Annotated in this window: 175 protein-coding genes, 3 tRNA genes and 1 other RNA gene (1 of these 179 cut by a window edge); 80 read left to right on the top strand and 99 right to left on the bottom strand. The window is 67.7% G+C overall.

Annotated elements, in window-relative coordinates:
- Window positions 1–631 (top strand): hypothetical protein (locus ABD116_RS10550; protein ID WP_343967488.1); only part of this gene is annotated, 631 nt, incomplete at its 5' end.
- Between the two features lie 103 nt (window positions 632–734).
- Here the strand turns inward: ABD116_RS10550 and ABD116_RS10545 are convergent.
- Window positions 735–1,733 carry a winged helix-turn-helix domain-containing protein gene (locus ABD116_RS10545; protein ID WP_343967486.1) on the bottom strand — a complete coding sequence of 333 codons (999 nt, stop codon included), beginning with the start codon at window positions 1,731–1,733 and terminating at the stop codon, window positions 735–737.
- A gap of 98 nt (window positions 1,734–1,831) precedes the next feature.
- On the opposite strand from ABD116_RS10545, the gene ABD116_RS10540 reads away from it, so the two are divergent.
- The gene (locus ABD116_RS10540) at window positions 1,832–2,773 is read left to right on the top strand and encodes an NHL repeat-containing protein (protein WP_343967484.1); all 942 of its coding nucleotides are present in this window, start codon (window positions 1,832–1,834) and stop codon (window positions 2,771–2,773) included.
- A gap of 21 nt (window positions 2,774–2,794) precedes the next feature.
- Here ABD116_RS10540 and ABD116_RS10535 read toward each other — a convergent pair whose 3' ends face one another.
- On the bottom strand, window positions 2,795–3,229 hold the full coding sequence (locus ABD116_RS10535) for a MarR family winged helix-turn-helix transcriptional regulator (protein WP_343967482.1): 435 nt from the start codon (window positions 3,227–3,229) through the stop codon (window positions 2,795–2,797).
- A 112-nt stretch (window positions 3,230–3,341) separates the two neighbouring features.
- On the opposite strand from ABD116_RS10535, the gene ABD116_RS10530 reads away from it, so the two are divergent.
- Complete coding sequence (locus tag ABD116_RS10530) at window positions 3,342–3,803, top strand: MarR family winged helix-turn-helix transcriptional regulator (protein WP_343967480.1); 462 nt, start codon at window positions 3,342–3,344, stop codon at window positions 3,801–3,803.
- A 379-nt stretch (window positions 3,804–4,182) separates the two neighbouring features.
- On the top strand, window positions 4,183–6,117 hold the full coding sequence (acs, locus tag ABD116_RS10525) for an acetate--CoA ligase (protein WP_343967690.1): 1,935 nt from the start codon (window positions 4,183–4,185) through the stop codon (window positions 6,115–6,117).
- 63 nt (window positions 6,118–6,180) lie between these two features.
- Here the strand turns inward: acs and ABD116_RS10520 are convergent, their stop codons facing one another.
- Together ABD116_RS10520 and ABD116_RS10515 are read right to left on the bottom strand one after the other, a co-directional pair.
- A complete protein-coding gene (locus ABD116_RS10520) occupies window positions 6,181–7,002 on the bottom strand; it encodes an FG-GAP repeat domain-containing protein (protein ID WP_343967478.1) in 822 nt (273 codons plus the stop codon).
- A gap of 9 nt (window positions 7,003–7,011) precedes the next feature.
- Window positions 7,012–8,427, bottom strand: coding sequence for a hypothetical protein (locus ABD116_RS10515; protein WP_343967476.1), 1,416 nt, complete (start codon window positions 8,425–8,427; stop codon window positions 7,012–7,014).
- A 108-nt stretch (window positions 8,428–8,535) separates the two neighbouring features.
- Between ABD116_RS10515 and ABD116_RS10510 the strand changes: the two genes are divergently transcribed.
- From ABD116_RS10510 to ABD116_RS10500, 3 genes are all read left to right on the top strand, one after another.
- On the top strand, window positions 8,536–8,976 hold the full coding sequence (locus tag ABD116_RS10510) for a hypothetical protein (RefSeq protein ID WP_343967474.1): 441 nt from the start codon (window positions 8,536–8,538) through the stop codon (window positions 8,974–8,976).
- 143 nt (window positions 8,977–9,119) lie between these two features.
- Window positions 9,120–9,776: a hypothetical protein gene (locus ABD116_RS10505; RefSeq protein WP_343967472.1), complete on the top strand. Its 657-nt coding sequence runs from the start codon at window positions 9,120–9,122 to the stop codon at window positions 9,774–9,776.
- Window positions 9,777–9,805: 29 nt separating this feature from the next.
- Window positions 9,806–10,606: a hypothetical protein gene (locus tag ABD116_RS10500; RefSeq protein ID WP_343967471.1), complete on the top strand. Its 801-nt coding sequence runs from the start codon at window positions 9,806–9,808 to the stop codon at window positions 10,604–10,606.
- A gap of 32 nt (window positions 10,607–10,638) precedes the next feature.
- Here the strand turns inward: ABD116_RS10500 and ABD116_RS10495 are convergent, their stop codons facing one another.
- Window positions 10,639–11,397: a GntR family transcriptional regulator gene (locus ABD116_RS10495; RefSeq protein ID WP_343967468.1), complete on the bottom strand. Its 759-nt coding sequence runs from the start codon at window positions 11,395–11,397 to the stop codon at window positions 10,639–10,641.
- A gap of 285 nt (window positions 11,398–11,682) precedes the next feature.
- Between ABD116_RS10495 and nhaA the strand changes: the two genes are divergently transcribed.
- The 3 genes from nhaA (at window position 11,683) to ABD116_RS10480 (ending at window position 14,454) form a co-directional block, all read left to right on the top strand.
- Window positions 11,683–12,888 (top strand): Na+/H+ antiporter NhaA, encoded by a 1,206-nt coding sequence (gene nhaA, locus ABD116_RS10490; RefSeq protein ID WP_343967466.1) that lies wholly within the window; start codon window positions 11,683–11,685, stop codon window positions 12,886–12,888.
- A 221-nt stretch (window positions 12,889–13,109) separates the two neighbouring features.
- Complete coding sequence (locus ABD116_RS10485) at window positions 13,110–13,508, top strand: phage holin family protein (RefSeq protein WP_343967465.1); 399 nt, start codon at window positions 13,110–13,112, stop codon at window positions 13,506–13,508.
- 97 nt (window positions 13,509–13,605) lie between these two features.
- Window positions 13,606–14,454, top strand: coding sequence for an alpha/beta fold hydrolase (locus tag ABD116_RS10480; protein ID WP_343967463.1), 849 nt, complete (start codon window positions 13,606–13,608; stop codon window positions 14,452–14,454).
- Here the strand turns inward: ABD116_RS10480 and ABD116_RS10475 are convergent.
- From ABD116_RS10475 to ABD116_RS10445, 7 genes are read right to left on the bottom strand one after another with little or no spacing between them, the layout of a single operon-like run.
- Window positions 14,449–15,201: a hypothetical protein gene (locus ABD116_RS10475; RefSeq protein ID WP_343967461.1), complete on the bottom strand. Its 753-nt coding sequence runs from the start codon at window positions 15,199–15,201 to the stop codon at window positions 14,449–14,451. The two genes, ABD116_RS10480 and ABD116_RS10475, sit on opposite strands and share 6 nt — an antisense overlap.
- A gap of 1 nt (window position 15,202) precedes the next feature.
- Window positions 15,203–15,718, bottom strand: coding sequence for a SigE family RNA polymerase sigma factor (locus ABD116_RS10470; RefSeq protein ID WP_343967459.1), 516 nt, complete (start codon window positions 15,716–15,718; stop codon window positions 15,203–15,205).
- A 42-nt stretch (window positions 15,719–15,760) separates the two neighbouring features.
- The gene (locus tag ABD116_RS10465; RefSeq protein WP_343967457.1) at window positions 15,761–16,933 is read right to left on the bottom strand and encodes a MarP family serine protease; all 1,173 of its coding nucleotides are present in this window, start codon (window positions 16,931–16,933) and stop codon (window positions 15,761–15,763) included.
- On the bottom strand, window positions 16,930–17,703 hold the full coding sequence (locus ABD116_RS10460; protein WP_343967455.1) for an NUDIX hydrolase: 774 nt from the start codon (window positions 17,701–17,703) through the stop codon (window positions 16,930–16,932). The genes ABD116_RS10465 and ABD116_RS10460 overlap by 4 nt, the downstream gene beginning before the upstream one ends.
- Window positions 17,700–18,308 (bottom strand): TlpA family protein disulfide reductase, encoded by a 609-nt coding sequence (locus ABD116_RS10455; RefSeq protein WP_343967453.1) that lies wholly within the window; start codon window positions 18,306–18,308, stop codon window positions 17,700–17,702. Before ABD116_RS10455 ends, ABD116_RS10460 begins: the two co-directional genes overlap by 4 nt.
- Window positions 18,305–19,072 (bottom strand): endonuclease III, encoded by a 768-nt coding sequence (nth, locus tag ABD116_RS10450; protein WP_343967451.1) that lies wholly within the window; start codon window positions 19,070–19,072, stop codon window positions 18,305–18,307. Before nth ends, ABD116_RS10455 begins: the two co-directional genes overlap by 4 nt.
- Window positions 19,073–19,125: 53 nt before the next feature.
- Complete coding sequence (locus ABD116_RS10445; protein WP_343967450.1) at window positions 19,126–19,728, bottom strand: response regulator transcription factor; 603 nt, start codon at window positions 19,726–19,728, stop codon at window positions 19,126–19,128.
- A 92-nt stretch (window positions 19,729–19,820) separates the two neighbouring features.
- Between ABD116_RS10445 and ABD116_RS10440 the strand changes: the two genes are divergently transcribed.
- Window positions 19,821–20,264: a hypothetical protein gene (locus tag ABD116_RS10440; RefSeq protein ID WP_343967449.1), complete on the top strand. Its 444-nt coding sequence runs from the start codon at window positions 19,821–19,823 to the stop codon at window positions 20,262–20,264.
- Window positions 20,265–20,278: 14 nt separating this feature from the next.
- Here ABD116_RS10440 and ABD116_RS10435 read toward each other — a convergent pair whose 3' ends face one another.
- Window positions 20,279–20,797 carry a PadR family transcriptional regulator gene (locus ABD116_RS10435; RefSeq protein ID WP_343967448.1) on the bottom strand — a complete coding sequence of 173 codons (519 nt, stop codon included), beginning with the start codon at window positions 20,795–20,797 and terminating at the stop codon, window positions 20,279–20,281.
- A gap of 96 nt (window positions 20,798–20,893) precedes the next feature.
- Between ABD116_RS10435 and ABD116_RS10430 the strand changes: the two genes are divergently transcribed.
- The 3 genes from ABD116_RS10430 to ABD116_RS10420 are packed head-to-tail and all read left to right on the top strand — an operon-like array spanning window position 20,894 to window position 23,254.
- Window positions 20,894–21,448 carry a hypothetical protein gene (locus tag ABD116_RS10430; RefSeq protein WP_343967446.1) on the top strand — a complete coding sequence of 185 codons (555 nt, stop codon included), beginning with the start codon at window positions 20,894–20,896 and terminating at the stop codon, window positions 21,446–21,448.
- Complete coding sequence (locus tag ABD116_RS10425; protein WP_343967444.1) at window positions 21,448–22,797, top strand: carotenoid oxygenase family protein; 1,350 nt, start codon at window positions 21,448–21,450, stop codon at window positions 22,795–22,797. The genes ABD116_RS10430 and ABD116_RS10425 overlap by 1 nt, the downstream gene beginning before the upstream one ends.
- On the top strand, window positions 22,790–23,254 hold the full coding sequence (locus ABD116_RS10420; protein ID WP_343967443.1) for a pyridoxamine 5'-phosphate oxidase family protein: 465 nt from the start codon (window positions 22,790–22,792) through the stop codon (window positions 23,252–23,254). Before ABD116_RS10425 ends, ABD116_RS10420 begins: the two co-directional genes overlap by 8 nt.
- Here ABD116_RS10420 and ABD116_RS10415 read toward each other — a convergent pair.
- The gene (locus tag ABD116_RS10415; RefSeq protein WP_343967442.1) at window positions 23,251–24,993 is read right to left on the bottom strand and encodes a hypothetical protein; all 1,743 of its coding nucleotides are present in this window, start codon (window positions 24,991–24,993) and stop codon (window positions 23,251–23,253) included. The two genes, ABD116_RS10420 and ABD116_RS10415, sit on opposite strands and share 4 nt — an antisense overlap.
- Before the next feature lie 304 nt (window positions 24,994–25,297).
- On the opposite strand from ABD116_RS10415, the gene ABD116_RS10410 reads away from it, so the two are divergent.
- Window positions 25,298–25,975, top strand: coding sequence for a Crp/Fnr family transcriptional regulator (locus ABD116_RS10410; protein WP_328332586.1), 678 nt, complete (start codon window positions 25,298–25,300; stop codon window positions 25,973–25,975).
- 145 nt (window positions 25,976–26,120) lie between these two features.
- On the opposite strand, the gene ABD116_RS10405 is transcribed toward ABD116_RS10410, so the two are convergent.
- The 5 genes from ABD116_RS10405 to sp36 form a co-directional block, all read right to left on the bottom strand.
- On the bottom strand, window positions 26,121–27,050 hold the full coding sequence (locus ABD116_RS10405; RefSeq protein WP_343967441.1) for a type IV toxin-antitoxin system AbiEi family antitoxin domain-containing protein: 930 nt from the start codon (window positions 27,048–27,050) through the stop codon (window positions 26,121–26,123).
- 176 nt (window positions 27,051–27,226) lie between these two features.
- On the bottom strand, window positions 27,227–28,015 hold the full coding sequence (locus tag ABD116_RS10400) for an MBL fold metallo-hydrolase (protein ID WP_343967440.1): 789 nt from the start codon (window positions 28,013–28,015) through the stop codon (window positions 27,227–27,229).
- Window positions 28,012–28,815 (bottom strand): NUDIX hydrolase, encoded by an 804-nt coding sequence (locus ABD116_RS10395; protein ID WP_343967439.1) that lies wholly within the window; start codon window positions 28,813–28,815, stop codon window positions 28,012–28,014. The genes ABD116_RS10400 and ABD116_RS10395 overlap by 4 nt, the downstream gene beginning before the upstream one ends.
- Before the next feature lie 269 nt (window positions 28,816–29,084).
- Window positions 29,085–29,546: a RidA family protein gene (locus ABD116_RS10390; protein WP_343967438.1), complete on the bottom strand. Its 462-nt coding sequence runs from the start codon at window positions 29,544–29,546 to the stop codon at window positions 29,085–29,087.
- Window positions 29,543–29,704, bottom strand: a complete 162-nt coding sequence (gene sp36 / locus ABD116_RS10385; protein WP_343967437.1) for a Sp36 family protein — start codon at window positions 29,702–29,704, stop codon at window positions 29,543–29,545. Before sp36 ends, ABD116_RS10390 begins: the two co-directional genes overlap by 4 nt.
- Window positions 29,705–29,766: 62 nt before the next feature.
- On the opposite strand from sp36, the gene bagA reads away from it, so the two are divergent.
- The 4 genes from bagA to ABD116_RS10365 all read left to right on the top strand — a co-directional run bounded on the left by bagA (window position 29,767) and on the right by ABD116_RS10365 (window position 36,963).
- Complete coding sequence (gene bagA, locus ABD116_RS10380; protein WP_343967436.1) at window positions 29,767–30,717, top strand: ATPase BagA; 951 nt, start codon at window positions 29,767–29,769, stop codon at window positions 30,715–30,717.
- A gap of 97 nt (window positions 30,718–30,814) precedes the next feature.
- Window positions 30,815–31,936 carry an ArsA family ATPase gene (bagB, locus tag ABD116_RS10375; RefSeq protein ID WP_343967434.1) on the top strand — a complete coding sequence of 374 codons (1,122 nt, stop codon included), beginning with the start codon at window positions 30,815–30,817 and terminating at the stop codon, window positions 31,934–31,936.
- A gap of 106 nt (window positions 31,937–32,042) precedes the next feature.
- A complete protein-coding gene (gene lon / locus ABD116_RS10370; protein WP_343967432.1) occupies window positions 32,043–34,394 on the top strand; it encodes an endopeptidase La in 2,352 nt (783 codons plus the stop codon).
- Between the two features lie 151 nt (window positions 34,395–34,545).
- On the top strand, window positions 34,546–36,963 hold the full coding sequence (locus tag ABD116_RS10365) for a transglycosylase domain-containing protein (RefSeq protein WP_343967430.1): 2,418 nt from the start codon (window positions 34,546–34,548) through the stop codon (window positions 36,961–36,963).
- 51 nt (window positions 36,964–37,014) lie between these two features.
- On the opposite strand, the gene ABD116_RS10360 is transcribed toward ABD116_RS10365, so the two are convergent.
- Window positions 37,015–37,482 carry a GatB/YqeY domain-containing protein gene (locus ABD116_RS10360; RefSeq protein WP_343967428.1) on the bottom strand — a complete coding sequence of 156 codons (468 nt, stop codon included), beginning with the start codon at window positions 37,480–37,482 and terminating at the stop codon, window positions 37,015–37,017.
- Between the two features lie 26 nt (window positions 37,483–37,508).
- On the opposite strand from ABD116_RS10360, the gene ABD116_RS10355 reads away from it, so the two are divergent.
- The 12 genes from ABD116_RS10355 (at window position 37,509) to ABD116_RS10300 (ending at window position 46,393) form a co-directional block, all read left to right on the top strand.
- Window positions 37,509–38,447: a metallophosphoesterase gene (locus tag ABD116_RS10355; protein WP_343967426.1), complete on the top strand. Its 939-nt coding sequence runs from the start codon at window positions 37,509–37,511 to the stop codon at window positions 38,445–38,447.
- 46 nt (window positions 38,448–38,493) lie between these two features.
- A tRNA-Pro gene (locus tag ABD116_RS10350) sits at window positions 38,494–38,567 on the top strand.
- Window positions 38,568–38,648: 81 nt separating this feature from the next.
- A complete protein-coding gene (gene lipB, locus ABD116_RS10345; RefSeq protein WP_343967424.1) occupies window positions 38,649–39,287 on the top strand; it encodes a lipoyl(octanoyl) transferase LipB in 639 nt (212 codons plus the stop codon).
- A 17-nt stretch (window positions 39,288–39,304) separates the two neighbouring features.
- The gene (locus ABD116_RS10340; protein ID WP_343967422.1) at window positions 39,305–39,829 is read left to right on the top strand and encodes a hypothetical protein; all 525 of its coding nucleotides are present in this window, start codon (window positions 39,305–39,307) and stop codon (window positions 39,827–39,829) included.
- Complete coding sequence (locus ABD116_RS10335) at window positions 39,822–40,526, top strand: carbohydrate-binding family 9-like protein (protein WP_343967419.1); 705 nt, start codon at window positions 39,822–39,824, stop codon at window positions 40,524–40,526. The genes ABD116_RS10340 and ABD116_RS10335 overlap by 8 nt, the downstream gene beginning before the upstream one ends.
- A 104-nt stretch (window positions 40,527–40,630) precedes the next feature.
- A complete protein-coding gene (locus tag ABD116_RS10330) occupies window positions 40,631–40,852 on the top strand; it encodes a hypothetical protein (protein ID WP_343967416.1) in 222 nt (73 codons plus the stop codon).
- A 1-nt stretch (window position 40,853) separates the two neighbouring features.
- Window positions 40,854–41,537 carry a hypothetical protein gene (locus ABD116_RS10325; RefSeq protein ID WP_343967414.1) on the top strand — a complete coding sequence of 228 codons (684 nt, stop codon included), beginning with the start codon at window positions 40,854–40,856 and terminating at the stop codon, window positions 41,535–41,537.
- A 90-nt stretch (window positions 41,538–41,627) separates the two neighbouring features.
- Window positions 41,628–42,962, top strand: a complete 1,335-nt coding sequence (locus ABD116_RS10320; protein ID WP_343967412.1) for a hypothetical protein — start codon at window positions 41,628–41,630, stop codon at window positions 42,960–42,962.
- A gap of 136 nt (window positions 42,963–43,098) precedes the next feature.
- The gene (locus tag ABD116_RS10315; RefSeq protein ID WP_343967409.1) at window positions 43,099–43,887 is read left to right on the top strand and encodes a CoA transferase subunit A; all 789 of its coding nucleotides are present in this window, start codon (window positions 43,099–43,101) and stop codon (window positions 43,885–43,887) included.
- 3 nt (window positions 43,888–43,890) lie between these two features.
- Entirely contained in the window at window positions 43,891–44,520 is a 630-nt protein-coding gene (locus tag ABD116_RS10310; RefSeq protein ID WP_343967407.1) for a CoA transferase subunit B, read from the top strand.
- 85 nt (window positions 44,521–44,605) lie between these two features.
- The gene (locus tag ABD116_RS10305) at window positions 44,606–45,394 is read left to right on the top strand and encodes a maleylpyruvate isomerase family mycothiol-dependent enzyme (protein WP_343967405.1); all 789 of its coding nucleotides are present in this window, start codon (window positions 44,606–44,608) and stop codon (window positions 45,392–45,394) included.
- 114 nt (window positions 45,395–45,508) lie between these two features.
- Window positions 45,509–46,393: a carbohydrate kinase family protein gene (locus ABD116_RS10300; RefSeq protein WP_343967403.1), complete on the top strand. Its 885-nt coding sequence runs from the start codon at window positions 45,509–45,511 to the stop codon at window positions 46,391–46,393.
- Window positions 46,394–46,402: 9 nt separating this feature from the next.
- Here the strand turns inward: ABD116_RS10300 and ABD116_RS10295 are convergent, their stop codons facing one another.
- Window positions 46,403–47,086: an NUDIX hydrolase gene (locus ABD116_RS10295; RefSeq protein ID WP_343967401.1), complete on the bottom strand. Its 684-nt coding sequence runs from the start codon at window positions 47,084–47,086 to the stop codon at window positions 46,403–46,405.
- Between the two features lie 115 nt (window positions 47,087–47,201).
- Between ABD116_RS10295 and ABD116_RS10290 the strand changes: the two genes are divergently transcribed.
- Window positions 47,202–48,203, top strand: coding sequence for an SPFH domain-containing protein (locus ABD116_RS10290; RefSeq protein ID WP_343967399.1), 1,002 nt, complete (start codon window positions 47,202–47,204; stop codon window positions 48,201–48,203).
- Window positions 48,203–49,078, top strand: a complete 876-nt coding sequence (locus ABD116_RS10285; protein WP_343967397.1) for an NAD(+)/NADH kinase — start codon at window positions 48,203–48,205, stop codon at window positions 49,076–49,078. The genes ABD116_RS10290 and ABD116_RS10285 overlap by 1 nt, the downstream gene beginning before the upstream one ends.
- On the opposite strand, the gene ABD116_RS10280 is transcribed toward ABD116_RS10285, so the two are convergent.
- Entirely contained in the window at window positions 49,075–49,476 is a 402-nt protein-coding gene (locus tag ABD116_RS10280) for a hypothetical protein (RefSeq protein ID WP_343967395.1), read from the bottom strand. The two genes, ABD116_RS10285 and ABD116_RS10280, sit on opposite strands and share 4 nt — an antisense overlap.
- 88 nt (window positions 49,477–49,564) lie before the next feature.
- On the opposite strand from ABD116_RS10280, the gene ABD116_RS10275 reads away from it, so the two are divergent.
- Together ABD116_RS10275 and ABD116_RS10270 are read left to right on the top strand one after the other, a co-directional pair.
- Complete coding sequence (locus ABD116_RS10275) at window positions 49,565–50,176, top strand: hypothetical protein (RefSeq protein WP_343967392.1); 612 nt, start codon at window positions 49,565–49,567, stop codon at window positions 50,174–50,176.
- 169 nt (window positions 50,177–50,345) lie between these two features.
- Window positions 50,346–52,349 carry a CocE/NonD family hydrolase gene (locus ABD116_RS10270; RefSeq protein ID WP_343967390.1) on the top strand — a complete coding sequence of 668 codons (2,004 nt, stop codon included), beginning with the start codon at window positions 50,346–50,348 and terminating at the stop codon, window positions 52,347–52,349.
- Between the two features lie 50 nt (window positions 52,350–52,399).
- Here ABD116_RS10270 and ABD116_RS10265 read toward each other — a convergent pair whose 3' ends face one another.
- The 15 genes from ABD116_RS10265 to ABD116_RS10195 form a co-directional block, all read right to left on the bottom strand.
- Window positions 52,400–53,572 carry a glycosyltransferase gene (locus ABD116_RS10265; RefSeq protein ID WP_343967388.1) on the bottom strand — a complete coding sequence of 391 codons (1,173 nt, stop codon included), beginning with the start codon at window positions 53,570–53,572 and terminating at the stop codon, window positions 52,400–52,402.
- Between the two features lies 1 nt (window position 53,573).
- Window positions 53,574–56,183 carry a glycosyltransferase family 4 protein gene (locus ABD116_RS10260; RefSeq protein ID WP_343967386.1) on the bottom strand — a complete coding sequence of 870 codons (2,610 nt, stop codon included), beginning with the start codon at window positions 56,181–56,183 and terminating at the stop codon, window positions 53,574–53,576.
- Window positions 56,180–57,481, bottom strand: a complete 1,302-nt coding sequence (locus ABD116_RS10255) for a nucleotide sugar dehydrogenase (protein ID WP_343967384.1) — start codon at window positions 57,479–57,481, stop codon at window positions 56,180–56,182. Before ABD116_RS10255 ends, ABD116_RS10260 begins: the two co-directional genes overlap by 4 nt.
- Window positions 57,482–57,506: 25 nt before the next feature.
- Window positions 57,507–58,685 (bottom strand): acyltransferase family protein, encoded by a 1,179-nt coding sequence (locus ABD116_RS10250; protein WP_343967382.1) that lies wholly within the window; start codon window positions 58,683–58,685, stop codon window positions 57,507–57,509.
- A 4-nt stretch (window positions 58,686–58,689) separates the two neighbouring features.
- Entirely contained in the window at window positions 58,690–59,751 is a 1,062-nt protein-coding gene (gene wecB / locus ABD116_RS10245; protein WP_343967380.1) for a non-hydrolyzing UDP-N-acetylglucosamine 2-epimerase, read from the bottom strand.
- Window positions 59,751–60,791 (bottom strand): Gfo/Idh/MocA family protein, encoded by a 1,041-nt coding sequence (locus ABD116_RS10240; protein ID WP_343967379.1) that lies wholly within the window; start codon window positions 60,789–60,791, stop codon window positions 59,751–59,753. The genes wecB and ABD116_RS10240 overlap by 1 nt, the downstream gene beginning before the upstream one ends.
- Window positions 60,792–60,794: 3 nt before the next feature.
- Window positions 60,795–61,886: a DegT/DnrJ/EryC1/StrS family aminotransferase gene (locus ABD116_RS10235; protein WP_343967689.1), complete on the bottom strand. Its 1,092-nt coding sequence runs from the start codon at window positions 61,884–61,886 to the stop codon at window positions 60,795–60,797.
- Window positions 61,883–62,494: an acyltransferase gene (locus tag ABD116_RS10230; protein WP_343967377.1), complete on the bottom strand. Its 612-nt coding sequence runs from the start codon at window positions 62,492–62,494 to the stop codon at window positions 61,883–61,885. The genes ABD116_RS10235 and ABD116_RS10230 overlap by 4 nt, the downstream gene beginning before the upstream one ends.
- The gene (locus ABD116_RS10225) at window positions 62,491–63,711 is read right to left on the bottom strand and encodes a glycosyltransferase (protein ID WP_343967375.1); all 1,221 of its coding nucleotides are present in this window, start codon (window positions 63,709–63,711) and stop codon (window positions 62,491–62,493) included. Before ABD116_RS10225 ends, ABD116_RS10230 begins: the two co-directional genes overlap by 4 nt.
- A 4-nt stretch (window positions 63,712–63,715) precedes the next feature.
- Window positions 63,716–64,552: a hypothetical protein gene (locus ABD116_RS10220; RefSeq protein ID WP_343967373.1), complete on the bottom strand. Its 837-nt coding sequence runs from the start codon at window positions 64,550–64,552 to the stop codon at window positions 63,716–63,718.
- Window position 64,553: 1 nt separating this feature from the next.
- On the bottom strand, window positions 64,554–65,879 hold the full coding sequence (locus ABD116_RS10215; protein ID WP_343967371.1) for a glycosyltransferase: 1,326 nt from the start codon (window positions 65,877–65,879) through the stop codon (window positions 64,554–64,556).
- Window positions 65,876–66,970 carry a glycosyltransferase family 4 protein gene (locus tag ABD116_RS10210; protein ID WP_343967369.1) on the bottom strand — a complete coding sequence of 365 codons (1,095 nt, stop codon included), beginning with the start codon at window positions 66,968–66,970 and terminating at the stop codon, window positions 65,876–65,878. Before ABD116_RS10210 ends, ABD116_RS10215 begins: the two co-directional genes overlap by 4 nt.
- Before the next feature lie 2 nt (window positions 66,971–66,972).
- Complete coding sequence (locus tag ABD116_RS10205; RefSeq protein ID WP_328332501.1) at window positions 66,973–67,788, bottom strand: ABC transporter ATP-binding protein; 816 nt, start codon at window positions 67,786–67,788, stop codon at window positions 66,973–66,975.
- Window positions 67,775–68,641, bottom strand: a complete 867-nt coding sequence (locus ABD116_RS10200) for an ABC transporter permease (RefSeq protein ID WP_343967365.1) — start codon at window positions 68,639–68,641, stop codon at window positions 67,775–67,777. Before ABD116_RS10200 ends, ABD116_RS10205 begins: the two co-directional genes overlap by 14 nt.
- A gap of 313 nt (window positions 68,642–68,954) precedes the next feature.
- On the bottom strand, window positions 68,955–69,272 hold the full coding sequence (locus ABD116_RS10195) for a hypothetical protein (RefSeq protein WP_343967363.1): 318 nt from the start codon (window positions 69,270–69,272) through the stop codon (window positions 68,955–68,957).
- Between the two features lie 400 nt (window positions 69,273–69,672).
- Here ABD116_RS10195 and ABD116_RS10190 point away from each other — a divergent pair, with 400 nt between their 5' ends.
- The gene (locus tag ABD116_RS10190) at window positions 69,673–70,665 is read left to right on the top strand and encodes a helix-turn-helix domain-containing protein (RefSeq protein ID WP_343967361.1); all 993 of its coding nucleotides are present in this window, start codon (window positions 69,673–69,675) and stop codon (window positions 70,663–70,665) included.
- A 126-nt stretch (window positions 70,666–70,791) separates the two neighbouring features.
- On the opposite strand, the gene ABD116_RS10185 is transcribed toward ABD116_RS10190, so the two are convergent.
- Window positions 70,792–71,895, bottom strand: a complete 1,104-nt coding sequence (locus tag ABD116_RS10185) for an aspartate-semialdehyde dehydrogenase (protein WP_425552071.1) — start codon at window positions 71,893–71,895, stop codon at window positions 70,792–70,794.
- Window positions 71,892–73,160 (bottom strand): aspartate kinase, encoded by a 1,269-nt coding sequence (locus ABD116_RS10180; protein ID WP_343967356.1) that lies wholly within the window; start codon window positions 73,158–73,160, stop codon window positions 71,892–71,894. Before ABD116_RS10180 ends, ABD116_RS10185 begins: the two co-directional genes overlap by 4 nt.
- A 258-nt stretch (window positions 73,161–73,418) precedes the next feature.
- Between ABD116_RS10180 and ABD116_RS10175 the strand changes: the two genes are divergently transcribed.
- Both ABD116_RS10175 and ABD116_RS10170 read left to right on the top strand, forming a co-directional pair.
- Window positions 73,419–73,760, top strand: a complete 342-nt coding sequence (locus tag ABD116_RS10175) for an ArsR/SmtB family transcription factor (RefSeq protein WP_343967353.1) — start codon at window positions 73,419–73,421, stop codon at window positions 73,758–73,760.
- A complete protein-coding gene (locus ABD116_RS10170) occupies window positions 73,753–74,253 on the top strand; it encodes an SRPBCC domain-containing protein (RefSeq protein WP_343967351.1) in 501 nt (166 codons plus the stop codon). Before ABD116_RS10175 ends, ABD116_RS10170 begins: the two co-directional genes overlap by 8 nt.
- Before the next feature lie 6 nt (window positions 74,254–74,259).
- Here the strand turns inward: ABD116_RS10170 and ABD116_RS10165 are convergent, their stop codons facing one another.
- A complete protein-coding gene (locus tag ABD116_RS10165; protein ID WP_343967348.1) occupies window positions 74,260–75,474 on the bottom strand; it encodes an MFS transporter in 1,215 nt (404 codons plus the stop codon).
- A 90-nt stretch (window positions 75,475–75,564) separates the two neighbouring features.
- Here ABD116_RS10165 and dinB point away from each other — a divergent pair, with 90 nt between their 5' ends.
- Window positions 75,565–76,764 carry a DNA polymerase IV gene (gene dinB / locus ABD116_RS10160; protein WP_343967345.1) on the top strand — a complete coding sequence of 400 codons (1,200 nt, stop codon included), beginning with the start codon at window positions 75,565–75,567 and terminating at the stop codon, window positions 76,762–76,764.
- Between the two features lie 12 nt (window positions 76,765–76,776).
- Here dinB and ABD116_RS10155 read toward each other — a convergent pair whose 3' ends face one another.
- Window positions 76,777–77,433, bottom strand: a complete 657-nt coding sequence (locus ABD116_RS10155) for a hypothetical protein (protein WP_343967343.1) — start codon at window positions 77,431–77,433, stop codon at window positions 76,777–76,779.
- Between the two features lie 145 nt (window positions 77,434–77,578).
- Between ABD116_RS10155 and ABD116_RS10150 the strand changes: the two genes are divergently transcribed.
- Window positions 77,579–78,541 (top strand): SLAC1 family transporter, encoded by a 963-nt coding sequence (locus ABD116_RS10150; RefSeq protein WP_343967341.1) that lies wholly within the window; start codon window positions 77,579–77,581, stop codon window positions 78,539–78,541.
- A gap of 80 nt (window positions 78,542–78,621) precedes the next feature.
- Window positions 78,622–79,575 carry an SLAC1 family transporter gene (locus ABD116_RS10145; protein ID WP_343967339.1) on the top strand — a complete coding sequence of 318 codons (954 nt, stop codon included), beginning with the start codon at window positions 78,622–78,624 and terminating at the stop codon, window positions 79,573–79,575.
- An 80-nt stretch (window positions 79,576–79,655) separates the two neighbouring features.
- On the opposite strand, the gene ABD116_RS10140 is transcribed toward ABD116_RS10145, so the two are convergent.
- From ABD116_RS10140 to rfbA, 5 genes are all read right to left on the bottom strand, one after another.
- Window positions 79,656–80,300 carry a DUF5063 domain-containing protein gene (locus ABD116_RS10140; RefSeq protein WP_164600585.1) on the bottom strand — a complete coding sequence of 215 codons (645 nt, stop codon included), beginning with the start codon at window positions 80,298–80,300 and terminating at the stop codon, window positions 79,656–79,658.
- A complete protein-coding gene (gene recR / locus ABD116_RS10135; RefSeq protein WP_343967336.1) occupies window positions 80,293–80,892 on the bottom strand; it encodes a recombination mediator RecR in 600 nt (199 codons plus the stop codon). The genes ABD116_RS10140 and recR overlap by 8 nt, the downstream gene beginning before the upstream one ends.
- Before the next feature lies 1 nt (window position 80,893).
- On the bottom strand, window positions 80,894–81,361 hold the full coding sequence (locus ABD116_RS10130; protein WP_343967334.1) for a YbaB/EbfC family nucleoid-associated protein: 468 nt from the start codon (window positions 81,359–81,361) through the stop codon (window positions 80,894–80,896).
- A gap of 267 nt (window positions 81,362–81,628) precedes the next feature.
- Window positions 81,629–84,673 (bottom strand): DNA polymerase III subunit gamma and tau, encoded by a 3,045-nt coding sequence (locus ABD116_RS10125; protein ID WP_425552075.1) that lies wholly within the window; start codon window positions 84,671–84,673, stop codon window positions 81,629–81,631.
- A gap of 36 nt (window positions 84,674–84,709) precedes the next feature.
- Window positions 84,710–85,582 (bottom strand): glucose-1-phosphate thymidylyltransferase RfbA, encoded by an 873-nt coding sequence (gene rfbA, locus ABD116_RS10120; RefSeq protein WP_343967332.1) that lies wholly within the window; start codon window positions 85,580–85,582, stop codon window positions 84,710–84,712.
- Window positions 85,583–85,901: 319 nt separating this feature from the next.
- On the opposite strand from rfbA, the gene ABD116_RS10115 reads away from it, so the two are divergent.
- The gene (locus ABD116_RS10115) at window positions 85,902–86,693 is read left to right on the top strand and encodes a nucleotidyltransferase domain-containing protein (protein WP_343967330.1); all 792 of its coding nucleotides are present in this window, start codon (window positions 85,902–85,904) and stop codon (window positions 86,691–86,693) included.
- Here ABD116_RS10115 and ABD116_RS10110 read toward each other — a convergent pair.
- A complete protein-coding gene (locus ABD116_RS10110; protein WP_343967328.1) occupies window positions 86,678–88,303 on the bottom strand; it encodes a long-chain fatty acid--CoA ligase in 1,626 nt (541 codons plus the stop codon). The genes ABD116_RS10115 and ABD116_RS10110 overlap by 16 nt on opposite strands.
- A 74-nt stretch (window positions 88,304–88,377) precedes the next feature.
- Window positions 88,378–89,466: a Gfo/Idh/MocA family protein gene (locus ABD116_RS10105; protein WP_343967326.1), complete on the bottom strand. Its 1,089-nt coding sequence runs from the start codon at window positions 89,464–89,466 to the stop codon at window positions 88,378–88,380.
- Between the two features lie 62 nt (window positions 89,467–89,528).
- Between ABD116_RS10105 and ABD116_RS10100 the strand changes: the two genes are divergently transcribed.
- From ABD116_RS10100 to ABD116_RS10090, 3 genes are read left to right on the top strand one after another with little or no spacing between them, the layout of a single operon-like run.
- Window positions 89,529–90,359, top strand: coding sequence for an N-acyl homoserine lactonase family protein (locus ABD116_RS10100; RefSeq protein ID WP_343967324.1), 831 nt, complete (start codon window positions 89,529–89,531; stop codon window positions 90,357–90,359).
- Between the two features lie 17 nt (window positions 90,360–90,376).
- Window positions 90,377–90,841, top strand: coding sequence for a MarR family winged helix-turn-helix transcriptional regulator (locus ABD116_RS10095; protein ID WP_343967322.1), 465 nt, complete (start codon window positions 90,377–90,379; stop codon window positions 90,839–90,841).
- Window positions 90,842–90,848: 7 nt separating this feature from the next.
- Entirely contained in the window at window positions 90,849–91,241 is a 393-nt protein-coding gene (locus ABD116_RS10090) for an SRPBCC family protein (protein ID WP_343967320.1), read from the top strand.
- Here ABD116_RS10090 and ABD116_RS10085 read toward each other — a convergent pair.
- Window positions 91,200–92,372, bottom strand: coding sequence for an acyl-CoA dehydrogenase family protein (locus tag ABD116_RS10085; protein WP_343967318.1), 1,173 nt, complete (start codon window positions 92,370–92,372; stop codon window positions 91,200–91,202). The genes ABD116_RS10090 and ABD116_RS10085 overlap by 42 nt on opposite strands.
- Window positions 92,373–92,427: 55 nt before the next feature.
- On the opposite strand from ABD116_RS10085, the gene ABD116_RS10080 reads away from it, so the two are divergent.
- A complete protein-coding gene (locus ABD116_RS10080) occupies window positions 92,428–93,297 on the top strand; it encodes an alpha/beta fold hydrolase (protein ID WP_343967316.1) in 870 nt (289 codons plus the stop codon).
- Window positions 93,298–93,393: 96 nt separating this feature from the next.
- On the opposite strand, the gene nadE is transcribed toward ABD116_RS10080, so the two are convergent.
- A complete protein-coding gene (gene nadE, locus ABD116_RS10075; protein WP_343967314.1) occupies window positions 93,394–94,212 on the bottom strand; it encodes an ammonia-dependent NAD(+) synthetase in 819 nt (272 codons plus the stop codon).
- A 78-nt stretch (window positions 94,213–94,290) separates the two neighbouring features.
- Window positions 94,291–94,387, bottom strand: an RNA gene (gene ffs, locus ABD116_RS10070) — signal recognition particle sRNA small type.
- A 112-nt stretch (window positions 94,388–94,499) separates the two neighbouring features.
- Between ffs and ABD116_RS10065 the strand changes: the two genes are divergently transcribed.
- Window positions 94,500–95,318, top strand: coding sequence for a TIGR03620 family F420-dependent LLM class oxidoreductase (locus ABD116_RS10065; RefSeq protein WP_343967312.1), 819 nt, complete (start codon window positions 94,500–94,502; stop codon window positions 95,316–95,318).
- Between the two features lie 33 nt (window positions 95,319–95,351).
- Here ABD116_RS10065 and ABD116_RS10060 read toward each other — a convergent pair whose 3' ends face one another.
- Both ABD116_RS10060 and ABD116_RS10055 read right to left on the bottom strand, forming a co-directional pair.
- Window positions 95,352–95,855, bottom strand: coding sequence for a GNAT family N-acetyltransferase (locus ABD116_RS10060; protein WP_343967309.1), 504 nt, complete (start codon window positions 95,853–95,855; stop codon window positions 95,352–95,354).
- On the bottom strand, window positions 95,852–96,484 hold the full coding sequence (locus ABD116_RS10055) for a CatB-related O-acetyltransferase (RefSeq protein ID WP_343967307.1): 633 nt from the start codon (window positions 96,482–96,484) through the stop codon (window positions 95,852–95,854). The genes ABD116_RS10060 and ABD116_RS10055 overlap by 4 nt, the downstream gene beginning before the upstream one ends.
- A gap of 79 nt (window positions 96,485–96,563) precedes the next feature.
- Here ABD116_RS10055 and ABD116_RS10050 point away from each other — a divergent pair.
- The 3 genes from ABD116_RS10050 to ABD116_RS10040 all read left to right on the top strand — a co-directional run bounded on the left by ABD116_RS10050 (window position 96,564) and on the right by ABD116_RS10040 (window position 99,124).
- Window positions 96,564–96,651 (top strand) — tRNA-Ser (locus ABD116_RS10050).
- Window positions 96,652–96,963: 312 nt separating this feature from the next.
- Window positions 96,964–97,410 carry a hypothetical protein gene (locus tag ABD116_RS10045; RefSeq protein ID WP_343967305.1) on the top strand — a complete coding sequence of 149 codons (447 nt, stop codon included), beginning with the start codon at window positions 96,964–96,966 and terminating at the stop codon, window positions 97,408–97,410.
- Between the two features lie 226 nt (window positions 97,411–97,636).
- Window positions 97,637–99,124 carry an MFS transporter gene (locus ABD116_RS10040; RefSeq protein WP_343967303.1) on the top strand — a complete coding sequence of 496 codons (1,488 nt, stop codon included), beginning with the start codon at window positions 97,637–97,639 and terminating at the stop codon, window positions 99,122–99,124.
- Here the strand turns inward: ABD116_RS10040 and ABD116_RS10035 are convergent.
- Both ABD116_RS10035 and ABD116_RS10030 read right to left on the bottom strand, forming a co-directional pair.
- Window positions 99,108–99,533, bottom strand: coding sequence for a hypothetical protein (locus ABD116_RS10035; protein WP_343967302.1), 426 nt, complete (start codon window positions 99,531–99,533; stop codon window positions 99,108–99,110). The two genes, ABD116_RS10040 and ABD116_RS10035, sit on opposite strands and share 17 nt — an antisense overlap.
- Before the next feature lie 75 nt (window positions 99,534–99,608).
- Window positions 99,609–100,481, bottom strand: a complete 873-nt coding sequence (locus ABD116_RS10030) for a class I SAM-dependent methyltransferase (protein ID WP_343967301.1) — start codon at window positions 100,479–100,481, stop codon at window positions 99,609–99,611.
- A gap of 104 nt (window positions 100,482–100,585) precedes the next feature.
- Between ABD116_RS10030 and ABD116_RS10025 the strand changes: the two genes are divergently transcribed.
- The 7 genes from ABD116_RS10025 to ABD116_RS09995 all read left to right on the top strand — a co-directional run bounded on the left by ABD116_RS10025 (window position 100,586) and on the right by ABD116_RS09995 (window position 108,558).
- Window positions 100,586–100,957, top strand: coding sequence for a nuclear transport factor 2 family protein (locus ABD116_RS10025; protein WP_343967299.1), 372 nt, complete (start codon window positions 100,586–100,588; stop codon window positions 100,955–100,957).
- 88 nt (window positions 100,958–101,045) lie between these two features.
- Window positions 101,046–101,684 (top strand): GPR1/FUN34/YaaH family transporter, encoded by a 639-nt coding sequence (locus ABD116_RS10020; RefSeq protein ID WP_343967297.1) that lies wholly within the window; start codon window positions 101,046–101,048, stop codon window positions 101,682–101,684.
- A gap of 124 nt (window positions 101,685–101,808) precedes the next feature.
- On the top strand, window positions 101,809–103,005 hold the full coding sequence (locus tag ABD116_RS10015) for a glycosyltransferase (protein ID WP_343967295.1): 1,197 nt from the start codon (window positions 101,809–101,811) through the stop codon (window positions 103,003–103,005).
- The gene (helR, locus tag ABD116_RS10010; protein WP_425552070.1) at window positions 102,992–105,196 is read left to right on the top strand and encodes an RNA polymerase recycling motor ATPase HelR; all 2,205 of its coding nucleotides are present in this window, start codon (window positions 102,992–102,994) and stop codon (window positions 105,194–105,196) included. Before ABD116_RS10015 ends, helR begins: the two co-directional genes overlap by 14 nt.
- Before the next feature lie 90 nt (window positions 105,197–105,286).
- Window positions 105,287–106,207 carry a carbohydrate ABC transporter permease gene (locus ABD116_RS10005; RefSeq protein ID WP_343967291.1) on the top strand — a complete coding sequence of 307 codons (921 nt, stop codon included), beginning with the start codon at window positions 105,287–105,289 and terminating at the stop codon, window positions 106,205–106,207.
- A gap of 10 nt (window positions 106,208–106,217) precedes the next feature.
- Window positions 106,218–107,165 carry a carbohydrate ABC transporter permease gene (locus tag ABD116_RS10000; RefSeq protein ID WP_343967289.1) on the top strand — a complete coding sequence of 316 codons (948 nt, stop codon included), beginning with the start codon at window positions 106,218–106,220 and terminating at the stop codon, window positions 107,163–107,165.
- Window positions 107,166–107,172: 7 nt separating this feature from the next.
- Window positions 107,173–108,558, top strand: coding sequence for an ABC transporter substrate-binding protein (locus ABD116_RS09995; protein ID WP_343967287.1), 1,386 nt, complete (start codon window positions 107,173–107,175; stop codon window positions 108,556–108,558).
- Here ABD116_RS09995 and ABD116_RS09990 read toward each other — a convergent pair.
- From ABD116_RS09990 to ABD116_RS09970, 5 genes are all read right to left on the bottom strand, one after another.
- Window positions 108,529–109,218, bottom strand: a complete 690-nt coding sequence (locus ABD116_RS09990) for a phosphatase PAP2 family protein (protein ID WP_343967285.1) — start codon at window positions 109,216–109,218, stop codon at window positions 108,529–108,531. The two genes, ABD116_RS09995 and ABD116_RS09990, sit on opposite strands and share 30 nt — an antisense overlap.
- Window positions 109,155–109,850, bottom strand: coding sequence for a phosphatase PAP2 family protein (locus ABD116_RS09985; protein WP_343967283.1), 696 nt, complete (start codon window positions 109,848–109,850; stop codon window positions 109,155–109,157). Before ABD116_RS09985 ends, ABD116_RS09990 begins: the two co-directional genes overlap by 64 nt.
- 37 nt (window positions 109,851–109,887) lie before the next feature.
- The gene (locus ABD116_RS09980; RefSeq protein ID WP_343967280.1) at window positions 109,888–112,116 is read right to left on the bottom strand and encodes a N,N-dimethylformamidase beta subunit family domain-containing protein; all 2,229 of its coding nucleotides are present in this window, start codon (window positions 112,114–112,116) and stop codon (window positions 109,888–109,890) included.
- 84 nt (window positions 112,117–112,200) lie between these two features.
- Window positions 112,201–112,980 (bottom strand): MBL fold metallo-hydrolase, encoded by a 780-nt coding sequence (locus ABD116_RS09975; RefSeq protein WP_343967277.1) that lies wholly within the window; start codon window positions 112,978–112,980, stop codon window positions 112,201–112,203.
- A 67-nt stretch (window positions 112,981–113,047) separates the two neighbouring features.
- Window positions 113,048–113,854, bottom strand: coding sequence for a nitroreductase/quinone reductase family protein (locus ABD116_RS09970; protein ID WP_343967687.1), 807 nt, complete (start codon window positions 113,852–113,854; stop codon window positions 113,048–113,050).
- 208 nt (window positions 113,855–114,062) lie between these two features.
- Between ABD116_RS09970 and ABD116_RS09965 the strand changes: the two genes are divergently transcribed.
- Window positions 114,063–114,602, top strand: a complete 540-nt coding sequence (locus ABD116_RS09965) for a TetR/AcrR family transcriptional regulator (protein ID WP_344844666.1) — start codon at window positions 114,063–114,065, stop codon at window positions 114,600–114,602.
- Window positions 114,603–114,607: 5 nt separating this feature from the next.
- Here ABD116_RS09965 and ABD116_RS09960 read toward each other — a convergent pair whose 3' ends face one another.
- From ABD116_RS09960 to ABD116_RS09940, 5 genes are all read right to left on the bottom strand, one after another.
- A complete protein-coding gene (locus ABD116_RS09960) occupies window positions 114,608–115,342 on the bottom strand; it encodes an endonuclease/exonuclease/phosphatase family protein (protein WP_343967272.1) in 735 nt (244 codons plus the stop codon).
- Window positions 115,343–115,675: 333 nt separating this feature from the next.
- Window positions 115,676–116,581: a carbohydrate ABC transporter permease gene (locus ABD116_RS09955; RefSeq protein WP_343967270.1), complete on the bottom strand. Its 906-nt coding sequence runs from the start codon at window positions 116,579–116,581 to the stop codon at window positions 115,676–115,678.
- Entirely contained in the window at window positions 116,574–117,518 is a 945-nt protein-coding gene (locus tag ABD116_RS09950) for a carbohydrate ABC transporter permease (protein ID WP_343967268.1), read from the bottom strand. Before ABD116_RS09950 ends, ABD116_RS09955 begins: the two co-directional genes overlap by 8 nt.
- Window positions 117,515–118,792, bottom strand: a complete 1,278-nt coding sequence (locus tag ABD116_RS09945; RefSeq protein ID WP_343967266.1) for an extracellular solute-binding protein — start codon at window positions 118,790–118,792, stop codon at window positions 117,515–117,517. The genes ABD116_RS09950 and ABD116_RS09945 overlap by 4 nt, the downstream gene beginning before the upstream one ends.
- A gap of 117 nt (window positions 118,793–118,909) precedes the next feature.
- Window positions 118,910–119,989 (bottom strand): substrate-binding domain-containing protein, encoded by a 1,080-nt coding sequence (locus ABD116_RS09940; RefSeq protein ID WP_343967264.1) that lies wholly within the window; start codon window positions 119,987–119,989, stop codon window positions 118,910–118,912.
- 78 nt (window positions 119,990–120,067) lie between these two features.
- On the opposite strand from ABD116_RS09940, the gene ABD116_RS09935 reads away from it, so the two are divergent.
- From ABD116_RS09935 to ABD116_RS09910, 6 genes are all read left to right on the top strand, one after another.
- The gene (locus tag ABD116_RS09935; protein ID WP_343967262.1) at window positions 120,068–120,715 is read left to right on the top strand and encodes a DUF624 domain-containing protein; all 648 of its coding nucleotides are present in this window, start codon (window positions 120,068–120,070) and stop codon (window positions 120,713–120,715) included.
- A gap of 60 nt (window positions 120,716–120,775) precedes the next feature.
- Complete coding sequence (locus ABD116_RS09930) at window positions 120,776–122,263, top strand: DHA2 family efflux MFS transporter permease subunit (protein ID WP_343967260.1); 1,488 nt, start codon at window positions 120,776–120,778, stop codon at window positions 122,261–122,263.
- Between the two features lie 320 nt (window positions 122,264–122,583).
- Entirely contained in the window at window positions 122,584–125,094 is a 2,511-nt protein-coding gene (locus tag ABD116_RS09925; RefSeq protein WP_343967258.1) for a Tex family protein, read from the top strand.
- 268 nt (window positions 125,095–125,362) lie between these two features.
- Window positions 125,363–126,373 (top strand): NADP-dependent oxidoreductase, encoded by a 1,011-nt coding sequence (locus ABD116_RS09920; protein ID WP_343967256.1) that lies wholly within the window; start codon window positions 125,363–125,365, stop codon window positions 126,371–126,373.
- Window positions 126,374–126,417: 44 nt separating this feature from the next.
- Window positions 126,418–127,284, top strand: a complete 867-nt coding sequence (locus ABD116_RS09915) for an alpha/beta fold hydrolase (protein ID WP_343967255.1) — start codon at window positions 126,418–126,420, stop codon at window positions 127,282–127,284.
- Window positions 127,285–127,384: 100 nt separating this feature from the next.
- Complete coding sequence (locus tag ABD116_RS09910; protein WP_343967253.1) at window positions 127,385–127,981, top strand: TetR/AcrR family transcriptional regulator; 597 nt, start codon at window positions 127,385–127,387, stop codon at window positions 127,979–127,981.
- Window positions 127,982–128,003: 22 nt separating this feature from the next.
- Here the strand turns inward: ABD116_RS09910 and ABD116_RS09905 are convergent, their stop codons facing one another.
- The 3 genes from ABD116_RS09905 to ABD116_RS09895 form a co-directional block, all read right to left on the bottom strand.
- Window positions 128,004–128,420: a hypothetical protein gene (locus tag ABD116_RS09905; protein ID WP_343967251.1), complete on the bottom strand. Its 417-nt coding sequence runs from the start codon at window positions 128,418–128,420 to the stop codon at window positions 128,004–128,006.
- A gap of 13 nt (window positions 128,421–128,433) precedes the next feature.
- Complete coding sequence (locus tag ABD116_RS09900) at window positions 128,434–129,174, bottom strand: GNAT family N-acetyltransferase (RefSeq protein WP_343967249.1); 741 nt, start codon at window positions 129,172–129,174, stop codon at window positions 128,434–128,436.
- A 597-nt stretch (window positions 129,175–129,771) separates the two neighbouring features.
- Window positions 129,772–130,212, bottom strand: coding sequence for a very short patch repair endonuclease (locus tag ABD116_RS09895; protein ID WP_343967247.1), 441 nt, complete (start codon window positions 130,210–130,212; stop codon window positions 129,772–129,774).
- Between the two features lie 85 nt (window positions 130,213–130,297).
- Between ABD116_RS09895 and ABD116_RS09890 the strand changes: the two genes are divergently transcribed.
- The gene (locus ABD116_RS09890; RefSeq protein WP_343967245.1) at window positions 130,298–131,512 is read left to right on the top strand and encodes a DNA cytosine methyltransferase; all 1,215 of its coding nucleotides are present in this window, start codon (window positions 130,298–130,300) and stop codon (window positions 131,510–131,512) included.
- Entirely contained in the window at window positions 131,509–132,120 is a 612-nt protein-coding gene (locus ABD116_RS09885; protein ID WP_343967243.1) for an Eco29kI family restriction endonuclease, read from the top strand. The genes ABD116_RS09890 and ABD116_RS09885 overlap by 4 nt, the downstream gene beginning before the upstream one ends.
- Window positions 132,121–132,447: 327 nt before the next feature.
- Here ABD116_RS09885 and ABD116_RS09880 read toward each other — a convergent pair whose 3' ends face one another.
- From ABD116_RS09880 to ABD116_RS09865, 4 genes are all read right to left on the bottom strand, one after another.
- Window positions 132,448–133,047: a hypothetical protein gene (locus tag ABD116_RS09880; protein WP_343967241.1), complete on the bottom strand. Its 600-nt coding sequence runs from the start codon at window positions 133,045–133,047 to the stop codon at window positions 132,448–132,450.
- Complete coding sequence (locus ABD116_RS09875; protein ID WP_343967239.1) at window positions 133,044–134,714, bottom strand: DEAD/DEAH box helicase family protein; 1,671 nt, start codon at window positions 134,712–134,714, stop codon at window positions 133,044–133,046. Before ABD116_RS09875 ends, ABD116_RS09880 begins: the two co-directional genes overlap by 4 nt.
- Window positions 134,711–137,005, bottom strand: a complete 2,295-nt coding sequence (locus tag ABD116_RS09870) for an ATP-binding protein (protein WP_343967685.1) — start codon at window positions 137,003–137,005, stop codon at window positions 134,711–134,713. Before ABD116_RS09870 ends, ABD116_RS09875 begins: the two co-directional genes overlap by 4 nt.
- A gap of 1,041 nt (window positions 137,006–138,046) precedes the next feature.
- Entirely contained in the window at window positions 138,047–138,472 is a 426-nt protein-coding gene (locus ABD116_RS09865; protein WP_343967237.1) for a helix-turn-helix domain-containing protein, read from the bottom strand.
- 66 nt (window positions 138,473–138,538) lie between these two features.
- Here ABD116_RS09865 and ABD116_RS09860 point away from each other — a divergent pair, with 66 nt between their 5' ends.
- On the top strand, window positions 138,539–139,756 hold the full coding sequence (locus tag ABD116_RS09860) for an MFS transporter (protein ID WP_343967235.1): 1,218 nt from the start codon (window positions 138,539–138,541) through the stop codon (window positions 139,754–139,756).
- A 110-nt stretch (window positions 139,757–139,866) separates the two neighbouring features.
- Here the strand turns inward: ABD116_RS09860 and ABD116_RS09855 are convergent, their stop codons facing one another.
- A complete protein-coding gene (locus tag ABD116_RS09855; protein WP_343967233.1) occupies window positions 139,867–140,262 on the bottom strand; it encodes a GNAT family N-acetyltransferase in 396 nt (131 codons plus the stop codon).
- Between the two features lie 457 nt (window positions 140,263–140,719).
- On the opposite strand from ABD116_RS09855, the gene ABD116_RS09850 reads away from it, so the two are divergent.
- The gene (locus ABD116_RS09850; RefSeq protein ID WP_343967231.1) at window positions 140,720–140,920 is read left to right on the top strand and encodes a hypothetical protein; all 201 of its coding nucleotides are present in this window, start codon (window positions 140,720–140,722) and stop codon (window positions 140,918–140,920) included.
- Window positions 140,917–141,231 (top strand): hypothetical protein, encoded by a 315-nt coding sequence (locus tag ABD116_RS09845; protein ID WP_343967229.1) that lies wholly within the window; start codon window positions 140,917–140,919, stop codon window positions 141,229–141,231. Before ABD116_RS09850 ends, ABD116_RS09845 begins: the two co-directional genes overlap by 4 nt.
- Window positions 141,232–141,383: 152 nt before the next feature.
- On the opposite strand, the gene ABD116_RS09840 is transcribed toward ABD116_RS09845, so the two are convergent.
- The 3 genes from ABD116_RS09840 to ABD116_RS09830 form a co-directional block, all read right to left on the bottom strand.
- Window positions 141,384–142,142, bottom strand: a complete 759-nt coding sequence (locus tag ABD116_RS09840) for a hypothetical protein (RefSeq protein WP_343967226.1) — start codon at window positions 142,140–142,142, stop codon at window positions 141,384–141,386.
- A complete protein-coding gene (locus ABD116_RS09835; protein ID WP_343967223.1) occupies window positions 142,135–142,269 on the bottom strand; it encodes a hypothetical protein in 135 nt (44 codons plus the stop codon). Before ABD116_RS09835 ends, ABD116_RS09840 begins: the two co-directional genes overlap by 8 nt.
- Window positions 142,270–142,637: 368 nt before the next feature.
- The gene (locus tag ABD116_RS09830; RefSeq protein WP_343967221.1) at window positions 142,638–143,399 is read right to left on the bottom strand and encodes an oxidoreductase; all 762 of its coding nucleotides are present in this window, start codon (window positions 143,397–143,399) and stop codon (window positions 142,638–142,640) included.
- A gap of 56 nt (window positions 143,400–143,455) precedes the next feature.
- Here ABD116_RS09830 and ABD116_RS09825 point away from each other — a divergent pair, with 56 nt between their 5' ends.
- Complete coding sequence (locus ABD116_RS09825; protein WP_343967219.1) at window positions 143,456–144,064, top strand: TetR/AcrR family transcriptional regulator; 609 nt, start codon at window positions 143,456–143,458, stop codon at window positions 144,062–144,064.
- A 16-nt stretch (window positions 144,065–144,080) separates the two neighbouring features.
- On the opposite strand, the gene ABD116_RS09820 is transcribed toward ABD116_RS09825, so the two are convergent.
- Window positions 144,081–144,863, bottom strand: a complete 783-nt coding sequence (locus ABD116_RS09820) for a methyltransferase domain-containing protein (RefSeq protein ID WP_343967217.1) — start codon at window positions 144,861–144,863, stop codon at window positions 144,081–144,083.
- Between the two features lie 96 nt (window positions 144,864–144,959).
- On the opposite strand from ABD116_RS09820, the gene ABD116_RS09815 reads away from it, so the two are divergent.
- Complete coding sequence (locus ABD116_RS09815) at window positions 144,960–145,832, top strand: aminoglycoside phosphotransferase family protein (protein WP_343967215.1); 873 nt, start codon at window positions 144,960–144,962, stop codon at window positions 145,830–145,832.
- On the opposite strand, the gene ABD116_RS09810 is transcribed toward ABD116_RS09815, so the two are convergent.
- Both ABD116_RS09810 and ABD116_RS09805 read right to left on the bottom strand, forming a co-directional pair.
- The gene (locus ABD116_RS09810; protein WP_343967212.1) at window positions 145,829–147,271 is read right to left on the bottom strand and encodes an alpha/beta hydrolase; all 1,443 of its coding nucleotides are present in this window, start codon (window positions 147,269–147,271) and stop codon (window positions 145,829–145,831) included. The genes ABD116_RS09815 and ABD116_RS09810 overlap by 4 nt on opposite strands.
- 121 nt (window positions 147,272–147,392) lie before the next feature.
- Complete coding sequence (locus tag ABD116_RS09805) at window positions 147,393–147,755, bottom strand: nuclear transport factor 2 family protein (RefSeq protein ID WP_343967210.1); 363 nt, start codon at window positions 147,753–147,755, stop codon at window positions 147,393–147,395.
- A 118-nt stretch (window positions 147,756–147,873) separates the two neighbouring features.
- Here ABD116_RS09805 and ABD116_RS09800 point away from each other — a divergent pair, with 118 nt between their 5' ends.
- Entirely contained in the window at window positions 147,874–148,665 is a 792-nt protein-coding gene (locus ABD116_RS09800) for a helix-turn-helix domain-containing protein (RefSeq protein WP_343967208.1), read from the top strand.
- Between the two features lie 170 nt (window positions 148,666–148,835).
- Here the strand turns inward: ABD116_RS09800 and ABD116_RS09795 are convergent, their stop codons facing one another.
- Together ABD116_RS09795 and ABD116_RS09790 are read right to left on the bottom strand one after the other, a co-directional pair.
- Window positions 148,836–149,864, bottom strand: coding sequence for a hypothetical protein (locus tag ABD116_RS09795; protein WP_343967206.1), 1,029 nt, complete (start codon window positions 149,862–149,864; stop codon window positions 148,836–148,838).
- Window positions 149,861–150,379 (bottom strand): SigE family RNA polymerase sigma factor, encoded by a 519-nt coding sequence (locus ABD116_RS09790; RefSeq protein ID WP_343967203.1) that lies wholly within the window; start codon window positions 150,377–150,379, stop codon window positions 149,861–149,863. Before ABD116_RS09790 ends, ABD116_RS09795 begins: the two co-directional genes overlap by 4 nt.
- Window positions 150,380–150,567: 188 nt before the next feature.
- On the opposite strand from ABD116_RS09790, the gene ABD116_RS09785 reads away from it, so the two are divergent.
- On the top strand, window positions 150,568–151,770 hold the full coding sequence (locus ABD116_RS09785) for a hypothetical protein (protein WP_343967200.1): 1,203 nt from the start codon (window positions 150,568–150,570) through the stop codon (window positions 151,768–151,770).
- A 106-nt stretch (window positions 151,771–151,876) separates the two neighbouring features.
- Window positions 151,877–152,122 carry a hypothetical protein gene (locus ABD116_RS09780; protein ID WP_343967198.1) on the top strand — a complete coding sequence of 82 codons (246 nt, stop codon included), beginning with the start codon at window positions 151,877–151,879 and terminating at the stop codon, window positions 152,120–152,122.
- A gap of 209 nt (window positions 152,123–152,331) precedes the next feature.
- Here the strand turns inward: ABD116_RS09780 and ABD116_RS09775 are convergent, their stop codons facing one another.
- The 5 genes from ABD116_RS09775 to ABD116_RS09755 form a co-directional block, all read right to left on the bottom strand.
- Window positions 152,332–152,817: a hypothetical protein gene (locus ABD116_RS09775; protein WP_343967196.1), complete on the bottom strand. Its 486-nt coding sequence runs from the start codon at window positions 152,815–152,817 to the stop codon at window positions 152,332–152,334.
- The gene (locus tag ABD116_RS09770) at window positions 152,814–153,356 is read right to left on the bottom strand and encodes a SigE family RNA polymerase sigma factor (RefSeq protein ID WP_343967194.1); all 543 of its coding nucleotides are present in this window, start codon (window positions 153,354–153,356) and stop codon (window positions 152,814–152,816) included. Before ABD116_RS09770 ends, ABD116_RS09775 begins: the two co-directional genes overlap by 4 nt.
- Window positions 153,357–153,440: 84 nt before the next feature.
- Entirely contained in the window at window positions 153,441–154,775 is a 1,335-nt protein-coding gene (locus tag ABD116_RS09765) for a GGDEF domain-containing protein (RefSeq protein WP_343967192.1), read from the bottom strand.
- A gap of 182 nt (window positions 154,776–154,957) precedes the next feature.
- Complete coding sequence (locus tag ABD116_RS09760) at window positions 154,958–156,499, bottom strand: helicase HerA-like domain-containing protein (RefSeq protein ID WP_343967190.1); 1,542 nt, start codon at window positions 156,497–156,499, stop codon at window positions 154,958–154,960.
- A gap of 65 nt (window positions 156,500–156,564) precedes the next feature.
- A complete protein-coding gene (locus tag ABD116_RS09755; RefSeq protein ID WP_343967188.1) occupies window positions 156,565–157,269 on the bottom strand; it encodes a L,D-transpeptidase family protein in 705 nt (234 codons plus the stop codon).
- A 131-nt stretch (window positions 157,270–157,400) separates the two neighbouring features.
- Between ABD116_RS09755 and ABD116_RS09750 the strand changes: the two genes are divergently transcribed.
- Both ABD116_RS09750 and ABD116_RS09745 read left to right on the top strand, forming a co-directional pair.
- Window positions 157,401–157,694 carry a type II toxin-antitoxin system VapB family antitoxin gene (locus ABD116_RS09750; protein ID WP_020388608.1) on the top strand — a complete coding sequence of 98 codons (294 nt, stop codon included), beginning with the start codon at window positions 157,401–157,403 and terminating at the stop codon, window positions 157,692–157,694.
- Between the two features lie 24 nt (window positions 157,695–157,718).
- The gene (locus ABD116_RS09745) at window positions 157,719–158,282 is read left to right on the top strand and encodes a LytR C-terminal domain-containing protein (protein ID WP_343967186.1); all 564 of its coding nucleotides are present in this window, start codon (window positions 157,719–157,721) and stop codon (window positions 158,280–158,282) included.
- 266 nt (window positions 158,283–158,548) lie between these two features.
- Here ABD116_RS09745 and ABD116_RS09740 read toward each other — a convergent pair whose 3' ends face one another.
- From ABD116_RS09740 to ABD116_RS09720, 5 genes are all read right to left on the bottom strand, one after another.
- The gene (locus ABD116_RS09740) at window positions 158,549–160,057 is read right to left on the bottom strand and encodes a potassium/proton antiporter (protein WP_343967184.1); all 1,509 of its coding nucleotides are present in this window, start codon (window positions 160,055–160,057) and stop codon (window positions 158,549–158,551) included.
- Window positions 160,058–160,222: 165 nt separating this feature from the next.
- Window positions 160,223–160,313, bottom strand: a tRNA-Ser gene (locus ABD116_RS09735).
- Window positions 160,314–160,326: 13 nt separating this feature from the next.
- On the bottom strand, window positions 160,327–160,761 hold the full coding sequence (gene tadA / locus ABD116_RS09730) for a tRNA adenosine(34) deaminase TadA (protein ID WP_343967182.1): 435 nt from the start codon (window positions 160,759–160,761) through the stop codon (window positions 160,327–160,329).
- 28 nt (window positions 160,762–160,789) lie between these two features.
- A complete protein-coding gene (locus ABD116_RS09725; protein ID WP_343967180.1) occupies window positions 160,790–161,278 on the bottom strand; it encodes a tRNA adenosine deaminase-associated protein in 489 nt (162 codons plus the stop codon).
- A gap of 94 nt (window positions 161,279–161,372) precedes the next feature.
- A complete protein-coding gene (locus tag ABD116_RS09720; protein ID WP_343967178.1) occupies window positions 161,373–161,543 on the bottom strand; it encodes a hypothetical protein in 171 nt (56 codons plus the stop codon).
- Between the two features lie 132 nt (window positions 161,544–161,675).
- Between ABD116_RS09720 and upp the strand changes: the two genes are divergently transcribed.
- Window positions 161,676–162,317 carry a uracil phosphoribosyltransferase gene (gene upp / locus ABD116_RS09715; protein WP_343967176.1) on the top strand — a complete coding sequence of 214 codons (642 nt, stop codon included), beginning with the start codon at window positions 161,676–161,678 and terminating at the stop codon, window positions 162,315–162,317.
- A gap of 24 nt (window positions 162,318–162,341) precedes the next feature.
- On the opposite strand, the gene ABD116_RS09710 is transcribed toward upp, so the two are convergent.
- From ABD116_RS09710 to ABD116_RS09700, 3 genes are all read right to left on the bottom strand, one after another.
- Entirely contained in the window at window positions 162,342–163,178 is an 837-nt protein-coding gene (locus ABD116_RS09710) for an SGNH/GDSL hydrolase family protein (RefSeq protein WP_343967174.1), read from the bottom strand.
- Window positions 163,179–163,250: 72 nt separating this feature from the next.
- The gene (locus ABD116_RS09705) at window positions 163,251–165,797 is read right to left on the bottom strand and encodes a right-handed parallel beta-helix repeat-containing protein (RefSeq protein ID WP_343967172.1); all 2,547 of its coding nucleotides are present in this window, start codon (window positions 165,795–165,797) and stop codon (window positions 163,251–163,253) included.
- Window positions 165,798–165,822: 25 nt separating this feature from the next.
- Window positions 165,823–183,072 carry a hypothetical protein gene (locus tag ABD116_RS09700; RefSeq protein WP_343967171.1) on the bottom strand — a complete coding sequence of 5,750 codons (17,250 nt, stop codon included), beginning with the start codon at window positions 183,070–183,072 and terminating at the stop codon, window positions 165,823–165,825.
- A 153-nt stretch (window positions 183,073–183,225) separates the two neighbouring features.
- Between ABD116_RS09700 and ABD116_RS09695 the strand changes: the two genes are divergently transcribed.
- On the top strand, window positions 183,226–184,137 hold the full coding sequence (locus tag ABD116_RS09695; RefSeq protein WP_343967169.1) for a hypothetical protein: 912 nt from the start codon (window positions 183,226–183,228) through the stop codon (window positions 184,135–184,137).
- A 47-nt stretch (window positions 184,138–184,184) separates the two neighbouring features.
- Window positions 184,185–184,493 (top strand): hypothetical protein, encoded by a 309-nt coding sequence (locus ABD116_RS09690; RefSeq protein ID WP_270134663.1) that lies wholly within the window; start codon window positions 184,185–184,187, stop codon window positions 184,491–184,493.
- Between the two features lie 167 nt (window positions 184,494–184,660).
- On the opposite strand, the gene ABD116_RS09685 is transcribed toward ABD116_RS09690, so the two are convergent.
- From ABD116_RS09685 to ABD116_RS09675, 3 genes are read right to left on the bottom strand one after another with little or no spacing between them, the layout of a single operon-like run.
- Window positions 184,661–189,154: an FtsK/SpoIIIE domain-containing protein gene (locus ABD116_RS09685; RefSeq protein WP_343967166.1), complete on the bottom strand. Its 4,494-nt coding sequence runs from the start codon at window positions 189,152–189,154 to the stop codon at window positions 184,661–184,663.
- Window positions 189,145–190,230, bottom strand: a complete 1,086-nt coding sequence (locus tag ABD116_RS09680; RefSeq protein ID WP_343967164.1) for a hypothetical protein — start codon at window positions 190,228–190,230, stop codon at window positions 189,145–189,147. The genes ABD116_RS09685 and ABD116_RS09680 overlap by 10 nt, the downstream gene beginning before the upstream one ends.
- Window positions 190,227–190,736 (bottom strand): sigma-70 family RNA polymerase sigma factor, encoded by a 510-nt coding sequence (locus ABD116_RS09675; RefSeq protein WP_343967163.1) that lies wholly within the window; start codon window positions 190,734–190,736, stop codon window positions 190,227–190,229. The genes ABD116_RS09680 and ABD116_RS09675 overlap by 4 nt, the downstream gene beginning before the upstream one ends.
- 259 nt (window positions 190,737–190,995) lie before the next feature.
- On the opposite strand from ABD116_RS09675, the gene ABD116_RS09670 reads away from it, so the two are divergent.
- Complete coding sequence (locus ABD116_RS09670) at window positions 190,996–191,970, top strand: ricin-type beta-trefoil lectin domain protein (RefSeq protein ID WP_343967161.1); 975 nt, start codon at window positions 190,996–190,998, stop codon at window positions 191,968–191,970.
- Window positions 191,971–192,605: 635 nt separating this feature from the next.
- Here ABD116_RS09670 and ABD116_RS09665 read toward each other — a convergent pair.
- Both ABD116_RS09665 and ABD116_RS09660 read right to left on the bottom strand, forming a co-directional pair.
- Window positions 192,606–193,520, bottom strand: coding sequence for a 1,4-dihydroxy-2-naphthoyl-CoA synthase (locus ABD116_RS09665; protein WP_343967159.1), 915 nt, complete (start codon window positions 193,518–193,520; stop codon window positions 192,606–192,608).
- Between the two features lie 29 nt (window positions 193,521–193,549).
- A protein-coding gene (locus ABD116_RS09660) for a LacI family DNA-binding transcriptional regulator (protein WP_343967157.1) crosses the window boundary here: on the bottom strand, window positions 193,550–194,099 show its 3' portion. The gene runs 464 nt beyond the window's last position; 550 of the gene's 1,014 nt are visible here — the last part of the coding sequence; its start codon lies off the right edge, out of view — the gene reads right to left on this strand; it ends in the stop codon at window positions 193,550–193,552.

Below are 194,099 nucleotides of genomic sequence, written 5' to 3'. Positions count from 1 at the left end.
CATTGCCAAATCGGGGCAGATCGACTGCCCCACCGATGCCCCGTGTTCTCCCCTCGCCCACCCCATTCCCCCTGCCAGGCTTGGATTTTGCTTTCCGCGCCCTGGGGGAATCCAGGCAATGCCGCTCCACGTCTTCGTCGACGAAACCAAGTCCCGCGGTCTACTGATGGCAGCAGCGCGCTGCCAGGCAGGCGAGGTCGCCGTACGGCGCAAGGCGCTCCGCGGATTGCTGCTACCAGGCCAGGAACGCCTGCACTTCCGCCACGAGAGCGCGGAGCGCCGGAAGAAGATCCTCGAGGTGATCGGCGGCTTCCACATCTTGGTCGACATCTACTCGACAGACCGGGACACGCTGCTCAACCGCCGTCGCTGCCTGGAGGCCATCGTGCGCGATACGGCCGGAAGGGCCGAGCTGTTGAGGATCGAGCGCGACGAGTCGATCATGGAGCACGACCGGCTGGCTGTGCTGGGAGCGATCAATCGCTTCAGGTGTTATCAGTTGCGCTTCGAGCTCATGGTCCCGAAAGCCGAGCCACTGCTCTGGATACCTGATGCAGTCGCATGGGCGTGGACGCGTGGCGGTCTCTGGCGGCAATCAGTGTCCGGGTTCAGCCAGCTGAGAGACCTCTGACAGCGCGAGACCCGGCCCACCTACCGTCCGGAAGGCTGCCGGGTCCACTTCGAGGGGACTATCCTGTCCCCAGGCATCGCCAACTATACAGGCGATTTGCCCATCAACCCTGGATTTTCTTGATCTGCCCCAAGGTGCCCCGGGGGTGGCCGGTGGTTAGTAGGCGGTGGGCTGTGGGGGTTAGGGAGTGGTGGGCTGTGCCTGCCGTGCGGTGGGTGGTTAGTAGGCCGGCGTTGCGGAGGACTCGGGCGTGTTCGCTGGCTGAGGCCAGGGAGATGCCTGTGCGGCGGGCCAACTGGGTGGTGGTGGCGCTGGTGGTTAGGGCGCGGAGTACTAGGGCTCGGGTGCGGCCTACGAGGTCGGATAGGGCGTCTACGGCTTGGTCGTCGGCCGGCGGTAGGTCGAGCGTGGGGTAGATGAGGACTGGACGACGGCCGGGGACGTCTAGGGCTAGAGCCTCGGAGGTCAGGGAAGAGGGGTAGAGCTCTAGGCCCCTGCCTTCCAGGTGGATGTCGTAGGTGGGGCCGGGACCTAGGCCGTGGGTGGTGAGGGTGGGGGCGGTCCACTCGATTTCGGGGTGGAGGGTGGTGAGTAGGCCTTCTACTCCGCCTTGGAGGAGGGCTCGGGAGCGTAGGGCCAGGTCGGCGCCGTAGCGGCGTTCCAGTTCTACGCCGGAGGGGACCAGTACGTCGTCGTGGAATTCTCGGACGGCGTTGCCCAGCGCACGGCGCGACTCCGCGGTGCCTGCGAGGAGGCCGCGCATGAAGACGTCGATCTCGGGCGGGAGGTACGGGCCGAGTTGGTCCTGGACGACGTCGGCGGGGGTGTCCATCAGGATTTCCAGGGCAGGCTCCAGGCCGGGCGCCGGGACTTCGGGCGTGAGGAAGTCGGGGAGGCGACCGGTCGGGCTGACCAGTTTGAAGAGTGGGCGCATCGACGGCCGGAGCAGCGGCGCCGCCTCCCGTCGCCAGCGTCGGCCGGCCGGCGGCATCGGTCGCGCGCCGAGGGCTCGTGCGGCGAGAGCGGCCTCCCACAGCGGCTCGGGCTCGGCCGGGAACGTCACCCGGCCCAGGTCAGCCGGAGTGAAGTGAAGCCGCATCATCCCCCGATTGTGCATGTCTATTGGTCTACAGCGACACGACTTCGGCCCTGCCCGAAACCGGTCGAGCCGGGTAGCAGCCGGAGATCAGGCTGGCGGGCATGATTCGTCGACGTACTGCGACCACCGTCCTACTGGCTGCTCCGCTCCTCGCCGCCGGTGTCCAGCCCATTGCCGAGGCTCAGCACGTGCACCACCCGCGCCCTGAGACCTACGTCGTCTCGACCACTCCGGGCGACACCCCGGAAGGCATCGAGGTGACTCGCGACGGCACGATCTACGTCACCAGCGTCGGCACCGGCGCCGTCTACCGCGGCACCGTCCGCGACCCGAAGCTCAGGCCGTTCCTACCGGCCGGCAGCGACGGCCGCACGACCGCCACCGGCGTACACGTCGATCACTGGGGTCGCGTCCTCGTCGCCGGCGCCAGTACGTCGAAGCTCTACATGTACGACGCCCGCGGCCGCCTGCTCGCGATCCGCCCGGCCGCCGAGGGCTCGTTCCTCAACGACTTCACCTTCACCGAGGACGCCGTCTACGTCACCGACTCGGCCCACAACCAGATCTGGCGCGCCTCCCTCACCAAGGACGGCCTCGGCCGCCTCAAGCCCTGGCTGACCCGCGACAAGATCCAGCCGACCCCGTACTTCCTCAACGGCATCGTCACCGACGGCCACCGACTGCTGGTCGGCGAGCAAGGCCAGGACGTCACCTACAGCATCAACCTCCGCACCAAAGCCGTCACCACCCTGGAGATCACCGGTGCCAACGGCATCCTCTCCGGCGACGGCTACCTGCTCGAAGGCCATCGCCTGTACGCCGTCTACAACGCCGGCGGCGGCAAGTACGTCACCAGGCTCGCCCTGCTCAACCGCGACTGGACCAAAGCCCAGGTACTCGCGGATTCGATGCCCGGAGCAACCAATGCGACTCCGACCACGATCGCCCGGGACGGTCATCGCCTGCTCTGGGTGAACAGCCAACTGGACGCGAAGCCCGGCACCCCGCCGTACACGGTGTCCGTAGTCCCCGGACTCAACTAGTCCGGCTCAACTAGAGCGAAGCTAGAGCTCGTCGGCCATCCGGGACAGCACGGCGCCGGCCGACAGCACCAGCGCCCGCTCGTCATCCGACAGGCGGTCGAGCAGCTTGGTGAGGTCATCGACCGCGTGCTGCCCGGCCGCCTTCACCATGTCGTCACCACGCGGGGTCAGTACGACGGCAGTCGCGCGCCCATCCAGCACATCAGGCTGACGTCGCGCCAGCCCAGCCGCCTCGAGCCCAGCGACGGTCGTCGTAGCGGTCGGTTGCGAGCACGGCACCCGCGCCGCGATCTCGCCGATCCGGATCGGTTGCTCGTCCCCGATCAGCCGCAGCGCGATGAACTGCGTCGGATGCAATGCCCTGGTCTCACCGGTCCGGCGCAGATGGCGCACCACCCGGTGCATGCCGACCAGCAACCGCAGCGTCTCTTCCTCCATCGCGACCACCTCCCCCATGTCCGGCATCGTGACACGGGCGCAAGCTCAATCCGAGGCTCTCGGCGGCCAATTGCAGCAACCTGCAAAAGGCCGCTGCTCGTTGGTCTGCCCAACGGAATAGACTCCGGTTGTGGCGACCGGTGACGAAGCAGGGCCGAGTGAGATCGTGGGCATGCCCAGTTGGTTGCTCACGCAGAGTGCGATGCACGCGCAGCGGATCATCGGCGAGACGTTCGCCGCGGGGAACGCCCGCGGGTACCACTACCGGCTGCTCGCGACGCTCGCGGAGTACGGGCCGGCCAGTCAGGCGTCGCTCGGGCGGCGTACCGGGATCGATCGCAGCGACGTGGCGGCCGCGATCAACGAGCTGGCCGAGCTGGGTTACGTCGTACGGTCCCCTGACCCCGCCGACGGCCGGCGCAACATCATCACCTTGACCGCCGCCGGCGAAGTACAGCGTGAACGGCTCGAAACCCTGGTCCGGGCCGCTCAGGACGAGCTGTTCGCCCCGCTCTCCCCCTCAGAGCGGGGCCAGCTCGCGGCCCTGCTGGCCAAGGTCCTCGCTCACCACCAGGGGTTAGCGGACCGGTAGCAGGGCACGAGCGGAGGCCTGAGTACGCCGTACGCGGCGCTCCCGGGCGTGCACCCGTCGACGCGCCGCCCGGGACAAGCGGCGCTTCGGGGTCTCGATCGTGGCTTCACCCTGCTGCGACATCGCGACTCCTCCTTCGTTCGGCACATCAGGTCAGATGCGCAGGACCGCGATCCGGTTCCCCACCGGTCGTCGTGTTTCCGGCCCGTTCGGCGCAGATCGGGGGCGGCTGGGCGAGGCACCAGTACCGCGGGTGGTCCGGCGTTGGTAGAAAGGTGCAGTAGCGCGCAGTTTCGCGCTGAAGACTTGCAGCTCTCAACGAGGAGTCCGCGACGTGACCAGTTCCGAGTCCAACCCGTCCGATGCGCTGTCGAACCTGATGCACGAGGAGCGCCGGTTCGAGCCCCCGGCCGAGCTCGCCGCGAACGCCAACGTCAAGGCGGACGCGTACGCCGCGGCCGAGGAAGATTTCGAGGGCTTCTGGGCCGAGCAGGCCAAGCGGATCAGCTGGGCCGTCGAGCCCACCGAGACGCTCGACTGGAGCAACGCGCCGTTCGCCAAGTGGTACGCCGACGGCAAGCTCAACGCGGCGTACAACTGCGTCGACCGGCACGTCGAGAACGGTCTCGGCGACAAGGTCGCCTACTACTTCGAGGGTGAGCCCGGCGACACCCGGGAGATCACCTACGCCCAGCTCAAGGACGAGGTCAGCAAGGCGGCCAACGCGCTGCTCGAGCTGGAGGTCAAGGCCGGCGACATCGTCGCCATCTACATGCCGATGATCCCCGAGACCGTGGTCGCGATGCTCGCCTGTGCCCGGATCGGCGCCCCACACACGGTGATCTTCGGCGGCTTCTCGTCCGAGGCGCTCAAGGACCGGATCCTGGACTGCGACGCCCGCGTCGTGATCACCGCCGACGGCGGGTACCGGCGGGGTGCCCCGGCGGCGCTGAAGCCGGCCGTCGACGCCGCGCTGGTCGACTGCCCGGACGTCCGCAACGTCCTGGTCGTCAACCGGACCGGCCAGGAGACCGCGATGGTGGCGAACCGCGACCTGCGGTGGGAGGACTTCGTCGGCAAGCAGTCGACCGAGCACACGCCGGAGGCGTTCGACGCCGAGCACCCGCTGTACGTGATGTACACGTCGGGCAGCACGGGCAAGCCGAAGGGCATCCTGCACACGACCGGCGGCTACCTGGTGGGCACGTCGTACACGCAGTGGGCGGTGTTCGACCTCAAGCCGGAGACCGACGTCTACTGGACCGCTGCCGACATCGGCTGGGTCACCGGGCACAGCTACATCGTGTACGGCGCACTGGCGAACGCCACCACGTCCGTGCTCTACGAAGGCACGCCGGACACCCCGCACCAGGGGCGCTGGTGGGAGATCGTCCAGAAGTACAAGGTCTCGATCCTGTACTGCGCGCCGACCGCGATCCGCACGTTCATGAAGTGGGGCAAGCAGGTCCCGGAGAAGTTCGACCTGTCGACGCTGCGCGTGCTTGGCTCCGTGGGCGAGCCGATCAACCCGGAGGCCTACATCTGGTACCGGGAGAACATCGGCGGCAACAAGACTCCGGTCGTCGACACCTGGTGGCAGACCGAGACCGGCATGCACATGATCTCCCCGCTGCCGGGTGTGACGGCGGGCAAGCCGGGTGCCGCGATGAAGGCGATCCCGGGCGTGAGCGTCGATGTGGTCGACGACGCCGGCAAGTCGGTGCCGAACGGCTCCGGTGGCTACCTGATCATCAACAAGCCGTGGCCGGCCATGCTGCGGACCCTGTGGGGCGACGACGAGCGCTTCAAGGACACGTACTGGTCGCGCTGGCCGGGTGTGTACTTCGCCGGTGACGGCGCCAAGAAGGACGAGGACGGCGACATCTGGCTGCTCGGCCGGGTCGACGACGTGATGAACGTGTCCGGCCACCGGCTGTCCACCACCGAGATCGAGTCGGCCCTGGTCTCCCACCCGAAGGTCGCCGAGGCGGCCGTCGTGGGCGCCTCGGACCCGACCACCGGCCAGGCGATCGCGGCCTTCGTCATCCTCCGCTCGGAGGCGGGCGACGGCGGTCCGGACGTGGTCCAGGAACTCCGCAACCACGTCGCCAAGGAGATCGGCCCGATCGCCAAGCCGCGCCAGATCATGGTCGTCGCCGAACTCCCCAAGACCCGCTCCGGCAAGATCATGCGCCGCCTGCTCCGCGACGTCGCCGAGAACCGCGAGGTAGGCGACGTCACCACCCTCGCCGACAGCACGGTCATGGACCTCATCAAGACCAACCTGGACGCCGGCAAGTCCGACGAGGACTGACCCTTCGCAGTAGCAGACACAGCCTGTACGCCGGTGGTTCGGCGTACAGGCTGTTTGTTTGTTCTAGTACCGGATGATGCCTTGGGTGCTGGACTTGTTGCCGTCCCAGTCGCCGATGACGGGGAGGTCGCCGGGGTCGCCGTAGCGGATGGATTGGGTGGTTTCGGTGGGGTCCAGGCCGCTGACTCGGAAGTAGAAGGTGGCGGTGGAGGGGTTGTAGACGGCGGGTTCGTCTCGGCCGTCGCCGTTCCAGTCGCCGATGAGGGGTTTCCAGTACGGGTCGCCGTAGCGGAAGGTGCGGGTGGTGCCGTCCGGTAGGCGGAAGAAGAAGGAGCCGGTGGGTGGGTCGTAGGTGGCTACGTCGTCGGTGCCGTCGCCGTTCCAGTCGCCGGTGAGGGGGACCTGGTACTTCGCGCCGTACGTGATTGTGCTGGTCGCGCCGTCCGCTGCGCGGCGGGTGAAAGTGGCGGTGGAGGGGGTGTAGACGCCGATCTCGTCGGTGCCGTCGCCGTTCCAGTCGCCGGCGAGAGGGCGGTCGCCAACGGCGCCGAAGGGGATGGTGACTTGGCCGACGCCGCCGGCGAAGGAGTTGGTGAGGAAGAACTTGCGTTCCTCGGGGTGGTACACGCCGGGGGTGTCGCCGCCGGCGCCGTCCCAGTCGCCGGACAGCGGGACCATCGGAGTGTTGCCGTAGGCAAACATCGGGATGGTCGCGGTGCCGGAGGTGCGGCTGTTCGAGAGGTACCACTGGTAGGTGCAGATCGCGGTCGGCGCGGCAACGGTTGTGGGTTTCGCCTTGAAAACGGCCGGTACAGCGATGACGGCGGCGGCTACAGCGGTCGCGACGCCGGCGGTCAGGAGCTGGCTGAGGATCTGGGTTCGCATCTCGGTCCCTTAGGCGTCGAGCCGGTAGAGGGCGGCGGCGCCGGGCGCCAGAGTCGTCGCGATCCTGGTGCGATCGGGCTGGGCCGTGTACGCCCTGGTCGCCGGGTCGAAGAGCGAGACCCTGGTGACCGTGGACTGGTTGAGCGTGACCGTCGTCGTCGCGCTCGCACCGTGCTGGCGGTTGGCGACGAGCAGCCAGCGAGTACGCGCGGCGGCGTCCGTCGTACGGAATCGGCCGAGGACGACCGGGCTTCCCGAAGTACCAGACAGGTATGCGTCCGGGGTGAAGCCGGTGGCTCCTGCGGGTGGCGTCTCGTTGGCGTGGACGGCGAGTTCGGAGACGAGCGGTTTGAGTTCGACGCCGGCTTGGCTCAGCCAGGTCGTGTTGACGGTCTTGGCTGCTGAGTAGAGCGGTGTCAGCGTGCCGTCGAGGGTGGTCAGCGCGCGGCCGAATCCCTCACCCCGCGCGGGATCGGGTTGCCAATAGGTGAAGTACTGGATCCCCTTGCAGCCATAGGCAAGGCTCATGTTGATCTGCCAGAGCAGCTCGGCCGCCGTCGGGAAGCGATGGTTGTTGTACTCGACGCTCTGGATGAACGTCCAGGTGGGGATGTTCGCCCGCAACCCCTCCGAGCGGATGATCGCCCAGTTCGCGAAGTACTGCGCGTCCTCACCCGACGCCAGCAACGGATACCGGTCGAACGACAGCATCGGCGGATGCACGGTGTCGACGAACTGCCGCACGAAGCTGCGATAGCCCTCGCCCTCGCCGGGCCACAGGTTCGAGTACGGCGTGAAGTCGGGCGCGACCTCGCGAGCGACCGCGAAAGCCTTGGCCAGGGAGGGAAACCGGTCGGCCGCCGGCTCGTCCCCGAGGCTGAACCCGGCGAACGATCCGAACCGGCGATACCGGTTGAGCGCATCGGTGGCGAGCTTGCGCGCGTCGGCCGTGGTGATCGACATCGGCACCGACCGGTCGTCGCTGATCGTGAACCGCTGGGAGAAGTTCTGTACGTCGGGATCGCTCGACACCAGCACCTTGAGCCCGACCTGGTCCGCGATCGACAGGCTCTGGTTGAGGATCGCGGTGTCGTCGACGTAGTTGCCGGTGATCAGGAAGGTGAAGCCGGCCTCGCGCATCTGCCCGTACCGCTCGATCGTGGTCGCGAACGGATGCGGCGGCCAGAACAACCCGATCGGGAACTCGGCCCCGTCGACCAACGGCAGACTCGTGCACCCAGCACTGACCGCCTGCGGCGAACTGCTCTTCAAAGAGTCATCCGGTGGATCGGCCTGCCGTCCGCCGGTCAGTCGTCGCGCGAACGGCACCGGCGCGGCGGCGATCGCCCCGATCACCGCGCCACGCAGTACGGCACGCCTGGCCAGGCCTTCGGCCCCCAGCGGGCTCTGCTCAGGAATCTTCATGGTCACCAGAACAACCCAGCCGATCGCACGCTGCAATCGCTGATGCTGAACGGCGGGCGACCAGTTCCGGACACCCCAGGAACACATCCCCATGGCATGATCGGCCCGGTGACCGCCCTGATCGCCATCATCCACGCAGGCCTGGCCGCCGCCTGGGTCGGCGGCATGGCCTACTCGCTGTTCGTCGTCCAGCCGAAGCTGAAGAAGTACTTCGGCCCCCGCGAGGACGACCGCGAGCACCTCACCGCGGTCATTGCCTCAGGCAACCGTTACAAGGTACTCGCGCTGATCGCAGTGATCGCCCTGACCGGCGTCGCCCTCCTCCTGCTGGACCACCACCACTGGTGGATCCACGCCCTCAAAGCCGTCCTGCTACTGGTCGCCACCGGCATCTTCTACTACGTCTCCTGGCACCACTGGCCCCGGCGGATCTTCGCCACCACCACCGAACGCCCGGCCCTGCAACGCCAGTTGATCGTCTTGGCAACTGTCATGCTCGCCCTGGCCGGCACGGCGTTCGCACTCGGCGTCGCCGCACTTTATTTCTGACGAATCCGTTGTAACGGAAAACGAACTCCATCACGAATCGATCACTTGGAGTAATCCGGGGCCCCGGCCCTCGACGGCGTGCCGAATCCGTGCGTAGCATCCGGCGGGTGGGGGAACACAGGGGTGGAAAAAACCGAATTACCGTGACGATTTCTCTGATCGCGACGCTGGCATTTACAGCGGCCTGCGGCTCAGAACAAGGGAGCAATTCCGCGGCACCGGCGCCGACCGTGACCATTTACGCGACGCCGACGCCGGCCGCGGAGACGACAACGCCGGAACCGACCGAGACACCGCTCGAAACGCCGACCGACGTGCCACCGACAGACAGTTCCGGTGAACCGACCGAGAGCGAGGCGACACCACTGGTGCTGCCGACCGAGGTGGCCGGCCAGCCATTGACGCTGAGCAACATCTTCAAATATCCGGACGGCTGGCGCGACGGGCGTTACGACATCGCCGACCGCAAACAGGTGGCCGGGATCGGCGGATTGGTCGACACCTGCGGTGATTACAACGCACAGACCCTCGAACTACGGTTGGCCAACAACTTCAGCAGGCTGAAGCTCGAATTCGCGGAAAGCAATTCCTCGGACGATTCCGACCAGACCCTGGTGGTCCGGATCGACGCGAACGGCCGCTACCAGGACCTACGCAGCGCGAAGCTCAACCAGATCGCGGCATTCGACCTGCCGGTGGCCAAGGTCAACGCGCTGAAGATCATCGTCTACCTGAAGCCGGACACAGGCTGCGGCACGGGCAGCGTGGAGGCCGTCCTGACGAAGATGGTTCTGACTTGACCAACGGCACACCCCGGCGAGGGGCCGCGGTGTTCAGGCATCTCGACAAGTTCATCGAGAACCGGGTGCTGAAGGCCGCTGTCGCGCTCGCCGAGGTGGCCGGGCTGGTGACGCTGGTGGTCACCGGCGTCAGCGCGGCCGTCCACTGGGTGGCCGGCGACGAGCCGCCGGGGCAGTCGAGCAGCTCCTCGACCACTCCGGTGTCCACACCGACTCCAACCGAGACCTCGCCAGGTACGCCGCGGCTTTCGACGCCGACTGCTGCCGGTACGACTCCCGCCGACGGCCCGAGGTGCTGGACCGTCGCACGGGTCGTCATCGACTGCCGGGAAACGCATCGCTACGAAGAGATCCCGACGACCGCTGCCTGCGACCAGGCCGCGGTCGTCGGGTACCTCGGCGGCCTCGCCACGCTCGACGTCCTGGTCGCGCATGCGGCCGCAGTACCAGGGGGAGGTTGCTCTGTGGACCCTGGGCGCGACCTGAGCGGATCTGCCAAGGACGTCCTCCGCTCAGGGACAGCAGCAGCCTGGCGACGCTGTTACGACGGAGCAGTCCACAAGAACGTCGCCTGCTCGGTGCCGCACACAGGCGAGTACCTGGCGACCGGAAGCCTGCGTCGGGCCAGCGACGACGAGTGCCAGCTCGCGGCGCTGGCCTACCTCGACCAGACCCCGGGCAACCTGAGCGATGACCTCGTCGTCCGGCCGCTCGACATCAAGACCGGTACGCCGGATTCGGCCCGCTGCAGCATCGATGCTCGCGGGAATCACCAGTTGACCGGGTCGGTCCGGAATCTCGGCCCGCGACCGGTCCCACTGGCCAGCTGACCCGCAACAGCCCCGAAGTGGTCTAAACGAGCTCAGGTGGCGCGGTAGGCGACGGTGATGTCGTAGCGGTCGGAGCGGTAGACGGAGCGGCCGAACTCGATCACCTCGCCGGAGGCGGTGCGGGGTGCCGAGGTGATGATCAGACAGGGAACCGTGGCGTCGATGCCCAGGATCTCGGAGTCCGCCGGATCCGGTGGTGCCGCAACGATCGAGGCGGAGACCATGCCGAGGGTGACGCCCCAGCGGCTCGACAGCGAGTCGTAGAGCGAGACCTCGCCGAGGTCCAGCTCCTCCAGGCCCGGATACCTCCGCAGGGACAGGGCCGTCCGCTCGATCGCCATCGGCTCGCCGTCGGCGGTACGCAGGCGGACCAGGTGCAGTACCGGAGTACCGACTGGCTCTTGCAGCTCGGCCGCCAGCGCCTCGTCCGCGGTACCGACCCTGTGCTCGAGGACCTTGGCGCCGGGTGTGATGCCGCGGGCACGCATGTCCTGGCTGAAGGACGAGGCGAGCATCCGTGCCGGGCGCGGCTCGGTGACGAACGTGCCACCGCCGGGCCGGCGGGACGCCAGGCCTTCGGCAACGACCCGGTCCACCTCCTGGCGCACTGTCATCCGCGCTACCCCGAACCGCTCGGCCAGCACGCGCTCCGAGGGCAGCACCGTGCCCGCGCTCAGGCTACGGGTGAGGGTCTCCAGGATCTCGCGGATCTGGTCACCCTTCGGCCGGTCGGTGCGGAGCTCGGTCGGGAGTTCCGCGAGGTCACCGGGGTTGTTCCTTGGGCGGGCCATGAGGTCAGTATCCCTGGGAATGTGAGCGGCAAACCGGTTGCCGAAGGTGGCGAGCCACGACGTGCTCCTGAAAGTTTTCTACTAGACCACTAACTACGCCCGACATTACTGTCCGGCACCCCAGGTCGCCAGTAATCATATTCGCAGGCAATGGATCGGTTTGGCGACAACCGGCCGCGCGGAGTGTGACGGCGGTTAGAGTGAGGGATGGCGGTCCGCCGCCTGGTGTGCCGGGAAGTCTGGTCGGCAATGGTCCGATGACGCCCGAACAGAGGGGGGCCGCCCGTGCGGCTGCTGCAGAAACGACGAGCCTTCCCGCGGATCCTCGGGTCCGAGCGCGCCTTCCTGGCCGACACGTTGCGCGCCGAAACGACCGGCGGCCTGGTGCTCGTCGCGGCGGCGGTGATCGCCCTCGTCTGGGCGAACTCACCCTGGCAGGACGGCTACCACCACCTGCGCGACGCGCAGCTCGGTCCGTTGACGGTCGAGCAGTGGGCCACCGACGGCGCGCTGACGTTGTTCTTCTACCTGGCCGGCGTCGAGCTCAAGCGCGAGCTCGTGGTCGGCACGCTGTCGCGGATCAGCGAGGCCGTCGTGCCGGTGGTCGCGGCGTTCTGCGGGATGGCGGCGCCGGCCATCATCTACGCGGCGATCAACCTGACCGTTGCCGACGGCAAGCCACACGGCTGGGCGGTGCCGACCGCGACGGACATCGCGTTCGCGCTGGCCGTGCTCGCGATCGTCGGCCGGTCGTTGCCGAGCGCACTGCGGGCCTTCCTGCTCACCCTCGCCGTGGTCGACGACTTCGGCGCGATCCTGGTGATCGCCGCCTTCTTCTCGCACGGGATCAATCTGCTCTACCTGCTCGCGGCGCTCGTCCTGATCGCGGCGTTCTACTTCCTCCAACGCCGGCGAGTCCGTACGCCGTTGCTGTACGTGCCGGTCGTCCTGGCTGCCTGGTGGTTCATGCACGAGTCGGGGATCCACGCCACGATCGCGGGCGTCGCGCTCGGCCTGGTGACGCGCGTCCTGCCCGACGCCGACGAGGAGCGGTCCCCGGCCGAGCGGCTTGAGCACCGGCTACGGCCGTGGTCGGCGGGCGTCGCCGTACCGGTGTTCGCGCTGTTCGCCGCTGGCGTCACGCTCAGCGGGAACGCGTTGCGCGCGATGCTGACCGACCCTGTCGCGATCGGCGTGGTGGCCGGGCTGATGGCCGGCAAGATCATCGGCGTCTTCGGCGGCTCCTGGCTGACCGCGCGCTTCACCCGGGCCGAGCTGAACTCCGACCTGGCCTGGCGTGACGTCGGCGCCGTCTCCGTACTGGCCGGGATCGGCTTCACCGTCGCGCTGCTGATCGCCCAGCTCGCCTTCGGCGACGACCTGGCCCAGATCGAACGCGCCAAGGCCGCAGTTCTGGTCGCCTCGCTACTGTCGGCGCTGATCGCCGCCGCACTGCTGTTCCGCCGCAACCGCGCGTACGCCGAGGAATAGCCCGGGGGTACCAGCTAGTGTCGTGTCAGTGTCTCGTGACCGATGTAGCTTGAACGATAGCGGTGTCCAGGTGCGTGCATCGTGGTGCTTGAGCAGTGGCCTCGATGCGGAGCATCGTGGGCGCTGGGCAAGTGCCGCGAGGTGCGTGCCTGGGCGCCGATAGCGTCAAGCTACATCGGTCACGAGACACTCCGGACCCAGTTGGAAGGAGCGCCATGTCGATGGGGCAGACCGAGGATGAGCCCACTGTCGGGCAGCTCGTCGCCAATGCCAGCAAGGATCTGTCCAGCCTGGTGCGCAGCGAGCTCGAGCTCGCCAAGACCGAGCTGAAGTCGACCGCGGTCAAGGCCGGCACCGGCGCGGGCCTGTTCGGCGCCGCCGGCTTCCTGGCGCTGCTGGCGATCATCCTGCTGTCCATCGCCGCGGCGTACGGGGTGAACGCGCTCGGCCTGCATCCGGCGCTGGCCTTCCTGATCGTTGCCGTGCTCTACCTGTTGATCGCGGCCGCCCTGGTCCTGGTCGGCAAGCGGCTGCTCGGCAAGGCGAAGGGCCCGCAGCGCGCGATCGAGACCTCGAAGGAGTCCGTCGAGGCCCTCAAGTCGATCGGCAAGGGCGACTAGTGCGGCCGGCCCGATCAGGCGCCGTCCCGGGGACCGGGCGCTGAGCCCCGCTGGGGTTTCCGATCTGCTCGTCGACGGGCCGTGGTCGCATTCGCTGGTGGCGGCCAACGGGGCGAGGTTCCACGTGGCGGAGTGTGGCGCGGCGGATGATCCGTTGGTGCTCTTCCTGCACGGCTTCCCCGAGTTCTGGTGGGCCTGGCGGCATCAGCTGCCGGTAGTCGCCGCAGCCGGCTATCGGGCCGTAGCGATGGATCTGCGGGGCTATGGGGCCAGCGACAAGACTCCACGCGGCTACGACCCCTTCACCGTCTCGGCGGACGTGTCAGGCGTCATCAGGTCGCTGGGGGCGACCGATGCGGTGGTGGTCGGGCACGGGTGGGGTGGGTTCGTCGCTTGGTCGGCTGCGGTGTTGGCGTCGAAGCAGGTGCGGGCACTTGCCGCAGTGTCGGCTCCACATCCGCTGAAGTTGATGCGGTCGGGGCAGTTGCGGTCGGTGGCTCAGGTGGGCTGGTTCCAGCTGCCGATCCTGCCGGAGCGACGGCTGCTCGCGCACGACGGCATCCACATCGAGCAACTCCTCCGCGCCTGGTCCTCCCCTGGTGGCGCCTTCCCCGACGCCGAGGCGTCCCGCCGCTACCGGGCCGCGCTCCAGGTCTGGCCCGCGCCGCACTGCGCCCTCGAGTACCACCGCTGGTTCGTACGCTCGCGCCTACGCTCAGACGGCCGCCGGTACTCCGCCCAGATGCGCACACCCGTCGCCGTCCCGGTCCTACAAGTCCACGGAGCCCTCGACGGCGCCGTCAACCCAGCCAGCTCCACCACCCCTCCGGAGCTACTTGCTGGGCCCCTGCAATACGAAGTACTAACCACCGCCGGCCACTTCCCGCACGAGGAGACCCCGGACCTCTTCAACGAGCTACTACTGGAGTGGCTGCAGACCCTATGAGACAGCGACGGGCCCGACTGTCCCCGCTACAGACCATCTCTGCTTGCTTGCCTCAGCCCCACTGAACTGGGTCGCGTCGCGCACGAGACGATAGGTCAGCCACTGCGCGTCCATGCAGCCGCGCCAGATACTCATCCCGATGGTCGCGGACGCCCCGCTCTTGGCCATCACGACCGGACCGAGCGTGACGTATGGCGTTCCGTCGGCCTCCTCGCAGACCTTGTCCCCCTTGGGCCGCCTCTGCACCCACTCGATCGGCACACCGACTGCGGACGCGGCGATGAGGGCCTGCGCCTGCTGACTCAGCGGAGTGCCCTTGCCCCCGACCTCGATCGGCGAACTCGCTTGCGAGTAGGTCGCGTCGAGCACCTTGACGACCGGCCATCCCGCGGCCGGCCGCTCCCACTTGGTCAGCTCCGCGATCGCCACGCCCGAGAGATAGGCCAGCGACACCGGAGGACGCGCAGCTGTGATCGCGACTGATGGATTCGGTGGGGTGGGGGTGCCGTTGGTGCTCGATGCCGCTGAGGCGCCGGCCGGCTCCGAGGACGGACCTCGGTTCAGTCCGGCGACCGACACGACGCCGACCAGGACGACGAGGACCGCGGCTGCGGCGAGGAGGACCGGGCCCTTTCGGCGGCGTACCGGCGTACTGGTTGCTTCGGGCAACTGATCGAGCAGACCTTCCTTGTCGGCGAAGGTTTCGCGGAGGAGTTGGCCGACCTCTTCGTCGGTGAGCTTGGACATTTCAGTGGTCCTTGTCGGAGGTCGGGAGGTTGGCGCGCAGGGTGGCCAGGCCGCGGGAGGCGTTGGAGCGGACGGTGACCGGGGTGCAGCCGAGGATGGCGGCGATCTCGTCGTCCGGGAGGTCTTCGTAGAAGCGCAGCACCAGTACTGCGCGTTGCGCGCGCGGCAGGCCCGCGAGGAGTCGCCAGGCGGCGTCGCGCTGGGCGTGCCGGGCGCTGATGTCCTCGGCGGCGGGGGTCTCGGGGATGTCGGCAAGCGGCAGTTCCTGGTTCTTGAGCCGCCGGCGCCAGCTGAGGAACTCGTTGACGACCATCTTGCTCAGGTACGCGTCAGGCTTGTCCAGTACGCCGATCGTGTCCCAGCGGCGATGGGCTCGGGCCAGCACCGTCTGGACGAGGTCCTCGGCGCTGTGCACCCCACCGGACAGCATCAGGGCAAGGCGCAGCAACCGCCGCTCGCTCGACGTCACCAACTCGTCGAACGAGAGCCGCTCGGTGTCCCCGCCCGTAATCGTCACACCCTTCCAACGCCGCGGACCACGCGATCCGTTGCAGCTGGATCAGGTGCAGCTGTGAGTCGAGACTTCCTGGGTTGCCTTGGAACCAGCGGCCGCGTCCTCCGCGACCTGCTCGGCGGTCAGCACGTAGCCGGTGCGGTTGTCCTCCACCGAGGCCGCGAAGACCACGCCGTACACAGTGCCCTTCGAGGAGAGCAGTGGGCCGCCGGAGTTGCCCGGGCGGACCTGGGCCCAGATCGAGAAGGCCTTGCGGGTGACCGTCTTGTCGCCGTAGATGTCCGGCCCGCGCAGCCGCTCCTCGGACCGGATCCTGGCCGGCTCGGAGTCGAACGGCCCGTTCTCCGGGTAGCCGAGCACGACCGCGGTGGCGTCGGCCTTGCCGTCGTTGTCGAAGGCGAGTGGCTTGGCGTTGAGCTCAGGGACGTACAGGACGGCGATGTCCACGCTCGAGTCGAACAGCACCACCTTGGCGTCGTACGAGTGCCCGTTGACCTCGACCTTCGGCGAGCTGACGCCGGCCACCACGTGCGCGTTCGTCATCACCCGTTGCGGCGCGTAGACGAAACCGCTGCCCTCGAGGCCGCGCGAGCAGTTCGCGACGCCGGTCACCTTGGCGATCCGGCTGTACGCCGATCGCACGGTCGGGTTGCGGGCGATCGCGCCGTCCGGCGGCTGCGTCTCGCGGATCCGCTCCGGCACGAACGGGTCGAGGAAGCGCGGGAACAGATCGGTGTTCACCACGTCGTTGAACGCCTGCAGCGCGCGGTCGGCGCCACCCGGCAACGCCTCGTCGACCTTGGCGAGCACCTGTGAGCCACGCACCGCGGACGTCACGCTCGGGATCCGGGCACCGCTCACGGCGACACCGAGCACCCACGAGACGACCAGTACGGACGCCGCGGCCAGTACTGCGCCGCCCAGCGCGTCGACGGCCTTGACCGGTTTCCAGGAGATCTTGTTGCGCAGCCTGGAGCCGAGCAGCGCTCCGACGGTCCGCCCGATCGAGGCCAGCAACACGACCAGTACCAGCGCCGCGAACGACACCTCGACGCTGGGCGAGAAGTTGTCCAGCACCCGCGGTACGCCGTACACGCCGACCGCCGCGCCCGCCAGCAGCCCGAGCGTGGCGCAGGCGCCGAGGACGAAACCCTCGACGTAACCCGAGATCGCCACCAGCACCGTCACCACCAGCAGCGCGATATCGAGACCGCTCACTCCACACCCTCCGGACGCCCCAGGTCGTGCTCGATGGCCGTCAGCCGTCGAACGTCCTCCGGCCGCCGCCCCTCACTCCGCCAGGCCGCCTCGACCAGTCGGTCGGGCAACGGTACGACGTTGCCGGGGTCCCAGTCGCGCGCCCAGCCGCCGAGCTTGAGCAACTTGTCGAGCAGACCGGCGGTGAACCCCCAGATGAAGAGGTCACCCACCGTGAAGGCCGGACCGGTGAAACCGGACGGATGCAGGCAGCTGACCCGGTTGGCGGGGTCGGCCAGCGCCGCGAGCGCCACCCGGTGCACCGAGGCGACCTCGGCCGGATCGACCACCGCCACCGGCGAGGGCTCCCGCCACCAGCCGACCACGGGCGAGACGGCGAAGTTGCTCACCGGCACCCAGAGTGACGGCCAGACGGCGAACACGTCGATCCCGCCCGGCTCGAGCCCGGTCTCCTCCTCGGCCTCGCGCAGCGCGGTACGGACCAGTCCTTCGACACCACTGCCGTCCTCAGGGTCGACGCGCCCACCGGGGAAGGACATCTGGCCGGCGTGACTGCGCAACGTCCAGGCGCGTTCGGTCAGCAACACATCGGGGCCGTCGGCGTCGTTGCCGTCGGCAAGCAGGATCAGTACCGCCGAACCGCGCACGCCCGGGTCGTCCTCGGGCGGCAGGAAGCGCGACAGCTCCTTGGGGTCGACCGCTTTGGATGCCGAGAGCAACGGCTGCAGGAAGTCGGGCAGCTGCACGTCGAACGTCGTACTGGTCCTCACCAGGTCACTCCCAGTTTCTCGCGCACCAGCTGATCCAGCTCCTGCTGCGACGTGAACGGCGCGCGGTGCACGTAGACGACCGCGCCCTTCGCGTCGACGAAGGCGGTCAGCGGCGGCCCGCCGATCTTGAGTCCTTGCTGGACCTGCTTGTCGCGGTCGGCGACATGCGGGTAGTCCCAGTGCTGGTCGACCGCGAACTTCACCGCCAGGTCCGGCCGGGTGTCGATGTAGTCGATGCCGATCAGCTTGACCTTGTCGCCGGCTTTGACGTGCAGCTCGGCCAGGTACGGCGCTTCCTTGCGGCACGGGCCGCACCACTGCGCCCAGACGTTGACCAGCAGCGGGCCGCGCAGATCGGACAGGCGGATGTCGGGGCCGTCGCCGAGGCAGGGCAGGCTGACATCGGGCAGCGCGTTGGCCACCGGGGGTCGCGATTCGACCGTCGGGCAGGGCACCAGTTCGCCGGCTGCTTGCGGTTTGCTGTCAGCCGGTGGGGTCGCCGCCTTTTGGTCGCCGCAGGCAGCCAGCAGCAACCCGCACGCCGCCAGGACGCCGATCAGGGCGGCGTGGCGGAACGTAGTACGGGGGCTGGATGGCTTGCTCACGCTGGGATCTTCACCAGTTTCGCGGCCAGGTCGGGGTCGGTCGGGCCGGTGCCGTAGGAGGGGCACCACTGCGCGATCGGACAGGCGCCGCAGGCCGGCTTCTTGGCGTGGCAGCGGCGGCGGCCGTGGAAGATCAGCCGGTGCGACAGCATCGTCCAGTCCTTCTTCGGGAACAGGTCGCCGATGATGTGCTCGACCTTGACCGGATCCTCCTCGGTGGTCCAGCCGAACCGGCGGACCAGCCGGCCGAAGTGCGTGTCGACGGTGATCCCGGGGATGCCGAAGGCGTTGCCCAGTACGACGTTCGCCGTCTTGCGGCCGGTACCCGGGAGCTTGACCAGCTCTTCCAGCTTGTTCGGCACGACGCCGTCGTAGTCGTCGACCAGGGCCTGGCCGAGCTTGAGCAGGCTGTTCGTCTTGGCCCGGAAGAAGCCGGTCGGCTTGAGGATCGCCTCCATCTCCTCCCGATCGGCCTCGGCGTACGCGACCGCGTCCGGGTACTTCGCGAACAGCGTCGGGGTCACCTTGTTGACGGTGACGTCTGTGGTCTGCGCCGACAGGATGGTGGCGACCAGCAACTCCAGCGGAGTGCTGAAGTCGAGCTCACAGTGCGCATCCGGATAGGTATCGGTCAGCAGCTTGTGCATCTTGCGCGCCCGCCGGACCAGCTGGGTGGAGGTCTCGCCGTCGAAAACGGGCGCCTTCCGGGGCAGCTTGATCGGGGGTTCCACAGAGGCCGGAGCCTCGACACGCTGGATCGGCATGCAGGCCAGCCTACGTCCGCCCACCTACAAGATTCCGAGGGCGGCCCGGTCGGTCAGATCCAGCCGGCGTCGACGGCGATCCGGACCGCGTCCAGCTGGGTCCGGGCATGCAGCTTGGCCACGATCGAGCTGAGATAGTTGCGGACCGTCGCGGTGGAGATGAACAGATCCACCGCGATCTGCCGGGCCGCCGAGCCGCCCGCGGACAACCGCAGTACCTCGACCTCGCGCGGCGTCAACGGATTGGGCGGCAACCGGAGAGCCGCCGCGGCAACCTGCGGATCGACCACCTCGAACCCCGCGGCGACCTTCCTGATCGCTTCGGCCAGCGCGTCGGGCGAGACGTCCTTGCTCATGAACCCGGCGGCCCGTGCGCTCAGCGCCCGGTGCATGTTCGCGGGGCTGGCCGATGCGGTCAGGATCAGGGTCCGGCAGTCGGGGAGCTCGTTGTGCAGTGCGGCGGCGGCCGCCAGGCCGTCCTGACCGGGCATCTCGATGTCGATCACGGCGACGTCGGGGCGCAACTCCAGCGCGGTCGGCACGATCAGGTCACCGCAGTACACCTCGGCGACGACTTCGAAGCCGTGCTGCTCGAGCAGGTTCCGCAGCGCGGCCCGGAACAGCTTCATGTCGTCGGCCAGCAGAACGCGGATCACGCCGCCTCCCCTTCCAAGGGCATGACATCTTCACAGCCAAGAAGGTGATCGCTTCTCTGTGCCCCGGTGCCGTCCGGCCACAGACTCGTCGCATGCGTATCCGCCCGAAACTCCTGACCGCAATCACTCTGCTCGCGACGACCTTCGGCTTCACCGCGGTGCCGGCCTATGCCGACGACGGCGCCTACCTGACCCAGAACCAGTACCTGGCCTACGACGCGCCCGTCGGCTCCCCGCAGTCCTGCATCCAGCGCACGATCTACCTCGCCGACGGCGACTACCTGTGGACCATCTTCGTCGGCCGGCTCGACGAGTGGAAATCCCGCACCATCTACCTGCGGGCCGACACCTACATCTGGACCACCTGCATCCAGGTCGTCGGGAAGGTGAGCCGAGAGGTCGCGAGGTACGAAGAAACCACCTGGGTCAGAGGATCGGCGAAGAACGAGGCCAACGTAACCACCACCAACTATCTGGGCACCACCAAGGCCGCCTCGCACGACTACAACTGGGGATCCAGACTCCTCAAGCTCTGACCGGCGGCGGGCCCTCACGTGTTCCGGACCTGCGTGCGGGCCCACTCAGCCCACTCCTGTTGCATCGCTGCGAAGCGTTGGCCGTATTCGAGGGCTATGCGGCCGTAGACGGACAGGTTGTCGTCGTCCCAATCGATCGCGGCGTCCAGAGCCTTGAGGTTCGCGTGCAGCTCGGCGGCGTGGGCGGCTTGGCCGGCCAGGTAGTCGCGGGCCTGTTGCGGGGTCAGCACGCCGAGGAAGAAGACGCGGAGCAGGACGTCGCTGCGGGTGGTGCGCTGAGGCTCGGTCTGCGTGAGCCAGCGGCGGAGCTCGGCCAGGCCGGTGTCGGTGAGCGTGTACTCCTTGCGGCCGCGCGGGCCCTGCTCCGAGACGACGATCAGCCCGTTGTCGGCGAGCTTGGTGAGCTCGCCGTAGATCTGGCTCTGGGTGGCAGGCCAGACGTTGGCCAGCGAGGTGTCGAAGGCCTTCAGCAGGTCGTAGCCGCTGGCCGGATGGTCGACCAGCAGTCCGAGCAGGGCATGTCGCAGGCTCATACCCACACTCTACCTTCCACTCTTGACATGTCGATAGCTGACCTTCTACTTTTGACATGTCAGATTCGGAAGCTCGTCGATCAGGGAGTACCGCTCATGTCCTACCTCCGGACCTTCGCCCCGTGGATCGTCTACGCGCTCATCCCGTCGGCCCACTGGAACTGGGCGGCATTGATCGCTCTGGTCCTCTCCGTCGGCCTGATCGCCCAGCAGACCCGGGCCGGCCGCACGGCCGACGCCCTGATCATCGAGATCGGCTCGGCGGTCTTCTTCGCCGTCATCACGGTCGTGGCCTTCACCAGCCCGGACAGCGGGCTGCACCCGTACGCGGCGGCGCTGTCGTCCGGCACGCTCGCCCTCATCGCCGGGATCTCATTGGCCATCCGCAAGCCCTTCACATTGGGTGTCGCCAAGCAGACGACGCCCAGGGAGTACTGGGGCCAGCCGCTGTTCGTGCGCGTCAACGTGATCATCACGGCCGTGTGGACCGGGTGCTTCGCCGTGACCGGTTTATGCCTTCTGGCTCTGGCGCATTCCGGGTCGGCGGGGCGGACCGTCGTACAGGTCGCGGGGTTCGTCGTACCGATGGTCTTCACCCTTCGCTACGTCGCCCACATCCAGGCCAAGGCCGCTCAGCTCCGGGCCTCGTGATGACGACCGCGCCCGCACCACACCTGGCCGGCAACTACGCGCCGGTCGAGCAGGAGCTCACGGCGTACGACCTGCCGGTGACCGGTCAGATCCCGCCCGCGCTCACCGGCTGGTACCTCCGCAACGGGCCGAATCCGCACGACGCGGCCTCGGGTCACTGGTTCTTCGGCGACGGCATGATCCACGGCGTACGGCTCGAGGGCGGCCGGGCGGCGTCGTACCGGAACCGCTGGGTCCGTACCTCCACCTTCACCGACGGCGCCTCGGTCAACGACGCCGAAGGGAACCTGGATCTGACGGCGGGGGTCGCCAACACGCACGTCATCCGGCACGCCGGTCGCACGCTGGCGCTGGTCGAGTCCTCCTACCCCTACGAACTCACCTGTGACCTGGACACCGTCGGGCCGTACGACTTCCATGGCAAGTTGCGCACGGCAATGACCGCGCACCCGAAGACCTGCCCGGCCACCGGCGAGCTGCACTTCTTCGGCTACAGCCTGCGGGCGCCGTACCTGACCTATCACCGCGCCGACGCGACCGGCGAGCTGGTGATCAGCCGTCCGATCGACGTTCCGGCCGCGACGATGAACCACGACTTCCACCTGTCCGCCGGCCACGTGATCTTCATGGACCTGCCGGTGGTCTTCGATCTGGAGACCGCGCGGTCGGGCGCCGGGATGCCGTTCCGCTGGAACGAGGGGTACGGCGCTCGGCTCGGCGTACTGCGGCGCGACGACCCGCACGGCGCCGTGCGCTGGTTCTCGATCGATCCCTGTTATGTCTTCCACACGCTCAACGCTCATGACCAGGCCGGACCGGACGGGCATGAGCAGATCGTTCTCCACGTCATGCGTTATCCGGAGCTGTTCGGCGGCCGGAGCCAGGAGGCGACGCTGTGGCGTTGGACCATCGATCTGACGACCGGGGTGATCCGGGAGGAGCAGCTTCACGACCGGGCGGCCGAGTTCCCCCGGATCGACGATCGCCTTGCTGGGCTGGACGCCCGGCACGGGCACGCGACCGTCGCGCATCCCACCGGCTCCAGTGCCTTGCTCCGGTACGACCTGCGCTCAGGTGCTGTCAGCTCACACGAGTTCGGGGCGGGGCGGACTCCTGGGGAGGCGGCCTTCGTACCGGCTGACGACCAGCCCGGGGGCGACGGCTGGCTGATGACATACGTCCACGACGCGGCCACCGACACCAGCGACCTCGTCCTCCTCGACGCCACCGACCTGGCCGCACCACCGGTGGCGACCGTTCACCTACCGGTTCGCGTCCCGTACGGTTTCCACGGCAACTGGCTCGCCGATCAATCCTCGACCAACGGGAGACTTCCCACGCATGTCTGATGATCAAGGCGGCCCCGCGCCGCGCGTGCTCGCGGATGACGCTTTGTCGGCGCTGCTCGGTGAGCAGCAGTTCGGCGTACTGGCGACCAACAAGCGCAGCGGACACCCGCATCTGACGACGATGCTCTACAACTGGGACCCGGCGGCCCGGATCGTGCGGTTCTCCACCACCGCCGATCGGGTCAAGGTGAAGCAGTTGCGGAACGACCCGCGAGCGGCGCTGCACGTCTCGGCGGCGGACCACTGGTCCTTCGCGGTGGCCGAAGGGGTGGCTGAGATCTCAGACGTCACCACGGTGGCGGGAGACGCAACCGGGCGTGAATTGCTGAGCATGCTGCCGACAGAGGTACAGGGAGACCTCGGCCAGGCGTTCTTCGACCAACTGGTGGCTGAACGACGAGTCGTCATCCGACTCAAGGTGAGCCGCCTGTACGGCACCGCTCTGGACGTCGGCTAGTCCAAGGGGAGTAGGACCGTGATGGTGAGGTGGCTGCCGTTCGGGCGGGGGATGTGGCGGACCTTCAAGCGGATGGCCAGCGCCTCGATGAAGTCGATGGTCCGGGTGAGGTTGGGGACCGCAGTGCCTTCCGGTGGTAGCGCCATCTCGGTCTCTTCGGGTGGGTGGTCTCCGAAATAGGAGGCCGTATCCATGTTGACGTGCCAGCAGGCCAGTGAGATGTCTGCCCGATCGGGCGCCACCAGGGCGAGCCGCAGCTCGCCGTACAAGTGGTAGGCGGCATCGGCGACTCTGAGCATCGTCCTGCGCTCCTCGCCCACTGGGCAGGTCGCGAGGAGTTCCTGGATCGCGGCGACAGCCTGGTTGGTCAGTAGCAGTTCGTCAGGGTTGTCGGGGCGGGCGGAGGAAGGCAGGTCGGGGATCCACTGCTCGGCCCATTGGTTGCCGGCGGCACGCCGGTTCTTGGCCAGGGCGATCGCGTTGTCGATCCGCTGCTTCTCGACCAGGAGGCGGATCACCTCGGCCACCTCCTTCTCTTCGGTGATCCAGTGTCGTTTCGTCGGCTGGTCGTCCACGGCACGGGGCACGTCGTCGATCTCCGGGCCGACGGTTGCCAGGTACATCGCCCACCACATCGCGCGAGCGGCTGGGCGATCGGCCGCGAGGGTTTCGAGCTCGTCCAGGCGGCCCAGGCGACCAAGGGTGCCGATCAGTTGGCGTTCGTAGACCGGCTCCCCGGTCGCGGCGCGGGTCCGTAGCTCGTCGAGTTCGGCGGCATCGGCCTCGTCTGCAGCCTGGGCGGTAGCTGCGCGAGCGAGGGCGGCAGCGAGTTCTTCGGCGGAGATGTGGTCGCCGGCGTCGGCGCGGATTCGGAGTTCGTCGAGGCGGCCGTGGGCGACCCGCATCCGGGCGGCGCTGCGCGGGGACTGCCGGAGCTTCGAGGAGTCCAGTACGGCGAGGGCCTCGGTCACCTCGCCTTGGCCGGCCAGCAGCGTGGCGAGCAGTTCCGCGTCGATGCGCTTGTCGCGGAGTACGGCGATCGCTTCGCGGGGCCGGTCCTGTTCGGCGTACAGGCAAGCCAGCTCGTACCAGCGGTCGGTGGTGGTGGGCGTCGCGTTCGGCCGCTCGCGCAACTCGTTGGCAGCCTCGTCGACCAGACCCCGCCTGAGCAGCTGGTCGATCAGCTCACCATCGGCATCCCGATCGTCGAAGCTCCGGAGATCGTCGAACCGGCCAAGGTGACCGAGCAACGGCAACAGCAGCTTCTTGGCGCGCTGATCACCGGCGATCACGAAAGCCCGCAACTCGTCCACCCGCCGCAGCTTGGCCAGCAGGTGAAGCAACAGCTCGGTGGCGTGCGGGTCACCGCCGGCGAACATCCGGAGACCCTCGACGTCCTCGGCCTTGGCGAACGCCCTGAGCAGCAGCGTCCGGGCCTCACAGTCCCCGGTCTCGGCCGCCAGGCGTAGCTCGTCCAACCGATTTTCGTCCCGGAGCTTCTCGAGGTGCTCGGACCAGTTCTCGAGTTCCTCGAGCTCCTCGGTCCGGCCGAGGTCGCGGAGGATGAGCTTCAGCCGGTACCGGTCGGCGGGGAGGCTGCTTGCTCTGAGGATGTCGAGCGCCGGTTCGATCTCGCCGGCGTGGAGGAGGTGGTCCACGTCGGCAGTCACCTCGGGACGGCGCATGTCGCGGGTTTCGCGCAGTGAGTCGCTGGCGAGCTGCCGGCCCAGCCGCTGCATGGGCGAGTCCACCCTGCGCCTCATCGCCGGGTCGGCGCCTGTGCGTTGAGCGAGCTCTCTCGTCTCCGCCGCCAGGGCGTCTTTGCGGGCGCGGGCGCGACGGTTCCGGAGCCAGGCGAGCATTCCTCATCTTCTCGGCTCAGGGGTCCGCCGGAGGGTGTTCCGGCGAGTCCCGGCGGGCCTACGTGGCGGTGGGTGGACAGGAGGAGCTACGGTTTTGGGGCGACCGGGTGCGATCCGCCTGGCGCCGAGCGGGCTCAAGGCCTGCTCGTAAGTCGCAGTTCAGGTCCGAGGAGGCCCATTCGTGGACGCCGCAGTGCTCCGACAGGCACCGCTGTTCAGCCAGCTGGACGACGAGGCAGCCGACGCGCTCACCGCGTCGATGACCGAGAGCCGGCTGCGCCGTGGCCAGGTGCTGTTCCACGAAGGCGACTCCGGCGACCGGCTGTTCGTCGTCGTCGAGGGCAAGGTCAAGCTCGGCCGGACCTCGGCCGACGGCCGGGAGAACCTGCTGGCCGTGCTCGGCCCGGGTCAGATGTTCGGCGAGCTGTCCCTGTTCGACCCCGGACCGCGCCAGTCGACCGTCACCGCGGTCACCGACGCGTCGCTGATGGCCCTGACCCACGACGAGCTGCTCCGCTGGCTGGCCGGCCGTCCCGAGGTCGCCCGCGGCCTGCTGCTCCAGCTGGCCTCCCGCCTGCGCAAGGTTTCCGACGTCGTGGCAGACCTGGTGTTCTCCGACGTCCCCGGCCGCGTGGCCAAGGCCCTGCTCGACCTGGCCAGCCGCTTCGGCCGTACGGCGGACGACGGCGTCCACGTCCACCACGACCTCACCCAGGAGGAGCTGGCCCAGCTGGTCGGCGCCTCCCGCGAAACCGTCAACAAGGCCCTGGCCGACTTCGCCTCCCGCGGCTGGGTCCGCCTCGAGCCCCGCTCAGTAGTCCTCCTCGACATCGAACGCCTCCAACGCCGCGCCCGCTGACCCCCGCCGCCGCGCCCGCTGCCCCCTCACCCGCTGACCCCGCTGACCCCGCTCACCCGCTGCCATCTGAGGGGTTAACCCCTCAGATGGTGGGTTGCACCACCGGAATCTCGGGGGGCAACCCACCAACTCGGGGGTCAACCCCTCAGGCGGCGCGGCGGGCGAAGCCGCGTCGGACGCGCGTGGCGACGTCGGCCGGCCACTTGAGGTCTGCCCAGACAATCCGAACCACCTCGAGACCGAGCGCTCGCAGACGATCCTCGCGAAGCTTCTCGCGGATCAGCGTCTCCCGATCACCCGCCGCGTACTTCACCAAGCCGTCGAACTCGACGACAGTGCCCTGCTCCGGGAAGTAGAAGTCGACCCGGCCGATGAAGCCGTCGGCGTCACCGAATTCCACCTGAAGTAGCGGCTCCGGGAGACCCTGCTGGTGAAAGAGAACCCGCAACCTCGACTCCCCGACCGACTCCGAGCGCTTGTCGGCGAACGCAAGTGCCGCCTTCGCGGTAGCGCTTCCCGGCCAGAATTCGATCCTGGCAAGCATGGCCGCCGGCTCGATCGGATGATCCCGGAGGACGGCATCCGCGCTCACCACCCCGGCCTCGAAGGACGTCGTACAGGCCGTCTCGGCGAGCGCCCGCGAGACGGTTGCCATGGTCAGCCCGTCGACCTGGATCAGCTCGGTAGGCGCAAACCCGCCCCGGTGATGACGTACTCCCGCGACCGGCCCGCCACGACGCCCATCCAGTCGACTGACCTGTACTTCGGTCAGGTCGACTCCCCACAGCGGTACTTGATGGAAGACCAGAGCCGTCTGGTGGCTGAGGGCAATGGTTCCTGAAGCGATCGAGTTCGCGACCGCGAAGGCCAGCCGGCGATGCAGCCAGATTTCCCGATCCCACGAGGTCAGACTCAGCTCCACCCTCTCGGCGTACTGCCCGTAGCGGACCTTCTCCCAGCGACCGTCAGCCAACCGCTCCCGCAACTGCTCATGGGTATAGCCGCAACTGAGTGCCTGAGAACGGCTGAAAACGCCACCGTGCTCGACAGCGATCAGCTTCAGCAGTGGATTCATCACCCCAGCATCCCCACTCCCACCCCGTCCCCGCAGCACCTCCACCGCCCCCTGTGGACAACCCATTTCGGGGGTTAACCCGCCAACTGGTGGGTTGCCCCCTGAGATTCCGGCTGGGCAACCCACCATCTGAGGGGTTAACCCCTCAGATGGTGGGTTTGGGGAGGGGTGGGCGGTTATGGGTTGAGGTAGGTCAGTTGGGCTTGGACTGAGCGTTCGGCGGCGGGCCAGAGGGTTGGGTCGACGTCGGCGTAGACGTGCTGGACGATCGCCTCGGCGGTCGTGTAGCCGTCGGCGACTGCCGTGCGGACCTGGTTGAGGCGGTCCTGGCGGTGGTTGAGGTAGTGGGTCAGTACTGCGCCTGGGTCGGTGATTACCGGGCCGTGGCCGGGTAGGAGGCGCTCGACGCCGGCTGGGGAGTTGGCGAAGGCTCGGAGGCTTTCGAGGGAGTCCAGGTAGGGACCTAGGGCTCCGTCGGGGTGGGCGACGACTGAGGTGCCGCGGCCGAGCACTGTGTCGCCGGTCAGCAGTGAGCCGTCCTGCGGGAGCCAGAAGCAGACTGAGTCCATCGTGTGGCCTGGTGTCGGCAGTACTTCGATCCGCAGGTCGCCTGAGGTGATCACATCGCCCTCACCGAGCCCGTGCGCGTGGTCGGTCGGGATCCGGAAGGCAGGGTCGACCGAACGTACCGGGGCGTTGGCCTGCGAGGCGAACCACGCAGCACCCTCCGAGTGGTCGAAGTGCCCATGCGTGAGCAGGACTGTGGAGACAGTGCACTCGTACTCCGCGACTGCGTCGAGCACTGCGCGCAGGTGCTCCTCCAGCATCGGTCCCGGGTCGACTACGACGGCAGTGTCGGCGTCTGGGGCCCGGAGGATCCAGGTGTTGGTGCCCTCCAGGGTCATCGGACCCGGGTTCGCCGCTAGTACTCGGGATGCGTAGGCGGTGACCTGTTCGGCTGTCATGTCGTCTCCAGGTAGGCCTGGTCGTTCTCCACCCGTACCGTCGGCAGGATCGGGCGGATCTCTCGGGCGGTCGCGGCTGTGAGGATGTCGGGCACAGCGGCGTACGGGATCAGGTCACGGCAGCAGAGGTAGGTGGGCGGGAGCATGAGCATCTCCCCGGCCTCCACTGCGCGTACTGCGTCGGCAGGGGGCATCCAGGCGACCTGGTCGGACTCGCTGGTCACGTCGCGGGTCACCTGGCCGGCCGGGAGCGCGGCGACGAAGAAGCGGGTGTCATAGCGCCGTGGCTCGAACTCCGGGGTGATCCAGTGCGCCCAGACGCCGAGCAGGTCGGCGCGGAGTACCAGTCCTCGGCGGTGCAGAAAGTTGGCGAACCCGAGCTCCCGTGACTCGAGTGCGACCCGGTCGGCCTCCCAGTCGTCGCCGCTGGTGTCGCTGACCACGGAGCCGGCATCTGGCCCGGCCAGTAGTACGCCGGACTCCTCGAAGGTCTCCCGCACAGCAGCCGCCACGTAAGCCGCGGCATCCTCCGCCGAGCACCCCATCCGCTCCCCGAACCACTCCGGGGACGGCCCGGACCACGAGTCCGCGATGGAAGAGTCGGTCGCGTCCACCCGGCCCCCGGGAAACACAGTCATTCCCGCCGCAAACGCCATGCTCTGCTGCCGCCGGAGCAGATACACCTCGGGACCGGCCGGAGTGTCCCGCGTGAGGATGACGGTGGAGGCAGGCCGAGGCTCGACCGCTGTCCGCCCATCACGGATGAACGAGAGCGCCTCAGCCGCCATCCGTCCGGACATCAGGTGAGACTTCAAGTCCCGAACCATTCGTACCTCCGGTCAATGCGTCGGCGCTGCGCCGGGAACCCGTTGGAGAGCACCGCAAATGCTGTGCCGGTGGAGCACCCGAGCGGTCTGCGTTGTGCTGAGCCCGGCACGGCTGACAGCGGGCCGCCCCCTGCGACAGCCGGTTCCGGCGCCCTGGGCCCGGGTAGACCCGGGGTGCTGCCTGGCAGGCACCGGCTTGCCGGGCTCGGCGGCTGCGTGGGGCAGCCGCCGGGCTCGGTGGGTCAGTTGACCTCGACGATCAGTTCGACCTCTACCGGGGCGTCCAGGGGGAGGACGGGGACGCCGACGGCGGAGCGGGCGTGCTGGCCGGCTTCGCCGAAGACCTGCCCGAAGAGTTCGGAGGCTCCGTTGGCGACCTGGGGCTGGCCGGTGAAGTCGGGGGTGGAGGCGATGAAGGCGACCGCCTTGACGATCCGCTTGATGCCGGCGAGGTCGCCGATCTCCGCCTTGACCGCGGCCAGCGCGTTCAGCGCGCACTGCTGGGCGCACTCGGCGGCGACCTCGGCCGTGACCTCGGCGCCGACCTTGCCGGTGGCGATCAGGGTGCCTTCGCGCAGCGGCAGCTGACCGGACGTGTAGACGAGATTGCCGGTCCGCACGGCGGGTACGTACGCGGCGACCGGCTTGGCGACCTCGGGCAGCTTCAGGCCGAGCTCGGCCAGCTTCTCCTCGGGGTGGCTCATGACTGGGGGATCTCCCGCTTCAGGTAGGCGACCAGGTTCTCCGGGTTGAGGCCCGGGACGACCTGGACCAGCTCCCAGCCGTCCTGACCCCAGCTGTCGAGGATCTCCTTGGTCGCGTGGACCAGGAGGGGCACTGTGGAGTACTCGAACTTCTTCATGAGAGGGACTCTAACGGGCGTCAACGAGAGTGTGCTGTGGCCCACGACCTAGTCTGGGGATCATGGCGAGGCTGCATGTGGTCACGGGCAAAGGCGGGACCGGCAAGACGACGGTCGCCGCCGCCATGGCGCTGGCGCTCGCCGACCAGGGCAAGCGGGTCCTGCTGGTCGAGGTGGAGGGCCGCCAGGGGCTGGCCCAGCTCTTCGACGTACCGCCGCTCCCGTACGTCGAGCGCCGGATAGCCGTCGGCCCGGCCGGGGGCGAGGTCTACGCGCTCGCAGTGGACGCCGAGGCGGCCCTGCTGGAGTACCTGGACATGTACTACCACCTCGGCCGCGCCGGGAAGGCACTCGACAAGGTGGGGGCCGTCGACTTCGTCACCACGATCGCGCCGGGCCTCCGCGACGTACTGCTCACCGGCAAGGTCTACGAGGCGACCCGGCGGAAGGCGCACGGGCGACTCGCGTACGACGCCGTAGTACTGGACGCACCCCCGACCGGCCGGGTCGGACGGTTCCTCAACGTGAACCATGAGGTCGCCGGGCTGGCCAAGGTCGGCCCGATCCGCAACCAGGCGGACGCCATCATGGGCATGCTCCGCTCGGACGTCACCCGGATCCACCTGGTCACGCTGCTCGAGGAGATGCCCGTCCAGGAAACCCTCGACGCGGTCGAGCAGCTCGAGTCGCTGGACCTCAAGGTCGGCTCGATCGTGGTCAACATGGTCCGGCGCAGCCCGCTCGACGACGACGCGCTCGCCCTTGCGGTGAAGGAGAAACTGCCCGCCGCCGAGCTCACCCGCGGACTCAAGGCGGCCGGCATCACCCCCACCAAGGAGCTCACGGCAGCGCTCGCGCAGGAGGCCCACGACCACGCCGTCCGGGTCGGGCTGGAGCGCGAGAACCGCGACCGGATAGATGCCCTGGGCAAGAAAGTGACGGAGCTCGCGCTGCTGCCGGACGGCATCGACCACGGCGCTCTGTTCGACCTGGCCGAGGAGTTGCGTTCGTGACTGTGCTTTCGGCCTCGCCTCCGGCTCGGCGGGTCATGGGGTTGAACTCCCGTTCTTCCCTCGTCGCTTCGCTCCTCAGTCCAGAACTGGAGGCCCCATGACCGCCTTGGATCTGGATGCGTTGATTGATGATCCCGGCACGCGCATCATCGTGACTTGCGGCTCGGGCGGTGTCGGCAAGACGACGACTGCTGCCGCTTTGGGGCTGCGGGCGGCCGAGCGCGGGCGGAAGGTCGTCGTGCTGACGATCGATCCGGCACGCAGGCTAGCGCAGGCGCTGGGGCTGACGGAGCTGGACAACAAACCCCGGGCGGTGGCCGACGTCGACGCCACGAACGGTGGCCGGCTCGACGCGATGATGCTCGACATGAAGCGCACGTTCGACGAGGTGGTGCTCTCGCACGCGACGCCTGAGAAGGCCGACCAGATCCTCGCGAACCCCTTCTACGTGGCGCTTTCGAGCTCCTTCGCGGGCACGCAGGAGTACATGGCGATGGAGAAGCTCGGGCAGTTGTACAAGCAGTCCGAGAAGACCGGCGACTGGGACCTGATCGTCGTCGACACACCACCGTCGCGGTCGGCACTCGACTTCCTGGACGCGCCCGAGCGGCTGGCGTCGCTGCTGGAGGGACGGTTCCTCCGGCTGCTGCTGGCGCCCGCGCGCGGCCCGTTCCGGCTGATGTCGGCCGGGGTGAACCTGGCGATGTCGGTCATGAACAAGGTGCTGGGCGCGCAGGTGCTCACCGACGTACAGACCTTCGCTGCGGCCTTCGACACCCTCTTCGGCGGGTTCCGGGAGCGTGCTGCGAAGACGGTCGCCCTGCTGCGCGAGCCGCACACGGCGTTCCTGGTGGTGGCCGCTCCGCAGAACGATGCGCTGCGGGAGGCGTCATACTTCACCGAGCGGCTCCGCGAGGAGAACATGCCGCTCGCCGGGGTCGTCCTCAACCGGGTGACGACTACCCACGTACCGGGCGTCTCCGCCGAGCAGGCGCTGGCCGCTGCCGAGCGGCTGGAGGCGGAGGACAAGTCGGCGCTCACGGCGGCCGTACTGCGCTTGCACGCCGACCGCATGCAGCAGGTGGTCAGCGACCGCAAGCGCGCCGAGCGGTTCCGGCGCGGCCACCGGTCGATCGCGACCGTCGACGTACCGGCGCTGCCCGACGACGTGCACGATCTGTCCGGCCTGCGCGCGATCGGTGACCTGCTGACCGCCTGAAGTCACCTTTTTCACCCTCAGCGAACGCCCGGAAGCCCCGGGAATGACCTGGTGGGGGCGTTGGTTGAGCCTGTCAGACTCAATCTTCAACAGAGGGTGTGACAGCGTGACTGAGACGTTGAATCTTCCTGTACTGCCGCTCGACGACGTCGTGGTCCTGCCGGGAATGGTCGTGCCGGTCCGGTTGGCCGACACGGAGGCACGCGCCGCCATCGATGCCGCACAGGCTTCCGGCACGGACCAGGTGCTCCTGGTGCCGCGACTGGACGGAAAATATGCCAAGGCCGGAACGCTCGGCGAGATCGAGCAGATCGGCAGGCTGCCGGGCGGAGCCCAGGCAGCCGTCATCCGGGGTGTCTCCCGGGTCCTGATCGGCGCGGGGACCACTGGTCCTGGTGCGGCCCTGTGGGTCGGCGCGACGGTCCTGGACGAGATCACTGACGCAAAGTCGGGCGAGCTTGCCCGCGACTACAAGGCCCTGGTGACGACCGTGCTGGAGCGCCGCGAGGCGTGGCAGGTCATCAACTCGGTCAAGCAGGTGACCAGCCCGGCGGAGCTGTCCGACCTGGCCGGCTATGCCTCGTACCTGACCAACGAGCAGAAGAGCTGGCTGCTGGAGACGGCTGACGTTTCCGAGCGGCTGACCAAGCTGATCGGCTGGGTCAAGGACCACCTGGCCGAGCTCGAGGTCTCCGAGACGATCCAGAAGGACGTCCAGGAGGGCATGGAGAAGCAGCAGCGGGAGTTCCTGCTGCGCCAGCAGCTGGCCGCGGTCCGCAAGGAGCTGGCCGAGCTGGACGGCAAGGCCGAGTCCGAGGAAGAGGACTACCGCGCCCGCGTCGAGGCTGCCGACCTGCCGGAGCACGTCCGCAAGGCCGCGCTCGCCGAGGTCGACAAGCTGGAGCGCACCGCCGAGCAGTCCCCCGAGGTCGGCTGGATCCGCACCTGGCTGGACACCGTGCTCGAGCTGCCGTGGAACGAGCGGACCGAGGACGGCTACGACATCCGTGAGGCCAGGGCGATCCTGGACGCGGACCACGCGGGCCTGGACGACGTCAAGGAGCGCATCACCGAGTACCTGGCCGTACGCCGCCGCAGGGCGGACCGCGGACTGGGAGTGGTCGGTGGACGCCGCAGTGGCGCAGTACTGGCTCTAGTGGGTCCTCCCGGTGTGGGTAAGACCTCGCTGGGCGAGTCCGTGGCGCGTGCGATGGGCCGTAAGTTCGTCCGGGTCGCACTGGGCGGCGTACGGGACGAGGCCGAGATCCGCGGTCACCGCCGGACGTACGTCGGGGCACTGCCCGGGCGGATCGTCAGGGCGATCACCGAGGCGGGTTCGATGAACCCCGTCGTACTGCTGGACGAGATCGACAAGGTGGGCGCGGACTACCGGGGTGACCCGACCGCTGCTCTGCTGGAGGTCCTGGACCCCGCACAGAACCACACCTTCCGGGACCACTACCTGGAGGTCGAGCTGGACCTGTCCGACGTGGTCTTCCTGGCCACGGCGAACGTGCTCGACTCGATCCCGGCACCGCTGCTCGACCGGATGGAGCTCGTCCAGCTGGACGGCTACACCGAGGACGAGAAGGTCACCATCGCCCGCGACCACCTGCTCCCGCGTCAGCTGGACCGGGCCGGTCTGTCGGTCGAAGAGGTAGCCATCGACGACTCGGCGCTGCGGTTGCTGGCGGGCGAGTACACCCGCGAGGCCGGCGTACGGCAGCTCGAGCGAGCCATCGCCCGGGTACTGCGGAAGGTGACGGCCAAGCTCGCCCTGGGCGAGGACTTGGGGTCGCTGACCATCAGTGCCGCCGACTTGAAGGGCTACCTGGGTTCGCCCAAGTTCACGCCGGACTCGGCGGAGCGGACAGCTCTACCGGGTGTCGCCACTGGACTGGCGGTCACGGGTGCCGGTGGTGACGTGCTCTTCATCGAGGCGTCACTGGCGGACAAGGAGACCGGCCCGACCGGAGTCACGTTGACGGGGCAGCTCGGTGACGTGATGAAGGAGTCGGCGCAGATCGCGCTGTCCTACCTGCGGTCGCACGGTGCGGAGCTGGGACTGCCGGTCGGCGATCTGGCCGAGCGGAACACCCACATCCACGTGCCTGCCGGTGCGGTACCGAAGGACGGCCCGTCGGCCGGTGTCACGATGACGACGGCGCTCGCGTCGCTGCTGTCGGGACGGCCGGTACGGTCCGAGGTGGCGATGACCGGTGAGGTGTCGCTGACCGGCCGGGTGCTGCCGATCGGTGGCGTGAAGCAGAAGCTGCTCGCCGCCCACCGGGCCGGACTGACCACGATCCTGATCCCGAAGCGGAACGAGCCGGATCTGGAGGACGTGCCGGAGTCGGTGCTCAAGGAGCTGACGGTTCACCCCGTGAGCGATGTCCGCGAGGTACTGGAACTGGCGCTGGAGCCGGCCCAGGTGGACGCGCGGCAGTTCGCCGCCTGACATAGGTAATGACCAGCCGGCGGGACCCGCGAAGGGTCTCGCCGGCTGTTTCACATCCTGCTACAGACGCTTGAATTCACGCTCCGGTTGACGTGACATAAAACACATTCGAGGAATTGGCGTGGCGCCGTGATCCCGTAGGCTCTAGTCCATGCGCGTAAGGGATAAGGGCGATCGGGGCGTCGTCCAGTCAGTGGTTCTGTTCCTCGGAGTGAGTGTTCTGTCAGGTGCTCTGGCGGCCGGTCTGGCGATCCCGTTCGCGGGTCTGGCCGGCTTCGGCACCGAGAAGACGGCGGAGACCCTGCAGGACCTGCCACAGGAGCTGAAGACTGTCCCGGTCTCGCGGAAGACGTACATCTACACCGCCGATCACAAGCTGATCGCGACCCTGTACGACCAGAACCGCGACCCTGTCACGCTCGCGCAGATCAACCCGATCATGCAGAAGGCGATCGTCTCGATCGAGGACGACCGCTTCTTCGAGCACGGCGCGCTCGACGCCAAGGGCACCCTGCGCGCGCTGATCCGCAACCAGAACAGCGGCGGCGTCCAGCAGGGTGGCTCCAGCATCACCCAGCAGTTCGTGAAGCTGAGCCTGGTGGAGAAGGCGAACGCCAGTGGTGACGAGGAGGCGATCAAGGACGCCACCGCGGACACCTACGAGCGCAAGATCGCCGAGCTGCGCTACGCGATCGCGGTCGAGAAGGAGTTCTCCAAGAACGAGATCCTGGAGAAGTACCTGAACCTGGCCAACTTCGGCGACGGCTCGTACGGCGTCGAGGCGGCCGCCCGGCACTACTTCAACACCACCGCGGCCAAGCTGACGCTGCCCCAAGCCGCGATGCTGGCCGGCCTGGTGAAGAACCCGACCGGCTACGACCCGACGAACAACCCGGCCAAGGCCAAGGAACGTCGCGACGTCGTCCTGCGGCGCATGCAGGAGCTGAACGTCATCACCGCCGCCCAGGCCACCGCGGCGATCAAGACCCCCGTCCTGACCGGCAAGGTGGTCAAGGTCCTCAACGGCTGCGCCAACTCGCCGTACCCGTTCTACTGCGATTACATCGTCGCGAAGCTGATGGAGAACCCCGCCTTCGGCAAGACCGACAAGGACCGCGAGCACTACATCAAGACCGCCGGCATCACGGTGACCACCTCACTGGACAGCCGGATGCAGGCAGCCGCGCAGAAGTCGATCAACCAGCACACCAAGCCCGGCGACGACGCGATCGCGGCCGTCACCATGGTCGAGCCCGGGACCGGCCTGGTGAAGGCGATGGTGCAGAGCGGGGGCTACGGCGAGGGCAAGGACAACACGTACTACAACTACAACGTCGAGAAGACCTACAAGGGTGGCTACGGCGGATTCCAGAACGGTTCGACGATGAAGGCCTTCACGATCGCCGCGGCGATCCAGGCGGGCTTCCCACTGACGTACCGGATCCCGTCACCGAGCCCGCTGCCGCTCGGTGGAGTGAAGTTCAAGACCTGTACCGGGACGACGAAGGTCGACGACTACAACCCGAAGAACTCGACCAGGGCCGCGCCCGAGCCGACGATGATCCAGGCGGCGCAGGCCTCGACCAACACCTACTTCCTGCAGCTGTCCGAGCAGGTCGGCCTGTGCCCGATCGCCACCCTCGCCGCGAACCTGGGCATGCACGATGCCCAGACCGGGCAGCCGCTCGAGCAGTACGTCTCGATGACGCTGGGCGTCGGCCTGATCAGCCCGCTGCAGCTGTCCAACGCCTACGCGGCGTTCGCGGCCCGCGGCAAGTACTGCGCGCCACAGGTGATCACCTCGGTGAAGAACTACAAGGGCCGCTCGCTGGCCACCCCCGGCCCGAGCTGCAAGCAGGTGCTCAAGCCAGAGGTCGCGGACGGCGTCAACGAGGTACTGCACCAGGTGATGGAGCCGCCGGGCACCGGTCAGCACCTGAACTTCGGCCGGAGCGACCTGGCCGGCAAGACCGGAACGATCCAGGAGAACAAGGCCGTCTGGTTCTCCGGCTACTCCAACAAGCTCGCGGCGGCCGCGGTGGTCGCGGACGCGACGCCGAGGTACGAGAACCTGATCAACCAGACCCTCAACGGCCGGGAGATGCACGACGCCTCCGGTTCCGGAACCGCGGGTCCGATCTGGGAGACCGCCATGCAGGGCGCCCTCAAGGGCATGCCGACCACCAAGTTCACCGCGCCGACGGACGAGACCCGGCGCGGGAACGTGGTGGACCTGCCCTACGTGAACGGGATGAACCCCGACGAGGCGGCCAACAAGCTGCGCGGCCTCGGCTTCGAGGCCAAGATCGCCCCCGGCCAGGTCGACTCCGAAGAGGTCCAGGGCACTGTCGCCTATCTCAGCCCCCGCACCGAGGAAGGCGCCCCAGAAGGCGCCACGGTGACGATCTACGTCTCCAACGGCAGCAAGATCCAGCAGCCGCCGAACCCGCCGAACTCCCCAGGCATCCCGCTGCCACCGAACCCGCCCAACACCGGCAAGCCCGGTGGCGGCGGTAAGCCCGGCGGCGGAGGCTGCCCAGTCTGGAAGCCGAACTGCGGCGGCCGCTAAGCCGAAGAAGCGCCCAGTCCTCAAGGACGGGGCGCTTCTTCGTTTGACCGGTCAGGCGCCTAGTTGGCGCTTTACCTCGGCGGAGACGGTGCCGCCGTCGGCTTTGCCCTTGACCTTGGGCTGGAGGGCGCCCATGACCTTGCCGATGCCGCGCGGGCCGAGCTCGGCGGCTCCGGTGGCGGCGATGGTCTCGGTGACCAGGGCGGCGATCTCCTCCAGGGAGAGCTGCTCGGGGAGGTACTCGGCGAGGATGTCGGCCTCGGCCTGCTCCTTGACCGCCAGTTCCTCGCGGCCCGCCTCCCGGTACGCCGTGACCGACTCGCGGCGCTTCTTCGCCTCGGCGGTGAGCACGTCGAGGACCTCCGCGTCGGACAGCTCGCGAGCCTCCTTGCCGGCCACCTCCTGCTTGGTCACGGCCGTGAGCGCCATCCGCAGGGTCGACTTGCGGAGCTCGTCGCGCGCCTTCAGGGCGGCGGTCATGTCATCGTGCAGGCGCTGCTTCAGTTCGGAGTTGGACATGCCCACGATTGTGGCAGGCTGGTGAAATGAGTTTCCGGGGGCTTGCCACCACGACGCTGAAGTCCGCTGCCGTTGTCACCGCGGCGGGCGCTGCCTGCGTCGCGTACGCGGCGGCCATCGAGGTGCGGTGGTTCACGCTGCGCAGGGTGACGGTGCCGGTGCTGCCGGTGGGCACGGCGCCGCTCAAGGTGCTGCACCTGTCCGACCTGCACCTGATGCCGGCGCAGGAGAAGAAGATCCGCTGGGTCAACGAGCTGGCCCGGCTGGAGCCGGATCTGATCGTCAACACCGGGGACAACATCTCCCACCCCGACTCGGTCCTGCCGCTGCTGCGGGCGTACGGCGCGCTGCTCGACGTACCAGGCGTTTTCGTCTTCGGCTCCAACGACTACTGGAAGCCGCACTTCAAGAACCCGGCGAAGTACCTGCTCCCGGCCAACAAGCAGCGGCACAAGCCGCACGGCCCGGACCTGCCCTACGAGGAGATGCGGTCGGCGTTCACGGCGGCCGGCTGGGCCGACCTCAACAACGAGCGCTCGACCCTCAAGGTGAACGGCCTGCGCCTCGACTTCGCCGGCACCGACGATCCCCACATCAGGCGCGACCGGTACGCCGAGGTCGCGGGTGAGGTGGATCCGGCGGCCGATCTGTCCATCGGAGTGACGCACGCGCCGTACCAGCGGGTGCTGAACGGGTTCGTCGGCGATGGGTATCCGCTGGTGCTCGCCGGGCACACGCACGGCGGTCAGCTCGCGGTGCCGTTCTACGGGGCTCTGGTGACCAACTGCGACCTCGACACGTCCCGGGTGAAGGGTTTGTCCACCTGGGGCTTCGAAGGGCGTCAGGCGGCGCTGCACGTCTCGGCCGGTCTGGGCACGTCGCCGTACGCGCCGGTGCGGTTCGCTTGCCGCCCGGAAGCGACCTTGATCACGTTGGTTCCGAAGGCCGGTGAGACGGCCGGATAACCCGATTTCGTCCTGGCGGGTGGCGCATGTAAGCTAACGCCGACTTCGGGCTGTGGCGCAGCTTGGTAGCGCGCGTCGTTCGGGACGACGAGGTCGCAGGTTCAAATCCTGTCAGCCCGACAAATGAAGGCGGTGGCTCTCCGGAGCCGCCGCCTTCAGTCATCTCCTGGAACTCCTGGCGCCCGACCTAAGCTGGCTGGCATGAATGCTTTGCTGCGGGTCGATCTTGGCGAAGTGGACTACGAGGTCGCTGCCAAGGAGATGAAGACCTGGGTCGAGGAGCGGCAGGCCGGTGAGGCCGGGGACCGGTTGTTCCTGTTGAGTCATCCGCCGGTGGTCACCTACGGCCCGCGTACGTCGCTGGCCGACCTGCCGCCCGAAGCCGCGGCGATCCCGACTGTCGCTGTCGACCGCGGCGGCTTCGCGACGTACCACGGTCCCGGTCAGCTGGTCGGCTACCTGGTGATCGACCTGAAGAAACGCGGCCCCGTCGACATCGTCCGCTGGGTCGAGACCGGCCTGATCGAGGCGCTCGGCTCCCTCGGCTTCCCGTTGATCCGCCGCGACACCCCACGCGGCGCGAGCAGCCTGGTCGGCGTCTGGACCGAGGACCACCGCAAACTCTGCTCGATCGGCATGCGGATCCGCCGCGGCGTCACCTCGCACGGCTTCTCGATCAACCTCGACCCCGCGATGGACGTCTTCCACACCTTCACCACCTGCGGGCTCCACGACGTCACCATGACCTCCCTGGCCGACCTCAGCCGCGAGCTGTCCATCCCCTGCCCCACCGACGCCCAGCTCCGCACTGCCGTCGCAACCGCCCTTGGCGCCGCCTGAGCAGATAGCCTGCGGCAATGAGCGACGACCGCCCCGAAGCCGACGAGTCCGAGGTGTACGCCGAGGACGAGGGGCCGGGGATGCCGGAGGATCTGGAGGAGTACCTCGAGGAGGCCGACGAAGAAGCGGCTGAGGAGGCGGACGAGGGCCGGTACGACGCTCCGCCGTTGCCACCGGCGCTGATCCTCGGTGTGGTCGGGTTGCTGGCCGGGTTCCTCACCGTCGCGCTCGTCTGGTTGAGCGAGCAGGGCTGTGATCGGGTGCGGGACTCGCCCAACTGCGGTGCGGCGGGGTTTCCCTTGCTGGTGCTCGCCGTGGTGATCACGATCGTGCTCGCGGCGATGACGCTGAGCCGGCTGGCGATGCCGCATCCCGCGCTGGTCGCGTTCCTCGGGGTGGGCTTCATGTTGCTGATCGTGCTCGCGTTCTTGTCGAACGACCTGTTCTCCACCTGGACCCTGGTTGTCGTCCCGGTGCTCACCGCCATCACCTTCCTAGTCGCAAACCTGATCGCCGGACGGTTGGAGCGAGCCGATGCCTGAACTGCCCCGCTACCCCTGCCACCGCACCGCCACCCCGCTCCCACTCGACGGCACCCTGACCCACCCGGCCTGGGAGCAGGCCCCGTGGACCAGCGACTTCGTCGACATCACCGGCCCGGACGCGACCACGCCGAGGTTCCGCACCAGGGCCAAGCTCCTGTACGACGACCAGTACCTGTACGTCGGCGGCCAACTCGAGGAGCCGCACGTCTGGTCGACGATGACCGAGCCGAACACCTGGCTCTACGAGGAGAACAACTTCGAGCTCTTCCTCGACCCGGACGGCGACGGCGAGAACTACTACGAGTTCGAGATCAACCCACTCGGCACCATCTGGGAGCTGTCCCTGCCGAAGCCGTACTCCGCGGGCGGCGTCCCCGTCGACCCCGACAACCTGCCCGGCCTGCGCACGGCACTGCACATCGCAGGCACCCTCAACGACCCGGCCGACACCGACACCGGCTGGACGGTCGAGGTCGCCCTCCCCTGGGCCGACCTGGCGAAGTACAACAAGAATCAGACGCCACCGGGCGCGGGTGACGAGTGGCGGATGAACCTGATGCGGATCGAGTGGGACCACGAGGTGGTCGACGGCGAGTACCGCAAGGGCAAGGAGCAGGACTTCTGGGTCTGGTCGCCGCAGTACGTCGTGGACATGCACAAGCCCGACCAGTGGGGCGTACTGAGCTTCGAATGACCTCTGGTCGCGACGCGACCCCGGTGCGAAACTGCGAAGGACGGCTGTTGCCGGCTGGGGGCGGATTGGCAACGGCCCACGTCGCGACAACCAGGGGGAAACACATGACAGATCCAGTGGACACATCCGACTCCACGGACGTGCTGGACGAGGAGACGCTGACGCCGCTGGCCGAAGCGCCCGGCATCATGGCCGACGACCCGGAGCTCGACGACCCGGCCACCGAGGCCGCGTTCCAGGACCCGATCCCGGACACCGATCCGCTCGGGCCCGACGAGGAGCCCGGCGTCGAGCCCAGCCTCGACTTCGGAATCGAGGTCGGGTGAGATGGCCGTCCGGATGGGCAAGGCCGCGGTGGACTTCGCCGCGGCGCAGGCGGCGCACGCGACCAGGGACTGGACCGGCATCTGCCTGATCTTCGTCCGCAACTGCTTCAACGTCGGCCCGCTGAGCCCGGACGCGGCCGCGGGCTACAAGGCGGCGCAGTTCAAGCACGGTACGGCCGGTACGCCGCCACTCGGCGTACCACTGTGGTGGACCGGCGCACCCCACGGGCACGTCGCGATCAGCACCGGCGACGGGAGCTGCTTCAGCAGCGACATCCTGCGGCCGGGCAAGGTCGACAAGGTGCCGATCTCGAAGATCGCCCGGTCGTGGGGCAAGGAGTACAAGGGCTGGAGCGAGGACATCAACGGGGTCCGGATCTGGCGGCCGACTGCCCCCACGCTGCCTGCCGTCGATCTCAGCAACGTCCGCGAGGCGGCCGCCAAGGACATGTTCCGGCCGGCCGGACAGGGCCTGCACGAGCGCGACATCATCATCGTCGAGCGGGCGTTGCTCAAGCAGGGCCTCAAGGATCCGATGAACGTCGACGGGTTCGCCGGCAAGGACTTCCGCAAGGCCTACGCGCTGTGGCAGAAGGCGACCGTACCGCCGCCCTTCGACGGTATTCCGGGCATCCAGAGCCTCAAGAAGCTGGGTGAGCGGCGCGGATTCAGGGTGATCAGCTGACCGGTACGCCGGGGTGGTGCCGCGCGCTCGTGGGGCACCACCCCTGCCCCCGCCCTGTGGCGCGAACCCGGCAAGGTGACAATCAGTCATATGGAGTCCGCCAGTCATGCCGGGCTCGCCGGCCCTGACGGCGAGCCGATGCCACCCATCGAGCGGGTCGTTGCCGCTCGGCTCGGCGTCTTCCCCGGCGGGCTGACCGCGGCGTCGGTGGCCGCCGTTCTCGAGTTGCCGCTGCAGACGACCAGTTGCCTGCTCGACGCACTGACCGAGCGATCGCTGCTCACGGTGAGCGACGGGCGGTACGAGGTGCTCGACGCGATCCACACGTACGCCGGAGAGCGGGTCTCGAGCGCTGAGGCCGATGACCTTCGCGCGCGGCATGCGGCGTACCTGCTGGATCTGGTACGCCGGGCCGACGCGCAGCTGCGTGGACCCGATCAGTTGCGTTGGGCAACTTCGATCCGGCACGAGAGCGACAACCTGCGTGGGGCGATCGCATGGGCGACCGAACACGACCAGCGGCTCGCACTCGAGCTGGTGGCTGGCCTGTCGACGTACTGGTGGATGCACGGGCTGGTGAGCGAGGCAGGGCGGGCGGCGGAGAGGTTGCTCGGGGTGCTCGGGCCGGTGGTGCCTGCTGGGCTGGAGGAGGAGTACCTGCTCGCAGTACTGCATGCAGCGGGCTCTGGTCGGCCGGACGGGGTTGAGCAGGCACGGGTGATTGTGGAGGAGTTGGTCGAGCCTTTCCGGTACCCGGTGACGGTGTTGCTCTGGTCGATCGTGTTGGGACCGTTTGTGCCTGCTGAGCTCGCTGCGGACGTACTGGCTCGGCAGGAGCTGAGCACCGATGCCTGGACTCTGGCTGCGGTGCAGCTCTGCGATACGAGCGCTGAAGCTGCGCTGGCGGAGTTCCAGGTGGTTGGGGATCGGTGGGGCAGTCTGCTGGCGTTGGACGAGCTGGGTCAGGTCGCTGCCGGCGCCAAGGAGTTCAAGCGGGCAATTGAGCTGACCGGCCAGGCATTGCTGCTTGCCGATGAGTTAGGTGTCCATGAGGAGGCCGCTTCGCTGCTGTGTCGGCGTGGAGACCTCCGACTGCGGATGCGCGAGCTACCCGCGGCCGCGGACGACTACCGGCGGACGCTGGTACGGGCGAAGCAGGCGGGCCGGGCGGACCTCGCCGCCGCCGCGCGGATCGGGCTGGCCAAGGCTGCTCGCTTCGGCGGGGATCTGGCGAAGGCGCAGGAGTTGGCGCTGGTGGCGCTGTCGCGCTGCCCGGACGACTGGGACGAGGCCGACCTCGCGATGACCGAGGCCCTCGCCGAGCTGGCCGCGATCGCCGCCGCAGCCGGACGCCCGGAGGAGGCCCACTCGTGGCGACTCAAGGCCGGCCTGGCGCCGGAGCAGTACCGCTCAGCGGGCCGGTAGCCGACCCGCTGAGACGGCTCCGAGGCGGATAGCCCAGCCGAGCTCCCTGTGGCTCTGGCCACAGCGGGTGGATCTCGCCGGATCTGTGGCTGCTGGTTAGAGTCGAGCGGACACCAACCTGCAATGGAGCAGCCTGATGGACAAGACGTACGACTCACCGCAGGCCGCGGTCGACGACATCGGCGACGGCGCGAGCCTCGCGGTCGGCGGCTTCGGGCTCTGCGGCAACCCGATGCAGCTGATCGAGGCGCTCCACGCCAAGGGCGTGGGCGGGCTCAGCGTCGTCTCCAACAACTGTGGCGTGGACGACTGGGGGCTGGGCATCCTGCTCGCCGACAAGCGGATCGCCAAGATGACCTCGTCGTACGTCGGGGAGAACAAGGAGTTCGCCCGGCAGTTCCTGTCCGGCGAGCTGGAGGTCGAGCTGACCCCACAGGGCACGCTGGCCGAGAAGCTCCGGGCCGGCGGCTGCGGGATCGCCGCCTTCTTCACATTGGCCGGCGTCGGCACCCAGGTCGCCGACGGCGGGCTGCCGCAGAAGTACAACACCGACGGTTCGGTGGCGAAGGCGTCCGAGCCCAAGGAGACGCGCGAGATCGGCGGTACGACGTACGTGCTGGAGGAGTCGATCACCACCGACTTCGGCCTGGTGCACGCGCTGAAGGGCGACACCCACGGCAACCTGGTCTTCGACCGGAGCGCCCGCAACTTCAACCCGCTCGCCGCGATGGCCGGCCGGATCACCATCGCGCAGGTCGAGGAACTGGTCCAGCCTGGTGAACTGGACCCGGACGAGATCCACCTGCCCGGCGTCTACGTCCAGCGAGTGGTTGCCGTTGGCAAGGACATCGAGAAGCGGATCGAAAAACGAACCGTACAGAAGCTGCCCCACCCCACCACCCCGGTCGAGCCGAAGGAGGCCTGAGCCATGCCACTCACCCGTGAGCAGATGGCGGCCCGCGCCGCCGCCGAGCTGGAGGACGGCTCGTACGTGAACCTCGGCATCGGCCTGCCGACGCTGGTACCGAACTACATCCCCGACGGCGTCACCGTCGTCCTGCAGAGCGAGAACGGCATTCTCGGCGTCGGCCCCTACCCGGTCGAGGGAGAGGAGGACCCAGACCTGATCAACGCCGGCAAGGAGACCGTCACGACGTTGCCTGGGGCATCGTTCTTCGACTCGTCGTTGTCCTTCGGGATGATCCGCGGCGGTGCGATCGACGCGGCCATCCTGGGCGCGATGCAGGTCTCGGCCACCGGCGACCTGTCGAACTGGATGATCCCCGGCAAGATGGTCAAGGGCATGGGCGGCGCGATGGACCTCGTGCACGGCGCCAAGAAGGTGATCGTGCTGATGGAGCATGTCGCCAAGGACGGCTCGCACAAGATCCTGGCCGAGTGCGACCTGCCCTACACCGGGCGCGGGGTGGTCAACCGGATCATCACCGACCTCGCCGTCCTCGACATCACCGACGACGGCCTGCAGTTGGTCGAGCTGGCCGAGGGTGTCACCTTCGACGAGCTCCAGGAGAAGACGGGCGCGCCCATCAAGCAGTGATTCCCCCGTTACGGAATGGATGGCCCCGGACAGCGGTTGGTGCTGGATAACCGCCGTACGGGGCCATTCTTCTGGAGGAACGATCTTGAGCAACGCCGATACCGCCATCGCAGCACTTCGGAGCGGCTACGAATCGCTCGCCGATCTGGTGAAGAAGTTCGATGACGAGGCTCTGGCGGGCCCGTCGGCCGCGACCGAGTGGGACATCGCGCAGGTACTCAGCCACCTCGGCAGCGGCGCTGAGATCATGACCAACACCGTGCAGCTCGCCGTGGGCGGCAAGCCGCCGGCCGAGGGTGACTTCAACCAGACCGTCTGGGCCCGGTGGGACTCGTCGTCGCGCCGTGAGCAGGCCGACGGCTTCCTCGAATGGAACGAGACGCTGGTCTCGCTGTTCGAATCGCTGTCCCCGGAGCAGCGAGAGACCGTCCGGATCGAGCTGGGCTACCTGCCTGCACCGGTCGACATCACCACCGTCGCGCGGATGCGGCTGAACGAGTTCACCCTGCATTCGTGGGACGTCCGCAGTGCCTCCGACCCGGCCGCGACGCTCGCCGCCGAGGCGGTACCGGAGCTGGTCGCCCAGCGGACCATCGACCTCAGCTGGGTCAGCAAGCCGGCGGAGCTGGACGGGAAGTACGCCGTACTGAAGGTGGCGACGACCGAGCCGGCCACCGAGCTCACCCTGAACCTGAAGGACCCGGTCACCCTCGAAGACGGCAGCCCGGCCGAGGCCGACGGCACCCTCACCCTGCCCGGTGAAACGTGGCTGCGGCTGGTCTCCGGACGCCTCGGCCCGGACACTCCGGCCGGCCTCGAGCTGACGGGGCCGATCACGTTGGCGACGCTGCGCCGGGTGTTCCAGGGTTACTGATCGAGGCGGTCCACTGACCGTGCGTAGAGCGCCCCGCCTGAGCCCTATCGGCGGGCGTGCTCGATCGCTACCCTTCACGCCAGCCGCAAGGCCTGCTCGGTGAGGATGGATCGCATGGACCTGGATGTATTCGTCATCGGCGGCGTGGGAATCGATACCATCGTGCGGGTTCCCGCGCTGCCGTTGCCCGGCCAGGAGACCATTCCCGTCCAACCTGTCGAGACCTATGTCGGCCATACGGGGCATGGCGTCGTGCTCGGCTGCCACCGCTTGGGGCTGCATCCCGGCCTCGCCGATGTCATCGGTGACGACGCCGAGGGGTGGCGGATCCGTCGTGCCTACGAGGAGCTCGGGCTGCCGCTGACGATCGCGGTCCACCCCAGCGGTACCAGGCGCAGCGTCAACCTGGTGTCGCCCGACGGCAACCGCGTTTCCCTGTACGACCGGCGGCACCCGCCGGGGATGCGGGTCGATCCCAACCTCTGGCGCGGCCGCGTCGAGCAGGCCAGGCACGTTCACGTGTCGATCATGGATTTCGCGCGGCGTGCGCTGCCCGACGTACTGGCCGCGGACTGTTCGTTGTCGACCGATCTGCACGATTGGGACGGGGACAACGAGTACCACCGGGACTTCGCGCAGTGCGCCGACATCGTCTTCGTCTCGACCAGCGCGCTGCGCGACAAGGCCATCGACTGGATCTTCGCCAGCGGCCGGGCGGAGGTCGTGATCGCGATGGCAGGGGCGGACGGAAGCTATGTGCATGTCCGTGGCGAGGAGCCCGTCCATCTGCCGGCCATCGACATCCCGGGCCGGCCGGTCGTCGACACCAACGGCGCCGGGGACGCGTACGTCGCCGCCTTTCTGACCACTTGGCTGGACGGTCGCTCGTACTACGAAGCCGCGGAGGCGGGCACCATCGCGGGTGCCTGGGCGTGCGGCTCTCGTGGCACTCACACCGACCTGATCACGGCCGAACAGCTGATGCTACTCAGGCGGTAGCTATCTGCTTTAGCCGCGCGTCAGAGGCGGGTGCAGGGTCGCCGCTGGGCCGCGACGGAAGAGCTGGGCCGGGCGGCCGCCGTCGCGGGTCGTGGTGGCGCCGAGCGGGATGACGAAGCCGTCGGTCTTGGTGGCCTTGCGGTGGAAGTTGCGGGGGTCGAGCTGGACGCCCCAGACGGCCTCGTAGATGCCGCGCAGCTCCGAGATGGTGAACTCGTCGGGGCAGAACGCGGCGGCCAGTGGTGAGTACTCGAGCTTGGCCCGGGCCCGTTCGACCGCGTCCGTGAGGATTCGGTGGTGGTCGAACGCGAGCCTGTTCTGGTCGGTCAGCACCTCGTCGACCGTGACCCATTCGGCCGAGGCTGCGTCCGTACCGGCTACTGGTGACGGCAGGTCGGGGACGAGGGCCAGGTAGGTCACGCTGATGACCCGGCCTCTCGGGTCGCGGCCCGGCTCGCCGTACGTCGCGACCTGCTCGAGGTGGATCCGGTCGGACAGCAGGCCGGTCTCCTCTTGGAGCTCACGGCGGGCCGCCTCCTCCAGGTCTTCCTTGGGACGTACGAACCCGCCCGGCAACGCCCACCTGCCCCGGTACGGCGCGATGCCGCGGCGGATCAGCAGCACCTGCAGGGACCCGTCGCGGACGGTCAGGATGACGAGGTCGGCGGCTACCCCCAGCGGCTCGAAGTCCATGACCGAAGACTCTAATCGTCATCTTGACGAAAAGCCATCTCGGGTCTTATCGTCAAAGTGACGACAATGACGATGAGGCCGGCTCGGCGCCGGTCGCGACAGGAGAGCGACTCTGATGGCAGACATCACGCGGTTCCGGTTCATCAGCCACCTGCGGGCGAACCCGACGACGCACGTCCGGCACCTGCGCAACGGGAAGGTGGCGCACGACGGCGCCGGGCAGGCGTTCTGGTTCCGGGCGCTGAACTCGTCGCTGAGCGAGGTACCGATCGATGATCGCGAGCAGCCGCTGCTGTTCCACGGGCGGACGCTCGACTTCCAGGACGTCGTCGTACAGGCCACTGTCACTTACCGGGTGACGGATCCGGCGCTGGCGTCGACGCGGCTGGACTTCGGGATCGATCCGGACACGGGGTTGTGGCGGGCCACTCCGCTGGAGCAGCTTGGTGGGTTGCTGACCGAGTTGGCTCAGCAGACGGCTTTGGATCTGCTGGCCGGCCTGAGTCTGACGCAGGCGTTGTCCGAGGGGATGGCGTCGTTGCGGCTCGCGATGAGCAGTGGGCTGCGTGATGATCAGCGGCTCACTGGGCTGGGGATCGGCGTCGAGGATGTGCGCGTGGTCGCCGTACGGGCTGAGAGTGATGTCGAGCGGGCGCTGCAGACTCCTACCCGGGAGATGGTGCAGCAGGCGGCCGACAAGGCGACGTACGAGCGGCGGGCGATGGCGGTCGAGCGGGAGCGGTCGATCGCGGAGAACGAGCTGCAGAACCAGATCGAGCTGGCTCGGCGCGAAGAGCAGCTGGTGACGCAGAAGGGTCAGAACGAGCGGCAGCGGGCGACCGAGGCGGCTGCCGCTGGGCGGATCGAGGGCGAGGCTTTGGCTGGGCGGCGGCGATTGCTTGCGGCGGCTGATGCTGATGCCAAGCGGGTGCTGGGTGAGGCGGAAGCGGCTGCCGAGAAGGCGCTGCTGGATGCATACGCCGAGCTGGACCAAGGGGTGATCCTCGCTCTGGCCATCAAGCAGGGTGCGCTGCCGGAGATCGGCACGCTGAACCTGACGCCGGATCTGCTCACTCCACTGCTCGCCAAGCTGACCTCCTCCGCCGGGGCCTCCTGATGAGCCTGCCTCCTCGGGCGGTCGTGGTTCACCGGGCGACCGAGCTCACCGAGCTGGTCGCCCGGCACGGGACCCGGCAACAGGCCGGCTTCTTCCTGAACAGTCGGGGGCGGTCGCTCGATGCCTTGGACGATCGGCATGAGGCGCAGCAGAAGGCGTTGGCGGCGGTGTCCGCGGCTCTGCCCTTGGACTGGCGGCGAGCCGTTGCCGAGCGCAACGATCTCGACCGGTTCGTGTTCGGGCCGGAGGATGTGGTGATCGCGGTCGGGCAGGACGGGCTGGTGGCCAACGTGGCGAAGTACCTGGACGGGCAACCGGTGATCGGGGTCAATCCGGAGCCCGGCTGGAATCCCGGCGTGTTGGTGCCGCATGCGCCTTCCGACGTACCGGAGCTGCTGTCTGTACGTTCGGTAGAAGAACGCACGATGGTTGCCGCGCGCACCGATGACGGGCAGAAACTCCTTGCTCTGAACGAGATCTACGTCGGCAACCGGACCCATCAGTCGGCGCGCTACCGCCTGGCGTCGCCTGAGGGTCTTGAAGAACGGCAATCCTCATCTGGCCTACTGATCGGCACCGGAACCGGTTCCACGGGGTGGTGCCGCTCGGCCTGGCAAGAACGCGGAAGCCTGCTCCGCCTCCCCTCACCCACCGACCCATCCCTGTGCTGGTTCGTCCGAGAGGCCTGGCCCTCCCCGGCCACCGGCACCAGCAACACCGAGGGCCTCCTCACTGCCGATCAGTCCCTAACCATCACCGCCGAAGCCGACCTAGTCATCTTCGGCGACGGCATAGAATCCGACACCCTCACCATCACCTGGGGCCAACGCCTAGAGGTCTCCGTAGCCGACATCCACCTAAACCTCGTCCGCTAAGAACTGTCTCGCCCGCCACCAGCCGTCCGCCGGGCCAGCTGGCGGACGACCGCGTCGACGATGTCAGTCACCGTGCGATTGAAAGCGATCGCGGCGTCTGGGGCGTGCCGGCGGGTGAGGTTGACGACCAACTCGAAGAGCTCCAGTTGCTCCTCGTCCTTCCGGATGCCGCCGCCGATCAAGACGCACTCCCAAGGCCGCTCCCGCAGCGCGTTGGTGACAACGGCCTCGATGTCGTCGGAGCCGTCGAGGCCGATCAGACAGTTGGTTGCGTCGATCCCGCTGTCCGCGAACCGCCTCACCGACTCCTCGATCGCGACCGCCACCGGGGTGGGGTCCCAGGGCCCAGGCACCCGGTGGGGATCAAGCCCGATCACAAGCACAGCCGGCTCCGTCACCTTCTGACCATAATCGTGCTTACCTGCGATGCCCACTATCGTGTCCATACCCGTACTAAAGTGGTGATATCAGCACTATAGTGCGGCTATGGACCTCTCTTTGCCGATCAGTGCTGTCGTGCCGACGCTTGATGGGCCGGTTCTCGGTGTTCTGGTTCGGGCGGGGAAGCCGCTCACCGGTCGCAAGGTCCATCAGATGGCGGCGACCGGGAGTGAGAGCGGGACGCGGAAGGTCCTGAACCGGCTGGTTGGGACCGGGCTGGTGATCGCCACCGAGGTCGGCGCCAGCATCCAGTACTCCTTGAACCGCGATCACCTGGCCGCCGGCGCAGTGATCGAGCTGACCGAGTTGCGGCAGGAACTCATCCGGCGGATGCAGGAAAGGATCGAGGGCTGGTCGGTACGGCCGCTTCACGTCAGCCTCTTCGACACAGCCGACGGCGTCGAGCTGCTGGTCGTCCACGACGACGCCGACTCGTCACCGACGTGGGCCGGCCAGCTCGACTCGCTCGCCGATCGGTTCCAGGTTTGGACCGGCAACCACCTGCGACTCACCGACCTGAGCGCCCACGATCTCCAGGAACACCTTGCGATCGGCGACCCGAGCATCACCACCTGGCTCCGCGCCGGCGAGCAGCTGTCGGGCCAGCCCTTCCGCGCCCTCCTCAACACCCTCACCAGCAACCTCGGCGCACGCTGACAATTGCCTGCGGCGAAGTATTTCCCGTGATCTCCACGGAAAGTGATCGGTCGGGTGAGATGTGTGGAGACAACGGTGTCAGGTTCTGCTTAAGGTGCGTTCACCACAACGGCCCTGTCGAGGGAGGGCTGTGGTGCCTTTACCCACCGCCCACAGGGGAGAGACACGCATGCGCAGAACTCGGAACCGATCGAGAACCGCGTTCCGGACCGGGGTCGGCCTGTTCGCCGCCGCCGCGCTGGTGCCGATGGCCTCGCTGACCGCGAGCGCCCGGCCCACCGCCACGCCCGACTCCACCACAGCCAGCACGACCAGTGCCGCCAAGCCGGCGCCGGTGAAGCCGTTCGTGCAGGGGACGCAGACGGTTGCCGCCTACGACTACGACAACGCCATCCACGAGCGCGTCCAGGTCGACGTGCCAGGCGTCGACGGCGACCAGAACGGGATCACCGACCAGATCACCGTCGACATCGTCCGGCCGGGCGAGGCGGCCGCGGCCGGGATCGACGTACCGGTGATCATCCAGGCTTCGCCGTACTACGCGAGCGACCCGAAGTCGTACTTCGACGCCAACGGCACCCGGCAGGTCTTCTCGACCTGGCTGGACAACTACTTCGTGCCGCGCGGCTACGCGTTCGCCTACGTCGACATGCCGGGCACGTTCCGCTCGACCGGCTGCAGCGACGTCGGCGCCGACCTCGAAGTCCGCGGTACCAAGGCCGTCATCGACTGGCTCAACAACCGCGTCCCCGGCCACACCCCCGACGGCGCCGTCGCCAAGGCCGACTGGTCCACCGGCAAGGCCGGCATGATCGGCACGTCCTGGAACGGCACGATCGCGAACTCGGTCGCCAGCACCGGCGTGAAGGGGCTCGAGACGATCGTCCCGATCGCCGCCATCTCCAGCTGGTACGACTACACCCGCAGCAACGGCGTCCCGTACTACGACGAGTACATGGGCTTCCTGCACGACTACGTCAGCAACGACCTCAGCCCGCGCTGCGTGCAGATGACCGGTGAGATCGAGCAGGACTCCGACACCCGCACCGGCAGCTACAGCCGCTGGTGGGACCCGCGCAACTACCGCCTGGACGCCAGGAAGGTGAAGGCGTCGGTCTTCGTCGTCCACGGCCTCGACGACGAGAACGTGAAGACCCGGCAGTTCGGCGAGTGGTGGGACGAGCTCACCAAGCAGGGTGTGCCGCGGAAGATCTTCCTGCACCAGGGCGTGCACCTGGACGGGTTCAGCTTCCGGGACGCGTACGTCGATCAGCTCCACCCCTGGTTCGACTACTGGCTGCAAGGCCTGCAGAACGACATCATGAAGGCCCCGCAGGCGACGATCATGCGGGAGGACGGCAGCTACACCACCGAGTCCCGTTGGCCGACGCCCGGCGCGAAGAGCACCAAGCTCGCGCTGAGCAAGCCGGCCGGCGGCGACACCGGTGGCCTGTCGATCGCGGCGCCGACCAGCGACCCGATCAGCTTCACCGGTACCGACAAGGAGTCGGTCGACAGCGTCGTACTCGACCCGACGACGCCACGGAGCGACCGTGCGGTGTTCGTCAGCAACGACCTCGCCCAGCCGGTGCGCTTGTCCGGTACCGGCAAGGTGGAGGTCCGGGTCAAGGTCAACAAGGTTGCCGCAGGCATCAAAGCCCGCCTGGTCGACTACGGTACGGCGACCCGCTACACCAGCGTCAGCAACATCGCGAACACCCGCACCTGCTGGGGTGACGGCAACGCGCTCGACACCGGCTGCTTCGCCGACACCAAGATCAACACGGCCGTCTCGAACGCCGCCGTCGTGATCCGCACCCTGGCCGACGTCGGCCACTACAAGTCGCTGGACGAGAAGGTCTCGCTGCAGTCCGGCAAGTGGTACGACCTGACCTTCGAGCTCAACGCCGACGACGTGCTGTTCGCCGCCGGCCACCGCCTCGGCCTGGTACTGACCGTCGAACCCGACAACCCGTCCGTACCGTTCACCGGCGCGACCATCACCCTCGACCCGGCCAAGTCGTCGCTGACCCTCCCGCTCGTCGGCGGAACGGCCAGCCTCAACTCCCCGGAGGCCCCGCAAGCGCGGATCGCCGCCACCCAGCTCGCCCAGCCTGAGCCCGAGAAGGACCCCATCAAACTGATGGAACAGTTCGTCGAAGCCTCGCGCTAACAGTGAAGGCCCCGGCAGCCAACCAAAGCTGCCGGGGCCTTCGCCAAAGATCAGTGAGCGTTGGCAGGCGGTTTGGCCAAAGCCGAGTAGGCCGAGACCAGTACCGCCGCGTCGTGCTCCCAGTTGAGTTCGTCACCAGCAGCCCGTACGCCGTCGACGTACCCGGCGTAGTCCGCGATCAACGACCGCACGGCCGCCGCAAGTGAAGCGCCGTCGCCAGGCGTGTACAGCGTGCCCAGATGGTACCGATTGATGACAGCCCGCAATTCAGGCAGATCCGCAGCGACGACCGGCACGCCCGCCCGCACGGCGTGGAACAGTTTGTTCGGCAGCGCGAGCCGGTGGTTCTCGCACGTGTTCGTCAACGTGACAAGGGAAATCCCCGACTCCTGCAGCACCCGGTCGACCTCGTCGATCGACGTCTCCGGCACCTTCTGGACCGGCCCCAGATCGAGCCGGTAGTTCGGATCGACCGACCCCATCAGCAACGTCGGGAACGGCGCCAACAGACGAGCAGCCTCAACCACAGCAGGCAGATCCCGCCCGGCGCCGACGCGACCGGCGTACAGCAGACCGGTCGGCGAAGCAGGCAGAACCGGAGCAACCGAAGAGCGCGGGAACGTGTTCCGGATGACCCGCACATCCGGAAGCCCGCGCTCGCGCAGCCGCTGCGCGATCCCATCGCTGACCGTGAAGACCACAGCAGCCTGACGAGCCAGCCCGAGCTCGAACCGACGCCCACGCACCCGCCACAACGGCGTTGGCCGCCCCGGCAACGCCCGGTCGAACCACAGCTCATGGCTGTCGTAGACCAAGGTCGCCGACCATTGAGAAGCAAACGAAGCGGCGAGCTCCAACGTGTTGAAGTCGTGCGCGTGCACCACGTCGAACGGCTCGAGCGATGCCAGCGACGAAGCAGCCGCAGTACGCCACTGCTTCTCCGTCCGCAGCCGGTGCTCCGGCAGCAGCAGCCACCGGCCGAACCGCTGCACGAGCACCTTCACGCCACGCCGCCCATGCCCGACAGCAGGACCGCTACCACCACGCAGACCGGCCGAGCGGGATACCGACTCGACCGTTGCGCCACCCTCGAGCGTGAAACCCTCCGGCACGTCCCGGCCGACCACGTGGACCACGTGGCCGGCTCCGGTCAGTGCCGCGGCTTCGCGCAGGATGCGCGAGTCCCCGGCGATCGGGGACTGCGCAACCATCAGAACCCGCATGTCACCTTCCGCCGAGGAAGGGCAACAACGCCTCGACGGACTTACGGCCGTCGTGTACCTCACGGATGTACCGCGGCCCCGCGTCGGCGACCTTGCGGGCTTCCTCGCGCTCGGCGACGAGCCGCTCGATCACCTCGGTCAGGTCGTCCGGCGTCGCCTCGACGATCGGCAGATCGGTCGGCAACAGGTCGCGGATGTGGTCCGCGACGTGCCCGACGGTGATCCGGCCGGCCGCCATCGCCTCACAGGCGAAGACACCGTACGAACCGAGCAGCAGCTGGTCGACGACGATGTCCGCGTCCTTGACCATCGCCACCAGCTCCGGGTGCGGAACACCCTGCACCCGCTGGTACTTGATCAGGCCGCGAGCGTCGAGGTCGGTCAGCACCGGGTCGACGAACGCCGAACCCTTCAGCGCGCTCGCCGACGGTGCGTGCAGCACCACCGGCACCTCACGCTCCAGCACCGGCGTCGTGGAGGCCAGCTCGTCCGGGTCGACGACGACCGGCAGCCACTCGCTGCCCTCGACGTACTCGACCAGGTCGGGCGTGGTGACGAACTTGGGCCCGTCGTACCCGGCCAGGTGCTCGCGGAGCAGATCGTTGGCCGCCTGCAGGCGAACCGTCAGCTCGTCGTTGCGATCCGCGAACGGCGAGAACTGGTACCGCGCACGGTGCCGGGCCGGATCACGCACCTCGGAACCGTGGAAGACCAGACCGTGCCGGATCCCGGCCGCGTCGAGCATCGGAACGTCCAGGGTCCACATCTGACCCTTCAGCTGACCGAACATCGGCCGGCCCGCCTCGAACAGCACGTGGGTGACGTTCTGCAGCGCCCACGCGGTCAGCTCCAGCTGCCAGCGCAGGTCGTCGCGGTACTGCTCGAACGTGCCGCTGCGATGCACCTTGAAGTCGAACTTGCCGCTGTTGGTCGACAGCGACTCCGCGGCGATCGACGGGACCTCACGGGTCACGGCGGTCGTCCACAGGTACGCCTGACCGGCGCTGTTCGTCGGCCCGATCAGCAGCCGGCGCCCAGGCGCCTCGGAGTCGACCTCCATCGACGGCTCCAGCTGCTTGCGGCCGAGCATCTCGGTGTAGAGCGCACGCAGGCTGTCGGCCTGGCCACTCCAGGCCGAGGTCTGCTTGTACGCCGGGTCCGCCAGCCGCTCGCGATACGTCTCGGTCCGGCTCAGCAGCAGCTTCGCCTTCTCCGCGAAGCTCGCCGGGTTGGCGGCCTCGAAGTACTCGCCGATGCCATGCCGGGTGACCCATTCCTTCATGCTGGCCATGTCGCTGACCAGCACCGGCAGACCGCCCAGGCTGTACTCGAACAGCTTGTTCGGCATCGCCATCTCGTGGTTCGGCGCCCGCAGCATCGGGATGATGCCGGCGTCGGCCGTGGAGAGGAACGCGGTCACCTCATGCGGCGCGACCGGGGACAGGTAGTGCATCCGGTCCTCGACCCCGAGGCTCTCCGCGAGCTTGCGGAGCACGTCGACGGCCGGCTGCTTCGGCGACGGTACGGCGACCACCGCGAGGTGCACGCCGGGCATGCTCGGCATGGCCTCGATCGCGGTCTCGATCCCGCGGACCGCGGTGATACCGCCGCTGTAAACCAGCAACGGAACCTCGCGCGGCAGCCGGACCTTGGCCCGGATGTCCCGCTCGATCTCGACCACTTCCGGGATGTCCGGGGTGTTCAGGATGACGGTCGGCTTGAGCGGGAGCTTGTGCTCCTTCTCCAGCCGGTCGGCGATCGCAGTGCTGACCGTGATGACCCGGTCGGCCGCACCCATGTACTCGGCCTCGTGCTTGGCCCAGGCAGCGATGAACTTCCGCGTGCGCGGTCCGTACAGCGCGATGCCCGGCACGTACTCGTGCGCGTCGTAGACGACCTTCAGGTCCTTGCCACGCAGCTTCGCGCGGCCGGCGGCACGGGCGGCCACCCCGATCACGTGCATGTCGTGCGCGTGCACGACATCCGGCTCGAGCCGGTCGATCAGGTCGCCGAAGGCGTACTCGTAGTCGAGCGCATCCGGGTGCACCCGGCGCCAGCGAGCCGGCCAGGTCAGCCGGTGCGCCACGCCGTCGTAAGCCCGCCAGCCCGCACGGAACGGCTTGTCGATCACGTTGCCGAGACCCTTGCGCAGCCAGATCCCGCGCCGGGCGGCCTGCCAGCCGCTGCGGCGGACCAGCCGGCCCAGGACGCCGACCTTGTAGGCCAGCGGCCCGGTCTTGCCGGCCTTCCGGGCTCCGATCGCGTGGCCGGAGTCGGCCTTGATCTCCTTGAGCCCGGCCTGCACCCGAAGGCTGCGGGCCCGGTACGCGCGCGGAGTCTTGTAGCCGACGAACGGCGGACGCCATTCGCGGTGCTTCTTCCGCGCGAACTTCTTCTCCTCGCGCAGCGTGAACGGCACCGCGACGCGGACGATCATCGCGCCGTCGAGCATCTCGCGCGACTGCGGTTCACCCCAGCTCGCGACCCCGAGCACAGTCACCTGTACTCCGGCCTGGGCCAGCGCTGCTGCCTCTTTACGGACCCGGCTGTCGTTGGTGACCGCGTTCGCGACGAGCATCACCACCCGAAGTTGCTCCGGGGAACGCGTCACTGGCGGACCGACCTTCCGATCACGATCCGACGGACACCCGCCCAGCGCGCGGCGTCGGTCGCGTCGCGACCGTCCACCAGCACCTGGACGCCCGGCAGCTCGGCCGGGGTCAGCTGCTTGTACTCCGGGTGGTCGGCCTGCAGCACCGCTGCGTCGACCGGCTCGCCCAGGTGGTACGCCGTGAAGCCCAGGCCCTGCAGCTCCTCGTCGGAGTACATCGGGTCGTGCACGAACACCTCGGCGCCACGCGACTTCAGCGCCTCGACGGCCGGGAAGACACCCGAGAACGCGGTCTCCTTCACCGCACCGCGGTAGGAGGCGCCCAGCACGACGACCTTCGCGCCGGCCAGGTCGCCGTACGCGCCCTCGAGCAGACCGATGGTGTACTCCGGCATGTCCAGGTTGGCCTCGCGGGCGGCCCGGACCACGGTGGCCTCCGGGTCGGTCCACAGGTACAGCCGCGGGTAGACCGGGATGCAGTGGCCGCCGACGGCGATGCCGGGACGGTGGATGTGGCTGTACGGCTGCGAGTTCGAGGCCTCGATCACCTGGTGGACGTCGATGCCGTTCTGCGCGGCGAACCGGGCGAACTGGTTGGCCAGGCCGATGTTGACGTCGCGGTAGGTGGTCTCCGCGAGCTTCGCCAGCTCGGACGCCTCGGCCGATCCGAGGTCCCAGACGCCGTTGCCGCGCGGCAAGTCGGCGCGCTCGTCGAAGTCGAGAACGGACTCGTAGAACGAGATGGCGCGCTTGGCGCCTTCCTCGGACAGGCCGCCGACCAGCTTCGGGTACTTGCGCAGGTCCGCGAAGACGCGACCGGTCAGCACCCGCTCGGGCGAGAAGACCAGGTGGAAGTCGCTGCCCTCGGTGAGGCCGGAGACCTCCTCGATCAGCGGCTTCCAGCGGTTGCGGGTGGTGCCGACCGGCAGCGTGGTCTCGTAGCTGACCAGGGTGCCCGGGGTCAGGTGCTGGGCCAGCGAACGGGTCGCGCTCTCCATCCAGCCGAACTCCGGCTCACCGGTCTTCTCGTCCACGAACAGCGGGACCACGATGACGACCGCGTCGGCGCCGGGGATGGCGTCGGCGTAGTCGCTGGTCGCCCGCAGGCGGCCGTCCGCGACCGTCTCGGCCAGCAGCTCGCCCAGGTGAGCCTCACCCGGGAACGGCTCCTTGCCCGCGTTGACCAGGTCGACGAACGCCTGGTTGATGTCGACACCGACGACTTGGTGTCCCTTGGTCGCGAACTGGACCGCGAGCGGCAGTCCGATCTTGCCTAGGGCAACTACTGCGATACGCACGAAAACTCCACTTGGTATGAATCATTCATCGGGGACCTCGCAGGCGCTTCTCCAGTGGGTGCTCAACGCACTTGTAGAGCAAGGCTGAGGCGGCGATCGAGAGCGCCAGCACGCCGGCGTACCAGGTCAGGTTCGACCAGCTGGCCGGAGCGGAAACACCGTGGAACTCACGGATCGCGTAAAGGATGGTGGCGTGGATCAGGTAGAACGAGTACGACCACTGGCCGAGCGCGACCAGTGGCTTGCTGCGCAACAGCGACCGGCCGCCACGCATGTCCCGGGCGGCGACCGACAGGATCAGCAGGCCGTACAGGACGGTCAGGATCTCCTTCTGGGTCAGCGCCAACGTGGTGGCGAAGGGGACCGTCCGGTGCAGGCCGGAGTAGTACAGGGTGTAGAGCCCGGCCGCGAAGATCGCGAACGCCACCGGGAACGGCAGCCAGGGCCGCCAGCCCGACCGCAGCGCGATGGCCAGGCCGATGCCGAACAGGAACGCGACCGAGTGCCACACCGGTTGCGGCAGCGTCGGCAGCGTGTGCGGGTTGTGGAACAGGAGCAGCTTGTACCCCGCGCCGATCACGACCACTGACGCGCACAGGATCAGCCCACCGGCCAGCTTCAGCCGCTGGGTGGCCCGCCAGACGAACGGGAAGTACGCGTAGAAGAAGGCCTCCACCGACAACGTCCAGGACGCCGGGTTACCGGAGTACAGGATCGTCGGGTCGTTGGACCAGCCGTGCAGCAGGACCAGCGACAGCAGCAGAACGCCGATGTCGAACGGCTTGATCCAGCTCATCGCCGGGTCCGGGTGGATCCGGTAGAAGACGAAGACCGCCGCGAGCAGGGCGACCGCGTGGGCCGGCCAGATCCGGGCGAACCGGCGCCGGTAGAACGTCCCGACCTTGGTCCCGGGCTGCGCCGACCAGGTCAGCACGAATCCGGACAGCACGAAGAAGAAGGTGACTCCGGAGGTGCCGTAGGTGAGGAACTTGAAGATCGGCAGCGGAGCGAGGTTCGTCATGTGGTGGGCGAACACGAAGAAGGCCGCCCACCAACGCAGGCCGGTGAGCGACTCGACCCGGGGCAGCCGCTTCTTGGGCGGCTCGTCGGCAGGGCCGGCCACCACCGGCACCGCCGGCTCGTCCTGAGCCGGCGGTGCGGTGGCGATCGGTTCCTGCGACTTCTCTTCGGCTGCCTTCGTCATCGTCCTATCCTGCGGCGAGTGCTGCTACGACCCGGCCGGCGGCCTGACCGTCGCCGTACGGCGCGGCCTGGGCTGCCGTCGGGACCGGCCGGACGGCCAGCTCGGGCAGCTTCGACAGGTCCGTGGTGAGCACGTTCCAGCCGTCTTCGATGGTTTCGGTCCACTCGGTCTCGGTGCGCAGCGTGGTGCACGGCGTACCGAGCAGGAAGGCCTCCTTCTGCAGGCCTCCCGAGTCCGTCACGACGCCGACCGAGCCCAGGACCGCCGCGACCATCTGCGGGTAGGCCAGCGGCTCGGCGGTGTGCAGCGAACCGCCCGGGCGCTCCAGCTTGATGCCGAACTCGGCGCAGCGCGCGACCAGGCGCGGGTGCGCGAGCAGCAGCACCGGGGTGTCCAGCGCGGCCAGGCCGTCGACGATCGCGGCCAGCTGCTCCGGGTCGTCGGTGTTGTCGGCCCGGTGGATGGTGGAGACCAGGTACTCGCCGCGCTTCAGGCCGTCCGGGAGCTCCAGCGGCTGGTCCTTCACCGCGTCGCGAACCCGGAAGCAGACGTCCGTCATGACGTCGCCGACCAGCCGCGAGCGGTCCTTCAGACCCTCGTTGGCCAGGTGACCCATGGCCACCTCGGTCGGCGCCAGCAGGATGTCGGCCGCGTGGTCGGTGAGCACCCGGTTGTGCTCCTCCGGCATCGAGCGGTTGAAGGAGCGCAGGCCGGCCTCGAGGTGCGCGACCGGCAGGTGCATCTTCACCGCCGACAGGGTGCCGGCGAGGGTCGAGTTGGTGTCGCCGTAGACCAGCACCCAGTCCGGGCGGTGCTCGTCCAGGACGGCGTCCATCGCCGACAGCATCGCGCCGGTCTGGACACCGTGGCTGCCCGACCCGACGCCCAGGTGGACGTCGGGGGCCGGGATCTTCAGGTCGGCGAAGAACACGTCGGACATGTTCTTGTCGTAGTGCTGCCCCGTGTGCACGATCACGTGCTCGTGGTCGGTGGCGGCGAACGCCTCCGCGATGGGGGCGAGCTTCACGAACTGCGGGCGGGCGCCCACGACGCTGAGAACCTTCATTACTGCGCGGCTCCAGCGTTGTCGGTGCCCAGGACGCCGTTCACGGCGTCGGTCAGCGCGACCGACTTGCCGTCTTCGGCGGCGGACTGGATGACGGCCTCGGCGACGACGACGGTGGCCAGGCCCTGCTGCAGGGTGACGATGTCGGTCTCCTTGCCCAGGATCGCGTCCCGGAACGCCTCGTGCTCGGCCTTCAGCGGCTCGGGCTTGGCGATCGCGTAGCGGATCATGTCGCCCTCGGAGACACCGCGGAAGTGCGCGACGTCGTCCCAGGCGGTCTGCACGGTGCCGTTGGCGTGGAAGGACAGGTCGGCCGTCAGGGTGTCGGCGATGAACGCGCCGCGCTCACCGGTGACGACGGTCAGCCGCTCCTTCATCGGGGACAGCCAGTTGACCAGGTGGCTGGTCACGGTGCCGTCCTGCAGCTTGCCGGTGACGGCGATCAGGTCCTCGTACTGGCGACCGCTCTTGTGGGCACTCTGCGCGGACACCGACGCGAAGGGCGACTGGGTCACCCAGGCGGTCAGGTCGATGTCGTGGGTGGCCAGGTCGAGCACCACGCCGACGTCGGCGATCCGGGCCGGGAACGGGCCCTGCCGGCGGGTGGTGATCTGGTAGATGTCGCCCAGCTCGCCGTTCTCGAGGCGGACCCGCAGCGCCTGCAGCGCCGGGTTGTACCGCTCGATGTGACCGACGGCGCCGATCACGCCGGCGGCCTCGAAGGCCTTGGCGATCTCAGCTGCCTCGGACGACGAGCCGGCCAGCGGCTTCTCGATCATCGCGTGCACGCCGGCCTCGGCCAGCGCCTTGGCGATCTCGGTGTGGTACTGGGTCGGGACCGCGACCATGCAGTAGTCGATGCCGGCGGCAATGAGCTGCTCGACGTTCTCGTGCACCGGCAGGCCGTTGGCCACACCGTGCTTGTCGCCACCCGGGTCGGCGACGGCGACCAGGTCGACGCCCTCGAGGGAGCCCAGGACGCGGGCGTGGTGCCGGCCCATCATGCCCAGACCGATCAGTCCAGCGCGGAGGTTGGCCATGGTTCACGCACCTGCCTTGGCGACGGTCGCGACCGCGGTCACGATCCGGTTCAGGTCTTCCTCGGACAGCGAGGGGTGGACCGGCAGCGAGAGCACCTCGGCGGCGGCCTTCTCGGTCTCCGGCAGGTCCAGCTCGCGCTGGAACGACGGGAGGCGGTGGTTCGGGATCGGGTAGTAGACGCCGCAGCCGACACCGTGCTCGTTGCGGAGCGCGTCGGCGAAACCGTCGCGGTCGTCGGTGACCCGGATCGTGTACTGGTGGTAGACGTGGGTCGCCTCGGCGGCCACGGTCGGGATCGTCACGCCCTGCAGGTTCGCGTCCAGGAAGGTCGCGTTCTCCTGCCGCTGCTTGGTCCAGCCGCCGACCTTGGTGAGCTGGACGCGGCCGATGGCGGCGTGCAGGTCGGTCATCCGGTTGTTCAGGCCGACGACCTCGTTCTCGTACTGCTTGAGCATGCCCTGGTTGCGGAACAGCCGCATCCGGCGCTCGAGGTCCGCGTTCGCGACCGAGTTCATGCCGCCCTCACCGGACGTCATGTTCTTGGTCGGGTACAGGGAGAACATCGCGAACTCGCCGAAGGTGCCGACCGGCGCGCCGTTCCAGGTCGCGCCGTGCGCCTGCGCGGCGTCCTCGTACAGGTGCAGGCCGTGCTTGGCGGCGATCGCGCCGAGCTCGGTCATGTTGGCCGGGTGGCCGAACAGGTGCACCGGCATGATCGCCTTGGTCTTGTCCGTGATCGCGGCCTCGACGGCGGCCGGGCTCAGGCAGAAGTACGTCGGCTCGATGTCGACGAAGACCGGGGTGGCGCCGGTCAGCGCCACGCTGTTGGCGGTGGCGGCGAAGGTGAACGACGGCACGATGACCTCGTCGCCCGGACCGACACCCGCGGCCAGCAGGCCCAGGTGCAGACCCGAGGTGCCCGAGTTCGTCGCGACGCAGGCTCGGCCGGAGACCAGCGCTGCGCCGAACTCCTGCTCGAAGGCAGCGACCTCAGGACCCTGGGCGAGCATTCCGCTGCGCATCACACGGTCGACTGCCTCCCGCTCCTCCTGCCCGATGATCGGCTTCGCGGCCGGAATCGGCTGCACCATCAGTTCTCCTCCTGGTTTTCGCCGGCCGGCCGCAGCCGTCCGTCGGTTTCGATGTACATCTCGCCCGTCTGCGGGCATTTCCAGTCGCCGTTGCCGACCTCCTGCAACGGAACGCCTGCCTTGCCGACCCACCTGATCCGGCGGGCCGGGACCCCCGCGACCAGCGCGAAGTCTGGCACGTCCTTGGTGACGACCGCACCCGCGGCGACGGTCGCCCAGCGGCCGATCGTGACCGGCGCCACGCAGACCGCGCGAGCGCCGACGGCGCTGCCCGTGCGCAGCGTCACACCGACGGCGTCCCAGTCGGACGCGCTCTTCAGCGTGCCGTCCGGGTTGATCGCGCGCGGGAAGTGATCGTTGGTCAGCACCACCGCGGGCCCGATGAAGACGCCGTCCTCGAGCACGGCCGGCTCGTAGACGAGGGCGTCGTTCTGGACCTTGCAGTTGTCACCCAGCGTCACGCCGGTGCCGATGTAGGCGCCGCGGCCGATGATGCAGTTCTTCCCCAGGACCGCGTTCTCGCGGATCTGGGACAGGTTCCAGACGGACGATCCGTCGCCGATCTGCGCGGTCTCGTCGACATCTGCCGACGCTGCGATCCGGGACGTCACAAGCTCTCCTTCGAGTCAAACCAATCGGTGAGTGCACGGGCGGAACGCCGCCCGTCGTGCAGCTCCGCCACGAAGCCGGGGCCCGCGGCGGCCTGCTCGGCGGCCGCCGTACGGTCGGAGAGCAGGTCGGTGACGACGCTTGCCAGCGAATCGGGATCCGCCTCGACGATCGGCACCTCGCGCCCAGTCAGACTACGCACCCGATCGCGAACCGCCGAACCGACGTAAGAAACGCACAAACGCCCGGCGGCCAGCGCCTCGACCGCCGCGACCCCGTAGAGCCCGATCCGGAGCTGGTCGACAACGATGTCCGCGTCGCCGATCACGGCCGGCATCTGCTGGTGGGTGACGCCGCTGATCCGCCGGTACTCGATCAGGCCGCTGTCCGCGAGCCCGGTCAGCACCTCGTCGATCCGGTCGCTGCCCTTGAGCTGCGCGCTCGACGGGACGTGCACGACGACCGGCCGGTCGGTAGAGAAGAGTGGTCTGGCCGCCCGGGCCCACGGCGCCGGGTCGATCGCGACGGGCAGCCAGCGCGCGGCCGGTACGTCGTCCAGCAGATCGACCGTGGAGACGAACACAGGGACATCCGCTGCATCGACCAGCTCGGCGAACCGGGCTGCCTGCGTCTCCAGCCGGTCGGTCAGCGGGTCGCCCGGGGTGAACGGGGACCAGCGTTCACGCTTGGCGTGACGGCTCGGGAGGCGGATGTCCGAGCCGTGGAAGAGCAGAGCGGGCTTGATGCCGGCGTCCTTGAGCTGCTGGAGCTCGGTGAAGCCGTCCTTCAGGCCGCGGGCGCCGAACAGCGGACGCAGCGACTCCATCAGGACGTGCGTGTACGAGCCCAGGACGTGCTGCTCCTGGGCTCGCTGCCACCGCGGCTGACCGAACCAGACCAGTGGTACGCCGTAGTCGTCCTTGAACTGGAACTGACCCTTGCGGTGGACCGAGAAGCTCACCGCGGAGACACCGTCGATGGTGTCCGCAGCGCGGGCCCAGGCGTAGCCCTGGCCGGCGCTGTTGGTCGGGCCGATGAACAGCCGGACCGGGGTCTCGGCCACCTGCGGGAACTCCGGTAGCTGCGCGTAGCTGTAGCGCAGCCCCTTCAGCCGTCGCCGGACCGCACCCGCGGTCCTGGCGATCGGCGTCGGCAGGTGGTCACGAAGAGTTCGCGCAGTTGTCACCTGCACGTCCACCCCACCAGCCCGGTCAAGCATTTGCTCACTCCTGCCCCGCTCCGACCAGTCGGTCGAGTTCGCGGCGGGCGGCGGGGAGGCCGAGTACGACTGGGGTCTCGGTCCGGACCTGCCCGATCTGCCAGCCGGCCCACACGGATCCGCCGTCGAGGGCGATGATCACGTCGGCCTGGCCGATCGTCTTCATCACGTCGGCGCGGGTGTTCACCCTGCTCCAGTAGGTCTTCGCGAGGTTGTCGGCCTTGCGGTTCTGGGTCAGCTTCTTCACCGGCCCGGCCTTCTTGATTGCCGAAGGCAACATCTTCCCACCGGCCCGACGCAGTTTCCGAGCCCGCCACTGAGCAGCCTTCACAACCCGCTTCGCCCCAGTAGGCCGCGGCTTGGCCACAGGCTTGGGAGCAACCGGAGCAGGCTTCGCCGTGTTGATCGCCTCAGCTTGAGCCGCCTCGTCGCCTGCGGCGACCTCGGCGGGAGACGAAGTGGAGGAAGCGGCGGTGCCACCGGTGGCACCGCCGGACTCGTCGCCTTCGGCGACCTCGTCGGCTTCGGTCGTCGGCGACTCCGCCGCTGCCTCGTCCGTGACCGCTTCGGGCGCAGGCGCCTTGGCTGACTCACTCACACCGGCCGGTACCTCATCAGCTTCCACCGGTGCTTCTACCGGCTCCACCGGCGGTACAACTGCTACCGGCATGCGGCCGGGGCCTACCAGGGTGAAGCTCTTGACGAGGCCGTCGACGGGGCCCGATGGGGGGATCCAGGCGACGACGTCGAGGTCCAGGTTCTCCGGGCTGCCGAGGTCGGCGCGGACGGTGTCGAAGTACGACGGAGGGAGCCGTCGTGTGCTCAGGAGTACGACCTTCATGTCAGACCACCGCCCCAACGCGCTCGCTCAGTGCACTGATCCGCGGGTCCAGCTGCAGGTCGCGGCGGTAGCTGGCGCCGAACTCCCGTGCCTTCGCGCGAATGCCTTCGTCCGCGGTACGTGCCGCGCGGGCCGCCTCGATCAGGGCGTCCGCGATCGTCTGCGGATCCGCCACATCCTTGACCGGGAACCACAACGGATGCCCACGCAGTACGTCGGACGCAGCGTTCATCGGGTCGTGCACCGAGACGATCGGCAACCCGGTCGCCAGGTACTCGAAGACCTTGCCACTGGTCACGTACCGGCCCTTGCCCAGCATCAGCAACTGGACGTCGAACTCGTCGTACGCCTTGGCGATCTCCGCCTTGCCGACCGGGCCCTCGTAGCTGACCTGGTCGTCGGCGGCGTTGTTGATGATGGCGAGCATGTCGGCCCGCGGCTGCGCGTAGTACCCGAGGTAGCCGTGGATCTTGACCTTGGCATCCCGCAGATCGTCGGACTGCTGCTTGGCCAGCTGCCAGCCCTTGACGAAGTCGCCGAGCGGAACCTTCGGCGAGACCGTGCCGACGTAGCCGAAGACCAGCGGACGATCGGTCACCGCGCCGCGGTCCTGCGTCGACGGCACCAGGTCGGGATCGAAGCCGTTCGCGACCGTGTGCATCTTGCCGGCGTGCTCGGGGTAGAGGTCCTTGTGCCAGTCGAGGATCGGGTCGTTGACGAACCAGACCTCCTGCGCGTCCTTGACCAGCTTGCGCTCCCAGCGGGCGGCGCGGCTGTTCGGCTCGTGCAGCCGGTCACCGCTGAAGACGTCCAGCAGCCACGCGTCGCGGTAGTCCATCACGTACGGCACGTCGAACTTCTTGAACAGGTCGTACGCCGCGGCGAACGTGACGTGCGGATTCGCGGTGGCGACCGTCAGGTCGACCTTGTTCGCCTGGTGGATCTGCTCGGCGGCCTTCTCGATCGTGCTGCGCCACGGGCCGTAACCCGTTTCGGGGAAGGGGATCTGGTCGCGCTTGGTGCGCCACTTGCTCCACAGCTTCGGGTTCTGCGCCCGGGACTTCGACCACTTGCGCAGGTCGGCCTCCAGGATCGGCCACTCGAACGGCACCCGGACGATCTCGATGTCGGGGTGGATCCGCTCCTCCAGCGTCAGGTCGGCGCCGGTGAAGCGGTGGAACGTCTCCTTGTCCGCGGTCAGCACGGTGACTTTCCAGCCTTGCTCGGCGAACCGGTTCGCCGTCGCCAGCGCGCGGTAGACGCCGCCGCCTCGGCAGGGCGGGTAGCCCCAGCAGACGTACAGCATGTGTGGGCGGGCCTGGTTCATGCACTTCCTCGCAGCAGGTCTTGGATGGCGTCAGCCATTTCGTCGTACGGCGTCGTCGTCGGCAGGTGGTCGGCGGCCCACTGGAGTGCGCAGTCGCGCAGCTTCTCCAGCTCACCCGGGTCGTCGGTCCACCGGCGCAACGTCTCGGCGGCCTCGGCGACGGTGTCGATCAGCACACCACCGCCGGATTCCTCGATGATCCTCGTCTGCCGGGGCAGCCTGGTGGAGACCACCGGCAGTCCGCTCGCGAGGTACTCGTAGATCTTGGAGGGCATCGCCTCGATGAAGGCCGGGGTGGGCTGGAGCAGCGCGAGGCTGGCCCAGGCTCCCTCGGCGATCCGCCAGGCTTCCGCCGGTGGCTGGCGGCCGTGCAACCGGATCCGGCCGTCGACATCGGGCCGGGTGATCCGGCGTTCCAGCTCGTCGCGATCGGCGCCGGCGACCGGGCCGATCAGGTCCAGCGACCAGCCCGGAGCGGCGGCGATGGTCTCGACCATGTCGAACAGCCCACGGCTCACCCGCAGGTCGCCGACATAGACCACCCGGGGCTCACCGGAAGGCGGTGCCGGGGCCAGAAAAGCCGCGACCGGCTGGTTGGTGACAACCATCCGGTGCTTGGCCTGGTGGGGCGAGAGGTGGGAATCGGCGACGACCGTGAGATCGGCCCCGGCAGCCAGCCGGGTGCTCAGGGCCACCATCAGCCGGGCCGGCAGCCCCACCGGGCCTCTCGCCCAGGCCCGGTCGCGGAGCAACCGGCCGTAGTCCTCGTGCACGTCCGCCACCATCTTGCGGCGGCGGAGCCTGGTGACGAGCCGGGTGATCGGGATCATGTCCGGATCGACGGTGACGACCACCTTGGCGCTGGTGCGCCAGGGCAGTACGGCGGTCCGGGCCAGTCGCTGGACGAGACTGCCCCGGTCACCGGCGTGAACAGTGGCGCCGGCCGGTCCCCCGGCCGGGTCGCCGAGCCCCCACAACTCGACGTTCAGACCACGCTTCCGCAGGGCTGCGGTGATCTTGTGCAGCCGCGCGTCGGCGACGTCGTGGCCGGACGTGATGATGCCCACGTCCGGCACGGGGGTGGATCGCATCGTCAGAAGTCCTCGAGGGTGGCAGCGCTCTTGGCGCTGACCTGCAGGAACTTCGTGTACTCGGCGATCACTTCGTCAGGGGTGCCGCGCATCATCAGCTTGCCGTGGTCGAGCCAGATGGCGTCGTTGCACAGGTCGCGGACGCTGCTCATCGCGTGGCTGACCAGGAACATCGTCCGGCTGTTGGTGACGAGTTCCTTCATCTTGTCGGCCGCCTTCTGCTTGAAGGAGGCGTCACCGGCCGACAGGGCCTCGTCGATCAGCAGGATGTCGGGGTCCATGTGCACGGCGACCGAGAACGCGAGCCGGCTGAACATGCCGGACGAGTACGTCCGCATCGGCATCTCCATGAAGTCGCCCAGCTCGGCGAACGCGGCGATCGCCTCGTAGCGCTCCTGGATCGCCTTGCGGCTCAGACCGGCCGCCAGACCACCGAGGACGACGTTCTCCTTGCCGGACAGGGCGGCGTTGAAGCCGACGCCCAGTGACAGCAGCGTGCTGACCCGGCCGTGCACCTCGATCCGGCCGCTGGTCGGCGGCAGGATGCCGGCCAGCGAACGCATCAGCGTCGACTTGCCGGCGCCGTTCGCGCCGATGATGCCGATCGTGGTGCCGTGGTCGACGTCGAAGGAGACGTTCTGGACCGCCTTGACCTCGCGGACCGCGCGCTCACCGCGGCCCAGCCGGACCAGCGCGCTCTTGAAGGTCGGCACCCGCTCGAACGTGGTCCGGTAGGTGATGGAGACGTCCTGGACCTTGACGGCCGGACCCAGATCTTTGTTCTGCATCGACTTCTTCTCGGCCTCAGAGACGGACAACGAACTCACGCTCCCTCGACATGAAGAACAACGAGCCGATCACGCCGGCCACGACGGCCCAGAACCCGGCGCCGAGCCACATCTTCAGCTCCGGCACGTCGCCGCGGACCAGCAGGTCGGTCCAGCCACCGATCAGGGAGTACAGCGGGTTGTACTGGATGAAGCCCTTGAACTTGGCCGGCGCCTGGTCGGCGTACCAGAGCACGGGCGACAGGTAGAGCCAGATCCGGACGAAGTAGGGCAGGAAGCTGGTGGTGTCGCGGAAGTACACCTGCAGCGCGCCGAAGATCATTCCCATGCCGGCCGCGAAGACGGTCAGGCAGATCAGGAAGACCGGCGCCAGCAACATCGCCCAGTGCCACTTCTGGCCGGTGACCAGGTGGATGCCGAGGTACACGACCATCGTCGGCAGGAACCGGAAGAACGCGGTCCGCAACGCGGCCAGCGGCAGCAGCATCCGCGGGAACGACATGTTCATCAGCAGCTTGCCGCCGCCGACGACGCTGGCCGCGCCGGACAGCATCGCGCTGGAGAAGTAGTAGAAGACGAAGAGGCCACCACACATATGAGCGAACCGCGCGCCGGCGTCGTCCTTGGCGGCACCGCCCGCGATGATGTCGACGAGCAGGTAGTACACAGCGGCCAGCAGCAGCGGGTTCAGGACCAGCCATACCTGACCGAAGAAGGTGTTCGTGTTCGCCGCCCGGATGCCCGTCCGGGACATCTCGGCCGCGAACTCACGGCGCTCCCACAGTGCCTTGAAATAAGGCCGCAGGGGCGGTAGGCCCACCTTGTGCGGTTCGTACACATGCACCGACGGGTTGAACTCCTCGTCGACGCTAGTCGCGTTCATTCAGGCGACGCCTCTCTGGGGACGGTCGTAGTCATCGAATTCCGAACGGGTCCACGGCGAAGGGGCCACGCAAACCGGAAGCAGAGTAGCGGATTGGCGTCGGGACCGACGACACAGCGTGCCTCCTGAGTGAGCAGCGACGCACAGACGGCTACCGAACGTCGCAACCGACCGAGGAGTTACCTCCGCCGATCGTTATCTGGAATATACATTTGACTCCACATGCGAAGCCAATCAACGTACCGCCGCTGCGCTCGCAAACGTAATCGACGCAACAGAATTGACCTCGTTCAGAGGTTCTGCCGGCCCTCGTTCAGAAGAGGTGGCTGACCGACCTGTACGCCGGAACCGAGGCCAGCAAGGGCCGTCGGGTGGTGGAGGTCACGGCAGTACCGGTGGGATCCACCCAGGGCCCGGCTGCCGTGGACAGCCTCACCATCCACGGAAGCTCGTCCGGCACTGCATGGATCCCACCGGAGACCCGGGGGCCCGGCACACCGTCTCCAGGGGCGGAGGTGGTCCGGGCACGAGCCGAGTGCACCGGCACGATGACCAGGGCGGCGGTCATCGCACCATGGCCGAAGGCCCGGCGATGATGCCTGGGCAGTACCTGACGCAGTTGCTGCGACACGGTGTCTCCTCCTCATCGGCCTCACGATGGAGTTGCACAGTTTGTACACCCTCCGGCACAGCGGGTGATGGCACGGAAGTGCGAGGGCACCGATACGCCGGGATCGAGACCCAACCGAAACGGCGTTCGCTGACGGGAAAGCGAACTGGGGCCAGAATTGGAACAGCAGCCCGGCGGCGCTCAGGTGGTCCGTCGCCGGGCTGCTGGACCTCAATTCTCGCTCACAACTGCGCAGAAATGGTGGCCAGATGGTGACACGGCACAAGAATGCTGACAGCTCAACAATTATCGCTCGGTGCAGTCGCCGGGATACGGACAGTGCCGATCGGATTTCGGCGTTCGTTCTACGCTGGTGCGGCGGTAGCCGACGGTGAGCGCGCTCGGGAGGGAAGGCAGGGTCATGAGCTCTACCGACACGGAGCGTGCCGACCATTTACGGGTGCTCGGCCTGAACGACGACGAGATCCGGGTCTACCAGCATCTGCTGCGGGCCGGGCCGGCGTCGATCACCGAACTGGACGAGGCGGTACCGGGTCAGGCGGTCGGCATCGACGCGACCCTCGGCGGGCTGGTCCAGGCCGGCCTGGCACGCCGATCGGGGTCGGACCACTCGAGGTTCCTTCCGGTGCCTCCTGACGCCGGTCTGGAGGCGCTGACGCTGCGCCGGGAGTCGGAGCTCAAGCAGGCCCGGATCGAGGTCCTGAACGCGTACGACGAGTTCCGCCGGACCGTCCACAACGAGGCGACCACGCACCTGATCGAGGTGGTCAGCGGGACGGCGATCGTCGAGCGGATCAACCAGATCAAGGGCAGCGCGCAACGCGAGATCCTGGCGATCGACTCCCCGCCGTACTTCCTCGGCGCGGGGCCGAACCAGATGGAGATCGAGCAGCTCAATCGCGGCGTCACGTACCGGGTGGTCTACTCGCCGGAGTCGGTCGAGGTGCCCGGGTACCTGACCGAGAACATCCTGCCCTGCGTGGAGGCCGGCGAGCAGGCGCGGGTGCTGCCCGACGTACCGGCCAAGCTGACGATCATCGACGGTTCGATCGCGTACGTGTCGATGTCGGTGCGCGACACCGACGTGAACCGGTCTCTGCTGATCATGCGGCCGAGCAGCCTGCTGACCGCGCTGATCGGGATGTTCGAGCTCTGCTGGCGCAACGCGTTGCCCCTGCACGCGTCCGTCGGCACCGAGGACGACCGGCTGGAACCGATCGAGCGCCGCCTGCTGGCCCTGCTGGCGACAGGGGCGGCCGACGACACGATCGCGCGCACGCTGGGCATCAGCCGCCGGACCTTCTTCCGGTACCTCGAACGCCTGATGAACCGGACAGGCGCCAGCACCCGCTTCCAGCTGGCCCTGCACGCCGCCCGCGAGAACTGGCTCTAGCGGCAACCCGAGGTGGCGAGCCCACATCTTGTGGGCTTGAACAACAAACGGTGGGCTTGAACAGGGCATACCTTGTTCAAGCCCACCGTTGCCTGTCCGAGCCCACAAGATGTGGGCTTGTCACAGCTAGCGGGCCTTGGTGAACTCCTTGGCGACGACCTCGGCGATCTGCGCCGTGTTGAGGGCGGCGCCCTTGCGGAGGTTGTCGCCGCAGACGAAGAGTTCGAGTGCCTGCGGGTCGTCGAGCGAGCGGCGGATCCGGCCGACCCAGGTCGGGTCGGTGCCGACGACGTCCGCCGGGGTCGGGAACTCGCCCTCGGCCGGGTTGTCGAAGACCAGTACGCCCGGGGCGTCGCGGAGTACGTCGCGAGCCTCGTCGACGTCGACCACCTGGCTGAAGCGCGCGTGCACCGACAGCGAGTGGGTCGTGATGACCGGCACCCGGACGCAGGTCGCGGAGACCTTCAGATCCGGCAGGTTGAGGATCTTGCGCGACTCGTTGCGGACCTTGAGCTCCTCCGACGACCAGCCGTCGTCCTTGAGCGAGCCGGCCCACGGCACCACGTTCATCGCCAGCGGCGCCGGGAACGGGCCGAGCGCGTTGCCGATCACGCGGCGGACATCGCCCGGCGTCGTGCCGAGCTCGCGATTGCCGGCCACCTTCATCAGCTGGTCGTAGAGAGCGTCGATGCCTTCCTGCCCAGCGCCGGACGCGGCCTGGTACGACGCCACGATCAGCTGCTCGAGCTCGTACCGGTGGTGCAGCGCGCCCATCGCGACGATCATCGACAGCGTCGTGCAGTTGGGGTTGGAGATGATCCCCTTCGGCCGGTTACGGGCCGCCTCGGCGTTCACCTCGGGCACCACCAGCGGTACGTCGGGGTCCATCCGGAACGCACCGGAGTTGTCCACCACGACGGCGCCCTTGGACGCGGCGATCGGGGCCCAGTGCGCCGACACCTCGTCCGGTACGTCGAACATCGCCACGTCGATGCCGTCGAAGGCGTCGGCACTGATCGCGACGACCTCGACCTCCTCGCCGCGGACCTTCAGCCGTTTGCCTGCGGAGCGCTCGGAAGCGATCAGCCGGATCTCGCCCCAGACGTTCTCTCTGGTGGAGAGCAGGGTGAGCATCACCGTGCCGACGGCGCCGGTCGCGCCGACCACCGCCAGCGAAGGGAGCCCCGTCCGGTCTTCGGTCTGATCGAGAGTTGCGCTCACAGGTGTCACCGTCCAGTTCCTCCGTACACGACAGCTTGGGTGTGCTCGTCGTCCAGGTCGAATGCAGTGTGCGCCGCTGTGACGGCCACGTCCACCAGGTTCTCGTCGACGACCACCGAGATCCGGATTTCGGATGTCGAGATCATCTCGATGTTCACGCCGACCTCGGCCAGCGCGGAGAAGAACTTCGCCGAAACACCGGGGTGCGAGCGCATCCCGACGCCGACGACGGAGATCTTGCCGATCTGGTCGTCGTACAGCAACGACTCGTAGCCGACCTCGTCCTTCAGCCGGGCCAGCGCGGACATCGCCCGGGCGCCGTCGACGCGCGGCAGCGTGAACGAGATGTCGGTCCGGTTGGTGGCGACCGCCGACACGTTCTGCACGATCATGTCGATGTTGGTCTCGGCGCCGGCCACGGTCTCGAAGATCCGGGCCGCCTCACCCGGCTTGTCCGGCACCCCGACGACCGTGATCTTGGCCTCGTTGCGGTCCTGGACCACGCCGGAGATGATCGCCTGTTCCATGTCTGTCAGTTCCTTCGCATCGACAACCCAGGTGCCTTCCTTCTGGGAGAAGGAAGAGCGCACGTGGACGGGGACGTTGTAGCGCCGCGCGTACTCGACGCAGCGCAGGTGCAGCACCTTGGCGCCGCAGGCGGCCATCTCGAGCATCTCCTCGTAGGAGATCTTCGGGATCTGCTTCGCGGCCGGCACGATCCGCGGGTCCGCGGTGAAGATGCCGTCCACGTCGGTGTAGATCTCGCAGTAGTCCGCCTCCAGCGCGGCGGCCAGTGCGACCGCGGTGGTGTCGGAGGCGCCGCGGCCCATCGTGGTGATGTCCTTGGTGTCCTGCGCGACGCCCTGGAAGCCGGCCACGATCGCGACGTGACCCTCGCCGAGGGCCTCCTCGATCCGGCCCGGTGTGATGTCGATGATCCGGGCGTTGCCGTGCCGCGAGGTGGTGATCACGCCGGCCTGCGAGCCGGTGAAGCTCCTCGCCTCGTAGCCGAGGTTGGCGATCGCCATCGCCAGCAGCGCGGCGGAGATCCGCTCACCCGAGGTGAGCAGCATGTCCAGCTCGCGCGGTGGTGGCAGCGGTGAGACCTGTTTGGCCAGGTCCATCAGTTCGTCGGTGGTGTCGCCCATCGCGGAGATCACCACCACGACGTCGTTCCCGGCCTTCTTCGTCGCGACGATCCGTTGGGCCACGCGCTTGATGCAATCGGCGTCAGCGACCGAAGAACCGCCGTACTTGTGCACGACGCGTCCCACAGAGTCTCCTCATAGCTTGAATCCCCAGCGGTACTGCGCTGGTTGCGGTACGCCGTGCTGCGCTGCACCGGGCGTAGTCGTTCGACTCATTCTAGCCGTGATCTGTTCGTTGCCTACGGGCCGACCACCGACTGGTCCGGCCGTCCTGCGGCGCGCCGACCGGCCCGGAGGAACACCAGCCGCCCGGGCGGCGGACCGTAACCCTTCCGCCGGAACAGACCTGTTGCTTATATAAGTGGGGGGTGAAATAGTCGGACGATGCACGCCTTCGACATCCTCGGCGATCCGGTCCGCCGCCGGATCCTGGAACTCCTCGCCGACGGCGAACTCCCAGCCGGCCAGATCGCCGCCACGATCGGCGAAGAGTTCGGCATCTCCCAACCAGCCGTCTCCCAGCATCTCCGAGTACTCCGCGACAACGGCTTCGCCACCGTCACCGTCGCCGGCACCCGCCGCCTCTACGCCGTCAACCCGGTCCCCCTCCAGGAAATCGACACCTGGCTCGACCGCTACCGCCAGTTCTGGACCAACCGCCTCGACGCCCTGGACACCGAACTCCGCCGCGGCCGCCACAGCCGAAAGGACCCCGGCAATGCCTGATCTCTTCGGCCCCACAGAGCGAACCGTCACGCGCTCCGGCGAGCGTCGTACCGTCCGCCTGCAACGCCCGTACGCCGCAACGCCGACGGAACTGTGGTCAGCCTGCACCGAGCCGGAGCGAGTAGCCCGCTGGATCGGCGACCTCACCGGCCATCGCGCGACCGGCGGCGATGTGCAGTTGCGGATGACGGCCGACGAGACGGTCGTACTGCGTATCGAAGCGTGCGACGAACCCCGTCGGCTACAAGCCACGTGGTCCACCCCCGGCGAGCCGGACTCGCGGATCGAGCTGACCCTCGAAGCGCACGGCGACGTCACGGTACTGACCTTGGAGCATTCGCTCCTCAGTGATGAGCAGGCCGCCGGGAAGGGCCTCGGGTGGGAGGACTTTCTCAACCGCTTGCATGAGCTCCTGGCTGGGCGCGAACCGGCGGCCGTGTCCTGGGACGACGCCGAGCGAACCCTTGGACCGGTCTGGCGGGCCCTGGTCTGAGCGGTGCTACACAGCCTCTTGAAGCAGCCCGGCCTCTACGGGCGCCTCTGTCGGCTGGTGGGGTGGGATGTGTAGGAGGGAGATCGCCGCGGCCAGAGTAAGTACGGCGGCCATTACCCAGACGTAGCGGACGCCGAATGTTTCGACGACCAGGCCTGCGACTGCGGAGCCGATGGCGCCGCCTGCCATGCCGGCGCTGCCCATCCAGCCGAATACCTCGGTCTTGACTGAGGAAGGGGTCATCGCGCCGAGCCGCTCGTACAGGGCGCCGACAGTGGGTGCCAGTGCGAGACCGGACAGGAACAGGGCGATCCCCAGCGATACAGGCGACCAGGTAGCGAAGACGCAGAGCAGCATGCCGGCCGAGACGAGCACTGCTCGCCGCCAGACATACGAGCTGCGCCGGGCGGGCAGTGCGCCGACCAGGACGCCACCTGCGAGGCTGCCGACCGCCCAGACCGTCTCCAGCACACCCGCGATCAGCCGATTGCCATGCGCGTCGGCGAAGGCGACGATGCCGAGCGAGACCGACGCGAAAGCCGTTACACAGAAGGCGAAGGAGACGATCATCGGCAGCCGGTGGCGGTGCCAGAGCAACTGCGGAGCCGTCAGCCGCGCGCCCTTCGACTCGTCATGCGGAGCCCCCGGAGTCTGGAGCAACCCGAACCACCAGATGGTGATCGCAGCCGCCACAGCCGCACCCAGTACGCCGGCCCGCGGGCTGGCGAAGCTGACCACCAGCGCCCCCGCCATCGGCCCGATCGCGAACAGCACCTCCGCCGCCGTCGCATCCAGCGCATAGACCGCCCGCAGCCGCGACCCCTGAACGATGCGAGGCCAGGCGGCTCGCATGATCGCCGTAACCGGCGCCACGAACGCACCGGCGAGACCGGAGAGCACCGGCATCACGCGGTACCAGTCGGCGGGCATCAGACCGAGGACAGCCATCACCACACCCCAGGCCACCCCCACGGCGATCACGATTCCCCGGCCGCCACGACGGTCGGCCACCCGGGTCCAGATCGGGCCGCCGACGGCCATCCCCACGGAGTACGCGCCGGCGACCACACCGGCCCAGCCGAAGTTGCCCGCCGCATCTTTCGCCAGGAACGAGAGCGGCACGAGGGAAGCAATCACCGGGAGCCTGGCGAAGGTCGCCGAGGTCAGCAGGGCGAAGACGCCCGGCGTCCGCCAGAGCGCGCGATATGCCGTCAGGTCCATAACCCGCATTCTGTCCTGTCACAGCGGCGGAGCGCCTCGGGATTTCTCCCTATTCGAGGCTGTTCGCTTCCTCAGAGAGTATGCGAACATATGTTCGTGCCCGACGGCGAAGCGACGATCCTGCATGCCGACCTGGACGCCTTTTACGCGTCGGTCGAGCAGCGGGACGACCCACGCCTGCGCGGCCGTCCGGTGATCGTCGGCGCCGGTGTCGTGCTCGCCTGCAGCTACGAGGCGAAGGCCTACGGGGTCCGTACCGCGATGAACGGCGGCCAGGCGTACCGGCGTTGTCCCCAGGCGATCGTGGTGCAGCCGCGGATGTCGGCGTACTCCGAGGCGTCGAAGGCCGTTTTCGCCGTCTTCGAGAACACCACCCCGCTGGTCGAGGGGCTGTCCATCGACGAGGCGTTCCTGGACGTCGGCGGGCTGCGCAAGATCGCCGGTACGCCGCTGGAGATCGCCCGGCGGTTGCGTTCCGAAGTACTGGCCGAGGTCGGGTTGCCGATCACCGTCGGGATCGCGCGGACCAAGTTCCTGGCGAAGGTGGCGAGTGGGGTCGCGAAGCCGGACGGGCTGTTACTCGTACCGCCCGACCGTGAGCTGGAGTTCCTGCATCCGCTGGCGGTCGAGCGACTCTGGGGCGTCGGCGAGGTGACCGCGGAGAAGCTGCGCAATCGCGGGCTGACGAAGGTGGGCGACGTCGCGATCCTGCCCGAGGCGGCGCTGGTCGCGATGCTCGGGCGAGCGTCGGGACGGCATCTGCATGCGCTGGCGCACAACCGGGATCCGCGGCCGATCGAGGTCGGCCGGCGCCGGCGGTCGATCGGGTCGCAGCGGGCGCTCGGGCGCTCGCCCAAGTCGGCCGAGACGCTGGACGCGGTACTGGCCGGGCTGGTCGATCGGGTCACCCGCCGGATGCGGTCGGCCGGGCGGGCCGGGCGCACCGTCACCTTGCGGCTGCGGTTCGACGACTTCACTCGCGCGACCCGCTCACATACGTTGCCTCAGGCAACTGGTCAGACGCGGGCGATCCTGATCACCGCCCGCTCACTGATGGCGACGGCCCGGCCGATGATCGAGAAGCAGGGCATCACGATGGTCGGAATCTCGGTCGGCAACCTGGAGAGCGAGGCCAGCCTGCAGCTGGCATTGCCCTTCGACAAGGCCGCGAACGACGAGCTCGACTCGGCCCTCGACGGCGTCCGCGACAGATTCGGCATCAACGCCGTCACCCGCGGCAATCAACTCGGCCGCGACCAGGGCCTCACGGTGCCGATGCTGCCCGACTAGCCTCGACCGGCTTCAGGGGCGCGGGTAGCCGATCTCGGCGATGTCGTCCTTGAGGTCCTTGAGCATCACCTCGGGATTGAGCGCGGTGACGATCTCCTCGGTGAGCGGCATCAGGGCGTAGACATGCGCGACCGCGTCGAGCTCCAGGGCGACGTCGTAGTACGACTCGGCGAAGGTCAGGTAGGCCTCGGGCCGCCCGTTGGCGATCAGGTCGAACAGCCAGTCGGCGCCGTCCTTGTCCACCCCTTCGACCGGTCCGCACAACCAGCGGTCGTCGGCGGGAGTACGCCAGAAGCAAACGGTCACCGAGCGATTGCCCTGGTCGTCGGTGAAGGACGGCTCGTCCAGCGCCGGCGCGAGCTCGTCGGGAACCCCGATGAAGAGGCCGGGCCAGGTTTCCTTGCCCGGCCGGCCCCAGGGCGAGATCGGTGAGTCGTGATCGAAGCCCTGCGCGATGACACCGTCGGGCGAGAACACGATCGAGTAGTCGTCGCCCGTGCCGCTCCGCATCAACGCCGCCTCGTCGGTCGGCGACCACTGCGCATCGAAGGAGTAGATCCGGTACTCCGGCTCGGGGCTGAGCACGGCGTCCAGCATCGCGAGGGCGCGACTGATCCGGCGGACCTTGTCGACGTCGGGCAGCCGGCCGAGCAGTTCGTAAACGGACACCCGGACATTCAATCGGTTCGCGGCCCCGATCGCGAGGCCGTCGCGCCGACCTGTGGACAACCCACGCCGGCCGGGAATATCTCCACGGACGGCGCGCTTATCGCGGGAGAACGGTCGTTTTCATTGGTCGAGAGGGATGACTGGCATGGCTGCCGACAAGACTTTTCCGTTGAACCTGTTCGGGATCGCGTTCGGCTTGTCCGGGCTGGCCGGGACCTGGACCGCGGCCGGCGAGAAGCTCGGTCTCGATGCCGCCGTAGCGAACGCGTTCTGGATCCTTGCGGCCGGTGCCTGGGCGATCAGCGTTGTCCGGTACCTGCTCGGCGCCCGTACCCTGCGGCAGATCGTGAAGGACCTGGGGCATCCCGTCCTCGGCCCGTTCGCGGCGCTGGTCCCGGCGAGCGGAATGCTGCTCGGGGCGAGACTCGGCCACTACGCGCCGACAGCCGGCAAGACCGTCGTGGTGATCATGTTCGTACTGAGCATCGCCATCGCGACTCTCTTCGTCCGGCATTTGATGCTCGGTGGGCTCGACGTCGACAAGCTGCACCCTGGGTACTTGCTGCCGACGGTGGCGGCCGGGCTGATCGGCGGTCAGAGCCTCGCGACGGTGGGGCTGCACTCGGTGGGCATCGCCTCCTTCGCGGTCGGCATCCTGATGTGGCTGCTGCTCGGCGCCGCCCTCACGGCCCGGCTGGCCTTCCGGCCTTCGTTGCCTACGGCACTCATTCCGACGATCGCGATCTTCGCCGCGCCGCCGGCCGTCGGCGGTAACGCCTGGTTCGCGTTGTCCGGTCGCGCCGATCTCTTCCAGCACGCGCTTCTGGGCAGCTTCGTGCTGCTGATCCTGGTTCAGCTGGCGCTGATTCCGACGTACGCGAAGCTGCCGTTCGGGTTGGGTTTCTGGGCGCTGACCTTCACGACGGCCGCGAGCGGGACGTACGGCATCCATTGGCTGACCGCGTCGGGGGTCGCGCTGGGTGGGGTGTGGACGGCCGCCGTGCTGGCCGCCGTCACCTTGCTGATCGGCTGGATCGCGGTCCGTTCGATCGTCTTCGTGACCGCCAACCACCGCAAGACAGCGTTGGAGCCGGTCGCGGCGCGCTGAGAGGGCTAGCCTTCGAGCTGGGAGGAACTTCCCACCAGTAGGTCCGGAATGCCTGCACGAGTCCGGAGGCTGCACAGTTCATGGTCGCTCGCAAAGCATTCCCGTTCCCGTTGTTCGGCATCGCGTTCGGTCTGTCCGGCCTGGCCGGGACGTGGACCGTCGCGGCCGACGCTCTGCACTTCACCATCGGCATCGCCAACGCCTTGTGGATCGTTGCCGCAGGCGCCTGGTTGATCAGCCTCGTCCGGTACGGGCTCGGGGCTCGTACCGTGCGTCAGGTGCTGGCCGATGTCCATCACCCGGTGCAGGGCGTCTTCGTCGCGCTGATCCCCGCCAGCGGGTTGCTGCTCGGCGCGCGGCTGAGCCAGTACTGGTCGGTCGCCGGCAAGATGGTCGTGGTGACCATGGCGGTGCTGACGGCAGTACTGGCCGCGTACTTCGTGCACCGGCTGATGCTCGGTGGGCTCGAACTCGATCAGATCCACCCGGCGTACTTGCTGCCGACGGTCGCGATCACCTTCATCGGCGGCCAGACGCTGGCGACTGTAGGACTGCACGAGCTCGGCTTCGCGTCGTTCGGCGTCGGCGTGCTGCTGTGGCTGGTGGTCGGCGCTGCGATCACCGTCCGGCTCGCAACCCGGCCGCTGCTACCGGCGCCGCTGATCCCGACATTCGCCGTCTACGCGGCGCCACCCGCCGTCGGTGGCAATGCCTATTTCGCCCTGACCGGCCACCCCGACGCCTTCCAGCACGCCTGGCTGGGCACCTTCGTCCTGTTCCTGCTGGTCCAGCTCGCGCTGATCCCGACCATCGCGAAGCTCCCGTTCGCGCTGACCTTCTGGACGATGACCTTCACCACCGCGGCCGCCGGTACCTACGGCATCCACTGGCTGGTCGCAACGGACGCACCGCTCCGCGACCTGTGGACCATCGTCATCCTCGCTCTGGTGACCCTGTGGATCGGCTGGGTCGCGGTCCGCTCGATCCTTCTCGTCGTCGGTCAGCACCGCCAGACGCCTGCGCCGGCCCGCTGAGCGGATCACCTACCGGCTCGCGACAACGCCCGGCCTTCCGCGTTTCCGCGTGGAGGCCGGGCGTTTCGTCGTACCGGGTATCAGCGGCGCTGGACTGCTTCCTCGGCGACCTCGACCAGTTCGCGGTCGGTTGCCTCGGTCTCCGCGTCGTGGGCCGGCTCGAGCCGGTCGTGCGCGATGAGGGACTGGATGGCGCGCAGTACTGCGCTCGCCGCTGCACCCCAGGTGGAGACGTAGGAGAACTGCCACCACCACAGCGCCTCGACGACCCGGCCCTCTTCGTAGTGCGCGAGGCCGTGCACCAGATCGGTCGCGATCGCGGTCAGGTCGTCGGAGAGCCGGTTGACGGTGATCTCCGGCGGAGCGGCGTACGGGTCGAAGACCTCGGCGTACTCGTCGAGACCCTCGAACAGGATCGCCAGCCGGTCGCGCATCGCGTCCAGGTCCGGATCCGGGCCCGCGTCGCTCTCGAACCGCTCCTCCGGGACGAAGTCCTCGAAGGCGCCCAGCCGCCCGCCGGCCAGCAGCAACTGGCTGACCTCGAGCAGCAGGTACGGCAGCGAGGCGAGTCCCTCGTCGACGCCGTCCTCATCGGGCTGCGCGGCGATGTCGCGCACGGAGATGAGGAAGCTCTGCACCTGGTCCGCGATCTGTTCGGCGAATTCCAGCAGGTCCTCGGAATCCGTCGCCAAAGCGCGCTCTGCAATATCGGTTGATTCAGTCATCGATCGATCGTCGCCCTTCAAACGCCCGTCCGAGTGTGACCTCGTCGGCGTACTCGAGGTCACCGCCTACTGGAAGTCCACTAGCCAAACGGGTGACGCGCAACCCCATGGGCCTCAACAACCGGCTCAGGTAGGTTGCAGTCGCCTCACCCTCGAGGTTCGGATCGGTGGCCAGAATGATCTCGGTCACCGCTCCGTCGGCCAGCCGCAGCATCAGTTCCCTGATCCGCAGCTCGTCCGGCCCGATCCCCTCGATCGGCGAGATCGCGCCGCCGAGGACGTGGTAGCGGCCGCGGAACTCGCGGGTCCGCTCGATCGCCACGACGTCCTTGGCCTCCTCGACCACGCAGATCAGCGCGAGGTCGCGACGCGGGTCGCGGCAGATCCGGCACTGCGTCTCCTCGGAGACGTTGCCGCAGATCTCGCAGAACTTGACCTTCTCCTTGACCTGCACGAGCACGTGCGCCAAGCGGCGTACGTCGGTCTCGTCGGTCGAGAGCAGATGGAAGGCAATGCGCTGCGCGGACTTCGGACCGACGCCGGGCAGCCGGCCGAGCTCGTCGATGAGGTCCTGGACGACCCCCTCGTACACGTCAGCCCGGGTTCTGACCGGGTGAACCGGTCGCGTCTGGCTTGCCGAAGCCGATGCTCGGCCGCTCCTGGCCTGCGGGGCCGGCCTGCTCGTCGTCGTCCGCGCCGGCGCCGAACATGCCGTCGAGGCCCGGCAGACCGCCGCCGAGGCCACCGGCCAGCGGGCCCATCGCGTTCGCCGCGAGCTGCTTGGCGTTCTCCGAGGCGTCCCGGACCGCGGCGACGACCAGGTCGGCCAGCGTCTCGGTGTCGTCGGGGTCCACGGCCTGCGGGTTGATCGTCAGGCTGAGCAGCTCACCGGTGCCGGAGACCAGCGCGGTCACCAGCCCACCGCCGGCACTGCCCTCGACCTCCTGGCTCTCCAGGTTGGCCTGCGCCTCCATCAACTGGCTCTGCATGGCTTGTGCCTGGGCCAGCAGGTTGGACATGTCGAACCCACCAGCGCCCTGCGAACCGCCACCGTCGAACACCGCGATCTCCCGTCCGAGCTGCTTCCCAGTTCCACTTGCTCCCCGAGCCTAGCCGGTCGCTGCGACAACCCGGCGTCCCGGTGGAAACCGATGAGTCTCCCAAGCCTTCTCCACAAGTTGTGGACACCTTTATCCACAGCCTGTGGACGACTGTCCTGCCAGAGCCTGACCGTTCACTCGCCCACTGTGGATGAACAAGCCCCAACCTGTGAATTCGAAAAGAGTTCACTTCCCACCCCTTGGCGCAGGGTGGAACGAGTGGTCGGGTCAGTTGGTTTCTTCGCTGATGATCTGAGCGCCCAGCGTCTCGGCCAGCAGATCGGTGTGGCTGCGAGAGTCCTCTTCGAGCACGATGTCGTCCTCGCCGATGGCCTCCGCCTCCTCCTCAGGAGTCAACGGCACCTCATGAACCGGTACTTCGGCAGCCCGCCGACTCTGTTCAGCCGCCACCGCGGCCTCAGCCGCCCGCCGCTTACTGGCCGCCTGCTCTCGCCGATCCTCCGAAGCCTCAGGCGTCGCAGCCGGCGCCGGAGGCCCACCCGCCTGCTGATCCCCTTGCAACCCACCCTGCTCAGCCCCCGCCGGCGTCACCTGCACGGCGACTGCCGGTCCTCCGACACTCGCCTGCGCACTCGAGGCCGCGTCCGACGCGCGCAAGGCGGTAGCCACCGCACCGTCGCCACTAGCCGCGACAGCTACAGACCCATCGCCCCCAGCACCCTGCGAACCGCCAGCCCCGTAACCGCCAGCTCCACCGTTCCCACCCGGACCGCCCGCCCCGCCAGCGCCCGCTCCGGGACCGCCCGCTCCCGGACCGCCTGCCCCCGGACCGCCTACGCCTGAGCCGCCTGCTCCCTGGCTGCCTGCACCAGCGCCAGTGCCGCCTGCACCGGGGCCACCGGGGCCACCGGGGCCACCGGGGCCCTGGCTACCTGCTCCGGAGCCTTGCAGGCTGCCCGAAGCACCGGCACCCGGAGCCTGCTGCACGCCACCCGCGCCTGCTGCATTTCCGCCCGGGCCAGCGCCCTGGGCGTTCCCGCCGGGTGCGTTCGCGCCCGGGGCTGCGGTGTGTGCGTTCGTAGTACCGGCGGTTGGGGCATCCCAGGATGAGGGTGGTGGGGAGCTTGGGGGTGGTGCTGCGGGCGGGGTGGCGCCTGGGTCGCTTGAGGGGTCGACGACGGCTTCGATGCGGCGGTTGAGGCCGATCGTGTCGATCATCGCCTGCTGCAGAATCTCGTCGCTGCCCGATCGCGCGAAGCTCTCCCGCGCACCGGCATTCACCAGGCCAAGTGTCAGCGTCTGCTCATCAATCGCGATGACCTGAGCGTTCTGACTCAGCATGATCCAAGCGAATCGCCGCTTGGCCTTCACCGCCTCAAGAATCTCCGGCCACAACCGCCGAACATCAATCAACCCAACAGACCCCGAGGAAGTCCCCGCAGCCGCAGGCCCACCCCCACGCCCAGCCGGCGCCGGCGCAGTACCCGAAGCCGGCGCAGCAGGAGCTGCCTGCGCAGGTGCGCTAGCCGGCGCCTGACCACCAGGTGCTGCAACCTGCGCGGAACGATCGCTCTGTGCGGGAGCCGCCACAGGCTCATCCCCCCACGCACCAGACCGCGAACCGGTGTTATCCACCGGCGCAGCCGCGCCATCCTGCGCCGCCCCCGCCGGAGCACTGCCTGGCCCGGGCACACCGCCTTGCCCCGGCCCTGCCGGAGCAGTGCCTTGCGCCGCCCCTGCCGGTGCGCTCGCGTGCCCGGCCCCTGCCGGGGTCCCGGCCGCCGACGAGCCACCTGGCACCGTCGATGCCTGTCCCTGCCCAGCGCCCGACTGCTCCTGAGCCTGCGCCGATCCGCCTGGCTCACCACCCTGCTGCGAGCCAGCCGCCGCGGTCTGCTGCGCAGCAGCAGCCGGACTCGCCACCTGGGACGCCGCTGGCTGGCCTCCACCCTGAGCGGCTTGCAAAGGCGAACCCTGGCTTCCAACCGGTGCTCCCTGCGGAGCGGCGGCGTGGGTCGGAGGGCCGGCCGGAGCTGGCGGCTTGTGCTGGGGTTGGTGCGTGGCCGGCGTACCGGCTGGGATTGAGCCGCCGGTGATGGTCAGGCGGCGTTCCATGCGGTCCAGGCGGGCTTGGATGCCGTTGGTGGAGTCGTCGGCGCCGGGGAGCAGCACCTTGGCGCAGATCAGTTCCAGCTGGAGGCGGGGAGCCGTCGCGCCGCGCATCTCCAGCAGACCGGCCGCGACGATGTCAGCCGCGCGGGTCAGCTCAGCCGCGCCGATACCCGCCGCCTGCGTCTGCAGCCGCTCGCCCTGGTCCTCGGCCGCCTCAATCAGCCCAGACGCGACCGCGTTCGGTACCGCCGACAAAATCACCAGGTCACGCAATCGCCGCAGCAGATCCTCGGCGAACCGCTTGGGGTCCTGCCCGGTCTCGATGACCTTCTCGATCGTCTCGAACACGGCCCTGCTGTCGTGCGCCGCGAACCCATCCACGCACGCATCCAGCAACGAGTCCGGCGTGAAGCCGAGCAGCTGCACAGCCAGCCGGTACGTCACCCCGTCGCTGTCCGCACCACCGATCAACTGATCGAGCACGCTCAGCGAATCACGCACCGATCCAGCGCCCGCGCGAACCACCAGCGGCAGCGCGGCCGGCTCGATCGTGACGCCCTCGGCCTCACAAAGGGTCGCCATGTACTCAGCGAGCGCCTTCGGCGGTACCAACCGGAAGGGGTAATGGTGCGTCCGGGACCGGATCGTCCCGATCACCTTCTCGGGCTCGGTCGTCGCGAAGATGAACTTGAGGTGCGGCGGCGGCTCCTCGACCAGCTTCAGCAGGGCGTTGAAGCCCTGCGTCGTGACCATGTGCGCCTCGTCGATGATGTAGATCTTGTAGCGGCTCTCGACCGGCGCGAAGAAGGCCCGCTCGCGCAGGTCGCGCGCGTCGTCGACACCACCGTGCGAGGCGGCGTCGATCTCGATCACGTCGATGCTGCCGGGACCACCGCGGGCCAGGTCGGTGCAGGACTTGCAGACCCCGCACGGCTCGGCGATCGGGCCCTTCTCGCAGTTGATCGCGCGGGCCAGGATCCGGGCGCTGGTGGTCTTGCCGCAGCCGCGTGGACCGGAGAACAGATAGGCGTGGTTCACCCGGTTGTTGCTCAGCGCGTTCCGCAGCGGAACGGTGACATGGTCCTGCCCGATCACCTCGGAGAAGGTCTCCGGGCGGTACCGGCGATACAACGCAAGGGGTGCTTCCACGACGGCAACCCTAGCGCCGAGCGCCGACAATCCACGCTCCCCCGTGCACAGGTAGCGCACAGATCACCGCTGACCGCCCCCGCCGGCTCAATGCAGACCTTCCTCCAGCAGCCCGAGCAGGTAGTCCCCGTAGCCCGACTTGGGCAGAGCGTCGGCGCAGCGCTGCAGCCCGGCGTCGTCGATGAATCCGCGCCGCCAGGCGATCTCCTCCGGGCAGCTGATCTTCTGCCCTTGCCGCGTCTCGACCGCCCGGACGTACTCCCCGGCCGACATCAGCGCGTCGAACGTCCCAGTGTCGAGCCAGGCGGTACCGCGGGGCAGTACCTCCACCTGCAACCGCTTGTCCTGGAGGTAGCTCGCATTGACCGCAGTGATCTCCAGCTCGCCACGCGCCGACGGCCGGACCTCCTTGGCGACCTCGACGACATCGCTGGAGTAGAAGTACAGCCCCGGCACTGCGTACTTGCTCTTCGGCCGTGCCGGCTTCTCTTCGATGCTCAGCGCCCGCCCGTCCGCGTCGAACTCGACCACCCCGTACGCCGACGGGTCCGCGACCCGGTACGCGAAGATGACCCCGCCGTCCACCTCGTTGAACCGCTGCAGGTGCAACCCGAGTCCCGGCCCGTAGAAGATGTTGTCGCCGAGCGCCAGCGCGACCGGGTCCGAGCCGATGAACGACTCCCCGATCAGGAACGCCTGGGCGAGACCGTCCGGGCTGGGCTGTTCGGCGTACGAGATCTCCATCCCGAACTGCGAACCGTCCCCCAGCAACCGCCGGAACTGCGCGGCGTCGCCGGGCCGGGTGATCACCAGCACCTCACGGATGTTCGCCAGGATCAGCGTCGACAGCGGGTAGTAGATCATCGGCTTGTCGTACACCGGCAACAGCTGCTTGCTGACCCCCATCGTCAACGGATGCAGCCGGGTACCGTCGCCGCCGGCCAGGATGATCCCTCGCATTCCCGCCACCCTACCGACGCCGGTCGCCTTGCGCGCACCCCCGGCGATTCGACCGGCAGCCACCTCCACCAGCCCAACGACCGCCACACCAGCAGGAAATTCGGCTGCCGCCAACCGGCCCCGCCATCTACCCTTTCGCGGACGACGAACGAAGGACGCCGGACGCTGGGCGCTGGACGCGGGAAGTCGGACGCGGGAAGTCGGACGCGGACGACGAGCCCGGACGACAACCGACGCCCGGCGCGACGCGACGGGACGCGCCGAGACGAGACGCGACAGTTGACTGCGAACTGGCGCCGCGACGATGAGGAGGCAGCTCGTGCCGGACGACGAAGAGTTTCTCGATCGGGTTGTCGCCAAGCTCGCGGGCCTGCCCGGTGTGACGGCGATTGCGCTTGGCGGCTCGCGCGCCCAAGGAACACATCAGGCCGACAGCGACTGGGATCTCGGGATCTACTACCGGAACACCTTCGATCCGCAGGATCTCCGGGACCTCGGGTGGTCCGGCGAGGTCTTCGAACTAGGCGCCTGGGGCGGCGGCATCTTCAACGGTGGCGCCTGGCTCCAGATCGACGGCCGCAAGGTGGACGTCCACTACCGCGATCTCGCGGTGATCGAGCGCGTAATCGCGGAGGCCGAGGTCGGACAGTTCACCATCGAACCGCTGATGTTCCACCTGGCCGGTATCCCCAGCTACCTCCTCCTGGCGGAGCTGGCCTTCGCCCAAGTCCTCCACGGCGACCTCCCCCGCCCTACCTACCCACCCGAACTCCAACAGCAAGCCGCGACCAGATGGTGGAACAGCGCCGACCTCCTCTTCGGGTACGCCGAGACAAGCTCCGCCTCCTCCGGACGAGTCACCCAATGCCTGGGCCTGCTGGCTCAGGCCACCATGATGGCGGCCCATGCCGTGATGGCCGCCGAGGGTCGATGGGTAACCAATGAGAAGCGGCTGCTCCCCGATGCCGGCCTCAGCTCGGTCGATGACCTCCTGCTTGATTTCGGCAAGGCCCCGGAGGACCTCGCCTCACTGATCAGGTCCACACGCAACGTCTGCAGCTCCCGCCTCGCAACCGCTACCAACCCTGACGAGAGTCACTCGAGGTGGTAGTCGGCGAACCGAGTCCGCAGGTCCTTCTTGGAGAACTTGCCGACGCTGGTCTTCGGCACCTCGTCGATGAACTCGACCGCGTCGGGCAGCCACCACTTGGCAACCAACGGCTCCAAGTACGCAAGGATCTCTTCGGACGTCGCGGTCGCACCCTCTTGCAGTACTACGCACGCCAGCGGCCGCTCGTCCCACTTCGGATGCGGTACGCCGATGACCGCCGCCTCCCTGATCGCCGGGTGAGCCATCAGCAGGTTCTCCAACTCCACCGAGCTGATCCACTCGCCACCGGACTTCACCAGGTCCTTCGTCCGGTCGACGAGCCGCACTGAGCCGTACTGATCGATGGCGGCGACGTCGCCCGTCTTCATCCAGCCGTCCTCGGTGTTGAGCTCGACCCCTGCATCGGGCCGGTAGTACTCCGCCGCGATCCACGGCCCGCGGACCTGCAGCTCACCCGTCGCCTCGTCATTCCACGGCAATGGGGTGATGGATCCTGGCTCGACGATCCGCACCTCGACCCCCGGCAACGGCAGTCCTTGCCGGGCGCGGAGCTTGGCCTGCTCCTCCTCGGGCAGCCCTTGGTCGCGCGTCGGAATGTGCGAGGCCGTCGCGACCGGACTCGTCTCGGTCATCCCCCAGGCCTGCAGGATCGGCTTGCCGAGCTTGCTCCGGAATGCCTCGGACAGCGCCAGCGGCACGGCCGAGCCACCACACGGGATCCGCCGGAGCTTGGGCAGCTCCACACCGTCCAGCAACGGCAACAGCCCTTGCCAGATCGTCGGCACGCCCGCGGCGACCGTGACGTCTTGCTCCTTCAGCAGCTTGAGGATCCCCTGCGGCGACATGTCCGGCCCGGGGAAGACCAGGCTCGCGCCGGCCATCGGTGCCGCATGCGCGAGCCCCCACGCATTGGCGTGGAACATCGGCACCACCGGCAGCACGGTGTCGGTCTCGTGGAGCCCGATGGCGGCATTGGTGAGCACCCCGATCGAGTGCAGCCAGGTCGAGCGGTGGGAGTAGACGACGCCCTTGGGGTTGCCGGTCGTCCCGCTCGTGTAGCACATGGCGGCTGCCTGGTTCTCGTCCTCGACGTGGAACTCGACCGGCTCAGCGGCGGCCAGCAGCTCCTCGTAGTCGTGGAAGCGGTCGTCGTCCGGCAGTTCGACGCTCGGAGCGCCGGCCGGCAGGTCGTCCATCACCACGACGTGCCGGAGCAACGGCAGCCGGTCGAGCAACGGCAGGAACAGTCCGAGCAACGACCGGTCGACGAAGACCACCTCGTCCTCGGCGTGGTTCGCGATGTAGACGACTTGGTCGGGGAAGAGCCTGATGTTGAGCGTGTGCAGCACCCGCCCGGTACAGGGCGCCGCGAAGTACAGCTCGAGGTGGCGGCCCGAGTTCCAGGCGAAGGTGCCGACCCGGCCGTCCGAGCTGATGCCCAGCGTGTCGAAGACGCCGCCGAGCCGTCGCGTCCGCGCTGCCCACTCCGCGTACGTAGTACTGGTAGGTGCTGGGCCGCCGGTGTAGACGGTCTTGTCCGGGAAGAATTGTTCCGCGCGGCGGAAGATCGTGTCCAGGGACAGCTGGGAATCCTGCATCAGACCCTTCATGCACACACTGTGCCAGTCCCGATGTCAGGTTGACCATGACCGCACAGTGACCTGCAACTGCACTGAGAAGGAACTCACACCGCCTCCGACCACGCCTCGGCGACGGTTTTCACCGCCACACCCGAACGAACCGACTCGGCGATCGCCAGCGCGATCAGATGGTCCTGACTCGCCGAAGCCAGCGGGTACGGCGGCTCGCCCGCACCCCGGCACCAATCCGTCATCCCGGCCAGCAACGACCCGATCGCGATCTCCTCGTCAGCCAGCCGGACCCCGGGAAACGGGTTCCGGTAGACCACCGATCCGTCGAGGCTGAGATGGTCGAGAGCGAACCCCTCCAGATTCGGCCCGAGCCCCGTCTGCCGCCGTACCAGCTGCGACTCGACAGCCGTCGCCGGATCGACGAGCCGCACCACCCGATCGTCGACCAGCTCACCATGACTCCCCCGAATCACGATCCGGCTGCTGCGCAAGGGGTTGTGCCACTGGTTGTCGGTGAAGTCGTAAACCCCGACCCGACCGCCGAAATCCAGCGTCGCCAAAGTGGTGGCCGCCGGACGCACCACGCTCGAGCCAGTCCAGCCGTCCCGCGTCATCGGATCGACCAGCGGCGCCTCGAACGACCGCGCCACAACCGTCGCCGGCTCCATCCCGACCCCGAGCAGCCGCCGAATCACCGACACCGCGTGGTACAGATGCGTCGACGACAGCTGAACCGACCCGACCTCCCCAAGCGCACCACGACGCACCAGCGACAACTGCGCCGCATGCAAAGGCAGGAAGGGATTCTGCTCAGCCACCTGCACCAACCCACTGGCGCCCACAGAGGACCAAAGCCGCCGCAGCCCCTCCACATCCGGCGCCGGCGGCGTCTCGGTCAGCACCGGGATGCCCTCGGCAACCAACTCGGCAGTCACTCCCGGCGCGACCTCCCACGGCACGGACACCACGACGAAGTCCGGCCGCCCAGCCGCGAGCAACGAACCCACCGACCGGTACGCCGGTACGCCCCACCGCCCCTCAACTTCCTCTCCCCGCGACGCGGTCCGAGTGACCACCCCACTCACCGCGAACCGCGAGGGCATCACCTCCGCCAACCGCAGGAAGAACTCGCTCCGCCACCCACTACCAACGACCGCGTACCGCCCCGGCTGCTCCGACATGCCCCAAGTCTCCCGCCCGGTCATTAGTTGACACGACATACATGTCGTGTAATGTATTGGGCATGGACATCGACAGAGTCACCACCCTCAGCACCGGAAGCGTCCGGATCCGCCCCGAGCACGTCGGCCCGACGGACAAGAACATGTACGTCTGGCTCGCCACCTCGAAGAGCTGGACCCCGCCGCGGCCGATCAACGTCTACGTCGTGGAGCATCCCGACGGCCTGGTCCTGTTCGACACCGGTCAGGACCGCGCGTCCGTCACCGACCCGGACTACTTCCCGGGCGGCCTGAACGGCATCGTCTACGACCGTCTCGCGACCTTCGAGATAGCGCCCGAGCAGACCCTCTCGAACCTGCTGACCGCAGCCGGATACGACATCGCCGACGTCCACACGGCAGTGCTGTCGCATCTGCACCAGGACCACATCGGCGGCCTGCGAGAGCTCAGCAAGGCGCGGATCGTCGTCGCGGACGAGGAGTGGAAGTCGATGCGCCGGCCGCTCCCCACCGCCCGCGGCTACCTGCGACGGCACATCGAGCGCCCCGACCTGCGCTGGGAGCGCATCCACTACGAAGGCATCGCCCCGATCGGTCCGTTCGACCAGGGACACGACCTGTTCCAAGACGGCAGCCTCGTGCTGCTGCCGACACCGGGCCACACCCCCGGCTCGCTCTCCATGCTCGTACGCCGCACCGGCAGGCCACCCCTACTGATGGTCGGCGACCTCACGTACGACGCCGATCTACTCGCTGCCGGCGAGATCCCCGGAGTCGGCAAGCGGCCGGAACTGCACCGCGCCGTCGCCAAGGTCAACCAGTTGCGCGAACTGTTCCCCGACCTCGTCGTACTGGCCGCCCATGATCCCGCCGCACACCTCGCCTTGCACTAGCAGGAGGATGTCGCTCCATGAAGGTTGCTGAAGAACTCCGGTACCTGATCCTCGCGATCCAGCGAGAGGGCAACCGGCTACTTGCCGCGGAGCTCCGCCCCCTAGGCGTCACGCCCTCGCAGGCGGAAGTACTGCGCGTACTACGCGACCACGGCCCCCTCACCCTGAGCGCACTCGGCGGACTACTCGTCTGCGAGACCGGCAACAGCCCTAGCCGCCTGGTAGACCGTCTAGTCGCGCAGGGCCTGGTACAGCGCGACACGGACCCGGACGACCGCCGGTACCTCGCACTGAGCCTCACTGCCGAGGGGAAGGCCCTCAGCAAGCGCATAGTCGCCGCCGAGGACAAGCTGCATCACGCCATCGATCAACTCGTCACCGGCCAACCAGTGGCCGAGACCATCACCACCCTCCGCGCCCTGGCCGGCGCCTTCCCCGCCGGAGAGGCACTGGCCAGACGCCGCGCCACCGAGAAGGAGTGAAACCCCAATGGAGCAAGCCACTCTGCACATCGAGGGCCCAGCCGCCGACGTCCTACTAGACGCAAACGCCCTGCCCTCATGGAACGAGGCCTTCCTCAGCATCGACGGCCCGGCGACACCAGCAGTCGGCCAGCGCTACCAGCTGCGGGTACGCCCAGGCCTGACCGGCTGGCTCGAGTACACGGCCATCTCACCGACCCGCATCGACATCACCTGGCAGGTGCCCGGCTTCCGCGAGGTCGGGGTCTGGGAGATCGACCAGAGCCGGGTCACCCACTCGTTCGAGCACACCGGCCCACTGGCCGCCGTACTGCGTCCTGCCTATCGCGGGATCGCCGCAGTGCGGCTGCAACGCCTCTCAGTTGAAGTGGGCGCCAGGCTTGCGGTATCCGCGCAGTAGATCGCGCGAGATGATCAGCCGCTGCATCTCGTCCGTCCCCTCGAAGATGCGCCACAGTCGCACCTCGCGGAACCAGCGCTCGATCGGCAGTTCCTTCGTGTAGCCCATCCCGCCATGGATCTGCAGTACCCGGTCGGCGACCCGGTTGACCGTATTGGTCCCATAGAGCTTGGCGATCGCACTGTCGTGCTGCGGCGGCCGCCCCTGGTCGACGGACCAGGCCGCATAGAAGACAAGCCACCGGGCTGCCTCCAGCTCGACCTCGGAGTCCGCGATCATCCACTGGATCGCCTGGTTGTCACCGATCGGATTGCCGAAGGTCTCCCGCGTGGTCGCGTGCTCGATCGCCAACTGCAGAAGGCGTTCGCAGGCACCAAGACCGCGGGCAGGGATGATGAAGCGACCCTTCATGATCCACCGCATCGCCAGCTCGTAGCCCTGCCCGATCTCGCCGAGCACATGATCGTGCGGCACCCGCACGTCGTCGAAGCTCAGCGTCGCCGGGACCGCCTGGCCCATCGTCACGATCGGGTCGGACGTCCAGCCACGGTCCCGGTCGACCAAGAAGGCGGTGAACCCACCCTTCGACCCCAACTCCGCATCAGTGACCGCGATGACGATCGCGAAATCCGCTTCGTTGCCACCCGTGATGAAGGTCTTCTCACCCCGGATCACCCACTCGTCACCATCGCGGCGGGCGGTCGTCCGGATCGCCCGCGTATCGGAGCCGGCCCCCGGCTCGGTGATCGCGAAACACGACTTCCGCTCACCCGAGATCGTCGGCAGCAGGTACTCCTTGCGCTGCTCCTCATTGCATTCGAACAGGATGTTGTCGGCCTCGCCGCCGAACGAGAACGGTACGAAAGTACGCCCGAGCTCACTCGTGATCAGCGCCTGGTCGACCGCCGACAGGTCCATCCCGCCGTACTCCTCGGGCGTGCTCAACCCCCAGAACCCGAACGACTTCGCCTTCAGCCGGAGCGCCTTGACGACCTCCGGCTCGATCCCCGGCAACCCTTCCCGCTCCCGCTTGAGCACCTCGTTCTCCAGCGGCATCAGCTCCCGGCGGACGAACTCCCGCGTCGTCTCGCGGATCGCCCGCTGTTCCTCACTGAGCGAGAAGTCGACCATCAGCCCTCCATCGAATGGGTTTTCAACCACCGTAGGCGGTTCTACGCTCGCTCACATGCTGATGGAGATTCGCGGTACAAACCTGTACGTCGATCAGCGCGGCCCGTCGAACGCCCCGGCGCTCCTGTTCCTGCACGGCGGCCCCGGCTCGGGAACGTACGACTTCCTCTCCTTCCAGGGCGACGCGCTGTCCAGGCACCTCCACCTGATCGCCGTCGACCAACGCGGCGTACAGCACTCCGATCCACTCGTCGGCGAGGTCACCGAGCACGACCTGATCGCCGACTTCGAGGCGCTGCGCGAAGTACTGGGCATCGACAGCTGGGCGATCCTCGGCCACTCGTTCGGCGGCCGGCTGGCGCTCCGGTACGCCGTACTGCATCCCGCGATCGTCGAGCGGGTGATCTTCGAGAACCCGGCCTGGGACTTCGAACTCGTCACCCGAAACCTGGTCCAGGCCGGCCTGCCGCTGTTGCGCGAACTCGGCCTGGCCGAAGGTGTGGAGGAGCTGCTCGACAACCACGGCCCGATGACCGTGGAGATCTGGCACAAGCGGATCAGCGCGCTGCATCGCCTCGGCGACCGCCGGATGGAGATCTACCTCGGACCAGGCTCGAGGGACCTGAAGCTGCCTGCCGATGACCTACCCGACGAGATCCAGAGCCGTGCCGGGCGGTTCGCCGAGAGCATCATCCGGTCGCCCGGCTTCGTCGAATCGCTGCTGCCGCTGCTCAGCCAGGTGCCGCAGCCGGCGCTGCTGATCAAGGGCGGGTACGACCCCGTCACCAGCCCGACCGAGATCACCCGCTTCCAGCAGGACGTCCGCAACGGCACATACCGGTACTTCGAAGCCGCCGGTCATTTCGTCCACGCCGAAGCCGCCGACGCCTACACCGCCCTCGTCACGGAGTTCCTGCTCGTCTGACCCGGACCGCCATCACACCAACTCGCGCACGGCGCGTCGCCTCACGCCTGCGGACCGCGACGCAGGACAGGGTGGTGTGTGGTGGACGTCCGGAGCTCAGGGAGCGATCGGGACCGCGCGCTTGTGGATGGTGCGCCGGTGGTACCCGATGATCGTCTCGGCCGCCTTGTCGCTGACCTGCTTGCCCTCGAGGAAGTCGTCGATCTCGTCGTACGTCACCCCGAGCACCAGCTCGTCCGGCACACCCGGGTTGCCCGTCTCCAGGTCAGCCGTCGGCACCTTCCCGGTGATCAGGTCGGACGCACCGAGCTTCGCGCCGACCGCCCGCACCCGGCGCTTGGTGAGCCCCGCCAGCGGAGTCAGGTCGCAGGCGCCATCGCCGTACTTCGTGAAGAACCCCATCACCGCCTCGGCCGCGTGATCCGTCCCGACCACGAGCCCGCCGCGCACCCCGGCGACGGCGTACTGCGCCACCATCCGCTGCCGTGCCTTGACGTTGCCGCTGTGGAAGTCCTCGCGATCACCCAGATCGGCGTGCCTGACCGACTCGACCAGGGCGTCCGTGGCCGGCTTGACGTCGACCGTGAGCGTCTCGTCCGGGCGGATGAACTCCAGCGCCCGCTGCGCGTCGTCCTCGTCGGCCTGTACGCCGTACGGCAGCCGCATCGCGACGAAGCTCGCCTGGCCGCCCTCCGCCCGCACCCGCTCGACGGCTAGCTGACAGAGGCGGCCCGCAGTACTGGAGTCGACGCCGCCGGAGATACCCAGCACGTACGCCTTGGCGCCCGACGTCCGGAGCTGGTCGACGAGGAACGCGACCCGGCGCTCGATCTCGACGTCGGCATCGAAGGACGGCGTCACCCCGAGCTCGCCGATGATCAGTTCCTGCAGGTACCGGCGGTCGAGCTCGCTCATCGGACTCCCTCGTAGGCGTGGATCGTTCGATCCCAGCCTATTTCGCGGCCTTTGGCGGTGACTGCGAAGGGGTCCGGACATAAGGATTCCCCGCGCACCCGGAAGAGCTCACTTACCCTTGCTGCCTTCCGGCCCTGGGGGAGTTGGGCGAGATACCGCCACGCGGGGAACCAGCCAGAAGTGTACGTGATCAGGCCCCCCACCTCAGAATCCACCCCTCCGGTACGCCGGAACGCCCACCTGCCCAGCGGTGGAATGCATCCGCCGACGAGTCGGTTGGCATTGCTATGACGAGCCTTGACTTCGGCCCCTTCGGAATCACCACCGGCTTGACCAGCAGCGCTGACTCCCTGGACGCGGCGAAGGCCGCGGAGGACCTCGGCTACCCCGCCATCTCCCTGTCCGGCGGCCCACTCCCCGGCCTCCAGACCGTCGCCGACCTGATCAGCGCGACCTCGAGGATCAGATTCATCACCGGCATCCTGTCGATCGACCAGTACACAGCCGCCGACGTCACCGCGGCGTACACCACCCTGGAAGCCACCGCCCCCGGCCGCTTCACCGTCGGCCTAGGCGGCGCGCACGGTCCCCACCCGATCCCGCGCCTCAACGAGTACCTCGACCAACTGGACGGCGTACCGACTGAGCATCGCCTGCTGGCAGCCCTCGGCCCCCGAATGCTCAAACTGGCCGCCGAACGAACCGAAGGCGCCTACCCGTTCCTCATCACGCCCGAGTACACCGCCGAGGCACGGGCGCTCCTCGGCCCGGACAAGCTACTGACCGTCGCCCACCTGGTAGTCCTGGAGACCGACCCCGACCGAGCCCGCGCGATCGCCCGAGACACCATCAGCTTCTTCCCCCAGATCCCCGGCTACAACGCCTCCCTCAAACGCCAAGGCTTCACCGACGACGACCTGACCAACCTCCCCGACCACCTCGTCGACTCACTGGCCGCCTGGGGCACCCCCACCCAGATCGCGGACAAACTCCACGAACACCACACCGCCGGCGCCAACCACGTCTCCATCAACGTCATCACCGGCATCACCGGCCCCCAGCCAGTCGACGAATGGCGAGCCCTAGCCCCCGCCCTGCTCACGTAACAACACCGGCCCCCACGTAGCCGCCATACGGCTTTAGCACAACGACCTCTCGTAAAGCCGCGCAGTACTCTCCAGCTTGTCGTACCGATATGGCTTAGCCTCACCGGTCCACTCAAACCCCAGGCGCTCCCAGAACCCCTGCGCCTCCTCGGCATTCGTATCCACCACAGCCGACCTGAGCGTCCGTACCTCCGCCCACTCCCGCCCGACGAACTCCTCAATTCCCCGGTACGCCGCCGCGCCCAGCCCCCGCCCACGATGCCTCCCGTGGACTTCGAGCAGCCCAATGAAAGCCGTGTGCTCATTCGGGTACCCCCGCAGTAGATCGACCACCGCGGCAAGCTGCTCGCCCTCCCACAGCCCGAGCACCTTCTTGGCTTCCTCCGCCACTCCGTCAGGCCGCATCATCAAGAGGCTCTGCGCATCTGCCGCGCCCGGCGGATACCCGGTCACCCGCTCGGTATACCCCGGATCCGACTCGATCAGCTCCTGAAGCGCATCCACATCGCCCGGCGCGAGCTCCCGCAGTACCGTCACTCCGCAGCCTCCAACTCCTCGATGCTGCCGGCCATGATCGCCGGGACGTGGCGGGTCACCTTCTCCGGCGGCCAATCCCACCAGGCCACCTCGAGTAACCTAGCGATCTCGTCCTCACCGAATCGCTTGCGAATCAACTTGGCCGGATTCCCGCCAACAATCCCGTACGCCGGTACGTCGTCAACCACGACCGCCCTGGCCGCGATGATCGCCCCGTCCCCGATCCGCACCCCCGGCATCACCGTCGCCCCGTACCCGAACCACACGTCATTCCCCACCACCGTGTCCCCACGCCCCGGCAACCCGGTGATCAACCCGAAGTGCTCCGCCCATGCCCCACCCATGATCGGAAACGGAAACGTCGACGGCCCATCCATCCGATGATTGGCCCCGTTCATCACGAACGTCGTCCCCTCACCCAGCGCGCAGTACTTCCCGATCCGCAACATCTCGGGCCCGTAGTGATACAGCACGTTCTGCTCGAGAAACCGCTCCGGCTCCACCGGATCGTCGTAGTACGAGTAGTCCCCCACCTCCACCAACTCCGAGTCCACCACTCCCCGGAGCAGCACCACCCGCCCAACCCCCGCCATCGGATAAACAACCCCCGGATCAGGCACACCATCCATACCCCCGACCCTAGGCCGCGCCCGCTCCTCCCCACCCCCGATTTTCCTCCCCACCCGTTCCTCGCGTATCCTCGCGCCTGGAGGATTCGCCTAGAGGCCTAGGGCGCACGCTTGGAAAGCGTGTTGGGGGCAACCCCTCACGAGTTCGAATCTCGTATCCTCCGCCACTCTTCAGAAAGAGCCGGACGCACCTAGCGTCCGGCTCTTTCTGCATCCGAGGATGACTCCGCCCACGCGGCTCGTACCTCGCCGCTCCCCACCCCCCAGCTCCCGCGGTGCTCCTCCGTCGCCCCGCCCGCTGCCTTTGCCTGCTAGCAGTCCTCGGCACGGCGATGACCGTCAGCGCGCAGTCGCACGTGTGGGCTTGGCGCGGCGGTTGCTGGGTGTGGATGGTCGCGCGTTGTCGGCCGGCTTCACGTCTGGTCAGGGTGGGGGTGGGGTGGGAAGCTGCTGGCCCGCTCATAGTGAGGATTGGGATCATGAATTTACAGTTCGTCCGGCGGCTGGTTAGCGCGGCTGCTGCGGTCTTTGTCGCGGTCGTGTTGGTGATGGTGAGTCCGGGGGTGGCGTCTGCCGCGACGGTCAACAATCCGCCGATGTTTCGGGCTACCGAGGTCAGCATCATTCAGGATGACCTGTGTACTGGGAACTTCCAGGCCTACGTGTGCTTCCAGAAGTACGGGGACAACTTCTTCGTCGTGGACATGTATCAGGACAGCTCCTCGGCGGTGGCGTACTTCGAGACTGACTACGGCCGGACCGGCGCTTGCTACAACCCGTACGGCAAGGGGCACGCGGGGGTGTGCAATCTGGACCTCAAAGAGGGCGCGCGGGTGTGCATGTACGCGGGGATCGTCGATCGCAACGGCGCCAACATCGTGGTCATCGCTCTCGATACCAAGAAGTGCTTCTACAACGACCACTGATCAGGCCTGTAGCAGAGAAGAGCCGGACGCATCGCGTCCGGCTCTTTTCTGTGTTCGGCGGGCGGCAGAGGGCATGGGATTACGTGTTTGGCAAATCCCGTGGAGGGCATGGAATTTGCTTTGTCGCAACGGTTTCCGGGGAAAGTTTTAAAGTTTGACAGTGGCTTTTGGGGTTGTTTATGGTCCGGTCGGTCAGGGGTTCGCTGGTCGATTGACGAGGGGTTCGATGGCGGTTCGGCGGCGGTTGGTTCTTGGGGTGCTCATGGTTTGTTCGTTGATGATTTGGGTGGATAACACTGTTCTGAGTACGGCGTTGGAGACGCTGGCGGATCCGGGGCGGGGGCTGGGGGCCGGGCCTGGGCAGTTGCAGTGGGCTACGGGGGCTTACACGTTGGCCTTTGCGGGGTTGATGTTCAGCGCTGGGGCGGTGGGGGATCGGGTTGGGCATCGGACGGTATTCGGGTGTGGGTTGGTCGTTTTTGCCGGCGGGTCGCTGTGGGCGGCTTATGCGGGCGGCGCGGGGCAGCTGATTGCGGCGAGGGCTGTGATGGGGATGGGGAGTGCGCTGATTACGCCTGCGATGTTGGCGATTCTCATGTGGACGTTCACGGGGGCGGCGCGGGCTGCGGCGATCAGTGTTTTCTCGACGTCGGCAGGGGTGGGGATGGCTGCTGGGCCGGTGTTGGCGGGGTTTTTGCTGGGGCGGTTCTGGTGGGGGTCGGTGTTTTTGGTCAATGTGCCGGTTGCGGTGGTGGCGTTGGTTGGGGTCGGGGTGCTGGTTCCGAATTTCCGGAGTGCCACGCAGCGGCCGCTGGACCCGGCAGGGATGGTGCTGTCGATCGCGGGGCTGGTGGCGCTGGTCTATGGGTTGGTTCGGGCGGGGCAGGTGGCGGCGTGGAGTCGCGCTGACGTGTGGGGACCGATCGTCGTCGGGCTGGTTCTGCTGGCGGGATTCGTGGTCACAGAGCTCCGGGTGAAGGTGCCTGGTTTTGATCCGCGGTTGCTGACGCAGCGTGCGTTCGGGGGTGGCAACGTGGCGCTCGGGCTGCTGCTCTTCGGGGTGGCTGCCATCACCTTTTACAACGCGTTCTATCTGCAGGGCGCGCTTGGGTTCTCGCCGTTGGAGGCGGGGTTGGCAAACGTCCCGACGGCGGTCGGGGCGCTTGTGGGGGCGCCGGCTGGGGCGCGGATGGTTCGTCGGTTTTCGCTGCGGCCGGTCAGCGTGCCGGCGTTGGCCGTGGCTGCGCTGACCATGGGCGGGTACGGGTTTGTTGGGCTGCAGACTCCGCTGGTCTGGATCGAGGTGCTGTTGCTGGTGCAGGGGCTCTCGATCGGGATGGTGATCGGGCCTGTTACGGCCGCGCTGATCAGCGATCTGCCACTGGAGCAGGCGGGTGCCGGGTCGGCGGTCACCAACACGGTGCGGCAGACCGGCAGTGTGATCGGGATCGCGGTGGGCGGGACGGTCATGTCGATCGTCTACCAGAGGGCGATCGAGTCTTCGCTCGACGGGCTACCTGGTCCGGTACAGGACCAGGCGCGCGTATCCGCCGAACAGGCCCGTCACCTCGCCGCTGCTATCCACCAGCCCGCTCTTGCTCGGGCTGCTGATGACGCGTTTGTCCATGCCATGCACGTTGGTGCGGGCTGGATCGCCGTCATCGCGCTGGTTGGAGCAGGCGTCCTGCTGGTCAGCCTTAGACGACCTGGGTGATTTTGCAGTCGATGCCGGCGGGGCCGATGGGGAGTAGGGCGGGGGTGGTGCCGGTGAAGGTGGTGGTGCCTTGGACTTCGAAGGTTTGGGTGCCTATTTGGGCCTGGGTGGCTGCGTCCAGGACCTCGACGGTGACTGAGTAGCTGGAGGCGTCGCCCGTGATGGTGCCGGTGATGGTTACGGTGCCTTGGGAGCCGACGGTGTTGACCTGGCAGTTGACGCTGGTTTGGTAGCTCTTGCCGCCTACCGACGGGGCACTGGTGCCTGCCGGGCCGGCCCGATCGTAGAGGGCGGCGGCGACTATCAGGACGGCGAGTACGGCCAGGGTGATGATCAGGCCGGTCTTCCGCCTGGGGCGCTGGGGGGAGCCGTAGTCGTCGCCGGCCATGGTCCATTCGTGAGTCGGCATCTGTCCCGTCGCCCTGGTCGATTCTGGTCGGCGCGGTAAGCGCCGGACAGTGTTATACCCCAACGACCGGGTCGGCTACTTCAGAGCGGCGATCACTCGCATGGAGCCGCTGGTGACGCGGATGCGGCGGTCGCGGAAGAGGCGGGTGCGCTCGAAGGGCGGGATCAGGCGGGAGGCCGGGTGAAGGAGCTCGCGGACGCGGGAGGTGACGAACGGGAGGGCGTAGTACTGGTAGGCGCTGTCGATCGCGGTCACCTGGAAGTCGGTTCGGTGGAGTAGTTCGGTGATCGTCTTGTGGTCGTAGTAGCTGACGTGTTCGGGGATCTTGAAGGAGACCCAGCGGGAGCCGGAGACGCGGGACAGGAGGCTGCCGATGTTGGGGGTGACCATCACGATCAGGCCGCCGGGGTTGAGCAGTCCCCCAGCAGTACGGAGGAAGGCAGCTGGGTCGGTGACGTGTTCGATCAGGTGGGAGGCGAAGATGACGTCGTACTTCTCGGCCTGGATCTCGGGGATCTCTTCGACCAAGCCGCAGTACACGCGGCCGGGGTAGCGCTCGTCGGCGAACTTCACGGCCGAGGGTGACAGATCGACCCCGTACGCGTCGTAGCCGGCGTCGAGAGCCGCCTTCAGGAAGTAGCCGTAGCCGCAGCCGACCTCGAGGATGCGGCCGGTCGGCACGAATTCGGCGATCCGGCGGACGTCCTCACGGAAGGTAGCCAGATACTCGGCTTCTTGGCTCTCGTACTGCGAATAGCCCGAACCCTCGCCGCCGAAGTACGACTCCTCCTCATAAAGCGCCCGCAGCGTCTCCGGCGTGGGCGTCGGCACCAATTGCACCAACCCGCACGCCGGGCACTCCTCGATGCCGTACCCGTCCTTCGCGCCCCGCGGGCGGAAAGGCCCGCCGGCACCGCACAGGATGCAGACGACAGATGCATCGGTCATTGATCAGTCCCCGCCTCGGATCGCGCCGTATTGCGCAAGACCAGGACCGTATCGCGTTCAAGGGCCCCATCCCGATGGCTCGGCTTCTGCTTAGGGTGAACGGCATGAGTGCCGAGACCGAGGTTCTTGCTGTTTCCGCGGCTTGGGATGCCGCGCTCGTCCGTAACGACGCGGAGGCAGTAGCCGCGTTCATGGCGGACGAGTGGGTGTACGTCGGTCCGACGGGCCCGACCGGGAAGGCCGCCATCGTCGGTTGGATCGCCGGCGGGCAACTGGCTCACCACACGATGGAGATCGTCGGGGAGCCGCGGGTCGCCGGGCATGGCGACTCGGCGGTCGTCACAGCGCGTAAGCGGAGTACCGGCGCCTGGGAGGGCGTCGCCTATGCGGCGGACGAGTGGATCAGCGAGGTCTTCGTACGGACCGACGGCGGCTGGAGCTGCGTGCTCAGCCATAAATGCCCGGTGGCCGCCTGAGACAAGGGGTGTCTCAAAACGAGACATACGGTGATCGGACGGCTACCTACGCTCGCTGTATCGGGATTCTCGCCCTAAGGAGCTGGCCATGACGACTATCGACGCCGACATTCAAAGTGCTCAGCATGCTGCCGAGGTTGAGGTTCCAGCGGTGACCGGGGATCCGGCGCTGATCGGGCTGCCGAGCTTCATCGTGGGGTCGGTCGCGCTCGGGCTCGTCCTGGTCGGGTATGTCTCCGCGGCGGGGGTGGGGGCGTCGCTGCCGATCATCGTCGCGGCGACGGCCCTCGGGCTGACGATCGCGGCCATCTGGGCGGCGGCTGTCGGGCAGAGCGCGGTGGCTGGGGTGTTCGGGATCTTCGCCGGGTTCTGGTTGAGCTACGCGACGCTCGTGCTGGGGTTGACGCACAACTGGTTCGCGATTGCGGCCGGCGATGCCCTTCACACACAGGGGTTGTTCGTCATCTCGTGGCTCGTCGTGATCGGGATGCTGACACTGGCGACATTGCGGCTGCCGGTCGTCTACACGCTGCTCTTCGCGTTGATCGAGATCGCCTTGGTACTGGTCCTGATCGGCACCCTGCAGCAATCCGCCGGCACGCTGAAGGTCGGCGGCGTGGTGGTCTTCGTCTTCGCCGCGGTAGGCGTCTATCTGTTCTTCAACGCCGCCTCGCAGTCGACCGGCGGCAAGGCTCTGCCGCTCGGAAATCCAGTCGTTCGCGGCTGAGAAAACGAAAGGCAAGGAGAAAGGATCTCCCTGCCGTGTCTAAGTTATAACGCATGGGGGGACTTGCCGCAAGGCCCCGGTGATGCTTCACACTCACTCCCTGTAGCCGATTTGGGGAGTGTGGATGCGGGTTTTGTTGTCGACGTACGGGTCGCGCGGGGACGTCGAGCCGATGGTCGCGCTGGCGCTGGAGTTGCAGGCCAGAGGTGCGGAGGTGCGGGTCGCGGCGCCGCCGGATTTCGAGGAGTTCCTGGCCGGCTTCGGTCTCCCCTTGGTGCCGATCTGGCGGTCGGCGCAGGGGCTGACCAAGTCGAAGCCGGCGACTTCATCCATTCCAGAGCGGGCGGCGGAGATCGTCGCGGCCGAGTTCGAGGTGCTCACCGACGCGGCGCGCGGGTGCGACGTAGTAGTTGCCACGGGCATGTTGCCGGCGGCGGCCGGTGCGTTGTCGGTGGCGGAGTTGCTGAACATCCGGGCCCTCTCGGTGACCTTTCAGCAGCTCACGTTGCCATCCAGTCAGCGGCGGCCGTTGGCGCTGCCCGGACGGCCTCTCCCCAAAGACGTGACGGGCAACCAGACGCTGTGGGAGCTGGATGCCGAGAGCAACAATGCACTGTTCGGCGAGGCGCTCAACAGCAGCCGGATCAAGTACGGGCTGCCGCGGGTCGACGATGTTCGCGGGTACGTCGTCGGCGACCGGCCCTGGCTGGCGACCGACCCGACGCTCGATCCGTGGCAAGGACCCCAGCCAATCGTCCAAACAGGCGCCTGGATCCTGCCGGACGAGCGCCCACTGTCCAACGACCTCAAGGAGTTCCTCTACAACGGAGAGCCGCCGGTGTTCGTCGGCTTCGGCAGCATGCCCATGCACTCCTCGGAAAACGCCGCTGAGGCGGCCATCGAGGCGGTACGCGCGCAAGGCCGCCGCGTGATCCTGAAGCGCGGCTGGGCAGAGCTCGACCTCATCGATGACCAGGACGACTGCTTCGTCGTCGACGAGGTCAACCAGCAAGCACTGTTCCCGCAGACGGCCGCCGTCGTGCACCACGGCGGCGCCGGTACGACGATGACCGCGACCAGAGCCGGTACGCCGCAAGTCATCGTCCCCCAGCTGGCCGACCAGCCGTACTGGGCCGGCCGTGTCGCCGACCTGGGCATCGGGACAGCCCACGACGGCGCGGCCCTGACCACCGAATCCCTCTCCACCGCCCTCAAAGCCGCACTACTGAAGAAGCCAGAAGCCCAAGCGATAGCAGCCAAGATCCGCACCGACGGAACAGCAGTGGCCGCGGAGCTGCTGCTGCACGATGGGAGCCGCTGACGTGAACCCCTTGAAAACCAGCGCTTTCGACCTCCCCGCCAACCTCGCAGCCAAGGCCGACCCCGCCCTGATCGGCAAGGACGAGGAGCATTTCGCCGCGATCGCCGACAGCCTCCAGCAGACGATCACCGAACTCTCCGAGCGCCTCGACGAGACCCGCAAGGCCCCCGGCGGCGAGGGCCAGGAGGCGCTCGACCGCGACCTCGAGGTCCACCGCCTGACAGCACGGCTCCGCACCCTCAAACGCTTCGGCCTGGACCTGACCCTCGGCCACATGGTCACCACCGACGACGAGGTCGTGTACGTCGGCCGCCTGGGCCTCACCGACCGCGACGGCCGCCGCCTGCTCATCGACTGGCGATCCCCCGCCGCCGAGCCGTTCTTCGGCGCGACCCACGCCAACCCGATGGGCCTGTCCGACCGCCGCCGCTACCGCTGGACCCGCGGCCGCATCACCGACTACTGGGACGAAGTCTTCACCGCCGAAGGCTTCGAAGGCCATAAAGCCGCACTCGACGATCAGTCCGCGTTCATCGCCAGCCTCGGCAGCAACCGCTCGGCCCGGATGCGGGACGTCCTCGGCACCATCCAGTCCGACCAGGACGCGATCATCCGCGCCGGCTCCCGCGGCGCGCTGGTCGTCGACGGCGGCCCCGGTACCGGCAAGACGGTCGTCGCACTGCACCGTACGGCGTACCTCCTGTACTCCGATCCGCGCCTCGACCACAGTCACGGCGGCGTACTGTTCGTCGGCCCCCACCAGCCCTACCTGGCCTATGTCTCGGACGTACTCCCCAGCCTCGGCGAGGAAGGCGTGCAGACCTGCACCCTGCGCGACCTCCTCCCCGAGGGGCCAGCGGCACCCGACGAGCAGGACCCAAAGATCGCCCGGCTCAAGGCGACCGCCGACATGGTCAAGGCGATCGAACCGGCCGTCCGGCTGTACGAAGAGGCACCCACCAAGCGGATGACGGTCGAGACGCACTGGACCGACATCCCGCTCACCTCCGCCGACTGGGCCGAGGCGTTCGGATCGGCCGACCCCGGTACGCCGCACAACGAGGCGCGCGACCAGGTCTGGGACGAGTTGCTCACGATCCTGGTGGACAAGCACGTCGAAGAGTACGAAGACGAAGACCTCTCAACCGAGACGATCCGCAGATCCCTCGAGCAGAACGAGGATCTGATCGACGAGTTCGGCAAGGCCTGGCCGCTGATCGAGCCGACCGACCTAGTCGGCGACCTCTGGTCCGTCCCCGCGTACCTCCGCATGTGCGCGCCCTGGCTCAGCCCCGAGGAGGTCAAACTCCTGCAGCGCAAGGATCCCCAGGCCTGGACGGCATCGGATCTACCTCTCCTGGACGCAGCCCGGCAGCGACTCGGCGACCCCGAGGCCTCCAGACGGAAGCGTCGGCAGAAGGCCGCCGCCGCGGTCGAACGCGAGCGGATGAAGGACGTCATCGACCACATCATCGAGGCCGACGACGACAACGAAGGCTGGATCCCGATGCTGCGCGGCCAAGACATCCAGGAGGCGCTCGTCGACACCGGCGGTCTGCCCACCGCGGACCCGGACTTCCTCAAGGGCCCGTTCGCGCACATCGTCGTCGACGAGGCGCAGGAGCTGACCGATGCCGAATGGCAGATGCTGCTGCTCCGCTGCCCGTCGCGCAGCTTCACCATCGTCGGCGATCGCGCGCAGGCCAGGCATGGCTTCACGGAGTCGTGGGAGGAGCGGCTCGAGCGGGTCGGACTGGATCGGATCAACCTGGCGTCCCTGAGCATCAACTATCGGACGCCGGAGGAGGTGATGACGGAGGCCGAGCCGGTCATCCGCAAGGCGCTGCCGGACGCCAACGTGCCGACGTCGATCCGCAGCAGCGGGGTGCCGGTGAAGTACGGGGACGCAGCCGAGTTGGAGCAGCTCGTCGACGGCTGGCTCGCCGACCATCAGGAGGGGATCGCGTGTGTGATCGGCGATCCGGCGTACCGGCCGGCTTCTCCACGGGTACGGTCGCTGACGCCTGAGTTGTCCAAGGGGCTCGAGTTCGATCTCGTCGTACTGATCGATCCGGAGTCGTTCGGTGAGGGCATCGAGGGTGCCGTCGATCGGTACGTGGCGATGACCCGGGCGACACAACAGCTGGTGATCCTCAGTGTGCCCCTTGTCACACTCGATGAAATGGATTAGTTTCAGCCTGGAAGTAATCCCCTCCAGGCATGTTTCAGGTGGTCGCTCTCTGTCGCCGGCGCGTGCCGTAGTACCGGCGAAGGAGACAACATGGCCAGTACGACGCCGCCCACGGCGGCACCCGCTCGTCGTACCCGGGGCGGGGCGCGTGACGACACGCGCCTCGCCCTGCTCTTCATCCTGCCCGCCCTGATCGGCTTCTTGGTCTTCATGGTCTGGCCGACCCTGCGTGGGATCTATCTGAGCTTCACCAAGTTCAACCTGCTCACGCCGGCGGAGTTCAACGGCCTGGACAACTACGTCCGGATGGTCCAGGACCCGGTGTTCTGGAACGCGTTGAAGGTGACCTTGTACTACGTGGTCCTCAACATCGGCATCCAGACCGTGCTGGCGCTGGTGATCGCCGTGATGATGCAGCGGCTGACCCAGAAGACCTGGCTGCGCGGCATCGTCCTGACGCCGTACCTGGTCTCGAACGTGGTCGCCGCGATGGTCTTCCTCTGGATCCTCGACTACCAGCTCGGCATCGGGAACAAGCTGCTCGGCGCGATCGGGATCGACCAGATCCCGTTCCTGTCCTCCGACACCTGGGTGATCCCGACGATCGCGCTGATCAACGTCTGGCGGCACCTCGGCTACACCGCGCTGCTGATCTTCGCCGGGCTGCAGACCATCCCGAACACGGTCTACGAGGCCGGCAAGATCGACGGCGCGAGTGAGGTCCGGATGTTCCGCCACCTCACCGTGCCGCTGCTGCGGCCGATCCTGTCGCTGGTCCTGATCATCACGGTGATCGGCTCCTTCCAGGTCTTCGACACGGTCGCCGTCACGACTCGCGGTGGACCCGTCGACTCGTCGCGGGTGCTGCAGTTCTACATCTACGACATCGCGTTCGGCCGGTTCCAGTTCGGCTACGCGTCGGCCATGTCGGTCGCGCTGCTGCTCGTCCTGATGGCGATCACCTTCGTCCAGTACCGGTTGACCCGGGCCGACTCGTCCGACCTGGCCTGAGGAGGCGAGCATGAGCATCATTCTCGACAGCACCCCGTCCGTCGCTCTGCCGGCAGACGACGTACCGCCCCCAGCTCCGCCACGTCGGTTCAGCATCGGCCGCGGCCTGGCCTGGACGTTCATGATCCTGGTGATCCTGGTCAGCCTCTTCCCCTTCTACTGGATGCTGCGCACGGCCCTGTCCAGCAACAACGCCCTGTACGCCGGGGGCGACAGCGCCCTGCCCGTGCAGCCGTCCCTCGGTGGGTTCGAGCGGGTCTTCGGCCTGCAGACCGGGCAGGCCGCGATCGACGCGGGCGGCGCCGGCCAGGAGATCCACTTCTGGCGGTACCTGTTCAACTCGGTCGTCGTCTCCACCCTGATCACCGCGGGACAGGTGTTCTTCTCCGCGATGGCGGCGTACGCGTTCGCCCGGTTGCAGTGGAGGTACCGCGAGCGGGTGTTCGCGTTCTTCCTGGCCGGCCTGATGATCCCGTCGATCTTCACGCTGCTGCCCAACTTCGTGCTGATCAAGCAGCTTGGCCTGGTGGACACGCTGCTCGGGATCGCGTTGCCGACGATGTTCATGACGCCGTTCGCGGTGTTCTTCCTGCGCCAGTTCTTCCTCGGCATCTCGCGCGAGGTGGAGGAGGCGGCGCTGATCGACGGCGCCTCGAAGACCAGGGTGTTCTTCACGCTGATCCTGCCGATGTCGGTGGCGCCGATCACGACGCTGGCGATCCTGACCTACATCGCGTCCTGGAACGAGTACTTCTGGGCGCTGCTGGTCAGCTACACCGACAAGTCCCGGGTACTGACCGTGGCGCTCGGCGTCTTCAAGTCGCAGACCCCGCAGACCGGGCCGGACTGGTCCGGGCTGATGGCGGCCACGCTCGTCGCCGCCCTTCCGATGCTCTTGCTGTTCATGATCTTCGCCAAGCGCATCGTCAACTCCATCGGCTTCAGCGGGATCAAGTGAGGACGCCATGACGACTATCAGGCAACGGATCCGGGCGGCTGCCGTCGGCGTCATCCTGACCGCGAGCACGCTGACGGCGTGCGGCGGTGGTGGGGGCTCGAGCACGAACGGCACGATCGAGTACTGGCTGTGGGACTCGGCACAGCAGCCGGGGTACCAGAAATGCGCCGATGCTTTTCATCAGGAGAATCCCGACCTGAAGATCCACATCTCGCAGTACGGCTGGGACACGTACTGGTCGAAGCTGACCGCGGGCTTCATCGCCGACACCGCGCCGGACGTGTTCACCGATCATCTGTCGAAGTTCGCGCAGTTCGTTGATTTGAAGGTACTTCGCCCGCTCGACGACCTGGCGCCGACTGCCGATATCCAGGACGGCGACTACCAGGAAGGTCTGGCGGAGTTGTGGAAAGGCCAGGACGGTAAGCGCTACGGCGCTCCGAAGGACTGGGACACGATCGCCATCTTCTACGACAAGGCCGTTCTGAAAGCGGCCGGTGTTGATCCGTCGGAGCTGCAGAACCTCAGCTGGAACCCCACCGACGGCGGTAGTTTCGAGAAGCTGGTCGCGCATCTGACCGTCGACGTGAACGGCAAGCGCGGTGACGAGCCGGGCTTCGACAAGGAGCACGTCAAGATGCACGGGCTGTCCGCCGAGGGCTCGGGCGGTGGCGGTTGGGGGCAGACGCAGTGGTCCGCTTTCGCCGGCAGCGCCGGGTGGCAGGCAACGGACAAGAACCCGTGGGGCACGAAGTTCAACCTCGACCAGCCGTCGCTGCAGGACACGCTCAGCTGGTACTTCGGGTTGGTGAACAAGGGCTACATGCCCAGCTACGCCGAGATCGGTGGTACCAACTCCGTCGGCACCGACAAGCAGATCCAGTCCGGGACGGCCGCGATGGGGCTCAGCGGGTCGTGGATGATCTCCACCTTCACCAAGCTGACCGACGCCAAGGGCAAGAAACTCGACATCGGGCTGGCGCCGACGCCGATCGGCCCGAGCGGCAAGCGGGCGTCGATGTTCAACGGCCTGGCCGACTCGGTCACCACCTTGTCGAAGCAGCCCGAGAACGCGGCCAAGTGGGTGAAGTTCCTGTCCGGCGAGCAATGCCAGAACATCATCGGCCAATCCGGCGTCGTCTTCCCGGCCCGTCCGGCCGGCACCGACCTGGCCATCAACTACAACAAGACCGAACGCAAACTCGACGTCACCCCGTTCACCCAGCAGGTGAAGGACAAAACGACGTTCCTCTTCCCGGTGACCACCAACGCGGCCGACATCACCGCCTTGATGGCACCCCGCCTGGACGCCGTCTACATCGGCAGCTCACCCGTCTCATCCCTCACCAAACTCAACAACCAGCTAGACAAACTCTTTGAGGTTGCTTCGTAGGGCCAACGACCTGGTGCGGTGGCGGTACCAGGCGTAGGCGATCAGGGCGCACACGATGCCGTTGAGGAAGGCAGCGGCGATGTCTGTCGGGTGGTGCATGCCTCTGTAGAGGCGGGCGTAGGCGACCAGTAGGGGCATGCACAGACAGACGATGATCGTCAGGGTTCGGAGCCAGGCGCGGTGGATGGCCAGGGCCAGCAATGCGAACGACAGGTACAGGCCGGTGGAGGCGCCGGTATGGCCGCTGGGGTAGCTGCCCGTCGGGGGTGAGGGGTCGAGCTTCTCGACCTCGGGGCGTTGCCGGCCGACGACCTGGGAGGCGATCAGGAAGATCAGGCCCTGCATGGCGATCGCCAGCACCGGTACTGCGGCGAACCGCCAGTCACGGGTCCGCCACAACAGGATGGCCGCGACGATGATGCAGACACCGATGACCGATTCCGTATTGCCGATGTGCGACCAGATCAGCGTGATCGTGTTCCAGGTACCGTCGCGTTGGTTCGCGAGGTCCTTGTTGACCGCCTCCTCGGAGTGCGACAACCCGTCGAGCGGGCCCTTCAAGGCGAACCCGAAGCCGACGATGACGCCACCCAGCCCTACGCAGGGTGCGACGGCCCGGGTGAGGAGGTCGCTGCCGTCTTGCCGATGAAACCGATCCATGATGAGTACACGATCCCTACGCCGAGGATGAATCCCGCGACCACGTCGGACGGGAAATGGGCGCCGATGAAGATCCGGTCCAGACCGACGGCGACCACCACGAGGGCAGCCACCGCCATCCCGATCCGTCGGCCGGCCACCGACAGCAACGGCCACAACAAGAACACCAGGACGCTGGCCGCCAAGGTGATGTTGAGGACGTGACCCGAGGGAAACGAGTACCCCTGGGCATGCGGAACCGAATCGTCGACGATCGGCCGCTCCCGCTGAACGACGAGCTTGGCCAGCGCCCCGATCGACCAGCCGGCCATCATCGTGACGCCCGCCCACAACGCCCTGCCCTTCAACTTCCTGGCCCGCCACGCCCAGATCACCACGACGAGCGAGACGGCGTAGACGCAGACCGGCTGGCTGATCGCCTGCACGACCTCCAACGCCGTCACCAGCCCGTGCCGCACGGAGAAGCTGGTCGCCCGCCCGATCGCCGAGTTGTCCAGATCGATCAACGGATCGAACTGCTGCCGCACCGCGAACCCGAGCACCAGCACCGGCAGCGCGAACACCGCCATCGCAAGGACCCCACGCAGCAGCCGCCACCCCCGCGTCCGCACCACCACGCCAGCCGTCGTCATCAATCCCCAGTGCCCGCGCACCTGCACCCGAAACGCCCTATGGCTGACTGGCCGTTGCGAGGGCCTGCTTCGGTACTGCGGCGCGGAGCTTCGCGGTGTCGATCGGTACGACGAGGTCGCCGCGGCTCACCCATTCGGCGATGTTCGCGACCATCGCGCCGACCGCTTGCTGGGAGGTCACCGATGGCGCGGGGACTGCCCAGTTGGACGGGCATCGCGCGACCAGGAAGCAGCCATATGCGAAGGTCGAGCCGTTGAGGACCCGAGCCCCGGACGGCGCCGTATACGTCGTCACGTGCATCGGCGTCGCCTGGCCGCTCGTCCGGCAGGCTCCGGTAGCGGACGCCACGATCGCCTGTCCCGCCTGCTGGTAGAGACCCGGCTGGACGTAGTCGACCTCGCCCGCGACGAATCCGGGCAGGTCCGTGCCTTGCGCGACTCCGTCGAAGAGCCAACCGGCCCCGGTCGTCAGGGTGTTACCGACGACCGCGCAGTTGTACTCCGCACCGAGCAACGGCTGCGACGCATAGCCATCACCCAGGTACCGCCAGGTGCTGGAGGTATAGCCGGCTGTATAGCGATCAATGTCCCAGGCCCGCCTGCTGTCGTCGGTATAGGTGATCCGCCGGTACGCCGTATTGGCGCCGAGGTTGGCCACATTGACCCCAGCCGCAATCGCCTGACTCAAAGCCGCCCGCATCCGCAACGAGTAGTACTCGTCATGCCCAGGCAGGAAGACGGTCCTGGCCCGATCAGCTACCTGCCCCCCGAAGGCATCCAGGTCCTCGTCGGTCCAGTACGTGACGTCGAGCCCCTTCGACTCGGCCCAGAACACCAACCCCTGCTCGAGCGGAAGGAACTGGCCCGAGCCCTGCCCCTCGGCGTACGGGCGGTCGAAGGTCAGCCGGCCCGAGCCGGTGGCCAGGCTGGTGTAGAAGCTCACGCCGCCGTAGTTGTTGTACGCCTGCCAGGTCGCCGTGGCCTGCTGGATGAGCAGATCGTGCTTCGCCCCGCTGTCGTCGCGGATCGTCAGCGGCGCGTACGACGCGACGCCGCCGCCGCTGACCTTGACGAGATAGGTGCCGGGCACCCATGTGCCATCGATCGGAATGGTCGTAGTCATCGACCAGTGCGCCGCCGACGTCATCCGCAAGTCGTGGCCGTTGTCCGTGCCGCCCGTGGTCGGATCCGGTTGGATCACGGTCGGCACGCCATCTTGTCGCCAGATCTCTCGAGCGCCCAAGCCTTGGTAGTAGCCCATCCGGTAGGCGACGACGCTGACCGGGTCGCCCGACGTCACCTTCAGGCCGACGATGTCGCCGCAGGTCGCGGACGTCTGGGTGAGGTACGCGGCGAGCGCACCGTTCATCGAGGGCGGGATCACCCAGTCGGCGGTCCCGGTCTTCGCGTTTTCGGTAGCTGTGGCCGGCCAGTTCGCCGGACATCCCGCACGGCCTCCCGGGAGCGATCCGGGCGGTATGGCAGGCATCGCGGCCGGTGGAGCGATCAGGGCGAGGGTCGTGGATCCGGACATCAGCGCCGTGCCCGTCGAGGTCGACGCGGACATCGCCAGCGTGAGAATTCCGCCGTACTTGGACAGTACGAGCCCGTTGACCGGGATCGACAAGCGGGCGCCGGCCTTGACCGAGAGCGGTGCTCGTGGCCTCCAGGTGGCGTATCCGCCGGAGGTGGCCAGCGTTCCGTTGATACTCGTGACGGCGCCCGATGCGCCGGCCGGCAACTGCATCCGCACCGAGCTCAGCACGCCGGCCCGCCCCACCGTACCGGCGTAGGTGAGCGTCGTCGTCTGCCCTGGAATCGGATTGGTGGCGATGATCTTCACCGCCGCCGGCGGGACGGTTGCCTGCAGCCCCAATATGCCGCTGCCTGACGACAGTACTGCCCCGGTTGTCCCCGTCGCCTTGAAAACAAGGCTCCAGGGGCCGCCGCTCGGCAAGCGTAGGCCGTACAGCGGGATGGCGAGTCTGGCGCCGACAGCGACAGCGATCGGCTTGGCCGGACGCCAGCGAAGTACACCGGGCGACGCCGTCGTCACCGTGCCGTTCACGGAGGTGATCTTGCCAGTCGATCCGGGAGGCACCGCCATGACGACGTCTCGCAGTACGCCCGCGCGGGTGATCGTTCCGCGATAGGTCAGGGTCGTCGGCGACCCTGTGGACGCGGTGACGGTCACATTGGCGCTCACCGCAGCGGTTGCGGTCAGTACCGGACTGATCACCGACAAAACGACAGCAAGAAACAACACCCTCCGGACCATGGTTCCCCCCTGGACCCCACTCCCCTTCTTTCGAGGTTAAGCACACAAGGCCGTTCCGGACCAGACCGAGATTCAGCCTGTGACCCACTCGATGCCGGAGCTCACCCGGCCGGCGGCCAGCCCCGGGAAATGCGCACCCACCCCCGGCGTACTCCGCATCCGCTCCCAGAGCCGGTCCCGACTGCGCTGCGCGGCCGCGGCGTCAACGTCACCATAGGAATGCCAACTCGGCTCGGCCAACTGAATCGGACACGTGATCGCGTCCCCCACAAGCAGCAAAGCCTCATTGCCCGAGGCAACCTCCAGGCACAGATGCCCCGGCGTATGCCCCGGAGTCAGTACGACGCTGACGCCCGCCGCGACCGCCGTGTCATGCGTCAGTGGATGCTGCCGATCGGCATGCGCCAGGAACCCGTCCCGAATATGCGCCCGGATATCACCCGGCCCGTTGACGAAGTAGTCCCAGTCCGCCGCTCCGTACCAGATCATCGCGTTCGGAAAAACCGGCTCGGCCGCCAGATCGAAGAGCCACCCCACATGGTCGGTATGAAAATGCGTCACCACGACGTCGGTGATGTCCCCGGCCGCCACCCCCAACGCCCCCAGCCCGACGAACAGCTGCCCGCCAACCAGCCGCATCCCCTGCGCCAACTCATCCTGATCCGGCCCCAGCCCCGCATCGACCAGAATCGTCCGCTCCCCGGTCCGAACCAGAAAACACCCGATCGGCAACCAGGCGAACCCATCCCGCCCAAAAAACGCAGACGGCCCGACATCCTCTCCGAAGTACTTCGGATGCACGACGAACGTCCCGTCACTCACCGCATCCACCCGAATCCCACCAACCTGCATGCGCGCCTCCTCCGACTGGTCGTCAGGGCCATCACAACAGCACTGACGGCCAGCCGGAAGGACGGGGTCAGCCGCCGAGCAAAGGAAGCAGCTGGGCTTCCTCGTGGGCCAGGTGGTCGAGGAGGGCCTGGGTCAGGCGGTCCAGTTCCGGGGCGATGGCAGCGGGGGTGGCTGTGGCGAGGAGGGATTGGAGGTCGTCGAGGAGGGTGGCGATGGTGTCGTGTTCGGCTTGGAGGCGGTTGATGGTTTCGGCTGCTTCGGGGTGTTGGGCCAGGACCGCGGGGAAGATGCCCTGGGACTCGCCGCTGTGGTGGTTGTGGAGGCCCTGGCAGAGTTTGAGGCAGTTGATTCTGAGTTGGGCGCCGAGGGTTGTGGTGGCGCCGGTGGTCAGGACTTCCTTGCGGATCAGGGTGAGTTCGCGGCGGAAGGCTTCGTGGATCTTCAGGAGTAGGTCGGCGATCGAGCCGGTACGTTCGCCAGGCGGGCCGGTTGTCGCGCTGACGAGGGCCACGACCGGGATGGTTCGGGTGGTGTTCGCCTGGTACTTCGCCCAGCCGGGGTCGGCCGCGGCCAGTCGGGCGAAGGTTTCGGTGCGCTCGGCGTCTCGTAGTACGAGGGCTGTGGCGGGGTAGGTGAAGAGGCCGGTCTCGACCGTGCACGCGGGGTTGGCGAGCAGGTTGTGGTACCAGCCGGGGTGCTTGGGGCCGCCGCCGGCCGAGCCGACGACCAGGACGCGGTCGGTGGTGTCGGGGTAGTACCCGAGGATCGCCGTCCGCGGCAGACCGGTGCGGGCGCCGGTCGTTGTCAGGAGCAACAATCGCGCATCTTCGAACTGGCCGCCGACGCGGCCGTCGTTCGCGCGGAACTCCTCGATGAGCTGCTGGGTGAAGTCGGACAGGGTTCTGTCTGCTTTCTGGCTGAAGTGAAATCTCAGGACCGGAGAAACGCAGAGATGAAGGGGGCCCGCGAACGCCCCCGCCGCCGCTCAGAGAGCAGCCGGGTGCCCTACTCGTGTATGGCTCGAGGCCGACCCGGCAGTCACAGGGAAGAGATTAACCAGCAAGCGGGTCACAATGTCTGTCGTGGACTCATTGCGCGACCGACTCGTCGTGGCCGGTGTCGAGCTGCTCGAAACCGAAGGGCTGGCCGAGCTCTCGTTGCGGGCGATCACTCGGCGGACCGGCGTCTCGCACGGCGCACCTCGCCGCTACTTCCCAACCCACAACGCCTTGCTGGCAGCCATCGCCGCCACCGGTCTCGCCGATCTGGCAAGAGACCTCGGTACGCCGACAGCGGCCGGCTCCGCCGAGGAGCAGCTGATCGAGTTGGGCGTCCGCTACCTGGCCTTCGCCCGCACCCGCCCGGCGATGTTCCAACTCATCTTCCGCCACGACCTGCTCGAAGGCGCGGGCGGCAACCTCCGTCAGACCTCACTCCCCCTGCTGGCCACCATCACCACCCTGATCGAACAAACCGGCGCCGCCGACGCCCCCACCCGAACCATCACCCTCTGGACCAACCTCCACGGCCTCGCAACCCTCACCATCACCAACGCCCTGGCTCTTCTGGACGCGGACCCGGCCGCGTTGATCCCGGGCATCGTGCACACCCACCTCTCCTGAAGAGTTCAACGGAGGTCGGCCAGTACTCCGTAGTGGTCGCTGAGCCAGATGTTTTCGACGGGGGTGGCGCCGATCAGACGAGCTGCGCTGATCGGTGCCAGGGTGAGGATGTAGTCGATGCGGCGACGGTGCTCGGTTTCTCCGAGTAGCCGGAGGATTTCGGCCGCCGCGACCGGGTTGTCGACCGTCCAGGTGTACCCGGGTGCATCGGTCGTCGCGGACCAGGCGTCCTCGTAGTACCGGAGGAGATAGCTCATGGTCGGCGAGTCCGGCGCTGCGTTGAAATCACCGGCGACGACCGTCGGCGACGCCGTGTGGTGCCTGGCATCCAGCGCGGTGATGTCGTGCGCCTGCTGGAGGCGGGCTTGCTCGTGTTCGGGTCGCCACGGGGTGGTGGGCACGATGAGGAGCTGTTCGCCTCCGTCCGGTACGTCGACCGCGACCGCGACCGTCCACCAGTGTGGATCGCCGCGATGCTCCTCGACGTCGACGACCCGATGCGGCCACCGGGTGGCGACGACCGTGCCATGGCCGACGCCGACCGGCGCGATCAGCTCATGTTGCGAAGTGGTGTGGATCAGCCCGGTACCGGCCGTCAGTTCCGCGAGTTGGGTGCCGGGGTGGCAGACCTCTTGGAAGGTCGCGATGTCGGGGGACGCGCGGCGGAGTTCAGCGTTGATCAGGGCGGTCCGGCGCGGATCGCCCTGATCGTGCTGGACGTTCATCGTCAGGACTCGCATCGATCGGCCGGTGCCCGCCGCGGCCGCCGGCCAATCCGGAGTACGAAGATTTTCGGATTGTCGTCACAGAGAGTTATATGACCGATTCCAGCCGTAGTGGAATTGCGGCCGAAAGGCGGTCGGAACGGAAAAAGTGCGGGGGATCGGGGAAATTGTGGAGAAAGGTGTAACGGCCCTCAGGTTGTGACGATAAAAGGTTGAGACGTCCTGGTCTTGAGGGGGGCAAGTGGACGCTCCGGTGGTTCTTCGGAATCGCCGGTGGTTTGGAGGGGGCCCCAGCAGGTGCTCGCCCGGGGCGGGGTGAGCACCTGCGGAGGGGGCCTTTTCGGCTTTCTAGCCCTTGATTCCCACGTTGGCCATGCCTTCGACGAAGCGCTTCTGGGCGAAGACGAACATCACGATCATCGGCAGCGTCGCGAGCGCCGTGCCGGCCATCAGGTACGGCCACTGGATCTCTGCCGGGTTCTGGGCGAAGATCGCCAGCCCCAGTTGCAGCGGCCGCATCGAATCCGACGTCGTGATCATCAGCGGCCAGAGGAAGCCGTTCCAGGCCGCCTCGATCTGGAAGACGCAGATGGTGATCAGGGCCGGCTTCACCAGCGGCGTCATGATCCGCCAGAAGATGCCGAACTCGCCCAGCCCGTCGACCCGGGCCGCCTGGGCCAGCTCGTTCGGGATAGAGACGTAGAACTGCCTGGCCAGGAAGGTGAACAGCGGCGCGGCGCCGAGCGGGATGATGAGTCCCCACCAGGAGTTGAGCCAGCCGATGCCGCCCTGGCCGATGATGTTGTTGCCGCCGAACAGCGGGATCGACTTCACGATCAGGAACAGCGGTACCAAGATGATCTGGAACGGCACGAGCAGCAGCAGGATGAAGTAGCTGAGCAGTGCCTTTGAGCCGCGGATCGGCAACTTGGCCAGCGCGTAGCCGGCCGTCGTACAGACCGCCAGGGTGAAGGCCGTCTCGCCGACCGCGATGAACAGGCTGTTGCGGAAGTACCGCAGGAACGGCGCGGTCTGCATCGCCTCGACGAAGTTGTGCCAGCGCAGCTCGCCCGGCAGCCAGGAGAACTTGGCGATCTCCAGGTCGCTCTTGAAGGCGGTCAGCACCATCCACAGGAACGGCGTGATCATCAGCAGCGCGCCGATGCTCAGCGCGACGTACAGCAGCACCCGGCCGGGCCGCAGACCCGGCGGCTTGGTACCGACGATGGGACCGGTCAGCGTTGCGCTAGTCATTGACATCCGCCTTCTGGAGCAGGCGTCCGAGCCCGATGAACGCCGCGATCAGGATCATCATGATGACCGTCTCGGCGGACGCTGCACCGAGTCGCAGGGCCTGGAACGCGTTCTGATAGATATCCAGCACCAGCACCGTCGTCTCGGTACCGGGACCGCCCTTGGTCATCACGTAGACCAGGTCGAAGACCTGGAAGGTGCCGACGATCGAGGTGACCAGGACGAAGAACTGCACCGGCCCCAGCGCCGGCCAGGTCACGTTGACGAACTTCTGCCAGCGGTTCGCGCCGTCCAGCGCGGCCGACTCGAGCAGATCCCGCGAAACGCCTTGCAGGGCGGCCAGATAGATGATGATCTTCGTGCCGAGCCCCTGCCAGATGCCGACCACCATCAGCGACGGCAGGGCCGTGTTCGGGTCGGACAGCCAGCGGCCGGGGGCGAAGCCGAACAGGCTCAGGAAGCCGTTCGCCAGACCCGAGCCCGGGTTGTAGATCCACAGCCAGATGGTCGCGATCGCCACCGTCGCGGTGACGGTCGGCAGGTAGAAGGCGGTCCGGAAGAAGCCGATCGCCTTGATCTTCTGGTTCAGCCCCATCGCGACCGCGAGCGAGATCGCCATCGACAGCGGGATCACGACGACGGCGTACAGGATCGTGTTCTTCAGCGCGGCCAGGAAGTCCTGGTCGCGGAACAGGTCGGTGTAGTTGGTGAAGCCCACCCAGGACCAGGAGTCGCCGAAGCTGTAGTCGGTGAAGCTCAAGGTGATCGCGGCGACCACCGGGATCACGATGAAGATTCCGGAGTGCAGCAGGGCGGGCGCCAGCAGCACCCAGCCGGCCCGGACCTGACTGCGGATCAGCTTGCGGCTGTCCTTGGCCGGGGCGGCCGAACGCTTCGTACTGACCGCAGGGGTGGCACGTTCGAGGGTTGCGCTCATCGGGACTGTCCTGCCAGGTTGGCCAGCACCTTGGCGGGATCCTTCTGTCCGAGGACCGCCTGGGTGAGCTGGGAGTCGAAATTGGCCCGCATCTCCAGCCAGTTGGCCGAGCCGCCCTCGTAGATGGCGAGCTCCAGACCGCCGGCGACGAACTTGCTCAGCGGGTTCGACTGCGCCTGGGGCGAGTTGACCGCGTCCTTGTACGCCGGGATCTTGCGGTTCAGCTTGGCGATCGCGTCGACCGAACTCGGCTTGGTGAGCGACTGGATGAACGACCAGGCCGCTTCCTTGTGCCGGCTGCGGGAGCCGATCGAGGCCAGGTCGCCACCGACGAACTCGACCTCCTTGCCGTTGTCGAAACGGAAGAACTTGAGGTCGTCGCAGTTCTTCTGGCCGATCCCCTTGTCGGAACAGTCGACCGCGCCGCCGACGATCCCCATCGCGGCATCACCAGACAGCACGAGGGGTTGCTGGGCCGCGTTCTGCTGCCCGTACGGCTGGACGTGGTTGATCATCGACTTCAGCCAGTTGAGGACCTCGAGGCCCTTGTCGTTGTCGTAGTTCGGCTGGCCGTCGACGTACAGGTTGGTGCCGGTGGAGGCGAGCAGGGTGGTGTAGGTCTGCCGGAAGCTGGTCGGCGCGGCCAGGTCGAAACCGGACCGGGTGATGGTGCCCTTGTCGTTGCGCTTGGTCAGCTTCTCCGCGGCGGCCTTCAGCTCTTCGAGATTCGTCGGCGGCTTGTCCGGGTCGAGGCCGGCCTCCTTGAAGGCGCTGATCCGCAACGCGACGGCGCGGGCGTCGGCGACCACCGGGTAGGCGTAGAGCTTGCCGTCGTACGTCGCCGCCGGGACCATCGCGCCGATGCTCTTCTCCTTGATCACGTCCGGCGTGACCCCGTACGGCGCCAGGTCGGCGAAGATCCGCTTCGACGCGAACGGCTGGATCCAGCCGACGCCGGTGACCATCACGTCGTACGGGATGCCGGCCGCGATCGAGGTCGACATCTTCTCGTTCAGGTTGCCGTACGTCGCGAAGTCCGGCTCGACCTTCATCTTCGGATAGGCCTTGTTGAAGTCCGCGACGACCTTGTCGAACTCTTCTCGCCCCTTCGTACTGGGCGGGAAGGACGGGATCAGCACCCGCAACGTGCCGGTCGCCTCGGCCGGCGGGACACCGTCCGTGGACTTGTCGATCACCCCGTTGCCACAACTGCTGGCGGCGAGGCCGAGCACGGCGGCCAGCACCACCAATCCACTCCGGGCACCACGTCTCACAGGGGAACTCCTTCGCTGACGGGCGGGACCGGCGCCAGCTACGTGACGACCAGACCACCGAGTGCAGCGAAAGTATGGGGAAAGGGCTTTCCCGTCAATACCCCAGCGCTCGAATGATCAAATTCGATCAGCGAGTGCCGCCCCACAGGACTCGCGGACGCGGAGTTCCGGCAGGAGGCTCAAATGCTGGGTCGCCGGGGCCTGATCGGGGGGCGTCCGGAGCTTGCGGAGGAGCAGTTCGCAGGCGGCCTCACCGAGCTTGAGCTTCGGCGGGCAGACCGCGGTCAGCGGGATGACGGCCAGCGCGGCGGTCTCGTCGTTGTACGCCACGATCGCGAAGTCGTCCGGGATCCGCAGCCCGCGTTCCATCGCTCGCTCGGTCAGTCGCGCGGCGTGTTCGTCAGAGTGAACCAGCGCGGCCCGGGCACCGAACGCCTCGCATTCAGCCAGGAACTTGTCGTGCTGGGCGAGCGTGGTCGGGTCCTCACCACGAGCCGGCAGCGCGACCGGCGAGATGAACAGCTCCACCCCGAGCGATTCGGCCGCCTGGGTGATGCCCTGCCGCAACCAGTACGCCGTAACGCTGGCGTTCAGGTTGATCCCGATCCGCCGATGGCCGAGCGAGACGAGATGACGCAGCGCGAGCATGGCGCCGTACGCGTGATCCGTGCGCACGTGGTCGTATTCGCGCCCGACATCCGGGAACCCGAAGGCACGCTCCATCAGCACGACCGGTACGTCGATCGCGTCCAGCGTCCGGCTGATCTCGGCGGCGCGGCCGTCGCCGAGCGCAGTACTGAGGAGCAACCCGGCGACCCCGATGCCGAGCACCTTCTCGAGGCGCTCCTGCTCGACGGCGACGTCGTACCCGGAGACGCCGAGCACCAGGCGGGCCCCGTACCGCTCGGCCGTCGCCTCGGCACCGCGGATGACGTCAGTGTAGTAGAAGGTCGAGCTCGGGACGATGATGCCGATGGTGGGCTGATTGCCGCTCTGGCTGCTGCGGCCGGGGGCCGGCGTGGTGCCGACGGCGCCGCCGTGGACCCGGCGCAGGAGTCCGGCCGTGTCCAGTTCGGCGAGGTCCCGGCGTACTGTGATCGCGGAAACGCCCAGCTCGGCCGCCAGTTCGGCCACCCGCAGCCGGCCGTGTCGGCGCAGGCTGCGCAGGATCAGCTCGTGGCGTTCCGGTGCGAGCATGCGGTCCTCCGGGGACGGTGATCCGGATGTGATTGTTTGTGATCATACGATCATGAGCTTCGAGGTGAGGGAGAACGCGTGAGCGAGACCGGTGGAACCGGCGCTGGAGCCGGCCGGACCAACGCCGTGCTGTCGAAGCTGTCGGTGGTCGGTGACCTGCTGATGCTGCAGATCGTCTTCCTGGTCCTCAGCCTCGGCATCGTCACCCTCTACCCCGCGGCGTTCGCGTTCCAGCGGGTGCTGCCGGACGCCCTCAGCCAGGAGCATCCGCAGCTGCTGCGGCGCTTCTTCCGCCAGTTCAGGTGGGCCTTCCCGCGCTTCTGGCTGTCCGGTCTGGCCCTGTACTTCGGCAGCATCGCGCTCGCCTTCGGGCTGATCTTCTGGGCGAACGCGAACGGCCCGATCCGGGTCGTCGCGCTGGTCATCCTGATCCCACTGACCGGCATGATCGTCGGGCTGTACCTCAGCGCGCTCGCCGTCCTGCCCGCCGCTCCCGAGGACAGCACGCCCAAGAGTCTGTTCCGCGAGGCGAACCTCTTCCTGCTGCGGCGCTCGCTCGGGGTGGCCGGTGGCGTGATCGGTTTGTTCACTTGGTTCGCCTTGGTCAGCCAGTTGCCGACCCTGTTCGCGATCGGCTCCGGGCTGGTTCCGGCGCTGATCGGCTACTGGATCTCGCGCAGCCGGACCGTACCGGCGAAAAAAGATTCTCCAGACGTGTCAATCTGAGCCCTGCTGGTTCGACGTAGGTGTGTAAGGCCCCTACCGGACCAGAAGGAGTACCCCGATATGTACGCGACGACCGACACCCCGGTGACGACGCCGGCCACCCAGGGCGGCCGCTCGCGCTGGCTTGCCCTCTACGTCCTCTGCGCGGGCATGCTGATGATCGTTCTCGACGTGACGATCGTGAACGTGGCACTGCCGGCCATCCAGGACGACCTCGGCTTCAGCAGCTCCAGCCTCGCGTGGGTGGTGAACGCGTACCTGATCGCCTTCGGTGGCCTCTTGCTCCTGGCCGGACGGCTCGGCGACCTGCTCGGGCGGCGGACCATCTTCGTCAGCGGCCTGATCGTCTTCACCGTCGCGTCCGTGCTCTGCGGGCTCGCTTCCTCCGCGACTTTGCTGATCGCCGCCCGGTTCCTGCAGGGCGTCGGCGGGGCGCTCACCTCGGCCGTCATCCTGGGCATGATCGTGACGCTGTTCCCCGAACCGCGTGAGCAGGCCAAGGCGATCGGCGTCTTCGCCTTCGTCGCGTCGGCCGGTGGGTCGATCGGTCTGCTGGCGGGTGGCGTGCTGACGCAGGCGATCAGCTGGCACTGGATCTTCTTCGTGAACCTGCCGATCGGGGTCGTCACCGCACTGCTGGCCGTGCGCGTGATCGAGAAGGACAAGGGGATCGGGTTCGGGCGCGGTACCGACGTACCGGGTGCTGTGCTGATCACCTCGGCACTGATGGTCGGCGTGTTCACGATCGTGAAGCCGGCGGCCGAGCTGGGCTGGACCGCTCCCCGGAGCATCGCGCTGTCGGTGCTGACGCTGACGCTGCTGGCCTGCTTCATCGTGCGGGAGGCGACCGCCGCCAACCCGCTGGTGCCGTTGCGGATCTTCCGGTCGCGGACGCTGACCGGGGCCAACCTGATCCAGGCGCTGTCCTCGGCGGGGATGTTCGGGATCTTCTTCCTCGGGTCGCTCTACCTGCAGCGCGTTCTCGGGTACGACGCCCTGGAGATCGGGCTGGCGTTCCTGCCGACGACGCTGGTGATGGGGCTGCTGTCGGTGAAGTACTCCGAGAAGCTGGTGATGCGCTTCGGACCGCGCCGGCCGCTGATCGGCGGGCTGGTCCTGATCGTGATCGGCCTCGCGCTCTTCACCCAGGCTCCTGTCAACGGCAACTACTTCATCCACGTGATGCCGGTCCTCTTCCTGCTCGGCCTCGGCGGCGGAGTCTGCTTCCCCGCCCTGATGGGCCTGTCGATGGCCGACGTGAAGCCCGAAGACGCCGGCCTCGCCTCCGGCCTGATCGGCACCATGGGCGAGGTAGGCGCCGCCCTCGGCCTGGCCATCCTGGCCACCCTCTCCGCCACCCGCACCGAAACCCTGACCACCGCCGGCAAGCCCGTCCTCGAAGCCCTCACCAGCGGCTTCCACCTCTCCTTCGCCGTAGCCGGCCTGCTAGTAGCCACCGCCGTCCTAATCGCCTGCACCCTCATGCGCCCCACCCGTACAGCCGCTGAAACCGAGGCCGAGGCCGAACTAGTCCTCGACGCCGCCTGACCCGTACTCCGCCCCCTAGCGCGTCCGGTCCAGCGGCCGGGCGCGCCGCATTTCCTGAGTCCCCCGACCCCGGCGCCTCTCCCCCTCGTCGCGCCCCCGCACCCCCTCGGCCGGCCAGGACTGGCGACCTTGAACACCCAGCGGCGACCTTGAACACGTTATTTCTTGTTCAAGGTCGCCGCTGGGTGTTCAAGGTCGCCGGATCGGGATGAGTTGTCCACAGGGTGGGGGCGGTGGTCGCCGGTGGTCTGTGGGATAGGGAAGGATGTGCGTGTGACGAGCGGGGCAGAAAGCTCGTCTGTCAGTCGGATGTAGAGGGGATGCGGGACACAGTGGCATTGCAGTCGATCGAGCAGAGGATCGCCGACGAGCTGGAAGTCGGCGTGGGGCAGGTCCGGGCAACCGTCGGACTGCTGGACGAGGGCTCGACGGTGCCGTTCATCGCGCGGTACCGCAAGGAGATCACCGGCGAGCTCGACGACGCGCAACTGCGTACGCTCGAGGAGCGCCTGCGGTACCTGCGGGAGCTCGAGGAGCGCCGGCAGACCGTGCTCGAGTCGATCGAGAGCCAGGGCAAGCTGGACGACGCCCTGAAGGAATCGATCCTCGCGGCGGAGACCAAGTCGCGGCTGGAGGACATCTACCTGCCGTTCAAGCCGAAGCGGCGGACCAAGGCGATGATCGCCCGCGAGGCCGGGCTGGAGCCGCTCGCGGACGGGCTGCTGGCTGACCCGACCGTGCCGCCACTGGCCGCCGCGACGGTGTTCGTCAACGACCAGGTCGCCGACCCGCAGGCCGCCCTCGACGGCGCCCGGTCGATCCTGGTCGAGCGCTTCGCCGAGGACGCCGACCTGATCGGCGAGCTGCGTGAGCGGGTCTGGTCGCGCGGCCGGCTCGGGTCGAAGGTGCGTGAGGGCAAGGAGACCGAGGGCGCGAAGTTCTCGGACTACTTCGACTTCGACGAGCCGTTCACCAAGATGCCGTCGCACCGGATCCTGGCGATGTTCCGCGGCGAGAAGGAAGAGGTCCTCTCGCTGACCGTCGAGCCCGAGCCCGCGGGCGCCGAGGAATCCGACGGCCCGACGGAGTACGAGGCGACCATCGCCCGCAAGGTCGGCGTCGAGAACAAGGGCCGCCCGGCCGACCAGTGGCTGGTCGAGACGGTCCGCTGGGCCTGGCGGACGAAGATCCTGGTCCACCTCGGCATCGACCTGCGCACCCGGTTGCGCCAGGCCGCCGAGGACGAGGCGGTCCGCATCTTCGCGTCGAACCTGCGTGACCTGCTGCTCGCCGCACCGGCCGGCACCCGCGCGACGATGGGGCTCGACCCGGGCTTCCGTACCGGCGTCAAGGTCGCCGTGGTCGACGCGACCGGCAAGGTCGTCTCCACCGGGGTGATCTATCCCCACGTCCCGCAGAACCAGTGGGACCGGTCGATCGCGACGCTGGCCGCGCTGGCCGCCGCGCACAAGGTCGACTTGATTGCCATCGGCAACGGTACGGCGTCGCGCGAGACCGACAAGCTGGCGGCCGAGCTGATCGCCAAGCACCCGGAGCTGAAGCTGACCAAGGCGGTCGTGTCCGAGGCGGGGGCGTCGGTGTACTCCGCGTCCGCGTTCGCCTCGGCCGAGCTGCCCGGGATGGACGTCACGCTGCGCGGAGCGGTGTCGATCGCGCGCCGGTTGCAGGACCCGCTGGCCGAGCTGGTGAAGATCGACCCCAAGTCGATCGGCGTCGGTCAGTACCAGCACGACCTGCCGGAGGCCTCGCTGTCGCGTTCGCTGGACGCGGTGGTCGAGGACGCGGTGAACGCGGTCGGCGTCGACCTCAACACCGCCTCCGCGCCGCTGCTGACCCGGGTCTCGGGCATCACCCAGGGGCTCGCGGAGAACATCGTCATCTACCGCGATCAGAACGGTCCGTTCAAGACCCGGACCGCTCTGAAGGAGGTGCCGCGGCTCGGCCCGAAGGCGTTCGAGCAGGCGGCCGGCTTCCTCCGGATTCCTGACGGTGCGGACCCGCTGGACTCGTCCAGCGTGCACCCGGAGGCGTATCCGGTGGTGCGGCGCATCATCGACTCGACTGGTACGGACCTGAAGTCGCTGATCGGATCGCCCGCGCTGAAGGCGCTGAAGGCGGCGGACTTCGTGGACGACATGTTCGGTCTGCCGACGGTGACCGACATCCTGGCCGAGCTGGAGAAGCCGGGGCGCGACCCACGGCCGGCCTTCAAGACGGCGACCTTCGCTGAAGGTGTGGACAAGATCGGCGACCTGAAGCCGGGGATGCGGCTGGAGGGCCAGGTCACCAACGTGGCGGCCTTCGGCGCGTTCATCGACATCGGTGTGCACCAGGATGGTCTGGCGCATGTGTCGGCGCTGTCGAAGAACTACGTCAAGGACCCGCGCGAGGTGGTCAAGCCGGGCGACATCGTCAAGGTGAAGGTCCTCGAGGTCGACATCCCCCGCCAGCGCATCTCCCTCACGCTGCGCCTCGACGACGAGGTAGGCGCCCCCACCTCCGGCCCCCGCACCGGCGAAGGCCGCTCAGCCCGCTCCGGCGAAAACCGAGGCAGCTCAGGCGGCCCCGGCTCAGGTGGCGGTCGCGGACCGGGTGGCGGCGGCCGTGGCCCGGGCGGCTCCGGCGGCGGAGGTCGCGGCCCAGGCGGCGGTCAAAGCAGTGGTCGCGGTGGCCAAGGTGGCAGTGGCGGTCAAGGTCGCGGTGGGCAGGGCGGCCGCGGTTCGGGCAACTCGCAGCCGGCCAAGGATGTACCGATGGACGAAGGCTCCCTCGCCGATGCCTTCCGCAAGGCGGGCTTCACCGTCCGCTGACCCCCAGAAACAACGCATACCGGCCGGCAACCCCCACGGGTTGCCGGCCGGTTGTTCGTCCCCGGGCTACTGCACCTGACCCCGGCCGTTCCCGACTGAACCAACTCGACGTACCGCTCGGCGAATGCCGTCACCCCACCTCTGGGGTGACGGCATTCGTGTGTCCGGAGCGCGCCTCCTTGACAGATTTACTGAGTGGACTCATTATTGAGTCAACTCAGGTTCAGAGATCGAGCGCAAGCCGTCGGAGCGGGAAGAAATGGTCGCCATGCGAGCATTCGTCGTCAATCACTACAAGGGGCCGGTGCAGCAAGCGGAGGTCCCCGAGCCCGTGGCCGGCGAGCGCGATGTGCTCGTGGAGGTCCAGGCGGCCGGGCTCAACGTGCTCGACGAGAAGATCCGGGCCGGCGAGTTCAAGCAGGTCCTCCCGTACGAACTGCCGCAGATCCCCGGCAACGACGTCGCTGGAACGGTGATCGGCGTCGGTGCGAAGGTGAAGGGATTCAAGCCCGGCGACGAGGTGTACGCCCGCCCCGACAAGGACCGCATCGGAACATTCGCGGAGCGCATCGCGATCGCCGAGGCCGACCTGGCACTCAAACCGGCATCAGTCAGCCTCGAGGAAGCGGCCTCGCTGCCGCTGGTGGCCCTGACCGCCTGGCAGGCGCTCGTCGAGCGGGGCAACCTGCGGCCGGGGCAACGGGTCCTCATCCACGCCGGCGCCGGTGGAGTCGGGACGATCGCGATCCAGCTCGCCAAACACCTAGGCGCCACGGTCGCCACCACGGTCAGCGCCGGCAACGTCGCCTTCGTGCGCGAGCTCGGGGCGGACATCGTCATCGACTACCGCAGCGAGGACTTCGAACAGCTCCTCGACGGCTACGACCTGGTGCTGGACAGCCTCGGCGGAAAGAACCTCGAAAAGTCGCTCCGGGTACTACGCCCCGGCGGCAAGGCGATCGGAATCGCCGGGCCCCCGGACTCGGCGTTCGCGCGTGAAATCGGCGCGAACCCACTGCTCCGGCTTGTGACGACGGCACTCAGCAGCGGCATCCGCCGCCAGGCCCGACGCCTCGGCGTGACCTACGAGTTCCTCTTCATGCGCGCCAGCGGTGACCAGCTTCGCCGGATCGCTGCCCTCGTCGACGGCGGCGCGTTGCGCCCGATCGTCGGACGGGTCTTCGACTTCGACCAGACCACGCAGGCGGTGCAGTCACTGACGGTGCGGCCGCTGGAAGGCGGTGGCATCCGCGGCAAAGCCGTCATCAGCAGAGCCTGACGAAACCCAGCACACCATGCACGAACCCGAAACAGGAGAACACCATGAGCACGAACAGGAACCCACACGACGACGTCGTCACCAGCTACAAGGACGCGCCCACCCGCACCGTCGACGCCGACGGCGTCACCTTCGCCTACCGAGAGCTGGGGCCGAAGGGCGGGGTCCCCGTCGTCTTCTTCGTCCATCTCGCCGCGACCCTGGACAACTGGGACCCCCGAATCATCGACCCCATCGCCGCGGCGCACCACGTCATCACCTTCGACAACCGCGGCGTCGGCTCCTCCAGCGGCAGCGTGCCCGACAGCGTCGAGGCCATGGCCGACGACGCCGTGACTTTCATCAAGGCGCTCGGCTTCACCAAGGTCGACATCTTCTCCTTCTCCCTCGGCGGCATGATCGCCCAGGCCCTGGTGGACAAGCACCCCGGCCTCGTCCACAAGCTCGTCCTCACCGGCACCGGGCCGAAGGGCGGCAAGGACATCGACAAGGTCGCCGGTACGACGTACTGGGACATCCTGCGCGCCACCCTGACCCGGTCCGACCCCAAGGAGTTCCTGTTCTTCAACCGCAATGCCTCCGGCAAGCCCGCCGCGCGCGCGTTCGTCAAGCGGCTCGAGGAGCGCACCGTCGACCGCGACGCGCCGATGCAGCTCCGGGGGTTCCGGACGCAGCTCAAGGCGATCAAGAAGTGGGGACGCTCCACCCCCGACGACCTGTCGAAGATCACCCAGCCCACCCTGATCGCCAACGGGGACAACGACCGCATGGTGCCGTCGATCCTCTCCGAGGACCTGCACCGGCGGATCAAGGACAGCGAGCTGATCATCTACCCCGACTCCGGACACGGCGGCATCTTCCAGTTCCATCAGAAGTTCGCCCCGGTCGCCGTCGAGTTCCTCGCCCGATGACGACCCGAGCGCTGCTCCGCGCTCCGTGGGCGCTTCTCCTCGACATGGAAGAATGAGGGTCGGCACCTTCGAGTCCATCCAGCAGACAAGGACGGCAGCTATGCCACTCGCCTCGCAACCAGTCGGACGGCGCGAGCGGAACAAGCAGCAGAAACTCGACCGCATCACCGCCGCCGCCCGAGAGCTCTTCGCCGAGCGCGGTGTCGACGAGGTCACCACCCAGGAGATCGCCGACAAGGCCGACATCGGCGCGGGCACGCTGTTCCTCTATGCCAAGACCAAGGGCGAGCTCCTCCTGCTCGTACAGAACTCCAGCTACGCCGACGCACTCGCCGAAGGCACATCGGCGGCCGAACATATCCCGGCCGTGCTCGACGCGGTGATGGCCATCGTCCGTCCGGTCGTGGAATGCAACCGCAAACAGATCGACAACGGGCGGACCTACCTGCGGGAGATGATCTTCGGCGATCCCGAGGAGCCTCACCACCGCGACGCGCTTCTCCTGACCGTACAGACCGAGAAGGCGATCGCCGACGTGCTCCAGCGCGACGAGCGGATCGGCTCCGGCGATGCCGCGACCCTCGCGCACATCGTCTCCGCGATCATGTTCGTCAGCATGGCGGCGACGATCAACGTCGCCGCCCCGGTCGACGATGTCGTGCAGGAGATCAGAAACCAGGTCCAGGCACTGGTGTAGACGGCTGGATCAGCTGGGCAGGCTAAGCCGAACGCGCGGCCGGGCCGATCTTGGCGGCGCGGGTGAAGGCAGAGACCGTGGTGAGCAGGGTCATCGAGCCGCCGTACGCGTTGAGGCAGTTGACGGCCAGTTTGCCGACGACGATCACCAGGTAAATCAGCAACGCGATGCCGCCGCGGCCGGCGAGCGTACCGAGGTAACCGGCCTGGTTGGCGAGGAAGCCGGCGCCGAGCGAGATCGCCAGCAGGAAGGCCACCCCGTCGAACGGCTTGGCGCCGAACAGCGCGCCGACGTCCGCGCCGGTGGATCCAGCGGTACGGCGAGACGCGAGGTTGATGTCCCGATCGACAGGACATAGTCGCCGGTCGGCGACGCGGCCACGCTTGTGGCGTAGGCCGGGAGGGCGGTTTGGCGGACTATGTCCTGTCGATCGGGACAACCACCCCAGCTGCCTACCGCAGGTCGGCGAGGTGGCCGTCGGGGTCGCCTAGGTGGATTGCGGTGGCTTGGGGGGTGTAGCCGAGGCGGCGGTAGAGGCGGTCGGCGCCGGCGTCGCCGGGGGTTAGCCAGGCGAGGGTGGCGCCGCCGGTTTCGAAGGCTTGTTGGGTTGCGTAGGCGGTGGCCAGCGCGCCCAGGCCTTGGCGGCGGTGGGAGTGGAGGGTGCCTACGCCGGCTACCTCGGTTACTCCGTCGGCGATGGCGGTCCAGGCGGCGGTGGCGACTGGTACGCCGTTCTGGCGGATGAGGATGCTGGCGCCGTTGGCAGGGTCGGGCTGGAAGGGGTTTGCGGCGTCTTCGGTCTCGTAGGCGTCGGCAGCTACTGCGTCGGCCTCGGACTGCTCCTCGACGGAGGTGATGACGGATGCGGTGATGCCTTCGGGGAAGTCGGGGAGCTTGAGGTCGGCAGGCTCGACCACGAGCAGAGGTGGGCGGGAGGCGATCGTCATGCCGTTTGCCACGAGGGCCTCAGCCAGTCCGGGGCTGGCTTCTTCGACGAGCTCGACGTGCAACCAGCGTCCCTCGGCGGCGAAGGCCTGGCGGATGGTGTCCAGCGCCCACGGCACTTCTTCGGGGTCGAAGGCTGTCCCCGGATCAGCGGCGACCGCACTCGACAAGAACCACACATCCTCGTCGTGCAGCATCCCGACCAACGGCCCAGCCACAATCTGCCGCCGCGACCGGCCCAGTCCCATCATTTGAGCGGACGCAATCCGCGCAGCAATCTCCACTCCCCGACCCTAGCCCGATCCCCAACCGACCGCCGGCAACCGCAGGGCGGCCTCTAGCCGGAGCCGCCCTCAGGTGTTCGTTCTCCGCGAAGAACCATCTCAAACAGTGACCAGCGGGAGCTGGTCGGGCCGCCGCTCGGAAAAGTGGCGGAGGGTACGAGATTCGAACTTGTGAGGAGTTGCCCCCAACACGCGTCGGCGTCGGCCGGCGCTGGTCTGGCGGACGTCTTGCCCGGGCATCCGAGACGGACTGGATTCAGTAGTTGCAGACATCTGCCCAGGTCAGATCGCCGTCTGGGACAGAGTGAGAACATCTGATAGTCCGGTCGCTACCCAGGACCCCATGACGTGCCGCACGACTCAGAGATGCCGGGAGCGGGTACGCGGATGATGTACCTCGACGTTGCATCCGCCGGTGCTGGACACTTGACCTAGACAGTCAGCTCGGAGAGGAACGTATGACGCGGCGCAATCGGCCCAACGAAGTGGACCCTGCCGAGCAGTTGCGAACGTGGCTTGCCATCTATGGCGACAACCCGACAGCGCAACCTTCCGAGCGAGCTAGCGGCGGCGACGGGGATGACGAAGAGGACGCCCGGCAGCCGCAAGAGCGCTAGTCACTCGATCTACGCACTCCGTGGGGATCCTTTGCACCTCGAAGTCCCACAGCCTGATGACGGTCCATCCGGAGGAGTCGAGCAAGGCGTTGACCTCAGCGTCCCGCTGCTGGTTTCGGCGGATCTTCGCCCGCCATGATGTGGACAATCGCTCCGGATGACGCGAGGGGTGACCGTGCCAGAACGCGCCGTCAACGAATATCGCCACCTTCCACCGGGTGTACGCGATGTCGGGCGCTCCGGGCGCTCCCCGGTGGTTCAAGCGATACCCGGTGAGGCCCGCCGCCTGCAGGTGCCGCCTCAAGGCCAACTCAGGCTTTGTGCTGGTGCCTCTCACCAGCGCCATCCGGGCCGACCGTTCGGCTGGAGTCAGGAAGTCGGGCACAGATCTATACTCTCCTAGCCGATACGCGCGCGGATCGCGAGTGTGCCTGGCATGTTGCGGTCTGGTTAGTCGGTAGAGTGCGTCTGTGCGATCGGTCGAGTTATTTGCAGGCGGCGGGGGCCTCGCCCTCGGAACGCACCTGGCCGGGTTCACGACCGAGGTCGTCGCGGAGTGGGACAAGTGGTCTTGCGATACCCTCCGCGAGAACCAGATCGCAGGCCATCCCCTTGTTCAGGGCATGGACGTGCACGAGGGCGACGTCCGTTCGGTCGACTGGTCCTCAATTGATGAAGGCGTGGCGCTGGTCAGCGGCGGGCCGCCATGTCAGCCGTTCAGCGGCGGCGGCAAGGGCCGAGCCGCTGACGACTCGCGCGACATGTTTCCGGCGACTGCCGAGGTCATTCGAACCCTGCGCCCGCGGGCCTTCATCGTTGAGAATGTACGCGGGCTTACTCGATCCGCATTTGCTGATTACTACTCATACATCCAGTTGAGACTTGCCCACCCGGAGCTTGTGAGCCGTACCGGCGAGTCTTGGGCAGACCATCTAGCCCGACTTCAGGCCGAGCACACATCCGTGCGTTCCGACCTTCAGTACAAGGTGATTCCGACGCTGGTCAATGCCGCTAACTACGGCGTACCTCAGCAGCGCTGGCGCGTCTTCCTAGTGGGTTTCAGGAGCGATCTCGACGCTGAGTGGTCGTTCCCTGAAGCCACCCACAGCGTTGATGCCCTGCTATACGACCAGCATGTCTCCGGCGAGTACTGGGACCGGCACAAGGTCGCCAAGGGAGATCGGCTCGATCCTCCGCCCGGCAAGAAGCTTGAGATTCTCAAGGAAGATGGTCGAGTCAGCTTAGGCAAGGCATGGCGGACCGTCCGGGACGCGATCTCAAGTCTTCCGGCTCCGACCGAGCAAGGATCCCGGACCTATCTGAACCATGTCCATCAGCCTGGCGCGAGATCGTATCCTGGTCATACCGGCTCGCATATCGACGCGCCCGCCAAAGCATTGAAGGCAGGTGTTCACGGGGTGCCTGGGGGCGAGAATATGCTTCGCCGAACAGACGGCAGCATTCGGTATTTCACCGTGCGCGAGGCAGCTCGACTCCAGACGTTTCCGGACCGCTATCGGCTTCACGGTCCTTGGGGCGAGGCGATGCGCCAACTTGGAAACGCCGTGCCCGTGCGGCTGGCCCAGGTTGTGGCAAGTTCCGTTCATGAGCACTTAGCCCTTGCCGATCTTCGCGAGAAAATGGCATCTCGTCGAGCTATGTCTATGGGCAAGGCAACTGCATGACCGAGCCGTTCAACCCGCTGGACATAAAGAATCTTGCGCACAGCATCGTCACTCAGATGGAAGAAAGATTGCCGACGCCGCTGGACGCCGTCCCGCAGTTCAGGGGCGCTGGACTCTATGCGCTGTACTATTGCGGTCCGAATCCCGCTTACAGCCTACTGTCGGAAGTGAATGCGGACAATCGATGGGAATGGCCGATCTACATAGGAAAGGCCGTGCCTGCCGGCAGTCGCCGTGGGATCGAGATATCTGATCACCATACGACGAAGGCATTGTCCTCGCGCGTACGGCAGCATGCGGCGTCAATACGGGCCGTGGAAAGCTTGGACATCGAAGACTTTGCGGTCAGATGGCTTATTGTCGAGGATATCTGGATCCCACTCGGCGAATCCGCAATGCTTCGTCAATATCAGCCGGTCTGGAACGGACTTGTCGACGGATTCGGGAATCACGCCCCCGGCGCCGGCCGCTCCGCCGGCAAGCGTTCCCGCTGGGACACTCTCCATCCTGGCCGGACGTGGGCGCCAAACTCTCCTGAGCACTCTGAAACAGCCGAGGCGATCACTCAGGACATCCGCGAATACCTACGCCAGCGAATTACGCCTTAGCCCCCTACGGCCGATGCCCTCCGTGCTCAGTGGTCGCGTAGATGGCGTTGAGCCATGCGCCGCTCAACTGACCAGGAATTGCAGGTCGAAGATGCTCGAAGCCGTTAGGCTGGTCGTCGCCGGAAGTGGTCGGCCGAATACCCACGTCACCTGCCGGCGAGGCTGCACGAACCTCTCGTCCTGCCTGAGCGCGGCACTCATCTCATACTCTTGCCCGATAATTCCGAGCGTCATTCCATCGGCACGATCACGCGGCCTAACAGGGCAGGAAGCGCACTAAAGCAGCTTCGCTTAAAGGCAGTCCTCTCTCGTCAAGGCAGAGCCCGTTCAGCCGTCGGTGACGTGCACGCTAATCAGACCAAGCCGCTTCGCGATCCGTTCGTTGGTCGCTTTCTGCTCTGGGGTGATCTTCCGAACGAACGAGTCGACCGTGCAGATGATCCACGGCAGGGCGTCACCGCCGGCCTGCGCCGCGATGGCCGCCCATGCGAGATGCTTGAAGTCGCGCATGGGCGCCCAGGCGAAGCGCTGCTCCATCTCCTCATCGTCCTCGTGGCGAATCGTCACACAGAGCGGCTTGATGCCGAGCGTCTCAAGGTCGACGTTCCAGTCGTGACCGAGTGCCTTGGCAACGAGAGCGCTGACCGGAGTGGCCGGCTTGACCACGAGCGGTGCCCACTTGCCTACCCCGTAAGTCGCCCGGATGTACTCCTTCATGGGCCCGTCCTTGAGCCACGGCCGAACGTTCTCCGGCTTCCCGATGAACGGGAGGAGTCGCGCTCCCACTTCGGCATCGGAGGTCCACGCCTGATAGTGACGGGTGCGCTCGGGGTCCGTGAGATAGGTCCAGTTGAGGTCCGCTGCGCGCTTGTAGAGGAGGCGAACGACGTCTTCTTCGAGGTCCGAGGGGATCGCGTACTTGGTCATTCGATTCCAGTCGTCAGAGGGAATTGAAGGTGAACCTCATCGGCCTTGGTTTCAAGGTCTGCGGCATCCTGAATCCAGTGGTCCATCAGCGATCCGACGGTCTCGTCGCTGAATTCGATACGGGAGGCATGCGGCATCCGTAGGCGCAGGTGCTCGCTCTCCTGGGCCTCCAGGGATCGCCGGAGGTCTAAGGTCGCCGCCACTCTACGGATGTCGGTTACGAAGTCGAGGACCCTCAGGGACTCCTTGCCGGGGCTGAGTCGGAGTCCGCGCCCGAGTTGCTGGACGAAGATCCGACGACTGTGTGTAACCCGCAAGAACGCGATGAGGTTCACGTCCGGAACGTCGACGCCCTCGTTGAAGACGTCGACACACGTGATCACCGGCACCCGGCCAAGTCGGAACTCGTTCAGTAGGATCTGGCGCCGCTGCCGCGGGAGTGCGCTGTGCAGGAACGATGCGTTGGTCCATGCCGCGTCGGACGAGGCGAACAGGCGGGCCATATGCTCGGCGTGCTCGATAGTCTGGCAGAAGACGATGGCCCTTGGTTCCGTCATGGTTCGCCACACCTCACGGAAGTGCTCGATGATCTCCTCGTCGCGTTGCGGCAGAAACAGGGACTTGTTGAGATCCTTGATCGACTGCCCGTGCACACTGGCGTCCCGGACGGCGTGCCAGTCGACGTTGTCGACGAACAGCCGGTAGTCGACGGCGGAGAGGAAGCCAGCGGCCATACCCTCCGCGATGCCCATCTTGAAGCTCGGATATCCGAAGCGGGAGGTGATGTCGAACTTGTCACCGCGCCAGGGTGTCGCTGTCACGCCAAACTGCTCAGCATCCCCACACAAGTCGAGCAATTCAGCAAATCTGCCGCTCTCGGCCACGTGATGCGTCTCGTCGATCATGATGAGGTCAGGCCGGTAGCCCACTCGTACGGCACCAAGGACGGATTCGACCGTTCCGACCACGACTCCGTCGAGGCGTTCGGGTCGGTTTTCTCCCGTGAGCAGGCGGGTGGGAACGTATTTCGGGATGTGCCGCCACATCGCCTTCTCGAGCTGGGCGACGAGGTCCTTCATATGCGCGACGACGAGAATCCTGGCGTCCGGTTTGGTCTTGAGATGACGGCTGATGATCTCGCCGCCCACCACGGTCTTGCCGAGACCCGTCGCGAGGACGAGCAGCGCGGTGCGGTTGGCGTCGAGATCCCGGACCACGGCGTCGGCCGCCTCGGCTTGATATGGGCGCAGGGCATACTGCGTGGGAACGGTCTCGGGCATGCGATCCCCGATTGACCGCAGGGTCGCGCCGTGCCAGACGGTGATCGGCACACCGACTCCGTTGAGCGCGATACGGCGGGCCTCCGCCGGCGCGTTGATGTCGGTGTTGGTGACCAGGATTGCCTTGTCCGCGCGATAGCGCGTGCGGGCGCGCTCAAGGTCGTCGACGCCTTTTCGATCGACTTTCCCTCCGGCCTTCCACTTGCACTGGAAGACCCACTGTTCCCGACCGCGTACAGCCAAGAGATCCGCGCCGTGGTCGCCGGCACCGTCGATAACACGCACGTCGTTGAACCCGAGGTGCCACAGGGCTCGTTCGAGGGCTTGCGTGAGACCCGGGGGCCCTCCTCTCAGCAACTCGTCCGCCGAGAGGAAGACCGCGCTCACTTCTCCTCCGCGAGGTCGTCGGCCAGTAGGCGAATGCTCAGCCTCGTCCGCAGCAACTGGTCCGGAAGGTTGGCCCCGGCGTAGGTCGCCTGCGTCGCGACATCGGAGAGGTAGCCGACCGTACGCGCAAGACTGAGCCGCCGCGCGGACGCGGAGGCGACACCCTCGTAGACACCCTGGAAGACGTGGTTGTCCATGAACAGTGACGGCAGCGACTCGACGAGATGGACCAGGAAAAGGGCTGGCACGTGCAGCAGGAACTCACCGCTCGCACCGAGGTCGGTCGTGTTGGTGACCTTGCCGTTGGCGATCATGGTGTGCTCGGTGTGGGTGAGTTCGTCGGGCGAGAGGAACTGAAACGCCTTTCCCGGTTCGCCGACGCGGTCCAGCTCGGACGCCATGCGGCGACGGACCTCAGCCAGCAGTTCCTTGGCCTCGGCACTGATCATCTCGGCGTCCAGAGCGCTGGCCGGCAACGATTCCGCCCGGATAGCCGCGATGAGCTCCGAGTGGCTCCACTCCGAATTCGTCTGCACTTTGAGCAGCACAGCGATCTCCGCGAGCAACAGATCCGAAGGGTCCACTCCGAACTTCTGGAAGATCGGATGATCAAGGTCGAGGAACGCTACCAGGGCGTTGCCGCCGAGCTGGTCCAGCAGGACGGGAGTTGGGTGGAGCTTCTCGTCGGTCAGGCCTCCCACTGTGACCCGACGTGCCTCAACCTCGACGAAGCCGACGCGCGGGTGGCCGAATGATCGACTCAGGGCCGGGTAAGTGGTCGAGTTCTCCGTGTAGCGAGTGACGCGTTCCTGCCGCGTCTCCTTACGCCGCACCTGGGCATCGGGATTTACCTCGCCCGGACCGGTCGCGCGAGAACTCGGACCATGGACTTCCGTCTCGACGAAACCCAGCGCCTCCATCACGGCCACCTCGTCGGGCTTTCCCGGAGTGGCGACGGCCACCTTCGCGTTCTGGCCCCTGCTCTTGGTCGCCTCGTGGTCCTCGACCGCCTGCCACCAGCGCTCATCGGTTTGGTAGTCGGGGTTGCCCCGATGGAACTCGTGTCCCCACCGGCGAGTGTCTTCGTGGATCGGCTTGCGGCCGTCTCCCGGCACCAGGTACCGCAGGCCAGCGTCGTTACGACGGTATCCCTTGAAAAGGAGTGCGAGCGGGCTGGTGTTCTCTTCGTACTCAAGGTTCGTCGCGCGCTGGGGCAGCAACGGCGCGACCCCCCTCACGATTTCGACCGCCGAGCGCCAGCTGCGGTCGCCGTACTCGAAAGCATCCTTCTGATACGTGACCGGGACATGGTCGAGGTGGATCTCTCCGATGATGCGGCCACCCTGGTGTGCGAGATCCACCGGATATTCCGGCTCCTCGTTGCCGACCGCCCCGTCAGGGTTGCGCCAGGTGAACAACTGCTTGTCCCAGCGGAGGATCTTGCGACCGTTGCGCAGGAAGTCGATCCCGTAATCGTGCTTGTGCATATACCGCTGGATGCCGAGCCACCCGTGTACCCGGCGCTCACGAACCGTGAGGCGATCGCTCCCACAGTCCTCGCACGCATCGCGATCAGTGAGCTGCCACTGTCCGCAGTCACCGCAGGCGAGACCGTTCTCCAGCTTCTGATCGATCGCGATGTAGGCGGGGATGCGCTCCTTGTTGTTGTAGAGAACCGAGCGATCGTCTCCCCAGCGGCAGTGCCGGACAGGCTTCACCTGGAACCCGCCAACCCACAGTTCGAACGGACGGTTCAGGAACATCCAGGAATAGACCTGTCCCAGGGTGTTGCGCAACGCCGAGCCGTTCTTCTGCAGCCACCGAGCGCGCGTGGGATGCAGGCGGCTGATAACGATACGCGTGCCATGTTCATTGAGGTCGGCCTTCGGCTCCGTGATGTCCTCCGCCTCGAAGTCGTCACCTACGCGGTCGAGGTCGATCTCCACGCCGATCCACTCGGCGTCGCCCTGGCGGGTCGTCAGGACGCGCGTGCGCTTGCCGAGCCGCGCTGTCGAGACGTTGAACCCCATGCCGAAGAGGCCGAGCTTGTCGTGCATGTCGTTGCCCGACCAGCCTGCTCGTACCGCTCGCTCCAGCCGGCCGTACGTCATGCCGCGACCCGTGTCGGTGATCACGAGCTGGCCCCGAGGGGAGTCAGGCAGCTCCACACTCACGCGAAACCCACCCGCCCAAGGGGTCCCAGACCGATGGATCTCAGTGAAGTCGTCAAAGGCGTTGTCGATCAGCTCCGCGATGCACTGCCACTCGTCGAACTCAATCTCACCGAGCATGCGCAGAACACGCGCGGAAGGAGTGATCTTCATGGGCGAACGGCCCCCTGTCTCGTCTCACGTGGGTACGCCGAGGAGAGCCCTGCGCAGGCAGCCCTTCGGCGCGCGACTCGGGTAGAGCCGACGCGTCATGTAGAGACTAGAGGGCATCACCGACACCAGCACCAAGTTCCCTCCCCACGCCAGGCACTTGGGTGTCCACGGCAGCTGCGAGATCCGTTCGCTAACCACAGGTCGCGAACGGTTGCGGCGCCGGAACTGAGGAACCAGACGAAGGCGCAGCTGGGTTCTGGCTAGGACGTAGAGACAGCTGCCACGGAATGACTGAGGGGTGGTTCCCGATTACGGAATCGCCCTCGGTGCTCGTCCCCTAGGAGTGACCACGTAATGCGCTGACCAGGCGAAGCACTGATCGGGTGGCCACTGGACAGAGTGGCGGAGGATACGAGATTCGAACTCGTGAGGGGGCGGTACGCGACGGCGACCGTCGCCAGGCTCTCCGAGGTTGATTCGGGAGCTCCCAGCTTGCGGGAGACCGCGCTCGTCTCCGTAGCAGCCGCGATCACCCGGTCGAGCTGTCCGAGCTCGGTCAGTGTGCGGGCATGACCGTCCAGGACCGCGATGAGGTGGGCCTCCGGATGTTCGGCTGTCTGTGCGCGGGACCGCTCACATGCCTCGGCGTATACGTCCGAGGGCCGGGGGCGGCCAGTGCCTCCTCGACGCGCCCTCCGCCGAGTAGGTCGACGGCGTGGTTGTTGAGGCCCACGGCCAGATCAGGCTCGACCACCGTGGCCGGGCAGTCGCCAGCAGGCGGAGGATCGCCACCGCTTCGGCCGACGCAGTGAGCGCCTCCGCCGTGCAGCCGACCTCGGACAGCAGCTCGCTCAGATTGCTCAGCGCGGTCGCCACCCCGCCGCGGGCCGCCGGGCGGGGCGCCGTCCGCAGGCGTGTCGCACGAGGCACGGAGGCCATGGGCGCAGGCGCGCAGCGTAAGGCGGGCGGCGTGAGCGCTGGCGTCAGGCGCTGGTCGTTGGGCTTCGCTCAGGTTTTGCGGGCGAGTAGGAGTAGGTCGAGTAGGCGGTCTAGGTCGGCTGTGGTGGGTTCGCCTGGGAGGAGTTCGCTCAGGGCGTCGAGGGTGGTGGTCAGGTGGCGTTCGATGGAGCGTTTGGTTTGGGCTTGGGCGGTGGCGAGTTCGGCGATGACTTGGCGGGCTCGGGGCGACGCTGACAGGAGAGCGGCCGCGCCTGATGGCTCGGGCGGGTCAGGGGGCGTTTCGTCGACGATGGTGAGTTGTAGTTGGGCGCCGAGGGCGGTGACCAGGCGGTCGAGGGCGGAGAGGGTGGGGTTGCCGCGGCCGTTCTCGAGGTTGGCGATGTAGGGGACGGAGAGGCCGGCGTCGACGGCAACGGAGGCGATGGTGCGGTTGGCCGCTTTGCGGCGGGCTCTCAGTTCGGCGCTCAGGTCCACGACAGGAGAGTATCTTCACAGAACACTGTTGCCAAGGAGTGTCGCGTGAGGATAGTTTCCTCCGGCGTGAGGATCTTGCGGAACGGTGACTTCAGGCGGCTGTGGGTCAGCGGGGCGATCTCCGGGATCGGCTCATGGCTGCTGGTGGTCGCGATTCCGGTCCATGTCTTCCAGTTGACCGGCTCGGCTGCGGCAACGGGCCTCACGGTCGCGCTGGAAGCCGTACCGGCGTTGGTCGTCGGGCCGTGGGCCGGCGTGCTGCTCGATCGGTGGAATCTGTCGCGCGCCATGTGGCTGGCCGATCTCGCCGGCGCCGCCGCCGTCGCCCTGATCCTGTTCGCCGATTCCGCCGACCGCGTATGGGTCGTGTACGTCGCAGTGCTGGCCGAGAACCTGGCGGCCACAGTGTTCAGACCCGCGGCCCGAGCGCTCACCCCAGCCGTGGTGGGCACCGGCGACGAACTGGCCGCGGCGAACTCACTGAGCGCCTTCTCCGGCAGCGTCATCCGCCTGGCCGCACCACCCCTCGGCGCACTCCTGCTGACCGGCCCCGGGATCACCTTCGTCCTGATCATCGACATCGTCAGCTATTTGCTGTCGGCAGCGATCATCGCGACGATCAGCCATCGGCGCCTGGACAGCAAACCTGATACAGGTAAGGGATTCAAGGCACTGAAAGAGGGCCTGCGAGGCGTTGCCGACAACAAAATCCTGTCCGGAATTCTGATCGCGAACGGCGTCTTCCTGACCGCCAACGCGGGAGCGACGGCACTGCTGGTCCCCTTCACCGTCGAGCGACTCGACGCGCCGGGGCAAACCGTCGGCTATCTGATCTCAGGCCTGGGCGCCGGATTCCTGCTAGGTGCCGCACTGAGCCCGAAAGCCCTTACCTGGTTAAGCGTTCGCGACCTACTCATCGTCACCCAGCTAGCCGTCGGTGCGGCATTCTTCGCCTTGTTCAATGCCCCCGACATTCCCTGGGCGATCGCCGCCACCGCACTGATCGGATTCCCCGGCAGCATCCTCCTGATCACCGCCGAAACCACAGTCCAGCGGGTAGCCCCCACCGAACTACTCGGCCGCATCGGCGCCCTCTTCTTCGCGATGGACTCCCTGACGGTAGTGATCGGCGCCCTAGCCGCCCCAGCCCTGGTCAGGCTCGCAGGCCTACCACTCACCCTCAACGCGATCGCCGCGTTCGCAGTACTAGCCGCCCCGGTCACCCTCTTCGCAGTACCCAGCCATCCGGCCGCACTCACCCGGACAAAGCTCCCGACACCGTGACCACATGCCCATCCGCAAGCCGAAACACAAACTCCCGCCGAGACCAAGGCATGTCCGCCGGCGCCGACTCAACAGCAAGCCCCGCATCCACAACAGCCGAACAGACAGCATCAACCGGTACGCCGATATCGAGCCCCAACGTCATCGATACCCGGCAGCGTCAGCAGATGGTCGACGACAACCCGCGCAGCTTCACCCATCAGCCCCTGGCCCCAGTGATCGCGGCGGAGGTACCAGCTGAGGCGGCGAGTGGAGGTGCCCTGATCGGAGTAGACGCCTATTACTCCGATTGCATCCGACGACCCCGGCGCACGTAGTGCCCAGGTCAGGTCGCCGTTGTCGCTGAAGTTCTCAGCTAGCCGGTCGCGCGAGGCGTCGAAGTCGGCGGTCGGCTCGGCGAAGGCGGCTTCCGCCCAGAGAGGGTCGGCGAACATGGCATGCAGGTCGGCGAGGTCGCGGTCGACGTCGAGGGGGACCAGGGCGAGGCGCTCGGTGGTCAGCTGCATGGCGTCATTCCGCGTTACAGCGGGCGCTACTCGGTGTAGTTACGGTCCTGGCTGTAAGTGTTTGCGGACAGGGTGGGTGACGGCCTGATCGGCGTGGCGCGAAGGGAATCCTGCGGGCGGATCCGCAGGTCGTCAGGGAATGGTTCGGAGCGTGGCCGGGCGTGTGCCAACAGTTACCAGGAAGCCCTACATTTGCAGCGGGGCCTAATAGAAGCGGCTGTCCGAATCGTTATTGGCAAATTCCTGCAAACATTCTTGACAGGCCATAAACCCGGCCGCTTCCCGGAACCGCTACCGGTGCTCTGACCAGCGGTTTCACGGTGGATGAGGCGGTGGAACCAGAGCAGCGTAAGGCCTCTGTAAAGGTCCCTGCCAGTCTATTCCGGGGGCAGGCTTTATACGGTGTTCTTTCCTTATGCCCAGCGTCGGGCAGCCCCTCGAGAACTGAAGGACCACGATGACCGAGTCGATCGAGATTCCCGCCTCGCACCGCCGCGTGCGGGTCTGGTTCGGCCACACCACGATCGCTGATCACATCGCCGACGTCGACCACGCTGCGCAGTACGAAGAGGCCATGCGCCGTCGGTTCGCCTCGCTGCGAGTGACCAGCGAGCCGGTTCTCGTCGACGCGGTCGGCGCCCCGGAGCGCTCGCGATGACCACCCGTCCGACGCTGCTCGGCTATGTCCGGGCCGACGCGCTCAGATGCGCCGAGGAACTGGCCGCGGCCACGAACTCGCTCGCGGCGTTCGCCAGCGCCGAGGGATTCACCCTCGGCACGGTGTACACCGAGCGCGATGCCGCCGAGTCCGCCGCGTTCCACGCGCTGCTGGACGAAGTGAAGCGGACGGACGTACGCGCGGTCGTCGTACCGACCCTGCAGCACCTCGGCGCCAACGGTGCGCCGGTCGGAATGCAGAAGGACCTCGAGTTCCACCAGGCGCACGTCTGGGCGGTCGACGCGAGATAACCCCATAAGCAAGCGGAGCTGGCGTCTTGACCCCTGCATCGGCGCCGGTTCCGCTCTCCACCTCCACAGCTGCACCGGAATTCGGGCGGTAGTGGACCAATCAAGGCCCCACCGGCTGCTACCGGTGGGGCCTTGTCGTTGCTCCGAACAGCTCAAGCAGTGATCGTGTAGCCGTAGCGCTTCATCTGGTCGTCGACACCATCGACGAAGATCCCGGTCTGCGGCAGCTTGAACTTCAGCTGCACCTTCCGCAGCACCTGCTGGAAGTGCAGATGCCACGGCACCCCGGCCGGCGGTACCGTCTCGTGCCGGCTGATCGCCGCGACCTTCGGATGCGCGGCCCACGCGACCACGCGCGCCCGATCGGCACCCCACGCACCGGTCATCGCGTCATGAGTCCGCGCATAGGCCATCGCCCCGAGCGAGATCGACGAATCCGGTACTGCGGGTGGCGGCGGCGCCGGATGCGCCTTGAGGTAGAGCTCCCAGGTCATCGAGTAGTACCCGGGCGGCCCGTCGTCCGCTCCTCGATTCGCCAGCCCGTTCCGCTTGCGCTTGTACTCGAGTACCTGAGCCGCCGCGCCACGGGACAGATCCTTGTCCCCGATCGCGATCGCGTGCACGTGGTACGGCCAGCGACCCTGGGCCGGCGTCCGGAGCCAGGCGGCGAACCCGACCTGGCGCAGCGCGAGCACGATCGCCCGGCGCTGGGCCGGACTCTGGCTCGCCACGCCGATGTCGACCGCGCCGCCACCGTCATGGGTGCCGGCCGAGGCCTCCACACCACCCTTGTTGTACGACCCCTGCAGATATTTGAACTTCGAGTGGTAGATCTTCTCGGCGGCGATCAGCATCGCCACCGTCCGCTTGTTCAGCAGCGTCTTGCGCCAGACGATCCTTGCCTCAGGCATCTAACTGCCCGAGGTCGACCTGAGCCAGGATCAGCTCGGCGTCCTCGGCGGCGCCGAGCGCCTCCAGCTCGTCGAGTTCGTCCTCGGTCAACTCGTCCTCGTGGATCTCGTCGAAGACGTCCGTCATCGCTTCGTCCCTCCCCCTGACGCCCACGGCCTCCCCCGGCCCCGGAATCGCCTTTCAGGTTAGGGGGCCCGGTGGCATCCGTCCATGTCCGTCCGGGCACCGGGTGTACGAGAAACGTCAAGTTTTCCGACCAGCCGTGTGTGAGCGGTGACGAGTGGGGTACGAGTAGATGGTCCCGCGGTTCAGTCGGCCCCATTCGGGCATGGGTGGCGCTCACCGAGCCGCGAGTTCTCCCACTGAGGGGCGGGAGAACGACCGACGGCGGCGGGCGTATCCCACGATGCGCCCGCCCCTGGCCGTCACTCCCGGACCACGATCTCGCCCCCGGACTACGGTCTCGTCAGGCGACACGGTGTCGGCAGGCGAAGTCAGGCGGCGAGGCCGACCGAGGCGCCGCCGTCCACCAGCAGTTGCGAGCCGGTGATCCACTCGGCCTGGTCGGAGACCAGGAAGCCGACCGCTTCGGCGATATCGGTGGGGATACCGGCGCGGCCGAGCGGAGTACCGGCGGTCATTGCTTCGAGTGGGATGCCGGCGGCGTCGGCGATGTCCTGGCGGATCTTGTCGGCGCCCGGGGTGAGGACGTTGCCGGGGATGACGACGTTGAGGCGGACGCCTTGGGGCGCCAGCTCCGCGGCCAGGGTCTGGCTGTACTTCTCCAGCGCGGCCTTCGCCGCCGCGTAATGCGCGAGCGCGGGCACGACCTCGAGCGTGACCGCCGACGAGATGTTGACGATCGCACCCCTGGACTCGAGCAGGCTGGCCAGCAGGCGTGAGGTGACCCGGACGGCACTCAGGTACGAAGTGTCCAGCGCCGATCGCCACTCGTCGTCCGGGATGGAGGCGGCGCCCTGAGGATGCGCCTGACCGGAGGCCGCGTTGTTGACGAGGATGTCGAGCTTGCCGCCGAAGTGCTCGAGGGTCTGCTCGGCGAGTTGGGTCGCGCCTTCCGGCGTACCGAGGTCTGCCTGGACGTAGTGGACGCCGGCCGGGAGGTTGTCGACCGGCGTCCGGGAGGTGGTGACCACGGTGGCGCCGCCGGCGAGCAGCTTGGCGACGATCGCCGCGCCGATGCCGCGGGTGCCGCCGGTGACCAGTGCGGTCTTACCTTGCAGTGAGTAATTGACCATACGGTCCAGTAAAGCCTTTCAGGACCGATCGGTCAAATATCCGGTATGCTGGCGCCATGGGCAGGCCGAGGATGTTCGACGAGGAGCAGGTACTGCGAGCTGCGCGCGACGAGTTCTGGCAGAAGGGCTACGCCGCGACCTCGCTCGACGACCTGATGAAGGCGACCGGGCTGGGCAAGGGGAGCCTGTACGGCGCGTTCGGCGACAAGCGTCAGCTGTTCCTCAAGGTGTTGAGCACATATGCACAGGAGACGTCTGATGGGGTCTGCGACGCAGTGAGCAGCAGCGACCGCGCCATCGACGTACTGCGAAGCTTCTTCGTCCCCGGCCCGCCCGACCCGGTCGCCGAGCACGGCGGGCCGGTCGCGACCACCCGCGGCTGCTTCCTGGCGAACAGCTCGACCGAGCTGGCGGCCCGTGACCCCGAGGTGACCAGCTGCGCGCGTACGACGTACCAGTCGGTGGAGGACTGCTTCACCGCTGCGGTCGCCCGGGCGGTGGCGGAGGGCGATCTGCCTGACGACACCAATCCGCGCGAACTGGGCCGCCTGCTACTGACCATCCAGCAGGGACTGCAGTTCCTCCTCAAGACGGACATGACGCCCGAGGCGATGCGCGAGGTCGGCCGCGCGACGGTTGATCGGCTGTTGCCGGTCAAAAGCTAGAGCGCGGAGGCGACAGCTAGAGGGCTGAGGCGACGAAGAGGTAGCGGTTGAGGCTGAAGAAGTAGCTGTCGGCCAGGGAGCGGAGGTCGTCGGCCCAGGCGGTGGCTTCCGGCTCGGTGACCTTGGCGCGGCCGGGGACGAAGGCTTCGACGATGTCGATCAGGCCGGCGCTGTAGGTGCGGGCGTCGTAGCCGGTGTTGAGCATCGGGACGACTTGCTGATGGGTGACGGTGAAGCCGGCCTTGGTGAGGGAGTCGCCGAGGGTGCGCGGGAGGTGTGGGTCCTCCAGGTGCTCCTCGAAGGCGGTGAGGATCCGGCCCATCCGCGCGTCGTCGGTGGAGCGCCAGACGATCGAACCCCAGTCGGTGTCGAGCAGGACCACGCGCCCGGCGGGGCGTAGTACCCGGCGAATCTCGTTCAGAGCGCCCGGTACGTCGTCCAGGTACTCGAAGACCTGGGTCGACACGACGACATCGAAGCTCTCGGCGCCGTGCGGGATCCGCCCCGCGGCCGCCAGCTCGAGCTCCAGCGTCGGCCCGTCCGGCACCTTGGCCCGGGTCGCGGCGATCGCGAGCATGCTGTCGCTGATGTCGATCCCGCAGACCCGCCCTTCCGGGCCGACCTCCGCCGCCATCTCCGCGGCCAGCAGCCCCGGCCCGACGCCGACGTCCAGCACCCGGTCACCCGGCCGGAGCGCGAGCGCGGTCCGGACCACTCGCCGCTGCTCGATCACGTCCGGTGTCGTGTAGACCGACTCGATCTGCCGCGACACCTCGGGATCGAACTGCAAGTTACTCATCCACACGCCTAACCGTTCCGCCCATGCTCCACATCATGGGGTGCCGAACCGGTAAACGGGGAGACCAGATGCGCACGAACTCGCTACGGTGCCCCAATGATCTCGTTGCCGGAGGCCTTCCTTGCGATGCCGCGGTGGTGGACCGAGGGCGGCGAGTGGCTGGCTGGGCTGCCTGCGGCGGTTGATCGGCAGTGTGAAATGTGGGGGCTCGAGATTGACGGGCCGATCTCCCATGGGTCGAATGCGATCGTCGTCAGGGTGAGCCGAGACGATGAGCAGCTGGTACTGCGGATGTCCCCGCCCGGCCCCGACCTCCCCGAGCATGCCCGGGCGCTCCGCTGGTGGGACGGCCGCGGGACGGTTCGCCTGTACGACGTCGACCTCCCGCGCCGCGCCATGCTGCTGGAGCGCCTCGGCGACTCTCTCCTCGACCAGCCCATCGGCGACGCGATGGCCGTCCTCGGCCGCTTGATGCGCCGGCTCGCCGTACCCGCGCCCGTCGATGCCGTGTCGACCGCAGCCAACGTGAGCGGCCGCGCACCCCAGTTGCAGGCGGACTGGGAGCGCCTCGGCAAGCCCTTCGACCAGGCTCAGCTCACCGAGGCGCTCCGAGTCGCCAAACATCTGTCCCACACCACGAGCGATCTCGCCGCCAACGGCGACTTCCACGCCGACCAGGTACTACGAGGCGCCCGCGAACCCTGGATCGTGGTCGACCCCCTCCTCTATCGCGGCGACCCCGAATGCGATCTCGCCCGGACACTGCTCACCCGCGTCGACGAGATGGCCGACGGCGCCGAGATCCGCGACCACTTCGCCACCATCGTCTCCGAAGCCGAACTCGACCCCGAGCGGGCGCGAGACTGGGTCGTCTTCCGGGCCCTCGACTACGGACTCTGGGGACTCGCCCACCGCCTGACCATCGACCCCGAACGCTGCCGCCGAATCCTCCAGGCCTTCGTGGACTAGCCGCACGTGGACCGCTTGGGCGGCAACTTCCCGTCGAGCAGGTACTCCGCGATCGCCCCACGAGCACATGGCGAGTTGAAGTAAGCCGTGTGCCCGATGGCGTCATCGGCCAGCAACAGGTGACTGCCCCTCACCTGACGCGCCAGCCCCCGCGCGTTGCTCACGGGCGTCGACGGGTCAAGCGTCGTCGAAGTGATCAGGATCGGCGGCGCGTCCTTCACCGGCGTCGGCTGCCACGGGTTGCTCGGCTCGATCGGCCAGCCCGAGCACGCGGCGGTCATCGCCCACCCCTCCACGGCGGCGCCCACGCGCGGTGCGATCTTCTCGGCGAGGGCGATCCGGGCCTTCGCGTCGGCGTACCCCTTCAGCTCGCCGGGGAAGTCCATGCACGACACCGCGGCGTACGCCGTCTCGTAGTCGGCGAGATAACTCACCTGGGCGAACAACGTGCCGTCGCCCTTCACCGCCTTGGCGATCCCCTCGGCCAGCGACGGCCAGGGGTTGCCGATGAAGTCGGTCCTCGGCAGCAGCGCCGGCAACGTCATCCGCATCGTGTCGCCGGTGACCGGCGGGTGGTCGGGCACCTGCAGCGGAGTCTTGTCGGCCTTGGCGACCAACTTGTCCCAGACGGCGCCGACGTCCTGCCCGTGCAGTGCGCACTGGGCATCGGTGGAGCACCAGGCGGCGAAGCGGTCGAAGGTGTCCTCCATGCTCTTCGCCTCGTCGAGCGTGAACCGGGTGGCTCCTTGAGCGTGATCGACGATGCCGTCGAGGACCATCCGGCCGATATGGCGCGGGAAGAGTTGGGCGTACGTAGTACCGAGATAGGACCCGTAGGACAGGCCGATGTAGTTGAGTTCGGCTTCGCCGAGGGCCGCCCGGATCGCGTCCAGGTCACGGGCGGCCGTGCGGGTGTCGAGATTGCGCATCAGGTCACCATGTTGCTTGAGGCAAGCTTCTCCGGTCTTGCGGCTGGAAGCGACCATCGCGGCGTACTCGGTCTTGCTTTTGGGAAACATCGGTACGCCGGGACGCAGCACCGGCCCACAAGCGAGGGCCGTACTGAGGCCGGTCCCGCGTGGGTCGAAGCTCACCAGGTCGTAGCGCTCGCGATAGTCCGGGAACACCTGGTCCGCCAGGCCCTCGGCGAAGATCGATGCCCCGGCTCCACCGGGGCCGCCGGGGTTGAAGGTCAGCGAGCCGAGCTTGTGCGCTTGATCCTTCGCAGGCACTCGCGCGACGTAGATCTGCGTCTTCACCCCGTCCGGCTTCGACCAGTCCAGCGGGACGGTCAGATATCCGCACTGGACCACGCTGTCCGGTTTGCACGGACTCCACTTGATCCCGGCCGGCTTGGCGATCGCATTACCCGGCACCAAGGCGAGGATGACGGCGGCGACCACCGTCGCCAGAACTCCTTGTTTCCAACGCTTTTCCATACCGTCGAACCTAAGCGGCCGGGTGGGCCGGCGGACATCCCCCATCCGTCGGGCCGCCGGCCCCGACGAAAGTCGTAGCCGGCCCCTGACCGGCCCCTGGTTCCAGGGGCCGGTGCCGTTCTCAGTGGGCGGGGGCGAAGTCGAGGAAGCCGATGACCCCGGTGATTTTGCCGTCGTCGGTGAGAGTGATGACATCGGTGCCGCCTGCGACGGGTTGCTGGCCGGGGGCAGCGAGGTGCCAGGACCAGCGGAGGTGGTTGTGGTGTTCGTCGACGGTGCCGGTGAGGGAGAAGGCGTGGCCGGGGAACATCTGGTGGGCGGTCTCGACCATCTTCGTCAGGCCCTCGTGGCCGGTGACCTCGAAGCTCGGGTCGGTGAAGGTGCCGTCGGAGGACCAGGTCTGCTCGATGATGGCGGCCCGGGCGTCGGCGTCGGCCTCGTTCCACATCGCGAAGTACCGGGTGGCGATGGTGCTGGCGTTCATGGTGTTTCTCCTCGGTTCGGGTCGGTCTCGATGACCAGAACCTTGCCGCCGGACGGTGCGGGCGGTCGATGACGTCGGAGGTAATGAGGGTGACCACCTGAGCGGTTACGGTCGGGGCATGACCGCGACGATCGACGAGACGTTCCAGCGCCCGGTGGGTGAGCTGCTGCGCGGCTGGCGGGAGCGCCGGCGGCTCAGCCAGCTCGATCTGGCCAACCAGGTCGAGGTGTCGACCCGGCACGTGAGCTTCGTCGAGACCGGGCGGTCGAAGCCGAGCCGGGAGATGGTGTTGCGGTTGGCCGAGCATCTCGAAGTACCGCTGCGCGATCGCAACCAGTTGCTGCTGGCGGGCGGATATGCGCCGATCTACACCGAGGCGTCGCTGCATTCACCGGCGATGCTGGCGATTCGGGCAGCGCTGCGGCGATTGCTCAAGGCACATGAGCCGTATCCGGCCCTGGTCGTCGACCGCTGGTGGAACATCGTCGAATCCAACGCGGGCATCGCGTTGTTCACCGAGGGAGTCTCGGCCGAGCTGCTCAAGCCGCCGATCAACGCGCTGCGACTCACCCTCCACCCGGACGGCCTCGCACAGCGGATCGGCAACCTCCCCGAGGTCCGCGCCAGTGTCCTGACCGGCCTCCACCGCCAGGTCGTCAGCACCGCGGACCCGGAACTCCAGGACCTGTACGACGAACTGCGCCAGTACTCCGGTGGCGAGCGGACCGACCTCGCCGCAGCCGCCGAGGTCGTCGTACCGCTGAAGCTCCGGCACGGCGATCACCAACTGTCGCTGCTGACCACGATCGCCACCTTCGGCACACCCCTCGACGTCACCGTCTCGGAGCTGATGATCGAGTCCTTCTTCCCCGCCGACGAGATGACCGCCGAGTACCTCCGGGAGAACTGATGCTGCCGGACGACCAACTCGCCGACTCCCGCGAACTGCTGCTGCAGGAGTACGCGCGGCAGGCCGGCCAGCTGGACATCGCGCGGGAGTTGGCAGATGGAGCCACCGGCGAGTAGAGGTCGATTCTCTCGTCTCGCTGGTGGCTCCATCGGCCTTTTCGGGGGGAAGGCCTACCGGTTGAAGGAGGGTGTACCGGTGGGCAACGGGTTGTGGGGCTTGCCGGGCCAGCTCGGCGTGGCGGTGGGCCACGACGGCTTGGGCAGGGTCGGCTTGGTGGTCGGGACCGGCGGGAGCTGCGGCTTGCCCGGCAGCGTCGGCTTGGCGGTCGGTACCGGGGGCAGGGTCGGCTTGCCCGGCAGGCTCGGCTTACCTGGCAGCGAAGGCGCGGTGGTCGGCACCTGCGGGAGCTCCGGCTTGCCCGGGAGCGAGGGCTTGGCGGTCGGGACCGGGACCTGAACGCACGGCGGTACCGGCGGGTGTGACGGGGTCGGGACCGGCGGGAGCTCCGGCTTGCCCGGCAGGGTCGGCTTGGCCGTCGGAAGCTTCGGCAGGGTGGGCTTGCCCGGCAGTGACGGCTTGGTCGTCGGGAGCTTCGGCAGGGTGGGCTTGCCCGGCAGAGTCGGCTTGGTCGTCGGCACCGGCGGTAGCGACGGCTTGCCCGGCAGGGTCGGCTTGGTGGTCGGTACCGGCGGCAGGGTGGGCTTGCCCGGCAGGCTCGGCTTCCCCGGAAGGCCCGGCTTCCCTGGCAGGGAAGGCGTCGCGACGTGCGGCAGGGTCGGCTTCGTCGTCGGTACCGGAGGCAGGCTCGGCTTACCCGGCTTGCCCGGCAGTGTGTACGTCGTGGTCGGTACCGGCACGTGCGGCTTCTTCACCGGCGGCACCTCGACCTTGATGCTGGCCGACACCTCCACCTTGCCCGGCACCTTCGGCAGGCAAGTGGGGTCGACCGTCGGAGTGGGGACCGTGACCGGCACCGGCGGCTTGCCGCCACCCGCCAGCAGGTTCTTCACGTCGGCAGGTCCCCCGACCGCGGCGGACACTGTAGCGACAGTGCCGGCGAGGGCAGTCACGCCCGCCGCGGCCAGTCCTCGGCGGATCCAGGCGAGCCGGCGGCCACGACGCATCAGGTCGGCCGGGTCGGGCTGCCAGGGCTCCAGGTCGTACTCGAGCGCGCTGCGCACCCGCTGCTCGTCGGTCATACGTTTCCTCCAACAGTGGTGTCGATCAGGTCGGGTGCCAGACGCAGCTTGGCCAGTGCCCGGGACGCCGTGCTCTTGACGGTCCCTGCGGCCATGCCGAGCAATTCGGCGGTCTCTGCCTCGGAGAGGTCCTGCGAGTAGCGCAGCGCGACCACGGCCCGCTCCCGGACGGTCAGACCAGCCAGGGCCGCGAGTACGGCCTCCCTTGTCTGCACCTCCGCGGAGAAGTCGGCGACCTCGCGCTGGTCCCAGTCGTTGTCGACCGGGTCACTCGGGACCTCGTTGGACCAATGCCGGCGAGACGCCGACAAGAAGCGGTTCACCAGCACCCGGCGTACATAGCGAAGCGGGTCACCGTCGAGCCGGTGCCACTTCGGGTAAGACCGCATCAACGCTTGCTGCACGAGGTCCTCGGCCGTATGCCGATCACCGCACAACATCTCCGCGAACCGGAGCAATCGGGTCGACTGCGCCCGCACGAAATGCTCGAAGTCGGCGTCCGCGGTCCGGGTCATCGATTCTCCTCAGCTTCAGCCTCTGTCACACCCGTACAAACCCGCTGGGTCACCGCTTAGGTTCTGTTCGTCACCAAGTAATCTTCAGAAATTTATTCACGAGCTATACACGGAGGCGGTTTGTTTGTCACATTGGGTTCACCGGGTGATCGCACCCGGTGACCTTCACCGCCCCGGAGGTACCAGTCATGCATCTCACCGCCAAGCTGCGAACGGCGGCCTGCCTGGCCGTCGCCATCAGTCCGCTCGCGCTCGCGGCCGGACCCAGCTCAGCAAGCCCGACCGACCCGGTCAAACCGGCTGCTCAGCCAGTGGACGGCTCGACCAACGTCCGCGTCGACGGGCAGCGGATCATCCTCGGCGACGCGCCGGCCTCGATGGGCTCGGTCGAAGTCTGGCAACGGTCCGGCATCGCCAACCTGGCGCCGGTACGGTTCGCCTCGGCCGCCTCAGCCGTCGTGGTCAAGTACACCGCCGGTACGCCGGACAGGTCGACGGCTGAGGTCGACGTACGGGCGTTGGTCAAAGACCGTTGGTCGGAATGGACGCCCGCCGAGGCCGGGCAGCCGACCGCGTTGCCCGACGCCAGCGACCAGGTCCAACTCAGGATCATCGTGATCGCGCCGCCGCAGGGTGGCAGCCCGTGGATCAGCGATGTCAGCGTCCAGCCCACGGACAAGGCAGCCGAGAGCCGGATGACGATCCAGGCGGCTCCGTTGAAGTCGCACGTGTTCGCGACTCGCGAGGGACTGGTCGGCGGTACGACGGCCAACGGACACGTCATCGCGAGCCGCGATCACTTCGTCGCGTTGCCGTCGCGGCGTGGGCTGGCGAGCAACGGATCGGGCAGCTACACGGTGAAGGTGTGCACCGCCAGCCGGTGCGCGTTCGAGCCGGTGTGGGACGTCGGGCCGTGGAACACGAAGGACGACTACTGGAACCCGAGTGCCACCCGGGAGATGTGGAAGGACCTGCCGCAGGGCAAGCCCGAGTCGCAGGCGGCGTACCAGAACGGCTACAACGGCGGAAAGGATCAGTTCGGCCGGACGGTCGCGAATCCGGCCGGGATCGATCTTGCGGACGGCGTCTTCTGGGATGCACTGAAGCTCACGGACAACTCGTGGGTAGACGCGACGTACCTGTGGACGGGTGATGGTGGACGCGGGACTGTGTCGATCTCGTCGGGCTATCTGAACGTCCGCAACTCCGCGAGCTCCAGCGGCGCCGTCGTCGGGATGGCGGGGAAGTCGGCGCAGGTGACGGTCGAATGCCAGACGACTGGTCAGAGCGTCACGGGATCGCAGGGCACAACCAATGTGTGGTTGCGCGTCCATGCCGGGATGTACGTGTCGAAGGCTTGGATCTCGGCTGGTTCCTTCGGCGCCTGCTGAGCTCACCACGTTCCGAAGAACCGGAGTTGTGTGCCTCCGGTTCTTCGGAACAAGTCACTTCCTGGGCGCCTGGCTCGGGGTCGGCGGCTGCTGGGGAGTGGGCCAAGTGCTGGGCGTCTGCCCGGGCCGCTGCGGCGTAGGCCAGCTGCTGGGCGTCTGCGCGGGCGGCTGCTGCGGGGTAGGCCAAGCACTGGGGGTCTGCCTGGGTGTCTCCGTGGGCGGCTCGGCCGGGCGCGGCGTGGGGGCGTTGCTCGGCGTCTGCCTCGGGGTTTCGGTCGGCGGTACCGGAGCGTTGCTCGGCGTCTGCTGGGGCGTTTCGGTCGGCGGCGTCGGGGCGCTGCTCGGGGTTTGAGAGCTTGGCTTGGGCGGGTTGCCCGGACCACCGTCCGCGGCGGCGGAGGCAGCCAGGGCGCCACCCGCGAGCGCCACCACGGCCACCCCGCCGGCCACGAGTTGTTTGATCAGGGTCTTCGTCATTTGTTGCCCTCCGCAAGGTTTTCTCACTGTCGGGCTCAAGGACGCGACCGGCCAGCGAAAAGGTTCTGCCGGATCAGCAGGCAATCACGGAGTGCCGGGCGTCTGCGGCGGCGCCGGGCTGCTCGGCGTACCGGTCGGCGGCGAGGCCGGCGGCTGTGGGGTGTTGGCCGATGGCGTCTCGGGTGGCGTCGGCGTACGGGCGGACGGGGTGAAGGGCGGCGGGGTCTTGTTCGGAGGTACGAGTGGCACCGGTTGGCTGGTCGGTGCCTGGGACGGTTGGCCGGGGGTCGGCGTACCGGGGTTGGGAGTACTCGGGATTGCGCTCGGCCGCGGCGTGCTCGGCGTACTGATCGAAGGCGTCACCGGCTGCTCGATCACCGGGCTGCCACTGGGCCGCATCCCGACGAGCACACTGACCGCGACCACAACCAGTACTCCGCCAGCGGACGCCCCGCCGGCCACAATGCCGCGCCGGCGTCGGCGGTGTGCCCCGGCGATCACCTTGGCCGGGTCGAGCGGCTCGATGCCACCCGGCGGGCGCAGTGCCTCCCGCAGGTCTTCGTCGTTCATGACTGCTCCCCCGCATAGCTGCCGCTCAACTCGGGGGCGGCCCGCAACTTCTGCAGGGCCCGGGCGTTCGCGCTCTTCACCGTTCCCACCGCGATCCCGAGGGTGGCCGCGGTCTGCGCCTCGGTCAGGTCCTCGACGAATCGCAGCACCACCACGGCCCGTTCCCTTCTCGTCAGCGTCGCCAGCGCCTCGGCGATCGCGATCCGGTGCTCCACCCCGGCACTCGGGTCTTCGGCGTACTGCAGCGAATAGCCGGCCTGCTCGTCCAGCTCGGCGGTGCTCCCAGTCGGCCGCTCCCTCCACAGCCGACGGCGAACCCAGGACAGATGCTGGTTGACGACGGCTTGCCGGACATAGGCGAAGGGGTCGCCGAGCTCGATCCGGTCCCAGCGCAGGTAGGCCTTCTCCAGCGCCGTCTGGACCAGATCCTCCGCCAGCCCGGCATCCCCGCACAGCATCCGCGCGAAGTGCACCAACCGCGCCGACCTGGCGAGTACGAAGGCCGTGAAGTCCTCGTCGCGACTCACCGCCCGCTGCATCCACTCTCCTGCCTTCAGCCATCACGTCCCACCCAGAGGACGCCGCCCACCACCGAAAGGTTCTGCGCGACCGCGGAAAAGCTTCTAGCGGTGTTGGAGATCTGCTGGGGTCGGGCGTGGGAGGGCGGTCCGCTCCGGGCCGGATTGGCGTGGGGGTAGCTGGAGGTCGGCGGCCAGGCGGACTCGGTCGCGGCCGGCGGCCTTGGCGGCGTACATGGCCCTGTCCGCCCGGAGGAGGAGGTCGTCGACCGTGCTGCCGTCGGCCGGATAGACGGCCACACCGATGGAGACGGTGAGACGGAAGGTGTCCGGGTCGAGGTCGGGGTCGTCGAGGACGCCGGCGCACATCGCGGCCAGCGGGCTGCCGGCGACTGCTGAGCGGAGGCGGTCGGCGGTGACCGTGGCGTCGTCCAGATCGGTATCGGGGAGGGCGATGACGAACTCCTCACCACCGAACCGGCCGATCACATCCTTGGTACGGATCGCCGAGCGCAGGATCGTCGCCACCGCGCGCAGTGCCTCATCGCCGACCAGGTGGCCGTGCCGGTCGTTCACCTGCTTGAAGTGGTCGATGTCGATCAGCAGGACCGCCATCGGCTCGCGCTGGGTGCGGGAGGTACGGAGCATCTCCTCGGTCCGGCGCCGCCACCAGTCGACCCGGCCGAGGCTCGTCTTCGGGTCGGTCTGCGCCTCGGTCTCCAACTGGCCGAGCAGCAACGCGCGCTGGGCGGTCAGCGTGATCGGGATCGCGACGAAGGCGAACCACGGGCTGACCAGCGTCGCCGCCGCGAGCAGGGCGCCGAGCGTGCCGGCCGTCGCGTCGACGCACAGGTCGTCCTTGTCGCCGATCGCGTCCTGGCGGCTGCTGCCCGGCACGATCAGGGAGATCGCCAGGCCGCAGAGCAAGGTGTCGGCGGCGAGATAGGCCAGTGCTCCGGCCGCCATCGAGACGACCAGACCGAGATCGCCGCCGCCGGTGAGGTCCAGCGCCGATTTGTAGACCGCGTGGGCGGCGCCGACGGCGAGGACGCAGACGGCCGTCGAGAAGGCCCAGCGATAGGGGATGCACTTGCCGGCCCGGATCCGCCACCAGCTCCGCAGGAGGAGCACGACGATGATCGCCAGAGCCGGATGGAGGATCAGCGCGGCCGCGATCATCCAGGCGGGCGCGAGGTCCTTGTGCAGCGCGCCACCGCGCCGACGCCGGCTCTCGACCCTTCGCGCGCCCTCGACCGAGATCAATGCCGAGACGGTCAGCGCGAAGACGACGGTGAGCCCGCTCCAGGACTGCACCTCGGAGAACGCCTCGAAGCCGTAGGCGATCGCCGCGAGGTCCACGAGCACGACCAGGCCGAGCGCTGGGACCGACAGCGTCCACAGCGCCCAGGAACGTACCGCTCGCCTACTCTGCGCGACCATTGCCTCTCACGGTACGTCGAGTGAGGGTTTGGTCCCAATCCGCTACGGCGTGCTGTGGATAACCAGTTGGAAACGAAAATCAGTCGTTGAGAGATCAGTCGTTTGATCAAGGATCAATGATCGCCGTACGGAGGGTGACTATTCGATCAGGATCGAATAGTCACCCTGGCGAGGGCGTTCGGTCAGCGCTTGCGGCGGGCGGCGCCGAAGAGGCCTCTCACGATTTCCCGGCCGGCGGTGCGGGCGAACTGTTTGAAGGCCGAGGAGCCGACTACCTGCTCGACCATCGACTTCTCGTGCTTCTGGGGGCGGGGAGCCGGCGCCGCCTTGGGTTGCGGTGCGGACTTGGCTTCTTCCTCCGCCTGCTGAGCGCCGGCCTGGACCCGGGCGGCCAGCTTCTCGTAGGCCGATTCGCGGTCGATGACCTCGGTGTACTTCGCGTTGCCGGCCGACGCCTGCACGGCAGCGGTCAGCTGCTCGGCCGTAGCCGGCGCCATCAGCGACTGCGGGGCGCGCAACCGGGTCCACGCGACCGGGGTCGGCGCGCCCTTCTCGTTCATCACCGTCACGATCGCCTCGCCGATACCGAGCTGGGTCAGCACCTCGCCCAGGTCGTACGACGAGTTCGGGAAGGTCGACACCGTCGCCTTCAGCGCCTTCGCGTCGTTCGGGGTGTGCGCCCGCAGCTGGTGCTGGACCCGCGACCCGAGCTGCGCCAGCACGTCGTCCGGCACATCCTTCGGCGTCTGGGTGACGAAGAAGACGCCGACCCCCTTCGACCGGATCAGCCGCACGGTCTGCGCGATCGAGCTCAGGAACGCCTTCGACGCGTCCGCGAACAGCAGGTGCGCCTCATCGAAGAAGAAGACCAGCTTCGGCTTGTCCACATCGCCTACCTCGGGCAGGTCGTGGAACAGATCGGCCAGCAGCCACATCAGGAAGGTCGAGAACAGCGCCGGCCGGTCCTGCAGGTTCGGCAGCTCGAGCAGCGACACCACACCCTTGCCGTCCCGCTGCTGCATCAGGTCGGCCGTGTCGAACTCCGGCTCCCCGAAGAACGCCTCTGCCCCCTGGTCGGCAAACCCGATCAGCGACCGCAGGATCACCCCGGCCGTCGCTGCCGACAGCCCACCGAGGTCCTTGAGGTCGTCCTTGCCCTCGTCACTGGTCAGGTGCGTGATCACCGACCGCAGATCCTTCAGGTCCAGCAGCGTCAGGCCCTGCGAGTCGGCGTAGTGGAAGATCAGCCCGAGCGAGGACTCCTGTACTTCGTTCAGCCCGAGCACCTTCGACAGCAGCACCGGCCCGAAGGACGTGATCGTGGCCCGGATCGGAATGCCGGTGCCCTGTCCGCCGAGCGCGTAGAACTCGGTCGGGAAGCCGGTCGCCGTCCACTCCTGGCCGATCGTCTTGGTCCGGTCGAGCAGCTTGTCACTCGACTGCCCCGGCTGCGAGATGCCGGACAGGTCGCCCTTGATGTCGGCCGCGAATACCGCGACCCCCGCAGCCGACAGCTGTTCGGCCATCAGCTGCAGGGTCTTGGTCTTGCCTGTACCGGTGGCGCCGGCGACGAGCCCGTGCCGGTTCACCATCGAGAGCGGGATCCGGACCGCCGCCTCGGGTTTCGGCGTACCGTCCACCAGCAGCGCGCCCAGCTCGATCGCCGGCCCCTCGAACGCGTACCCCTGCTTGACGGTTTCCACGACGTCGGCTGACTCGGCCATCTCAACGTGCCTCTCGAACGTACGAAGGGAAGCTTCCCCGTGCGTTCGAGATGCTAGTGGGATTGTCAGCGGATGACGACGACCCTGACGGAAGTCGCCGCGAAGGACCAGATCGTGGCCGACATCGAGGCGGAGACCCGGATGCAGCCGTGCGAGGCCTTGGAGTTGGTGCCGAGCAGCCAGTCGGCGTGGATCTGGGCGCCGTTGCTCTTGTACGTCGGGATCTGGTGGAAGCCGATCCCGCACGGCGCGAACCGGACGAAGTTGTTCAGGTAGAGCCGGCCGCCGTCGGTGTTCTTGCGGATCCGGGCCGCGCGGCCGCACTTGGCGCCGCTCGTGTAGGTGCCCGGCTTCAGGTACGTCGGGTTGTCGATGATGCCGCCCTGGCGCACCACCTTGCCTCTGGCATCGACCAGCCAGACCCAGTTCTGGCCCTGGCTGATCACGATCCGGCGACCAGTTCCGGTACGCCGGGGAACCGCGCGCACGTCACAGCGCTTCGCCGTGGAGGCCAGCAACCGGGCGTACGTCGTACTGTTCAGCGCGCCGGTCTGGCTCAGCGCGTTGGCGGACTGGAATCGCACCGTCGCCGCACTCGTCATCGCCCCGGCCTTGCCGTCGACGGGTCCCGGTGTGCAGCCGAGCTTGGTCAGACGGGTCTGGGCCGCCTTGGTCTGGGTCACGGTGAGCGCGTCGGCCGGGATCGTCGTACCGGCGACAGCCACCGCGAGGGCAGCCATCCCGACGCCTATTCGGGTCAAAGTCCTCATTTTTCTCCCCCAACTAGTCCTTAACCCCATGAGACGCCCGGGGACCGGTTCTGGTTGAGTGCTCGGCGCGTCTTTTTCCGGTGACATTCCTGACCTCTCACCGACCCTCCTTCCCGGCTAGACTCCGGTGGGTGATCTTCAAGCGCGTCGGCGAGGAACGGCCTTACCCGGACCACGGGTACAAGCCGAAGGACTGGTCCGTGCTGCCACCGAGGCAGGTGCGGCTCGACCAGCTCGTGACGACGAAGGGCACCTTGGACCTGAACGCGCTGCTCGACGAGGACTCGACCTTCTACGGTGACCTGTTCGCCCACGTGGTCGAGTTCAAAGGCGAGATGTACCTCGAGGACGGCCTGCACCGCGCCCTGCGCGCGGCGTTGCAGCAGCGTCTGGTCCTGCACGCCCGGGTCCTGGTCGTGGACTGATTCGATGAGTCGGGGGACTGTCAGATGAGCGCCTTCCACCCACAGCCGCGCCCACACCCGCGGATCCAGTGGCGGACACCGATCACCATGGTGGTGCTGCTCGGCGTGCTCGTCGGCGGCGGCTGGTGGGGCTGGAACTCGCTGACCCAGAGCAGCGCCGAGCCGAACTGCGTCGACACGAAGATGGCCAACGACCGGCTGACGCCCAAGCAGGTCTCGGTGAACGTCTACAACGGCGGCGCCAAGGCCGGTACCGCGGCTGCGGTGGCGACCATTCTGCGCAAGCGCGGGTTCCACGTCGCCAAGGTCGCGAACGAGCCGAACGGCGACAAGATCACCGGCGTCGCCCTGCGCGGTACGGAGGCCAACGGCCCCGAGATGCGGCTTGTCGCCGGCCAGGTGAAGGGCAAGGTCAAGCCCACCGCCGACAAACGCCCCGACCACACCGTCGACCTCGTCCTGGGCCAGGGCTACCTCGGCCTACGCGAACAGGGCATCCCCTCGATCACCCTCCCCAAGAACACCACCCTCTGCCTCCCCAGCATCCGCCCGACCCAGCCAGTCCCTTCAGGCCAAAACCCCAACTAACCCCCGGCCCCCTCACCCCGGCCCCCGGCCCCCTCACCCCGCGCCCGCACCTCACCCCGCGCGCGCACCTCACCCCGCGCGCGCACCTCACCCCGCGCGCGACATCTGAGGGGTTAACCCCTCAGATGGTGGGTTGCCTGCCGAGATTCTGACTGGGCAACCCACCGACTCAGGGGTTAACCCCTCAGATGTCGCGCGGGCGCGGGCGCGGGTGGGCGGTGGGCGAGTGGGCGATGGGCGAGTGGGTTGGGGTGGGGTGGGGTGGGCTAGTGCTGTTCGCGGCCTCGTTCGCCGAACCAGCCGGCTAGGCGGCCGGCCCGGCTGACGGCTCGTAGGCGGCGGACTGTGGGTTCGCGGAGGGCTGAGGGGGCGACGACGAGTACTGCGTCGCCTGCGCGGAGTACCGTCCGGCGTTCTGGGACGAACGCCTTGTGGTCGCGGATCACCAGCGACACCGACACGCCCGGCGGCAACCGGAGCTCGCCGATCTCGACGCCGGCCAGCCGCGACTCGCTCGGGATCAGCACCTGCAGCATGTCCGCGCCCAGCGACTCCAGCGGCGCCACGTCGATGTCGACCTCGACCGCCGCATTGTCGTCGAGCACCTTCAACCGCTTCGCCAGCCACGGCAGCGACGGCCCCTGCAGCAACGTGAACAGCAGGACGAGCACGAACACCACATCGAACACCCGATCCGCCTGCGGCACCTTCTCCGCGAGCGGGATCGTCGCGAGCACGATCGGTACCGCTCCCCGCAACCCCGCCCACGCGACGAAGGTCTGCTCCCGCCACGGGATCTTGAACCACGACACCGACAACGTCACCGCCGCGAACCGCCCGACCACGGTGACCGCGATCCCGATCACCAGCGCGAGCAGTACGTCGTTCAGCTGGATCCGCCCCGGCGACGCGAGCAGCCCGAGCATCACGAACAGCCCGATCTGCGCCAGCCAGGCGAACCCGTCGACGAACGACCTGGTCGCGATCCGGTGCGGCAACTCGGCCCGCCCGAGGATCAGGCTGGTCACGTACACGGCGGCGAACCCGGACACGTGCAGCAGGACCGTGCCGCCGGCGTACGAGACGAAGCAGAGCGAGACGATCGCCAGCGGGTACAGGCCGGCCGAGCCGAGTGCGACCCGGCGGATCAGGCCGACGGCCGCCCAGCCGATCACGAAGCCGAACAGAGCGCCGACCACGAGCTCGTAGACGACCAGCCCGGCGAAGTACGGCAGGCCGTGCTCCTTGAGGCCGTCGGTGCTCACCAGAGTCACCAGGAGGACCGTAGGAGCGTCGTTGAGGCCCGACTCGGCCTCCAGCATCCCCCGCAGCCGCGGACGGACGTTGACGCGGCGTAGTACCGAGAAGACGGCAGCAGCGTCCGTAGGCGAGGTGACCGCGCCCAGGAGCACCGAGATCTGCCAGTCGAGCCCGAGCACGAAGTGGGCGACACACGCGACCACGCCCACGCTGATCGCGACACCGAGAGTCGCCAGTACGACGCCCATCGGCATCACCGGGCGTACTTCGTTCCACCGGGTGGTCAGACCGCCCTCGATCAGGATGATCACCAGCGCCGCGAACCCCAGCGCATGCGCGAGCTGAGCATCCTCGAACTGGATCCCCGCACCCGACTCACCCAGCAGCAACCCCATCGCCAGATAGATCAGCAGCGACGGCAACCCCAGCCGCCCCGACAACCGGACGGCAATGATCGCCACCAGCAACACAGCGGCGCCGGCAAGCAGAATCCGGTCGAGCTCGGTGACATCCACAGCGGCCCTCTACTTCTCGGGTCGGGACTGCAGCTTAGTGGAGCCATGCCTCCGGCAACGAATCACAAGCCGAAAACGGAGCAGACGACAACCCGGCAAAAAACGAGGACCCTGACGCATCACACAGCATCAGGGTCCTCGGTGTTTCTACCACCCGGGGGTGGTTGGCGGTGGCGGAGGGATTTGAACCCTCGGAAGGGGGGTACCCTTCACGCGCTTTCGAGGCGCGCTCCTTCGGCCGCTCGGACACGCCACCGCCGAAGAGGCTATCAAGACCTATGGCCTGTGAAGAAATCGCGTAGCCTCGCGCCCGCTTCGTCGGCCATCACGCCGCCGATCACCTCGGGGCGATGGTTGAGTCTGCGGTCCCGTACGACGTCCCACAGGGAGCCCACGGCGCCTGCTTTTTCGTCGTACGCCGCGAACACCAGGCGCTCCAATCGCGACAACACGATCGCCCCGGCGCACATCGTGCAGGGCTCCAGGGTGACGACGAGTGTGCAGCCGGTGAGGCGCCACTCGCCGACGTGCCGGGCCGCCTCGCGGATCGCCAGCACCTCGGCGTGGGCGGTCGGGTCGCCGGTCAGTTCGCGCTCGTTGTGACCGCGCCCGATCACCTGGGCGTCAGCGTCCACGACGATCGCGCCGATCGGTACGTCGGCACTGCCGTGCGCCTTCTCGGCCTCTTCGAGCGCCAGCCCCATCAGCCGGGCGTAGGCGCGGTGTGCGGGGCTAGCCAATTGCTTCGAGCGCCTCGTGGAACCGCTCGCCGAAGCCGAGCACCTCGGCGATCTCTTCGAGCATCTCCTCGGGGTAGAGGTCGACGTCGTCGATCAGCGCGCCCAGATCCATCGCGGTCATCCCGAGGTCGGAGACGATGCCGAGGTCGCCGGCCGGGACCTGCTCGTCGTCGTCATCGGCCAGCGGGATGTCCAGCTCGTCGACGACCTGCTTGGCCAGCGGCCACTCGGTGGCGGCGGTGACGTCGGAGATCAGCAGCCGGGCGCGGCCGCCGACCACCCGGAGCAGGATGAAGAAGTCCTCGTCGACCGAGATCATCCCGAGCACGCCCTGGTCGCCGGGGTAACGGCGCAGGGCGGAGACGAGCGCGGACAGGTCCGGTTCACCCCGCAGTACCAGTGGGGCGACCAGCCACTCCCCGTCCTCGGTGTAGGCAGCGACCGCGAAATCCAGGTCGGTGGACGTCTCGGTAGTGGTCATCGGCCCAGCCGTGGGATCAGACACCTTTGCATGGTCGCAGACTCGCACCGTACTTTGCGGCTTTTTTCTGTTTTTTCTACTGTTGTTCGCACGGTCAGTGGTGATATGTGGCCCGGCGCATGGCGGCCCGGATCTGCTTGACCCGGGCGCGCCGCGGGGCCACCCGGGCACGGAGGGCGCGGGCCTCGTCCAGTTCGCGGAGGAAGGCGGCGCGGCGGCGGAGGCGGTCGAGCTGTTCGGGTGACTTGCCGGTGGATTCGGGCACGGCGCACCGTCCTGGGGTCGATTCGGAACAGGCGCCCCGGGGCGGGGGCCAACTGACCTAAAACGACTGCCTTTCAATCCTAAAAGGGCACAGAGTTTCCAGTGGCGAATCGCCGACGGTAGCGTTCGCCGCATGCAGATCCTCGTCGTGGACCATCCGCTGGTCGCTCACAAGCTCACCACCCTGCGGGACGAGCGGACGGATTCGCCGACCTTCCGGCGACTGACCGAGGAGCTCGTCACGCTGCTCGCGTACGAAGCCACCCGGGACGTCCGGACCGGCCCGATCAGCGTCACCACCCCGGTCGCCGAGGCGGAGGGCATCAAGCTGACCTCCCCCAAGCCGCTGGTGGTCCCGATCCTGCGCGCCGGGCTCGGCATGCTGGAGGGGATGACCCGGCTGCTCCCGACGGCCGAGGTCGGCTTCCTCGGGATGATCCGCAACGAGGAGACGCTGAACGCCTCGACGTACGCCGAGCGGCTGCCGGAGGATCTGCACGGGCGCCAGTGCTACGTGCTCGACCCGATGCTGGCCACCGGCGGCACCCTCGCCGCGGCGATCCAGTTCCTGGTGGACCGCGGCGCCGACCACATCACCGCGATCTGCATCCTCGCCGCCCCCGAGGGCGTCGAGCGGATCGAGCGCGAACTGGCCGACCTCGACATCCCCTGCACCCTCGTCATCGCAGGCATGGACTCCCACCTGAACGACAAGGGCTACATCGTCCCGGGCCTGGGCGACGCCGGAGACCGCCTGTACGGCGTGGCGCAGTAAAGGAAGAAGAAGCTGGGGAGAGGCCTACTCCATCAGGTCGGCGAGGGCTTGGTAGCCGGCGTCGGACGGGTGGGCGTCGCCGTCGCGGCAGAGCAGGGTCAGGGTGCACAGCGTTGCGCCGGTGTCGCCTTCAGGGTTGAAGACCGGCATCGGGTCCGCGAACCGGGCTCCGTGCTCGGCCGCCGCGGCGGCCATCGCGGCGTTGAGCTGCCGGATGATCGGGTGGGTGACCGGGAACGCGCCGACGTTCACGTCGAAGGCACCGAGCACCACGAGGCGGGCGTCCGGTGCGGCCCGGTGAAGTTGGCGCAGGATGCCGGACAGATTCGCCGCGATGCCCGCGATCGCGGCCGGCGCGCCGTCGAGGATGCACTGCACATTCCCGTTGCACGACGCGACGAAGTCATTGGCGTCGTTTCCCCACAGCGACAGCGTGACCAGATCGACCTTGCCTCGATGATCCCGCAGGAAGCGTACTGCGGCCGCCTGCTGGGTCCCGGTGAACGCGTCATGCAGCGGTAGCCCGGCTCCCGCCCACGGGCACTGCCCCGTCGCGAAGGTGGTCGTCGATTCGCCTGGACAGCCGTAGTTCACGAGGGTCGTCCGCTGCTGCCCGTGATGCAGCCGGGGGGCCAGCAGATCGGCGTACCCGGTGTCGAACGCCTCAGCCGGCTGTCCGACCTTGAACCGCTGGAACCCGAAGGCCAGCGAGTCACCCAGCGAGAGATACCAGCGCTCAGCGGCTCGTTGTTCGGCCGCTGAGGCCGCTGAGGCCGGGGTGCTGGTGAGCAGCAGGGCGAGCGCCGTGACCAGCGCGATCAGAGCCGCCGTCACACCTGTCGAGGTCCGTGGTGCGGGCATGGGTCGCAACCTCCCCGTCCGGGTTCCGTTGCCTACAGCGTCATTTCCGGCCGCGCATCGCGCAAGAGCAGGTCAGGAATTCGCCGTGTAGTCGATCGGCAGGTCGGCCGCCTCCAGGGAGACCAGCTGGTCTGGGGTGGGGGCGGTGAGGGTGGCCAGGCGGTAGGCCTGGCGTTCGGTCATCTGCTGGAAGATCTGGCGGGCCGAGCGGCCGTTGCCGAAGCCTTCGCCGCGTGGGAGGACCTGGAACATCTCCGAGAGGGCCCGCCGGGCGTCCTCGGAGAGCTCGTACTGGTGCTCGCGGGCGTGGTACTCGAAGATGTCGACCAGCTCGGCCGGTGTGTAGTCGTCGAACAGCAGGGTCCGGGTGAACCGCGACGACAGGCCCGGGTTCGAGCCGATGAAGCGGCCCATGTCGTTGACGTAGCCGGCCACGATCACGACCAGGTCCTCGCGATGGTCCTCCATCATCTTGACCAGCGTCGCGATCGCCTCGGCGCCGAAGTCGTTGCCGATCCCGATCGGCGCCAGCGAGTACGCCTCGTCGATGAACAGCACGCCACCAAGCGCCTGGTTGACCGCGGCCTGCGTCTTCGGGCCGGTATGACCGACGTACTCGCCGACCAGAGCGGTCCGGTCCACCTCGACCAGATGCCCCTTCCGCAGCAGGCCGAGCGCCTTCAGCACGCGCCCATAAAGCCGCGCGACCGTCGTCTTGCCCGTACCCGGGTTGCCGGCGAACACCAGGTGCCGGCTCAGCGGTGGCGCGGGCAGCCCGGCCTCCTGCCGCATCCGGACCGCCTGCATGAGGTTCACCATCGACTGGACGTCACGCTTGACCCGTCCGAGCCCGATCTGCTCCTCGAGCTCGGCCAGTACGTCTTCGAGCTTCTCGTCCTCGGGCGGCATGCTCTCGTCCAGCGTCCCCACCGGTCCGACCGGCACCGGCGGAGTACCACCAGAACCGCCTGTACCGGCCGAGGCCGCCGCAGGGGTCGCCGGAGTCATTGGTACGCCGTCCACCGTGCAGTCCTCGAAGACCGGGTTCGCGCCCTCGTCCTGGCCGACCGCGCCGTCGCAATCACGGATCCGGACGTGCCGTAGTACCGGCGTGGATGCCTTGCTGAGATGCAGAGCCGGGTACTTCGCACCGACGATGTCGCAGTCGGTATACGACCCAGCAGCCTTCTCGGCGATGTAGATCCCGTTCTTGGCCACCCCGACGACCCGCAGCCCGGTCACCGTCGGCGTCACCCCGGACCAGACGACCAGCCCCGACCCATCGCACTTCTCGATCGTGCTGCCGTTGATCTCCGCCGATGCGCCGGTCCCGATGACGATCCCGGCCGCCTTCGTCCGGCTCACCCGTACTGCGTCCAGCTGGACGTACCCAGTCCCCGACAACTCGATCCCGGTCCCGACAGTCCCGGCCACCGAACACGTCTCCAGGCTGGTCGCAGCCGTCGACTCCAGATGCACACCGATCGCGCCCCCGTTGATCCGGCAGTCCTCGGCCCTCACCGTCGCCTCGTCGACGACCGACAACGCGGTCAGCCCGATGTCCGTGATGCCGCACGCGTCCAGCTCGACCTTCGACGTACCGGTCGCGTGCACCCCGTGCTCGGCGCCACCACGGATCAGACTGTCGACGAGCTTCACCGAAGCCGCCCCGGTCAGATGGAAGGCGCTGTACTTCGACCTGTCGACCCGGCAGTCCGTCATCGTCGCCTGGGCCCCATCCGAGATCAGCAGCCCATTGGCCCCCGAATCGGACACCGCACAACCCCTGGCCGTCACGGACGCCTGATCCTGGATGACGAACCCACTGGCCTGCGTGTCCCGGAACCGGCAGTCCACCAGCTCGACCCGCGCAGACCCGGCCGCGTGGATCGCCGCCGATCCGGCCTTGTCGATCGACAGCTCGGTCAACTGCGCCGTCGACGCGTCCTCGAGCAGCAGGCCGGCCATGCCAGTCTGGCGGAGTACCGAGTCGGTGAGCTTCACCCGGCTGTCGCCACGCAACCGGAAGCCGTAGCCGACCGTGTCGCTCATCCGGAGCCGGTTGGCCTCCAGATAAGCGCCACCTGACAAGACGATCCCGATGCCGTCGATCTTCTCGATCGTGGAGTCCTCGACCTGCGCGCGGACCCGGCCGGACAGGTGCATCGCGGCCAGCCGGCCACTGCCGAGCTTGGAGCGGCGGACCAGCACCGAGGTCACGCCGTACCCGCTGAGGTCCGAGCCCTGGCCTTCGTTGCCTCGGGCATGGATCCGGCTGCCGGTCACGACGCAGTCCTCGATCAGCAGCCCGGCCCCGCCGGCCACCCCGATCGTCGGCGTCTCACTGTCGTCGGCGGCCCGGACGTACAGGCCGCGCAGTACGCACTCGAGCCCCTCGACGACGATCGCCGGTACGCCGCTGCCGGCGACTCCGACCACGTCGACGCTGCCCTGACCCTGCTCGGCGACGATCACCAGCGAGCGGTCGAGGACCACCTGCTCGGTGTAGCTGCCGGGCGAGACCACGACGGCGTCACCAGGGCTGGCGGCCTTGACCGCGTCGGAGATCCGGCGGTACGTCCCGCGGCCGCCCTTCGGGGCGACATACCTCGTCGTCACTGGCTCTCCATCGGTTCGTTCCCGGTCACGGCGTTCCGGTCGGGCCGGCGGACGGCTGTGGCTGCGGTTGGGGCTGAGGCTGCTGCACCCCAGGTGGCAGGATCACGCCGCCGCTGGTCACCTGCGGCTGTGGCTGATTCTGGGGCACGGTAACACTGGGCGGCAGGATCAACGGCTGCGGATTCGGCCGCGACCACTCCGGGTTCATCGACGCCCGCAGCGCCGGGGCGAGCAGCGACGCCATCCCCTTCTCGAAGAACTTCAGCCCGAAGCCGGTCGCCATGTCGGCGATGCCGCCCTTCTGGAAGTACCGCCCGGCGCTGAAGCCCATCCCGATCGTGCGCAGCATGCCGATGCTGTTGGCGATCGCGTAGCCGGTGGCGACCGACATCCCGCCTTCGGCCAGCGCCTGCCAGCCGCCGACCGTGTGGGTCTTGCCGTCCTTGCCGGGGACCCCGAAGATCGCCGCGTTCATCGTGCCGTTCACGAATCCGGTCAGCGGCAGCATCAGCATGCCGAAGCCGTAGTCGAAGGTGCCGCCACGCCACTTGGTCGCGCTCGTGTTGCCGGCCCACTCGACCCCCCATTGGGCGGTGTTGTTGTTCGGCCGCTTGGTGGCCAGGCTGCCGCCGTCGAGGTTGCCCATCGTCTGCTTCAGGTCGCGCAGACCGCCGCCGAGCCGGGTCTCGGTCAACGCCGTACCGGCCACCGTGCGCAGCGTCGTACCGACGGCCGCGTTCATCAGCGCCTTGAGCGCGTCCGTGCCGCTGAACGGCTTGTTCTGCGCGTCGGCGATGATCGCCATGATGATCAGGCTGGCCGCGTAGTCGAGGACGAACTCGGTCCCGGCGGTGAGCAGCATCTTCTGGGTCAGCAGCCGCCCGTACGAGACGTAGTTCGCCTCCATCCGCAGCGGGTTGCCGCCTGCCTGCAGCGCCTTCGGGTCGAAGGTCCAGTAGGACTGCAGGTGCCACGGCTGCCGCTGGGCGTCGCCGATCCGCGCGTTCCAGCCGCGGAACTCGGTCATCGACCCGCGGAAGTCGAACTCGTTGCCGGTCAGGATCAGCCGGTTGTCGCGCAGTTCGAAGACCAGGCCGGTGTCGGACCGCTCGCCGACCACCCGGCCGTTGTTGTCCCAGATCTTCCACTGGCCGTGCAGCTTGTCGGTCTCCAGGTAGTTCGCGCCCGACGCCGCCCGCTCGCGGATGATCTTGTCGAAGTCGAACTCCTTCCACTGCGCCAGATCGCTCTGCCCGTTGGCGTCCACGTGGTACTCGCGGACCCGGACCGGGCGGCCGTCGCCGACGTGCTGAGGCGTCTCGAACCGCACCTCGCCCGGGTGTGTCGCGCCGTTCGGGGTGACGTCGCGGAAGTGCGTCGACTGCCCGTTCCACTGGTTCGACCAGCGGCCGGTGCCGTTGCTCCACCGCCGGTCGAAGGTCATCGCCGGGTCGACCCGCTGGCCGAACTTGTCGAACTCGGCGCTGTGCCAGTTGTTGTTGCCGGACTTCCACGACTCGACGTACCGGCCCTCGTCCAGCATGTGCCGGTCGCGGACCAGGTTGCCTCGGGCATCGAAGTCGCGGAACGAGTTGTCCCAGCTGATCGACTGGTCGCGCGAGCCCTTGAAGTGGAAGCGCTCGCCCCCGACCCCGGTGGCGTTGCCGTTCACGTCCAGCTCGCGCCACGTCCAGCGCGACCCGTCGGCCGGCCCGGTCGCCTCGATGTAGCGGGTCGGCGGGTTGTGCCCGTACGGCGGGATCTGGTGCGACGAGCCGACCAGGTTGCCGTGCGCGTCACGCTGCACCCAGATGTGGGTGTTGCCGGCCTCGGGGAACTCTCGGACCTCGCCACCGGGATGGCTCTGCCGCACCAGGATCCAGTCCGGCCCTTGGCCCGGCTGGTGCGGGCCCATCGACGGTTTGAAGTCCTGCCAGCTGTTGTTGGTGTTGTCGAAGATCCGCCAGCCCTTGGTGCCGTCGTTCTCCCACGACATGACCGCCCCACCGTTGGGGTTCGGGTGCGCGTCGGTCAGCGCCTCGACCTGGTCCCCGACCTTCAGCTTCGACCCGTCGTGCAGTTTGCCCTCGAACCGGACGAACCGGCCGTCCAGTCCGACGTCGACGAAGGACTCGTCGCCCGCGACGTACCGGACGCCGTGGCCCGGGTTGGTCGCACCGGTCGTCTCCCAGCGGTAGATCTGGTACCGGGCGTCGTTCGCGACGTGCGACACGTTGCCTTCCGGCACCGGGTTGCGCTGGATGTAGTCGCGGAACCAGACCGGCGGCCGCTGCTCGCCGACCCGGTGCGCGCTGAGGATGTCGTCGTTGGGCAGCTTCGTCCCGCTGCCGACCGGCTTCCCGGCCTTGCCCTGGATCTCCCAGCTACCGGGCCGTTCGAGTCCGTTCGCACCGGTCTCGAGCTTGAACTCCTTGTACTGGTTCGCGTGCTCGGTGCTGTTCCAGGTGCCCCACTTCTGCTGCGCGATGTCATCAGTGGTCTGACCGGGCAGCCTGACCCGGTCGATGAAGCCGTCGCCGAGCTTCTCCCAGGTCCGCTGACCCGAGCCGATCAGTCCGCCGTCGGCATCGAACCGGTTCCAGGTCCAGTTGCCGTCGGCGCCCCGGACGGCCAGCACATGGCCGGTGATCTCCTTCTCCGCCTTGCCCATCGGGCCGATCTGGTCGGCGATCGGGTTGTCGTACTTCTGCAGGCCCTGCTGGTAGTGGTGCACCTGGCGGCCGTTGTGGTCGACGTCCATCCACGAGTTGCCGCTGGTGTCGAACTCCCGCTTGCCCCAGTTGCTAACCCCACCGGCGTTGTCGTACGTCGCCCAGGTGGTCCGCCGGTTGAAGGTACCGAAGCCGAGCGTGTCGGTCTTGCGGAAGCTGTCCATGATCTCGCCGCCCGGCAGCCACCGGCGCTCGAAGACCTGGACCTCCTTGGCCGACGAGCTGATCAGCTTGATCTGCCCGTTGCCGACCCCGGTCACCTCGACCTTGCCGTGCTGGAAGACGCCGTCCGCGCTGGTCCCACCGGTCCGGGTCCAGGTGCTGTTGGCCCGGTCGACGACGTATCGGAACGGTGTGGCCTGCCCGTTGTTGAGCACCGGGAAGCCTTGTTCGGTGAGGTTTCCGGCCCGGTTGTAGACGTGGTACTCACCGTTGCGCGGGCTTCCGTTGAGCCGGATCTCGACCCGTACGTTGCCCTGGGCATCGACCGTGGCGTGGTACCGGTTCGGCATCGCCGTACCGGTGTTGTCGACGAAGGTGACGACGCCGTTCTGGTCGCGGGTGACCCGGCCGCCGAGCTGACTCGCGCCGAGCCCGTCGAGGTCGGTGAGCTGGCGGATCGGTACGCCCTGCAGGTCGAAGACGTCCTCGCCGCCGACCCGGCTGACGGTGATCTCGCCACGGGCCGCGTCGAAGTTCACCTGCCGGCCGGCGATCGGCGCGTACTGCGCGTCGACCCGTTGCGCCCCGGCCGTACCGATCTCGAGGAAGCCGTCCTCACCGTGCAGCGTGACGGGAACACCATGTGCCTGGTGGGCGCCGTTGGCGTCGTACACGTGGTAGTTGCCGCCATCGATCGCGCGGTAGCCGCCGTTGCCGGTGAGCTCGACCGTGCCTGGGCCGGGCGCGTCGGCGCCGGTCCGGATGCTCACGTTGCCGTGCACGTCGTGGACGACGATCAACTGCTGGCCAGGCTGAACACCCGGCTGGTGCAGCGGGATCCGCCGGTCGATCGCGAGACCCGCGTCATCGAAGGTCCGCGCGATGCCGTTGGCCGGATCGGTGAGCCGGAAACCGCCGCCCTGCAGGACATCCACCTGATGCGGCAACCGGGTACCGAGGTCGTCGATGAAGGAGAACGTGCCGTCGGTGCCGCGGTACAGGAAGACCTGTCCCGGGAAGTCGGCGTGCGCCACCCGTACGCCGGCGCCCTCCAGCAGACCGTTGTTGCCGAAGTACCGGATGTCCCCGAGGTTGTTGTCGACGACCATCAACTGGCCGTTGCCCAACCGGGTGACCTGCGTGTGCGGAACCGGGGCACCGTTGACGTCAACGACGCGGAGACCGCCGGCCCCGTTCGGCTCGGTGAACAACGCGCCGTGCAGGCCTTGCGGATCGGTGAGCCGCAGGCCATCCGCGGTGAGCACTCCATCCACGCCGTACCGCGCGCTGTTCCCCTGCGCGGTGTTGATCCGGAAGCCGCCGTCCGGCAGCAGATCGACCGTCGTCCCGGGAACATGCGTTCCCTGCAGATCGACCAGCCGTGCGCCGGCGGCTCCGTCGACCTCGATGAACCGGTCGCCCCGGAAACCCTGCGCGTTGAGAACGGAGGCCCCGTCGCCGAGGTGTGTGCCATCGGCGGCGTACCGCTGCATGCCGCCGTCGGCGTCGTAGATCCGGAAGCCGCCGTCGTCCAGCCCGCGGACCGCGACGTTCTCGGCGCCGTCGCCGAGCACATGCCACCCGTCGGCATCATGCGCGACGAACCGGTCGGTCGTCCCGTCGAGCTTGAAGTGGACCTCGGTGAGCGTGCCGCCGCTGTCGTAGTGGATCGTCCGGTTGCCCTCGACCACGTGGTAGCCGGTCGTGTTCGCTTCCGGCCTCGACCAGTAGCCACCGGCCCCCAGACCCTGCGGGCGTTCGTTGACCGACGCGATCCGCAGGTCGTCGAGCCCTCGCAGGAGCCCGTCGGCCGAGAGCCCCGGGTGCTGGGCTTCGAAGGTCTGCTTGGCCAGGACGAACTTCTCCTGGGCGGCGTGCAGATCGAAGTGCGCCCGGTCCCCGATCGACAGCCCGTTGGAGGTGCTCGCCGCGTTGGGGCCGTTCTCGTCGCCGTACCTCGTCGCGGCGGCGAAGTCGTCGTACGTCTTCTGCACCGCCTGGAAGTCGTCCATCCGGGTCAGCACGAGCGCGTCGGAGTCGCCGAGCTGCCGGAACAGGTTCGCCCGCGCCGCCATGTCGCTGCTCCACGTCTGGCTGACGTTCGTCGCGGCCTGGCGCCACGACAGCGGGTCGATCTTGCCGGCGAAGACATCGCTGTTGTGCAGTACGCCGGCCTTCAGATCGGTGGCGAAGTGCAGGTACTCCGAACCGCTCCACGAGTTGCCGAAGAACCGGACCCCGTTGAACCTGCCCTCGACAGTGACGGTGTCGCGGCCGGCGTTGCGGGTGATCGTGATGGTCAGATCGTCGGCGCTGTTCGGCTTGCTCACCTTGATCGTGTTGACCAGGCCGTCGTGGCTGATCGTCGAGGTCGCCGACACGTCCGTCATGCCCTGGAACTTGCGCAGCCCGTCGGCCGAGAACGCGTGCCCGAAGTCGTCGAAGGCCTGCTGCGACGAGAAGCCCGGCCACTCCTGGTGGATCAGGTCGTCGTACGTGCTCTGCGGCAGCTGCTCGGCCCGGACGGGGATGATTGTCAGCCCGTCCTCGACCCTGTTCGGGCCGGTCCGGACCAGGTTCGTCGGGGCCAGCGTGACCTCGAACTGGTGCGGGTTCACCGGCGGTGCGTCGGCCGCGCCGGGCTGGAAGTGCGGCGGGTACGCCGAAGCCAGCTTGGCGTGCTCACCCGGTACGTCGATCTCGAACACGACCCGGTTGGCCTTGGTGCCGTTCTGCGCCCAGGTGTGCTGGAACTCCATCCCGTTCGACGTCGACGACGGCAACCGCTCGACGAAGTTGTCCGCCTGCGCCGCCAGCGGATCGAGCGACATGCCGCGGTACAGGGTGACCCGGGCGTTCGGTCCGTGGAAGGCGAGATCGGTGGTGGTCCGGACGAAGTCGTCGACCTTCTCGACCAGGCTGTCCGCGTTGGTCATCGAGAGGTCGACATAGCCGCCGTACCCGCGATGCGAGGTGAAGGCGCCGTCGCGGACGTCCTCCATCAGCTTCAGCACGTTGGCATCGGTGGCCGCGGCCGCCAGGTGCGTGCGGGACAGATCGACCGAGCCGGTCCAGCGCGCGGCAGCGTCCGGACCGCTCAGGTGCGCCGGTACCACCGGAGCGGGCGCGTTCGCCGTCAGACCCTGATCCAGCTGCCGGAAGGCGCCGGTCGACCGGTCGAAGCTCAGCGCGCCCTGCGGGGAGGCGATCGTGATCGTGTCGCCGTTCGCCTTGACCGGCCAGTTCCCGCCGAGTCCGTCGTCGAACGTCCCCGCGTAGATGTTGCCGGTGAAGCCGTCCTCACCCATCTCCAGCCACCGGCCGGCGAGGGGGCCGTGAGTCAGCTGGACCGACTCGCCGGACAGGGTGAGCGAGCCGTTGCGCATGACCCGGTACTCCCAGGTGTGCGCCGGCGTGAAGCCGTCCGGCCCGGCCTTGCTGATGGTCAGCACGTTGCCGGTCTGATGCATCTGGACCGACGAGTGCACCCCGCCGACGATCTGCGCCTGGCCACCCTGCACCCGGATCTGCACGTCGGCCGGCAGGTCGTGGGTCCGGACCGGGCCGCCGCCCATCGGGTTGTGCCGAACGCTGCCGCCGACGCCGGTGGTGGTCTCTCGCATGCCACCGACCAGGCGCGGCCGGTCCGCGATCGAGGCCGACAACAAGTCGTCCAGTTGCTGCTGCAGCCCGTCGAACTGCACGCCGTGCTTGGCGTCGAACGCGTTCTTCGCGAGGTCGAGGTTGTGCTGCGCGGTCTGCAGCTCGATCCGCGCCTGGTCACCGAGCGCCGGACCACGCGAAGAGCCGTCGGGACGTCCGCTCAGTTCGTCGTACTTGGCCAGCGCGGCCCGGTACTCGTTCTGGGCCTTCTGCACCCTGGTGAAGTCGTCCACCCGGACGGTGAGATCCGCCTCGGTGTCGCCGGCCCGGCGGAACACGTCGAGCCGGGCCGCCGAGTCGGCGTTCCAGATCTGCTCCATCGTCTGCTTGGCGGCCGGAGCGCCCTTCCACGAGGCCGGCTCCATCCGGCCGGCGAACAGGTCGCTGTTGTGCAGGACGTTGCCGCGCAGGTCGGTGGCGATGTGCTTGAAGTCGGTCTTGCTCCAGGTCTGGTCGAAGGTCGTCATGCCGTCGGACGCGACCGTCACGCGGACCGAGTCGGCCTCGGCGTCCCGGAGTACGGTGATCTTCAGCTCGCCCTCGAAGCCCGGCTTGGTCCCGGTGATGGTGAGCCGGTCGCCGCTCTTGACCGTCGTGGTGGTGATGTCCTCCAGGCCGGTGAACTTGCGCAGGTTGTCCCGCTCGAACGACTTCGCGAAGTCGGTGAAGGCGTCGGACGACTTCATCCCCGGCCACCTGGCGTTGATCAGGTCGCTGTACGCCGACGGCGCGATCGCCTCGGCCTTGACCGGGATGATCGTCATCCCGTTCTCGAAGCGGTTCGGGCCGGTCCGGACCAGCGTTGTCGGGGCCAGCGTGACCTCCCACTGGCTCTGGTTCCACGCGCGCGCCTCGTCCAGCCCTGCCTGGTAGCCGGGCGGGTAGGACATCGACAGCTTGCCGTGCCCGGCCGGTACGTCGATCTCGAAAACGAACCGGTTGCTCGCGACGCCGTTCTTCGCCCACTCCTCCTGGAACTTGATGTTGTTGGAGGTCGAGCTGGGCAGCCGGTCGACGAACTCGTTCGCCTTGGCGCTGGCCGGGTCCATCGAGACGCCGCGGTACAGGGTGATGTCCCGGTCGCCGCCCTTGAGCAGCAGGTCGCGGGTGACGTCGGAGAAGGTCTGCACCTTGCCGACCAGGGTGCCGTCCTCGAGCGCGAGCGGGTTCACGTACCCCTCGAAGCCGCGCTTGGAGGTGAAGGAGCCGCCCATGACGTCCTTCATCAGGTTCTCGACGGCCTTGTTCTCGGCGGCCGCGGTCAGATGGGTCCTGGACAGGTCGACCTGGTTGGTCCAGCGGACAGGGTCGCCGTGGATGGTGGCCGGCAACGCGGGCGCGGGCAGGTGCGACGTACTGGTCGGTGCCGGGCCGTGGAACGACCCGTCTCGGCCGTACCGCAGCGGGCCGCCCGGGGTGGCCACGAACAGTTCGTCGCCGACCACCTTCATCGGCCAGACGCCGCCGTCGCCGAGGGTCCCGTCCAGCTGGCCCATCAGTCCGCGCAGGTTGGCGACCTCGCCGGCCAGCGGACCGTCGGCCAGGTGGATGGTCTGGCCGGTCAGGTTCGGCCGGCCGAAGCCTTGCCGGAAGGTCCAGGTCGACAGCGTCTCGCCGCTGGCGCCCACCTGAGTGATGGTGATCTCGCGGCCGTTCACCGAACCGGTGAACTCGCCCGCCCGGGTGCCGGTGAACTGCACCGCGCCACCCTCGACCTGGTACGAGACGCCGCCACCCGGTACCTCGAACTGCCGGCCGGCGCCGGGCAGCTTGGGCCGCTTCACCGCGTCGCCGAGCTCCGCCTTCAGCTGGTCTGGATCCATGTCGTACTTGCGCTTGAAACCGAGCTTGGCGGTGTCGAGGTCGGCCCGGGCACCGTCGACGTCCATCCGGACCTCGTCGCCGACGGAGACGCCGCTGGCCGACGGGCCGTCAGGACGGGCGCCGTGCAGGTCGAGGTTGTCGACCGCATGCTTGAGGTTCAGCTCGCTCTGCTGGAACCGGGAGAAGTCCTCCATCTTCGCGTTGACCAGCGCGTCGGTGTCGCCGGGCTTGCGGAAGACGTTCGCCTTGGCGGCGAAGTCGGCGTCCCACTGCGCGCTGAACGTCTGCTTGTCCCACGCGGCCGGCTTCGACATCGCGATGAACACGTCGTTCTCGTGCAGCGTCCCGGCCCGCAGGTCGGTGGCGATACTGCTGAACTCGGTCTGGCTCCAGTTCCGGTTCAGCGTGGTCTTGCCGTCGGCCGTGACGGTGACGTGGACGGAATCGGCGTACTCGTTCCGGGTGATCTTGATGGTCATGTCGTGGCCCGGCAGACCCGGCTTGCTGACCGTGATGTCGCGGACCATGCCGTCGGTGCTCAGCTTCGACGTCACCGTGACGTCGGACATGTTGCCGAACTTCTGCAGGTGGGCCTGGTCGAACGCCCGGCCGAAGTCGTCGAACGCGTCCGCCGAGGACATTCCCGGCCAGCGCTCGCCGATCAGACTGTCCAGCTGGCCGGGCGGGATCTGCCTGGCCCGGACCGGGATGACGGTCAGCCCGTCCTTCACGAAGGAGTCGCCGGTGCGCTCGAACACGGTCGGCGACAGCGTCACCTCCAGCTGGTCCGGGTTGAAGGCGCGAGCATCCTTCAGGCCCTGCTGGTAACCCTCCGGGTAGGACAGCGCCAACTTGCCGTGCGCGGGCGGTACGTCGATCTGGAACACGACCCGCTTGCCGGGGTCGGCGCCCTTCGCCCAGGTCTTCTGGAACTCCCAGTTGGTCGACGTCGACACCGGCAGCCGCTCGACGAACTTGTTGCCCTGGGCACTGGCCGAGTCGATCGCGATCCCCCGGTAGACCCTGGTGGGAGCGATCGGGCCGTCGAACAGCAGCCCCTCGGCCACGTCGTTGAAGGCGTGCACGTCCTTCGTCAGCTTGCTGAGGCCGGTCTCCAGCACGTACGGATCGATGTACCCGCCGAAGCCCTTCTGCGAGGTGAACCTGCCCTCGTAGGCCATCTGCATCATGTCGCCGACGTCGTCCCACTTGCTGGCCGCCGTCAGGTGCGTGCGGGAGATGTCGGCCTGGGCCATCCACTTCGCGAGGTCGTCGCCCTCCAGGTGGACCGGCGGGATCGGGTCCGCCATCTTGCCCTTGACGCCGGGCTCGACGCGGACGAAATTGCCGGTGCGGTCGTACACCTGGATCCCGGACATCGAGGGCACGCTGTACTCGCCCTCGCCGGTGCTGTACTTGACCGGCACGTGGTCGCCGAGATCGTCCACCGCCCCGCGACCGAACGACCCGCCGCTCCACTCCGCGGTCAGCGCCCGGCCGTCGAACACATCGCCGCCGCCGTGCAGGACGAGCTGGTCGGTCTTCATCATCGGCCAGCCGAGATCGTTGAGCTCGTACTTCAGCGTCCGCAGAACGTTGCCATCAGCATCGACCTTGGTGACCGTCAGCGCCTTGCCGTCCAGCACGCCGCGGAAGTCGTCGACCCCGTCGCCGAGGAAGTTGACCGAGTTGCCTTCGATCTTGAACATCCCGTCGGTGCCCGAGATCGGCATCGGGCGACGCATGCCGGCGCCGGGCAGCCGCGGCCGGTCCTTCAGCGAGTCGAGCAGCAGGTTGTCCAGCTGCTGCTGGATCGCGTCGACCTTCATGCCGTGCTTGCCCTCGAAGGCAGCCTTCGCGTTGGCCAGGTCGGTCTCGGCCGCGCTCAGCTGGAGATGCGCCTGGTCGCCGATGTCCGGCCGGGTGGACGCGCCGTCGAGCCGGCCACCGTGCTGGGCGATGTCGTCGAGAGCGGCCTTGACGTTGCCCTGGGCGTGCTCGACCCGGCTGAAGTCGGCCATCCTGGCGTCGACGACCGCGTCGGTGTCACCGACCTTGCGGAAGACGTTGGTCTTCGCTGCCAGGTCGTCGGCCCAGGCCTTGTTGAACGCCTCGATGTCGTCGGCCCAGGCCTTGTTGAGCGAGGCGATGTCGTTGTCCCAGTTGCGGTTGAGCGAGGCCAAGTCGTCGCCCAGGCTGCCCTGGTCGACTGCTTTGCCCTTGCCCTTGACGTCGATGTGGACCGGCGGCGCGGCCTCCTCGGCCCAGCGCGCGGGCTGCGGCAGGTTGGTGAACTGCTCGTTGTTGTGCAGTACGCCGCCACGCAGATCCGTTGCCAGGTTGGAGAACTGCTGCCCGCTCCAGCTCTTGTCGAACTTGGTGGCGCCGTCCACGTCGACGGTCACCCGGACCGAGTCCGCGTCCGCGTTGCGGGTCACCGTGATGTGCATGTCGTGACCCTCGAAGCCCGGCTTGCTGACGGTGATCTTGTTGATCATCCCGTCGCCGCTCAGTACGGACTTCGACGTCACGCTCTCCAGGTCGGGGAACTGCCGCAGCGCGGTCAGCTCGAACGACTTGGCGAAGTCGTCGAACGCCGTCGCGGAGTCCAGCCCACCCCACTTGGCGTTGATCAGGTCGTTGTACGCCGACGGCGGGATCATCTCGGCCTTGACCGGGATCACCGTGATCCCGTTGTCCAGCGTCCGGTTCGCGCCGGTCCGGACGAACGTGGTCGGCGCCAGCGTCACCTCGAACTGGTCCTGGTTCCAGGCCTTCGCCTCACCGGCGCCGGGCTTGTACCCCTCCGGGTACGACATCGACAGCTTGTTGTGCGCGGGCGGTACGTCGATCTCGAAGACGACCCGGTTGCTGTTGACGCCGTTCTTGGCCCACTCGTCCTGGAACTTCACCGAGCTCGAGGTGGAGATCGGCAGCCGCTCGGTGAACTCGTTCGCCTTCGCCGCGGCCGGATCCATCGACACCCCGCGGTACAGGGTGATGTTGTCGGCCGGGCCCTTCGTGAGCAGGTCCTGGGTGACGGTGTGGAAGTTCTGCATCTTGCCGAGCAGCGTGCCGTCCTCGAGCGCCGTCGGGTTGACGAAGCCGCCGTAGCCCTTCTTGGAGGTGAAGCTGCCGCCGGCGACGTCCTTCATCAGGTTCTCGACCGGCTTGTTGGTCATCGCCTCGCCGAGGTGCGTGCGGGAGATGTCGGCCTGCGCGGTCCAGCGGGTCGCGTCGGTGCCGGTGAGGTGCGGCGGCGGTACCGCCTTGCCGAGCTGGTCGCCCGGGTGCGCGCCCGGTCCCTGGAAGAAGCCGTCGCGGTCGTACTTGAAGACGCCACCAGGTGCGGCGACGACGATACCGTCGCCTTCTGCCTTGACCGGCATGCCGCCGCGGACATCGTCGATGACCCCGTCGAGCTTGCCCGCGGTCCCTTCCAGACTGAGGAACTTGCCCGCCAGCGGCCCGTCGCCCAGCGTCAGCGTCTCGCCGATCACACTCGGCCGGAAGCCCGGCCGCAACGTCCACGAGTGCAGTACGTCGCCACCGTCGCCGAGCTTCTGGATCACCATGTTGCCGTCGGCACCGGTCTGCAGATGGAACTGATCCGCGCCCTCGCCCGACACCTTGAAGTTCCGGCCGTCCCGAACGACCTGTACGCCGTCCGCGCCCGGCAGGTCGACGCCACGACCGGGCCGGCCGCTGGCTCCGAGCAGGCCCGGGTTGAGCTTGAGGTCGGACTGTTTGAGCGCGGCCAGCCAGTCGGCCGTCGCGTCCGCGTCCAGGTTGTGCAACTGGGTGAAGGTGGCCTTGGCCTCGACGAGCTGCTGTTCGGCGAGGTGGATCTCCAGCCTCGCCTGGTCACCGACCGACGGTGCCTTCGACGAGCCGTCGACCCGGCCGGTCTGCGGCCCGAAGTCGCGCTTGATCGAGTCGAGCTCGATCTGGGCCTTCTCGACCGCGGCCCAGTCGTCCATCCGCTGCAGGACCTGGGCGTCGCTGAGCCCCTCGGCACGGAACGGCGTCGCCTTCTCCCACTGCCACGGCTTCGGGAAGTTGCTGAACTTCTCGTTGTTGTGCAGGACGCCACCGCGCAGGTCGGTGGCGATGTTGCTGAAGTCGGTCTTGGACCAGGTCTGGTCGAACTTGTTCGCGCCGTCCGAGGCGATGGTGACCCGGACCGAGTCGGCCTTCGGGTCGCGCATCACGGTGATGGTCAGGTCGTGGCCCTCGAAGCCCGGCTTGCTGACCGTGACGGTGTGGGTCAGCCCGTCGGTACTGGAGACCGCCTTCGAGGTGACGTTCTCCAGATCGGGGAACTGCTTGAGGGCGCCGAGCTCGAAGGACTTCACGAAGTCGCCGAACGCGGTCTCCGAGGACAGTCCCGGCCACTTGGCGGTGATCACCGACTCGTACATCGACGGCGGGATCTGCTCGGCCTTGACCGGGATGATCGTCATCCCGTTGTCCAGCGTCCGGTTCGGGCCGGTCCGGACCAGCGTGGTCGGCGACAGCGTCACCTCGAACTGGCTGGCGTTGATCTCGGGCGCGTCACCCTTCACGGCCTGGTAGCCGTCCGGGTAGGCCATCGACATCTTGCTGTGCCCGGCCGGTACGTCGATCTCGAAGACGACCCGGTTGGTGTTGACCCCGTTCTTGGCCCACTCGTCCTGGAACTTCATCGTGTTCGAGGTGGAGATCGGCAGCCGCTCGGTGAACTTGCCGGCCTGCGCGCTGGCCGGGTCCATCGACACCCCGCGGTACACGGTGAGGTTGTCCTCAGGGCCCTTGAAGGCCAGCTCCTTGGCGAAGTTCTCGAACTTGTGGACGTTGTTGACCAGTGAGCCGTCCCTCAGCGCGGACGGGTTGATGTACCCGTCGAAGCCCTTCTTGGACGTGAACGAGCCACCGGCGACGCCCTTCATGAACAGGTCGAGCTGCTTGTTGTCGGCGGCCAGGGTGAGGTGCGTCCGGGAGATGTCGGCCTGCGCGTTCCAGCGGACCAGGTCGTCGCCGGTCAGGTGGGCCGGCGCGGCCGGCTTGGGCAGGTCGTGCCCGGTCGACGGTCCGACGCCGTGGAAGCTGCCGGTCTTGTCGTACACCAGCGGTCCCTGCGGCGACGGCACGATCAGCCCGTCGTCGGTGAACTTCACCGGCAGGTGGTTGCCGCGCAGATCCGTCACCAGGGCCTTGTCGAACTGACCCATCGCGCCTTGCAGGCTGATCGGCTGACCATCGAACAGGCCGCCGTTCAGCGGGAACGACTCGCCGATCTGGTTCGCCCGGCCACCGAAGCCGAGCGAGTACGTCCACGTGTGCGCGGCCTTGCCCGCATCACCCATCTCGGTGATGGTCAGCGTCCGGCCGTTCAGCGTGCTGCTGAACGCGTCGGCCTTCGGTCCGCTGAAGCTGATCTGGCTGCCGTTCAGCTCGAACTTCATCCCGTTGCCGTTGGGCAGGTCGAAGCTGCGGCTGACCCCGCCGAGCAGGCGTGGCCGCTCCTTGAGCGAATCGATCGTCAGCTTGTCGAGCTGCGCCTGCAGGTTGTCGACGCTGAGCCCGTGCTTGCTCTCGAAGCTCGCCTTGGCGTTGGCCAGATCGTTCTCGGCCGCCCGCAGGTCGATGTGCACCTGGTCGCCGACCGCCGGCCCGGTCGACGGCCCGTCCAGCCGCTCGCCGTGCACGGCCACGTTGTCGAGTGCGTTGTCGAAGTGCGACTGGGCCCGCTGCACCTGACCGAAGTCGGCCATCTTGGCGTTGACCATCGCGTCGGTGTCGCCCGGCTGACGGAAGACGCCCGCCTTGGCGGCCAGGTCCTTGTCCCAGGCTGCGCTCAGGGTCTGGTTCTCCAGCTTGCCCTGGGCGTTGTAGTGGAACGTCAGGCCCTTCTCGTCGATCAGCTGGATGCCGCCGTTGTCGAGCTTGGTGATCTTGATGCCGGGGGTGATGTCGCCGGTCAGTGTGGTGGCGCGGAACTCGCCGCCCTTGGTCACGACGATGTGGTCGGTCGGCCGGAGTACGCCGTCGGTCTTGGTCAGCCGCAGGCCCTGGTCGATCACGATGCCACCGCTGTCGAAACGGGTGGTCTGACCGGTCGCCGTGTCGGTGAAGCGAAGGTTGCCCCCGGCAAGCACGTCCATCCGGCCGTCGGGCCCGCCGCCGTACAGGTTGTAGCTGCTCATCCCGCCTTCGGTCCGCTCGACCTTGACGTAGGCGCCGGGGCGGTCGGTGAGGCCGTGCAGCTGGATCTCGGAGCGGCTGGCGATCGTGTTCGTGCCGTGTCCGGAGTTGCCGATGTCGGCACCCTTGGCCAGCGAGTAGCCCGGGTCGTGTACGCCGGGGTTGTGCATGCCCGGGTTGTGCAGTGCCGCGTTGTCGAAGCCGTTGAAGCCCGGGGTGTGGACGCCCGGGTTGTTGTGCACGGCCGGCGCGGGCTGCGGATGCAGTGGGACGAGTTGGGTCTCGGGCGTCACGGCCTTGGCATCGAGGCTGTGGCCCGGTACGCCGACGTTGCCCGGCAGGTTCGTGCTCGGCACCGTCGTCGCCTGGCCCGCGTTGTGCGCGGTGGCCGGCTGGACGTGCAGGTCGGCGGCGCGGCTCGGGAGGTTGATCGGCTGGACGTTCACCGAGGGCACGGTCGGGGCGTTCTGGGCGCCGGCCAGGCCTGGGTTGTCGACCTTGATCGTCGCGGGCGCGGGGGGCTTGAAGTCGGCGCCGCCGTTCAGGTGGACGTTGACGTTGACGTCGGTACCGGCCGGCTTGGCGGTGTGGATCGACGGCGGAGTGACGCCTTGCGTCGTCGCGCCGGGGTTGTGGACGAGGTCGAGCGCTGCGTTGATCCGGTCGACGGCGGGCGGGTTCAGCGCGTGCAGGCCGTTGAAGTTCGCGGGGCTCGGCGCGTTCAGGACCTCGTCGATGCTGAGCTTGAAGTGGTTGGTCTGGAAGCCATGGGCCGCGCCTTCGCCGATCGACGTACCGAAGTGCGGGGAGACGGCCGGGGCGTTGTTGCGGATCGCGGAGCCGGCCAGGTCGCTCAGGCCGGCGGAGTTCGCGTTCGGGGTCGGGACGTGCAGCGAGCCGATGTTGTTCAGGCCGGGCGACTGCACGTTCACGTTGTTCATGTGCAGGGAGTTGCCGAACTCCGGCGTACCGACGTGCGGCGACGGGATGTTGGCGACGACGCCGTTCGCGCCGAGGTTCGTGTTGACGTGGACCGAGGGCGGGGTCGCGCCGGTGGCGACGTGGATCGGCAGGACCGGCGTACCGACCGCTGGCTGGGTCAGGTTGGCGACGACGTTGGACGGCATCTGCGGCGTACCGACGTGGGCCGACGGGATGATCGAGCCGCCGGGGACGACCGGGACGTTGGTACCGGCGTTGCTCGGGATGTGGATGCCGCCGGGCGTGGTGACGGTCGGCGTGTGCACGCTGACGCCCAGGTCGCCACCCTTGACCGGGGCGAAGTTGCCGGTCGGGATGTCGTCGATGGCGATGCTCACGTGACCCGCGTTGAACCCGGCGCCGGACACCTCGCCGAGGCCCTTGATGTTGAGCGGGATCATCTCGGGCGGGTTCATCATCGTGTGCAGGAAGTTGGTCTTGCCGCCGAGCGCGCCGCCGGTGGTCTCGATCGGGATGCCGGCGATCGACTTGCCGATCGCGCTCGTCATCGGCATCCCGAACACGTTCTTGCCCTGGATGCCACGGCCGATCACGCCGACCTTCAGAGCCTGGGTGAAGGCGCCGAAGTCCGTCATCCCGGCCAGCCGGAAGGCCCGGATCTCGTCCGCGGCCACCGGCAGGAAGATCCGGGTCCACTGCAGGTTGCCGAAGTGCGCCTGGACGAACTTGAAGGTGTTGCCGAGGCCGGTGGCGAAGCCCTTGCCGATCGTCCCCAGCCCGCGGAACAGGGTCGACGGCAGATTGGCGAAGCCGGTGCCGAGGTTCTTGATCCCGTTCAGCGCGATCTTGCCGAAGTTGTTGCCGAAGTTGGCCGCGTTGATCGGGAAGTTCCGGATGTTCTTGACGACGAACAGGCCGGTCTCCCTGATCGCGATGTTGGCCAGCATCGGCATGCTCTTCAGCCCGGCCAGCAGGCCGTTGAACAGGAAGTCCTTGCTGAAGACGTTCTTGAAGGTCTGGACGATGCCCTTGACGCCGGCCCCGATACCCTTGCCGATCGCCTTCACGATGCTGAAGATCGGCAGCGCCTTGGTGGTCGGCGCGATCAGGCCGAGACCGGCCAGGAACAGGTCCAGGAAGCTGGCGTCACCCTTGGCGACGTCGACGATGGTCTTGATGAACAGGGCCAGGTTGACGCCCAGCGCGATCAGCGCGATCGGGCCACCGAAGATCAGCGCTGGGATGATCAGGATGATCGCCAGCCACTTGAAGGCCTCCCAGAACACCTCGCAGTCCGAGATCGGCATCTTGATGTCCGAGACACCGTTGATCCGGCCGGCGTAGCTCGAGGCCTGCTCGGACTGGTACGTACCGGCGGCCTGCGCAGTGTTCTTGTGGGTCTCCCTGTCGGGGTCGTCCTCGGCCAGGCCCCGCCCGGCGTTCAGCGCGGCGTCGGCCTTCGCCTGCTGCTCGACGACCACGCCGCTCCACTCCCGCAGCGCGGTGGCGGACGACTCGAAGGCGGAGGCGACGCTCTCGACGTGCCCGCGCAGCCGGCCGTCGACCTTGCCGCGGAGGGCGTCGGCGGTGTCCCCGACGAACACGGAGTCGTCGTTCTTGTTCATCACGGCCTCGATCGCGGTGATGATCTCCCGCGCCTTGCCGCCCATCTTCTGGAACCCGTCGGCCAGCGCCTTGATCTTCTCGGGATCGCCCGGCGTGGGGTCGCCCCCCAGACCGATCGCATCCCAGTCACCTGGCCGCGGCATCCGAACCCTCCCTCACGCCGACAGTGGTCCCTCCGGAAAGTCCACGCCTGAGAGCGCTCCGAGGTTCAGTTCCGGGCCGGAAAACTATTTCTGAACCTGATCGCGGGCCGCCACGTGGACTGGGTGGAACCGTTTGGACAGCGGAGGTGCCCGGTGCCGGACAAACTGAAGATGAACTACAACCTGCTGAACGACGCCAAACGCGATCTGCATCAGCTGGCCGACGAGTTGATCCCGTCGATGGACAACGAGGTCTTCCAGAACCTGGGCGACGGCACCGACGACTCCATCCTGGGCAGCAGCGACATCTCCTACGCGGTCTACACGCTGCACTCCAACGCGTCGTACACGATGGGCAAGGCCAAGGACGGCCTGACCAAGCTGGGCGACTCGTTCGGCTCGGTCGGCGAGGCGTTCCTGCAGTTCGACGCCGAGATCGCCCAGGGCATGAACGCCACCAACAGCAGCCTGGCGCTGTCGAACTGGCAACGCAACAAGGACCAGTGGGACCACAAGCAGTCCCACCTGAGTGAGTGCACCGGCGACAAGCAGCCCGAGTTCTGCAGCGCCACCGACCCCGGCCCGGCCCCGCTGGACCAGACCATCGTCACCGACCGGGGCAACATCCACACCCACCTCACCCTCGATGACAAGGGCAACGTCATCAAGGAGGAGACCACCGTCACCTACGACGGCAAGACCTACACGTCGACGACGACGTACGGCGACAACCGCAACCACATCGTCACCGACTCCACCTACCCCGACGGCAGCACGGTGCACAACGACACCCAGATCCACGTCGACGCCGACGGCAAGCCGAACGGCTCGCACAGCTCGTCGAGCAGCACCGACACCGACGGCAAGGTCGACACCACCACGACCGACCTCAACAAGGACGGCAGCGGCACCCAGACCGTCGTCAACTCCGACGGTACGAAACACGTCTACACCCGAACGCCGGACGACTGGCGCGGTACCAGCCAGCCCTGGGTGGAGACACCCGAAAGCATCGAGGACAACAAGCCGCCGGAAGAGGACTACACCTACACGGGCGGCTTCTGACTGTTCGCAGTACCCGTTCACCCCAACCGAGAAAGTGAGCACCCGCCATGGCCTACGACGGCATCAACCTCGACTACGGCAAGATCGTCGAGGTCTGCAACCTGATGACCAACGCCCACGACCAGATCTCCCCGATGATCGAGAACCTCCGCACCCGGGTGAACACCCTGGTCGACGACGGAATGGTCTTCAAGCAGTCCAGCGAGGTCATCCGCAACACCTACAACAACTTCGACACCAGCCTGAAGGCAGCAGTCAAGGGCATCCAGGACTTCTCCGACATGTTCAAGTCCATCAAAGAAAACGCCGAACAATTCGACCAGGGCATCAGCGCCAGCCTCAACCAGTCGAAGTAACAAACCCCCGCACCACCCGAAGGACCCCAGGCACCGCTTGGGGTCCTTCGCACGTCAGGCGACCAACAGCGGCATAGCGCGGTGGGCTTGAACACCAACTGGTGGGCTTGAACAAGTAATAGCGTGTTCAAGCCCACCACAAGGTGTTCAAGGTCGCCCCGAAGTGGTCAGGGGCGGAGGGTGGTTAGGGGGATTTGTACTGCTAGGGGGGTGGAGCCGGGGCCGGTGGTCCAGGCTCGGCCGGTTTTGGGGGTTGCCCGGGTGATGTTGTGGGAGAGGCGGACGCCGATCAGGTCGCCGTCTCCGATGGAGCGGGGTTCTATCAGGAGGCCTCGGCGGGCTCGGCGGGCTGCGGTGGGCCAGCCGCCCATACCGGTTTGGAAGCCGTCTGTGGAGGCGCCGAAGACCAGGCCTACGTTGTTGTCTCGGCCGGAGACGACGATCTCTTTGAGGAGTTTGTCGGCGGCGGCCATCATGACCAGGTCGGCGTCGTCGATCATGACCACCTTGGGGCCGGTGATGGCGTCGAGGGTTGCTCGGAGCATGTCTTCGCCGGGGTCTGCGTGGGGCATCAAGGTGACCTGGGGGTGGCGTTCCAGGATACGTAGCGGGGTTTCTCTTGGGGTGATCAGGACTACTGAGGTGCCGCCTGCCAGGAGTGAGACTGCTAGCGAGGAGAGGGCGTTGCTGCGGCCTGAGCCGGGTGGGCCCAGTACTGCGAAGGAGGACGCGACTCCGCTGAGGTCGACACCCAGGGCGCCGGCCTCATCGCCGCCTAGGCCGATCAGGCCCCACTGGGGGCGGCGGTCCTCGACTGCGACCAGCTCGTAGGCCTCGGCGAACTCCACGGACGACGGCAGCTCGGCGACGGCGAAGGGGCGTCGGTCGGCGGGGACCTTCGCGTCGCGCTTGCGTGCTTCGGCGGCGATCTCGCGGATAGCTTCGACCTGCGCGGTACCGCCGCCCTCGGCCAGTACGGCGATCTGCGTCTCGGTCCCGGTCAGCACATGCCAGCCCCGACCCGGACGAACGTTCGCCGGCACCTTCGTCAGCCGCAATCCAGCAGCCTGGTAGTCGGTGCGATCCGCCTGCCGCAGCAGCAGTTTGTGGTCGTTGTGCGACGCCAACCGCCCGCCCAGCAACGACCGTTCCGAGGTAGCCACCACATGTACGCCGACACCGGCACCCTCACGCAGCAGCCGCATGACGTCCTGCAGCACCTGCCCTTGGTCGTGATCGTCCAGCATCGAGGACAACGCGTCCCAGCCGTCGATCAGCACCAGGATGTGGGCCGGTCGTGATGCCTTGGGCAACAACTTCCGCAGCTCGGTCAGCCCGGTCGCGTTGTGCTTACCGGCCAGCTCCTGCCGCTCGGTGATCTCCTGGTTCAGCCGGCGAAGTACCCGGCTCATCCGTTCCATGTCGTGCCGCGAGACAACCGCCCCACAATGCGGCAGCGTCTCCACCACCGCGAGCCCGCCACCGGCAGCGTCGATCCCGTAGATGTGCAGATCCGCGACACTCATGGTGCGAGCTGCAGACCCAGCCAGCGTCCGCAGCATCTGGGTCCGCCCCGACCGCGGCGCACCGATCACATACAGATGCCCGAACGTCTCGAAGTCCACCCCGGCAACCCGCTGCTGTTGCAGCGCCGGCAGATCCTCCAACGCGTACGGCGCGAACAACGGCTGCTTCGAAGTATCCGGAAGGTCACTCAGCAGCAACTGCCCACTCAACGCCGGCTGCCAAGGCTTCGGCTGTACTGCGAAGTCCTCCAGCTGATCAACAGCCGACCGAACCGCCTCGACCAACGCCATCAAGTCCGTGACAGCCAAGGTCGCCGGCCTGTCGTCCACCTCGACCGGCGCATCGTCCTTGGCCACCGCCCGACCGAGAGCCTCCCAGTCCAGATCGAGAACCCGAACACTCGACGGCTCAGCCGGCGCCTGCTCGACCAAGTCGTCCGCGACGTTGCGCTCGGCACCGACCCACGCCGTCTGGAACAAGTCGGCCAGCCGCGGCCCGCGCCGGATCAGCGCCCGCCCCGGAATGTCCGGCGTGATCGAGGCCGCCTCGTTGACGTCGACGATGTCCTGCGACTCCGCCTGATCCGTGACCCGCAAGGCGATCCGCAGGTTGGTGTTCGCCCGGATGTCACCGGTCACCACACCCGCCGGCCGCTGCGTCGCCAGAATCAAGTGGATCCCCAGCGACCGACCACGCTGAGCAATGCTGATCAACCCAGGAACGAAGTCCGGAATCTCCCGTACCATCGCAGCGAACTCGTCGATCACCAGCACCAACCGCGGCAACCGCCCGAGCGACGGATCGACCAGCCGCTTGGCCTGGTAGTCGACCAGATCCTTGGCGTCCGCATCGGCCAGGATCCGCTCCCGCCGACGCAGCTCGGCCTCCAGCGACTCCAGCACCCGCTCGACCAGATGCGAGTCGAGGTCGGTCACCATGCCGAGCGTGTGCGGCAGCCCCGCGCACTCCTTGAAAGCGCTACCGCCCTTGTAGTCGACCAGGACAAAGGTCAACTCGTCCGGCCGGTTGACGGCGGCCAAGGACGCGACGAGCGTCTGCAGCAACTCCGACTTGCCGGATCCCGTAGTACCGGCGATCAACGCGTGCGGTCCGTCCGCCACCAGGTCGAGGACGAACTTCCCGTCGAAGTCAGCACCCAGTACGAACGAAGTGCTACCCGGACGTCGCTCCCACCGAGAGAGCAACTCCCCAGCAGTCGGTGGCTCGAGGTCAAGCTCCTCGAGCAGCTTGACCATCCTCGGCAACCCGGCGTCGTGATCAGGACTGACGTCCCGCACCGGCGCCAGCGCCCGAGCGATCTGCTCACTCCACTCCGGCGTCACCAGATCCGCGCGCACGTTCTTCTGGTCCGGCAACCCCGGCCGCTTCACGGTCAGCGTTTCGAGCCCGGTCGCGATCACCGCGCCGCACTCCTCCGGCAGCAACCGCTCATCACGATCCAGGCAGATGCTGTAGACCCCAACCGCCGGCCCGTCGGTCAGTACCTGAATGAACCCCGGTACGTCCCGCAACCGCCGCGCCCCGTCCGCGATCACCACGACCTCGGGATCGCTCAACGGCTCCTGTTTGTTGCTGGAGGCCTCGATCCGCCGCTGCCGCCCCTGCACCTGCGAGATCAGCTCGGTGACGCGAGCAACAGTCGTCGCCTCATCATTCGCAATCAGTACCGCCGCCGGCGACCCCTCAGGACGCAAATGCGGCAGCCACCGCACCCAGGCCCAGTCGTCCATCCGATCCGGCTCGGCCAGTACTACGATCCGCAACTGCCGCGGCGAATGGAGCACCGCCGCCTGCACCACCAGCCACCTGGCCAAAGCTCGCGATTCGGCATAGTGCCCGGCAACGCCGATCACCCCATGCCCGCGCAGCGGCACGGCGACGGGCGCATCCGGAATCGTCCACCGAATCGTCCGGTGGTTCTCCTCACGCCCCTGGTCGTCGAGCTCCTTCAGCGACGCCTGATCCGCAGTCCCGAGCCGCAACAACAAGTAGTCGGGGTCATTCCTCCGTCGCTCCCACAACCGGCTCCCGGGCCGCATCGCCAACTGGGCGACGCGAACCGGGTCCGGCGCGGTCACGTTGCGGATCAACCGCTCCCGCGTCACCGCGACATGAATCTCTTCCTCCAGCGCCGCCCGCCGCGCGTTGTACCGGCGGATCGCCTCGAGGTGCTCGGCCCGGTTGCTCTTCCGGCCGCTGAAGTAGTTCATACCCATCATCAGCGGGCTGAGCATCGTGAAGACCAGGAAGTAGTACGAGTTGAACAGCCCGACCATCACCATGCCCAGCACGACCGGCGCAAGCACAACCGGCCAAGGGAACGGCCGTTTCGCCGGCGGTGGCGGCGGATTGGGCAGCCGCAGCTTGTTGTCGTCCAGGTGCGGCGCGATCCGTGGCGGCCGGTTGTAGTCGAGCCCAAACCCGTCGTCCGCAGCTCTGATCGCAGCAACCGGCTCCAACGACCCGCTGCACCGCAGCAGCACCGACCCGACCGAGAGATCCTCCTCAGGCGGCCACTCGTTGACCTGCCCGACCGGTACCTCACCAGGATCGCTCGCCGGCGAAGCCTGGTCCGTCGGGTTCAACGCATCCTCGACCCGGATCGCACTCGTCGCCGCGTCGTCCTCCGGCGGCCCGATCCGCCGACTCATCACCTTGCCGCGCATCGGCTCGGTCTGATGCCAGTACGTCTCGCCCGACGGTCCGACCGTCACCCACAGCCCGCGCGGCGGCACACCACTGCCGTTGAGCTTGATCGAGCACAACGGATCCGACCCGATCTCATGGCTACCCGGCCCGATCCGCCAGACCCGCCCGGCTTCCGGCCCCGACACCGCGTGCAACTCGACGACAACCGGCGCCGCACCAGCCGAGCTCTGCACCAGGTTCGGCACCTCGGCCGGAGCACCCACGCCGAGCACCCCGCCGTCGCGAACCCCTGAACCAGCCAGCGGCGCACCCGCGTCCAGTCGACGGGTCCCAACGAACAAGGACAGTCCAGGCCGCCCAAGCCCCTCGGCAAATCCACCGACAGACAGACCGCGCGGCAGCCGGACCAGCCGGTCGGTACGCCGTTTGCCCTGCTGCTCAACAGTGGTGAGGTTCAGTTCCACGACGGCGCCTTCCCATCAGACGCCTGATCGCTCGGCCGTCCCGCGTCACCAGCAAGCACCGAGACACCCGCAACACCCACCGGCAGGTCCAAGTCACCCAGATCATCCGCGCCGACAGCCGGCCCACGAGGTCCACGCGTCTCGAAGTCGTGCGGCGGCATCCGCAGTACCGACTTGGCCACCGCCCGCGACAACGGCAGCGGATCGATCTCCAGCCACGACGCGGCCCCGTGCAACCGCAGCCCACGATCAGGCGTCGTCTCCATCAACCGCGAACTCCCGCGGCCGACACCAAGACTGACCAGCCGTACGCCGGGAGGCACCGGCCGATCGAGTTGCTCCGCACCGATCACGAACCAAGCACCACGTCGCTGGATCGCGTCAGCCAAAGGCATCCCGTCATGCTTGCCATGAATCCCATCAGCGACCTCGACCGCACCAGCGGGAAGTCGTACGTCGAGTTGCGCGGCCAGCGCCTGGACGACGGCGCGCGCCGTCCGCGGTACGCCGTACACGGACAGCGAAGGGGGCCCCGCCAACAGGTCGATCATGATCGCGTTCTTCCCACTGCTGTCGGTCCCGAGGCATGCCAGCAGCGGCGTCTGCGGCGGGACGTACCCACCCGGAGCGGAGTACCCGGCGAGATCTCGCCGCTCGATCCACCACAACCGTGGATCGAGCTCGTCCTTCTCCCACGGCGCCGGCAGCGGCCGCTCAGCCGCGATCCCGGCGACCAGTACGCCGATCCGCTGCTTGGCCAGCGCCAGCGCGTACGGCGTCATCGCCGGGTCGATCGCCGCCGCGAATCCCATCGCCTGCTCCGCCTGGGCCCAGCCGGCCCTGTTGCGCAGGATCCGGCTCAGGAAACGCACCCGGAGCCGATAGCGGATCCGGGCCGCGATCGGGTCGTAGAACGCATGGACCGTCCGGCTGAACTCGCGCTTGATCCAGCGGAACAGCCGCTTCCAGCCACCGAGCCGGCGGACCAGCAGGTTGAGCAGGACGAGTCCCAGCAACACCAGGCCGGCGTATCCGAGCATCTGGCGGACACCACCGCCCCCTTGCATTGCCGTCATGCAGCGGCCTCGCCCCATCCGCGACGCAACAGATCCCCCCGCAAGGTGCGGACGGCCGTGTGGGTACGCGACTTCACTGTCCCGAGCGGGACGTTCAACGCCATGGCGACATCTTCACCCGGGTGGCCGCAAAGATGAACTCTGGTGACCACTTCGCGATGCGCGGGCGACAGCCGGCCGAGCGCTTCGACCAGCACCGTGCGCTGCGTCACCTGCTCGGCCGGGTCGGGTTCGCTGGTACCGGCCTCGAACCCGTCCTGGCACAGCCCGACCGGGATCGCCCGGCTCTCCCGGCGGTGCAGGTCGATGACCAGGTTGCGGGCCACCCGGAACAGCCACATCCGGATCGGCCGGCTCTCCCAGTCCAGGCTCTCGGCCTGGATCCAGGCCCGCAGCAATGTCTCCTGGATCACATCCTCGACGGCAAACGTATTCCAGCCGAGCAGTCCCTTGACATAGCGGCGCAGGGTTTCGCGTTCGGCCAGACAAAGCTCGATGGCTTTCATCCGGCTCGCGCTGATCTCGTCGATGTCGGGACCTCATTTAGGGGGCGGAGGGCCTGGAATTCAGAGCTTGAACTTAGTAGAGGAATGCAACCAATAGCGCTGACTGTAGGTGAACAATCAGCAACAATCCAGTCTCTGACTGTAATGAGAGCGTGACTCACGGATCCGTTGACTCCAACCCCTGGTTCGGGAGATTCTCGTTGTGGCCATGCCCTGACAACGAAGGCAGGCCGCTTCCGCCCCCACCGATGGAGTTGACGTGAGGCCTTTCCGATCGCCCGGTTCCGGCCGGCCCGGCCGACAGAACTCGGCCCGCTTCGCCAAGACCTTCGCCCGTCGACCACTGCTGCCGCGGGTGGCGCCGATGCCCGATCGCCGGGCCTGGACGACGACCGCGTTCGTCGCCGCCTTCGTGGCCGGCGCCGCCGTCGCCGTACCGCTGATCACCCACCTGGGCGGGGGATCCAAGTCCGACACCGTCGTCGCGGTCGATGCGCCACTGGTGCTCAAGACCCCGACCGGTACGCCGACCAAGGTGCCCACGGCAACTACTACGGCGACCGCCACCACGACCTCCACCGCCACCGTCACCTCCGCCCCACGCGTCTCGGTCGCCACCGCCACGGTGACGATGACCGCACCCGGCGGCAAGGTGACTGTGGTCCAGCCGGGCACCACCGTGACGCTGCCGCCGGTGACCGTGACGGCGCCGCCACCGGCCGCGTTGAAGCCTGCGACTGTGACCGCCACCACAACTTCCACCGCCACCACGACGGTGAAGGTGACAGAGCCCGGTAAACAAGGCATGGCCGCTGAGGGTCAGGCGCTGCAGCCACGCAAGGACACTCCGACCACGCTGCAGAGCGAGGGCTCGAAGCGCTGTGTGGACGTCAAGGACGGCCGCGCGGGGTCTGGCAACGACGGCACCCCGCTGCAGGTGTGGGACTGCACCAAGGGCGCCGGGCAGACCTGGACGTTCAACCCCGACGGCACGGTCCGCTCACTGGGTCAGTGCATGGACCTGGCCTGGGGCTCGATCGCCGAGAACACCCCGGTCCAACTGGTCGCCTGCAACGGCAACGCCGCCCAGCAGTTCCGGATCACCCAGAAGAACGAGCTGATCAACCCCGCCGCGGAAGGCAAGTGCATCACCGCGGACAAGGGCGACAACGGCGGCCGACTGTTCCTCCGCCGCTGCACCGGCGCCGCCGACCAGCACTGGCGCCAGCCCTGACCAAGGCTGGACTGGATTCGGCATTGCCCTTGGCGAGGTCCGCGGATCGCGCCGCCAGGCCCCCTCGCCAACCCACGCCACCCAGCTAAGGTCGGCGCTCGACGCCAATTGCCCTGGCCCGCCGACAGGTTCTTGGGCGGCTGGCCTCAAGCATCACGCCAGCGGCGCCAAAACCCGCCAGCCGACCCCGCGACCACCGCACTGAATCGGTTCGGGGAGGATCCTCTCCGGAACCGGGGAGGCGATTCGCCCGTTTCGGGGGGAGAATCCGCCCCAAACCCCTTGCCCCGAAGGGAAAGCTCCGCGAACACCCGTACGGCATCAGCCGACCCGGATCACCCCCACCCCGGGCCGACCTGTCGCCGCGCGACAGCGCCAACCCCACCAACACACCTGTCCCACCGCGACGAAGGGCATCACCCGGACCGCCACGCATACACAACCCCCGCGGATCGCCCCGACACGCCGAGGTAAGCGGTTGCCCACCGAGTTGGGTATGCACCCAGAGCCGCTAGTTTCCGCCAGCAACTAGTCCGGCCGGCGACTCGGCCCTGCTGGGCCCGCGGGGGCCGAGGCGGTCGCGGGGGTCGAGGCGGTCGCGGGGGTCGAGGCGGTCGCGGGGGGCGCGGTTGGGGCTAGAAGGCGTACGGATAGTCGGACCAGTCGGCGGGTCGCTTCTCCAGGAAGGAGTCGCGGCCCTCTGCTGCTTCATCGGTGCCGTAGGCGAGCCGGGTCGCCTCGCCGGCGAAGATCTGCTGGCCGACCAGTCCGTCGTCGATCAAATTGAACGAGTATTTCAGCATCCGCTGCGCGGTCGGTGATTTTGCGCAAACCTTCTTGCCCCACTCCAGCGCGACCGTTTCCAGCTCCGCGTGCGGCACGACTTTGTTCACCATGCCCATCCGGTAAGCATCTTCCGCTGAGTACTCGTCGCCAAGGAAAAAGATTTCCCGCGCGAACTTCTGCCCGACCTGCCGGGCCAGGTACGCCGACCCGAAACCCCCGTCGAACGACGCCACATCCGCATCCGTCTGCTTGAACCGCGCGTGCTCGGCCGACGCCAGCGTCAGGTCGCAGACGACGTGCAGGCTGTGTCCACCACCCGCGGCCCAGCCGGGTACGACGCAGATGACGACCTTGGACATGAAGCGGATCAGCCGCTGCACCTCGAGGATGTGCAGCCGGCCGGCCTTCGCCGGGTCGATCGTGTCGGCGGTCGTGCCCTCGGCGTACTTGTAGCCGTCCTTGCCGCGGATCCGCTGATCGCCGCCGGAACAGAACGCCCAGCCGCCGTCCTTCGGCGACGGCCCGTTGCCGGTGATCAGCACACACCCGACATCGGACGACATCCGCGCGTGGTCGAGCACTCGATAGAGCTCGTCGACCGTCTGCGGCCGGAACGCGTTGCGCACCTCGGGCCGGTTGAACGCGATCCGCACCACCCCGGCATCCACCGCCCGGTGGTACGTGATGTCGGTCAGCTCGAACCCGTCCACCTGCTTCCAGGCCGACGGGTCGAAGATCTCGGAGACCTGCGCGGGATCAGTCACCCCGCGAGCATATTCAGCAGCGGCAACGATCAGCGCCGCCGGGTGCTCTCCCGCAGTACGACCTCGGCCTTGAAGGTCTCGGTCTTCGGTTCGCCACCCTCGATGGCGAGCTCCAGCGCCCGCCGGCCCATCTGCTCCAACGGCAGCCGCACAGTGGTCAGACCCGGCCAGACGTCCCGCAGCGTTGCGATGTCGTCGAAGCCGGCCACCCCGAGCTGCCCCGGTACGTCGACGCCTTGCGCCCGCAGCGCCGACATCGCGCCGACCGCCATCACGTCGTTGACAGCGAACAGACAGTCGAGATCCGCCTTGCCCGCAAGGACTTCCAGCGCCGCCGCGTGCCCACCGTCACGAGTGAACTCACCAGCCTGTACGGCGACCGGCTGCAACCCCGACTCGGCCAGCCCCTCGACGAACCCGTCCCGCCGATCCCGCGCCGTCGCCAGCCCCTCCGGACCGGCCAGGATGCCGAACTTGCGAAACCCGAGCCCCACCAGGGACCGCGCCAACTCAGCCGCCCCGGCCCGGTTGTCGGGCTCGATCGTGTGCACCGGCATCCCCGACTGGCTGACCAGCGCC

The organism is Kribbella koreensis (assembly GCF_039525325.1).
Classification (GTDB): Bacteria; Actinomycetota; Actinomycetes; order Propionibacteriales; family Kribbellaceae; genus Kribbella; species Kribbella koreensis.
Note: the sequence above shows the minus strand (reverse complement) of the source record. Positions and strands in the feature narration are given on the sequence as shown.

What these genes read in the sequence shown, in the direction of transcription:
- ABD116_RS10545 (WP_343967486.1), bottom strand. Translation starts at nt 1,733, where the DNA reads ATGATGCGGCTTCACTTCACTCCGGCTGACCTGGGCCGGGTGACGTTC.
- ABD116_RS10540 (WP_343967484.1), top strand. Translation starts at nt 1,832, where the DNA reads ATGATTCGTCGACGTACTGCGACCACCGTCCTACTGGCTGCTCCGCTC.
- ABD116_RS10535 (WP_343967482.1), bottom strand. Translation starts at nt 3,229, where the DNA reads ATGGGGGAGGTGGTCGCGATGGAGGAAGAGACGCTGCGGTTGCTGGTC.
- acs (WP_343967690.1), top strand. Translation starts at nt 4,183, where the DNA reads ATGCACGAGGAGCGCCGGTTCGAGCCCCCGGCCGAGCTCGCCGCGAAC.
- ABD116_RS10520 (WP_343967478.1), bottom strand. Translation starts at nt 7,002, where the DNA reads ATGCGAACCCAGATCCTCAGCCAGCTCCTGACCGCCGGCGTCGCGACC.
- ABD116_RS10515 (WP_343967476.1), bottom strand. Translation starts at nt 8,427, where the DNA reads ATGAAGATTCCTGAGCAGAGCCCGCTGGGGGCCGAAGGCCTGGCCAGG.
- ABD116_RS10495 (WP_343967468.1), bottom strand. Translation starts at nt 11,397, where the DNA reads ATGGCCCGCCCAAGGAACAACCCCGGTGACCTCGCGGAACTCCCGACC.
- ABD116_RS10485 (WP_343967465.1), top strand. Translation starts at nt 13,110, where the DNA reads ATGGGGCAGACCGAGGATGAGCCCACTGTCGGGCAGCTCGTCGCCAAT.
- ABD116_RS10475 (WP_343967461.1), bottom strand. Translation starts at nt 15,201, where the DNA reads ATGTCCAAGCTCACCGACGAAGAGGTCGGCCAACTCCTCCGCGAAACC.
- nth (WP_343967451.1), bottom strand. Translation starts at nt 19,072, where the DNA reads ATGCCGATCCAGCGTGTCGAGGCTCCGGCCTCTGTGGAACCCCCGATC.
- ABD116_RS10440 (WP_343967449.1), top strand. Translation starts at nt 19,821, where the DNA reads ATGCGTATCCGCCCGAAACTCCTGACCGCAATCACTCTGCTCGCGACG.
- ABD116_RS10435 (WP_343967448.1), bottom strand. Translation starts at nt 20,797, where the DNA reads ATGAGCCTGCGACATGCCCTGCTCGGACTGCTGGTCGACCATCCGGCC.
- ABD116_RS10430 (WP_343967446.1), top strand. Translation starts at nt 20,894, where the DNA reads ATGTCCTACCTCCGGACCTTCGCCCCGTGGATCGTCTACGCGCTCATC.
- ABD116_RS10425 (WP_343967444.1), top strand. Translation starts at nt 21,448, where the DNA reads ATGACGACCGCGCCCGCACCACACCTGGCCGGCAACTACGCGCCGGTC.
- ABD116_RS10420 (WP_343967443.1), top strand. Translation starts at nt 22,790, where the DNA reads ATGTCTGATGATCAAGGCGGCCCCGCGCCGCGCGTGCTCGCGGATGAC.
- ABD116_RS10415 (WP_343967442.1), bottom strand. Translation starts at nt 24,993, where the DNA reads ATGCAGCGGCTGGGCCGGCAGCTCGCCAGCGACTCACTGCGCGAAACC.
- ABD116_RS10405 (WP_343967441.1), bottom strand. Translation starts at nt 27,050, where the DNA reads ATGAATCCACTGCTGAAGCTGATCGCTGTCGAGCACGGTGGCGTTTTC.
- ABD116_RS10400 (WP_343967440.1), bottom strand. Translation starts at nt 28,015, where the DNA reads ATGACAGCCGAACAGGTCACCGCCTACGCATCCCGAGTACTAGCGGCG.
- ABD116_RS10395 (WP_343967439.1), bottom strand. Translation starts at nt 28,815, where the DNA reads ATGTCCGGACGGATGGCGGCTGAGGCGCTCTCGTTCATCCGTGATGGG.
- ABD116_RS10390 (WP_343967438.1), bottom strand. Translation starts at nt 29,546, where the DNA reads ATGAGCCACCCCGAGGAGAAGCTGGCCGAGCTCGGCCTGAAGCTGCCC.
- sp36 (WP_343967437.1), bottom strand. Translation starts at nt 29,704, where the DNA reads ATGAAGAAGTTCGAGTACTCCACAGTGCCCCTCCTGGTCCACGCGACC.
- bagA (WP_343967436.1), top strand. Translation starts at nt 29,767, where the DNA reads ATGGCGAGGCTGCATGTGGTCACGGGCAAAGGCGGGACCGGCAAGACG.
- bagB (WP_343967434.1), top strand. Translation starts at nt 30,815, where the DNA reads ATGACCGCCTTGGATCTGGATGCGTTGATTGATGATCCCGGCACGCGC.
- ABD116_RS10365 (WP_343967430.1), top strand. Translation starts at nt 34,546, where the DNA reads ATGCGCGTAAGGGATAAGGGCGATCGGGGCGTCGTCCAGTCAGTGGTT.
- ABD116_RS10360 (WP_343967428.1), bottom strand. Translation starts at nt 37,482, where the DNA reads ATGTCCAACTCCGAACTGAAGCAGCGCCTGCACGATGACATGACCGCC.
- ABD116_RS10355 (WP_343967426.1), top strand. Translation starts at nt 37,509, where the DNA reads ATGAGTTTCCGGGGGCTTGCCACCACGACGCTGAAGTCCGCTGCCGTT.
- lipB (WP_343967424.1), top strand. Translation starts at nt 38,649, where the DNA reads ATGAATGCTTTGCTGCGGGTCGATCTTGGCGAAGTGGACTACGAGGTC.
- ABD116_RS10340 (WP_343967422.1), top strand. Translation starts at nt 39,305, where the DNA reads ATGAGCGACGACCGCCCCGAAGCCGACGAGTCCGAGGTGTACGCCGAG.
- ABD116_RS10335 (WP_343967419.1), top strand. Translation starts at nt 39,822, where the DNA reads ATGCCTGAACTGCCCCGCTACCCCTGCCACCGCACCGCCACCCCGCTC.
- ABD116_RS10330 (WP_343967416.1), top strand. Translation starts at nt 40,631, where the DNA reads ATGACAGATCCAGTGGACACATCCGACTCCACGGACGTGCTGGACGAG.
- ABD116_RS10325 (WP_343967414.1), top strand. Translation starts at nt 40,854, where the DNA reads ATGGCCGTCCGGATGGGCAAGGCCGCGGTGGACTTCGCCGCGGCGCAG.
- ABD116_RS10320 (WP_343967412.1), top strand. Translation starts at nt 41,628, where the DNA reads ATGGAGTCCGCCAGTCATGCCGGGCTCGCCGGCCCTGACGGCGAGCCG.
- ABD116_RS10315 (WP_343967409.1), top strand. Translation starts at nt 43,099, where the DNA reads ATGGACAAGACGTACGACTCACCGCAGGCCGCGGTCGACGACATCGGC.
- ABD116_RS10310 (WP_343967407.1), top strand. Translation starts at nt 43,891, where the DNA reads ATGCCACTCACCCGTGAGCAGATGGCGGCCCGCGCCGCCGCCGAGCTG.
- ABD116_RS10300 (WP_343967403.1), top strand. Translation starts at nt 45,509, where the DNA reads ATGGACCTGGATGTATTCGTCATCGGCGGCGTGGGAATCGATACCATC.
- ABD116_RS10295 (WP_343967401.1), bottom strand. Translation starts at nt 47,086, where the DNA reads ATGGACTTCGAGCCGCTGGGGGTAGCCGCCGACCTCGTCATCCTGACC.
- ABD116_RS10290 (WP_343967399.1), top strand. Translation starts at nt 47,202, where the DNA reads ATGGCAGACATCACGCGGTTCCGGTTCATCAGCCACCTGCGGGCGAAC.
- ABD116_RS10285 (WP_343967397.1), top strand. Translation starts at nt 48,203, where the DNA reads ATGAGCCTGCCTCCTCGGGCGGTCGTGGTTCACCGGGCGACCGAGCTC.
- ABD116_RS10275 (WP_343967392.1), top strand. Translation starts at nt 49,565, where the DNA reads ATGGACCTCTCTTTGCCGATCAGTGCTGTCGTGCCGACGCTTGATGGG.
- ABD116_RS10270 (WP_343967390.1), top strand. Translation starts at nt 50,346, where the DNA reads ATGCGCAGAACTCGGAACCGATCGAGAACCGCGTTCCGGACCGGGGTC.
- ABD116_RS10265 (WP_343967388.1), bottom strand. Translation starts at nt 53,572, where the DNA reads ATGCGGGTTCTGATGGTTGCGCAGTCCCCGATCGCCGGGGACTCGCGC.
- ABD116_RS10250 (WP_343967382.1), bottom strand. Translation starts at nt 58,685, where the DNA reads ATGACGAAGGCAGCCGAAGAGAAGTCGCAGGAACCGATCGCCACCGCA.
- wecB (WP_343967380.1), bottom strand. Translation starts at nt 59,751, where the DNA reads ATGAAGGTTCTCAGCGTCGTGGGCGCCCGCCCGCAGTTCGTGAAGCTC.
- ABD116_RS10240 (WP_343967379.1), bottom strand. Translation starts at nt 60,791, where the DNA reads ATGGCCAACCTCCGCGCTGGACTGATCGGTCTGGGCATGATGGGCCGG.
- ABD116_RS10225 (WP_343967375.1), bottom strand. Translation starts at nt 63,711, where the DNA reads ATGCTTGACCGGGCTGGTGGGGTGGACGTGCAGGTGACAACTGCGCGA.
- ABD116_RS10220 (WP_343967373.1), bottom strand. Translation starts at nt 64,552, where the DNA reads ATGAAGGTCGTACTCCTGAGCACACGACGGCTCCCTCCGTCGTACTTC.
- ABD116_RS10215 (WP_343967371.1), bottom strand. Translation starts at nt 65,879, where the DNA reads ATGAACCAGGCCCGCCCACACATGCTGTACGTCTGCTGGGGCTACCCG.
- ABD116_RS10210 (WP_343967369.1), bottom strand. Translation starts at nt 66,970, where the DNA reads ATGCGATCCACCCCCGTGCCGGACGTGGGCATCATCACGTCCGGCCAC.
- ABD116_RS10200 (WP_343967365.1), bottom strand. Translation starts at nt 68,641, where the DNA reads ATGAACGCGACTAGCGTCGACGAGGAGTTCAACCCGTCGGTGCATGTG.
- ABD116_RS10190 (WP_343967361.1), top strand. Translation starts at nt 69,673, where the DNA reads ATGAGCTCTACCGACACGGAGCGTGCCGACCATTTACGGGTGCTCGGC.
- ABD116_RS10175 (WP_343967353.1), top strand. Translation starts at nt 73,419, where the DNA reads ATGCACGCCTTCGACATCCTCGGCGATCCGGTCCGCCGCCGGATCCTG.
- ABD116_RS10170 (WP_343967351.1), top strand. Translation starts at nt 73,753, where the DNA reads ATGCCTGATCTCTTCGGCCCCACAGAGCGAACCGTCACGCGCTCCGGC.
- ABD116_RS10165 (WP_343967348.1), bottom strand. Translation starts at nt 75,474, where the DNA reads ATGGACCTGACGGCATATCGCGCGCTCTGGCGGACGCCGGGCGTCTTC.
- dinB (WP_343967345.1), top strand. Translation starts at nt 75,565, where the DNA reads ATGTTCGTGCCCGACGGCGAAGCGACGATCCTGCATGCCGACCTGGAC.
- ABD116_RS10150 (WP_343967341.1), top strand. Translation starts at nt 77,579, where the DNA reads ATGGCTGCCGACAAGACTTTTCCGTTGAACCTGTTCGGGATCGCGTTC.
- ABD116_RS10145 (WP_343967339.1), top strand. Translation starts at nt 78,622, where the DNA reads ATGGTCGCTCGCAAAGCATTCCCGTTCCCGTTGTTCGGCATCGCGTTC.
- ABD116_RS10140 (WP_164600585.1), bottom strand. Translation starts at nt 80,300, where the DNA reads ATGACTGAATCAACCGATATTGCAGAGCGCGCTTTGGCGACGGATTCC.
- rfbA (WP_343967332.1), bottom strand. Translation starts at nt 85,582, where the DNA reads ATGCGAGGGATCATCCTGGCCGGCGGCGACGGTACCCGGCTGCATCCG.
- ABD116_RS10110 (WP_343967328.1), bottom strand. Translation starts at nt 88,303, where the DNA reads ATGAAGGGTCTGATGCAGGATTCCCAGCTGTCCCTGGACACGATCTTC.
- ABD116_RS10105 (WP_343967326.1), bottom strand. Translation starts at nt 89,466, where the DNA reads ATGTCGGAGCAGCCGGGGCGGTACGCGGTCGTTGGTAGTGGGTGGCGG.
- ABD116_RS10100 (WP_343967324.1), top strand. Translation starts at nt 89,529, where the DNA reads ATGGACATCGACAGAGTCACCACCCTCAGCACCGGAAGCGTCCGGATC.
- ABD116_RS10095 (WP_343967322.1), top strand. Translation starts at nt 90,377, where the DNA reads ATGAAGGTTGCTGAAGAACTCCGGTACCTGATCCTCGCGATCCAGCGA.
- ABD116_RS10090 (WP_343967320.1), top strand. Translation starts at nt 90,849, where the DNA reads ATGGAGCAAGCCACTCTGCACATCGAGGGCCCAGCCGCCGACGTCCTA.
- ABD116_RS10085 (WP_343967318.1), bottom strand. Translation starts at nt 92,372, where the DNA reads ATGGTCGACTTCTCGCTCAGTGAGGAACAGCGGGCGATCCGCGAGACG.
- ABD116_RS10080 (WP_343967316.1), top strand. Translation starts at nt 92,428, where the DNA reads ATGCTGATGGAGATTCGCGGTACAAACCTGTACGTCGATCAGCGCGGC.
- nadE (WP_343967314.1), bottom strand. Translation starts at nt 94,212, where the DNA reads ATGAGCGAGCTCGACCGCCGGTACCTGCAGGAACTGATCATCGGCGAG.
- ABD116_RS10065 (WP_343967312.1), top strand. Translation starts at nt 94,500, where the DNA reads ATGACGAGCCTTGACTTCGGCCCCTTCGGAATCACCACCGGCTTGACC.
- ABD116_RS10055 (WP_343967307.1), bottom strand. Translation starts at nt 96,484, where the DNA reads ATGGATGGTGTGCCTGATCCGGGGGTTGTTTATCCGATGGCGGGGGTT.
- ABD116_RS10045 (WP_343967305.1), top strand. Translation starts at nt 96,964, where the DNA reads ATGAATTTACAGTTCGTCCGGCGGCTGGTTAGCGCGGCTGCTGCGGTC.
- ABD116_RS10040 (WP_343967303.1), top strand. Translation starts at nt 97,637, where the DNA reads ATGGCGGTTCGGCGGCGGTTGGTTCTTGGGGTGCTCATGGTTTGTTCG.
- ABD116_RS10035 (WP_343967302.1), bottom strand. Translation starts at nt 99,533, where the DNA reads ATGCCGACTCACGAATGGACCATGGCCGGCGACGACTACGGCTCCCCC.
- ABD116_RS10030 (WP_343967301.1), bottom strand. Translation starts at nt 100,481, where the DNA reads ATGACCGATGCATCTGTCGTCTGCATCCTGTGCGGTGCCGGCGGGCCT.
- ABD116_RS10025 (WP_343967299.1), top strand. Translation starts at nt 100,586, where the DNA reads ATGAGTGCCGAGACCGAGGTTCTTGCTGTTTCCGCGGCTTGGGATGCC.
- ABD116_RS10020 (WP_343967297.1), top strand. Translation starts at nt 101,046, where the DNA reads ATGACGACTATCGACGCCGACATTCAAAGTGCTCAGCATGCTGCCGAG.
- ABD116_RS10015 (WP_343967295.1), top strand. Translation starts at nt 101,809, where the DNA reads ATGCGGGTTTTGTTGTCGACGTACGGGTCGCGCGGGGACGTCGAGCCG.
- helR (WP_425552070.1), top strand. Translation starts at nt 102,992, where the DNA reads ATGGGAGCCGCTGACGTGAACCCCTTGAAAACCAGCGCTTTCGACCTC.
- ABD116_RS10005 (WP_343967291.1), top strand. Translation starts at nt 105,287, where the DNA reads ATGGCCAGTACGACGCCGCCCACGGCGGCACCCGCTCGTCGTACCCGG.
- ABD116_RS10000 (WP_343967289.1), top strand. Translation starts at nt 106,218, where the DNA reads ATGAGCATCATTCTCGACAGCACCCCGTCCGTCGCTCTGCCGGCAGAC.
- ABD116_RS09995 (WP_343967287.1), top strand. Translation starts at nt 107,173, where the DNA reads ATGACGACTATCAGGCAACGGATCCGGGCGGCTGCCGTCGGCGTCATC.
- ABD116_RS09990 (WP_343967285.1), bottom strand. Translation starts at nt 109,218, where the DNA reads ATGGATCGGTTTCATCGGCAAGACGGCAGCGACCTCCTCACCCGGGCC.
- ABD116_RS09985 (WP_343967283.1), bottom strand. Translation starts at nt 109,850, where the DNA reads ATGACGACGGCTGGCGTGGTGGTGCGGACGCGGGGGTGGCGGCTGCTG.
- ABD116_RS09975 (WP_343967277.1), bottom strand. Translation starts at nt 112,980, where the DNA reads ATGCAGGTTGGTGGGATTCGGGTGGATGCGGTGAGTGACGGGACGTTC.
- ABD116_RS09960 (WP_343967272.1), bottom strand. Translation starts at nt 115,342, where the DNA reads ATGCGAGTCCTGACGATGAACGTCCAGCACGATCAGGGCGATCCGCGC.
- ABD116_RS09955 (WP_343967270.1), bottom strand. Translation starts at nt 116,581, where the DNA reads ATGACTAGCGCAACGCTGACCGGTCCCATCGTCGGTACCAAGCCGCCG.
- ABD116_RS09950 (WP_343967268.1), bottom strand. Translation starts at nt 117,518, where the DNA reads ATGAGCGCAACCCTCGAACGTGCCACCCCTGCGGTCAGTACGAAGCGT.
- ABD116_RS09940 (WP_343967264.1), bottom strand. Translation starts at nt 119,989, where the DNA reads ATGCTCGCACCGGAACGCCACGAGCTGATCCTGCGCAGCCTGCGCCGA.
- ABD116_RS09930 (WP_343967260.1), top strand. Translation starts at nt 120,776, where the DNA reads ATGTACGCGACGACCGACACCCCGGTGACGACGCCGGCCACCCAGGGC.
- ABD116_RS09925 (WP_343967258.1), top strand. Translation starts at nt 122,584, where the DNA reads ATGCGGGACACAGTGGCATTGCAGTCGATCGAGCAGAGGATCGCCGAC.
- ABD116_RS09920 (WP_343967256.1), top strand. Translation starts at nt 125,363, where the DNA reads ATGCGAGCATTCGTCGTCAATCACTACAAGGGGCCGGTGCAGCAAGCG.
- ABD116_RS09915 (WP_343967255.1), top strand. Translation starts at nt 126,418, where the DNA reads ATGAGCACGAACAGGAACCCACACGACGACGTCGTCACCAGCTACAAG.
- ABD116_RS09910 (WP_343967253.1), top strand. Translation starts at nt 127,385, where the DNA reads ATGCCACTCGCCTCGCAACCAGTCGGACGGCGCGAGCGGAACAAGCAG.
- ABD116_RS09900 (WP_343967249.1), bottom strand. Translation starts at nt 129,174, where the DNA reads ATGGGACTGGGCCGGTCGCGGCGGCAGATTGTGGCTGGGCCGTTGGTC.
- ABD116_RS09885 (WP_343967243.1), top strand. Translation starts at nt 131,509, where the DNA reads ATGACCGAGCCGTTCAACCCGCTGGACATAAAGAATCTTGCGCACAGC.
- ABD116_RS09880 (WP_343967241.1), bottom strand. Translation starts at nt 133,047, where the DNA reads ATGACCAAGTACGCGATCCCCTCGGACCTCGAAGAAGACGTCGTTCGC.
- ABD116_RS09870 (WP_343967685.1), bottom strand. Translation starts at nt 137,005, where the DNA reads ATGCTCGGTGAGATTGAGTTCGACGAGTGGCAGTGCATCGCGGAGCTG.
- ABD116_RS09855 (WP_343967233.1), bottom strand. Translation starts at nt 140,262, where the DNA reads ATGCAGCTGACCACCGAGCGCCTCGCCCTGGTCCCCCTCGACGTCGAC.
- ABD116_RS09850 (WP_343967231.1), top strand. Translation starts at nt 140,720, where the DNA reads ATGACCGAGTCGATCGAGATTCCCGCCTCGCACCGCCGCGTGCGGGTC.
- ABD116_RS09845 (WP_343967229.1), top strand. Translation starts at nt 140,917, where the DNA reads ATGACCACCCGTCCGACGCTGCTCGGCTATGTCCGGGCCGACGCGCTC.
- ABD116_RS09840 (WP_343967226.1), bottom strand. Translation starts at nt 142,142, where the DNA reads ATGCCTGAGGCAAGGATCGTCTGGCGCAAGACGCTGCTGAACAAGCGG.
- ABD116_RS09835 (WP_343967223.1), bottom strand. Translation starts at nt 142,269, where the DNA reads ATGACGGACGTCTTCGACGAGATCCACGAGGACGAGTTGACCGAGGAC.
- ABD116_RS09830 (WP_343967221.1), bottom strand. Translation starts at nt 143,399, where the DNA reads ATGGTCAATTACTCACTGCAAGGTAAGACCGCACTGGTCACCGGCGGC.
- ABD116_RS09825 (WP_343967219.1), top strand. Translation starts at nt 143,456, where the DNA reads ATGGGCAGGCCGAGGATGTTCGACGAGGAGCAGGTACTGCGAGCTGCG.
- ABD116_RS09820 (WP_343967217.1), bottom strand. Translation starts at nt 144,863, where the DNA reads ATGAGTAACTTGCAGTTCGATCCCGAGGTGTCGCGGCAGATCGAGTCG.
- ABD116_RS09815 (WP_343967215.1), top strand. Translation starts at nt 144,960, where the DNA reads ATGATCTCGTTGCCGGAGGCCTTCCTTGCGATGCCGCGGTGGTGGACC.
- ABD116_RS09810 (WP_343967212.1), bottom strand. Translation starts at nt 147,271, where the DNA reads ATGGAAAAGCGTTGGAAACAAGGAGTTCTGGCGACGGTGGTCGCCGCC.
- ABD116_RS09805 (WP_343967210.1), bottom strand. Translation starts at nt 147,755, where the DNA reads ATGAACGCCAGCACCATCGCCACCCGGTACTTCGCGATGTGGAACGAG.
- ABD116_RS09800 (WP_343967208.1), top strand. Translation starts at nt 147,874, where the DNA reads ATGACCGCGACGATCGACGAGACGTTCCAGCGCCCGGTGGGTGAGCTG.
- ABD116_RS09795 (WP_343967206.1), bottom strand. Translation starts at nt 149,864, where the DNA reads ATGACCGACGAGCAGCGGGTGCGCAGCGCGCTCGAGTACGACCTGGAG.
- ABD116_RS09790 (WP_343967203.1), bottom strand. Translation starts at nt 150,379, where the DNA reads ATGACCCGGACCGCGGACGCCGACTTCGAGCATTTCGTGCGGGCGCAG.
- ABD116_RS09785 (WP_343967200.1), top strand. Translation starts at nt 150,568, where the DNA reads ATGCATCTCACCGCCAAGCTGCGAACGGCGGCCTGCCTGGCCGTCGCC.
- ABD116_RS09775 (WP_343967196.1), bottom strand. Translation starts at nt 152,817, where the DNA reads ATGAACGACGAAGACCTGCGGGAGGCACTGCGCCCGCCGGGTGGCATC.
- ABD116_RS09770 (WP_343967194.1), bottom strand. Translation starts at nt 153,356, where the DNA reads ATGCAGCGGGCGGTGAGTCGCGACGAGGACTTCACGGCCTTCGTACTC.
- ABD116_RS09765 (WP_343967192.1), bottom strand. Translation starts at nt 154,775, where the DNA reads ATGGTCGCGCAGAGTAGGCGAGCGGTACGTTCCTGGGCGCTGTGGACG.
- ABD116_RS09760 (WP_343967190.1), bottom strand. Translation starts at nt 156,499, where the DNA reads ATGGCCGAGTCAGCCGACGTCGTGGAAACCGTCAAGCAGGGGTACGCG.
- ABD116_RS09755 (WP_343967188.1), bottom strand. Translation starts at nt 157,269, where the DNA reads ATGAGGACTTTGACCCGAATAGGCGTCGGGATGGCTGCCCTCGCGGTG.
- ABD116_RS09745 (WP_343967186.1), top strand. Translation starts at nt 157,719, where the DNA reads ATGAGCGCCTTCCACCCACAGCCGCGCCCACACCCGCGGATCCAGTGG.
- tadA (WP_343967182.1), bottom strand. Translation starts at nt 160,761, where the DNA reads ATGGGGCTGGCGCTCGAAGAGGCCGAGAAGGCGCACGGCAGTGCCGAC.
- ABD116_RS09725 (WP_343967180.1), bottom strand. Translation starts at nt 161,278, where the DNA reads ATGACCACTACCGAGACGTCCACCGACCTGGATTTCGCGGTCGCTGCC.
- upp (WP_343967176.1), top strand. Translation starts at nt 161,676, where the DNA reads ATGCAGATCCTCGTCGTGGACCATCCGCTGGTCGCTCACAAGCTCACC.
- ABD116_RS09710 (WP_343967174.1), bottom strand. Translation starts at nt 163,178, where the DNA reads ATGCCCGCACCACGGACCTCGACAGGTGTGACGGCGGCTCTGATCGCG.
- ABD116_RS09700 (WP_343967171.1), bottom strand. Translation starts at nt 183,072, where the DNA reads ATGCCGCGGCCAGGTGACTGGGATGCGATCGGTCTGGGGGGCGACCCC.
- ABD116_RS09690 (WP_270134663.1), top strand. Translation starts at nt 184,185, where the DNA reads ATGGCCTACGACGGCATCAACCTCGACTACGGCAAGATCGTCGAGGTC.
- ABD116_RS09680 (WP_343967164.1), bottom strand. Translation starts at nt 190,230, where the DNA reads ATGACGGCAATGCAAGGGGGCGGTGGTGTCCGCCAGATGCTCGGATAC.
- ABD116_RS09675 (WP_343967163.1), bottom strand. Translation starts at nt 190,736, where the DNA reads ATGAAAGCCATCGAGCTTTGTCTGGCCGAACGCGAAACCCTGCGCCGC.